We start from the raw sequence: 230,686 nt of genomic DNA on the forward strand, positions 1-230,686 counted from the left end.
ACACCGCCACCGTCACCGCCTTCTGCGACTCCCGGTAAAAACTCAGCGTCTGCTTCGTAATGTGCGAGACCCGTGCCAGCTCCTGCTCCGCAATCTGCGCATAATACTTCGCCTCGTCATCCAGAGACGGGTGCTGCCGCAGCAGGTAAAACGCATTCGTAATCGCTTCCAGCGGATTGTTGATCTCGTGCGCCACAATCCCCGCCAGCTTGCCCATCGCAGCCAGCCGCTCATTCCTGCGCAGCGCCTCCTCGGCAATCACCTGAGCGGTGATATCGCGCGTAATCTCCAGCACCGCCCCGCTGCCGGCCTGCACCGCCTGCCGGCTCGCCACCAGAATTTCCTGACCGTCCATCGTGCGATGCTTGAGGTTCCCCTCCCATCGCCCGTCCCTCTCCAACGCCTCCCCAATCGCTTTGCGGTCCGCTTGAGAAGTTCCCAGCAAATCCTTCAGGTGATGTCCCAGCACCTGCTCGCGCTTCCACCCGTAGAGCGCCTCTGCGCCCGCGTTCCAGTACTGGATCATCCCCTGGCTATCGCGAACCATGATCGCCTCGGTCGCCAGCTCCAGCAGTTCCGCGCGCTCACGCGACGCATCATCCAGGCGCTTGCGTTCCGTAACGTCGAAGAACGCTCCCACCGCCCCGCGCACACTCCCTGATTCGTCGAACAGCGGCGAAGCGCTTGCCAGCAGGAAATGCGGCGAGCCTTCCGGATGCTCTACCTGGAGTTCCAGCATTCCCGTCGGCAGCCCGGCCCGCACAGCCTGCAGTAACGGCAGGTCCTCTAGCGTGAGAGCCGATCCCTTCTGTGAAATCTTCGCGAGGCTCAGTACAGATTCCGACACGGCCTCGGTGAACTGAGAGCCCAGCATCTCTCCCAGCGCCGCGTTTCCCGTGATCGTCGCGCAGTCGCTGCCATGCGCCACCGCAACGCCCACCGGCAGCACCTGCATGATCGATTCCAGCTCAGCGACGCGCTGCTGCAGTTGCTCGTTCAGCAGCCGCAACTCTTCGCTCCGCTGCGCCACGCGCTCTTCCAGATCGCGATTCAGCACCTGCAGTGCGCGCTTCTTGCGATGCAGCTCCGCAAACACGCTGACCTTCGCGCGCAGCACCTCCGGCACAACCGGAACAGAGATGTAGTCCACCGCGCCGCTCTGGTACCCGCGTATGCGATCCAGGTCGGAAAGGTGAACTGCGGAGACAAAGATGATCGGCGTCTTCTGGAACCGCGGATGTTGACGCATCATGTCCGCAAGCTCGAAGCCGTCGATCTCCGGCATGCTGACGTCCATCAGCACCACCGCAACATCGCCCCGCAGCAGATGGTCCAGCGCCTCGCGCGCGGAGTTGGCCTTCACCAACTCCTCGCCAAGGTCCTGAAGGATCGCCTCGTAGCTCAGCAGTTTTCCAGGCTGATCGTCCACCATCAGAATGGTGACCGGATCCCGCTCGTCGACAGGCATCACCGACTCGTCGTGTTGGGCGAGCGATGGATGCATCCGTGTTGAAGAGTCTACCTGTGCAGCCATGTCCGCAAGCCCGAGAGCAGTTGATCGGTGTTAACCGGTTTCGCCATGTACTCGGAAGCTCCGGCCTCCAGGCACTTCTCTCGGTCGCCCTTCATGGCCTTCGCTGTCAGCGCAATGATCGGCAGCCGCCGCAGATGCGCGTTCTGCCGGATCACTTGCATCGTCTCATATCCATCCATCTCAGGCATCATGATATCCATCAGCACGATCGCGATGTCCGGTGTGCTCTCCAGCATCGAGATCGCCTCCCGGCCTGTGCCCGCCGTCAGTACGGTCATACCACGCCGTTCAAGAACGCTCGATAGCGCAAAGATGTTACGCACGTCATCGTCGACTACCAGCACCTTGCGTCCAACCAGCGCCTCATCCGACCCATGCAGCCGTTCCAGCATCCGCTGCTTCTCCGGCGGCAGATCCGACACCACGCGGTGCAGGAACAGCGCCGTCTCATCGAGCAGTCGCTCCGGAGACTCAACGTCTTTCACGACAACGCTGCGCGCCAGCGTGCGCAGCCGTGCATCTTCATCCGGCGCGAGCTCCTTACCCGTGAACACTACGACTGGCAGCTCCATCAGGTTTGGAGACCGCTGCATTCGTTCGAGCACTTCAACGCCGGACATGTCCGGCAGCTTGAGGTCGAGGACCACGCAGTCGAACTTCTCCTTCTCGGCCTCGGCGAGCGCGTCCTCTCCGGTGTCTACAACCGTAATGTCGATGTCCTCCGACCCCAGCAGTTCTGTGATGCTGAATTGCTCGGCCGGATTGTCCTCGACGATGAGCAGCTTCTTGCGCCGCGGCGACGAGTACTCCTTGATCCGGGTGAGCGCGGCCTCGATGCCCTGCTGGCTCGTCGGCTTCACCACGTACGAGAACGCGCCGCGCGAAAGCCCATGATGCCAGTCCTCATCCATCGTGAGCATCTGCACCGGAATATGCCGTGTCGTCGGATCCTGCTTCAGATGGTTCAGCACAGCCCATCCCAGCATGTCCGGCAGGAAGACGTCCAGCGTCACCGCTGTTGGACGGAACTCCCGCGCGAGTGATAAGGCTTCAGCTCCGCGCATCGCGATCAACACCTTGAAGCCCTTTTCGCGAGCGAGGTCGCACAGCAGCCGCGCGTAGTGCGGATCGTCTTCAACAACCAGCAGCACGTTGTCGCCGGTCTCCAGGTTCGCACGGTCGTCCTCAGGCCGCTCCGCGATCTGTTCCACCGTTGCCGTCGGAAGCTGCAACCGCGGAGCGGAGTGGCCATTGGGTAGTTCGCTCGCCGCGATCGTCGGTCCCGCCGTTCCCACATAGGTCTGCGGAATGAACAGCGTGAACGTGCTTCCCTGCCCGGGCGTGCTGCGCAGTTGAATCTCGCCGCCCAGCAGGCTTGCCAGCTCGCGGCTGATGGCGAGACCGAGACCCGTTCCACCGTACTTGCGGCTCGTTCCTGCATCCGCCTGCTGGAAGGCCTCGAAGATGATGCGCTGCTTCTCCTGCGGAATGCCGATGCCGGTATCCGTCACCTCGAACGCAATCACCGATCCGGCGCCGTTCAGCACCGGATGCCCATCGCTCCATCCGGAGGTCACCGGTGCAACCCGCAGCTTCACGCTGCCCTTCTCCGTGAACTTGAAGGCGTTCGACAGCAAATTCTTGAGCACCTGCTGCAGACGCTTCGAGTCCGTCACCAGGCTGCGCGGCAGCTCCGATGCAGCATCGACTTCGAACGAAACCTTGCGGTTCTCGGCCTCGTGCCGGAACGGCCGCGCCAGCATGTCGAGCAGGCTTCCGAAGAAGACCTCTTCAGCATCGACCGACACGGTGCCCGACTCGATCTTCGAAAGATCGAGAATGTCCGAGATGAGGTTCAGCAAGTCGGTACCCGCGCCGTGAATTGTGCGCGCATACTCGACCTGCCGCGGGCTAAGGTTGCCGTCCGGGTTATCGGTGAGCTGCTGCCCGAGCACGAGGATCGAGTTGAGTGGCGTGCGCAACTCGTGCGACATGTTCGCGAGGAACTCTGACTTGTACTTCGAGGTAAGCGCGAGCTCCTTGGCCTTGTCCTCGAGCGCGCGGCGTGCCTGCTCGATCTCCTGGTTCTTGCGTTCGACCTCGGCGTTCTGTTCAGCGAGCTGCTGCGCCTTCTGGCCCAGCTGCTCGTTGGTCTGCTGCAGCTCCTTCTGCTGCGTCTGCAGCTCAGTTGCCAACTGCTGCGACTGCTTCAGCAAGCCCTCGGTCTGCATCGTCGCTTCGATCGAGTTGAGCACGATGCCGATCGATGCCGTGAGCTGCTCGAGGAACGCGAGATGCGACGCCGTGAATTCGTTCAGCGTTGCGAGCTCGATCACAGCTTTCACGCGATCTTCGAAGAGCACCGGAAGGACGATGACATTGCGAGGAACGGCTTCGAACAGACCCGACCGCACCGGCAGCGTCTTCGGCGGCAGGTCCTCGATAAACATGCGGCGCTTCTCGCGCGCGCACTGTCCGATGAGGCCTTCGCCAATCGCCACGCGCTCCAGTTGGCCTTCGGAGTTGCTCGCGTAGGCCGACAGAAGCACCATCGTGTTCGCGTCCTCAGAGTCCGTCTGATAAATGACGCCCTGCTGCGCGTTGACCAGCGGTGCAAGCTCCGACAGCAGCATGCGGCCCACGGTTCCCAGGTCGCGCTGCCCCTGCAGCATGCCCGTGAAGCGCGCGAGGTTCGTCTTCAGCCAGTCCTGTTCCTTGTTGCGGTCCGTGGTCAGGCGAAGGTTGTCAATCATCGTGTTGATGTTGTCCTTCAGCTCGGCCACTTCGCCTGACGCTTCCACCTGAATGGAACGCGTCAGATCGCCCTTCGTCACGGCGGTTGCGACCTCGGCGATAGCGCGCACCTGGTTGGTCAGGTTGTCGGCCAGCAGGTTCACGTTGCCGGTGAGATCCTTCCACGTTCCGGCGGCGCCAGGCACGTTCGCCTGTCCGCCGAGCCGGCCTTCGACGCCGACCTCGCGGGCCACCGTGGTCACCTGGTCGGCAAAGGTCGCGAGCGTCTCCGTGACGTTGTTGATCGTCTCGGCGAGCGCGGCGACTTCGCCCTTCGCATTCACCGTCAGCTTGCGCGTGAGGTCGCCGCTCGCGATAGCCGTAACCACGCGCACGATGCCGCGCACCTGTTCGGTGAGGTTGGCGGCCATGACGTTTACGTTGTCGGTCAGATCCTTCCACGTTCCGGCGACGCCCGGCACCTGCGCCTGGCCGCCGAGCTTGCCTTCCGTACCGACTTCGCGCGCCACGCGCGTCACTTCGGCGGCAAACGCGTTGAGCTGGTCCACCATCGTGTTGATGGTGTTCTTCAGCTCGAGGATTTCGCCCTTCACGTCTACCGTGATCTTGCGTGAGAGGTCGCCGCGGGCCACGGCGGTTGTGACCTCGGCGATGTTTCTCACCTGCGCCGTGAGGTTGCCGGCCATGGCGTTTACGGAATCGGTCAAGTCCTTCCACGTTCCGCCGACGCCGGGCACGTGCGCCTGTCCACCCAGCCGGCCTTCGGATCCGACCTCGCGAGCGACGCGCGTCACTTCGGCGGCGAACGAGCGAAGCTGTTCGACCATCGTGTTCAGCGTCTCTTTGAGCTGCAGAATTTCGCCGCGCACGTCCACGGTGATCTTCTTCGACAAGTCGCCGTTCGCGATTGCCGTCGCAACCTCGGCGATGTTACGCACCTGGCCCGTCAGGTTCGAGGCCATGAAGTTTACGTTGTCAGTGAGATCCTTCCACGTGCCGGCGACACCGGGCACCTCGGCCTGTCCGCCGAGCTTGCCGTCCGTGCCGACCTCGCGTGCTACGCGCGTTACTTCGCCGGCGAACGCGTTCAGCTGATCCACCATCGTGTTGATGGTGTTCTTCAGCTCGAGAATTTCGCCCTTCACGTCCACCGTGATCTTGCGCGACAAGTCGCCGCGAGCCACGGCGGTTGTCACTTCGGCGATGTTACGCACCTGGCCGGTGAGATTACCGGCCATGGCGTTTACGGAATCGGTAAGATCCTTCCACGTTCCGCCGACGCCGGGCACGTTCGCCTGTCCGCCGAGCCGTCCTTCCGAGCCGACCTCGCGGGCCACGCGCGTTACTTCCGCAGCGAACGAGCGCAGCTGCTCGACCATAGTATTCAGCGTCTCTTTGAGCTGCAGAATTTCGCCGCGCACGTCCACGGTGATCTTCTTCGAAAGATCGCCCGTCGCGATGGCAGTTGCGACTTCGGCGATGTTACGAACCTGGCCCGTCAGGTTCGAGGCCATGAAGTTGACGTTGTCGGTCAAGTCCTTCCACGTTCCGCCGACTCCCGGCACTTCGGCCTGTCCGCCGAGCTTGCCTTCAGTTCCGACCTCGCGAGCGACGCGCGTCACTTCGCCGGCGAACGCGTTGAGCTGATCGACCATGGTGTTGATGGTGTTTTTGAGCTCGAGAATTTCGCCCTTCACGTCCACTGTGATTTTGCGGCTCAAGTCGCCGCGGGCCACGGCCGTTGTTACCTCGGCGATGTTTCTCACCTGCGCCGTGAGGTTGCCGGCCATCGAGTTCACCGAGTCCGTCAAATCCTTCCACGTTCCGGCCACACCGGGCACGTTGGCCTGACCGCCGAGCTTGCCTTCGGTGCCGACCTCGCGAGCGACGCGCGTCACTTCGCCGGCGAACGCGTTCAGCTGGTCGACCATCGTGTTGATCGTGTCTTTGAGCAGCAGAATTTCGCCCGAGACGTTCACGGTGATCTTCTTCGAAAGATCGCCGCTGGCGATGGCTGTTGAGACTTCGGCGATGTTACGGACCTGACCCGTCAGGTTCGAGGCCATCGAGTTCACCGAGTCCGTAAGGTCCTTCCACGTACCGGCGACACCGGGCACGTTGGCCTGGCCGCCGAGCTTGCCTTCGGTACCGACCTCACGGGCGACGCGCGTGACTTCCGAGGCGAAGGAGCGGAGCTGGTCCACCATCGTATTAATGGTGTCCTTGAGTTCTAGAATTTCGCCCTTCACGTCCACGGTGATCTTGCGCGAGAGATCGCCGAGCGCGACCGCGGTTGCGACCTCGGCGATGTTACGCACCTGGCCTGTAAGGTTCGAGGCCATGAAGTTCACGTTGTCGGTGAGATCCTTCCAGGTTCCGGCGACACCGGACACCTGAGCCTGGCCGCCCAGCTTGCCTTCGGTGCCGACCTCGCGGGCGACGCGCGTGACTTCGCCGGCGAAGCCGTTCAGCTGATCCACCATCGTGTTGATGGTGTTCTTCAGCTCCAGAATTTCGCCCTTCACGTCCACGGTGATCTTGCGCGACAAGTCTCCGCGAGCAACGGCGGTTGTTACTTCGGCGATGTTACGAACCTGGCCGGTGAGATTGCCGGCCATAGAGTTCACTGAGTCCGTCAGATCCTTCCACGTTCCGGCGACTCCCGGCACGTTGGCCTGGCCGCCGAGTCTTCCTTCGGTTCCGACCTCGCGTGCAACGCGCGTCACCTCGCCGGCGAAGCGATTGAGCTGGTCGACCATGGTGTTGAGCGTCTCTTTGAGCTCGAGGATTTCGCCCTGCACATCGACGGTGATCTTGCGGGAGAGATCACCGTTCGCGATCGCGGTCGCGACTTCGGCGATGTTGCGGACCTGGCCCGTGAGGTTCGAGGCCATGAAGTTGACGTTGTCGGTGAGATCCTTCCAGGTTCCGCCGATGCCCGGCACCTGCGCCTGTCCACCCAGCCGGCCTTCGGTGCCGACCTCGCGGGCCACGCGCGTCACTTCGCCGGCGAACGCGTTGAGCTGGTCCACCATGGTGTTAATGGTGTCCTTGAGTTCTAGAATTTCGCCCTTCACGTCCACGGTGATCTTGCGGGACAAATCGCCGCGAGCCACAGCCGTCGTAACTTCGGCGATGTTACGGACCTGCGCGGTAAGGTTGCCGGCCATCGCGTTTACGGAGTCCGTCAAATCCTTCCAGGTTCCGGCCACGCCCGGCACCACGGCCTGTCCGCCGAGCTTGCCGTCCGTACCAACCTCGCGCGCCACGCGCGTTACTTCCGAGGCGAAGGAGCGGAGCTGATCGACCATCGTGTTGATGGCCTCTTTGAGCTGCAGAATTTCGCCGCGCACGTCCACCGTGATCTTGCGCGAGAGGTCGCCCGAGGCCACGGCGGTCGCGACCTCAGCAATATTTCTCACCTGGCCGGTGAGGTTCGAGGCCATGGAGTTCACCGAGTCGGTGAGGTCCTTCCAGGTACCGGCGACGCCGGGCACCTCGGCCTGTCCGCCGAGCTTGCCTTCGGTTCCGACCTCGCGGGCCACGCGCGTCACTTCGCTGGTGAACACGCTCAGCTGCTGAATCATGGTGTTGACGATGTTGGCGGAGCGAAGGAACTCGCCTTCGAGAGGGCGGCCGTCAACGTCCAGGCGCACGGTCTGGGTAAGGTTGCCCTGCGCGACGGCGGCGATCGCCCGCGTCACCTCGGTCGTCGGCCGCAGCAGGTCGTCAGCGAGCGTGTTGACCGAGGTCTCCATCTCGCCCCAGGAACCGCGGGTCTGCTGGAAGCGCGCACGCTCGCGCGTGCGGCCCTCCTTGCCGACCTTCTGGCCGATGCGCTTCAGCTCGCGCGCCATCTGCTCGTTGGCCGCGACGATTTCATTGAAGGTGTCGGCCACCTTGCCTTCGACACCGGTCCACGTGTTGGGCAGCCGCACGGTGAAGTCGCCGTCGCGCATGCGCAACATCATGGAGAGCAGCACGGCTGAGTCGAAGCCGCCGCCGTTTCCGTTGTGCTGCAACGAAGTTCCGTTTTCTACAACCGAAACGGGAACCTCTGAATCTGAGGTGGAGGGTCGGCGCGGACTGGTCTTCAATTTGGGGCCTCGCGAAAGGGATTTAACGAACTAAAGCATGCGGTCGGATGCTGACGCAGTTCGCCCTGTAGGGTTGGACGAACGAGATCGGTAAGCGACCCTTCGGCGGAACTCTCGGTGGGAATCGGCCCGGCACAGGGAAAACTGTCGGACCGGCCTCCGCGAGTCCATACAAGCAATAGCACGTTCCCCCAACAGACGGGAGACACGAGCCGCCGAAAAAATTGACCCTACTTACACCCAAGGCAGTAACTATTTGGTCCGGGAATACTTAGTGAGTAGATGGGGTTTGTACCCGGGGTTGTTGCCTGCCATCGCATCCCCCAAAGGTGTACGTTGCCAATCGCCCTCCGGAAGCCTATAGTCACGGCTAAAGGTGAGGTATCCGACCATGCGTCTCCTTAACCTTTCCTCGACCGCAGCGAGCGGACCACGGACCTCCGTCCGGCTGAGGGTGCCTGCCCGCGCCTCCCGCTCTGTCTTGCCCAGCACCAGCCGCCCGAACCTCTTCTCCGGCGATTAGCTACTCTCACACATCCGAAACCTTCTGACTCTGCCCGGACCTTCCGGCAGCCTCGCCGTCTTTGGCGAACCCCGGCACATCTTCCAGCCGGGTACGGCTGTCCTCACCGGGCGTCCCCCTGACCGCCTAGCAGACAGGAAAGAGCCTCAGCAAGACAAGAAAGAGAGTTCCGATGAGCACGATGGTTCTGGAGTACGAACGTACCGCTTCACCGGTCGCCCACGCCCGCTTCGGCCCCAGGCTGAAGGGGCCCATCCCCGGCCCGAAGGCGCAGCAGATCGTCGCCCGCGACGAGGCGCTGCTCTCGCCCAGCTACACGCGCTGCTACCCGCTGGCTGTGAAGCGCGGCGTCGGCTGCCGGATTGAGGACGTCGACGGCAATGAGTTTCTCGACTTCACCGCCGGGATTGCAGTGACCTCAACCGGCCACTGCCACCCGCATGTGGTCCGCGCCATTCAGGAGCAGGCTGCACAGCTGATCCACATGTCCGGCACAGACTTTTACTACGACGTGATGCCCCGGTTCGCGGAGCGTCTGTCGGCTACCGCACCGATGCCCGGGCCGCACCGGTTCTACTTCGGCAACTCCGGCGCCGAGGCCGTGGAGTGCGCCCTGAAGCTGGCGCGTTACCACACCGGACGCCAGCACGTGATCAGCTTCCTCGGCAGCTTCCACGGGCGGACAATGGGCGCGCTGTCCCTGACCGCCTCCAAGGTGCAGCAGCGCCGGCGGTTCGCTCCGCTCGTTCCCGGCGTCACGCACATCCCCTATCCCAACCCGTACCGCGAAGGCGACGGCAGCGCTCGCTCCGCGCATGAGCTGGGTCTTGCCTGCGCACGTTTTTTGGAGGAGAAACTCTTCAAGACGACGCTGCCGCCGGAAGAGGTCGCCGCAATCTTCGTCGAACCGATCCAGGGCGAGGGCGGCTACATCGTCCCGCCGGATTCGTTCCTCAAGGAGCTACGCGCCATCTGCGACAAGCACGGCATCCTTCTGGTCGCCGACGAGATCCAGTCAGGTGCTGGCCGCACCGGCAAGTGGTGGGCGATCGAGCATACCGGTGTCGAGCCGGATATGGTGCTCATCGCCAAAGGCATCGCGTCGGGCATGCCCATCGGCATCTGCATGACGCGCGCCGAGATTATGGACTGGGTGCCCGGATCGCATGGCAGCACATTCAGCGGCAATCCCATCTGCCTCGCGGCTGCGCTCGCGACGATGGATGTTATCGAGAAGGAAGCAATGGCGAACGCTGCAACCGTTGGCGCGGCTGCGCTGGAGCGACTGAGTCACTGGACCTCGCGGCACGCCTGCGTGGGCGATGTGCGCGGTCGCGGTCTGATGATCGGCGTAGAGATTGTGGAGGATCGCATGTCACGCAAACCGGCGCACGATCTGCGCGACCGCATCGTTGATGCAGCCTTTCACCGCGGGCTGCTGCTGCTCGGCTGCGGCGAGAATACGATCCGGCTGTGCCCACCGCTGATCGTCAACCAGCAGGAGATGGATGTCGCGCTCGACATCCTGGAAGATTGCCTTGTAGAGTGCGGCGCGCTCCCCGAGGCGCAACAGGCTGAGGAAGGACCAGCATGACGACCGCTACTGAAACCTCGATTCGCGACGAAGCGCGCGACCTGCTCGCGCAGCTCGTCGTGCGCGAATCGGCCTACACCAACGGCGAGCTCGTCGCGCGAACGCCCATCACCGGCGAAGAGCTCGCGCGCGTCCGAACAACCTCAGACAAAGAAGCAGCGGATGCACTTGACGCTGCACACAAAGCGTTCGAGGCGTGGCGCGACGTGCCCGCGCCGAAACGCGGCGAGCTGGTGCGTCTGCTGGGCGAAGAGCTGCGCGCAAACGTGGATGCGCTCGGCAGGCTGGTCACGCTCGAGGCCGGAAAGATTCTCTCCGAGGGCCACGGAGAAGTGCAGGAGATGATCGACATCTGCACGTTCGCTGCGGGGCTGTCGCGGCAGCTCGCCGGGCTGACGCTGCCCTCGGAGCGCGCGAATCATCGCATGATGGAAACCTGGCATCCGCTCGGCGTGACCGGCATCATCAGCGCTTTCAACTTCCCGGTCGCGGTGTGGAGCTGGAACGCTGCGCTGGCGCTGGTCTGTGGCAACTCCATCGTGTGGAAGCCGTCGGAGAAGACTCCGCTCACGGCGCTCGCCACGCAGGCATTGTTTGAACGCGCATGCGAACGCTTCGGCGCCGTGCCTCCGAATCTCTGCACGCTGCTGATGGGCGATTCAAAGCTCGGCGAGCTGCTCGTCGACAGCCCGCTCGTGCCGCTTGTCTCCGCAACCGGAAGCACTGGCATGGGCCGAGCCGTGGCTCCGCGCCTGGCGAAACGCTTTGCGCGCGCGATTCTTGAACTCGGCGGCAACAACGCCGCGATCGTTTGCGCTTCCGCGGACCTCGACCTTACGCTGCGCGCGATTGCCTTCTCCGCGATGGGCACCGCAGGTCAGCGCTGCACGACGCTGCGCCGGCTCATCGTGCACGAATCTATCTATGACACGCTGACGTCGCGCCTCAAGCAGGTGTACGGTTCCGTGTCGATCGGCGATCCGCGCGAGCCGGGCACCCTCGTCGGTCCGCTTATCGATGAGCGAGCGTTCGACTCCATGCAGAAGGCGCTCGGCGCCGCGCGTTCCGACGGAGCGACTGTCACCGGCGGCGAACGTATCGATGTCAATGAAATGAGCGGTCAGGCGTTCTACGTGCGGCCTGCGCTCGTCGAAATTGCACGCCAATCGGAGGTCGTGAAGCACGAGACCTTTGCCCCGATACTCTACGTGCTGAAATACCGCGAATTCGAAGAGGCGCTCGCCCTGCACAATGATGTTCCGCAAGGACTCTCATCCTCGATCTTTACGCTGAACATGCGCGAGGCCGAGCGCTTCCTCGCCGTGTCCGATTGCGGCATCGCCAACGTGAACATTGGCACCTCCGGCGCGGAAATAGGCGGTGCGTTCGGCGGCGAAAAGGACACCGGCGGCGGCCGCGAGTCCGGTTCCGACGCATGGAAGCAGTACATGCGCCGCGCGAGCAACACCATCAACTACGGCACCGATCTTCCGCTAGCGCAGGGTGTCAGCTTCGATATCGATTAGCGATTCGAAAAAAGAACAAATTTGGCCGCGCGGATCTCGTGACAAACTGGCTGGGACGCTTTGCTTCATTTAACACGTCCTGGGAGTCCGGTCCGATGATTCGCCTTCGCACGCTGAGCCTTGCGCTCTTCATTGCTGTATCCGCGCCGTTGGTTGCTCAAACTTCATCTGCTGATCGTCCGTGGATGAATACTGCCCTTCCGCTTGAGCAGCGCGTGAATTCGCTCCTCTCGCAGATGACGCTTGAAGAAAAGGTGCAGCAGATGCGCGACCACGCGCCGGCCATCCCGCGGCTCGGCGTGCCTGCATATTTCTGGTGGAACGAGGGCAATCACGGCGTAGCAGTGTCCGGGACTGCGACGAACTTTCCGCAGGTGATCGGCATGGCCGCGACGTGGGACTCGGCGCTCGTACATCACGAAGCCGAAGCGATCTCCACTGAAGCGAGAGCGAAGTACAACGAGGCGATCCGCCACGATCAGCACGAGCAGTTCTTCGGCCTGACCTTCTGGGCGCCGAACATCAACATCTTCCGCGATCCGCGCTGGGGCCGCGGCCAGGAGACCTACGGCGAGGACCCATTCCTCACCGGGCGAATGGCCGTTGCGTTCGTCTCCGGCATGCAAGGCACCGACCCGAATTACTTCCGCGTGGTCTCCACGCCCAAACACTTCGCTGTGCACTCCGGACCTGAGACGACGCGGCACCGGGCCAACGTCGACGTCTCCGCGCATGACCTCGAAGACACCTACCTGCCGGCTTTTCGCGCCGCTGTGACTGAAGCCAATGCGCAGTCCGTGATGTGCGCGTACAACTCGATTGACGGCGCGCCTGCGTGTGCCAACACGATGTTGCTTCGCGAGCACCTGCGCGACGATTGGAAGTTCTCCGGCTATGTCGTCAGCGATTGCGCCGCCGTCGCCGACATCAACACTGGTCACCGCTACGCGCCGGACATGGCGCACGCGGCCGCGGATGCCGTGAAGGCCGGCACGGACCTCGAGTGCGGTTTCGGCAAAGGCCAGGCATTTCCCGCGCTGGTCGACGCCGTGCATCAGGGCCTGATCACCGAGGCCGGACTCGACAACTCTCTGCACCGTCTCTTCCGCGCGCGGTTCAAGCTCGGCATGTTTGACCCGCCCTCCAGCTTTGCGTATGGCCGCATTCCGTTCAGCGAGGTCAACTCCTCTGAACACCGCGCACTCTCACTTCAGGCCGCGCGTGAATCTATGGTGCTGCTGAAGAACGCGAATCACACGCTTCCGCTAAACGCGTCGATTCGCAGCATTGCGGTGATCGGTCCCGAGGCTGAACTCATCCAATCGCTGCAGGGCAACTACAACGGGCCGCCGCCCTCGCCCGTGTACCCCGTCGATGGCATCGAGAAGCGCTTCTCCACCGCGACGATCCACTACGCGCAGGGCTCGACACTCGTGGATGGCTTCGCGCTCCCAATCGAGCACACGGCGTTGCATCCGGCGAGCGGCGACGGCGACGGCCTGACGGGCGAATACTTTGCCTCGCCCGATCTAAGCGGACAGCCTGTGCTCACACGCACCGATCGCCGCATCAATTTCAACTGGGACAAGGTCATTCCGGTTCCGGGCCTGCAACGCAACAACTGGTCCGTTCGCTGGAGTGGCATCTTCACGCCGCCTGCGCCCGGGAACTACAAGCTCGGCGTGCGGATCAACTATTGCTACGCGTGCGAGAACGCTGAGGGCTTCCGTCTCTATCTCGATGGCAACCTCCTTGTGCAGAACTCCGGCAAAACTGCGGAGCGCGGCGCAGCCTTCGACGCTCCCGTGAGCTTCAGCGACACGCGACCGCATGCGATCCGCCTTGAATATCTCCACGGAACGGGCTCAGCCGGAATCGACCTCACCTGGCAAGCGCCTGCAGAGGCTCTGCGTGATGAGGCCATCGCCGCCGCGAAGAACTCGGACGTGGCGATTGCGTTCGTTGGGCTTTCACCGTCGCTCGAAGGCGAAGAGATGCCGGTGCATCTCGATGGCTTCTCCGGTGGAGACCGCACCAGCATCGAGCTGCCTGAAGCACAGCAGGATCTGCTGAAGGCCATTGCCGCAACCGGCAAGCCGCTCATCGTTGTACTGCAGAACGGCAGTGCGCTCGCGGTCAATTGGGCACAGCAGAACGCAGCGGCCATCCTCGAAGCCTGGTACCCCGGCGAAGCTGGCGGCACAGCCATCGCGGAGACGCTCGCCGGCGACAACAACCCCGCCGGACGGCTGCCGCTTACTTTTTACGCGTCACTTGACCAGCTTCCGCCGTTCGAAGACTACGCGATGGAGCATCGCACCTATCGATACTTCACCGGACAGCCCCTCTACAGCTTCGGCTATGGCCTCAGCTACACAACGTTTTCCTACAGCCATCTGCATTTGCCGTCGAGCGTTCGAAGCGGCGACAGCGTCACTGTCGAGGCAGAGCTTAGAAACAGCGGCAACGTTGCGGGCGATGAGGTCGCCCAGCTCTACCTCACGCAACCTCGCGGATACCAGACGCCCCTCCGCAAGCTGGTAGGCTTCCAGCGCGTTCACCTCGCGCCGGGCGGGTCCACTCATCTCACACTGACCATTGATCCACGATCACTCAGCCAGGTCGACGAGAAGGGCAACCATGTCATTATTCCCGGCGAGTACACCATTTCGCTCGGCAGCACACAGCCGGTCGAAGGCGTGACTACGCTCTCGGGCCACTTCAGTGTCACAGGACAAAGCGAACTGCCGAAGTAAATGAGCGGCTATCTCAAATGCATTGGTATCAATACATACCGTTCAGATATGGAAATACCTGCTCGCGAACGCGATGAAAGTGGGCCAGTTTGGGAGCGGCGTATGCCCTTCGCTATGCTGCCGAAACGCCAGATCGCCGCCAACATCCGGAGTTAGCACGGGCGGAAATTCCGTCGAACTCAGCCCTTTCGCGCCAAGCAGTTTGTACACCGGCCCTGCGGCCACCTCGGCCATAAACATGCCGCGGGCATCCACCCACCCGTCTCCCTTTTCCGGTATACCCGCACTCACAAACACTGGCCGGGGCGCGCACAATGCAATCAGTTCATGTGCATCGACAGGAAGATCGCTCCACTGCTCCGGTCCGCCATACCTCAGAAAATTACCGGCCATCCAGTGATATTCACTCTTATCGGTGAGGTTCTCGACCGTCTCGCCCCAGTTCCGGCGGCTCAGCTTTGCCCCGCCCTCGCCCGACGAACTGATATACCCGATCGCGAATCGCTGATCGTACGCTTCGGTGACCAGCGCGGCCTTGCCAAATCGCGAATGCCCGGTGATTCCAACCTCTTTCGCATTCACCGCCGGATCGGTCTCGAAGTAATCCATCGCGCGTGAGCCAGCCCACGCCCATGCGCGGAGCGCTCCCCAATCGTCCGGCTTGCGCGGCTGGCCATGATTGCATAGCCCAATGATTCCCTCGGTGAGCCCCGCGCCGTTGTCCGCCTGGACGGTGTACGGCGCCAGTACCGCATAGCCCCAGCCCTTCGTCAGCAGCATCTCCTGCCAGGTTGGTCCGGGCGGTGGCGGAGGCAGCGGAAACGGTGGCTTGCCGATAAATCCATATTCCAGGATGACCGGCACAGGCCCTTTTGCGTTGGCTGGCGTGGTCAATTCCATCTGTATATTGACATCAATTAATGGGTATGCGGAATTGTCTACATGCCCCACCAGCGACTTCGTTACAGTAGGCACGCCGGCGTCTTCGCCGCGTTTTGTCGCGATGACCTCCCAATGCACAGCGGGAGTACGCGCCGGCACGCGGCCGTAGATCTCGCGATCGAACAATTCCACAATCTGCGGCCGCCGCACCTGCCACCACATCTTTGCTGTGGTCACGCGCTTGCCGTCATTGGTCACCAATGGATCGGGCAGCTTGGGGTACGGATTCGCCTTGGCCTCGTCGTAATTCGCGGAGTTCGGCAGGTCCTTGTGATATCCGTCGCGCCCGGGACGCAGCTCTTTGATTCCCAGCAGGTCCATCATCCGTTGATGGTCCTGTTCCGCCGTGAGGTGCACGATTGGCGGATACTTCTCTGTCGCTTGTGGCGCAGGAGTCGTCTCCTGCGCAGTCAATACCGCCGCAAACAACATGGACACGCAGACTCCGATAGCCAACCACCGCACACCCGTCATCACAAGCCTTTCAAGTTAGCGAAAAACGAGCGGCCCTCACGAGCCGCTCGCAGTGACAGCCGTCCTTCGGAGTAGCCCTTTAGAAGTTGAATCGCCCGCTGAACTGCAGCGTACGGGTGCCCGCGGTTGGAGAGTACGGGGCACCGAAGCTCGTTATGTAGCCAAACGTAGAGCCACCCACCGTTGCATTCGGGTTGTTCAGCAGAGCATGATTCAGCACATTGAAGGCCTCTGCTCTGAGCTGGAACTCGCTCTCCCGCCAGATGTGGAATCCGCGGAAGATGCTGGCGTTGATCTGCGTAACGCCAGGTCCACGGAACTCATTACGGTGCGTGTTGCCGAAGTGCGGACTCACGATGGTGCCAGGGACTGCTGTTGCACTGTTGGTTGGCTCCACTGGGTTTGCAAACGCTGTCGTATCAAACCAGGTGTTACCGCCTGTGACGTTAGAACCAGCACCACGTGCATGACCACTGAGTTGACGATACGGCTTGACCAGGTCGGCGAATTCCGCGTTACCCGGCGCGTTGAGCGCATTGGTACTTGCGCTCACCGAGAACGGTGCACCGCTCACATGGCTAAGTTGCCCGTTCACCTGGAAGCCACCAAAGATCGCGCTCGCCACACCGTGGTTTGCCCACCGTTGATCCCTGCCCCACGGCAGATGGTAGATCCACCAGAACTGCAGGTTGTTCGTGCGATCGTAGCCGGCAGAAGCCCGGTTGCGGGACCAGTATGCAGGGTAGGCGAACGACGGCCCAGTTGAGCCAGACCCCGCACCGTTGTCGTCGAAATCAAAGGCGTGGGACCAGGTGTAGATAAGTCCGTACTGAGCCAGGCGACCAGCGCGACGCGAAAGCTGAGACTGCAGAGCGTTGTAGTTGGAGCTGAACGTCGGAGCGTTCATCGTAATGCCGCCGGTGTTGTAGCAGATGCCCTGAGCATTGCCTGTTGTGCCGGCAGGGCATGGCGCACCGATATTGATAGTCTCGTTTGCGGCAGAGTTGCAGGGGTTCGTTCCGGGAGTTCCGTTGTAGTACGGCGAGGACGGATTGAACTGGCCGTTCGCCATGCAAACCGACGAGCCGCTGGGTAACGGCGCCGAGTTCAGGGTATAGTTTGCGGGCTGGCGTACCTCATGGGTGCCAACGTATCCGATGTTTGCGACGAAGCCGGAGCCAAGGTCCTGCTCGACGAACAGGTTCCAACTCTCGATATACCCACGCCGGTAATTCGCTGGCAGTGTATTGGTAGATCCGCTCACAGGCAGCGAGACAATTCCGGCTGCAACATTGGGCAGAACCGGCGTTGGAATTCCCACCGAGAGAGGCAACGCCTGACCGGCATTGACGGCAATGGTATCGGTTCCGGAGCCTGAGAATGAGGGGGCCTGGTCCATCGGATAAGAGTCACGCAGGAAGCGCATACTGTCCGGATCGGAAGTGATACCACCGCCTGTGCGGACCACCAATCGGTCGGTGACCCGGTAAGCGATACCAAGACGCGGCACGATCTGTCCCCAGCCCACATTGACACCGGCGCTCTCAGGGTTTCCGTTCACACCGCCGATGATGACGTTTCCCGATTGTGGCAATGTTGGGTCAAGACGATAAATGCCCGAATGGTCTCTGTAGGCCACCGGATAGAACTCGTAACGAGCGCCGTAATTCAGCGTCAGCCTCGGCGTGATTTGCCACTGGTCCTGCGCATAGGCCGCGAGTTCGGTCCAGCGCATTGAGTTCGGGTTGTAGAGTTGAACTGCCTTCTGGACCGAAGGGTTGCCGTTATAGTTCGGCAAACCGAGCAGGAAATCTGCAAACGCAAGGTAGGAGTTTTGCAGACTCGTGCTGTTGGTCGTCATGCCGCCCTGGAAGTAGAAGCCGCCGCGCGGATTCACAATCGCGCCGCCGCCTGTGGGCTGAAAGTGGTTCAGGTCAAAGTGATAGTACGTAAAACCGTACTTGGTGGAATGTTTGCCAAGATTCCAGCTCACGTTGATGTCCGCGGTGAACTGGTTATCGCGGAACAGGAATGGATTCGCAGTCTGCGCGTTGCCGAGCGTCGATAACCCGGGAGCGCCGCTGCTGGTTTCTCCATAGAAAGCGAGAACCGGCTGACCCACATAATTGGGCCCGATTCCGTTGGTTCCGGGAATGCCGAGCGTATTCAGGCCGAAGTCGCCGTCCGCGATATCCAGCACTGACTGAGCGCCGGTCACTTGACGGGTATAACCGCCGTCCGCGTCGACCACCAGTCTCGATGTGATGACATGGCTGAAGTCAATTCCCACATTCTGCATGCGGCCTGCAGCGGCGCCGGGTTGGCCACCATCCAGAGGAGCGCCACCTGCACCGCCAAGCGGCTGAGGATCAAGAGCAGAGAAAGGTTGAATGCTGTAGTGACCAAACAGGCTGGTCCTGTCACTCGGGTTGTACGTCACCTTGGAATCCGACGCGTTGCGGTTGTAAGCAAACGTGCCAGAGGCCGGATAATCCTGAAATAGCTGATTGTTGAGTTGCGTCGGTGTCGGCGTACCCACTACTGACGAGATCGGCTGAAGCAAAGCTGCCATTTTGGCCGAACCCGGGAACTGACGTGATGCGGGGATGCAATTGCAGCCATACTCTGACATGAATGTCGGCCGCAGTCCCACATTGAGGTAGCCGTTGGTGCAGGTAGACGGAGTGCAAACAAGGCCTGGCGGCTGAGGATCATACAGCGTGCCATTCGCTGAGCCGGCGAGACCCGCAACTTCTGAGAAATCACCACTCAGCATCTTGGTGTCCACAACCGTATCCAGGCCGGAAAGCAACTGCCGCCGCGTCGTCCGATCAAAGTCCTGGAAGAAGAACAGCTTGCTCTTTCCCGTCAGAATCTTCGGTATGTACACCGGTCCGCCGATGGAGAAACCAAACTCGTTGTAGATGTTTTTGGGAATCCTGGGATAAGCCGCTTGCGTAATCGTGTAGCCGCGGGCATTTACATTGGAGAGCTGGTTGTACTCCCACGCGCTGCCGTGCAGGGCGTTCGTTCCGCTCTTCAGGATGACGTTGATGGACGCGCCGCCCGCCACGCCCTGCTCGGCATTGAAGGAGTTGGTAGTGAAGTTCACGGTTTCAATACCGTCAGCCGGGGGGATATACGCCACCAGATACGGCAACCATCCATAGTCGTTGATCGCCCCGTCGATGCGGGTGGTGTTGCCATTCGCCGAAATGCCATTCACGTTGGCCATAAAGGAGCGCGCAGGATTGCCGGCCGTGGAGTTGTTCTCCTGCACGTTTGTGGTTCCCGGGATCAGCGAGTAGAGCGACTGAAAGTTACGTCCCTGCGAGGATGTGATCGGCAGTTGCGCAAGTTCGGTCTGCGAGATCTGGTGGTTCACCTCCGCCGTCTCCGTCTGCAGGATCGGCGCTGACGTGTCCACCGTCACCTCCGCATTCACGCTCGCCGGCTGCAGCGCGGCATTCACGCGCACAACGCTGTTCACCTCAACCGCGACGTTCTTTTGCGTGTATCCGCCGAAGCTCGCCATCGGAGCAATTGAAATCGTGTACGGCCCGGGCTCAAGGTTCGGCACCGTGTACTCGCCGTGCCCAGCCGTGGTCGTCTGGCGGGTTTCGCCGTTCGCCTGGTTCGTGACCGTGACCTTGGCGTTCGGAATGTCGGCGCCGGTCGGGTCCGTCACCTCTCCGGTGATTGTTCCGTAGAGCACCTGTGCCCCGGCCCGATTCGCGCCCGCGCCCGCGAGCACTGCCAGGACCAGAACCGCCACTCCCCGGACGATCAACCCCACTCGCCCCTGCTTATTTCCCGTCTCGATGACGCGCATATTCGGTCCTCCATAAGAAGCAATACCTGCAGCTTATTCCGGTGCGCCGGACCGCACACAACCGGCTAATCCGCTCTTTTTTATGCGTCCCGAACTTTAGGCTTCGCGGAGAGAGACTGTCAAGGATTTTTCGCGGCAGGTTCCCTCGGAAATACGCAATTTCTGCAATGTTTGCTTGAAATTTTCACTATCCAGCCTCTCGCGACGCGAGCCGCCGCCCGCGCTCCCGCAAAGGGACCGGTATCCGCAGAATGCCGTGAAGGCAAATATTTGTGGAGGGTCGCAGTTATGTCGCGGCACGCAACGAGGACGCGCAGTGCACCTGGCTGACAGCCAGTTTCACTCTGCGTGTGCTGCCGTACCCGCCGTCTCCGGGTCCGACTGGCTGCGTCCCCGCGGCCGCGAGTGCATGTGCGTCCGGTGATAACCCGAATGCCGCTGCAGAACCAGTGCCGCCGCTCCCCTCAACCGCGCAAACTCGGGGTTCAGCGTCGTCATCACCCGCGGAGCCGGTCCCGCCAGCATCTGGCGCTTCAGCTCCTTCTCCACAATCGGTCCAAACCGCTGCCATGCCGACGTCAGCTCGCCCGTGAACAGAATCACCTCCGGCGACAACGCCGCCGTGATCGCGTGCAGACCGCGTCCCAGGTACTCCGCCTGCCGGCTCAGCGCCTGCACAGCAGCCGGGTCGTCGTCGACCGCCAGGTTCAGCAGCCGAGTTCCCGTCATGCCGCTGTCTTCCTTGCCCTTCGCTTCGTTGTAATACCGCACCGCCGCGCGCGTGGATGCAAACATCTCCCAGCATCCGGTCCGCCCGCAGCCGCACTTCAATCCCGTGGGGTCCAGGACCACGTGCCCAAATTCCCCCGCCAGGCCACCGTGCCCCGTAATCATCTGGCCGTTGCTCAGCACAGCCGTGCCAATACCTTCCGAGATCGCGACCAGCACGGCGTCGCTTACACCATCCAGCCGGCCGGACCACACCTCCGCAATCAGGCAGGCGTTGGCCTCGTTCTCCATCTCCACCTTCAGCCCCAGCGCCGACTCAATCAGGCCGCCGATCTCGTGCCCCGCCCAACGCAGGTTCGGAGCCAGCACCAACTGTTGTGTCACCGGATCCACTCGTCCCGGCATGCTCAGGCCCACGCCTTCGAATGTCTTCGTCGGATGCATCTCGCGCATCCGCTCCAGCGCCGCAATCAGCTCCGGCATCGCGCGGTCTACATTCGACGGCAGCACAATCGCTTTCTGCGAAAGCAGGCGGCTGTTCATGTCCACCACCGCAATCGTCGCCTGCTCCGGCCGCACATCGACCGCCAGCATCACGATGTCTTCGTTCAGCGACAACAGAGTCGGCCGGCGGCCGCGCGGCAGCCGCTGCGTTCCGCCCTCCACCACCCATCCCTCTTCAATCAACTCCTCAACAATCGACGAAACCGTGCTCGGGTACAGGCCCGACGCCCTCGCCAGCTCTACGCGCGCCACCGGTTGCTTCGCGCGCACCAGCTCCAGGATCACGTCGCGGTTAATGTCGCGTGCCACCTCGCTCGACGCCAGCCTGACGTATGCCAGGTCTGCGCGTCGCAACGCGTGCGTGGTTCCGTGCGCCGCCGGCTGCCTTCCCCCGTTTGTCTCCGTGTTCTTCGCCACGTCGTTGCTCCTTACCCAACTTTGTTCTTCAACGCAATCCTGCAGCTACACCTGCATGAAAACTCTCCGGCGGACCCAGGTAGCTTGGCCGCAGCCGACCATAACTCAGCACAACTCTCTCGACGACCACGGCCGGATCAACCGCCCACACCTTCAGCGTGTGATACCCGGCCGTCGCAATCGTCAGCGGCACACTCACACGCCGCACACCATCGCTCACGGCTTCCGCCCACTCCTTGTCCGTGTTGTTCCCCAGAGCATCCACCATCGTTCGCGGGCCATCATCAACCGATACCGCGAAACGCAACCCCCGCCCCGGAACAAAGTTCAGCGTCGGCGAAAGCATCATCTGCAGCTCGAATTTCCCGGCGTCATAAAGGTACATCCTGTAGTCCAACGATGTCCCGGAATTCGCTTCGCTCGCCGCCGTGACCGGAAACACCGTCATCCCGGACTTCGTCTCGCCATACCCCGGCAACTCCACCCAATGCATTGTTCCGTTCGCTGCATCGTCAGCCGTCCGAGCCGTCGTGTCCGCCGCCTCCATCGCGACATACCCGTCGCTCTCGACAAATCCCTGTGCATTCTCCCGCGTGATCGGCAATCTCTTCGCACGCAGCGTGTACACCACCGGCCGCGCATCGCCGGAACTCACGGTCGCTGTTCCATCTGCCTCGTCGCCCGGAACCTTGCTCCAGTCCACGCTCACCACAACGCTCTGCTCCGCAGACTCCAGCATTCCCTCACTCTTCGACACCATCAGCCACGACGCACTCGTTTTCACCGCGAACGGCACCGGCGTCTTGCCGCGATCAAATAGCGTTAACGTGCGCGTCTGCTGATTCACTGAATCCACCGTTCCCAGCGAAAACTCAAACCGCCCGCCCACACGCGTAAACATCGCATCCTCAGCGCTCACGCCGAGCGATCCCTCCTGCGGAACCTGCACCCAGCTCACCGCCGGCATCACATTCACCGGTGGATCGTTCCAGCTCACGTAGCCAATATGTGTCTGGTCCATCATGTGGTCCCACTTCCCATTCATCAGGCTGTGGTTGTACTCCTCGCTCAGCGTCGCGTCCTTCGCGAACATGCGCTGGACATCCGACGCCTCATCATTGGCCTTCGGATTTCCCAGCCGCGCGTCCAGCGCATTGCGCCCGGCAGTGATGTACATCTCCGTCAGATTGGCGCAAGCATCGACCGGATACTGGATCAGTTCGAAGTAGCTGGCCCGCTCGTTCTCCGGAAGCTCCGTCGCAAGCTTGTCCACGCGGCGCGCGAGCCCGTCCCACTCCTCATATACGCGATCCGCCTCGTGATAGTTCGCCAGACTGAACGTCGTCGGATCAATTAATTCCGGCTTCCGCCTGCCGTTGTAGCGCGTGTACTCCTCCATCTCGTTCGCAATCTCCCGCGCATGCTCCGGGCCGAACTCCCGCTTAGCCCAATCGAGCGTGAACTCGTCGAGATGGTCCCCGCCGTCGCGGGTATAGCCCCAGCGCTGCGGCGTCCTCGCATAGCTCAGGAGAAACTCCATCGGAAATTCCATCGGCTTGCCGTCGCCGACGTTCACCACCCACAACCGGTCCGCGCCATACTCCAGCGCCAGGTGCATTTGCTCCTGTGTCTTGGTGATAGGCACCGTGTTCAGCCACTTGTACGAGCGCGGCCCACCCACGTAGTCGAAGTGGTAATAAATCCCCGCGCCACCGCTGCGCTTGCGCTCCTCCGCCGTGGGCAGCCGCCGCAGATCGCCCCAGTTGTCATCGCTCCACAGCAGCGTCACATCGTCCGGCACGCGCATGCCTTTCTCGTAATACCCCTGGACCTCCTTGTACAGAGCCCACACCTGCGGCACCTTCGCCAAATCCGGATTGACCGTCTCCTTCAAAATCTGCCGCTGGTCCGCAACAATCTTCTCCAGCAATTGGGTGTTCGCACCGGCGGACATCGGCGTATCGTTTTCTCCGCGCATGCCGAGCGTCACAACCTCTTCATAGTTCTTGTCGCGCTCCATCCCCGCACGCCAGAAGTCATCAATCTCCTTCTGATTCGTCGTGTAATCCCACTTGCCGTGATCCCCGCGCGTCCACTCCTTCTCCGCGCGCATCATCGGCTCCTCATGCGAGGTCCCCATCACAATCCCGTACTCATCCGCCAGCTTCGGGTTCTCCGGATCGTCCATCGCAAATGCGTTGTTCCACATCGCCGGCCAAAGGAAGTTCGCCTTCAGCCGCAGCAGCAACTCAAACACCTTCGTGTAGAACTCATGATTCATCCCGCCGAACTTCTCCTTCGTCCACCCTGACAGGCACGGCGCCTCATCGTTGAAGAAGATTCCTCGATACTTCACCGCCGGCACCGGCTGCACCACTCGCCCCGGCATCACGTACAGCGCATCCTGATGCGGCACCCGAACATCCGCCCACCAGTACCACGGCGACACCCCGATCTGCTCGCTCAGGTCATAGATCCCGTAGATCGTGCCGCGCTTGTCTGCACCCGCAATCACCAGCGCACGCCGCACACCCGGCATCGGATGCTCGACGATCGTCGTCACCCCGGACTCCCACTTGCCCGCGACATCGCTCACATCCAGCTTCTTCGCCTTCACCAGCGCGTCAATCAGCGGACTCTTTCCAATCGTCCCGATGATCACGACATCCTCACCCTTCGCGGCCGCAACATCCTTGACCACCGCCGCTGCACGCCCCGTCACCCGCCCCACGTCCGCGCTTAGGTCGCCCACGGCCCGCACCACGCCCGGCCAGTCCTTATCGCTCACCAGCAGCGCCGCAGATCGCCCGTCGGCTTCCAGCACAAACCCTCCGCGCACCGGCGCCGTACTCACATATTTCGACTCACCCAGACCCCAGGCCCGCACCGATCCCATCACCAGCGCCACGACGATCAAAGCAACACGCATTTCCACCCTGAAATCCATCCTCTATCGGTCGAGGCCACCTTACACCCGCTCGATACTTTGTGTCTCGAAGAAAATGCAGCGTCTGCTCAAATCTCCACGGCTCGCCGCTCGCCACCGAACGGAATCGCTCGCTCAACCGCAACGCATGCTAACTTGCACATCAGTGCCGCCCGTCACCCACGCTCCGCAGGAGAACGCACCAATCCGCCGCCGCAAGCCGCGTCCCACCGGCCTCCGTCTCCTTCCGCTCGTCGCGGCCATCTATTTCATGGTCTCGGGCGGCCCCTACGGCCTCGAAGACATCATCGGCATGGCCGGCTTCGGCCGCGCTTTGCTTCTGCTCTGCCTGGTACCCATCCTCTGGAGCCTGCCCACCGCGCTCATGGTCGGCGAGCTCGCCTCCGCCATCCCCGACGAAGGCGGCTTCTACGTCTGGGCGCACCGCGCGCTCGGCCGCTTCTGGGGCTTCCAGGTCGCCTGGCTTTCGCTCGCCTCCAGCGTCTTTGACATGGCCATCTACCCCACCACGGTCTCGCTCTATCTGATGACCGTCTTCCCTGAGCTCAAGCACGGCCACTACGCGCTCTTTCTCAAACTCGCCATCGTCCTCATCGCCACGCTCTGGAACCTCCGCGGTGCTGTCTCCGTCGGCCACGGCTCGGTGCGCATGATGGCGATCTCGCTGGCTCCCTTCGCCGTCATGCTGCTCATTGCACTCTGGCGCATCGCCCACGGCGGCCTTCACCTCGCCCCAACCGGCCGCACGCTGACCTACGATCTCGGCGGCGCGCTCTCCGTCACCATGTGGAACTACATGGGATGGGACAACGCGTCCACCATCGCGCAGGAGGTCGAGAACCCGCAGCGCGACTACCCGCGCGCGATGCTCGTTTCGGCGCTCACCATCATGTGCGTGTACACGCTTCCGCTGCTCGCGGTCTGGGCGGTCGGCATTCCCGCCGCGCGTTTTTCTACCGGCGCCTGGGCAGACGCCGCCGGGCTGTTAGGCGGATCCATCCTCGCGATCGCCGTCGTTCTCGCCGGCTCGCTCGACGGCCTCGGCACCTTCAACGCCCTCACGCTGACGCTCACGCGCCTTCCCTACGCCATGGCCGAAGACCATCTCCTCCCACGCATCCTCACCCTCCGCACAAAGAAAGGCGTCCCCTGGGTCAGCGTACTCGCTTGCGGCACCTGCTGGGCGCTCGCGCTCTCGCTCACCTTCGAGCGCCTCATCTCCATCGACCTCGTCCTCTGGGGAGCCTCGCTCATCCTCGAGTTCCTCTCCCTCATCGTCCTACGCCGCACCGAGCCCGGCCTGAAACGCCCCTTCCGCATCCCCGGCAACCAGCTGGCGCTCATCCTCATCGGCTGCGGCCCCATGCTCCTGCTCACCTTCGCCCTCTTCAACGCCCGCACCGAAAAGCTCGCCGGCATGAACGCCCTGCTCCTCGCCACGATCATCGGCGCTGCCGGCCCGGTCGTCTACGCGCTCATGCGCCTTTCGTCCAAACAGAAAGGGATCAGCGGCAAGCGCTGATCCCTACTCTCTATCCTCTAATCTCTACCCTCTGTCGCTTCTACTTCTTCCCCGCGCCCACGGCCTCGAGCACCTTCTTGTCCTTCTTTTCCTTGGCATCAATAAACGCCTGCTCCGCCTGGCCGATGATCTCCCTCGCCCTGGCCGCATCGCGCCACCCCTTCACCTCAACGCGCTTACCTTCCAGGTCCTTATAGATCGAGAAGAAGTGCGTCATTTCCTTCAGCACATGCGGGTACACATCCGAATAGTTCCAAACATCCTTGTACCTGGGATTCGCCTGTCCCACGCACAGGATCTTCTCATCGGCCACGCCCTGGTCGGTCATCTCCAGCACGCCAATCGGCCGCACCGTCAGCACGCACCCTGGAAAGCTCGGCGTATCCACCAGCACCAAACAGTCCAGCGGGTCACCATCCGCCGCCAGCGTGCTCGGAATGAACCCGTAGTCGCCCGGATAATGCACCGGTGAGTACAAATTCCTGTCCAGCCGAAACACATGCAGCTGCTTGTCGTACTCGTACTTGTTGATTCCCTCCAGGGGAATCTCGATCACCGCATTCACCAGCTCCGGCGACTTCGGCCCCACCGGCAGTTCCAAATAGTTCGGCATAACCTGCGCTTCTCTCTCGCGAAACCTGCAACATTCGCATCAAAATTTTCGACTCTCTCGCCGCCCTGCCGGGCCCGTTCAGCAACACCCAAATCCGGCGAGAAGCCTTCTCCCAGTCTACCCGTCCGCGCATCGCCCTGTCTGCGCGTTATTCGCGCACCGCGCCGGTGCTAGCCTCAATATCGTGAGCCCTAACACCACCTCCCGCTTCATCCGCGCCTGCCTTCGCCAGCCCGTCGACCGCACGCCCGTCTGGTTTCTCCGCCAGGCCGGCCGGTACATGCCCGAGTACATGGCGGTCCGCAAGCACCACTCGCTCCTCGAAATCTGCCGCACCCCCTCCATCGCCGCGGAAGTCACCATCACCGCCGCCGAACGCCTCGGCGTCGACGCCGCCATCATCTTCGCCGACCTCCTGCTCCCCCTCACCCCCATGGGCCTCGACTTCGAGTTCGTGAACGGCGAAGGCCCCGTCATCCACCAGCCCCTCCGCACACTCGACCAGATTCGCGCCCTCCGCACCGACCGCACGCAAGAGCTCAGCTACGTCGCCGAAGCCATTACCCGCGTCGCCACTCACTTCAACAACAAGCGCCCTGCTTCTTCCGATCCGGCCGAGTCGATGGACACCCTCGGCATCATCGGCTTCTGCGGCGCGCCCTTCACCCTCGCCAGCTACATGATCGAAGGCGGCAGTTCCCGGAACTACATCGAGACCAAAAAACTCATGTACGCCTGCGGGACGGCCACAAATCCGGGTGCCCCACATCTCGATTCTGAGATGTGGGCTCGCGCTGGAGACGCGAGTTGGCCGCTCCTCATGGACAAGCTCCTCACCGTCCTCACCGATTTCGCCGCCCAACAAGTCGCCGCCGGCGCCGACGTCATCCAGGTCTTCGACTCCTGGGCCGGCGCGCTCTCCGTCCCCGACTACCGCGCCTACGCGCTCGCCCCCACCACCGAGCTCATCCGCCGCATCCAGGCCCTCGGCGTCCCCGTCATCTACTTCGGCGTCGACACCGCCAGCCTCCTCCCCACCTTCCGCGAGCTCGGCGCCGACGTCATCGGTCTCGACTGGCGCATCCCGCTCGACGCCGGCTGGCGCGCCCTCGGCCTCCGCCCCGACGGCACCGCACCCACCGCCGTCCAGGGCAACCTCGACCCCATCACCCTCTTCGCCCCCGACGCCATCCTCGAAGCCCGCGTCCTCGAAATCCTCTCTCTCGCCGCCGGCCGCCCCGGCCACATCTTCAACCTCGGCCACGGCATCGTCCCCAACACCCCCGTCGACTCCGTCCTCCGCGTCGTCGACCTCATCAAGCGCCACGGCCAACAATCCGGGTGCCCCACCCTCGACGCGCAAAGCGCAGCAGGGTGGGGTGTCGCGCGTTAAGACGCGCGAGTCGGCTCCCGCCCGACACGCGTGTTGTAATAGCTCCGATGAAAAAGAACATCTGGGAATTTGCGAGGAAAACGGACGGTAGTTACTCCATCTCTCATAACGGAGAGCTGCAATCCGATTCGATTCCCGAGAAGTGGTTCGCGGAACAAATTTGCGTACGCTACGGATTCTGCGGCAGGGAATATCAGGAAATACGCCAGCACTTAAATCAGTTCGACAAGTGCACAGTCGATTTGAGTTCGAGCAGCCCCACTCACTTGTCCATATTGTGAGCCACCAGCGACTGGGCCATCCGCGCCTAAGCCGGGTGCCCCATTCATGACGACAGTTTCACCGTCGTCATGAGTGGGGTTCCAACGCCCCCTCACACCCACACATCATTCTTCGCCGTCATCTCCCCACCCGCATCGCCCGTATTCACCACACCCTTCGGCTCAATCAGCATCAGCTTCACCTCAGCCGCCGCGAACGGCTTATGCTCCACGCCCTTCGGCACGACGAACATCTCGCCCGGCCCAATCGTCACCGCGCCATCCCCGCTATCAATTCGAAAATCAATCCGCAGCTCGCCCTCGACCACAAAGAACGTCTCGTCCGTCTCCGCATGGCTGTGCCAGACAAAATCCCCCTCCAGCTTCACCAGCTTGAACTGATAGTCATTCATCTCCGCAATCACCCGCGGCGACCACTGCTCCTCAAACTTCCCAAACTTCTCCCATAGGTTGATCGCTCGCATCCGACCGGCTCCTCACCCACAGCATAGGCCCCAACGCACCCCCGGCTACATTGCCGTGGCGCCCCTTTGCGCTCCTTCGCGCCCTTTGCGTCAAAGCTTTCCGCCTGCCCCTAAAATTCTCCCGAGCGCATTCCGGCCTCATTCGTCTGTCCTATAGAAACTAAGCGGAACTCCGGAAATCGAGCCCCACGTGATCGAGGAACTCAGTTTGGTCTTGCCATACTCCCGGCCCGCCGAGACAGACACCTCGCTCGCCGCGCTCGTCGAGACTTATTCCACGCTCCTCTTCCGCGTCGCCCACTCCATCCTCCGCAACCCCACCGAGGCCGAAGACATCGTGCAGGACGCCTTCGTCCGCGTCATGGAACACCGCCGCGCGCTCCCCGAAATCCGCGACCTCCGCGTCTGGCTCGTGCGCATCACCTGGAACCTCGCGCTCGACCGCCGCCGCCGCATCCGCCCCGATCAGCTCGACGACACCTTCGCGCTCTCACTCATCGGTCGCAACACGCCCGCCGACATCGCCCTCGACGAATCCCGCGAACTCGCCTGCGTCTTCCACGAGATCGACCGACTCCCGCGCGCCGAGCGCCAGGTCCTCCTGCTCTCCGCCATCGACGAGCTCGACACCCGCGAGCTCGCCCAAGTCCTCAACAAATCCGAATCCGCTATCCGCGCCCTCATCTTCCGAGCCCGCACCCGCCTTCGCCAACGGCTCCAGAAGAACGACGCCCGCCTCGAGAAGAATCAAGCCCGCCTCACGAAAGGAGGCCGCCCATGAACGCCAACTCGTCCCATGCCGCCTCTGACACAATCGACAGCCGCATCGACCGCGCCCTCACCGGTCTGCGCGACGCCCAACCGCGCTCGGGCCTTAACAGCCGCATTCTCGCCGGGCTCGAGCACCGCTCCGCCGCGCACGCCACGAACCCGGGCGGCCCGTCCTTTCACGACTTCATCGTGAAAGGGTGGGGTATCGTTTGCGGTAGCAAACGAGAAAGCACGTTTCGCCCCACCCACGTCGCCCTCTGGGCCGCAACCTCCGCGGCCATCCTCGCCGTCGCCTCGCTGCTCGCGCTCCATCATTCCCACCCGAACAAATCTGCCGTCATCCTGAGCGCAAATTCAAAGACCGTCATCCTGAGCGGAGCGCAACGCGCGCAGTCGAAGGCGGGGTTCCCAGCGAGCATTTTGTGCTCGATGGGGTGCAAGGACCCCGAGATCGCCAGCGTTACAACGAACACCAAACCCCTTTCCACCACGAACCTCGCGCAGACCGCCAGCACGTCTTCATCTCGACCTGGCCTTTCCAGCCGTCATCCTGAGCGAAGCGCAGCGGAGCGAAGGACCTCTGTATTTGGAAGCTGCCTAGACCACCACACCACCGGGTGCCCCATTCATGACGACGCAGTCGTCATGAGTGGGCCGACACAGGACCCCGACGCCCAGGCCCTCGCCGACCTCCACGCGCCCAGCCACCCCGCACCGCCACTCCCGCTCACTGCAGAGGAAAAGCTCTTCCTCCGCATGCTTCGCTACGGCAACGCCACGCAGCTCGCCGAGCTCAACCCCCTAGTCCGCGACAAAGAGGACGCCGACGAGACCGCCGCCTTCAAAGCCTTCTTCCCTGACCCTCCACCGCTCAAACAACCACTCGGAGACACCGAATGAATCGCACTCTCAAACTGCTCGCAGTCGGCCTTATCGCCCTCACCGTACCCGGCGCCGCGATCGCACAAAACAAACCCTCTGAAGCACAACCTGCTGAGCAAAAGCAGCCCGAAGCACGGCCGTCCCCGAGCGCCGTGCGCGATGCGGAGGCTTACGAGGCCAACCGTGTTATCAAAACCTACTACCTCACCAACGTCACCCAACAGAACGATGCGAACGAGATTCTCATCGCCCTGCGCAACGTGCTTTCACCCCGGGCCAAGATCTTTCTTGTCGCCTCGCAGAACGCGATCGTACTCGACGCTACCCCAGAAGATCAGGCAACCAGCCAGAAGGTCATCACCGCTCTAGACCGCCCGCACAAGGCTTACCGCCTCACCTTCACCCTTGCCGAGTCTGACGCTGGCAAACGGATCGGCGTTCAGCATTTCGCCATGGTCGTCACCTCAGGACAGCGCACCGTCGTCAAGCAGGGCTCCAAAATTCCCGTCATCACCGGAACCTACAAAGCGGGCACCGAATCGCCTGAGACCCAGTTCCAGTACCTCGATATCGGCATGAATTTCGACGCGACGCTGGAAGACTCTCCCAGCGGCCTGCGCCTCAAGACCAAGGTAGAGCAGTCCGCCGTTGGTAGCCCAAGCGAGTACACCAACGGCTCCGGTCCCCTCGCGCAGGAACCCATCATCCACCAAACTTCCTTGGAAGGCTCTTCGATCATTAGCCTCGGCAAACCCCTCACCCTCGGCTCCGTCGACGTCGCGGGCAGCACCCGCCACATCGACATCGAAGTCGTCGCCGAACCAATCTCCTGACGACCCCACTTGACAACGCACCCCTTCAGAAAGCCCCCTGCCCATGGGGGCTTTCCCTTCCCAAAACGGGAAGGTCCACCCCTAAATTCTCTCGATTGAAGATTTTGCGCAAAAAACAGGGGGAGGGGGGTACCCACCCCGTACCATAGAAAGACGCATGAGCCGCACCGCCATCCTCCTCCTCGCGCACGGCACCCCCAACCGCCTCAGCGAGATGTCCGACTACCTCCAGCATGTCACCGGCGGCCGCCCCATGCCCCCGCACATCATCTCCGAGCTCCAGCACCGCTACGCCGAGATCGGCCTCCGTGAAGACCCACTCCCCGCCGGCCCTCCCCTCACCCGCTGGACCCTCCGACAGGCCGAACTCCTCGAAAAACAGATCGGCTGCAAGGTCTACGTCGGCATGCGCAACTGGCACCCCTTCATCGCCGACACCGTCGCGCAGATGCGTTCCGACGGCGTCACCCACGCCCGCGTCCTCTGCCTCGCCCCCCAAAACTCACGCACCTCGACAGGTCTCTATAAACGCGCCCTCGACGCAGCCGTCGCCGGCGCATTCACCTACGACTTCATCGCCGGCTGGGCCGACGAACCCCTCCTCGCCCAGGCCTTCGCCGAACGCCTGCAACCCGTCCTCGCCGAAGCCCACGCGCCCGTCCTCTTCACCGCGCACTCCGTCCCCTGCCGCACCATCCGCGCGACTACAGCGGAGGAAGCGGCGAACGCCGGCCCGGTGCCCGCCGAAGGCATCCAGAGCTATGGCGCCGCGACCGAGGGTGACCCGTATCCAATCGAGTGCAAGCAGACCGCGGCGAGCGTTGCAAAGCTTGTTGGATTACAGGACCATGAGTGGTACTTCGCGTTTCAATCGCAAGGCGTGGCTGGAGCTCCGTGGATCGGGCCGACAGTAGAAGACACGCTGAAGGCGCTTGCGGAAGAAGGACACAAAGCCGTCGTGATTCAGCCGATCGGATTTCTGTGCGATCACGTCGAGATCCTCTACGACATCGACATCAACTTCCGCGAGGTTGCGAGCGCACTCGGCATGAAGCTGTATCGCCCTGAAAGCCTCAACGATTCGCAGACACTGATCCGCGCGCTGGCGCACGTGCTGGCATGAAGCGCATCGCCATCATCGGCGGAGGAATCAGCGGACTGACTGCCGCCTATGAGCTCGAACTCGCACGCAAGCGCGGCTCAGCGATCGACTGGCACCTGTACGAAGCAAGCGATCGTCTCGGCGGCATCATCGAAACCACGCGCATCACCACGCCCGAAGTCGAGTTTGGCGAATGGATCTTGGAAGGCGGACCCGACGGCTGGGTGAGCGAAAAACCCTGGGCCCGCGAACTTGCCATCGAACTTGGACTTGAATCGGACCTGATTTATTCGAACGACGCAACGCGAAAAACGTACATCCTGATCGACGGCAAACTGCAGCCCATCCCTGACCGCATGCGCATGATGGTCCCTGAAGACCTCAGCGCTCTTGAAGCGTCACCACTGTTCTCCGAGTGCGCGAAGAAGGCTTATGCGGATGAGTTCACTCGCGCGGATGAGCTCAAAGCGTCTGCGCCGAATCACGATGAGTCTGTTGCAGACTTCGTTCGGCGTCACTTCGGCGAGGAGGTGCTGAGCACGCTCGCGGCACCGTTGCTCAGCGGAGTCTTCGGCGGCGATGTGCATAAGCTCTCTGTACGTGCCGTGATGCCGCAGTTCGTGGCGATGGACCGCGAGCACGGATCGCTGATCGCCGGATTGCATGCGCGCGCGCGTCAGCGTCTTCGTGCGCCGCAGCCGATCTTCACCAGTCTGCGCAGAGGGGTCGGATCACTGACTGAAACGCTCGTGACGCAGCTTTCTCGCGCGCGCATTCACCTGGAGTCGAAGGTCAGCGCGCTCGCGGATATTGAATTCGATGAGGTGATCCTTTCGACCTCGACGGATAGCACGCGCCGTCTGCTTGAATCGGTGAGCACTGAAGCTGCAGCGCTGCTGCCGAGTGATGCGAGTTCCGCTGTACTCGCGGCGTTTGCATGGCCTGAGGAGGTTGCGCGCAGCTTCGCGATTCCGTCGGGATTCGGCTTTCTTGTGCCTGATGGATCGGCCGGCGAGGAGCAGCTTCTGGCGTGCACGTTCGTGGATCAGAAGTTTCCGCATCGGGCGCCGGAGGGAGCGCGTGTGATGCGGGCGTTCTTTGGAGGCAGGAGCGCGGAGGCTCTGGCATCACGGACAGATGAGGTGATTGCAGTTTGTGCGCTGGAGCAGTTGCGGGAGATTCTGGGACCGATTCCGGAGCCGGCGGTACAGGTGGTTCGGCGATTGCCGCGAAGCCTGCCGCAGTATGAGGTTGGACATCTGGAGCGGATTGCAAAGCTGGAAGAGCTGGTTGCGCAGGTTCCAGGGCTACACCTGCTTGGGAATAGCTATCGCGGCGTTGGGATTCCGGATTTGATTCGGGACGCTCGCGCTACAGCGCGGAAGATCGTCGCGGCGGTCGGCTAACCGCTAGGCGGCGATTGCGAGGCGTTCGCGTTCTTTGTGCTGGGCTGCGCGTTTGCGCTTCCACCAGTTGCCGATCATGATCTGGAACGGATGCTCGACCCATTTGCGCGCCGCCATTGCGACCAGAACGATGAACACGTAGCTGATCCATGGGTCGATCCACGCAACGTGCAGGCGCGAGGGCAGATTATGTTCATGGATGAGTTGGAACAGATTGAAGTGCAGCAGGTAGAGGCAGTACGTTGATGTGCCGATGGCGACAAGCGGACGCCACGAGAAGATTGTTGCCAGCGGGCTTGGGCCGGCAAGGCCGAGGATGATCATGCCGAAGACCGGCGTGAGCAGGCCGCCGTGCACCAGGAGGTATGGCATCTGGTTGGCGAGGTGATAGCAGCAGAACCATGCGATCGCGAAGCCGACGAGGCCGACGATCATGCGCCCGCGAACTGCAAGCTTCGCCTGCTGATGAATCCTCCCGATGGTGATGCCGCAGAGGAAGGTGCAGAGATATGGAAGCGGCGTGTACTTCAGAAACTCGATATAGACGCCGGTGCTATAGCGATCGGGCGCGTGAGCGAGGTGATCGGGGTTGGTCAGGAGATAGATGGCGTGCGGCACCATGCCGAGCAGCCAGAAACCTAAGCCCATGGCGATGAGCTTGAACACATTCCTTGGCAGACGCACCTTCACGAGCCATGGGAAAAGCAGATAGAGCGCGACCTCGCAGGAGAGCGTCCAGCTTACGGTGTTCCAGAAGGTGGCGAGGCGCGGGAAAAATCCCTGGATGAGCAGCGGAGTAGTGATGACACCGACGACGAATTGCGAGTGGGAGCGCGAGTGCCACTCGACGGCGAGCATCGGAATGGAAACGAGCATCGTCAGCAGGTAAATCGGATAGAGACGGCTGGCGCGCGCTACCCAGAAATCAATTGCGTTCACGCCGCCCGGCCGCTCTGCGTAGTTGTAATAAAGAATGAAGCCGGAGATGACGAAGAAGAAGCTGACGAAGACGTAGCCAATGTTGATGATGGGGTAAAGCGTGAAGCGCGGATGCGCAGCCCAGGTGAGGCCGTTGGGCGTGAAGTGGAAGAGCATGATGGTAAGCGCCAGCAGCGAGCGAATGCCGGTGAGCGCCGGCAGCGCCGGCTTTCGCATGTAGGCCGGTGCGCCTGGCTTCACCTTCGGGTGCAGCGCGGTCACCGGCTGCAGTTTGCCCGCGGGCTCACCGGTGGAGGTCGGCGCTTTCTCTTCCAGCACATGCATCAAACGGCTTTCCAATCCCTCAGGGTTAGGACGCTTGTTCGAGCATCCGAGTCGCAGCGCGGAAGCCATTTTTCACGGCGATTTCGCGCGGCATGTTGGGTTAAGACGGGCCCAGCGGACGACCAGACTACCGCACGTCGACGTGCGCAAATCCAAGCCCCTGCAGCAGCGCAATCACCGCGACACGAGCATTTTTGCTGGCGGCGTCGAGGATTCCATCGCTGAGCGCGGCCTGTTGAAGCTCAGCCTGTGCCTTAGCGCGGGTTGCTGATTCGAGGTTGGGATCGGCGCTTACAAAAAGGCCTGTGTTGCGCGCGTAGACGCGGCTCTTCGCTTCGTCGACGGTGGTTTGAAACACCTGGCTTGCAGGCAGCGTGAGTTGAATATTGCGTCCGTTCGGTGTCTCGGTAATCTGGACGCTCTCGGGCTTCAACTGGCTCAGGTCAACGCCGGCGACCGTGCTGCCGTGCACGATCATCAAGAGCTTGTCGCCGGCGAGTGCGTCAGGAAGTACAGGGCTCGATTCATCGCCCTCAACGATGGTGTCGAGCGAGTACTTGACGGTTTCGAGCCGGTTCAACTGCTGGATCTTTTCGACCACATCCGGCGCGCTGACCACGGTGAGCGATCGGCCCGCGATGGCGGACGCGAGGCGTCCGGGCCATCCGCTGCGGGCGCGATGCACGAAGACCGCCAGCAGTGTCCCGCCGATCACCAGGCTGAGAATGCTGACGTAGAGGAGACCTGATCCGGGCCGGCGGCCGTAGCCGTATTCGTACTGTGAGGTCACGCTTCAACCTCGGCTCGGACCATGCGCTCGGCGCCGCGAAGACCGCGGTTCGCGTAGCTGGCCTTCACGAACGCGTGGAAGATCGGATGCGGCTCGAGCGGCTTGGATTTGAACTCGGGGTGGAACTGGCAGCCTAGGAAGAACGGATGGTCGGGGATTTCGACGATCTCGACGTAAGTCGCGTCGGGCGTGGTGCCGGTGAGGCGAAGGCCCGCGCCGGTGAGGATGGGTTCGTACTCGCGGTTGAACTCGTAACGGTGGCGATGGCGTTCGCTGATCTCTGTAGTCCCGTATGCCTTCGCGGCGAGTGAGCCGGGCTCGAGGATGCAGGTCCACGCGCCGAGGCGCATGGTGCCGCCCATCTCTTCTACGCCGATGAGCTCGCGGAGCTTGTAGATGATGCGGTGCGGCGTCGCTGGGTCGAACTCACCGGAGTTGGCTTTCGAGAGGCCGCAGACGTTGCGCGCGTACTCGATGCAGGCGGTCTGCATGCCGAGGCAGATGCCGAAGTACGGGACCTTGTTCTCGCGCGCGTAGCGGATGGCGTTCAGCATGCCTTCGATGCCGCGCTTGCCGAAGCCGCCGGGAACCAGGATGCCGTCGAAGCCTTCGAGTTGTGACTCGTAGTTGTCTCCCTCGAGGCCTTCGGCTTCGATCCACGTGACGCGGAGCTTGAGGTTCTCGGCGAGCGCACCGTGGACGAGGGCTTCTTTGAGCGATTTGTAGCTGTCCTCATACTCGACATACTTGCCGACAATGCCGATGGAGACTTCGTCGGCTGGGTTGTAGGCGCGGTGAACTAGGTCCTTCCACTTTGTGAGGTCGGCGTCTTTCGCATCGATGCGGAGGTACTTGAGCGCGAGCGCGTCGACGCCTTCCACGGCGAAGTTGAGCGGGACCTCGTAGATGCTGGGGACATCACGGGCGACGACGACGGCGGCCTCTTCAACGTTGCAGAAGGCGGCGATCTTCGAACGCATCTCGCGCGGGACGGCGCGATCGGCGCGGCAGAGGAGGATGTCCGGCTGGATTCCGATGGATAGCATCTCCTTGACGGAGTGCTGCGTGGGTTTGGTCTTCAGCTCCTGCGCGGCGGCGATCCAGGGGATGAGTGTGACGTGGACGAAGCAGGTGTTGTCGCGGCCCATCTCCTGGCGCATCTGGCGGATGGCTTCGAGGAATGGGAGCGATTCGATGTCGCCGACGGTGCCGCCGATCTCGACGATGGCGACGTCGCAGTCGGCGCCGATCTTGCGCGCGGCGGCCTTAATCTCGTTGGTGACGTGCGGGATGACCTGGACGGTCTTGCCGAGGTAGTCGCCGCGGCGCTCCTTGGTGATGATCTGCTCGTAGATGCGGCCAGTGGTGAGGTTGTTGTCGCGCGAGAGCTTGGCGTGGGTGAAGCGCTCGTAGTGGCCGAGGTCGAGGTCGGTCTCGGCGCCGTCGTCGGTAACGAAGACTTCGCCGTGCTGGAAGGGCGACATGGTGCCTGGGTCGACGTTGAGGTAGGGGTCGAACTTCATCAGGTTGACGCGCAGGCCGCGCGCCTCGAGAAGGCAGCCAATGGAAGCAGCGGCCAGGCCTTTGCCCAGCGAAGACACAACACCGCCCGTCACAAAGATGTACTTTGCTGACACGATAGCGACCCCTTGAGTTGTGAGTTTCGGATGTGCCTGGTGTGCACAATCAAGTATACCGCAGCCGGGGGATCGGACTTGCGGTAAGGTTTTGAGGAGAGCTGAGGAAGGCTAACGGGCCCTGTGAATTTGCTGGAGACGCTGAGCAATCGGTTGCTGGCTGTTGAGCGGCGGAGCTATCTTGCGTTGCGAAGGCTGGCGGACAGGCGTGCGGCTGCGCGGGCGCGAGGACTTGGCGAGAGTTCGAAACCGGAACATCTGCTGACCGGGGAACTCGGCGAGGACCTGGCGTTCTTTCACCTGCGGTCGCGGGGGTACACGATTGTGGCGCGGAGGTGGGTCGCGACGCGGGTGAAGGGCGATCTGGACCTGGTGGGATGGGATGGCCACACCCTGGTCGTGTTTGAGGTGAAGACCCGTACGGCGCGCGATCTGTTCCCGGCGGAGGTTGCGGTGAACGCCCCGAAGCAGAAGCAGTTGCGCAGAGTGACGGCGGCGTGGGTGGGTCAGCTTCCGGAGCGGCTTCGCGGGCGCGTCCCGGTAAGGTTCGACGTGGTCTCTGTGTACCTGGTGACCGATGAGCCGGAGTTCGAGCACATCAGGGACGCGTTTCCTTACCGGGAATCGTGGTAAGGCGAACCACGGTGCGGACGGCGGTGTCTATAGTAGAGAGGTGATTTAAAGAGGCGACGAAGGAGCCGTCTGCACGATGAGCCTGATGGATGCGCCCGAGTACGACGCGCGCGGTGAACGCCGCAAAGTCGACATTCTCATTGGAACAGGGGTCGCTGTTCTGTTGCTCGTGATCCTGACATTTGCCGGCTACATCATGGGGCACGGGTGGCTGTTCACGAATCTTGGCGCCGAGCACCGGGTGAACAGCTTCTTCAACGCGCTCGAGTCGCAGGACTACGCGAAGGCATACGACATCTACGAGAACGGGCACCCGGATTCCGGCTATCCGCTGGCCCGCTTTACCCAGGACTGGACCACGTACTCGCCGGTGCACGCGCCGATCACGTCACATCACGTCGACATCTCGAAGACAGATGGTACGGGCGCGTTTGGCACCGGCATCATTGTTGCGGTGCGCGTGAATCTGCAGGATGGGATTGTGCCTGCGGGTCCGGGTGAGCCGCCGAACACCAAACCGGGACACAAGGTCTTCATGTATGTGAGCCGGGCTGACGGCACGATGACCTGGCCTGCTCCGCACATCCTCGAGTACTAAGCGCGCGGAGGCTCGGGCACAACAACAATTGAGGGGCCGCTCGGCACGGTGAGGCTGAGGATCGTCATCATGGAAGCGGCCGCAAGCGGAACGCACAGGCCGGCCGAGAGTGAGTGCACCCAGCCCGACATCGCTCCGGTGAGCAGCGGCAGTGCCGACGAGCCGCACCCTGCGAGAACAAATACGCCGCGCGTCTCGCGGTGCCGCAGAACAATCGCCAGCAGGAGCGGATAGATTGGGCCAGCTCCAAAGCCAACGAGAAAGGCCGCGAAGACGCTGATGGCGGGCCCCGGCCAGGCGACCAGAATCGTGAGGCCGGCGGCCGCGAAGCCTGCGCTGAGCGCCAGCACCGCGCGTTCGCTGATGCGGGTCAAGACGCGCAGCGAGTGCACGAGACGGCTGCCAAGCAAGCCAGCCCAGAACGCAGTCGCCGCACCAATCGTAATCCTCGCTGTTTCGCCGAGCCGTTGTGCATACGCTGCGAGCCAACCTCCAGTCGAGCTCTCCACGCCAGTCGCGCAGAAAACCAGGATGAGTAAAGCAAACGGGACCTGTGCGAGCGGCCAGCGGTGGGATGGACCTGCAGCAGCGGCGCCTGTGGCTGCATCCGGTGCAGCAAGATTACGACGCTCGTGCGCGAGCCAGACCCAGAGTGCGAACACGGCGAAAAAGGCCGCGAGGCCGAGGAGAACATGCAGCGGTCGTGCACCAAAATTGCCAGTGCGCAGCGACTGGCCTCCGAGAGCGAGCCACGGACCGGCGCAGGCGCCGGCAGCCCAGAGGAGATTCAGCCGCATCATCTCGATGCGACGTTCCGCGGGAAATTCGCGCGAGATAAGCAGGCTGGTTGAGGTCATCGCGATACCGAGGCCGAGGCCGTAGACGATTATGGCTGCAAAGCCCCAGCCGAGGTTGGCGAATCCGAGCCAGGCGGCTCCGATGGCCGTCAGCAGCGCGCCGCGTGCGATGGAGCGGTTCATTCGACCGCGGGAGACGAGCGCTCCTGCCGTGGTCGCGAGAAAAAAACAGAAGAGCAGCAGGCCGCCACGCGCGTCGCCGAGGCTCCAGCGCCGCAGCAACAACGGCAGCAGAGCTCCCGGCAGCGCCAGGCTTACTCCTGTTGCGGAGAACCCAAGATACAGACCAATCCTCAAACTGATCCTCGCAGCGCGCGGCAGGGTGATATTTCCTGTCATGCTACGTGTTTCAGAGGGATGACGGCGCTGGAGTGGCGTGCGGGCGCGCATCGGGAGTTACGGTAGGTTCCCCAAGGCGTTGCTGCCGAGAGCCGCGCACAGGGATTTGAGGAAAGGACGCTGGGCCGCGAGGATCGCGCGGTGAGCGTCATCGATGGAGAACCATCCGCCGCGATCGACCTCGGGAACTTCAATCATGCGCTTGGAACGCGGCGGCCACTCGACCTCGCACGTGATGCTGCGCAGATCGTCCGGATTGCAGTCCCCCTCAAACGCCCACGCTTCGACAAGCTTTCCACTCAACTGACGAATCTTCCCGAGTGGAATGAACTCACCATTGGGAATGAAGCTCGTCTCTTCCTGAAACTCACGCTTGGCGGCATCCAGCGGCTGTTCGTCATCGAAGAACTGCCCTTTGGGGATCGTCCAAGCGCCGTCGTCTTTCTTTTCCCAGAAGGGTCCGCCAGGATGGACGAGGAACACCTCGATGCTATGGTTGCGAATCCTGTACATCAGTAAACCCGCACTGCGTTTTGGCATCTGCCGTAAAGCTCCCGAATCTATAGCAGCCGGGGAACGAGCTCCGTGGCCGTTCCTAACAGAATCTCATCAAAGGCGTCCGCGTTCTGCGGCTCTTCCGGACCGATGTACATCGTCTTGATACCGCGCTGATTCGCGACGTGCACGAAACCAGCGGCCGGATATACCGAGCCCGAAGTCCCGATGACGAGGAGAACGGTCGCGCGATCCAGCTCTCGATAGATCTGGTTCATATCGAGCGGCATCTCTCCGAACCACACAATGTGCGGACGCACGGGCGCACTGCAGATCTTGCACTCCGGAAGCGCGTCGGAAGACTCATAGAAGTTCTTGTCAGAGAATGGCTGATCACAGCGGACGCAGCGGGATTCGAACAGCGTGCCGTGCATGTGATGAATGCGGCGTGAGCCACCGCGCTCGTGCAGGTCATCGACGTTCTGTGTGCAGAGGTAAAAACGGTCACCCATCTGCTCTTCAAGGGCCGCGAGTGCGCGGTGAGCAGTGTTGGGCTCGGCGGCCATCGCATCGCGGCGGCGCATGGAGTAGAACCGCCAGACGAGCTCGCGATTCGCCTGCCAGGCTTCGGGCGTAGCGACCTCCTCAACCCGGTAGCCGTTCCACAATCCTCCCGACCCGCGGAAGGTGGCGAGGCCGCTCTCCGCGGAAATACCGGCGCCGGTTAGAACAAAGAGCCGGTCCTGCGGGCCGAAGCGCATATGCGATTATGACTGCTCGATGCACAAAAGGTCATCGAGCGGTTGCATGGCTTTTCGTGGAATTGAAACAGCGGCTAGTGCTGATCTTCCAGGCTGGAGATCTGATCCTGATCGAGTTCGCTCCGAAGCTGGACCAGGTAATGCAGATTCGCCTTGCTGAGGTCGGCACGGGCCTGCTCGATGCGATCGATCTGGGTGAACAACGCCGCTTCGTCGAGCGTCTTGGCGTGCGTAAGCACCTCCATGCGCTGCTCTTCCTTTTCAAGGCTCTCGAGCCGATTCAGCAGGACCGGACGGCTCTGCTCGAAGATCGCGTCCATGCGCCGCTGCTGATCGTCGCTCAGCTTCAATTGCTTGGCAAAATGCTTGTCATCCCACCAGCGCCCGGGCGGCCCAACCTGCAGCCCGGCATGCATCCTGACGTTGCCGTTACGACTCATCTCGGGAACGTTGCCGCCCCGCGGAAAATCGCGGCCCATACCATCGTGCATGCCACCGCCGCCGGACATTCCCCCGCCGGGAAAACCACCGCCGCCGGCGCCACCGCCATGATGCTGGGCAACGGCGACCTTCGGCATGGAGAAAATCACCAGAAGAGCGAGCGCCAGCGTCGCCTGCATCAGCAGACGCTTGGGACGCACGCGGATCTGGTTGCGTGGCGGCATTTAGTTCGACACCTCGCGGATCGAACGATGATGTGTCGCACGTGAAGAAGCATCCGCATCAGCGGCCAGAACCTGCGGTCCCTGCTCACTCAGCTCGTTGTCAATCGAACGCATCAGTTGATTGTCTTCGGCGAGTTCATCGGCTGACGGAGCGGAGACGGTATGGCTAGGTTGCAGCGCCGGCTCGACTGAATTGCGGACCTGCATGTGCGCGCCGAGCGCCACCCCGAAGATGAGAACAGCAGCCATCGTCGCTCCCCAGCCGGGAAGCGCATGCCAGTTGAGCGTCCAGACAGACGGAGTTTCGATGCGCGCAGCACGCTTCTCCGCCCAGCGCAGGCTTGCGAAGTTGAGATCGCCGACAGCGGCCGTCATACCGGCAAGCTCCTGCCGGCATGCGGCGCAGCTCTCGAGATGAACGCGAGCGCATTCGTCGCTCTTGTGTCCGGCCAGAAGGTCTGCGAACTGTTCATCGGTCAGATGATTGAGGTTCATCGCCTTCCTCCCATTCGTGCGCGCACGGTGCGCACAGCGCGATGCAGGTGGGTCTTTACGGTGTTGATCGGCATTCCCATCGTCTCCGCAATATCGCTGAGGTCCAGCTCCTCCTGGAAGCGGAGGACGAAGGCGGTGCGCTGATTCAAGGAGAGCGTCTGCAGGATCTCCGCAACCTCGCGGGCCCGCTCGCGTGCGAGGAGCTGCTCCTCCGGCGAGCTGGCTGCGCTGGGCAGCATGCCGGCAACCTCGGTCACGTCCGTCGCCGTTTTGCGCACCTGCTTCCAGAAGCGGAACTTCTGCGTGCGCTGATAGTCGCGGACAAGGTTCAGCGCGATGGAGTGCAGCCACGTCTGCACGCTGCAGTCGCCACGGAAGTTGTGGCGGTTTGTCCACGCCTTAACGAAGCAGTCCTGCACAATTGAGGCAGCAAGGTCCTCGTCCCCAAGTGAGAACGTAACGAACCGCAGCAGCCGCGCGCGGTGCGTTTGAACCAACTCTTCGATATCGTCCAGCTCAGTGAGCGCACGCTCACGGCTGGGAAGGCGGAGAACATCCGTCGCCATAGCCATTTGCATGCAAGGGTAGACGGAAATTCGGCAATTTGCGAGTACACACGGCGTACTGCGTCGCGCAGCGATACATCACACAGCTAGATTGTCTGCCACCGCACAGACCAAGGCCCCAACCCGCCAGAATCCTGCTGCGTTCCCTCCAACCAAAGCACGTCTTCGCTGGGCTGGAGAGATTTGGTTTCCGATGGCGCTGAACAGAGATTGGCGGCAAGATTCAGGCGTCCGCCGCTTCCAAGGGCCCATTCGCACTCGAACTGACCTACGCCCCTGACCTCATACGTTCCGCAGCGCTGGGTGAAGCGATCGAGCAGCGGCAAAATCCGTTCGCGCCGGACGGCGAGCACCCGGCGATACCAGTCAACCTGAGCAGCGTGCAGCGGCTCATCGAGATCGCCCCACTGCAGCTTCGCCGAGAGAAACGTGGATTCGGCCTGCGGGTCGGGGGCGCGGCTCAAGGTCTCAGCATCGACATGGCTTGTGCGCATCATCTGCTCGGCACGGCCCTGCCGGACAGCCTTGGCGAGTTCGCCCCCGTAATCCGAAAAGTACGGAAACGGCGTGGATGCAGCCCATTCCTCACCCATAAACAGCATGGGAATCTGCGGCAGCAGGAGTAACACTGCGGCGATCGCGCGCACCGCGTCCGGGCTTGCAAGCTGCTCCACGCGTTCGCCGAAGACACGGTTCCCAATCAGGTCATGAGTCTGGATGAAGCTCACGAACGCAGTCGGCGGGACTGAGGCCCCGTCCTCCACCGAGCAGGAGAGGTCGCCGGCAAAGAAGCCTTCCGCCAGAGCCCGCGCCAGCTCTCCCGTCGCGTGGAGTTGGCCATCGTCCGTAGCATCGCATTCGGTATTCATCGCCAGGCCAAGGATGTGGTCCACAGCGTGATTCCACTGCGCGCTGTACGGCGCTTGGCCCTTTGGGTCCCGCTTCAACAATTGCGCGATGGTCTGCTCGTTCTCGAGGATGAGGTGCGTATCGCGCCGGCCCGCGGTTGCGTGGACGCGCTCCGAGATCTCGTTCAGGATGTGGTGAGGGCTGTTGTCGATCAGCGCGTGCGAGGCGTCGATCCTTAGGCCGTCCACATGGAATTCGCCCGTCCAGTGAAGCGCATTCTCCACGATGAACTCGCGGACCTCACCGCATCCAGGTCCATCGAAGTTCAAACCTGGTCCCCAGGCAGTCTTGTGTTCCTTGCTGAAGATCTCCGGAAAATACCGCGGGATGTAGTTCCCCTCCGAACCGAAGTGGTTGTAGACCACATCGAGGATGACCATAATTCCACGCGCATGCGCTGCGTCAATGAACGCCTTGAGATCATCGGGACGGCCGTAGGTCGCATCCGGAGCGTAGATCTGAACGCCGTCATAACCCCAGCTGCGCTGGCCTGCGAAGGCACACAGGCACATCAGCTGAACGCCGGTGATGCCAAGATCGCGCAGGAAATCGAGTTTCGCCGCGGCTGCACGAAAGGTACCCTCAGGCGTGAAGGTGCCGATATGCAACTCGTAGAGAACGGCCTCGCTCCAGGGACGACCGTGCCAATCTTCGTCATGCCAGCAATAAGCCTTCGGATCGACGAGCTCACTCGGGCCGTGCACGCCTAAAGGTGCGTATCGAGACGCAGGATCCGGCACGCGAAAGCCATCGGGCAGCACAAAGCGATATTGAGTGCCGGGACCGGCTTCGTCGACGGCAAGCTCGTGCCAGCCGTTGCCGCAATTTCGCATGGCTAAAGGGCCGCGTGGATTCTGTGCGTGTTCATCGAGCGCCAAACCAACCGACGACGCAGCGGGCGCGAACAGTCGAAAGATCGCGCCGCCTTCGTCGCGCAGCTCCGGACCGAACTGCGGCGCCGCGGAGATTCGCTTCGCAGAAGGCCCCTGGTTTGGATTGGATCTCGGCTGCTGGACGGCAGCGACTTCGGCGGAGAAATCGTGCATCTCGTTTGCTCACTCTTACGGCCGAGACGTGCTGCGAGCGACCAAAGATGCCGACAAGGCAGTTCGAACCCGAGGCCTGAAAATGTTCCGCTAATTCGGGTCGCGACGGCGTGTCGACGCCACCGCTCCCATCACGCCCGCTCCCAGCAACACGACCGCCATGGCGATAATCCAGTGCTCTGGCACGTGTGCAAGGTGCGCAACGTAGGCCACACCGGCAATCAAAATAATCGTTCCAACGAGATACAAAGCGAAGGACATTCGTTCTCCTCCAGCGCGTCTGCGCAGTCGTAGTGGCCCACCCTCTACGATGCAGTTTCAGCGGCTTAGGTCAGTATCCAGAAGCGGATTGTGCAGTCGCAAGAGCGAATCGTAGGCCGCCGCCCGGACCACATGGAAATAATCCGAGCCAACCAGGTAGAGCACACCCACTCCGATCCACCAGCACGTGAGGAACGTCTGCGACTCCACATTCTCAAACGGCAGCGGGCAAGACGAAAAGACCAGCGCCAGTACGATGAGAGCCACCTTTACGATGCCCATCACAAGATTGATCTCGATGAGCTTCGACCGCAGCGCACCAAGGCGCATCGCCGCGCGAAGACTTGCGAGCGCACCTAGGCCGCGGGACATCGCGAGGATCGGCGCGATCCGCAGTATCCAGCTCGTTGTGGCCCACAGCAGAAACACGAGTAGTGTCACGGCGACAGCCATCGCAAAACCCGGAACATACGACGGCTCCAGGTTGCGCTCCATCGGACTCCAGACGCAACTGCGCGCGATATGAATCAGCAATGCGAGCCATAGAAGCAGCAGCGCCGCAAATGAATAGGCGCGCAGCAACATGAGCGGGATCATGCTTCCGGGGCGTCGAGCAAGCGATTTATCCCACCGGCGCAGCACCGCTCCACGACCAAAGCTGCGAAACACCGACCACCCGGCAATTGCGACGAGCAGCGGCCATAGATACGTCTGCACATCGATCGTTCCACGCGCGACGAGGTGACCGCGCAGCAAGATCGGCTCTATGTCACGGACCTTCAGCGTCCACATCAGGATGATGTCGCGGGCAAAGAGCCAGATGCAGCCAATCGCCAGCAGACCAAAGCTCCACCGCCAGGCAATCTCCAGCGCTGTAAGCGAAGGCCGCTTCCAAACGGCGAACATGACTCCGACGAACGATTGCGTGCCGCGCACCGGTGCAGCCCTGCGGCTCACCTCCGCCGCAGTCCGAACTACCTGTTGGCTCACTTCACCACCAGATTGACGAGCTTGCCCTTGACGACGATGATCTTCACGATTGTCTTTCCGGCAACGCGTGCGGCGACCTTCTCATCTGCGAGAGCAGCGGCCTTGATCGCCTCCTCGTCCGCGCCTGCCGACAGCTTCACCACGCTCACGAGCTTGCCGTTCACCTGAACAGGTACCTCGATCTCGCTCTCGCGCGCTAGCTCTGCGTCCGCGCTGGGCCACGGCTGGCGCAGCAACGTCTCGCGCTCGCCAATCTCCTGCCAGAGTTCCCCCGCGACGAACGGAGCAAACGGAGCCAGCAACAACACGAGAGTGCGGATAACCTCAGCAATCGTTGCCGGGGAGATCTCGCCCGAATCCATCTTCGCCTCGGCTGCCATCATCTCGTTCACAAGGATCATGATCGCGGCGATGCACGTATTGAAGTGCCACCGGCCGCTGAAGTCCTCGGTGATCTTTGCAATCGTCTGGTGCAGCGTGCGCAGCAGTGCCGCGCCTGCAGGTGTCTGCGCGGCGAACGCTTTCGCAGCGATCTCATCCCCATGTGCACCACGCTCTACGCTCCGCACTGCGGGAGCGAACTTGGTCACAAGGCGATACACGCGCGCGAGGAAGCGGCTAACTCCGGCGACGCCTTCCTCCTGCCACTCGAGATCGCGGTCTGGCGGCGCGGCAAACAGCGCGTACATGCGCGTCGCGTCGGCGCCGTAGCGCGCAATCATGTCATCGGGCGAGACGACATTGCCCTTTGACTTCGACATCTTTGCGCCGTCTTTAATCACCATGCCCTGCGTGAAGAGTCGTGTTGCAGGCTCATCGTTCTTGATCATGCCCAGATCGCGCATGACCTTCGTCCAGAAGCGCGAGTAGATCAGATGCAGAATCGCGTGCTCAACACCGCCGATGTACTGGTCGATCGGGAACCAATAGTTCGCCTTCGCCGAATCGAACGGCGCGCGCGAGTTCTTCGCATCGGTGTACCGGTAGAAGTACCAGCTCGAGTCGACGAACGTGTCCATCGTATCGGTCTCGCGCCGCGCCGGTCCGCCGCACTTCGGGCACGTCGTGTTCACGAACTCCGGCACCTTCGCGAGCGGGCTCCCGCCCTCCTGCGTGATCGCGATGTTTTCCGGCAGCAGCACCGGAAGCGCGCTCTCCGGCACCGGCACAACGCCGTCTTTCTCGCAGTAGACCATCGGGATCGGCGTGCCCCAATAGCGCTGCCGACTCACGCCCCAATCCTTCAGGCGGAAGGTCGTCGTGCGCTTGCCGAAGCTGTGCTCTTCGGCGAAGCGGCCCATCTTGTCCTGTGCTTCGAGGCAGGACTCACCAGTCCATTCGCCAGAGTTCACGACGACAGCATCATCTTCCGCAACGTAAGGCAGCGCCAGATCACCCGAATCATCCCCCGCCCCCCCTGAAGTTGCCGGAGCAACCACTCGCTTGATCGGCAATCCGTACTTCGTCGCGAATTCGTAGTCGCGTTCATCGTGCGCAGGCACGCTCATGATCGCGCCCGTCCCGTAGTCTGCCAGGATATAATTCGCCACCCAGATCGGCAGCGCCTCGCCGTTGAATGGATTCACCGCGAACTCGCCGGTCGCCACACCATGTTTTTCGATGTTGCCGATGTCGCCCGTCTCCCTCGCAACTTTCTGCTCCGCGATCATCGTCTCGACCGCCTTCGCGAGCTGCGCATTCTCCGCCGCCCACGCCTTCACCAGCGCGTGCTCCGGCGCAAGCTGGATCGAAGTCGCGCCAAAGATCGTATCGATCCGCGTGGTGAAGACGGTTATCTTGTCCGACGCGCCCTGCACACCGAAGTCGACGTTCGCGCCCTCGCTGCGGCCGATCCAGTTGCGCTGCATCGTGCGCACCTTGTCCGGCCAGCCAGGCAGCTTGTTCAACCCGTCCAGCAGCTCGTCCGCATAGTTGGTGATGCGGAAAAACCACTGCTCCAGTTCGCGCTGCTCGACCAGAGTGTCCTCATGCCGCCAGCAGTAGCCGCCCACAACCTGCTCATTCGCCAGAACCGTCGCGCACTTGGGGCACCAGTTCACCTTGCTGGATTTGCGGTACGCCAGTCCGCGCTCGTACATCTTCAGGAAGAACCACTGGTTCCAGCGGTAGTAATCCGGAAGGCACGTCGTGACTTCGGTCGCCCAGTCATAGCTGAAGCCCATGCGGCGCATCTGCTGGCGCATGGCCGCGATGTTGCTCAGCGTCCACTCGCGCGGCGGTGTTTTGTTGCTGATCGCAGCGTTCTCCGCCGGCAATCCAAACGCGTCCCACCCCATCGGGTGCAGCACGTTGTAACCGCGCATCCACATGTAGCGCGCCAGCGCGTCTCCGATGGAGTAGTTCCGCACATGGCCCATGTGCAGCTTGCCGCTGGGATACGGCAGCATCTCCAGGCAGTAGAACTTCGGCTTGCCAGCCGCGTGGTCCTCCGCACGATACAGCTCGGCATCGGCATCCCACCGCGCCTGCCACTTCGTCTCTATCTCCGCTGGGTTATACCGTGTGCTGTCGCGCTCCTCCACGACAGATCCTTCTTTCTTGTCAGCCATCCTCTCATTGTAAAGAAGTGGTCTCAGCGGCAGGCTTGGCCGGCTCACGCGTCAGATCGAACACCTGATAGTCCGCCGGCGGCTGAAACACCGAAGCATCCGGCTCGCCCACATGCAGCTCCGTCACCTCATCGACCATGTGTCCCGTGCGCGGATCGTCCATTACATTCTTCAACTGAATGCCTAAAGTCGGTGCCATCCAATTCTCTCCAGAGGTTTGAAGCGGCGCGTCGTTGCCCATCTCGCCCGCCGGAATCGCGTTCGTCCACCGGTTTCCCACCGCGCACTCACCCAGGATCGTTGACTTCCCAAGCGACTCGTTCTTGTTCTCCATCCGCGACTGCCGCTGCGCCTTGTACTCCGCCTGCATCGCCTCGTTGAACGCCTTATCCACCGGCCGCTGCTCGAACCGTCCGCCCATCATCGGCTGCAGCATCCCGTTGATCGCCGCCACCCGCGCGATCGGATGAAGTTGAATCATCCGGTGCGCTACCGGATCAACAATGTTCGAGAACTGCAGCTGCATCTGTCCATCGCGCTCAACGTAGTTGTCCGTCCTCGTCCTGCCCGCGGAATCATGCCACTCGTGCACCTCCATTCGCGTCGTGATCTGCGTCCCGTTGGCCAGCGTCTGCACCTGCGTGTGCTGCCGCACCAGGCTGTACGCCGCCGGACCGGTCCTTTGCCCCACGGGACACGCCATCGCCGCCGGAGTCACAGGACACGCCGGCGGTGCATTCGACTGCCCGGATGCGCTTGCCACCGTGACCAAACTCACCACCACCGATAGAACCAGACGCCGCATACGCCACCTCGCACCAGCCATCAGCCACGCCACGATACCACAGACACAAAACGGCCCGGAGTCGTTCCCTCCGGGCCGCTGAGCTATTACGCGTTTAGTGGATCGTGAGGCTCACGGTTGTCGTCGCCGAAGTGCCGCCGCCAGACGCCTTCACAGTAACGGTCCGTGTCGTTCTCGACGCATTCCGCGAAACCGTGATCTTCATCGTTGTGCTTCCGGCGCCTGACAACGAGCTCGGCGAGAAGCTCACCGTCTGTCCGCTGCCCTGGCCCGAAGCCGAGAACGTCACCGCTCCCGTCGTCGTGCCCGCCAGCGTAATCGTCACGCTACCCGAGGAGCCGCGCGAAATCGTCAGCGAGTTCGGCGAGGCCGAGATCGTGAAGCTCGACTGCTGCGTTCCGCTCACCGTCAGCGTCACCGTCGTCGAGTGCGACAGGCTTCCGCTCGTTCCCGTAATCGTGATCGAGTACGTGCCCGCCGCGGTACCGGACGCAACCGTGAACGTCGCCGTCGAGCTGCCTGAGCCGTTCACCGGATTCGTTCCGAAGCCAACCGTCACGCCGCTCGGCAGGTTCGACGCCGACAGCGTTACCGCCGATGTGAACCCATTCACCGCACCGATCGAGATCGACGATGATCCGTTGCTGCCCGGCGCCACCGTTAGCGAACCGGGGTTCGCCGCGATGGTGAAGTCCGGGTTCTGCTGCTGCTGCGATCCCGACAGAGCACTCACCAGCGCCGGCGTCGGGCTGCCCCATCCGGTCACCAGGTCATAACCGGTCACCGCCGAGTAGCTGCCCGAGGTGCCGCTCGTCACGTCGTGGAAGTTCGCGCTGTAGTACGAGGGAGAGGTCGCATTCTGCTGGTAGATCGTTGGGTTCAGGAAGCCAACCGGCGACTCCGAGTTTGCCGCAAGCTGCTGGTTCACGAGAGCGATATAACCCGCCCACATCGGAGCAGCAAAGCTCGTTCCGCCGTACTCGTTTGCGAGGCAGCTTGTCTGGTCTGCGCAGGTGTAGAAGGTGAAGTTCGCATTCGCCGAAACATCCGGGCCGTTACGCAGCGTCGTCGATCCGTGATTGCTCGAGTTGATCACGCCCGAATACTGCTGCCACGACGGAATCGCGATATTGTCCGGCGAGATGCCGCCGCCCGAATCCGACCATGCCGTCTCCGACTGCCACGGTCCTCCCGCGCTCGACGTCGTAAGGTCCGTTCCGCCGACCGAGATGACGTACGCATTATCCGCGGGCCACGCCGCGCTCTTGCCCGTCGCCTTCCAGGTGGAGTTGTCGCCCGAGGCCGCGAAGAAGCTCTGTCCCTGCGAGGCCATCTTCTCGAAATACGGGTTCAGCGTGCTCGGATCAGCCGGCGTCCATCCCCACGAGCAGCCGATCGTCGTCGGGAGTGGGCTGTGCGTCGTCATCGAGCTGAGGATCGCCGTATCGCTCGAGCCGACATACATCGTCATGCTCGCCAGGCCGGGCGCCATGCCCAGCGCCTGCGTCATGTCCAGCGTCTGCTCGGTGTCGTCGCACGAAGGATACGTGCAGCTTGTGCTCGTGCCATCCGTCGACAACACCGTAACGTTGTTCGGGTAGGCTTGCCCCACGTTCTTGTAATACGTCTGCAGATCGGCGAGGTCGGTTCCGTAGTACTCCAGAAGACCAAGATTCTGCCCGGAGCCCGTCAGGCTTCCGCTGCCATAGTAGGCCGCGCGCATATCGCTGCCCAGGAACGAGGCCGAGGGTCCGCTGCCTGTGGTGGCATTCGAAACCACCTTGCTGGCATCAATTCCGTGCGCCGCCGCGTATGCCGCCTTCGTCTCCAGCAGCGGGTGCGGAATGGAGTAATTGTCCAGCCCGGTAACGTGCCACAGGTTAATGGACAGATCCGTCGTCGGCTCCTGGTCTGCCGAGAAGAAGTTGCGGTTCTCCGTCGGGTGCTTGTACGTCTGCATGTGAACGTGGAAGGCCGATTCCACATTCGCCACCGAGCCGCTCACCTGCACGTCCATTCCGTCGCGGCTTCCGCCAGTCACCGTGAATCCGTGCATCTTCGCGAACTGCACGACCGCGTCATAGTCAGCCTGCGAGGGCCCGAACTGCGCGGTGAACTGCTGCGGTGTGAGGAAGTGATGATAGTTCGCGCTGGCGGGGTTATAGACGTCGGCTACAAACTGGTCGAGTGCGGCCTGGTTACGCACCGGAAGAACGAGATCCAAACTCATGGTCTGGTTTTGGGGAAGGCTTCCGTTGGCCTGGACCTGCCCATTACGAACAACGTCACGCACATGGTGCGTCATGAACGACTGAGCCTGCGCCATGACTGTCATGGCCCCCAGCGCCGCCGTGACTAACAAACTGCGACCGAATTTTTGCACAGAGGTACTCCTTTGGTGAAAGCCCGCAAATGTTGCTCTGAATCGGAAATCTCGGGTCATTTTCATTGCGCGTTATAGCGCTGTCAAACTACAAAGAACCCCCGGAATCAGGTCTGATAGAAGCGCTTTCCTTGTATCACTTCCATCTGTGTCAGCCACATGACGAAAGGCCCTATCGGCCCACGAACTTCCGTCTTCAACGGCCCTCAGCCGCCTGCCCGGCTCCCTTCGGAGCCGGTTCTCCCGTCCTGAACTCCGTCCACGGGCCGGCCTTCATGTCGTGCAAAATCGGCTGCTGCCACGCGAACTCAGGATGCGCCGCAAGGAATGGCGCAACGACGAAGTCCGCTCCGCACGGATGCCCAGCGCGCACGATCATGCTCATCTGTTCAGCCATCGTGGCATCGGTCACTTCGCCGGTCACGGCTCCGCTAGGAGAGTAAGGAGGATTCCCCCACACGGGCTCACCTTCTGCGCTCGTCTCCTCATGACCGCAGAGACTGCGCTTGCCCGGATCTTCTTTTTTCTCGAAGCTGTCCCAGTGATCGCTCAGGTACGCCTCTGCAAGCGCTGTATCCAGCCGCCCAGTGTGCTTCTTCACAAACGCTTCACCCGTCACGCGCCGCGCGTTCATGCTGCTCGACATATTCTTCGGATTGAACCCCGGCGTGTCATCGCGAATCACCAGCGGATCCACCGTAAAGTTCGCCGAAACGAAATACCCATCCGTCTTCTTCGTTAGCGGCGTGTGATGCAGACCCAGCTCCAGATACGCAATCTCGTTCGTCTTGCGGTCGCCGATCATCCACGAGTTCGCATATCCGCCATTGTTGCCCTTGCGCATGATCGCGGCATACTCATCGATTGATGTCGCGTACTGCATCGCCTTCCTCGACCGCACAAACTCGGGTATTCCCTGCTCGTCGAATCCCGCCGCCATCGGCAGCGTCGTCTCCGTAATCATCAGGCCGGCGGAGTTCACGCCAAAGTCGTCCTGGCTGGTGATCACACCCGGCGTCCCATCCATCAGCATGCGCAGCCCATGTTCAGGCTGGATGTCGAACACCATCACCCACCGCTCGCCCTCCGCATAGCTCGTCCAGTTGCTGTGCGCCATCACGATCTTCCCGTCCTTAGTCGCGCTTCCTGTCGCGATAAACGCTGAGCAACGTCCCTGCGCCTTGGCCTTCTCCGGATTGGCCTTTTTCTCGCGCGCATTCACCATTGGCAGGTAGTACTGCGTCAGCTCCAGATCGGCGTTCAGCGCGACCACATCCCACAGGTCCGCCGTCGATCCATGCGCCTTCAATCCGTCCGCAATGCCGTGCAGCTCCGCCTGGTACTCCAGCTCGATATGTGGCCAGAGCACGTTCTTCGCCGCCTCCCGGAAGAAGCTCCAGTCGCGGTGATAGTCGTTGGTCGCTTCCAGCTTGTAGACGCTCAGGTTGTCGTCGATCTCATCCTTCAGCAGATATCCGTGCTGAAAGCCAATCTCATGCGGCGAGCCCGCGAGATGCACATACGTCCACCCGCCCTGCTCGAAGGTGTACGCATCCTTCAACTCACCCGGCGTCTTGCCACTTTGCGTCCATGCTGCCTGCGATCCACTGACTGCTCCACAAACCGCCAGCACCGCGACACCCAGTCGACCAAACCGCATCACTCACCCCATGAGAATGAAATTCGAAGAAGCACAGCAGTCCCGAAGTGTAGCCGCAGTCTATACCGTGATCCCGATTGCACGCGCGCGGAATCACGCCTCAAAAAAAGGGACTCCCGGAGCATCGCCCCGGGAGTCGCGTTCTTCCTTCCTTGCAGCTTCTACGGAACCGTCGCAACGACAATCTGCCCCGCACCCGCGCCCGCCGCGCCCCAGTTCGAGATGTACAGCTTGCCGTTCGGCCCGAACGTCATCCCCGTCGGCACCGACAACCCCGTCACCACATCCGTCAGTGATCCGTCAGGATTGATCTTGGTCACCTTTCCGTAACCTGGCTGCGGATACTGCGATGGTGTGTCCGGTGCCATCTGCAAAACATAGAGCATTCCGTTCGGCCCGAGGGCCAGCCCGGTGATCGTCGCGAACCCCGCCTTTGCCGCATTGACGTAGTACGGCCCCGGAACGTTCAAGCCAGGTACTCCAGTCCCGGTACCCGATGGGAAGTTGGAGACCGTCAGCACCTGCGACGTGTGCGGTTCAATCGGAAACAGATTAAGGTTGCCGACCAGGTAGCTTCCGTTTTTGTACACCACCGAGGTCGGCACGATGTGACCCTGCGAAGCCGAGAAATCGATCTCTCGCGTGATGTTCCCGCTGAACGTATCGAGCCGCAGCAACTGACCCGAATTAGGTTCGATCAAGTGCAGCGCGTTATTCACGCTGGTCATGGAATACAGTGATCCGTCCGGCTCGAAGTCACCGGCATTCGGATACTGGACCGGATTCGCGTGCATGAACGCGCTCACGTCACCCACGTAGCGCCAGGTGCCGTTGGAGGTATTCACCGACACCACGCCGCTCGGGTACGTGTCATTGCCATGCGAGCAGCCCCCACCCGCGATCAATGCATACAGCGTCCCATTCATGAATTGGAGATCGGCGACACCCATCAGATCGCCCATCGCATCCGCGGCCGAAGGCAGCCCGCTCGCCACAATCGTCTGGTTCCAGTTCTTGTCGAACTTCGAAATCCTTGCCGTCATGCCGCCCTTGTACGGTCCTACGGGCGGCACCACCTGGGGGCAGTCGGTCGTCGAGTTCGTCCCTCCGGTTCCCGCCTCGGCCACATATAGGTCGCCATCCGGTCCAAAGTGCAGCCCCCGCGGCCCGTTTAGCCCCCTTGCAACTACGACTGCATTAGCGGATAGTTGTGCTGGAAGCGCCTGCGGCGCTAGGCTTACTGCCATTCCGAAAACAGGCAGCAGGACGTATTTCATCGGGCTGAGCATAAGAGAACTCCTCGCTGCATGAAGCAGCGTTCATTTGCGCTGAACCGCACTACATTGCTCCGGCTTTCTCCACATAGCAACCTCGGGCTCGTAAGTTACGTCGGCCACCTTGCAGATTCATCAGCTTGGAGGCGCATCGCGAACCCGATGCCAACACTCTTCCCAACTTCCTCTCCCCGCCGCGCGCCTGTCTCGAGCACCGTTCCATTCCCACCGCTCCCCAACGACAGCCCTGTAATGGCTCAGCTCGACCGCATCGTTTGCTCCCGCACCTTCAGCCGAGCGCGTCGCAGTCAGCAGTTTCTCCGCTACATCCTCCTCCACGCCGAATCTCACCCCGGCGAGCCGCTTAAGGAGTACAGCATCGCCCTCGACGTCTTCGATCGCGACTCCTCCTACGATCCGGCCGTCAACAATACCGTCCGCGTAGAAGCTGGCCGCCTCCGCACCCGTCTGCTCGAGTACTACGCCGGCGAAGGCCAGGACGACCCACTCGTCTTCGAAGTCCCCAAAGGCTCCTACCGCGTCCGCATCCACCACCGCGACCCGATCGCTACTCCGCCCGAGGTTTCCCCGTCACGGGTGGAGCCTCCCTCCTTTTCACCGCCGCGGCCGTTCACGAAACCCTGGGCAGTTCCACTCGCGTTCCTCATCGGCGCCTTCGTCGGCTACCGCGCATCGCACTGAACCGTTACCATCGCAGCTTCCTCACACATCTTTGCCATTCTTTGCGTCTAAGCTCCGTGGTCTACTTCGCATCGAAGGAACAACAGGCCAACCCTCCCTTATGCACCCCTCCTCGAAGAATCTCCTCTCCCTCGCAGCAGCTTTCGCGCTGTCCGCCTCCTGCCTTGCCGCGCTTGCTCAGAACAACAGCAACTCCGGCACGATCCGCGTCCTCAACAGCACGACTCACCAGGCGGTGCTCGACCCCGTCGTTACTGTGAACGGCAAAGTCCTCACCGCCTCAAATGGCGCTTACACTCTTCCCGCCGGCACGCAGAGCGTCATGGCCCGCGCTCCCGGCTATCGCGCCGTCACGGTCTCCGCCGCTGACATCCAGAACCACCACGACGCCATCGAGCTCCATCCCTTCACCGTTCACGCGCTCTATCTCTCCGAGTACGGCATCGCCTCGTCTGTCCTTCGCAACTCCGCGTTCGACATCATCAAGCGTGGCGGCGCCAACGCCCTCGTCGTCAACATCAAGAGCGACCACGGCCAGCTCGTCTATCCCAGCGCCATCCCGCTCGCAAAACAGATCGGCGCGCGCAACGTCACCACCATCCACTCGCTGTCCGATCTCGTCAACACTGCGCACGCGCAAAACATCTACATCATCGCCCGCATCGTCACGTTCAAGGACATGCCGCTCGCCACTTCAAAGCCTGAAGACGCCGTCCACCTCGCAGACGGTTCGCTCTTCCATGACCGCGAAGGACTCCATTGGACCGACCCCTTCAAGCCCGAGGTCCGCGCCTACAACATCGCCATTGCCGTCGAAGCCGCCAAGGCCGGCTTTGACGAAGTCCAGTTCGACTACGTCCGCTTCCCCGACTCCACCAGCAAGCTCATCGTCAGCGGTCCCACCGACGAAGACCACCGCATCGAGGCCATTTCCAGCTTCCTCGGCGATGCCCACGCCGCCCTCGTTCCCTACAACGTCTTCCTCTCGGCAGACATCTTCGGCTACACCTTCTGGAACACCAACGACACCGGCATCGGCCAGCAGCTCAATCATCTCGTCGATAAGACCGACTACCTCTGCCCGATGCTCTACCCCTCCGGCTTCGCGCACGGCATTCCCGGCCACGCCAAGCCCGTCGACAACATCGACGACATCCATAGCACCGTCAAGCTCACGCTCGACCGCGGCATCCAGCGCACCGACGTGAACCCGCTCAAGCTCCGGCCCTGGCTGCAGGCCTTCCGCGATTACGCCTTCGGTGGCGTGGTCTTCGGGCCCGACCAGGTCGCCACCCAGATCTCCGCCGCCAACGCCGACCACACCGACGGCTGGTCGCTCTGGAATCCGCGCAACGTCTACAGCGGCATCGGTCTCATCCGCGACGCGAACGCAAGCAAAGACGCCGCACTCCCCGTCGCCGAACACGCGTCAAAGTAACGCATCCACCAGGCTCCGTTAGCGCGCCGTTGCTGCACCGCTGGCATCGGCGAGGCTCGCATTCTGCGGCATCTGTGTCTTGATCCACCGCTCCACGCGCTCCTGCAGCAGGTCCAGCGGCATCGCTCCGCCGTTCAGAATCTCATCGTGAAATGCCTTGATGTCGAACTGCGTTCCCAACTGCGCCTTCGCTTCGCTGCGCAGCTTCAGAATCGTCAGCTGGCCCATCTTATAAGCCAGCGCCTGCCCCGGCCACGCGATGTACCGGTCCGTCTCGGTCTGCGCCAGCGCATCGTTCACATCATTCGCGTGCATGTAGTCGATCACCTGTTGACGCGTCCATCCCTGATCATGAATCCCCGTGTCGACCACCAGCCGCACCGCGCGAAACAGCTCCGAGTTCAGTCGCCCGTAATCCGACACCGGATCCTGGTAAAACCCGACCTCCTTGCCCAACTGCTCCGCATACAGCGCCCATCCCTCCGTGTACGCCGAGTACCCTCCACGCAACCGGAACTTCGGCAGCCCCTTCAGTTGCTGAGCCACGCTGATCTGCATGTGATGTCCGGGCACACCCTCGTGATACGCCACTGCCTCGTCCAGCACTAGTGTCCGGCTCGTCGGATCAGCCACCGCCACAACAACGCGTCCCGCGCGCTTGCCGTCCGGCGTCCCGGCAACATAGTGCGTCGACTCCGCCTTCGCAAACCCCGGAATCGGCTCGACCGTCACCAGCGACTTCGGCAGCAGCCCGAACAGCTCCGGCAGCTTCGGCTCCATCTGGTGGATGTACTTCGCAAAATCATCCACAATCTGCTGCTCGCTCGTCGGCCTCCACTTCGGGTCGCTGTTGATTGCCACCCGCCAACTCGCCAGGTCCTTATAGCCCTGCTTCTGCGCGAGATCCGTCATCTCCGCCGTAATCCGCTTCACCTCATCCAGTCCGAGCTGATGAACCTCCGCCGGCGTGATTTCTACCGTCGTCATCATCTTCACGGCCTCGGCGTAGCGCCTCTTTCCGTCCGGCAGGCTCTCAATCGAAAGCTGGTCACGTCCCTTCGGCGCATAGTCGTCGCGCAGAAACGCTGCAAACTTTCGATAAGCCGGCAGCACATCCACATTCGCCGCCTTCGTCATCTCTGCCGTGAGCCTTTGCTTGTCCGCGTCAGAGAAGCTGGCCGGAAACTTCTTCAGTGGCAGAAGAAACGGATCCGCCGCCACGATCCCATCACACTGCGCCGGCAGCAGCGAGAGAACCAGCTTCGGCGGCATCAGGCCATCCTTCTCGCCCTGCCGCAAAACCTCCGTCGTCTGCTCCAGCGCCTGCGGAATCTGGTGCAGCCTCGCAATGTAGTCCTCATAGTGCTGCACCGAATCCAGTGGCACGCTCAGCGGCAGGTCTGCCAGCGACGTTTGAATTCCGTTCTGCTGGTTGATCGGCATCTCATAGTTCTTCAGGCTGTAGTTCACGTCGGCCTGCTTCAGTTGCCGGTCCATCAGCTCATGGCTCAGCAGATCCTGCTCGCTCATCCCGTCGGTCGAAATCGTCTCCAGCCGCGCCAGGAACACATCCTGCTCCGCATGCTCGTCCGCAATCGCCTTCAGCGAGTGCTGCGACAGCAGGTTGTTGTACCGGTAATCACCCAGCGAAGTCGCCCGCTCCGGCGAGGTCTTCAGCCCCCACTGGTAGTACTCCTCAAACAACCCATTCTGCTGCGCCACACGATCCGCCACCGGAGCAGCCTGTCCCAGAACAACCGGGCACACCAGTGCCAGGCAGCAACCGAACAAGAGATTTCGCATACGCGAAAGCCTAGCAGCCCGTCCCTCTGCCCACCCAGAAAATTTCGTCAATTACCCCGAGCGCTGTCTTGCAAACCCCTGAAAATGCGAACTTCCAGCCTATTGCGCACGGCGGTTGCGCCAACATCCTCGCGTAAACTATCGGTAGCCGACCTCTCCCCGGGAGCCGTAACCCTGACACATCCCATCCACGCCCTTGCGTTCTTCCTCGCCGATCAGCACGGCCTCGCTCACTATTGGAGGACGCATTACGCCGACCGCACCTTCAAGGGCGACTACCGCTGGAACACGTTCGACGTCTGCCTGCTCGTGCCCTACTTTGTCGTAATGGTGATCCTCGCCTTCTACGGCATCCACCGTTACCAGCTCGTCTGGCTCTACTACCGCAACAAACGCAAAGCCTCGAAATCACACGAGCCGCCCGCAAAGTTCGCAGACAACGACCTCCCATTCGTCACCATCCAGCTCCCCATCTATAACGAGCAGTTCGTCATCGACCGCCTCATCGACGCCTGCTGCCGCCTCGACTACCCGCGCGACCGCTTCGAGATCCAGGTCCTCGACGACTCCACCGACGAGACCGTCGTCGTCGCCGAATCCATCGTCCAGCGCTATGCCACCGGGGCAGAAGGACTTGCGCCCCAGCCCATCGTTTACCTCCACCGCACCAACCGCTACGGCTATAAAGCCGGGGCCCTCGAAGAAGGTCTCAAGGTAGCCAAAGGCGAGCTCATCGCCATCTTTGACGCCGACTTCGTCCCTCCGCCAGACTGGCTTCTCCGGGTCGTCCACCAGTTCACCGACCCCACAATCGGCATGGTGCAAACCCGCTGGACGCACCTGAATCGCAACTACAGCTTCCTCACCCAGGTCGAAGCCATCCTCCTCGACGGCCACTTCGTCCTTGAGCACGGCGGCCGTTCGCGCGCCGGCGTCTACTTCAACTTCAACGGCACCGCGGGCATGTGGCGTCGGCAGGCCATCGACGAAGCCGGCGGCTGGCAGCACGACACCCTCACCGAAGACACCGACCTCAGCTACCGTGCCCAGCTCAAGGGCTGGAAGTTCAAGTATCTGCAGGATGTCGAGTGCCCCGCCGAGCTGCCAATCGAGATGACCGCCTTCAAGACCCAGCAGGCGCGCTGGGCCAAGGGCCTCATCCAGACCAGCAAAAAAATCCTTCCCTCCGTCATCCGCTCCAAGGTGCCCTTCCACACCAAGCTGGAAGCCTGGTACCACCTCACCGCGAACATCAGCTACCCGCTGATGATTATCCTGTCCACCCTGCTCATGCCGGCGATGATCATCCGCTCCTACCAGGGCTGGCTGCAGATGATGCTGATCGACTTCCCGCTCTTCATGGCCTCGACAATGTCCATCTCCAGCTTCTATCTCGTCAGCCAGAAGGAGCTCTTCCCGCGCACCTGGTACAAGACCTTCCTCTACCTGCCGTTCCTCATGTCGCTCGGCATCGGCCTCACCATCACCAACACCAAGGCCGTCCTCGAAGCCCTCTTCGGCATCAAGTCCGCCTTTGCCCGCACACCCAAGTACCGCGTCATGAAGAAGGGCGAGAAGCATCAGGCCAGCAAGTACCGCAAACGCCTCGGCTTGATCCCGTTCATCGAAATCCTCATTGGCTGCTACTTCACCGCGACCGTCTGGTATGCCCTCTCCACCGAAAACTACTTCACCGTCCCATTCCTTTTGCTCTTCGTCATCGGCTACTGGTACACCGGCCTGCTCAGCCTCTTCCAAGGCCTCTTCGAGCGCCGCTCCCCCCGCGGCGATGCCATGCACGAAAAGCCCTACCCCGTCGGCGTCTGAGCGCACCTCGCACCCAAAGCAAAAGGCCCGCCGAAGCGGGCCTTTTCACTCACTGCAAACCGACTAGAACCGCAGTCCGAACTTCACCGGAATATACGGCGTCCGCTGGCTGTTCTCTGGGAACAGGTTATTTCCAGTGTAGGTCGACTCATTCGCCGTCGTCAGACCCGGCTTGTACTGGTTCAGCATGTACGCATACCGAACTTCGGCGAAGAACCGCTCATTCGCAAACCGCGAAATCTTGTACGTCAACCCAAACCCCGCGTCGAACCCGGCAGCATTCGACGTGTAGTGATCGATGTTCGCATTCGCGTAATACCCTTCGCAGAACCCGTAGATCGGATCGCAGTATTCCTGCTGCTCAGGCAGCGTGAAGTTCGACACCTTGTGGTAGTAACCAACGCCACCGGTGACATACGCTCCCCAGCCTTCGCCCGCCTTCAGATTCACGATCGGCTGCAGCGAAATCGACCACACGTGAACATTCCCGCCGAATCCATTCGTATTCGTCGGATCGCCGTAAAGCGCCGCGTAGTTGTCGACCGTCGCACCCGTCATGCCGAAGTGGTCGTAGTCAAACTCCAGGTTCACGCCGACCATCTTGTTGAACATCCGGCCACCGCCGCCGCCAAATCCGTAGCCCGTGGTCGCATAGTTGAACTGCGTGCCAACCGGCATCCCGAACCCGCCGCCAACATAAAAGTCCCACTTCGGTGAGCCATCTGCGTTCGTATTGCCGCCCCGATACTTCGGCCGCCCATACCGCTGCCGGCCGCCGCCGTACTGCATCGCATCCAGGAAATGAAACGCCGGCACCGTGTTCGACGCCAACTGCGTCGATGCGCCGTCGATACCGCTCGTCTCCGCGCTGCTGCTCGAGTACAGCTCGTCGCCGGCATCCGCCGGCGCCGGCTGAAAGATCGGCTCCTGCGCTGAAACACTCTGGACTGAAGATGTTCCGCTCGTCGGCGCCGTTTGCGCGTGCAGCAAAAAGCCTCCGGTCGTCATCAGTGCCACCGTGGCCAATGCTCGGCCGCTAAACGAGATCCATCGAAACTGCGTCGTCAACATACCTCTCTACTCCTTCGACTTGGGGGAACCATCCTCTTTCAACACGGTATCAGTACACATGTTGTGAGGTGTCCCCCGACAACTTCCTATTTACATCGTAGGACGGGAAAACAAGCGTGCTGGATGCAGTCTTCCGAATTTCCGTTCAGCCCCAGGCGAAGTTCCGTGCGCCAGCCGACTCTCAGCCGCATCTACCCTCTACCCTCTATCGCCCATCCTCTACCCTCTAAGAATGTCCATCCCCGCCAACCTCGAGCGCATCCACAACGAGATCGCCGACGCCTGCGCCCGCGCCCACCGCGATCCCTCAACCGTCGCCCTCATGGCCGTCAGCAAAATGCACCCCGCCGACGCCATCCTCGAAGCCCACGCCGCCGGCCAGCGCCTCTTCGGCGAAAACCGCGTCCAGGAGTGGCAATCCAAACTCCCCACGTTGTCATCCGCTTCCCAATTCCGCACATCCGCCGTGGCGAACCTTGGCGCACCCTCCGCGCCCTTTGCGTCAGAGCTCTCCTCAATCCAACCGATCGGCCTCGAAGTGCACCTCATCGGCCCGCTCCAGAACAACAAAACCAACAAAGCCGCCGAAATCTTCCATGCCGTCGACACCATCGACTCCTTCAAGACCGCCGAGCGCCTCAACCGCGCCGCGGCCACCCTCCACAAAACCCTCCCCGTCCTCATCGAGGTCAAACTCTCCCCGGAAGAGACCAAGCACGGTCTCGCCCCCGAAGAACTCCCCACCCTCCTCGACCAACTCGCGCCGCTTAACAATCTCCACGTCCGCGGTCTCATGACCGTCCCACCCTGGTGCACCCCGGAGGACGCCGAAACCGCCCGCCCCTACTTTCAGCACCTCCGCCGCCTCCGCGACCAGATCCAGCCCACCCATCCCACCCTCACCGAGCTCTCCATGGGCATGACCAACGACTTCCGCATCGCCATCGAAGAAGGCTCAACCACCGTCCGCATCGGCACCGCCATCTTCGGCAAGCGCACCCTCCCGGCATCGATATAATCGCCGCAGTCCCACTGGTACCACAGAACGTAGCGCAGAAGCTGAAGAGTTCTATCTCTGCATCGGCCCTATGACTGATCCCCAATCCCGCTGGGTCCATCGCGTCGCCAGGCGCGTCTTCGATCTCGACCGCCGCGCCGCGGAATCCGACCTGCGCCGCCTTCGCCGCGACGTCATGCATCAGTACAGTTTTCTCTTCAAGGAACACGGCGGCCGCATCATGCCGCAACTCTCCCAGGGAGTGCCCAACCTAGATTGGGCCACCCTCGTCGTCGAAGTCAACCGCATCTATCTGCGCGCCTCCGACGACGGCGGACGCACCGAGTGGCACGTCTCCCTCAACCACATTCTCGGCCCGTGGTATCGCCTCGACCAAATCCTCAAAAAAATCTCCCGCTCCACCAACCAGCCCTGCAACTCCGACCACGACGCGCTCCGCTACCATCTCCCCGAGATCGAGCGAGTCTTGCGAACAGGCGCCTGACTCTCGCCCGACAACAAATCCGGGTGGCCCATCCTTTCGCGAAGCGAAAGGGTGGGGTATCGCGCGTTAAGACGCGCGAGAAAAGCGCTGTACGATGTCCATCGGCTACACGCGAAATGATCCGCCCCATACCCAACGGCTGCACCCTCAACGTCCGCGTCCACCCCGGCGCCAAACAAAACGCCATCACTGGCACGCACGCCGATGCCCTCAAGATCTCACTGACCACCCCGCCCAGGGACGGTCGCGCCAACGCCGCGCTCATTGCCTTCCTCGCCGAGCGCCTCAACATCCCGCGCGCGAGCATCGAGCTGATCTCCGGCCATACCAGCCGCACCAAAACTCTCCGCCTCACCGGCATCACCGCCGCCGAAGCCGAGTCACGCCTGCTCAGCGAATTGGCCTAGAAAACAGGCATCCTCTTAAGCTCTAGGTACCCCGACGCTTTAGCGTCGGGTCTCTTCGCGGCTGCAATAGAAAAGGGGCTGGTAGCTCAGGGCTTTAGCCCTGGGTCTCCTGGGGTATGCCTTATGACGATGCGGAAGAGAACCTTCCGATTCGTCGCGTGCTTCCGCACTTACGACTAACCACCTGCCTCTTCACCGCTTCCACACCACCGCAATCCCCGCCAGCACCGCCGCCAACCCACCGCCAAACAACCCCGCCATCCACGACACCAGCCGCACCTCGGCAAACGGCGCACCGGGCTTCGCCAGCTCATGCACCATCACCACATGCGACGCCGCATACCCAACGACGGCGAAAACCGCCAGCACCACCGCTGCTCGCCACACCACGCCCATGCTGCCTTCTCGATCCGCGGCTTATGCCCCGACTAACCACTAGCTACTTGCCTTACTTGCCCGTCACCTTCGCGCTCGGAGCCACCTCGATCGCCTGCCCCTCCGCCGCCTTCACCGTCACGTGATCGAACGTCACATTCGCATACGCAATCCGCATCCCGGTCTGCGCCTCGAGATCGACATTCTTCAGCACAATATCCTTCACCGGAGCCTCCGGCAGCCCCACAATCACTCCCGCCATCTTGGACCCCGTCGCCTTCACGTCCTCAATCACAATGTTGTGAAACATGGGCGTCAGCCTCGTCACCGGAGCCGCCGCAACATCACCTTCCGGGAACACCTTGGGGTAGTACTCGCTCACCAGAATCGCCGTCTTCACATCCACCATGTCGATGTCCTTGAAGCTGATGTTCGACACATCCGCTCCACGGTCACGGTTCGCCTTGATTCGAATCCCCTGGTCCGTTCCCTTGAAGTGAATCCGCTCGGCGTGAATATTCTGCGCGCCGCCCGCAATCTCGCTCCCAATCGACAGCCCGTGCCCGTTTTCAAACGTGCAGTCCGTAATCAGGATGTTCTTCGAAGGCGCATCCGGTCCCGGCGAATTGATCGCGCCCGATTTGATCGCAATATTGTCATCGCCCACACTCGAAAACACATGATCGATCACAATATTCGAGCTCGAAAACGGATCGATCGCATCCGTATTGGGCGACTTCGGCGCCAGAATCCTGATGTTCCGAAACGTCAGGTCATCCGCGTAGTACGGCACAATCTGCCAGAACCCGGAGTTCTGCACCGTGATGTCTTCCATGTGCACGTGCTTCGAGTGGTCGAACACAATCCCCATCGGCCGCGGATGATCGTTGCCCAGCACCCCGGAATCCTTCACGCCGCGCACATACTCCCACCAGATGTGCCCGTTGCCATCAATCGTTCCGCCGCCCGTTATCGTCACATTCTCCGCGTTCGGTGCGCTCACAAACGCCTGCACTGTTGGCTTCCGCGCAAACGTCGCCTTTGGGAAGTCCTCGCGGTCCGGCGACCCCAGCAGCGTCGCGCCCTTCTCCACATCCAGCGTGATGTTCGACTTCAGCACGATCGGCCCGCTCACAAACGTGCCTCCGCTCAGCTTCACCGTTCCGCCGCCATCCGCGCACGCATCGATCGCCTTCTGGATCGCCGCCGTATTCTTCGTCGTGCCGTCTCCCTTCGCTCCATACGCACGCACATCGCACACCTTCGCGCTATGGGGAGTTTGGGCCGCCGCCACTCCCGCCAAGCCCACGCCCACCGCACACACCGCAGCCAAAAACCGCATTGCTCGCCTCCAAAAAACCTGTCTGACAGCCCCAGAAAGAATACACGACCAGCGAACGGGCTGGTTCTATGGCGATTCGGAAGGGCACGGCTCGTAGCCTTGGGCTTTAGCCCAAGGTCTCCATGCTGCAACCGAATCGCTCTCTGAAGGGGCACGGCTTAAGCCGTGCCATAAAGTTCACAAAAGAAAATGGGCTTTAGCCCCTGAGGTTCGCCGTCGGCTCTCTCGCGGTCGCACGAAAGCTACTGGCCTCTGGTGGTCACCTTGTAATCCGCCGGGATCTGAAACAGAGCCGGATCAGGCTCATTGCGGTCCAGCTGCGTTACTTCCATCGTGAGCTTTCCCATCCGCGGATCGTCCGTTATGCTCCGCATCCTGATCTTTAGGTCCGGCGACGTCCAGGTGTCTTCCACCACATGGATGTCGCGGTCATTGCCTTCGCGCCCTGCCGAAATGATCAACGTGTGCCGCCTGCCCGTCGCATAAACACCCGCGATCCTCTCTCCTTGCAAATCCTCATAGCCGGACGGCAGCGCCGGATGCTCTTTGCGATACTCCTCCGCCTTGGCCCGAAACTCCGCCGCTCGCGCCTCCTGCTCCGGAGTCGGCGGCTTCGGCTGCGGGTAATGCGTCACAATCGCCGTCTTTCCATTCAGGAACATTGTCGCGATCGTGCCGGACACCGGATCCATTACCGACACATTCTGCACCACAAACTGCCCGTCCTTGACGGTTCCGAACTCCGTGCGCGTGCGGCCCTCGGAATCCCGCATCCGATGCTGTTCCCGATGCGTTCTCATGGTCGTTCCATCCGAAAGCGTCCGAACCTGAGTCGTCTGCTCCACCAGCGAATACGGCTGCCCCTTAGCCCCGAGAAGCGGGCCGCCACCAACGACGCCCCCAATCATCCCGATGGGCGGCGGCGGAGGTGCCTCGAGCGTCATGGTCAACGTGGACTGTGCCGCACCGGACACGCACACCAGCGCCATAACCACCACGGACACAATAATTTCGCGCCATCTCATCGAAGCTTCCTCCCGCGCGGCCAATTCTCCACGACGCCAACCGTCGCAGCAAGAGAATTCCTCTTCGCCGACTCCGTCCGACTCTGAGCAATTTGCCCGACTTGACAAAGTACCCACTCAGAAGACCCCATGTACGAAATCCCCAGTGCACCCGCACCACCTCAAGGTCCAAGGCTAAATCTCTATTTCGAAGACTTTGCGCAAAAAGTACGGGAGGGGGTACCCTCCTACGGAACCACCGGCAAGCTGACGTAGCTCGCCTCTCCCGGCTCGTGCCAGATCCGCTGCGTCGCCTTCTGGTAGTCACCCGGCTTCGCGTCAAAGATGTTCGGCACGAACTTCTGGGGATTCCGGTCGTACAGCGGGAACGCCGTCGACTGCACCTGGACCATCAGCCGATGTCCCGGGAGAATCGTCCGCTCCACCAGTGGCAGCGCGAACTTGTACTCCAGCGGCTCGTTCGCCTTGATCGCCTCCGGACGCTCGAAGCTGGTCCGGTATCGTCCACGGAAGATGTCAATCCCGATCGGCAGCTCATACCCGCTCATATTCGGCGCCGTCCCGAGCACACCCGGAAACACGCCTCCCGCATCGCCCGCCGCGACCTTCGTGTCCGGATACACATCGATCAGCTTCACCACCCAGTCCGAGTCCGTCCCGCTCGTCGACGCCATCAGGTGCACAATCGGCTCACCCGACAGCTTCATCGGCTTCGTGAGCGGCTCGGACTCATACGTCAGCACATCCGGCCGGCCATCCACGAACCGCTGGTCCGTCACCAGCCACGTCCGCCACCCCGTGCCATCCGAGTTCCCCACCGGCCGCGGCCGGTACGGCACCGGCTTCGCCGGATCCGAGACGTATTCGTCAAAGCGCGAGTCGCTCTTCTTCGGCTCCTCAAAAGACAAGCCGCCACCTGCCGACAAGTACAACGGCTGAGCCTTCACCTCGCAGCCCTGCTCGCAGCTCACCGGAAACTTCTCGAGCCTGTCCCACTTATCGAGACCCGCGTCGTACATCAGGACTGGAGGCGTATCGGCTTTGGGAGATCCCGGCTTCAGATACTGGTTGAAGAACGGCACCAGCACATCGCGCCGCCAGTACTCCGAGGTATCCGATGCCCACTCGAACGGCCCCAGTCCCCGCCCCTGCCGGTTGATCTGGCTATGGAACCACGGCCCCATCACCAGGTAGTTCATCGTGTTGGTCGTGTCCTTCGGCTCCCACGCGCGATATGCATGGTTGCCGCCGTACATATCTTCCTGGTCCCACTCCCCCTGCTCCCACATCGTCGGCACCGTCAGCGGCGTTTTCGCGATCAGCTTGTCCAGCGCCTGCGACTGCCAGAAACCGTCATACGCCGGATGCTCTTCGACCGTGTGCCAATACGGCAACTGATCGAGGCCCGCCGCCCGTGCGTAATCACCCGCCGATCCCGCCTCCAGGAAGTTCGAATAGTCGTCCCAATGCGGACGGTCGATGGGATGGCCCAGCCCTCGCTTCGTCGTCTGCTCGGTAAAGTAATCGAAATTCGTCTGCCGCCACGCGCCATAGTGGAACCAGTCATCACCCATCCATCCGTCCACCATTGGGCTCTCAGGCGCCGCCACCTTCAGCGCAGGATGCGGATGCAGCAGCGCCATCACGACCGTGAAGCCCTCATAGCTTGATCCGATCATGCCCACGCGGCCGTTTGATTCCGGCACGTTCTTCACCAGCCAGTCGATCGTGTCGTACGCGTCCGTCGTATCATCCGCGCCACTCGGGTTGTAATCGGAGTTCACCGGCGGCGGGGTCATCAGGTACACACCCTCCGACCCATACTTCCCACGCACATCCTGGTATACGCGGATGTAGCCGTTCTTCACGAAATCTTCATCGCTTAGCGGAAGAAGGTCGATCATCTTCGTCGCGCCCTTGGTCCGCTCGGCGCGGGCCGCCGCGTTATATGGCGTCCGCGTCAGCACGATCGGCGCGTCATGCGCACCCTTCGGAATGACTATGACCGTGTAGAGCTTGACGCCGTCGTGCATCGGCACCATCTCGACGCGCTTGATGTAATCCGTCTGCTGCTCCGGAGCCGTGTACCCCGGATTCAAATCGTCCTTCGGCATCTGCTGCTGCGCGAAGATGGACGAGGTCATGGCCAGCACGGCGCTGGCCAGAGTACAGCGGCAGATTGTCTTCATCGTGACCTTCAATGTCTTGTCGAATCAGCGGCTCAGCCGCTTTTGCCCAGACTATCATCCGCGCCGCAAAGGGCCGACGAGCCGCTCCTGAACCGGCTGCAATTCTCAAGCACCAGCGAGATTGCATATACTTATCGTGTTCGGGCCTCATCCACGATTCCGTGGAGCGGCACTGGAGAGAATATGAGTCTGACTGCACCTCAGGACGAGGTACGTCCTGCCGCTGCGGCGAAGGTCACGCCGCAAAGTCTGCTGGCGCAGAAACAAGGCGCCGCTGCTATCACTGCACTCACAGCTTACGATTACCCAACTGCCCGCCTCGCAGATGAAGCAGGCATCGACGTCGTGCTCGTCGGCGACTCGCTGGGCATGGCCGTGCTTGGCTACGAACACACCCTGAGCGTGACCCTCGAGGACATGTTGCACCACGCGCGTGCGGTGCGGCGGGGAACGCAGCGAGCCTTGCTGGTCGTCGATATGCCGTACGGCAGCTATCACGTCTCGCCCGAAGAGACGATGCGCAATGCGCTGCGGCTGGTGAAGGAAGGCGGAGCTGAAGCTGTCAAAGTTGAGGGCGGCGCGGCGCGCGTCGATGTCGTCCGTGCCCTCACGATGGCAGAGATACCAGTGGTTGCGCACATTGGGCTGACGCCGCAATCGCTTCATCGCATGGGCGGCTATCGTGTGCAGGGCAGAGACGAAGAGACTGCAGCACAACTGCGCGACGACGCGCTCGCCCTGGAAGAGGCTGGAGCCATCGCGCTGGTGCTCGAAGGCATTCCGAGGGAACTGGCGCTGGATATCACCTCGCTCCTGAGCATTCCGACGATCGGTATCGGCGCGGGGCCAGATTGCGACGGACAGATTCTCGTGTTTCACGACGTCTTTTCGCTGTCGTTTCGCAAGCCCCCAAAGTTCGTGCGAACGTTTGGCGACGCGGCATCGCTCATCCGCAATGGTTTGAGCGCATTTCGTGAAGCGGTAGAAGCGCGAGAGTTTCCGAATAACCAGGAGAGCTACCATTTTTCTCAGCGCCTTTCGCTCACGCGACAGGACGCCGACACCGTTGACAGCGTGGAGCACACCGCGTGCGTATCCTAACCACTGTCAGCGCGATGCGTGACGCGATGAAAACGGCACAACGCGGCTCTCCGGGAAAGATCGTTGGGCTGGTACCAACGATGGGAGCTCTGCACGAAGGGCACTTGTCGCTGGTGCGCGAGGCGCGCGCAAGTTGCGATTGCGTGGTCGCCACCATCTTTGTGAACCCGCTGCAGTTTGGCCCGCGCGAAGACTTTGGAAAGTATCCGCGGACTTTGGAGCAGGACTGCGAAATGCTTTCGGCGGAAGGCGTCGACGTGGTCTTTGCACCGTCAGTGGAAGAGATGTATCCCGCGGGTGCAGCGACGGTCGTGGATGTGCCGGAGATCGGCAGCAGGCTTGATGGTGCGTCGCGGCCCGGACATTTTCGCGGTGTTGCCACTGTCGTGACGAAGCTGTTTCACATTGTGCAGCCGCACCGTGCATTTTTCGGGCAGAAAGACGCCGCGCAAGTTGCCGTGCTTCGGCCCATGGTGCGTGATTTGAACTTCGATCTCGAGCTAATCACCTGCCCGATCATTCGGGAAGCAGATGGACTTGCGATGAGCTCGCGGAACCGATATCTCAGCACAAGCGAGCGCTCGCAGGCACTTGCGCTCTACGAGGCGCTCACCGAAGTGGAGAACAGGTACGGGCGCGGAGACCGGAATGTGACGGGGCTGCGCAACGTGCTGCGGGCGAGGCTGGAGAGTGCTGCGGGAGTGCGCGTCGATTATGCGGAGATCGTCGACCAGCATACGCTGGAGCCGATCAGCGATTTCAGCGCTGGCGCTCTGGTCGCCGTGGCGGCCTGGGTGGGAAAGACACGGCTGATCGACAACATCCTGCTGCCCAGCGAGGAGACTGCGCGATGAAGATTCTCCTCGGTGTGTGCGGCGGGATTGCGGCATATAAATCCGCCGAGCTGGTACGCGAGCTTCAGCGCGGCGGTGCTGAGGTGCAGGTTGTGATGACGGCGAATGCCGAACGATTTATCACTCCGCTGACGCTTGCCGGCTTGAGCGGAAGCCAGGTGCTCACATCGCTGTGGGAGCCGTCTGCGAGTGAGACGACAACCAATGAGCCGCAACGGTTTGAGATGGAACACATTCGTCTGGCTCAGGAAGCGGACGCTATTCTCATCGCGCCGGCGACCGCGACCCTCCTGGCGAAACTTGCGCATGGGATTGCGGACGATTTGCTGACAACGATCTGCCTGGCGTCGCAGTCTCCTCTGCTGATTGCTCCCGCGATGAACGTGAACATGTGGCAACATCCGGCTACGAAGGGCAACATTGCGACACTGCGCGCACGCGGCGCCGTTGTGATCGAGCCCGCGCATGGAGCGCTGGCCTGTGGCATGGTGGGCGAAGGCAGGCTCGCTTCCGTCGAGCAAATTGTCGAATCCGTTTTGCGCGTCACGCGGCGTGCACGCGACCTCACGGGTGAGACGGTGCTGATTACTGCCGGCGGTACCCGCGAACCGATCGATCCTGTGCGATTCCTTGGCAATCGGTCGAGCGGCAAGATGGGGGTTGCGATTGCGGAAGCCGCAGTTGCGCGGGGCGCGGAGGTCATCTTGATTTCCGCAGCAAGGCCACTCGCCGAACTGCCCTGCCGGCAAATTGATGTAACGACGGCAGAGGAGATGCTGAACGCGGTGTTGGAAGAGCTGCCGCGCGCGTCGATGGTATTCATGGCCGCGGCCGTGGCCGACTATCGTGTCGCTGAACCGGCCATCTACAAGCGGAAGAAGGCCGCGACGCTCACGCTGGAGCTCGTGCAGAATGAGGACATTCTGATGCACGTTGTGCGTGAACGCAGACACGGAACTCTGGTCGTCGGGTTCGCTGCGGAAACACATAATCTGCTGGAGGAAGCGCGCCGCAAACTGCGAAGCAAGGGCGCCGATGCGATCGTGGCAAATGATGTGTCGCGGACGGATGCCGGCTTTGAAGGCGATGACAACGAGGGCTTCCTGCTCACGCGGGAACGCCAAATCCCGCTTCCGCTTTCAACGAAGCGCGCGATGGCCGATCTTCTTTTTGACGAACTTATTCCGTTTGCTGAGCGGCTCCGTTGTGAGTCAGACGCGGTTGTCGCGATGGAAGTCAACGGAGCGATTTACTCGAACGGATAGCTGCAGTCAGCCCGCGCTGAGCGCTCGCAGGGCCATCACATTGCGCATCTCGTCCCCGGGCTCATCGACAGGCGTTTCTGCGATGAATGCCGCGTGCTCGAAGCGCTTGTCACAAAGCAGGCGCCGGAACGCGGCCGACCCGATTGTGCCCTCACCGATATGTTCGTGGCGATCGAGCTTCGACCCCGCCGGCGCCTTCGCGTCATTGCAGTGCCATACGCGCACGGCGTCGGTGCCAACGGTCTGTTCGATCAACTTCGTGGTCTCAGCCCAGCCTTCGGTGGTCAGGATGTCGTATCCCTTCACATGCAGATGGCACGTGTCGAGACACACCGCGACGGGGGCGCATGCGCGCAGGCGCTCGACTAATTCCGCCACCTGCTCCAGCGTTCCGCCGAGCGAAAACTCCGCACCCGCGGTGTTCTCAATCAGTACCTTGAAGTTGTGGTCATGCCAGGGCAAACCGTCAGTGGCGCGCTCGATGCCCTGCACCGCCAGACGCAAACCTTCTTCGCGCGTGAGCCCGTTCCACGAACCTGGGTGAAGGACGAGGTACTCCGCGCCCCATGCCAATGCGCGCTCCACTTCGCCGCGAAATGCGTTCACCGAGTTCGCGCGCACGCTCTCCACCTGGCTGCACAAGTTGATCAGGTAGCTCGCATGAAAGACCATGGGGTTCACGTCGTGTTTCGCACGAGCCTCGCGCATCTTCTTCGCGTCTTCCGGTTTTACGGGTGAGGTCCGCCATGTTCGCGGGCTGGAGCTGAAGATCTGAAATGTATTTGCGCCCGCATCCACCGCACGCTGCACGGCAGTCCAGCATCCGCCCGCCGTGCCCACATGCACACCAATCCTCTTCTTCGCCATCTCCTCAGCCTATCGCAAACGAAACAGCGACATTGCTGATGGCTGCACTGTCTCGTTGCGGATGGCAGAGACTGCGACCTTATTATTGAGTTGTGGCCCTTCCCCGCTGCCGGACTGCATCACTGAACCGCTCTCTCGCGCAATCGCGGGTTCCTCTATTCTCTTTGCTCGTAGTCGCTCCGGCTCTGCTGGTGATGGCCATTTTGTTCCTCGAGCGAACCGCGCTTCCAATCATCGATGATTACCATGCGGTATTGGCGTTCGTCTCCGAGCTGCATAGCCGGCGAGGGCTCGCGCGAGTCTTAGCGGTGATCTCGTTTCAACACAACGACTATAAGTTGATCTTCGAGCACGCCATTATCGCACTGCAGTATGGCTTGAGCGGGCACGTAAATCTGGGTGTTCTGGCCGCGCTCGGGAATCTCTTCCTACTACCGATCGGGTTGTTCTACTTCCCACAATTCCTTCCCGAGCTTTCGCTGGAGCGTCGGTTACTGCTTTTCCTGCCGATCTCGCTTCTTCTCTATCAGCTCACTTATGCAGAATTATTAGATTGGACGATGTCCGTCCTCCAAAACGTCGCGGTGGTGCCATTCTCTCTTGCGTGCTTGTACTTTCTGACTCGCAATAGGTCCCGGAGTAGCTTCGCATGGGCGTGCGTCTTTGGGCTGCTGGCCTGTCTTACCTCGGTCAACGGATTTCTGGTTGCGCTGGTCGGTGGTGTCATCTTGATCACACGACGGTGGCTTCCCGCTTTGTTGATGTGGGGACTTACCTTCGCAGTGGGCGCCGTTGGTTACTTGTACCACTACACCACGCTCCCACACGCGCGGCCGTCGCTTCTCTCCGCACTGCTCTTTATCCCGACATTTGTCGGCTCGGCCTTCGAGACGATGCACAGAAGGCCGATTCCCTTCGCTGCCTTCTTCATTGGGGTCTTTCTTCTGGCCGTCGCTATCCACGCGGTGCGCAATAGTTACTACAAGCGGCGCCCGTTTGTGATGGCCGTTGTGACATGGGTCGTACTGACCGCAGTCATGGTGGCGTTCGGACGTGCAGCGATGGGAGTAAACCAAAGCCTCTCTTCCCGCTACAAAATCTACTGCGCGCTCATGCTCGCCTTTGCGTATCAGTATGGAGCGGAGTCGTGCCTCGAGCGACAGCTTCTTAGCGAGCCGGCACGACGGAGGCTATTCGCCATAATCCTGGTGGTATGCACCTGCTTCGCTCTTGCGGCAGACGCGGAGGGCTTTATCTTCCTGAAGAAGCGGCGCATGCTCGAGTATCAAGGAGTGGCCTGGTACTTGCAGTCGCCGATGAGGCACTCGCCTGATTTCCCGTCCCCTGATCCTCCCAGCTCCGCCTTCGACAGAACTTCGGAGGGCGTATTTGCCCGCACACAATTGACTTCGTCGCTCGCGGACGGTGACTACCATCTGCCGTCCAAGGAAGTCGCCAAAGCCTGTGCGATCTTCAGCTGCCATTCGGCCGCTCCCGGCGAGAACAACCGCCACTAACCTCCGCCACAAACAGAACGGCCGCCCCAGGACCGGGCGGCCGTTCTGTTTTCCTCGGATTCTTTCTAATAGACGTCGCGCTGATACCGCTTCTGCTTCTTCATGTTGGCGAGATACTCCGCGGCGTGTTCGAGAGTCCTATTTGAGCCCTTCGCGATCACGTCCAGCAGCGCGTTCTCAACGTCCTTGGCCATGCGGCTCGCATCGCCGCAGACGTAGAAGTAGGCTCCGCGTTCAAGCCAGTCGTACAGGTCCGCGACGTTCTCCTGCATGCGATCCTGCACGTAGACCTTCTTCCCCGTGTCGCGGCTGAATGCAGTGTGCAGCTTCGTCAGCACACCCTCGCGCTGCATCTGAGCAAACTGTTCCTCGTACAGGTAGTCAGAAACCCGACGCTGCTCGCCGAAGAACAACCACATCGGGCCCTTTTCGCCGAGCGCCTGACGATGTTCGAGAAATGCGCGGAAGGGCGCGATGCCGGTGCCCGGTCCGACCATGATCACCGGAGCATCCGGGTCCTGAGGCAGACGGAAGGCATTGTTCTCGTGCAGGAAGATAGGTATCGTCGCACCGACGGGAGCGCGCTCACCGAGATGGCCGGAGCAGACTCCCTGCCGCTCGGCCCCGTGCGCGTTGTAGCGCACCACGCGCACAGTCGTGTGCACCTCATTCGGATGCGCGAGTTGCGACGACGCAATCGAGTACATGCGCGGCGTCAGCCTCTGCAGAATGTTGAACAGTTCCTGCGGCTGCTTGATCGCACTGGGAAAGTCTCTCACCAGGTCCACGAACTCGCGGCCCCACGTGTACTCCTCCGCCTTCGCCTTGTTCTCGGTGCCGAGCAGCTTCTTCAGGCCCTCGGGCACATTCTCGCCGTAGAGCTTTGCGTACTGATTCACGCTTCCGCGTGCGAGCTTGCCAATGCCCAGCCGGGTCGTGAGCGCCTCGTGCAGAGAAATTTCAACCTTGTAATGATCGAGCACGCGCTCCGTGCCGTTGAAGCTGAGCGCATCGAGCACCTCGGCTACCTGGCTCTCGCGGTTCGTCGGAATAATACCGACCGCATCGCCAGGCGTGTACGACATGCCTTCTTCGAGCTCGAGCTCGATGTGGATGGTCTCTTTTTCGCTCTCAGGCCCGGTCAGGCGCCGGTTGGTAATGACGCGTGAAATGTACGGCTGATTGCGGGTGTACTTGGTGGCGTGCGGCTTGGCCGGGGCTTCAGGTTCTGCGATCGTCGTCTCGGTCATCTTCCTTTTATTGTACGAAATTTTGCGCGAAAATCGCGCGGATTTCGCTATTTCGTCGCATGCAAACGTTGCATCATCAGCGGCTCCAGCACCGGTATCGGCAGAGGACCTTCGTCCAGCGCTTCGTCGTTGAAATGCTTCAAATCAAAGGCCGTTCCGGCTGCTTGCTGATAGCGGTTGCGGAACTCAATCCACTGGTGATAGCCCACGTAACGTAATGAGCTGGTCCGCGGTGAGCTTCGCGCGCCGCAGTTTACCCTCTGCCTCCGCGTGTGTCTGAAACGCTTTGTTCTCCATTAGCGCAAGCGCCTCCATCGTCGCTCATGTCCATATCCAGTGAGACGCCATTGTGTTGGTGATATCCCGCCTCTGTCGAGCTGACCGGATGTAACGCCAGTTCGTCCAGCAACAACCGATTCTCGCGATGCAGCCGAGTGTCGTGCGGATCGGTACTGCATACGAAACCGGGTTTCGTGCCGGGCTGCGCAACGCTCGTAGCAAATCCGGCGGCGATACACGCTTTCGCCAGAGCTGGGAGCATAATCACAGTCGAAGATCTCATGCGCGCCAGCTTAGCAGCCGCCGCATCCAATCGAAAACGTACGGACGCAACTGAAGTGTTCAGCGCCAGTCTCCAATCAGAGAAGATGGACCAGCCATCAAATCCGGTGCGGTGGATCTTCGCGTCGGAGCAGGGACCGCGCACAATCATGCTCGCGCGCTGGCTCTGGTTGCGCGCTCTCGCTGCAATTTACTTCTCCGCGTTCTTCGCGCTGATGTTCCAGGTCAAAGGGCTGATCGGCGAGCATGGGATTCTGCCGGCGGGCGAGACGCTCGCGGCCATCGCCGAGACGAACCATGTATCGCGCTTCTGGCTCGCTCCCTCGCTCTTTTGGATCTCTTCGAGCACGCACTTCATCGTGTTCGTGATGTGGATCGGCCTGGTCGCCTCCATCGCAGCGTTCTTGAACTTGTGGCCTCGCGCGAGCCTGCTCGTCTGCTTTGTCTGTTTCCTGGCTTTCGTCAGCGCGGCTGCAGACTTCTCTGGATATCAATCGGACGGCATGCTGCTGGAGGCCGGCTTTATCTCGCTCTTCTTCGCGCCGCCCGGCCTGCGTCCGCGGCTCGGCGTCGACCATCCGCCCATTCGCCTCGGCCTCTGGTTGCTGCAATGGGAGTGGTTCAGGATCTATTTCGAGTCGGGCCTGGTGAAATGGCTGAGCGGCGATCCGCAGTGGCGGCACCTCACCGCAATGGACGAGTATTACCAGAACAGCCCGCTGCCCAGTTGGGTGGGTTGGTACGTGCAGCACCTGCCGCACTGGTTTCAGAAGGCGACCGCCGGCGGCACGCTCATCCTGGAGTTTTTCGTCGTTCTGCTTTTTTTCTTTCCGCGCAAGTGGCCTGGCGGCAGAGCTGTTCGTGTGGTGCTCTTTGCCATCGTCACGCTGTGGGAGATCCCGGTCATCCTTACCGGCAACTACGCATTTCTCAACTACATCGTCCTCTGCCTCGGCATCCTGCTGCTCGACGACCGCACGCTGGCAAGCTGGGCGACCGCACACTACCGCAACAGACTCGTACTGCCACCGCCCCAGGAGAATGCGCCGATACCTGAGCCCGAACACGGCGCCGTCCGCGCCTTCCACTCGCTCAAGCTGACCATCAGCACACTCCTGCTCGCACTCATCGCCTATAACACGAGCTTCGAGCTGCTCAACATCGTCATGCCTGCTCCGCCACTTCCATCAACGCCAGTGGCGCTGCTCGAACCTTTTCGCATCGCGAATCAATACGGCCTGTTCGCCGTGATGACCAGCGGCCGCTACGAGATTGAGTTCCAGGGCTCCAACGATGGCCAGAACTGGACGGCGTATCCCTTCCGCTACAAGCCGCAGGTGCTCAACGAGCGACCACGCATCTACGCACCCTACCAGCCGCGCTTCGACTGGAACCTCTGGTTCGCCTCTCTGGGCGACTGGCAACAGAACGAGATCGTTCCTCTCACCGAGGAGCGTCTGCTCGACAACGATGCCGACGTGCTGGACCTGTTCCGAGGCAATCCGTTCGCGCAGTCGCCGCCGAAATACGTGCGCGCCGTGCTGTGGCAGTACTGGTTCACCACGATGGCGGAGAAGGAGGCGACGGGCAACTGGTGGAAGCGGAATCTGCTCGGCCTGTACGCTCCAGTGCTTATAAAAGCCCAGAACGGCCACTATGCCGTGGTACAGGAGCCTGAGCCGCTTCCGTCCCACACGTGACTCCCACGATAGACTGACGATGTGGATACGCACGGCTCGTCAACCATCGTCATTCTTGACTTCGGATCTCAGTACACACAACTCATCGCGCGCCGGATTCGCGAGCTCGACGTCTTCTCTGTGGTGCTTCCATGCACCGCGCCGCTGGAGCGTGTGCTCGAGTTGAAACCCAAGGGCATCATTCTCTCCGGCGGACCGTCGAGCGTCTACGACGACACTGCGCCGAAGGCTGATCCGAAGGTGCTCGAAACCGGCCTGCCGACGCTCGGTATCTGCTACGGATTGCAGTTCATGACACACCATCTCGGGGGCCGCGTCGCTCCTGCAGCTGCGCGCGAGTACGGACACGCCGAGGTCGAGCTCATTGCCGAAACCCCACTGTTTCAGGGCCTCCCGAAGGATCTCGAGGTCTGGATGTCGCATGGCGATCACGCCGAGGCCATGGCGCCTGGCTTCCACATCGTCGCGAAAACATCGAATGCCGTCGCCGCCGTCGCGAATGAAGCCCGCAAGATGTGGGGTGTGCAGTTCCACCCCGAGGTTGCGCACACGCGCCAGGGCATCGAGCTGTTGCGGAATTTTGTAGTCGATATCTGCGGCGCAAAGCAGGACTGGACGCCGGCGCATTTCATCGAGACGACGGTGGCGAGCATTCGCGCGCAGGTCGGCGACACGGGACACGCGATCTGCGGTTTGAGCGGCGGCGTAGATTCGAGCGTCGCGGCTGTACTGGTAGCGAAGGCCATCGGCGATCGACTGACCTGCATTTTCGTCAACAACGGCGTCCTTCGCAAAGACGAGTTCGAGCAGGTGCAGCGCACAATGCGCGAGCAGCTCGGGCTCAATGTGGTCGCGGTGGATTCGAGCGAGCGCTTCCTCTCGAAGCTCGCCGGCGTCACCGACCCCGAGAAGAAGCGCAAGATCATCGGCAACGAGTTCATCGCAGTCTTCGATGATGAGGCGCGAAAGATCTTCGAGGCTGAGAAATCCGCCGGCGAGGAGATTGCGTGGCTCGTGCAGGGCACGCTCTACCCGGACGTGATTGAATCCGCGAGTGTTCATGGGCCTTCGCACGTCATCAAGAGCCACCACAACGTCGGCGGCCTTCCCGCGGACATGAAGCTCAAGCTCATTGAACCACTGCGCGATCTCTTCAAAGACGAAGTTCGGCGCATCGGCAAAGACCTCGACATGCCGGCAGAGATCCTGGAACGCCAGCCGTTTCCTGGCCCCGGCCTCGCGGTTCGAATCCTCGGCGAGGTCACGCCGGAGCGCGTTGCGCTGCTGCAGGAAGCCGACGCGATCTGCAGCGAGGAGATCAAGCGTGCGGGTCTCACGACGAAGCTGTGGCAGGCTTTCGCTGTGCTGTTGCCGGTGAAGTCCGTTGGTGTGATGGGCGACCAGCGCACGTATGCATCAACGTGTGTTATCCGTGCGGTTGAAAGCGAAGACGGCATGACGGCCGACTGGGCTGCGTTGCCCTACGAAGTGCTGCGAACCATCTCCAGCCGCATCGTCAGCGAAGTGCACGGCATCAACCGAGTCGTATACGACATCACATCGAAGCCGCCCGGAACGATCGAGTGGGAGTAGTAAGAACTAATTGAGGAACATAGTCCGGTAGAGCGTATCCCGCTGCACAGGCTTGAAACCTGCGTCGCGGATGATCCGCCGCAGTTCCTCTTCGGTCGTGCAGTTCGAGGTGCCCGCGGCCCTCACCACGTTCTCTTCGAGCATCACCGACCCGACATCATTGCCACCGAAGCGCAGCCCCATCTGCAGCACCTTCAGGCCCTGCGTGACCCAGCTCGCCTGCACGTTCTCAATGTTGTCGAGATACATGCGCGAGATCGCCAGCGTCTTCAGATACTCTACCGACGTCGCCTCGTCCCATCCGCGGCCGCCGAGCGCTGTGTTGTTCGGTTGAAAGCTCCACGGGATAAACGCTGTGAACCCGCCGGTCTCTTCCTGCAGATGGCGAACAACCTCGAAGTGGTTCACGCGCTGGTCCATCGTCTCGCCGACACCGAACATCATGGTCGCCGTCGTGCGCATGCCCAGCTCGTGTGCCGTGCGATGCACGCTCACCCAGTCCTCGGTCCGGCACTTCAGGCGTGCGATGCGATGCCGCACCTCGTCGTCCAGAATCTCCGCACCGCCGCCGGGAATTGAATCTAAACCCGCATCGCGCAGCCGCGAGATGGTCGTGCGCAGATCAAGCTCCGAGTACTCTGCGATTGCCAGCACCTCGCTCGCGCTCAAGCAGTGCAGCCAGATCTTCGGGAAACGCTGCTTGATGCCCGTAAACAGCCGCTCAAACCAGTCGATCTTCAGGTCAGGATGGATACCGCCCTGCATCAGCACCCCGGTGCCGCCCATCTCCAGCGTCTCGCGAATCTTGTCGTAGATCGTGTCGAAGTCGAGGATGTAGCCCTCGGCGGCGAGCTTGCCCTTGAGCGGCCGGTAAAACGCGCAGAAGGTGCAGTACTCCGTGCAGAAGTTCGTATAGTTGATGTTGCGGTCGATGATGTAGCTGACGACGCCGTCCGGATGCAGCTTGCGCCGTACCGCATCGGCTTCCATGCCGATGCCGATCAAGTCGTCCGAGGCGAAGCAATCTAGCGCCTGCTGGCGAGTAATGCCCATATTCTTAGTTTACGCCTTGGAGAGCCGGCCTTTCGAGTGATGAAGTCAAACGCGCTTCATGCCCCATCGCACCCTTGCTGCCTACAAAAGTTGCAGCGAATGATTCTTGCCTGCGGGTCGCGCGCTTCATACACTCTCGAACGATCTGCCAACTGTGCCGACCGGTGGGCATCGGGCCTCGATTCGTTCAATTCAAAGGAGCTTGAATGCGCAGATTTCGTTCGATTATTGCAGCCGCTTTGATCCTGCTGAGCTGTCATGTGGCCTTGGCAGGAGCGCCACTCAAAGGCATTGATGTGAAGCTGGGGAAGAACCCGGGGGGAGGATGCGCCGCTCGCACTACCGACGCCAACGGCCAAGCGGACTTCGGACTCTGGCCCAAGGGAGACTACACCCTGGAGTTCGCTAAAGCAGCCGCCGGGGAAGCCAGTTACAAAGACCCAGAGGATATGACCACCCGCTACCGGCCTGGGAACAACAAGACAACGGCGGCAGATCCCGGGCCAAAACCGCGAAACTGCACGTCGTGATTCTCGGATCGACCTCGGGCCGCATCGAGCGGGAAATCGACCTGGTACCCTCCACCGCTCGCGTCGCGCCCGTTAGCATCTCGTTGAGTGGCAAGGAAGAGCTGAAGGTGGTTATTACGGCGCAGTAACCCGGCTGCCTACGCCGTAACCAGCGAACCTAGCTTTTCGCCCTGCACAACGCGCACAATGTTTCCCATCTCGCGCATCGAGAAGATGATCATCGGCAGGTTGTTGTCCTTGCACAGCGACACCGCAGTCGTGTCCATCACGCGCAGACCCAGCTTGATGATCTCCATGTAGGTAATGGTTTCGAACTTTGTCGCGTCGGCGACCTTCTTGGGGTCTGCGGTGTAGATGCCTTCGACGCTGGTCGCCTTCAGCAGCACGTCCGCGCCAATTTCCATCGCACGCAGCGCCGCGGCGGTGTCCGTCGAGAAGTACGGATTGCCCGTACCGCCGGCGAAGATCACCACGCGCCCTTTATCCAGGTGACGAATCGCGCGCCGCCGAATGTACGGCTCCGCGACCTCATGCATCTCGATCGCGCTCATTACTCGCGCATAGAGGCCGGTCTTCTCAATCGCATCCTGCAACGCGATCGCATTGATCACGGTCGATAGCATGCCCATGTGGTCGGCCGCCACGCGATCCATATGAATCGCCTGCTCCGACACGCCACGAAAGAAATTTCCTCCGCCGACGACGATGGCTATCTGGCACCCGGTGCGCGCCACCTGCGCAATCTCCGCGGCGATCTCGTGGATAAATACAGCATCGACGCCGAACCCCCGGCCCGCGGCCAGGGCTTCGCCCGAGATCTTCAGAAGAACACGCTTATACATGGCTGCTTCAAGTGTACAAGGTGAGCGGAAGTCAGGAGCCTGAATGCTCTGGCCTCCGGCAAATACGAAGCCAGCTCATCGGCGAGAGCGCGCACCGCCAGGCGTCAGTTTCTCCGGGATCAGGCAAAAGCAGCGGATCAGGTTCTGTCGAAGCAGAACGGTAGTTCTGATCGATCGCCACGAAGTCCACCTGCCCGAGAAGCTTGTTTCGCAGCGCGCTGTCTCTTGTGAGCTGCTCACGAAGAAGCGAAGGGAACTCCAGCGTCTCGGGTGACAACTCCGTTGACGGCAATGCAGGCGTGGCCCCAAGCGGGATTATCGCAAGATCCAGCCAGGGAGTATTAGCGAGTACGGCATTGTCGTGCCGGAGCACGTCAAATGCAATTCCGGTCAGCGGGTCAAACGAAAGCCCGGAATGCACATCAGCAGGGCGAGGGTCGTTCAGCACCAGCACAAGCTGTCCGGGTTTCGCGGCGATCGGCCCACGGAACTGATCGACCGCCGCCATCATCTTTGCCGCCGGCAAGACCTTTTCGATTGCTGTGCACAGAATGACAATCTGCGCACACAGAACAAACCCAACAATGAGCAGGGGGCTTGCACGCCGTTTGAAGACGTAGGCGCTGGCTGCGAAGAGTGGAAGCAGCCAGACAATAAGGAGCAGCCGGTCTGCGAAGAAATGCGAAGCGTTCAGGTCGTGCGGAACGAGCGGTAGAACTACGATTGCGAGCACGCTCAGAATTAACGCTATGTGCGCCGCATTCCGGCGGTTCTCTCTGCGGTCTCGAAGCCATTGAAGCGTGGCCAGTGCCAACGGAACAACAATCGCCAATGCAAGAATGACCCTGTACGCCCGAGGGCCGAATCCCGGACCTAACAGAAACGCGAGGCCTTTTTCCGCAGCATATCCCTTTGCGCTTTGATAGACCTGCACCGCGAAACTGCCCGCAGGGGATGCGACAGCAGTCTGTGAAAGAGGATGGCTGTTCGTGAAGAGCTTCACATAAACGAGCGTTAACGCCGAAGGTAGAAAGGTGAATAGATCCCGCCGAAAGCCAACATTCAAGGCCCTGCCGGACCGAAAATGAGCAATGATTCGCAGGGCAAGATCAAGCCCCGCAATCCCAAGCAGAGCGAGCAGCGGAACCGGATGTGTGAACATCGCAAGGACCGCAAGCAGAACGAATCCGATTCGGCGCCAGAGGTCCGCACCTCGAAAGCGCAACCACAAGCCGATTGCCCAGAACACAAACGAGAGCGACAGGCAGAAGTTCACAAAGCCCATCGCAAGCGGCCAGTTGAGCAAAAGGAGCGTGACCAGCAATGTCATCTCGTCGGCTGAAGGCCCAAGCGCGCGTGCCAGGTAGCGGGACCCGAATACGAACGAGACCACATACCCACACAGGATCAGGCGGTCGGCGACGAGAAGCGGTACGAATTTCGAAAACCCGAGCAGCGCGTAATAGTAAAGCGCGTACGGCGGCAGAATATGTTTGATGATGTAGTAGCGCGAGTACACCGACGGCTGATGCGAGAGCAATTGCCCCAGAATGTTGGTGTAGTAAAGGTGCATCGGGCCATCCTGAGAGGGCCATGCAGGAAGACAGAGAAACCAGGCGATGTATGCGGCGACAACGAGAAGAATCGCGACCTTTTTCACATCCAGCTTTTCAGGTGCGCTTCTTCCATTCTGAGTTTCCGCGGCCATCTCGTCAACGCCCGCCTATGTTCGCTCGTGCGGCAAGGTCTGGCGCAGAAGCGTTGATCGCCACGACACCTTCCGGGAGAGTCTCTGTGAACGCTGCGAATCGGGTGCGAAGGTCCGCTGCCGGTTCCAGCGGCGTGGCATAGAACTGAATGCAGCTATCGGGCAGCATGACCGGACGGTTGATGATGCAAATCGCGCCGACGCGAGTCCAATCGTTCGGCACGGCTGGAAACCATGAACGGAAAATCATCACGGCGCCGATGTGATGCTCTTCGGTGATGGCATCCAGCCACTGCGGGCTTTTGTTGGCCTGCTTGGCGGCCTCCACAGAACCCAGTCCCATCAGATCGAGCACATACTGATTCGGGTGCCGCCCGTAACTCACGAGACCCAGGTCATTGATCGCAACATTGCCCTCATAGAACTGATCCGCAAACCGGTGCATCTGGAATTGCAATAAGTAGGTGTCCCGTGAGCCTTCAATTGTCGTGCGCCAAGCCTCAATATATGGCCCGGCAACCGCCAGCAGTCCCAGCGCGAACCATCCCAGAAGCATCCGGGGTCGCTCGTGTAGAACGTAAAGCACGATCAGCGTGCTGAACAGTACGACGTAGACTTCGTACCGGTGGAACCACCCAAATCGGCCAATTGCCAGATGAAGCCCTGCCGCCAGGGCCGATCCTGCGAGCGCGAATCGCCGCGCTCTGTCCGGCTCACCCCAGGCGAGTCCCGCGAGCGTGAGAAATAGCAGAATCAGGATCGTGTGATCCGGTACCAGAACTGCTTTCGCAGTGTCCTTGAAAGACAGAAGAAGGTGGGACAGCGCGCCGGGGCTTGTGCCCTGGGCTCCTCCCTTGATCAGCACTGAGGTCGGCAGCGCTGGAAGCCCAAGATGCATTAGAAAACCCGAGAACACGACGAGGGGAACGATGCTCGCCGCGAACACGAGCACTGCCTTCTTGACCTCTGACCTTCCGTAAAGCGCGATCGCAAGCGCCAGCGTCAGTCCGACGCTCTCGTACCGCACCGCTGGTGCGAGCACGGCCGCAACGAGAATCCATAGCCCAACCTCGCGATGCTGAATGCAGCGGATCACGCCCAGCGCCACAACCCCTGCAAGAAACACCTGCAGAGTATGTTCCATGCCAAGAAACGTAAGTCCGACCAGGTTACCTATAAATATGAGGAACAGAATCGAGACCGAGCGCCTGAGACTTTCATCGCGCGAGGCCTCTCGCGAAGGCCATCCACTCACGGCAAATCCCAGAAGCACGGCAGTAGCAATGCCTGCGATCACGTTCAAGACAAGCGCAGCGATCGGCCCCCAGCTCTTTCCCGCGAAAGGAACCAGCAAAAGCGGCCATAGAATGCTGGAGGATGGCGACGCAGCTTCGCCCGCATTGATTCCGTAGAACCCATGGCTTATGGACTTCGCCAAGGCCAGATGGATGTATGGGTCGTCGAGCGCGAAGAAGAAATGATGATCGTTCGCCGCGCGAATGCGTACGAACATGACGACCGTAAATGCCAGGTAAAGAAGAACAGATAAAGCGACGAGTAGACCTCGTCCAGGCCGCCCAGCGAGGCCATCACCCCTCGTCTTAGCGGTCATATCGGCCAGTTTACTACGGCCATTGCTGCGCAACATGAATGCTTCACTCACGCTCTGCGCGCCGAATCTCACGCTGAATGAATAGTGGGCGCTGCTTCGATTCCGTATAGATACGCCCGATGTACTCGCCCAGAATGCCTAGACAAAGCATCTGCACTCCGGCCATGAACAGAATACCGATGAAGGTCATCGCCCATCCGCGAACCCAAGAATGCGTCAGCAGCCGCACGCACAGCGTGTAGACAATACCGACGAAAGCCGCGCCGGCCGAAACAAATCCCAACGCAGTAACAAGCCGCAGCGGCACGACGGAAAAGCTGACGATTCCATCCAGTGCAAGCCCGATCATCTTCCGCAGTGGATACTTTGTCTCCCCTGCGAAGCGCGGAGCGCGTTGATACGGCACTCCAACCTGCGGGAACCCGATCCAACTCCACATTCCTCGCAGCAGGCGATGGCGCTCCGGCATGTTCAGAAAGACATCCACCACCACGCGGTCGATCAGCCGGAAGTCACCCGTGTCCAGCGGAATGTCCACGTCCGACAGCGAATTGATGAGCCAATAGAATGCCTTCGCAGTCCACAGCTTGAACGTGGTCTCGCCGTCCCGCGTCTGCCGAATCCCATACACGACCTTGTACCCGGAGCGCCACAGCGCCACCATCTCCGGAATCAGCTCCGGAGGGTCCTGCAGATCGGCGTCGATGATCACCACCGCCTCACCGAGCGACGCACTCAGCCCGGCAGTGACCGCCGGCTGGTGTCCGAAGTTTCGCGACAGCCGCACCATCACTGTGTGCGGATCACCTGCTTGAATCTGTTCCAGCAGGTGCACAGTCTCGTCACGCGAGCCGTCGTCCACGTAAACAATCTCGTAGCTCTCGTTCAGAGACCTCAGCACGTCGCTCAACCGCGCATGGCAGGCTTGAATGCTCTCCTGCTCGTTGTAGCAGGGAACGATAACACTGAGAGTAGGCGCGGGCATGAGTGTTGCCGTAAGAGTACAGCAGGAGCTTCGACCTTACCGGCTTCCTCCTCCTTCAGCAATCGACGGCGCTGTATCGCCGGGTTTCGTGAGCGTCAGACGATAAAAGTAAAAGTTCTCTGCAATGTCTTCCGCCGGATCGAAGCTCGCCATTGGCTGAACCCTGAAACCCTCCTGCTCCAGCCCGTTCTTCTCATCATCTTTCATCGGGTGTACCAGCATGAAGAGCAGCGGCTGATCGTGGTAGTAGTGCTCTGCCTGCAGAATGCGCGCCGGCGCATCTGCATCCGTGTAGTGGTCCCGCCTCGACGAAAACAGAAGGTAGGTATCCACGCACGAGCACTCGATCATATACACGGGCCGATGTAGATATTCAGCCACCGATATGGCGCTTGTATCTTCTTCCGCAACGAAAGGCATCTGCTCCAGATGGTCGCGAACGATCCACTCCGCCGCTGCCTTGTCGTATGAAAACGGCCGCTCCCAGCTCGCAATCAGCACCCATATGCTGGAAAGCGCAGAGATGACCAGCAGCAGATACACCGGCCACGGCAACAAGGCAGAGGGCTGCTCCGCACGCACAATCCATGCCGCTGCGACAAATACAAGAAACACGATGCCGAAGTGCCTTTCCGATCCCGGATAGATCAGATGGGCTAACAGCGTGCCCGCCGCGACCGTTGCCCCAATCATCAGCAGCAGGTTCCATCTGCCGCGAAACGCCCAATACAGCATCGCCAGAACCAGCAGCATCGGAATGCTGTATCGCAGCAGATTGCCATGCAGCCACGGGTTCCAGAAGAAATGGCTGCGCGGACTCTTCACCGGAAAAAACGGCAGAACCGTATAACGGAGAAATGCCTCGTATAAATGAGACATATCCTTCGCCTCTGCAAAGGGCCGTCCGGTTGTCCGCCAGCTGATGTCCTTCGCAGGCTTGGCCGACCAGACAGCAAATGCCGTGATCGCGGCATAGACCCCGAGCGCAATCTGCGCAGTTCTTCGGCTGAAGTACAGCCTGCCACTCCTGTACATCGCTGCGGCGTACTCCAGAATTAGCGCCAGCGAAAGAATGATGCCGATCGTATCCACACTGGCCATCACTCCGAGCAGCAACGCGCTCATGACCGGCGAATCCCGATGACTCGTGCGCCAGTACAGGTAGATGACGAACGCCAGCAGCATCACGCCGTACATGCGCGACAGCACCGTGTATTCAAACACGAAGAAGTAGCCGGCCAGGATCAGCGCCTTCTCCCATCGCCGGAACGGAGATCGAAGCGCGACAAACAAAATGATCGCCGTGCTGACGATGCCTTCCACAAACTTCAGCACCAGCACCGACTGCGTAAAGCGCGACGGCACCCAGAGAATCATGTACCAGAGCCACGGATGGCCCTCATGATGGATATGCCAGAACAGCGACGGGATCGTCGGGCTGGCCCATACGATTCCAAGGGCGTTCAGTTCATCGCGCCAGAGAACGTGATGCACCAGCTGAACATAAAGCAGTACAAGGAACGGCAAAGCCACCAGAAGATCGCGTGCGGAGGAGCCCACACCTTGGGGCCTCTCGGTCCGCGCATGTACGTCAACGCTCGTTGCCATTCTTCAAAATGTTAGCAGCACCGCATTCCTATCCTGCCGCACGCAGGAAGTCCGTATGCACGCGGCGGTCGCCGGCCTTTGGAAAGTGCACCAATGCCGCCGCGCCGAGCACATCGCGTATTCGCCCCATCCCGAAGCTTTTATGCCGCACGCGGTCGCCGGCCGCAAACTTCGCCTGCTGGGCCTGCGGCAGTGTCTCGGGCGCCGTGGTCCGAATCTCGCCATGCATCGACTCGATGACCGTCACTCCATTACCGTTTGCGGGATTCGGCGATTCCTCCTTGATCCGCTTCTTGCGCGATCGCCGCGGCTTGGCCTCCGTGAGGTCTGCATCCGCATTCAATCCGCGGGCGCAGTTGTCGCAGCGGCCACAAGGTTCTCCCGCATCCTCGCCAAAGTACGTTCGCAGAATCTGCGTCCGGCAGGTCACCGCCTGCGCGTATCGCATCATCTCCGCCAGCCGCTCCTTATCGCGGCTCGCGCGATCCGTGTAGTCACTGAGCAGTAATCCAATCTCTGCATCCGAGATCGGCTCGGTTCGCTTCAGCATGTAACCGCTTCGCCCGCGGCGGACCACTCCCGCCTCACGCAGCAGGTAAAGAATCACCTGCGTGCGCCGGCGGCCCGTCTGCGAAAATTCCGCGATACTTGCCAGCGACAACGGCACCGCATTTAGCGTGTTGAGCACAGCGCGAACCTCTTCTGCCTTCGGATAGCGTCCGCGCATGAAGAAGTTCTGAATGCGCTTATCTTCCAGCCGGTATAGCAGAATCGCGCGCGAGGGCAGTCCATCGCGGCCCGCGCGACCTGCCTCCTGCGCGTACGTCTCCAGCGAATCCGGAAACTCGAAGTGATACACAAAGCGAATGTCCGGCTTATCTATTCCAAGCCCGAACGCCTTCGTCGCAATCATCACGCGGTGCTCGCCGGCCATGAACTCCGCCTGGATGCGCTCCCGCTCGCGCGCCGGCATTCGTCCGTGATATCGACCGACCGCAATCCCGTGATCTTTCAGCCAATCATGCAGCTCGTTCGCAGACCGGATACTCGCCGTGTAGATGATGCCGCTGCCCTTCTCCTCTTCCAACAATGAGCCGACCCGAGCCAACTTGGCATCGAGGTTCACCGTCGGATGCACCGCCAGGAAGAGATTCGCGCGCTCCGTTCCGGTGTTCACAATCACCGGCTCGTTTGCATTGAGCCGCTCCAGGATCTCCTGCGCCACCTCTTCCGTCGCCGTCGCCGTCAACGCCAGCACCGGCGGATTCCCCAGCGCTTCGCGCGCGTAGCCCAGCCCGAGATATGCCGGACGAAAATCATGTCCCCATTGCGAAATGCAATGCGCCTCATCCACGACAAACAGCGACACGCCACCCGCCCTCAGCGAATCCAGAAACTCACGATTCTCTAGCCGCTCCGGCGTTACGTAGATGAGCTGCGCGGTGCCCTCATCAATCGCCTCGGTGGCCGCTTCGGCTTCTGTGATCGTGAGGGTCGAGTCAATCTTCTGCACTGCAATCGCGGCGTCGACAGCCTTCTCCTGCTGGTCCTGCATCAGCGCAATCAGCGGCGAAACAACAACAACCGACTTCGGAAGAAACAACGCCGGCAGTTGATAGGTGAGCGACTTCCCCGCTCCCGTCGGCAGAATACCCAGCACATCCCGGCCATTGAAAACCGCTTCGAGTATCTCGCGCTGTCCGGGCCGGAAGCCTCGAATGCCGAAGCGCTGACGAGCCTCACGTATGATCGCCGGCCACGGAATCGAGGCTGGGGACCGCTTACTCTTTGACTTGCCTGGAACCGTCGCGACTGCTGGCATTCAGGTGTTGCTCTCCAGCCACAGTTGGATGCAGAACGCCTTCCCGGGAACTTCAGAGCCCTGTTGGGCGTAGCATTAGAGCCAACTCAACTGTGACGAGTGTGCGCAAACTGGAAAGGATGACTGTATGCAGAGTCGAATCGTAGGAAGCACAATGCCGGTGCTCGAAGTGATGCTGCAACCGGGCGAGAGCGTGATCTCAGAGGCCGGCGAGTTGAGTTGGATGGGCCAGACCATCAGCATGACGACGCACACGCAGATGATGGGCGGCGGCGGTTTCTTCGGCGCAATCAAGCGCGTGGTCGGCGGGGGCAGTCTCTTCATGACCGAGTACACCGCACAGGGTTATCCGGGCGAGGTCGCCTTCGCGACCAAGATTCCTGGGCACATTCTGCCCATTGAGGTGGGTCCCGGCAGCGAGTTCATGATTCATCGCCACGGCTTTCTCTGTGCCACGCCGCAGATTCAGCTCGGTGTCGGCTTTCAGCAATCGCTCGGCGCAGGCATCTTCGGCGGCGATGGCTTCCTGCTCCAGAAAGTGTCCGGCTACGGCACCGCCTGGCTGGAACTCAGCGGCGAGCTGGTGGTGCGCGACCTGCAGCCGGGCGAGACGCTGCGCGTGCATCCGGGGCACGTCGGCGCTTTCCAGTCCAACGTCGCCTTCAACATCACGCGCATTCAGGGCATCCGCAACATGTTCTTCGGTGGTGACGGCATCTTCCTCGCAGCCCTCACCGGACCCGGCCGCGTGTGGCTGCAGACACTGCCGCTAGTCAATCTGGCACATGCGCTCGAGCCCTATCTGCCGCACAACCGCGGCGAAACGGCGCGAGATGTCGGTGCGGGAGCCGTCCTCGGCGGAATCGTCGGATCCATATTCGACAACCGCTAGACTCGTCGGGTAGTTCATCGGAGGACGATGCGAATTTCCTGATAGCTCGCCTCACACTTCTATGGTAGAAGTGCTGCACACAAGAATCGGTGAATGCAAAAGCGGCCCCGCAGTATCGGGCCGCTCTTGCGTTTGTGCCGAGAACGAGGAGGCAGCATGGACGAGCAACCTATGCAGCAGGGCCCTCCACCACCGTCAACCGGTAGCTGGGAACAGGTCCCACCACCACCGGCAGGCAGCTATGCACAACCGGCAGCGATCGCTCCGGCCGAGGGGCTGAGCGACACAGCCGCTGGCGCTTTGGCGTACGTCACAATTATTCCGGCGATCATCTTCCTTGTGATGGCTCCCTACAACACGAAACCCTTCGTACGTTTCCATGCCTTCCAATGCATCGGACTGGCGATCTGCTGGTTCTGCCTGGGGCTGCTCTTCGTCATTCCGATTCTGGGATGGATCGTAGGCGGAGTTGGCTTCCTCGTGTTGCTGGTGTGCTGGATTCTGAGCATCGTGAAGGCGTCGCAAGGCAGCGTATTCAAACTGCCAGTGATCAGCGAGTTCGCGGCCAAGCAATCCGGTTACCAACTCTGAGCGCACGCTTGGGCTAAGATGCTCGCGAAGGTGATGGGCGGTTTCGCGTGTAGTCGCAGTTTCATCACTGGTTGTGCGCGCGTGTGGCGGTCGGCGCATGCGATGAAATTTGCATCTCCGAGGGGGCAACAATGATCGACGAACCACAAACACCGGGTGCCGGGCCAGAGGGGACGGGACAAGAGACGAGCACGGGCGGGGTCAGCGACTGGAGCACAGTTCCACCAGCGCAACCACCGGTTCCACCAGCGCCACCTTCGCAATCGCTGGAACCGCTGCCCGCGCCGCCACCTCCACCGCCTGCGCCGCAGCAGCCTGCCGCGGGGGGGTACGGGCAGGTGTATGGGACCGGACCCGGATCAGGGCCGCAGTATCCGCCGCCACCGCCGCAGGGGCCGCCGCAGGGATATGCCGGTGGGCCGGGGCCGCAGTATCCGCCGGGGGCTCCGCCGCCAGCAGCTGGTCAGGGACTGAGCAGTAACGCGGCGGCGGCGATCTCGTACATCACGTTCGTGCCGGCGGTGATCTTCCTGGTGATGGCTCCTTACAACCGCGACCGGTTTGTGCGGTTCCATGCGTGGCAGTGCATTGCGCTGACGGTGGTCGCAGTGGTCATCGGGATCGTGTTCTCGATCTTCGCGTTCATAGGCTTGCACCTGATGTTCTGGATGTTCGCCCTCATTCGCAGTCTGATCGATCTTGTGCTGTTTATCTTCTGGCTGATTGCGCTGATCAAGGCGAGCCAGGGACAGTGGTACAAGATCCCGATCGTTGGGGATTTGGCGACGAGCTTCGCGGGCAGCCAAGTCTAGAAGACAGGCGATTTTGAGTGACGGGGAGGGGTACCCCCCTCCCCCCTGTTTTTTGCGCAAAATCTTCAGCCCTTTGGACTTAGGCTTGGACCTTTTGGCGCACGCCGTCATTGAGTTTGGTTGAGCAGGGGTCTCGGGCGGAGGGTGTTTGTCAAGCGGACCCGGCCGGTGTTGCCGGCAGCGCGGGCGAACGTTTTTTGTGATTTCAGTTTTCAGTTGTCAGTTTTCAGTTGTGAGTTAAAGCCGTAGACTGGCGCGCATGAGACGAGTGGCAAGTGCGGTGATTTCCGTTGCGCTGGCGGTCGCAAGCAGCGCTGTGGCGCAGGACTGGGCGAAGGCAAACCTGGCGAAGAGTTCGAGGCACGGCGAGTTTGTGACCATCCATGAGCCGGGGGGACGAGACCTGCAGGCGTGGGTGGTGTATCCGGAGGTGAAGGACAAGGCTCCGGTGGTGGTGATGGTCCATGAGATCTTCGGGCTGAGTGACTGGGCGCGCGAGATGGCGGATGAGGTCGCGGGCGCGGGGTACATTGTCGTCGAGCCGGATCTGTTGAGCGGGCTGGGGCCGGCGCAGATGGCGCAGGTACGTGATTCGGCTCATGTGACGCTTGCCGGATATCAGCCGCAACAGGCACCGCAGCAGTATCACGGCGACCATCCGATCATGCCGGATGCGCAGCAGCAGAGCGGAGCGCCGTATGCTCCGGCCCGGCCGGGCGGGACGAGTGCGTTTCCGGATCAAGGCGCGGTGACGCGGGCGGTGTCGTCGTTGCCGGATGCGCAGGTACTGGCGGATCTGGATGCAGCAGCGAACTACGGCAAGGGGCTTCCGGCTGCGAACGGAAAGCTGTTTGTTGCCGGGTTCTGCTGGGGCGGTGGGAAGGCGTTTTTGTTTGCGACGCACCGGCATGATCTGAGCGCGGCGTTTGTGTTTTATGGGCCACCTCCGGCAGCACAGCTGATGAAGAACATCACGGCGCCGGTGTACGGGTTTTATGCACAGAACGATGCGCGGATTACGGCGACGATCCCGGCAACCCAGGACGCGATGAAGGCGCTGGGCAAAACTTACGAGCCAGTGGTGTATGACGGAGCGGGGCATGGTTTCATGCGCACCGGCGAGGCTCCGGATGCGAATGCGGCGAATACTGCGGCAAGGCGAGACGGGTTTAAGAGGCTGATTGATTTGTTGGGCGGGGTGCGGTAGTGGAACGCGTCCTCAAATGGCTCTATCGGTCTCATTTTTGCCTACGAGAATGTACGGAACTAATCTAGTGAGGTTCGGTAGGCCTACACCCGATCGTTTGAGCCAATGACGCTCAGGATCTCATCAATCGATGGAAATTCCTCCTCTATCTTTTCCTCCATTCCCAGAATCGGAGTTCGAGGACGCAGCGATGGCTCAACGAACCCTCCCCCATCGAGGTATCTGTGAATCGAGGTGGACAGCTCGATGAGATTAACCCAGCGATCCAATAGGTGAAGAAGTGTCGCTAGCTTAATCGGTTCCACTTCGATGCTGCCATTTCGGAATCCCCGTTGCCTCGGGGTGTGTTCGTAAATAACCGTTAGGGTTTCTGGAGTATTCGCCTCATTGAAGCGCCGAATTTCCTCCCGTAAATTCAAGAGGGCGTTATGGATGGGCGTTTCCTCGAACGCTTTGAGGATTGGATCGAATTGTAGGAAAAACGGTGAAACGATCGCTCTATCTAAGATGATCGGGTGGAACTTCCGAGAGATCACATGGAATGCAAACCAGGCGAACTTGTCCCAGTCGCTCGCATCGATCTCGAGAAACTCATCCTTTCTGTTTTCGGTCGTGAGTGGGTACTTTGTAAGAAAGTTCTCGAGTCCTCGGCGCACCGACAACAATCCCCTTGGTGTTTTTGGGATGCAACGCCGCAAAATCTCTCGGATTTCAGATTGCAACAATCTCCTCATGGCCGCCTCTTCTATCGGCAGTCCAGAAAAGACCTGAGATTGCAACGTTGAGATCACGTCGCCAAAGTTATGGAAGACGTGGATCCAATTACCGGATGGCAGTGCCCCGCCGGCCTTGAGCGCCTTCGCAGTCTCTCGATTACGCGCGACCTCCGTGATGAATCCGGAGATGAAGTCGGCGTCCTCCGCGAATTTGCTCGGGTAGGCCTTGATCTTCGTTCTTTCGCTCTCTCCATACGGAAGCGAGCCAAGGTATGATGCCAGCTCTTTTCTCTCTTCTCGGACCTGCCAAACTTCGTCGCGAACGAATGTGACTATCTTCAGCTTGCCAGCTTTCTGCAGCTCGTAAGCCTGACGGTATTCTTGTTGGGTGATGCTGACGCGTTCCTCTGGTATGAACCAGCCTCCGACGCGCGTTCCGATGAGCAGCACGAAAAAGTCGGCTTGCTCGATCGCGTGAAGGCACGCATCGTAAGAATGTCTGTCAAGAGGCTTAAGGAAGTCGTTGAATTCTGATGCCAGGACTCTGCAACCTTGTTCCTCGAGGTAGAACTTAATCGCCGATCGTAGATCCCTGAAATCATAGATCGTGGAGGACAGAAAGAATGTCGGAGGCTTCATAACGGTATCGTAGCCCGACAACTTCCTGCGGAGGAGGTGGCTTTACTTCTGCGGTCTGCGTTAGGCGCTCACGGTGTGGAGGCGGGTGGTGCGGCGGGCGCCGTTGGTGGGCGAGTGGATGTGGCGGGGCCAAGTGATGGTGAAGGTGGCGCCGTGGCCGGGTTGGGAGTCGACGTGGATCTTGCCGCCGTGGCGATCGACGATGTGCTTCACGGTCCAGAGGCCCATGCCGTTGCCCTGTGAACCCTTCGTGGTCTGGCCGAATTGGAAGATGGTCGGAAGGACGGCGGGATCGATGCCAGAACCTTCGTCGGTGACGATGATGTCGACGTGGTCGGCCTGGCCGGAGAGTGTAAGTGTGACAGCGGAGCCGCCACGGGGGCTGGCTTCGCAGGCGTTGCGGACGAGGTTGAGGAGGACCTGACGAGCTTCGCCGGCGAGTGCGTCGATGGTGACATCGCCCGAGATGCGAACGTTGAGAGTGATCTCACGGCGGCGAAGGACGGGGTCGAGAAGGAAGCGGACGCTTTCGGCGGCGGCGCGGAGGTCGATGCGCTCGGGGTTGCTGGACTGGCGGAAGAAGGAGAGCGTGGAGCGCGAGATGGTGAGGACGCGGTCGGCTTCTTCGGAGGCCATGCGGGTGAGGCGGACGATTTCGGGTGTGGCGACGTCGGACTGGCGGATGAGATAGAGGATGTTCTGAATGGCTTCGAGAGGGTTGCCGATCTCGTGCGTGACGACGGCGGACATGCGGCTCCAGGCCTCGAGCTTCTGCGCTGCCATGAGGCTTTCCTGCATCTGGGCCTTTTCGTCTTCGGTGCGGGCGAGGCGGGCGGCGTAGTCGTTGATGCCGGAGGTGATGGTGCTGAGGCGACGGATGAGCTGGAGAGCGACGTACGCGGAGAAGATGGCGGTAAGGATGTTCGTCCAGGCATCGGCCCAGAAGATGGGCGACCAGGTGGTGACGACCTCCATGAGGTGCGTGGTGCCGCAGGCAACGATGAAGAGAGCGAAGCCGGTGAGGAAGAAGACCCAGTCGCGGGCGATGATGATGGCCGTACGGCGACGGAGGGCGAGAAGCGTGATGCAAATGGTGGTGTAGCTGAGGAAGGTGATGGCGTTGGAGGCCACCATGGTCCAGATGAGGTGCTGGTCCGCGCGCCAACAGACGGCGTGCGGCATCAGCGAGCTTGCTGACATTCGGATTCCTCCTATGGTGTCTGGGCCCTTGCGGGCAATGATAGGCGGAAAACGACTTAGTTGAAGGTGTGCGTTAGTGACTGAAGAGTGACGCGGAAGTGGCAGGGGGCAATGACTTAGCTGGTACATGGGCTCCGGCGAGCGCATATTCCAAGGGCTAAAGCCCCTTCTTCCGGGCATGCGGAGAGACCCGAGGTTAGAGTCTCGGGCTACCTAGAAGCGGGGATTATTTTGTTCGTGGAGGACGCTGGGGGGGCGAGGCGTTTGCGCATGATGCGGACGGCGTCGGGGCTGGCGTCGATGAGGAGAAAGCGGCGGTCAAGTTTGGCCGCTGCCGCGCCGGTGGTGCCGGAGCCGGCGAAGAAGTCGAGGACGAGGTCGCCGGGATTGGAGTGGACGCGGAGGATGCGCTCGAGGAGCTTGAGGGGTTTTTGGGTGGGGTAGCCGGTTTTTTCGCGGGAGTTGGTGGGGACAACGGTGATGAACCAGACGTCGGTGGGGATTTTGCCGCGGGCGGCTTTCTCGGGGCCGACGAGCTCGGGCGCCATGTAGGGGATGCGGTCGATGGCGTCGTAGTGGAAGGTGTAGCGGGTGGGCGAGCGCGTGTACCAGAGGATGTTGTCGTGCTTGGCAGGCCAGCGATCGCGCGGCTTTCCGCCGTAGTCGTAGGCCCAGATGATCTCGTTGCGGAAGTGGGCGCGGCCGAAGATTTCGTCGAGCATGACCTTGGCGTAGTGGACCTCGCGGGGGTCGAGATGGAGGAAGAGTGAGCCGGTGGGCGTGAGCAGGCGGTGGGCTTCGAGGAGGCGCGGGCGGAGGAAGGCGAGGTAATCGTCGAAGGTGTCGGCGTAATCGGGCGAGGCGACAGTGGTGGTCTCGTAGCGGGCGTTGCCGAAGCCGTTGCGCGTGCCGTTTTCGCTGCGGCGGGCGGTGATGCGGATGCGCTTCTGGGTGAGGCCGGTGTTGAAGGGCGGATCGATGTAGATGAGGTCGACGGAAGCGGAGGGGAGAGATTGGAGGATGGGAAGGTTGTCGCCGAGGTGGATCTCGCCGGCCGGAGTAGCAAATGGTTTGGGCGCAGGGGTGCGCTTCGGCATAGGGCGAGTGTAGCCGAGCGGTTTGTGGGCGTGGCGCGAGTCGGCGATGGTGTTCGGCGGGTCGGGGAACGACGTGTGCCGCTCGCTGCCTGGGAGGTTAAGTGCTTGACTTTCGAGAGATCAGGGCGCAGATTGTCACTCTCGGGAAATTGCACCAGCTTCAGGGCTGTGGTGATAGGGCCTTGTGAAACGAGCTCCGGGTGGGACCGGGCCGGGTCGGGCTGTTCGAAGACATTTTTGCCGAGGTCCTTATGAAGAGAGCGATGCTGTGCGCCGCGCTGGCGATGGTGGCTGCGCCGTGTTTCGCCGCCGCGCAGTCGTGGAGTGGGACGTGGAAGATGAACGTCGCGAAGAGCAAGTTGACGGGCGATACGTTCACGGTCGAAGACAAAGGCAATGGGAAGATGCACTATTCGAATGGCGTTGTGTCTTTTGACTTCGCCTGCGATGGACAGGCGTACACGATCATTGCGAACCGCACGAGGACTTGCACGGGGTCGCCGGCGGCGGGGTATGACATCGTGACAAAAGCTGGAGACAACGTCTTAGCAAAGCAGCACGAATCGCTTTCGGCGGACGGAAAGACTCTGACGATCCATGGGACCGAAATGAGGCCGGATGGGAGCAAGCCGGAGTACACGGATGTCTACAAGCGCCAGTCAGGGGCGAGCGGGCTGGTGGGTAAGTGGATGGACGTGCAGACGAAGGGCGGGGCCGATTCGATGGTGATCGAGCGGAAGGCTGATTGGATCAAGGTCTACTCGCCGGAGTTCAAGCAGAGTGTGGAAGGCAACATGGATGGAAGCGCGCTGCCGGTGACTGGAGCGAATGTGCCGCCGGGAGTGACGCGCTCGTTTAAGAGCGAAGGCGCGAACAAGTTGCAGTACTCCATCGCTTACAACGGCAAGGTGCTGGTAGAGGGAACGGAAACTCTCAGCGGCGATGGCAAGACGTTGGTGGAAGAAGAGTGGGCTCCGGGAAGGATGAACGAGAAGGCGACGATGGTGTACGAACGACAGTAGAGTGAGGACACATCGCGCGGGCTGAGTCGTCAGTTGGATCTCTTTGGGAGGCAAGGACTTGTCTATGCGGTCCTTGCCTTTTTTTCCTATTGGAGTGCAGTCCGGTGACACGGACTAGAAATGGTGGGATAGGCTCGCGATAACGGTGTAGTCGGCGAAGAAGGCGTCTCCGTTGGTGATGTTGTATTGGATTTCCGGCACGCTGGGCGGACGGTCACGATAAAGGGCCCACGGGCCGTTGACGGAAAGTGTCGTGCGCTTGATATCGACCATGAGGCCGGGATCAAGCGAGAAAATGAAGCCGGGGCGGCGGAAGCCGTCGCTATCGCCGAGGAGATCGCGGACGGGAACGCCTTCGCCGCGGATGCCGAGCGAGAGCGAGACGTGGCGGAGCCTGGGAACGCTCTGCGAAACGCCTGCACGGTAAAGATATTGATCGGTGACAGACATGACGCCCTGACCAGGTTGCGAGCGGAATGTCGGTACGGCGTTTGTGTCTTCGGGGTTGAAGAGGTAGCTGGCCTGGCCATAGGCGGAGGCGGTGTGCCAAAGGCGCTTGTATCCCTGGGTTCCGAGGACGAAGCCCCAGCCGCCATCGCCGGGCTGGAGAGACTGGTCGGCGGTAGCGGTGATGGTCTGGCCGCCCTGGGTCGCGAGGCCGGTGGCGTTGTCCACGCCGGTGGGAACCTTTAGCTGCCCGATGACTGCGATGTTGCCGCCGTTTTCGGTGGGCGAACGGAAGATCCACGCCTGGGCGCCGACGAGCATGTCACCGATGCCTGAGACGCGGAAGATGCCGGTGGGCGGATAGATTTGGTTGCGCGAGCCGTCATAGACCGGAACGTCCGCGATAAAGCTCCAGCGCGGCGAGAGCCGGTACTCTATGCCGACGTCGAAGATGTTCTGGTGATTGCGAACGGCGGTGGGCCGGGCGATCTCGGTGGAACCCTGGTAATACTTGTTCGAGTTGAAGACGCGGTAGCCGATGTCGACGGTGAGATTGTGGATAGAAAAGCGCGATCTGGGAGCACTCCCGTCGGCGGTGACGAGCTCGCTGATGACGCGCTGATTGGTGTGGGCGGCTACGCAGCCCTGCGCATAAGCGCCAGCGCCGGAAAGAAGGCACGTGAGGGACCCGAGAATGGCGAGAGAGATCCTGGATAGCTGCACGGGATAGCCTCCGAAAAAGAACAGATGTTTGGCGCGCTAAAGCGTCGTTCGGACGAGCGAAGCCAAGCTATGGCAAAAGGGGAGGCTTTTTCATCCATCGAAAGATGGAATTTGGTACAAAAAAATGGAAAAGAGCCCGGACTAAAGTCCGGACTCTTGATTTGTTCGGTTCGGCTATGGCACGGCTGAAGCCGTGCCCCTTCCGTTATGCGGCTGACTCGTCGGTCGTGGCAGGCTTCGCCTGAGCAATGGTGTAGTTGGGGTCGCCGATCTTGAAGCGGGCGAAGCGGCGGACCGAGATGTTCTCGCCCAGCTTGGCAACCTTCTGCGCGATGAGCTGCTGGATGGTGAGGGACTGCTCCTTGATGAAGGGCTGCTCGAGCAGGCAGACCTCCTCGTAGAACTTGCCCATCTTGCCCTCGAGCATCTTCTCGATGATGTTCGCGGGCTTGCCGGTAGCGGCGGCCTGGGCGCGGTAGATGTCCTTCTCGCGCTCGATGTCGGCGGGCGTCACCTCATCCTTCGAGATGTAGCGCGGGTCGACGGCGGCGATGTGCATGGAGATGTCCTTGAGGAGCTCCTGGAAGTCCTCAGTGCGGGCGACGAAGTCGGACTCGCAGTTGAGCTCGAGGAGGACGCCGATCTTGCCGCCGGCGTGGATGTAGGTGCCGACCGCGCCCTCGTTGGTAGAGCGCGAAGCCTTCTTGGCGGCCGAGGCCATGCCACGCTTGCGGAGGACGACGAACGCCTCCTCCATGTCACCCTTGGCCTCCTGCAGGGCCTTGAGGCAGTCGCCCATGGGGGCGCCGGACTTCTCGCGGAGTTCCTTGACGAGCTTGGCGTCGATCTTCACAGCTTCGATTGTAGACATTCTGGTTCTTGATCCTTCCCGCCTCATAAGGGATGAGGCGCGTGAAAAAGGCGTGGGCTAAAGCCCACGCCCTAGATATCAGGTAAGGGCTGTTACGGCACGGCTAAAGCCGTGCCCCTTCAATGCAATCTGCTTAGGCGGTCGCTTCGGCGGGTGCCGGCTCGGCTTCGGTCTCGGCTGCGGGTGCCTTGCGGATACCGCCGCCGAGGGCAGCGTTGAGGTCGATCTCCTCGTCCTCAGTGTCTTCAATGGAGTCGGCCGCGGCGCCGGCAGAGATCTGAATCTCGTTGCGGGCGACGTCGTCTTCATCCGCGAGGAGATGCGACTCGGTGACGGCCGGCGTCACGTCGGCATACTCCTGCGCGAAGGCCTTGTCGGAGATCATCTGCGTTCCCTCGTAGGCGGCATCGGCGATCTTCGTGGTGAAGAGGCGGATGGCGCGGAGGGCGTCGTCGTTGCCGGGGATGACGTAGTCAACGACGGTGGGATCGCAGTTGGTGTCGACGACGGCGACGACGGGGATGCCGAGCTTGCGGGCCTCGGAGACGGCGATGGCTTCGTTGTTCGAGTCGACGACGAAGATCGCGTCGGGGAGGCGGCGCATGTTCTTGATGCCGGAGAGATTGGTCGAGAGCGACTTGCGCTCGCGCTCAAGCTTGATGACTTCCTTCTTGGTCAGCAGCTCGTAGCGGCCATCGGTGGACATGTCGTCGAGCTCCTGGAGGCGCTTGACCGACTTCTGGACGGTGACCCAGTTGGTGAGCAGGCCGCCGAGCCAGCGCGAGTTGATGTAAGGCATGCCGGCGCGGTTGGCCTCCTCGGCGATGGCATCCTGCGCCTGGCGCTTGGTGCCGACGAAGAGGATGAGCTTGCCGCTGGAGGTGAGGTCGGTGACGAACTTGGACGCCTCTTTAAACATCTTGAGGGTCTTCTGGAGGTCGATGATGTAAATGCCGTTGCGCTCGCCGAAGATGTATTCCTTCATCTTGGGGTTCCAGCGCTTGGTCTGATGCCCGAAGTGAACGCCAGCTTCGAGCAGCTCTTTCATGGTGATACTTGCCATGTTAATTTTCCTATTCTGGGCATCGCTGTCTGTGAGTCCGGTCGGCTTTGTGGCGGCCTAGGCGACAGACGATTGATCCCGGTGGGCTGGGAGATTTGGTTCCTGCCGCCGGCGCGATGTCGGCGGGTGCTGCTGGATGCTTCGAGTACCGCTGCCCGGAGCGTTTGTGGCGCTCCGGGCGAAAAGCAGATCCTCTTCGGGGATGACAACCAGAAAAAGAAGTGCGACAGCTTAGCGCTTGCTGAACTGGAAGCGGGCGCGGGCACCCTTCTGGCCGTACTTCTTGCGTTCCTTGCCGCGGGCGTCACGAGTGACCATGCCGCCGGCCTTGAGCGTTTTGCGCAGTTCGGCGTTGAACTCCATGAGAGCGCGGGCGATGCCGAGCTTGACAGCATCGGCCTGGCCGTTGACGCCGCCACCCTTGACCGTGGTCAGGATGTCGAAGGTCTCGTTGATGTCGGCGATGCCGAGCGGCTGCTTGGCGGCGGCGCGCTGTGCGGGAGTGACAAAGTACTCCTCAAACTGCTTGCCGTTGATGGTGAACTTGCCCGAGCCAGGGCGGAGGAAGACGCGAGCGATTGCGCTCTTGCGCCGGCCGGTTCCGTAGTATTGGATCAGATCTGCCATAAACTTTGTCCTTTATCCCCGTTCGTCGTTAGGCGCTGAGCGCGGTGGGCTGCTGGGCCTTGTGCGGGTGGTCGGCACCCTTGTAGACCTTGAGCTTGGTGGCCATCTGGCGGCCGAGCTTGGACTTGGGGAGCATGCCCTTGATGGCCTCTTCGACGATCTTCTCGGGACGGCGGGCGAGCAGCTTGGTGAAGCCCTCCTCGCGCAAGCCGCCGGGAAAGCCGGTGTAGCGGCGATACATCTTCTGGCTCGCCTTCATGCCGGTGACGTGGATCTTCTCGGCGTTGATGACGATGACGTGGTCGCCCATATCAATGTAGGGCGTATAGAGCGGGTTGTTCTTACCCGTAAGAACGTTGGCGGCGCGGGAGGCGAGACGGCCGAGGGTCTGTCCGCTGGCGTCGAGGACGAACCACTTGCGCGGGACGTCTTTGCCGCTGGGAATCGTCGTTGTCTGATTCAGATTCACGTTGTACTCCTTACATCTGCCGTCTTCGTGGCCGGCGTGAAGCGCGAAGATATTGTGCCTGCGTTGGGCGGCCGAACCGGGCGACAGGCCACGCGCAGCACGATTGCCGCGGGGGCTGCCCGAAGAGGGGCCGGAGTTGCGTGATAGCGCACAGAGCCGGATAGAGCGATGGCCGGGGAGCGGGGCTTTGCGAATCAGTGCCGAACAGCGAGCCCGGCAAGTGCCGGAATCAGCGGGGGCGGCGGTGAGCCTCGCCTCAGTGTCCTGGGTCCAGGCGCCTCAGCATTGCCCGAAAGGGCGCACCAAGGTCACAGGCGCAGGACTGCGCGAGTCTTCAGGATAATTGGGTCGCACTCGGAAGTCAATGATTTCCGCAGCCGATTTTTGGGGGCGAGGGTAGAGCGTAGGGCAATCGTTTTCAGCGGATTACACGGATTTTTCAGCGCATCAGGAGGTGAATGATCGCAAAGATGAAGAGAGCCAGGATGCCGGCAACGGTTAGAAAGAGCGCGGAGCCGATGAAGATGGATGCGACGCGGCGGCGCGCGGGGGATGGCGGGGTGATGCCGAAGGTCATGATGAAGGCATCGGCGATGGATTCAAGGAATTTCATGAGCGCGCCGATATTCATTGTACGGATTTCCAGCGTGAGGTCCCTGCGAGGGTACAAAAGTAACGCTGCCGATGGGTAGCACAGCTGGCTCTAAGTTGGGAGTGTCTGGAGGGGTTCAGGCAACAGAGACTAACCCGGCAAGCAACGAATTGATATCGGGACTCTGGTGAGGTTAAGGATGCGTCGACTGTACGCCGCGGTTGCGGGTTTTCTTTTTCTGGCAGGGAGTGCTGCGGCGCTCGGCGCGGATGTGCAACCGAATGGACAGGCGATCGCAGAACGGCTGATAGGCAAGCAGCTTTTTCTTCGCGGATTCTGGGCGGACGACAACCTGAAATTCGATGCGCAGGGGCAGATTCAAACTTCGGCGGACACGGTTCCGTTTACGGAGTCGGGGATTGATGTGCGGTCAGTGCGGGTGAATGGGAATTCGCTGATGATTGAGGGCCAGCGGATGGCGCTGGAGTTCCTGCCGAACGATGAGATCCGGCGTGTGCCGGCGAAGACCGAGCAGGATGCGGGCGCGATCAGCATGGAGATCGCAGGCGATGGAAGCGGGAATTTCGACCGGGCTCTGGATGTGGTGTTCGCGAAGGACCTGGCGACGCTGGCGCCTTCCCTGCCCCAGTACTGGCAGGCGTACGCGATGCAGCACTTTCTACCGGTGAGTTCGGCGCCGAAGTTCCAGAAAGAGAGCTTTGTCACCGAAAGCGCGACGTCGGTGACGTTTACGCCGGAAGAGAAAAGCGCGATGCATGTGGGTGGCGAGGTGAAGCCGCCGACGCTGGTCCGGACCTACAATCCGACGTTCACCGACCTGGCGAACGCGCAGAAGTTTACGGGGAATGTGAAGCTGTATCTGTGGTTCGATTCTGATGGCAAGGTCTCGCACGTGAGCGTGGCGCAGCCTGCGGGATTGGGGTTGGATGAGGCGGCGATTGCGGCGGTCCAGCAGTATCAGTTTCAGCCGGCGACCCTGAACGGCAATGCGGTGACGGTTGACCTGTATCTGAATGTGCAGTTCAAGAGCCTGCAGTCTACTTTGTGGTAGCCGTGCGCGGTTCTCTGGTGGGCGTGGGAGTGGGCGAGAGCATCGCGTCGATGCTCTCGATGAGCAGCCAGGCGTAGCCAGCGACAAGCAGAATCTGTGTGACGAGGAAGACGATGGCCATGGGCTGTCGTTGAGCGAGCGCGTGGTGAAAGGGTTCGGCGAGGAACTGGCCGAAGACCGTGGCCCAGATGCTGTGGGTGGTGACCGCGACCACGTTGAACAGAGCGAAGCAGGCGAGGCGGAGACGCTGGCGCGTGCCTTCGCCGAGAAGAAGGCAGAACGGAAACAACGTGAGCACGAGGTAGGGCGGCCACGACTTCTTGGAAAAAATAAGCAGCGCCAGATTTAGCGAGGCGCAGCCGAAGACGGCGAGGCGCAGTAGAGGTGCTTCGGCCCGAGCGCGAAGACGGGCGCGCACCATGACCGCGATGATGACGAGCAGGACGATGCCGAGCAAACCGTCTTCGAGTTTCATTGGGGCGGTGTGGCCTGCAGCGGATTCGAGCAGGTAAGGAAGATCGCTGGCGGTGCGAAGGCCGCCCTCGCGCGAGAGTGGCTCGAAGATGGGCAGGTGCAAGAGTGCGAATGCACCATACCCCGCGACGATGACAACGACGAAGCCGACGAGCCAGCGCAGCCAACCGCGCGCGGCAAGAATGAACGCGGGCGCGAAGAGCATGGAGAGGAATTTGATGAGGACGGAGCTGAAGCCGACGAGCGCGCCTGAGATGGCGTCGCGCTGGCGGGAGATGGCGAGGACCCCGAGCCCGAGGAGGACGGCGGTGACGACATTGTCCTGGCCGTCAATGGTGACGAACTGCAGGCTGATGGCGCTGGTGACGTAAAGGACGGCGGCGATGCGCGCGGCGCGCTCGGAGGCGAAGAGGCGCGCGGCGCGAAGCCAGACGGGGAGGATGAGGAACTCAACGAGGATGGCGAAGAGGATGATGGCGAGGGGCGAGTTCCAAAGGCGGAGGAGAGCGGCGTCGAGGAACGTGTGAAGAGGAGCGTAGCTGGATTGGAAGTCGCGATACGGCAGTTCATGCTGGAGCAACAGGTGCGCTTCGGGGAAGTAGAACGCGGGGATGTCGCCGCGGACGGGAAGGTGGAGGACGAGGAATACACCGCAGAAGACGGCGAGACGCGAGAGGATGAAGGCGAAGTTGATTGTGCGATCGAAGATGGCGCGGCCTGGGCGGTGGATGGAGTTACTGGAGGCTGCGAAGTAACCGACGATCGCGAATGCGCTGCCGAGCGCGGTGCGGGCCTCAAGGCTTTGGATTCCAGTCATCCGATGGTCCGCTGTGCGCCGATAAAGTGCATGGGGCGAGTATACGAAAGCGCGTGTGGGAGTTCAGATAAGAGCCGCCCGGTTTCAATCGTGCAGTAGGATGTTGCGCATGCGAGGAGCATGGTGTGGAGTTGTGTTGTGTGTGATCGTGTGCGCGCCGGTTGCGCGCGCGAACAAGGACAAGGCTGCAGAGAATGCGTTCCGGGACTCGGTGATAAAGCAGCAGCTTGTGCTGCGAAGCTTTAGCGGTGAGGACGTAGTGCATGCAGTGTGGGCGGGGACGGCCCTTGAAGTCGACCAGCCGCGGTGGCGGACGATCGGCGTGCTCGACGTGAACTCTGTGCAGATGAAGCACCACGAGCTGATACTGTTATGCACAAGACGTGTGCTGATGCGTGATGCGAGCGGCAAATTCGCGCTGAGCGACGGCGAGAGGTCTGTGGAGATTGATGTTGATTTGAAGGGCGCTGATCCTGTCCAGGTGCTGCCTCAGTTGAAACAGCAACTTTTCTATTCGTCGACGGACGAAGCCGTGGCTGCTGTTCCGAAGCGGTTGCAGGGGATGCTGCCGGCGCGGGAACCGGGCAGCGGGCCGCGCAGAGCCGGCGGCGTGATGTGCGATTGCGCGGAGGAAGGGACGGACGCCTGTTCGGGACGGAATCCGAGGGAGGGGCTGAGACCGCCGAGGGCAACGTACACGCCCGATCCGGAATATAGCGAGGAGGCGCGAAACGCGGGAATCAACGGAGATGTTCTGGTGGCTCTCGTCGTCGATGAGACCGGAAGAGCGACGGATTTATGGGTGGCCCGGCCAGCGGGATATGGGCTGGATGAGACCTCGGTTAATGCAGTGCGGCAGTACGAGTTCCAACCGGCGACGTGCCATGGACAGCCGATAGCTATGCCACTGAATGTAGAGGTGAACTTCCATATCTTCAGCCGAAGGCGGTGAGCTCAGTGCCGGGCTGCGTGGTCGCTGGCCGAGCTTGGTGTCGAGCATCTGAGACTTACGCTGGGAGTTCTTCGTCGAGGAGAGTGCATTCTTTCGCTTCGAAGTTACGTCGGAGGTTCTTTGATGAAGGCTGCCTTTGTGTCACTTTTCCTCGCGGTAATTTTCGCGTGCGCCGTCCCGATTCACGCGCAGCAACCCATTCTGCCAGGGATGAATCCGTCCGCGTGCGGTTCCGGCCGGCCGAATTTCTCCATCAAGGAGGACGCTTCAGCTCCTGCGGTGACGCAGGCGCCGGACGGCAAGGCTCTGATCCATGTGATCGAACAGATGCCACCGGTGGGGTTGATCTCGACGAAGGTGGCTGTGGGTGTCGACGGAAGTTGGGTCGGAGAGACGAAACCGCAGACGTACGTGAGCTTCACAGTCGATCCGGGCGTCCACCATATTTGCGCGAATTACCAGGGCGATGCGGCAGTCGGTGAGGAGGGCAAGACAATCCTTCGCCGCTTAAATGTCGAGGCCGGGCACACTTACTACCTGCTTTATCGAGGTATCTTCAGCAGGGATTCGGGTGAGGTTGCGTTTTTCGACGAGGTGGACGAGGACGAAGGCGGGTACCTGCTGCAGACGTCGCAGCATGTGATCTCGACGACGAAGAAGTAGATCCCGGAACGCCGGGCGCCGAACCTTAGTGCTGCAACTGCGTGGTGGCGGGCTGCTGGCCTAGCTTGGTCTGGAGCGGTTTGGGGATGTGGCGTTTGCGCGCGGTGACCGGCGGTGTGGGCTGCTTGGGGTCGAGTCGATAGACGATGAGCAGGTTGCGATCGGGGTCGTCGAGCGCGGGAAAGGCGGCAACGCGTACTGGTCGGTAGAGCGGCGTGATGGCGTCGGCCTTATCGTCGTCGAGCTCGTTCCAGGCGATGTACCAGCCGGGGTGGTACTTGGCGACGCGCTGATCGAGGTCGAGCGTGCCGAAGTCGTCGTCGATGGAGGGCAGGCCGGTCATGAGAGTGAGGTCGGAGCCGGAGATGGAGAGGATGAGGTGTGAATGCGTGGGGTCGGAGTCGACGATGCGCTTGATGGATTGCGCGGCGGCTTCGAACTGGTAGGTGGGATGGCGGACGAAGTCGAGCTGAAGGAGCGCATCCGGAATGACGATGGCGAGCGTTACGGCGGCGGCGAGGATTGAGGTGATGGTGGTCTCGAGGCGGCCGCGGGCGTGGCGAAAGTTGTCGAGGCCGAGCGCGACGACAGCGGTGATGGGAACGGCGATGACCAGGTAATACCGCGGTTGCAGATTGTTGTGGTAGACGAGGAACGCGAAGTAGCCACCGATCCAGAGGAGCAGCGCTGGAAAGAGGGGTTGCGTAAAAAGGCGCGGCCTCCAGAAGAGTGCAAGCGCTAGCACGACGAAAAACACCGGATAGAGGACGTGGCCCATCCACATGCCGTCGCCGATGGCGCTGAGGACGACGGTGGCGAGAGGTTGGAGCTCGACGCCGGTGTAGGCGTTGGCGGAGAACAGGTAGCGGTAGTCCTCGAGGAAGTGTGGACGAACGAAGGCGACGAAGTAGATGAACCACAGCGCGAGGCCGATGATGGCCGGCGGGAGTGCCGTGTGGAGATAGCGCCGGGTGTTGTAGCCGGCGCGGGCCCAGACCATGTAGAAGATGGCGGGCATCAGGAAAAGGCCGGTGGTCTTAGTGAGGACGATGCCGGGGATCAGGATGCCGAGGGCGACGGTGTACGCAACGGCGCGGAGGGTTTTGCGCCGAGGAGAAGAGCGGAAGAAGCTGAGGCTGAGGGGCTCGAGATGCGAGGCCGCAATGAGGGCGAGCGCGGTGAGCGCAATGAGCAGGGGCTCCAGGATGGCCATGCGCTCAAACGCGTAGATGTAGGGACTGAGGCAGAGAAAGAGAACGCAGAGCGGGCCGGCAAGGGGCGCGGAGTTTGGGTGAAAGGCGCGCGCGGCGCGCTGCAGCAGTATGTAGAACGCGAAGAGCGTGAGGCCGAAGACGCAGACGGTTAGAGAGCGCGCGGCAGCGAGAGTGACTCCGGTGAGCTTGAAGACGACTAGCTCGATTGCGGGCCAGACGGGAAGAGCGACGGCGGGGTTGAAGTCGCCGGACCAGTACCAGTGCCCGGTGAGGTAGTGGCGGATGGCGGCGTCGCCGTACCAGCCCTCGTCGGTGTACTTGGCCCAGTCCATCCAGGGCGAACTGTTGGGGAAGTCGGCGGTAAGGTGGAAGAAGTGCAGCGAGAAGAAGACCGCGGCGACAGCAAGCAGCAGAGCTCCGGGAAGGTGCCGGAGCATGGGATGGTTGTGCTGTCTGCCGCTCCGCATCGACTCCAATTTACAGGAGAGCTACTTGACCGGGAGCGGGTTGCCCTGGCTCCTGCCGGTGAGCATTCGGAAAAGTGAAGAGAAAGAGTTGCGCGCAGCGAAGTTAATCAGCGGGCGCTCCATCACAAACCATGAGATCGAGGCGAAGGCGATGCTGATCGCAAGCGTTGGCAAGAGCGTATCCCGGCGCGGCATGTGGCGCGACAGCTGCAACTCAACCATCTGATGGACGAGATACATCATGTAGCTGATCTGGCCGATGTAGCGCATGGGCTTGAGAGTGAGCAGACGATAGAAGAGGCCGCGCCCGGCGAGCGCCCAGGCGAGGAGTGCGGTCGCGCCGATGAGCGACAGCGAATAGTCGACCGCGGCGCTCAACGGGCTGTGACTCGCGATGCGGAAGATTGGAAAGGCGTAGAGACCTGCGAGGCCGCCGAAGCCAAGAATGACGCCAATCCATGATCGCTCGCGGCAAAGACGCTCAAAGCGGGCGCTGCGGTGTTCCCAGACGATGGCCAAAGCAGCACCGGCGCAGAGGAGGTCAGCACGAAATGGAGTGAGGAGATAGATGGCGCCGGTGTAAATAAAGTGAGCACAGACGAAGCGCAGAACAGGCGTGAACAGAATGGCGGCTATCGAGAGACGAAACAGAGTGCGCTCAGAGGTGAACAGAACAACAGTCGGCCAGAGGAGATAAAACTGCTCCTCGACGGCGAGCGACCAGACCGGTAGACCGAGAGGCCAGTCATGGAGCAGCGGATGGATGTTCATGCCGAAGAAGGCGTAGTAAGGCCACGGACGGAAGAAGATCCAGGTAAAAAAAGTGCCGTACAAAATGATCGAGACGATGTAGGCGGGTTGGATACGAAAGAGCCTGCGGAAGTAGAAACCGGAGAAGAAGTCACGGCGACGGTCCTGCTTGCGGCGGAGCAGGATTCCAGTGATGAGAAATCCGCTGAGAACGAAGAAGACGTCGACACCGACCCAGAGCAGCGGAGCGCCGAGGCAGTGATTCATAATGACGGCAAGAATCGCAATGGCTCGAATGCCGTCAAGTTGCTCGATCCGGCCCCGATGGCCCACAGAGGGCTCGACGGGTGCAGTGGCGAGGCTCAGCTTGGGCAAAATCAGATCTCCACGACGCGCTTACGAGGGGCGGGAAACGAGGACGAGCGCGCGCACCGCTTCAAAGCTACTCATAGGATAACGCGTCGATGGGATCCTTCCGCGCGGCCTTAAGGGCAGGATACAGCGCGCCGAAGAGAGCACCGAGAAGTGCAATGATGACTGCGCTGGCGACCCAGCCTGGAGTTATCTGGAAGCTCAGGGTCGGAAAGCGCTCGTGCAGCAGGATGCGAAGGAGATAGGTTGCGGCGACGCCGAGGATGACGCCAACGACGGCAAGCAGGCCGGTTTCGCGCAGTACGACGGATACGATGCCGCCGCGTCCTGCGCCCATTGATTTAAGGATGCCGATCTCGCGCGTGCGTTCCATGACGGCGGTGTACATGGACTGGAAGATGACCAGGAAGCCGATGATGATCGCGATGCCGATGACGACGCGGAGGGCGATGTTGAAGCCGGGCATGCGCTCCGGTGTCAGCGTGGAGAGGAACTCCTGGATCGTTTGCACGCTCCAGTCCTCGAGGCCGGGCGTGGCGAGAATCTCCTTGCGCACGGCCTCCTGATATTGCGGCTGGTTTTCAGTGCGCAGGAAGAACTCAGCGGCCTTGCCAGGGTTGCCGTCGAGCTGGTCCATGGTGTCGAGCCGGATGAACTTGCGGCTGCCTTTGCCGTGCTCCACGATGCCACAGATACGGAAGTTGTGGTTCAGCGCTTTGATGGTGTCGCCGACATGAAAACCCTTGCCGCTGTCAGCCTGCAGGTCGTCGATGATCATGTCATACGGCTGCTGGAACGGCCCGCCGCTGACGAAGACAAACGACCGCAGCTCGTTGTAGCTGGCGTAGTCGATACCGTAGATGTTTTCCAGCGAGGAGCCGGCCGTGAGCTTGATGTTTACAGGAGCTACGACTTCGACATGCGGGAGCTTGCGCAGGACGTCAGCGATCCGGACGTCGGCGGAGGCTGCGGAGGTGTTCATGAGCGCCGTTGCGGCACCAGGATGCGCAATCATGTCCATGCCAATGCCGGTGGTCTGCTGGCGGCTGCCGTTGAGAATGCCGAACATGATGGCAGCGATCGAGAGGATCATGATGACCTCGATCGCGACGGCGAAGGCGCTAATGACTGAGCGCAGGGGACGATGGACGAGATTGCCGATGATGAGTTTGTTCATGGCCGCAGTTGCCGCAAGAGAAGTGTACGCGAGTGGCGGAGCCGGGCTCAGGCTTCCGCTGTGGAGAGAGGCAGGTTTTCGAGGCGAGCAATGCGCGGGTCCTGCGGGCCGGAGAGCAATTGCCCAATGATCGGCGCAAAGTACGTGCAGAAGACGATCGCGATCACGATGCCGAGGTCGTTGAAGAAGATGAAATAGACCAGATTTCCGATGAGGCTCTCGGGAGCCACATGCGCGAAGCCCACAACGGCAAGGAGGCCGATAGGTGACTGGCGAACATCGCCGCAGATAAAGTCGACAACGATAAACAGAAGAGTCCACACGAAAACGCCGACAACGACGATGCCCTCGTAGTAGTCCATGTGAAAGGCTTCAGCTGAAGGACTGAAGGAGATGCCCGTCGTGTAGTCGTCGGGGGCAAGCAGTCCCCCTATCTCATGCGCGTAATAGTTGCCGGCATTGCTTACACCGACCGGCATGAGGGCTTCTTTATTCGGAAGGATGAAATGCGGGATCCAGTCCATGAAGTAATAGACGACACGCATTTTGCCGGCGGTGTGGCCCTGCAGAGTGTAGGTAACGAGGCGGTCATCTGGCCGGATGATGTTGAGGCGATCCATCAGACCCTGAGGGGTATCGAAGTACCCTGCTGCGTAGCCCGCGATGTGACCACTGTCATCGGGAACGCCGGCTCCTTCGAGATAGTCGGCACGAAGCCTCTTCGGGTGGCTCAGAAGATCCACGCTAAGCATCAGACGCTCACTAACCCCGGCGTTGCCGGGAATGAGCGCCCGGCCGACCTGCGAAAGCGGCGACAAAATCTCGACCGAATACACTGCGAATGCCGCTAACAGAATGAGTTGCCATACGCGAAGACGATATCTCTGCGAAGCGGCGGCTATTCCCCAGCAAACGATCGGGGTGAACATGCCTTGCTTGGAGTAGCTGACCAGGCCGCCAAAGAAGAACATCAACCCGCCTGCCACAAGGGTGAGGATGCTTACACTTCGCCTCCCGCCAGAGATACGGATGGTGTGGATCGTACCGAGGAGAATGCAAAGGGGGATGAACACATTCTCCTGGTTGATAATGTTGACCAGGCTTCCGTTACCGTGCGGAAGGTAGTCGTTAGCCCAGACGGCGAGCTGATTTGCGACGAAGCAACCGAGAGCGGCGTGGCCGAGGTTGAGCCTGTCGGCATGCATCACAACGCTAAGGCCCTGTGTGTTGCGGGTAACTCTGTGGCTGATCAGCAGCGCGGCCAGGATCGTCATCATGCTGACGACGTAGATCGACATCGTGACGGTGGGCGAGACCAGGTTCGAATCGCCGGGCTCGTTCAGCACGATCTTCCAGAGTCCGCCGACGATGCACGTAAGCAGGGCAAACCAAAAGACGTAGGCGCCGGATGCGCGCGCAAGGCCGCCCGCGGTATTGAACGTAATCACACTGAGCATGATGTAAGCGAAGAAAAGCGCCGCAAAGGTCAGGTCAGTGTGCTGGATGAGCTGAGTGATGAACACGACTGCCGAGAAGACAAAGGTCTTCTGAACGGAAATCCTGGTCGGAAACGGCAGCCGCATTGGTTCAAGAGTACGCGAAACGGAGCGCCAAGGGGTGGCCGGGTTGTGCCGATCTGATGCGGTAGAATCGCCACACGGAATGGAGCCACCTCTGCGAAGCGAGACTGCGCCGCTTGAGCACAGCCCAAGGGATATCGCGCCCCCGGAGCTGGGCACGGGGATGCTCAGCCCACAGCTACCGACGCGCGTCCTTCTGCTTGCGGCGGTGCTTGGCATCTGCGACCAGAGTTATTGGCAGTACAGCGATGTAGACCATTACTTTACGGGCTACTGGATGCCGTTCGTGCATGGCACCGGAACCGCGCCGGAGCAGTACAGAATCGGCGTAAAGATGGCGGCGTGGTGGCTGGTGCAGCACCTTTCCTGGGAGTTTCGCTACGGCTTCACGTTGATGGATGTCATCGCATCCGTTGCGGGAGCGCTGCTTGTGTACGACCTGCTGCTGCGCAGGCCGGCGATTCGGGAGTCAAGCACGACGCTGCAATGGTTTGCCTCAGCGGGGTTGGTGCTGCTGGTTTGCTATTACATGGCTTGGGTCTACTTCTTCTTCCGGCCGGAGACGCTGCCGAGTTTCGGCCTGACAGCGTGCATGGCGTGGCTGTGGACGCGCCGGCGAGACGAACGCGGTGGAACGGCGCTAACGATCTGCGGCCTGGTCGCAGCCGCAGCCGCCCAGGCATGGATCAGAGCCGATGTGCCCTGCGCGCTCAACGCGGGTATCTTGCTGATGACCGTATTCGGCAGTGGGCGAGGCTTATCGATCTCGAGGCGTGCTTCGATCGTTACTTCTGCGGTTTGCATCGCCGTTGCGGCAGGCACGCAGTTCTACATCATGCGCGTCGTTTACCCGCACGCGAGCTATGGCAACGTTCCGGTGTTCATGGTGACACGTGATCTTCACCAGCCGCTGACGTTTCCGCCGTTTCTCATCTTCATGCTTCCGGTGGCCTGGACTGCAGTGCAGGCGTGGCGACAGCGAGCCGCGCTGGATACAGGTAGCCGAGGGCTGCTGCTGGGAGCGGCGATCTATTTCGCTCTATGGATTCTCATGGGCAAACTAGATGAAGTGCGTATCTTTATCCCGTTTGCAGTGGTGTTGATCCCGATAACCATGGAGCTTGCAATCCGGCGGATCTCGTCCAACTCGCAGCTGAATGGCCGCGGAGTCGAGGTCTAGCGGATGCGAGTCGCCGGAGGCGAACGCCGCGTCGCCGCGGGCCTTACGCTGCTTGTTGTTGCGCTTCGGGTATGGTTTGCGCGCAAGGTAACGTTTTGCGGCACGCCGGACTCTTGTTATGCGCTCGGAGTGGCACAGGACCTCACGCGATATCACTCGTTCCGAGTGCCGTTTCTGTTTGACCTGCAGCTGAATCACCTGCAGGTCCCCAACACTGGGCTTGAATATTGGCGGCCGGGCGTTTCCCTTCTGTTTGCTTTGTTGAGGCCACTCGGCGGAGTGACACTACACGGCGCACTGGTAATCGCAACACTGGCCGGCGTTGTGTGGGCGTCGGCGGCGTGGTTTATTGGGGAACGGGCAACGGGCAGCCGTAAGATCGCATTGGCGAGCTACGCGCTCTGCCTGCTTTTTTCACCGGGCTGGGGTGGGTCGCTAACACCGGACCCGACACTGTTTTATGCAGCAGCGATTGCGTGGTTCCTGGCGCTGTTCACGGTCAAGCGACAGGGGCTGGTGCAGGATATCCTCGCGCTCGTATGCGTCGGCGCCGCGTACATGATTCGCAACGATGCCGGGCTGTTGCTGATCCCTCTGATTGCGGTTTTGTGGCTGCGCTGGAGAGCAGTGGTCGAACGGCGGAGGAACTCAGACGGTGGCCCGTCAGGCGTTTCCGTCGCGTATGCGATCGCGATGCTCGTGGGTTTTGGGCTGGCTCTGGCGCCGATGCATCTGCTATACCGGCACGTGCTTGGGACAGCGTTTCCGGCGGGCGCGGGACAGGCGCTGTATCTGAACGACCTGAGCGACTTCACCACCTACGGCGTACCGGTAAACGTGCACACGATGCTGTCGCATGGGCTGAAGCACCTGGTGACCATGCGCGTCGGTGCCACGGCGCTGATCGTCTACAGGGTGCTGGCTCTAGTGCTGGGGTACCCGGCGCTGGTTTTTCTACCGGCGCTGGCCGTGCGACGGGATGGCGACGCGGGTGGGAAGTTGGGGATGCCGGAGTTGGCTGGACCGGTGGCCTTCGGGGTTACAGTGCTGGTGGTCTACTGTCTGGTGCTGCCGGCGGTGGGTGTGTTCTCGGCGCTGCGGAGTTCTACCGCGTTGCTACCGGCGGTCGCGGTTGTGGTGGTGCTGGCGATCTTGAGGGTGGCGAAGACGCGGCGGCTCGCGGGAGTGCTGATGGCGACTGTCGCGACGATTTACCTTGTCAGCGGAGTGATGGATGATCGGCGCTCCATTGATCCAATGAACCAAATTGGGGAGGCCGACCGGGCGCAGGCGCGTGCGCTGGAGGCGATGGGAGCGACGGACGACCCCGGTTCGACAATTGTTATGACACCGGATCCCGTTCAGTTTTCAGTCACTACCGGGTTGCCTGCAATCCCCATGCCTGCCAATGGGTTAGACGCAATCACGAAGGAGGCATTGGACTTACACGCAAGTCATGCAATTCTGGACGGCGAACATCTCCCCGGGAGTCCTGCCGAGGTGACCGATAGGCTTCATCCGGTCCAGGCCAGGACGATCGAGGGGCAAACGGTGCTCCTGCTTGAACTCCCCCGGGAGCTCAGACAGCGCTAGCCATGGGTCTCGCGAGAAAACGGCCATCGTCAAAAGGCGGGTCAAGATAACAGCGGAGATGCACGTGGGGTTTGGAAGAGATCTTCAACAGCAGCGGGTGAAGCGCGGCGTCGAGCTTGAGGCGATTGCCGCAAGTACGCGCGTGTCGATTCGGTACCTGCGGGCACTTGAAGACGAACGGAGCTCCGATCTACCCGGCGGTGTATTCAACAAAGGCATTCTGCGCAGCTATTGTCAGTTTGTCGGCCTGGAAGAGCGCGAGTGGATGGACCGCTTTACGTCCAGTGATCTAAGTACGACCACCGAGCCCGACTGGGAAGCGTTCGCCGAAAGCGTACGGCAGCATCGGTTGAGTAGCGCCAGTGGGCAGCGGCGGCGATGGTTCGGCGTGATGCTGATGGTGCTGGGGCTAGTCGCCCTTGCATGGGTGGCGTGGCACTTTACCCTCCGGCCCCACCTGATCGCACAGCCGAAGCCGATCCCCGCAGCCAGCAGCGGCGTCTCCAGGGCACCAGTCTTTCGTAGCTACGACTCGGTCTGATACCAGCGATAGCCGTGCTTCTGTTCGAAGTCGGCCTCGCGCAGGCGGTCAACCACTTGCTTGCGCCGCAGACTGCCCACACCTGCAGTAATCAGATCAATCAGGGCGATGGGCGCCACATAGCTGGCGGCAAACGACAAGCTGTTAATCGGCACAATCACGAGCTCGTCACAGAAGCGCGCGAGCGGTGACAGCGGCGAGTCGGTCACACCTACACAGTAAGAGCCGTTTTCCTTCGCCCGCTGCACGCCTTCGATGGTCATACGCAGGCCGCGGCGGAAGCTGATTCCGAGAGCAAGATCCTTCTTCCCTGCCGAACGCGCCAAGTGGGTTGCGCGGCCCGGACTGGTAGCGGCAACCACCGGCAGCCCGGCAATCGTCAGGTGGTACTCCATGTATTCCACGAGCGGCGCGGCCATATCGCCGCCCAGAAGCAAGGTGCGTTCCGCTTGATCAATGCGTGTGGCGATGTTCTGAACCTGATGGAGATCCAGTCGTTCGAGGACGAATTCGATGTTCTGGTTAATCTGATTGCGCGAGCCGCGCAGGATCTTTGAAATCTCGGTGATGTTGCCGCCCGCCTGCATGCTGTCGAGAATGGTGGCGCTCGAGACCGACAGATAGTGCAGATAATGCTGGAAGTCCTTGTGGGTGTCGAAGCCCAGCGCGCGAACGATGCGAACCACGGTGGCGGGCCCGGTTTCGAGACGGCGAGCCATGTCGCGAACGTTCAGGAGAACGAACTCGCGGGGGTTTTCGAGGACCGGGCGGATGATCTCGCGGCGTCCTTCGCTGAGCTGCTGCAGCTGGAGAGCCATGCTTGTAGGAAAGTGCGGGTGTTTGGCTTCCCTCTTGATGGACATACGCTTGCATCCCTCGTGGCATACCGGAGATAACTGCGAGCCGGCCCGGCGTAGCTCAGTCGGAAGGCGCCCGAGACCGCGGGAGTGCGTGCATTGGTTCCGATGGAGGTGGCCTGGGTTCCCAAGGTATACGAATTTGTGAAACATTTGTACCGCTTCGTAAAGAACGGACGGAAGCAGACTAAAGAGGCAGCCCGAATCGACCCGCGGAACCTGCCCAGAATGGGACACCGAGGATCATTCCGGAGGCACTGCGGAGATGACGCAAGTCGCGCAGACTGCAGGGAAATTGGCAAATCAGAGGAGCCTGGCATATTTCCCGGCACTGTCGAGCAGAATGCGCTTGACACCATAGGGGCGTCAGAATAATGTTCGGCTTGAACTCTGAAAATTTATACCGCGTGAAACAAATGCTCCACCCGGAGCAGATCAAGCAGGACACGTGGAAGTTGTAAACGGATTTGCCCGATGCTCCTAGAGCCCCAGCGGCTCCGGGACGTTTTGCTTTTTCTAAGCCCAATGAGGCGCGAAAAGTCGCCCTGGGAAGATGTGAGCGGGTCCCGAGGCGGAGTTTTGAGACCGGCAGTTCAGAAGTTTTTTGGAGGCAACAGATGACTCAAACCATGCGAAGGATGGGAGCGGCACTTTGCGCCGCTTTTATGGCTACGGCTATGGTCGCTGCCAACGCGCAGGACACGACCAGCGGCAGCATTAGCGGGACGGTTACGGATTCGACCGGAGCTGCGATCCGGGGCGCGACGGTGAAGTTGATCAATACCGACCGCGGCTCGACACTGGCGACCGAAACAACGAACAGTTCGGGTTTCTACACCGCGACTCATCTGCCGCTGGGCACGTACACGGTGGAGATCACCGACCAGGGGTTCAAGACCGAAGACGTGAAGGGACTGGTGCTTCACGTGAATGATGCGCTCACGGTGAGCCGGTCTCTGGCCCCTGGAAGCACGGGTGAAACAGTCTCCGTAGAGGCCAGCCCGGTGCAGTTGAACCTTCAGGATGCAACCTCGGCCGGACTCATCAACAGCACGCAGATCAACGAACTCACGATGGTTTCGCGGAACTATGAGAGTTTGATGAACCTGCAGCCGGGCGTCGCCTATGGTGGCACGACGGACGTTCTGCAGCGTGGGCCCGTGGGCGTGAACGGCGCGTCGAGCGTTGTGAACTTCTCCGTAGATGGCGGCCGCGACACCTCCAACAACTGGACGATTGACGGCGCGGACAATGTGGACCGCGGCGCGAACCTGACGCTTTATGTCTATCCCAGCCCGGACTCCATCGCCGAGTTCAAAACGCTCCGCGGGCAGTACAGCGCGCAGTACGGACGCAACGCGGCCGGCCAGGTGGACGTCGTTACCAAGTCCGGCACAAACATGATCCACGGAAGCGCGTACGAGTACTTCCGGAACGACTTCTTCGACGCGGCAGGTTATCTCAACGACTTCAACAAAGCGCGTATCCCGAAGTACCGCTATAACGACTTCGGGTTCACTGTCGGCGGCCCGCTGTGGATACCGCATGTTTACAACGGCAAGGACAAGACGTTCTGGTTCGTTTCAGAGAATTGGCTGAAGGAGATCACGTATACAACCGGGACGGGTGTCGTCCCAACGGCGGCGGAACGGAAGGGCGACTTCAGCAACGATTGGTACCAGGCTAAAAACGGTTCTGGTCAAACTGTCTGGATGCAGGGACCTGTAAACGTCTGCACCGCATTCACCTATGTGGCAGCAACCCAGACCAACACCTGCACAGCTACCGGCACTCAGGTTACCAACATCTCGCCGACTGCTCAGGCATATCTCAAGGACATTTACAGCATCATTCCGGTGCCAAACGAACAGCTGAACGCCTCACTCGGTCTGGATCCCCACACGATCACCACGACCCTGCCGAATCAATATCCGAACCTGGATTCGGTCGTCCGCATCGATCAGCAGGTTGGGCAAAAGATAAACATTATGTACCGCTACATTCACGATACGTTCCCTGACTTTATCGGTGCGGGCACGTTCGTGGCGGTTCCGATTCCAGGGCTCTCCGGCACGGTTTCGGATAATCCGGGCACGCAGCATCTGGCCAAGGCGACATGGGTTATTAGCCCCTCGCTGGTTGCTGACGTTGGGTACGCGTACTCGAATGGATCGATCCTGACCGTTCCGCAGGGCGCACTCCTTTCGTCCTCGTCGCCGGACATCAAGGTCCCGACACCCTATACCAACATCGTTGGTCTGGTGCCCACGATCGGCTTCACCAGTCTCATGACTCAGCTCGGCGGAAGCGCGGTCTACAACGATCACGGAATCAACCACCAGGCTTTTGGAGACGTCACCAAGACGCTCCACAACCACACGCTGATGGCCGGCTTCTCCTATGACCACTATGAGAAAACAGAGAACAATGCGACCAGCGGCAACCAGGGCACGTTCGCGTTTCAAGGCGATGGAACTTATGCCAGCTGTACCACCCCGGGCTCTGCCTGCGTCACACCGCCGGTGGTCAATGGAACTTCTATAGGACAACCGGCTTCCCTTTCGGAGGACCAGGCGTTCTCGAATTTCCTTACAGGTAACGCGAATAACGGTTTCTCGCAGGCCTCAACGAACAACAGAGTCGACATAAATATGAACGTGTTCGAGTTCTACCTCCAGGACAACTGGAAGGCGACCTCGCGACTGACGTTGAACCTCGGCGCTCGCTACACCTATGACTCTCCGTACGTGGATCTGGCGGGGCTGGGAAACAATTTCGATCCGGCAACCTACTCTGCATCGAAGGCGCCAACGATCAACAATGACGGCTTCATTTGCTTTACCGCGGCGAATTGCACGCAGAGCGGAAGCAATGCGGGGCAGTCTACCTCTCCTAATCCAAATGCGGATTATGTGGGACCAAACTACATCAATGGCTTGATCTTCGGCGATCCAAGTGCCAAGAACAACAACCAGGCTTCGCCATTTGGCAGGAATGTCGGCACGGTTCAGAAGGTCAACATCGCACCGCGCTTCGGCTGGGCCTTTGACGTTTTCGGCAACGGCAAGACTGCCTTCCGCGGCGGCTACGGTTGGGCCTATGACGAGTTGGAGACGAGCTACTGGGAGACCACCGACTGGGGCAACCCTCCGGCGATTGCAACGTACTCGCAGACCAACGCGGTGCTCGATAATCCTGCCGGCGGCGCAACGGCCAGCACACCATCTGTAACTCCCGCCCGTGTCCAGGCAGTGCCGCTGGAGGTGAAGACACCTTACACGCAGCAGTACTCGATGGATATTCAGCAGGCACTCAGCCCGAGCTTCATGCTCGATGTGGGTTACTTCGGAACGCATGGAACGCATCTCGCCGGTGCTGAAGAGATCGATCAGCCGGTCCCCAACGCATGGCGCGGAGTCGTTGATCCCAGGACTGCGAACTCTGGATGCGTTGTTCCCGGATACTCAGGCCCGGCATTCATCACGACAGCCTGCGACAACGTGCTGAACCAGATCAAGCCGTATCTGGGCTACAACGCGATCGATGCGATGCGCACGATCTTCAGCTCGAACTACAACGGTCTCCAAGTGAAGGCGACCAAGAAGTTCAGCGGAAAAACCTACCTCGATGCAAACTTCACATGGTCTCGCGACCTCACCAACTCGCCGGCCGATTACTCCGGCTTCATCCAGAACATCTACAACGTAAACGGCGATTACGGCCGCGCGTCGGATGACCGCAAGCTGATCCTGAACCTGGACGGTGATTTCGAGCTGCCCTGGTACCGCGAACAGCATGGCCTGAAGGGTCACGTAATCGGCGGATGGGAGATTTCGGCGATCTACTCTGCAGCCACCGGGCTTCCGCTGACGGTGAGTGCGAGCGGCGGCGTCGCCATCCAGAATACGGCTGGATTCACGACGATCGCTCCTTCAAACAATCCGAACAACATCGTGAACGACAACGTAGGTTTGGGCGTTCTCGGCGCCACAAGTGCCGGCCTCCGACCAAATCAAATTGGCGATCCACGCAACGGCAACGGGATCCGGTTAAAGGCAACCAAGAAATATGAGCAGGGGCTTGATCCGTGGTTCAACACGGGCATGTTCCAGGCCCAGGATCCGGCTGCCACTTACCCCGGTACAGCAAAGCGTGGCTCGATCGACATGCCTGGCTACCAGACAGCGGACCTTGGTATCTTCCGGAACTTCAAGATCTACGAGAATCTAAAGTTCCAGTTCCGTGCCGAGGCATTCAACGTAGCCAACCACACCAACGTGAACACAGTCTCCGGCAGCGCAACCTCGACCCTCTTCGGAACGGTCACCGGTTACCGCGATGCACGTATTCTGCAGTTCGCTGGACGGTTCGACTTCTAAACGCTGGATTCACAATCTACTTAGGCGCTCGCTTCGGCGGGCGCCTTCTTCTTTTGCCGTGCAGTCAATCACCGTCTGACTGCGCAGGAACCCCGTTCGGTGCGGGAATATCGCCAATGCGTGTTGCGCGGCGGCAGCGAGGCCGTCGGCAGAGTAAAATAAGAAGGTTCCGCAGATCCGATTCCCGTCGGCTGTAGAGCGACCGGAGCCCGCCAAGTCTGCCTGCCTTTGGGGTGGAGCGTGTGCGGCGGAGGAGACCGGTCGTCGGGTTCTTTGGCCCAACCAGGACAAGGCGGCTTCGACAGCACCTTCCCTCGCCCAAGAAGGTCCGGCTATCTCATTCAGGAGTCTTTCGCTTTGGCGAACACAACCGATCGTTTTCTCTTCACCTCGGAGTCCGTGACCGAAGGTCATCCGGACAAGATTGCCGATCAGATCTCAGATGCGATTCTGGACGCCTGCCTTGAGCAGGATCCGCTGAGCCGCGTCGCGTGCGAGACGCTGACCTGCACCGGACTCGTCGTTGTAGCCGGCGAGATTACTACCCAGGCCTACGTGGACTTCCAGACGCTGGTTCGCGAAACAGTTCGCGAGATCGGCTACGATGATGCGCTCAAGGGCTTCGATTGCAACACCTGCGGAGTGATCTCAACGATCAACCGCCAGAGCCCCGACATCGCACAGGGCGTGGATACCGGCGGCGCCGGAGACCAGGGCATGATGTTCGGCTACGCGACCAACGAGACCCCGGAGCTGATGCCGACCCCAATCTCGCTGGCGCACCGCCTCGCTGAGAAGCTGACCGAGGTTCGCAAGAACGGCAAGCTGCCGTACCTGCGACCCGACGGCAAGAGCCAGGTGACCGTTGAGTACGACTCCAACTATCGCCCCGTGCGCGTTGATGCAGTCGTCATCTCGACACAGCACTCGGAAGAGGTTGGCAACGAACAGCTTCGCAAGGACATCTTGGAGCAGGTGATCAAGGCCGTGATTCCGGCCGAACTGCTGGACGCCAAGACGAAGTATCACATCAACCCGACGGGACGTTTCGTCATCGGCGGACCGATGGGTGACACCGGACTGACCGGCCGCAAGATCATCGTCGACACGTACGGTGGCATGGGCCGGCACGGCGGTGGCGCGTTCTCGGGCAAGGATCCGACAAAGGTCGACCGCTCGGCGGCGTACATGGCGCGCTACGTTGCGAAAAACATCGTGGCTGCCGGACTCGCGGATCGTTGCGAGGTACAGCTTGCCTATGCGATCGGTGTGGCGGAGCCGGTCAGCGTGCGCGTCGACACGTTCGGCACCGGCACGGTGAGCGAGCAGCGGCTGATCGAACTGGTCCGCGAGAACTTCTCACTCACCCCAAAGGGCATCATCGAGAGCCTGAACCTGCGCCGTCCGATCTTCAAGAAGACCGCGGCGTACGGGCACTTCGGCCGCTCCGGCGAGAGCTTCACGTGGGAGGCGACGGACAAGGCCGAGGCGCTGAAAGCAGGCGCGCAGGCTGAGCTGGTCGCGAAGTAACGAGCCTCAATCAAGAATGCGAAGGGGAGCCGAATGGCTCCCCTTCTGCTTTGAGGAACGGGTACAACTGACTTTGTCCGACCGCCTGAATAAGGCGCGCGTGAGCCTCGATGGCATCAAATGTAGCGGCGCGTCTCCTCGCGCGGGGAGATATTTGTGTTGATCAGGTCAGAATTCGACATCCAGTTCCATCTTCCGTATCGCACACCGGTCGTGGCGATGCTGCACGTCCATCCCAGTCTCGAGCCGCAGTTGATCACAGCCGGCGAATTGAAGGTGGAGCATGCAGGACCTGGCGCGGAGAACGAAGCCGCAACCGAGCTGATCGTTGAAGAGTTCATCGATCGTTTCGGGAACCGGTGCTCGCGATTTGTTGCGCCTCCGGGGGCTGTTCGGCTGATCGGAAAGACCGTTGTAAATGCGAGCGAGACAGCTGATCCGCAAGGTTTCGGCCTGCCTATCACGCCGGTCGAGGATCTGCCGCCGAACGTGCTCGAGTTTCTGCTCCCGAGCCGCTACTGCGAGGTTGATCGCTTTGCGGGAATCGCGCATGACCTCTTCGGACATTTCACCCCTGGTTGGCAACAGGCTTCTGCGATCCGCGATTGGGTGCACGGAAAAGTCACGTTCAACTACGCGACCGCGCGCCCGACGAAGAGTGCTATGGATGTCTTCACCGAACGCGTTGGGGTGTGCCGCGACTTTCAGCATTTGGCAGTGGCGCTCTCGCGGTGCATGAACATACCGGCCCGCTATGTGACCGGATATCTTGGCGACATCCGCGTACCGTATAGCGGGCCGGGAGATTTCAGCGCGTGGTATCAGGTGTGGCTCGACGGACGCTGGTGGGACATGGACGCTCGACACAACGAGCCGAGAATCGGACGCATTCTGATGGCGGCCGGGAGAGATGCAGCTGACGTAGCGATCACCACGAGCTTCGCTGTCGCGAACCTTACGCATTTCTACGTGGCATCGGCCGAGATTGGCGCCGATGGCAAGGCGGTTGCACTGCCTCCATCGCAGGCAGCGATTCAGGGCGAGGTTCAGCAGCACCCTGGATTCAAATAGATCGTTAGAACGTAAACGTCGAGTGCAGCAAAATGGTGCGGCTCGCCGCTGTGAGGGGACTGAAGTCGGTCGCGATCGACAGCGAACGCCCGAACAGCGGCGATGAAAGCACGCCGACCGGCAGCGACGGGTTCACGCGGTTGAAGAGATTCTGCGCTTCCACGGAAAAGTTCAGTGTCCACGGGCGCTCCGGATGAGTCCGCTGCGGAGTTGCTCCTCCAGCATTTTGCGGAGCAGCTTTCATCGCTGGCCGAGGACCAATATGAAGCGCTTCGGTTAGCTGCAGATCCACCCATGCAAGCGCCGGCCCGCGGCCGTAGTTATAAGGGATGATCGTTTGCGTCGGCAGCGGGTTCGTATCGAAGTTTCCGTACGCTGTGCGGACCACCGATGGCCTCGAGAGATCCGTCGCGAAGGCTGGGCGGTCGTTGTAGATCGTGTCGCCGTTCAGGTCGCTGCCGGTCGTGATGTTGAACGGACGGCCGCTGCGTGTTGAGACGAACGGCTGAACAGCGAGGCCATATGGAAGATTCACGCCGGCGCCCATGAAAAAGTTCTGAGCAAGATCCGTGTCGTCCCTCCCATAATCCTGCCGGATGTTGTACGGGTTTGAGGCGAACGACGATGGCCCATTGGAGTCGCTGTTGTCGCGCTCCGCAACGTACAAACCGAAGAGGAAGAACCGCCGGCTTGGCTTGAGATTGAAATTGCTGAAGAACATCCGCTCGTGTCCCGTTCCCTCAGGCGTGAGTTGGTAGACGTTCTCGCTGACTCCAAGCGGCCGGACATCGCTGCCCGGCAATGGTGCGTTCGCATTCAGCAGAAGATACTGGTGCCTTCCGTTGGCCTCGAGAAAGGTCGCGGCGATCGTGCCGATATGGCCAATCATGCGTTCCGCACTGATGCTGCTGACGAGCGTGCTCGCCGTAGCGAAGTGCGGATCAAGACTGTAGATTGTCGGCTCGGTCGCCTTGAGTGAGGAGACTGGTGGCACCGAGTTGGGATCGTAGAAGCCGGGGTTCTGGACGAAGTAAGCGGTCTGGCTGATGCCGTTCTGCCGGACGGACGGCAAGAGATTCGCGGGGGTAAGACGCTGATAGAAGAGCCCCGCTCCTCCTCTCAATGTCACAAATGGAGCCTTCGCCGCCTTGCTCCCGATCGCCCACACGAAGCCGGCACGTGGAGCGGGATCGTTGTGGTCCGGAACCGCGGACTGCGTTTCATAACGAAGGCCGTAATCCAATGTGAATCTGCGCGTCAGCTTCCACTCGTCTTCGGCATACAAACCGAAATCACCTGTGCTGACAGCGGCGCTCGACTGGCCGGCGGTCAAAGCGAACTGCGTGGGTTCTCCGGCTTCATAGGAAGCTACATCCGGAAAGATGTATTGCCCGTTGTAGCCGGCCTGTGAGTCGTTGCTCTCACGAAGCAGACGATACCGCAGCCCCGCGCGGATGAAATGACGCCCGCGATCGATGGAGAGATTCTCCTGCAGTTCATACTGGTCCTGGTTATCGCGCATCTGCTGCGTCGGCGATCCGCCACCAGCGAATGAACCTTCGACGATGATCGTTGGCTGCATGCTGTTGGGGTCCTGCGTCAGCCGGGTACGGATGTACTGGAACCGGAGATCATTGACGATCTTCGGGTTGAATATCTCACTATCAGCCAGTTGCAGCGTCTGCGTGAGGGAGTGGCTGGTATAACCTTCCGTCGGCAGAACCAGCAAACCTACGCCGCCGTTTGTCTGGTTCAGGCGGTGAATCTCGTAGCGTCCATTGATCTGATTCGCTTGCGAGAAGCGGTGATCGAGGCGGAAGCTGTAGTCGTCATCATGCAGCGGATCCGGGATGGCCTCGGACACTGTTGCCTGAGGCGCCAGTGGATCAACCGCATTCACGATTGCATTGTTCTGGAGATCATTGCTGGTGCCCGCAACGAAGTACGACGTGACCTTTCCGATTGGGCCACCAACATTACCGCGAAAGAGAAGTTGGTGGTACGACGGCTCTGTTGTGGTAGTGAAGGGATTCTGCGAGTTAAACGCGCTGTCGGTCCCCCCGATATCGAGCATGCCATGAAGCTGGTTACCGCCCGCCTGTGTCTCAATCTCGACCCTTCCAAAGCCCGCGTGATCGTAGACGGCTGAGTAGGGATCATTATTGATGTGAATGGAGCGGATGGCGGACTTCGGCGGTATCTGGCCGTTACTGAAGCCATCAATGAGGAACTCAGGTCCGCCCGGCCCCACACCGCTTCCCGCCATCGCGGTGAGTTCCTCGCGTAGCGTGTTGGGGTCCTCGGAGAGAACACTTAGCTGATTGGCCGAGAGGTTGAGGGACCCCTCCTGATCGCTCGCTGCAGCTATTGGCCCAACGCTGATAATCTCTTCGGCGGCGTCGATCGACAGCTTGAAGTTCAAGTTCCGATGATTACCAGGCTCCAGTTGGGTATCCCGGCTCAGCGAACGAAAGCCCGGAGACCGTACGGTCAGCGTATAGTCGCCGCCGGGAAGCGTAACCGTGTAGGAGCCTGAATCGTTAGTCGCGGTATCGCGATCCAGATTGTCGCCGTGAACATGCACAGAGGCGCGTTGAATCCGGGCGCCGGAAGGATCGCTGACTGTACCTGAGAGCGTGGCTGGGGCATCAGAGCTTTGCGCGTCTAATGACATGCCGGCAAAACAGGAGCCCGAAACCAGAAACGCACTAAGACACCAACGCAGAAGCGGCATTCATCAAACCGTACGAGGTGAGCTACGCGGGGGACATCTCTACGTGACCGCGCCGCTCCGGTAAGAGTACTGCAATCAATGCCAAACGGGTACACAAAAGTCGGCGGTTCTTCCCAAAACGGTATACTCGGCCCAAACTGCGCAGGCATGAAGCGTAGCCGCTCTGAAAAATCGATTCAGACGCACAGAACGGAGTGCGACGGACGGTGACCTCGAGCGACCATCGTCGCATGGAAAACATAACTGCGATGCCGAAGCCTAGGGTGCACAGAGCGACCATGATGGACAACGAAGTCGCGTGGCAGCAAGTACTTGCCAGAGAGGCGAGCGCCGAAGGATCGTTCGTTTACGCGGTGCAATCGACTGGAATCTATTGCCGGCCCGGCTGCCCAAGCCGTCATCCCGCACGACAGAATGTCCGGTTCTTCCATACATGTGAGCAGGCAGAGGCTGCCGGGTTCCGCGCCTGTCTGCGTTGTGAGCCCACGCACTTGGGCGGCCGCACCGAGCCTCACTCGCATGCGATTACCCGCGCCGCACAGATGCTGCGCGAGGCGGCCGACGAACCCATTTCTCTGGATTCAGTCGCGCAGGCTGTTGGTCTGAGCCGGTTCGCGCTGCTTAGAGGATTCCAGCGTGTGCTCGGTGTCACGCCAACCGAGTTCGCGAGGGCTCAACGCCGCGAGCGTTTTCGACAGAAGGTGCGCGAGCCTGCTGCCTCCGTCACTGAGGCGTTGTATGCTGCTGGTTTCGGCTCGTCGAGCCGGCTATATCAAAATTCGGAGAGCGCATTCGGTATGCGACCCTCGACGATGAAAGCTCACGGCGCAGGCGAAACGATCCGGTGGTCGACGGCGGACTCGCCGCTCGGACGCGTGCTGGTCGCGACGACCGATCGCGGACTTTGCGCTGTGCTCTTCGCAGACTCCGACAAACAAGCCGAGCGAGAGTTGGAAGCGCGCTTCGCGAAAGCGACATTGCAACGGGATGACTCTGGCCTCGGCCAGGCCCTGCCGTTCGTGCTTTCGCATCTGACGGAGAGCGCGAGCGCCGCTTCCCTGCCCTTCGACGTACGCGCAACATCCTTCCAACATCGCGTCTGGGAAGCTCTGCGCGCAATCCCGCGCGGCGAAACCCGAACTTACTCCCAGATTGCGCAGACAATCGGCGCACCGAAAGCAGTGCGTGCAGTTGGTGCTGCGTGTGGCGCCAACCCGCTGGCCGTTGTCGTCCCATGTCATCGGGCAGTGGGTGCGGACGGACGGCTGACCGGATATCGTTGGGGCGTCGAGCGGAAGCGACGCCTGTTGGCGATGGAAGGCAGCTGCCCAGTTGAAGCGACGGACTGATTCTATTGGACTTGCGGCTTCGCCTCTCTATTGAAAAGTGGAACAGACGTCGGCCGGAATCCGTAAAATCATGGCAGGGCGCTGTGTGCGTCCAGAAAGTCATTTGCCATGAAGCTGCGTTCCGTCCTGCTGGTTCTATTCATCTTGTGTGGGTTTTATCTGCTGACCACACATTTTTTCCCGATCGGTACGATTGCCCACCTGGTGCAAGGCGCGCAGGCTCCGGACATAACCACCTCGACCTTGAATGGCCCCATGGGAACCTTCAAGCTGACCGAGACCGAGGCGGCGCCCACGCTCGATGCGGAAGAAGAGCAGAATATCTCCGTTTACAAGCGCGCGCTGCCGTCCGTCGTGAACATCACCTCGACGCAGGTGGCCTATGACTTCTTCTACCAGCCTGTTCCGGAGCAAGGACAGGGCTCGGGGTTCATCATCGACAAGCAAGGCCACATCCTCACGAACAACCACGTCGTTGAGGGCGCACAATCGGTCGAAGTCGCGCTTTCTGACAAGAAGAGGTACAAGGCGACTGTGCTGGGCACAGACAAGGCTCACGACATCGCCTTGCTTCAGATCACCAACGCTCCCGATCTGCAGCCCGCGGTCCTCGCCGACTCCTCTCACCTTGCGGTGGGCCAGCGCGTGTATGCGATCGGCAATCCGTTCGGCTTTCAGGGAACGATGACCCGCGGCATCATCTCCGCACTGCGCTCCGTCGAGTTGCCGTCCGGAGTGAAGATCGACAACGCAATCCAGACCGACGCAGCCGTCAACCCTGGCAACTCCGGTGGCCCGCTTCTGAACTCACACGGTGAGGTCATCGGCATCACCACGATGATTGCGGGAAACCCTAACGGCGGTGTCGCGCAGTCGGCCGGCATTGGCTTCGCGATTCCAATCTCAACCGCAAAGGCTGTGCTCGATGACTTCGCGCGCTACGGCCGCGTGAGACGGCCCTCCATGGACGTCGTCACACTCGAGATCAGCCCCGATCTCGCGCAGCAGATTGGCCTTCCCGCAGACTATGGTGTGCTGATTGAGCGCGTTCTTCCGGGTGGTGCTGCGGACCGTGCAGGACTGCGCGGCGGATCACAGCGCGCCTATCTCGGCTTTACACCGATTGTCCTTGGAGGCGACTTCATCACCAAGATCGACGGACAGGACATTACCAACAAGCAGGACCTTTCGAACGCGCTGAATGCGCATCACGCCGGAGACACGATCATTGTGACAGTATTCCGCGGCCAGCGGCAATTCGATGTGAAGGTCACGCTCTCCGATGCAACGCAGCAGCCGACAAATGGTCAGGAGACCTAGCCCCACGCGCGAGCGAAACACAAAAGCGATGGCCCGGATCTCTCCGGGCCATCGTTGTTTCTGGCTGTTCGGGCTTAGAAGAACAGCTTCGCCGAGACCTGCAGTTGGCGCGGACCGTACAGCAGGTTGCTGGTGCTGGACGGAGTATTGAACGCCTGCGTCGCCGAGACATACGGGACGTAGCAGCCACCGAAGGTGGATCCACTGGGTACCGGACCCGCCGCGCAGGTGGCGCTCGGCGCAACATAGCTGGAATATGTGCTGTTCACGCCAGTGATGATGCGATGATTCGCAAGGTTGAACGCCTCCACAAAAAACTGCAGGTGGATAGCTTCGTGGATGGGAACATCACGTCCCACGCGCATGTCGAGATCCTGCACACCAGGGCCGAACTGCGAGTTGCGACCGATGTAAAACGGCCGACCTGCGGTTCCGGCGCCCGAGCTGGAGCTCATGGTTCCCCCCGTGGGCCCACCGAGGTCGCCGCCGCTCGGAAAACCACCGACTCCCGCAACGACCGGCTGCCCGGTCTGTGCGACGTACGCGCCCGAAAAGGTGAAGGGGTTGATGATGTTTTTAAAGGCCCAGTTGGACTGGTAAAGATGCGACTGATAGACCACCGTCCCCGTGAAGCGGTTGCGGAGATCGATATCGCTGTTGCCGTACTCGGCCTTGAGGTTGTTCGGGTCCAGGACTGGATTGCCCCCATAGAAGGTGCCAAAGGCACCCTGTACCTGGTCATCATCACGCGAGTGCGACCAGGTCTCGTTGACCACCACCTCGAGCCCGTTCTGATAATTGCGGCGAAGTTCCGTCGCCAGCGAGTGATACCAGAGATTCGCTACGGAGAAGCCGGTGTTGAGCGATGAGATCGACGTGTTGATGCGGTCCGTGGACAGGTAGAACGGAAGCGTGTAATTCGTCACAGAGCCGTTATAGCCGGTGACCTTGTACGTGCGCGAAGCGTGCGGCGTCTGACCGACCAGGTTGGCGTCCAGGAAGACCGGCAGGTGTTCGGCGCGCGTGCCTACATAGCCGACTCTCAGGGTGAAGCGGCCGGGAAGCTGCTGTTCGACACTCAGATCCGCCTCATGCGAGAGAGGCGGAACGAAAGTAGGCGAAAGGCCATGGAAACCTGAGGTGAGCACAGGCGAGGTACTCGTCGGGAATGGGTTCTCCGCCTTCGGCACGTTGCCGCCGGAAGGTATTAGCGCATTCGAGATCGAGGGATCTACGTTGGGCACGGGATAAAGGACATCAGGAAAGGTGACGATCTTTGCCACACCGCCCGTACCAGCCGAGTAGTTGATTTGGTAGACGCCGTTTTCTACGCGCATAGCGTAGTAGGTAGAGCCCTGATTCAACGCGGAGAAGAGGCCATAACCGGCGCGTACGACCGTACCTTGATATGGCTGCCATGACAGGCCGATGCGCGGCTGAATACGGTCGGCAATGTTCTTGATCGTCTGGTTGTATTCAGCGGCGAGCGGGCTGCTGGTGTTGGGGTGCGGAGGGTTTGGGGTCAGCTGAAGATCGTAACGTAAGCCGGCATTGAGAGTGACGTTAGAACGGAGCTTCCAGGAGTCCTCAGCGAAGCCGTCGTACAGATGCATGTAGAAGTTATCGCCGCCTGCGGCTGCGGTCGGGCCGTTGATGGCGTCGATGGTCTGGGTAAAGCTCGTGTAGAGCTTGCCGGCATTGGCCACGGTGTCACCCGCCTGGCCTGCGAATGCGTCCGCAGCCCAGTTCTGGAAGTTCACTGTGGCATTTGCACCAGAGTAGTTGTAGAGCCCTCCGCCCTGGAAGAGGTTGATCATGATCTCGTGGACGACATTGATGTCGCCACCGAACTTGAACGAGTGGTGGCCTTTGTTCAAACTGAAGACATCGGTTCCCTGCCAGCGAGTCTCATCAGGCTCGGCGATGCGCGGAAGCGCATTAGGCATGCCGTAGGCTGTGAGGCTGCCCAGCGTGACGCTCGGTCCCGGGGCATTGGCTCCCGCGGTCTCCAGATCGCGTCCCCACTGAAAACGGACTTCGTTCACACTGCTTGAAGTGAAGGCGTGGGTCCAGTTGGCGACGACGAACCGCTCGTGATAACTGGTGGGTCCGTTAGTACTGACCGACGAGTTCGAGTAGGTCGGATTCGGTGCATAACCGTTGCTGCGATCGAAGTCCGCGAAGTTGAAGTCAGCGAAGATGTGGTCCTTCTCAGTCGGCTGATAGTCCAGACGCGGGAAGAACAGATTCTCCTTCGAGAAGCGGCTTGGCGGCGCCGCTGGTGCGCCATTCGCCGTGTAACCCGCAAGCTGCAACAGGAATGTGATAGCGGAGCTGCACTGGGACGCGCTAATCGCCGGGCACTGCGTGGGCGAAATCACGCTCGTCGAGGTGGAGGTGCCGGCAGCGGTTGGCGAGATCGTCGCCGTGGAATAGTAGAGCACCTTGCCGACTTGGCGGAAGCCGTCATAGGTGAAGAAGCCGAAAAGCTTGTCCTTGATGAGCGGTCCACCGACCGAACCGCCGAACTGATGCTGTTGATGAATCGGTTGCGTCAGCAGGAACGGGTTCCCGTTGTTGTGCAGCGCCGACCATTTGGAGTAAGGATCGAGAGCGTTCAGACCGGGGTAGCGTAGGTAGTAGAAGAGGTCGCCATGGATATGGTCGGTACCGGACTTGGTGACGGCGTTCACGACGCCTCCGGCAGCCTGACCGAATTCGGCGGAGTAGTCCGCAGTCTCCGCCTGGAACTCGCGGATCGAGTCAAGCGAGTAGACATATGGCGCACCCGAGGCGCGGCCGCGCGCTTCGGAGAAGAGCATCTGGTTGTTGCTCGCGCCGTCGACATAGTTGCTGTTGTAGAGACCGGAGATGCCATGGAACGCCACCAACCCCGACCCGCCGTCAGGAACGACGTTGGGCGCGAGCAGCACGAAGGTGTCCCAGTTGCGCGAATTGACCGGCATGTTTGCGATTACGTGACTGTCAATGGTGGTGTTGACCGCAGTCACCTCGGGATCGAGGATCGGAGGTTCGGTGGTGACCTCGACAGCCTCCGCCACGCTGCCCGCCGGAAGGGTGGCATCAACGGTGAGCGTGGAGCCTACCGTCAGAACGAGATGCTGGCGATCAATCTTGCCGAAGCCAGTTCCTGTCGCGAACACTTCGTAGTTCCCCGGGATGAGAAACGGAACCGTGTACGCGCCGACATCATTCGTCTTGATCGTGCGGGAGACGTTGGTGTCGTTGTTGGTAATCGTGACGGTTGCCCCAGGAACGGCGGCACCGGTGGGGTCCGTTACCGTACCGGTGATGTTGCCCGTGGCTGACGTCTGGGCTGTTGCTTGCGTAGCCGGACAAAGTAGAAACACGACCGCCACAACGGCCACGCTGAGTGCCTTCACAAAACTCCGCGACATAAGAGATAGCTCCTGGTTGCGTTGTACAAAATCGCGAACTCAAAAACTCGGTTCGCGCTCACGAGAGGGGTGAGGAGGAGGCCCCTTAAAGGTTCGCGCTGCGAAAAGCTGAGGTTGTAAGTATCAGAATTAGCATGACCGAGCGGTTCAGGCTCTGTCAAGAAAAACAACTTTCGTGGAAACCCCGCACGAGCGCTCAAAAAGACGCGCGAACCGCAGTCCGATCAGTGAAGCGTCTCGGGAATCACCGCATACTGCAGCAGCACCTCGAAAGGCACGACCTCCAGCGTCGCCTCGTGGGTCGCTTCAAGAACCACGGGACAGGCCGCCCCAGCCCGCTGCACCTGCAGCCACCTCGCGGCGCACACGCACCAACGGTCGCCCGGCCTCAGCCCCGGGAAGCCAAACTGCGGCATTGGAGTCGAAAGGTCATTCCCCAGCTGCTTTGAAACGCTCAGAAACTCCTCTGTCACGACACAGCAGACAGTGTGCATCCCCAGGTCTTCTGGCCCGGTCTTACAGCAGCCGTCGCGGAAGAAACCCGTCATCGGCTCAGAGCCACACGTCTCCAGCGGCTGACCCAGCACATTCTTCTGCACAGAACCGTAGCGCGTTTCCATGGCTGGATTCTAAATCCGGGCTCCCAGCCTGTCTCCTCGAAATGCCCTTCAGTTGACCAGCGTCGCCGATTTCACCGGCGCGTTGGACTGATGCAATACCGGAAGTTGAATCCGCACTGTAGTTCCGCGGTGCCGGCCGCTCGTGCAGCTGCGCAGCCTCAACCGCCCGCCTTGTTCCTCTAGGATGCCCCGGGTGACCCAAAGTCCAAGACCCGTTCCGCGTTCACCCTTCGTCGTGAAGAATGGCTCAAAGACGGAGCGCATATTGGCGCGATCGATTCCGTGTCCCGTATCGGAGATCAGGATCACCGCGTTCGATCCCTCGATCCGCGCGCGGATGTTGAGATGACCGCCCGCGCTCTCCATTGATTCAAGTGCATTCGCGACGAGGTTGGCCATCACCTGGCGCAGTGCCGGATCGTAGCTTGCCTCACGCACTTCAGCACTGAAGCGCGTCTGGATCTCGATGTGGTGTTGCGTGGCACGCGACGTAAAGAGCTGCACCACCTCGTCCAGCATTGTGTGCAGATCCAACGTGCGCCCCGGCGCTTTGCGATAGAAGCTCAGCGTCGATCGCGTGATGTGGCCCACGCGTTCCAGTTCGCGCGAGGCGACTGCGGCCAGCTCCCGTGCGCTCGGTGGAAGATCGTGCGTCTGCAACAGATAAACCACGTTCGTCAGCGCCTCGAGTGGATTGTTGATCTCATGCGCCAGCGTGTTCGCCATTCGGCCGGCAGCAGCCAGCCGTTCGGAATTAATTAGCCGCGTCATCAGCTCCGATGTCTCGCGCTCCGCCGCTTTCCTCGCAGAGATGTCCTCGACCACCCACAGAATGCTCGGCGCTGTGGAGTTATCGTGCCGCAGCATCGACACCGTAAGTTGCGCCGGAAAAGTTGTCCCGTTATAGCGCAGCAGCTCCCGCTCGACCCGATGCCCGGTCTGTCGCCCCGCAATCAAATCCAGCAACTCCGCCGACTCCATCTCCCGTTCCGACGGCAACATAAAATCCGTGATCGAAAGCGAAACCAGCCGCTCCACGGATACATCCAGCATCTCCGCGAGCCGCTGATTCACGAGCTGAAAGCGGCCCGTGGTCGTCGTGTGCGCCATGCCCACCGCGGCCTGGTTGAACGTGGCGGAAAACCGTTGCTGCGCCAGCCGCAGCTCGGCTTCTGTGCGCAGCCGCTCGCGTCTCCTCTCCGCATCCGCAAGCTCGCGCTCGATTGCCGGCAACAGACGATCCAAATGGCCCTTCAGCACATAATCATGCGCTCCCGCGCGCATCGCGCTGACAGCCGACACCTCGTCGATTGTTCCCGACACAATGATGAACGGAATCTCTACGCCACTGTCCTGAATGATCGCTAGCGCGTCGCGCGCGCCGAAGCTCGGCAGCGTATAGTCCGCCAGCACGAGATCAATTGAGCTCTGCTCCGCAAGCACCTCGCGCAACTCGTCCGCCGTCTGCACACGGCGCGCCTCGACGGTGTATCCAGCGCGCGACAGAAAGCGTTCCAGCAGCAGAGCGTCTTCCTCGTAGTCTTCAATGAGGAGCACTCGGAGCATGTTCCGCGACGAGTTTATTGGGGCGGTGGACATTGGTTGAGCAGCAGCCAATACATGCCGAGCTGACGAGTCGCCTCGGCAAAATCCGTGAAGTTGACCGGCTTGCGGATGTAGCTGTTCACACCCAGCCGGTAGCTCGATACGATGTCTCTCTCTTCATCAGACGAGGTAAGGACCACGACAGGTAGCAGCGCCGTCTTCTCCTCCGCGCGAATGCTTCGCAACACCTGCAGTCCATCCACCTTCGGCAGCTTCAGATCAAGCAAAACGAGCTGCGGCATCGGCTTTGCTCCGCTGGCCGCCGCAGCCACGTACGCCAGCGCCTCGGCGCCGTCACGCGCCACCTCAATCTCGTTCGCTACATTCGCCTTGCGCAGCGCGCGAATCGCGAGCGCTTCATGGTCCGGATCGTCTTCAACAAGAAGAATCATCATCTCACTCTGGTCTCATCATCGTTAGACTCTCCCGCGCTCGAACTCGAAGCTCAGGCTGCAAGCGTAAAAAAGAACGTGGCTCCCTTGCCGGGCTCGCCTTCCGCCCGGATGGAACCGTGATGACGGCGAATGATGCGCGACACGGTCGCAAGGCCGATGCCCGACCCTTTGAACTCACGCTCGCCATGAAGTCGCTGAAACGCAGTGAACAGACGGTCGACATACTGCATGTCAAACCCTGCTCCATTGTCCCGAAGAAAGTATACGGTCTCGCCATTTTGCGGGCTACTCCCGAACTCGATCGTCGCCTCCTCTGTTCGCGCCGTGAACTTCAATGCATTTCCAATCAAATTCTCGAATGCAACCCGCATCAGGCGGGGATCAACTTCCGCAACCATCCCCGGCTCAGCAATCCACTGCACCTTGCGCTGCGGATCCAGCGCGTGAAGCTCGCCAAAGACTGTGGTCGCGAGCTGCGACAGGTCCACTTGTTCGCGCTGCGCCTCATACCGCGTCACACGAGAAAGCTGCAGAAGCGAGTCGATCAGCGTCCCCATCCGCTGCACGCCATTGCGCACGCGGTTGATGTAATCCTTCCCTTGCTCATCCAGCCTGCCGCCATAATCTTCGTGCAGCGCGAGCGAAAATCCGTCAATCGTGCGAAGTGGCGCCCGAAGATCGTGCGACACCGAATAACTGAACGCCTCCAGTTCCTCGTTCGATTGAGCCAGTTCGCGAGTCCTCTGCTCAACCCGGGTTTCCAACTCCTCATTCGCTTCGGTCAGCTGCCGGTTCAGTGCGGCATTTTCCTCTGCGCTTGCGGCAATCCGCTCACGGTCTCGCGCGGCGCGAACCAGCAGTTCAAACGCGCTTACAAGCAGAAGGAAATCCAGGACAAATGCGAGCGTAAAGCTTCCCCACACCTGCCGCCGCGCCGACATAGTCTCTGCGGTGCGCTCTGCAAGCAGCCGCTGCTCCTCTGTCTCGATATCACGAACGGTCGACTGTACCCTGTCCATGCGGTCTGGCGTGCCCTCGACGACAGGGGCCAGCAGGGCCGGATCGATCGCACCCTGCGGCTGGACCCGGCGCACCGCAAGCAGCGCCTCCAGTGTCGACAGCTTCGCTGAAATACCGTCATTCAGGGCTGCAATGCGCACCTGCTGCGAACTGTTATCAATCGTCAAGCGTTGCAGGCTGTCCGCGCTCTGGTGAATCTGCTGCGTAGATTTCGAGTATTGCTCCTCAAGCGCAGGCAGCCCCGTCATCACAAACCCGCGCGCCGAACTCTCTGCGGTGCGCACCTCTGCAAGCAGAGTCTCCGTCTGCGAGATCACTTGCAGGGTGTGCGAGTACCAGAACTGCGCCGCTATCAGCGTGTTGAGTGCGCGTGCCGCGAACCACGTGTTCAACAACACAATGGCAACAGCGCCAACCAGCGCCGCACGATACCAGGATGTCTTTCTCATACCCTCAGAGAAGGCGGATGCGTTAAGCGCCGACTCAGGTTGTGCAAACGCTCAGGCAATGGGTTCCACCAGAGGGGTCGGCTGGGGTGCATCCAGGAGCTTCTCGCCCGGCCGATCCTCAAAAATCGCCGGCTTCTTCAGCTTCATTCGCTTCAACCGCAGGTCCAAGGCGGTGCCCAGGACACCGAATCCATACTTCACGCTGCGCCGGAAATTAATCGACGAGGCCTCCTCGAAATACTTCGTCGGGCACGATATCTCGCCGACACGGAAGCCAAAGTAAAACGTCTGAGCAAGCATTTCGTTGTCGAACACGAAATCGTCCGAGCAGCTCAACAGCGGCAAACGCTCCAGAACCTCGCGGCTCCACGCACGATATCCGCTGTGATACTCGGAGAGCTTTTCGTGAATCAAAATGTTTTCGAGCAGCGTCAGCACGCGATTCGACACGTACTTATACTTCGGCATGCCGCCCTTCAGCGCACCTCGGCCCAGAATGCGTGAAGCCATCACAGCGTCATACTCGCCGTACGCAATCATCGAAACCATCGCAGCAATCAGAAGCGGCGTGTATTGATAATCCGGATGAACCATGACCACAATGTCTGCGCCCTCGTGCAGGGCCGCGGCATAACAGGTCTTCTGATTGCCGCCATACCCGCGGTTGTTGTCATGGCGCAGCGTAACCAGCCCCAGCTGCTGCGCGATCCGGACCGTATCGTCCTTGCTGCAGTCATCGGTCAGAATTACCGTGTCGACAATTTCGCGCGGAATCTCCCGAACGGTCTTTTCCAGCGTCTTCGCAGCGTTGTAGGCCGGCAGAACAACTGCAATTTTCTTTCCATTCAGCATGATCTATCCCTTTGGATGCGCTTGCCAGGGCAGGATTGCTGCATTCCCTGCTCTAGCCGGCGCCGGGTCTGTTCTTTCCAGTCTATAAACTTCAGGACTTTGTGCAATTGCCCGGCGTTTGCGCCAGGATCGCGCCTATTGCCCGACTGCATTCGCCATCTGCTGCCCCAGCCGCACACTCTCCGCGATTCCGCGGTCCTCGGGGTAGTAATAACAGGTGTCCGCAATCTGCAGACCAGCGATCGGCGTCTGCACGGGCGGTATCTTCGCCGCAAATCCGGGCTCGCAGATCGGCTGCCCATGCCGCAGACGCGCAACCTTTGTCGCCAGAATATCTTCGCGCGTCAGCGCCGGGTTGATCCGGTGCAGGCAGGCGAACGCCTCATCAAGCAGTTGGTCCTCACGCCAGGAGAACTTCGGATGAGTGACCGGCATGTAATACGGCACATATACGATATGGTCACCACCTACATCCCGAAGCCTCGTGAACTCGATCACACCCGGAATCTCAAAATCCGGCTCCGAGATGTTCAACCAGAAATGCGGGCTGACCGAGCGCCGCAGCTTGAAAATCACACAGATCACACCAATGTTGTGGATCGACGCGTAACGCTGCTTCCAATCCTCAGGCAGTGACGGAACCAGCGAGGCGATCAGCGGCGTGGGAGACGTGCAGATAACGGCGTCTGCCGGATAGAAGCCCTTCGACGTTCGCACGCCTGTCACCCGACCATCCTCCGATGCGATCTCCGTCGCCGGTTCGCCGAGATGAACACGCCCGCCGTTCTTCTGAATCGCATCGACCAGCGCATTAACCAGAGTGATGGATCCGCCTTCGATGTACCCGAGTTCCTCCTGCATCAGGCTCCGGCGCGAGCGCCCGATGCGGCGAATCCGTGTCCATATCCATAGCGCGGATATGTTGTCGGCATACTCGTAAAACTTGTAGTCGAACAGCGGCTCCCAAAGCAGCCGATACACGCCTTCGCCACACCAGCGCACGATCCAGCTCTTGGCCGATTCGTTCTCGATTGCAGGCCACTGATTCCTGCGCACCGACACCAGGGCGAACAGGCCATATCTCAGCTTTTGCCACAACGAGAGGTGCGGGAATCGCAGCAGCGAGATGGGATCACCCCAGCTATGCAGCTTTCCGCCGGTGAACACGCCCATGGACGAATCTCGCCACTCCATGGCGTCTGGGATCCCAAGCTCCTTGAGCAGGTCGAACGTCGGATAGTCCGTCTTGCAGACGAAGTGATAGAACCGCTCAAGCGAAACGCCATCGAAGTCGAAATGACCGGCCATGCCACCCGGGTCAGGAGCGGCTTCAATCAGATCTACCTCGTGTCCATTTTTCGATGCTCGGTACGCAGCGGCAAGGCCCATTGCGCCGGCTCCAACAACGACAACCTTTGCCATTCCTTGGCGTTCCTTAGAGACCGGTAAAGACCTGCTCCGGTGAAATGCGAGACTGAGACCTTCTTTGAAGCTGAGTGTACTGGAATCGCGGTGGGCTCCCAAACAGTCGGGAGCGCTAACGAGCCGCTAGCGCAAGCTCCTGCTCGTACTCCTGATGCAGAGCGCGATCCATTACTTCGCCGCTAACGCCAGCTGAGATTCGTACTCTTCGTACGGTCCCTTGTGGTCGGTGATGTGGAAGTCCGTGGGGCCGCCTTCGAAGTGCCAGATGCGCGTGCCGACCTCTTCAATGAGGTCCTGATCGTGCGTCACCAGGAACACAGTCCCTTCGTATTTCTGGAGAGCCGTGTTCAGAGCCATGATGCTCTCGAGATCCAGGTGGTTCGTCGGCTCGTCGAGCACGAGGATGTTTGGCTTCTGCAGCATCAGCTTGCAGAAGAGAAGGCGAGCAGCTTCACCACCGGAAAGTGCCTCGGTCTTCTTCAAGCCCTCTTCGCCGCGGAAGAGCATCTGCCCGAGCAGGCCGCGGATGTCTTCCTTGGCTGCCTTGGGATCAAAGCTGTGCAGCCAGTCGGCGGCAGTGGTTCCCTTGGGGATCGAGGCAGTGTGGTCCTGCGCGAAGTAGCCAATCTGCGCCTCGTGTCCCCATTTCACTTCACCGGAGTCAATGTCTGCCTTATTCGCCTCATCGAGATCCGTATTGGCAAGCAGCGCCTTGAGCATCGTGGACTTCCCTTGACCGTTGCGGCCGACGAGGACGACCTTGTCGCCTCTTAGAACGGATGCGGAGAAGTTACGGATGACGTGCTCGGTTGAGCCGTTGGGCTGGGTGTAGCTCTTGTTCACGCCTTCGAACTCGAGCACGTGCTTGCCGCTGGGACGCTCCATCTTGAACGCGATGTACGGGCGCTGAATGTTGGAGCGCGCGAGCTCCGTGGTCTGGAGGCGCTCAACTTCCTTCTTACGTGAGTTCACCTGCGAGGAACGAGTACCGGCGGAGAAGCGGGCGATGAACTCGTTCAACTGAGCAATCTTCTTCTCGCGCTGCTCGTTCTGCGATTCGATGCGGCTGCGGACGGACGTCTTTTGCATCACCATGTCGTCGTAGCCGCCGGTGTAGACAATGATCGTCTCGTAATCGATGTCGGCGATGTGGGTGCAGATCGAGTTCAGGAAGTGGCGGTCGTGCGAGATGGTGATGACCGTGCCGTTGTAACGGTTGAGAAAGTTCTCAAGCCAGTGAATTGAATCGAGATCGAGGTAGTTGGTGGGCTCGTCGAGGAAGAGGGCGTCGGGGTTTCCGAAGAGTGCCTGCGCGAGGAGGACGCGAACCTTCTGGCCGCCCTGGAGCTCCGACATCTTGCGCTCGTGGAGCTCGTCGGGGATGTCGAGGCCCTGGAGGAGGATCGCGGCGTTGGGTTCGGCCTCGTAGCCGTCCTCTTCGCCGACGATGCCCTCGAGCTCGCCGAGGCGGATGCCGTCCTCGTCGGTCATCTCGGGCTTGGAGTAGATGACCTCGCGCTCCTCGAGTGCTGCCCAGAGGCCTTTGTTGCCCATGATGACGGTGTCGATGACGCGGAAGGCGTCGAACTCGTACTGGTTCTGCTTGAGGACGCCGAACTTTTTGGGGCGGACGACGGTGCCCTTCTGGGCGTCGATTTCGCCGGTGAGGACCTTCATGAAGGTCGACTTGCCGGAGCCGTTGGGGCCGGTGAGGCCGTAGCGGCGGTCCGAGTGGAAGGTTACGGAGACGTCCTCGAAGAGCAGCTTCGAACCGTAGCGCATGGTGACATTGGAGACAGAGATCATCTCCTATATTTTCTCATGTTTCACGGGCAAGGGGAGGGTACCCCCCTCCCCCCGTACTTTTTGCGCAAAATCTTCAAAACAAGGACTTTAGCTTTGGACCTAAGCACACGCCGAGAAGCGGTTTGTTCCGGGCGGTGCGGAGGGGCTGGGGCGCCGGGGCGTGAGGTTTGTCAAGCGGCCGGATTACCTGTTTGGGCCCAGGTCGGTTGAGCAGGATACCCACCAGGAGTCGCCGCTGTGGATGACGGAGGCGCCTTCGGGGTGTTTGCCGTTAACGAGGACGCTGGAGAGCGACGGCGAGTCCTTGAAGGGGCCGAGGCGGACCGGAACCGTGCCGATGGGCTTGCTGGCCGAGATTTCGAAGGCCATCCGGGAGCCGGTGCGGACGAGACGGTAGCGAAGCATGGCTGTCTCCGTCTTGCCGTCATGTGAGTAAAGCACGGGGTACTTGTCGACGGCGAACTCGGTCCAGTCATAGGGGATGCGGGGCAGGATCTGGAGATGCTGCGGATTCAGATCGTCGATGCCGATAACGAGACGGAAGGCCTTGACGATCTCGTCCTCCTGCACGCCGTTGCCCTGATCGCCGGTGCGATAGATGAATTTGCCGGTCGGGTCGAGCTGCGCGCCTTCCGGAACGATGAACTCGGCCGCAGAGCCGACGGCCGGATCGTAAACCTCCCTCGCGGTCCAGTCGAACATTGCGGTGGCGTCGTTCATGCGGTCGAGGAGCAGAGCGGCCTGCGAGACGAAGCCCTGGCCGTAGCCCATCGCCCAGCCGTAGAAGCCCAGAGGCTTATAGGTGTCGATGAGGCGCTGATAGGCTGCCTGATCTGCGGCTTGCCACTTTGGGTCCTGCTCGGGCTCGTAAGCGTTGGTGTCAGCTTGGGTGATGAGCGGACCGAGGACGGTGGACTTGTTGGGCCAGCCGGCGTATTTGAGCGTCCAGACATCGCCGTACTTCGGATCCGAGACGATGTACTGCGAATACATGGCGGAGCGCATCTTCGCTGCGCGGTCACGCCAGAGGCTGGCGGAGTCGGTCTGACCGATGGAGTCGGCCATGCGAGCCAGGCTTTCGAGCGCAGTCATGCAGATGTAGTCGGGGTAGACGGAGTAACCGTTGCCGCCCGCCGACTCGCCCGTGGTGTGAAGAATGCCGTTTTTAACACCGGAGAGGTCGGGATGGGCAAACTGCCACGGTATCCAGTCGCCCGCGGCCTTTACGTCAGTCCAATGGGCGCGGAGCCAGGCATCACGATCGGGGAGATGCAGCCACAGCCTGTAGAGCGCGATGCTGATGAGCCCGTGGCCGTCATTCTCAAAAGGCCACGCGGGATCAGGGCGATTGATGATGCGGCTCCAGTGCGGAGGCAGGGGACCGCCGCGGAAGGTGAGATTGGGATTCTCCTGATAGAGACGCGCGTCGCGCAGGGCAAGATCGAGGCCGCGCGTGGCTGGATCGATGAAGCCGAGATCGGCGAGCTCCTGCATGGTGCGACCAAGGTCGCGTGACCAGGATTGGTCGGCGTAGACGCCGACGCCGTTGCGCCAGGTGCCGAACTCTCCGCTGGCAGACCATGGGGCGCCGGACCAGGCAAGGGCTCCAGGAGTGGAGGTGTGATAGAAGCCTTTGGCGTCGACCTTGGCCAGCATGTCCTGCACATTGGCGTAGAAGGCGTTCTGCAGGATGTTGCTGTAGTTGTTGCCCTTGATGGTGACGCGGGGACCGGTATAACCGGACGGCACGGGTTTGACGGCTACAGGCTTGTCCCACTGTGCGGCGCTGGTGTAGAGGGCGGCGCGAAGCTCGCCGAGACGTGCCTTCGAGATCGACTCATCGACGCCTTCAGGGCGCAGCGACTTATGCTGCACGAACTCCGCGAACTTCGGATCGAGGCTGTCGAAGGGCGTGTACCGCAGGCCGGGAACGGATTGATCCTGCGCAGTCTCCGCTGTGACGCCGGCGATGCTGACGGAGCCCTTCTTGTCAGAGGCCGGAATGATCTCGATGCTTGCCAGCGGAGCGGTACGCGGGTCGATCACAGCGACGTAGTTGCCATCATCGACCGGAGCCGCGGGGTAGAGATGGCTCGACTGGGCGAAGGCACTGCGCAGATGCGCGTCAGTGGGGAAGGGCTCGCGCGTCTGGTAGAACGGCATGCCGAACCATGCGCTCTCGCCGACGATGAGCGGGAAGTTCTGTGTGGATCCGTCGGCATAGGTGAGACGGATGACGCCGAGGTTGTCGCCAATGAAGAAGCGGCGCGACATGTCCAGAGGATCAGACCATGCGGAGGGACGCATCGTCTCGGTCAAGCCGAGGATGAAGATCTTCTTCACCGCGGCATCGACCTTAATCTGGGCGGTTGATGAAGGCGTCACCATGAACGGCACGCCGTAACGGTACTCGAGATGCTGGCCGGCGTTGGGATTCGCGATGGGGAGAGTGAAGAACTTATCGGGCTTTGCCGTGGAGCTGGTGGAGTTTGTGGCGGCGGCATAGCAAAGATTCTGCGCAGTGGTCAGCGAGATGGTCGCGAGCAGAAGCGCGCGCACGCTGACCCGATAGTTCCCCATTCTGTATCTCCTGTGGTGCCCGGCGTTTCGGCGTATGAAGTGAATGCCTGAGAGACCGGTTTCTGAATATTGATGGTAATCGATTGAGCCTGCCGTTTGAAACTTCCGAAGAAAAAAGTTGACAAGCTGGCGGGGCAGGCGTAATTAACCATCAGGTTATATAACCGAGTGGTTACATATACATGAATGACGCAATCAGCAATACGTTTTCGGCGCTGGCGGATCCGACGCGCAGGGCCATTCTGGCGAGGCTGGCGCTGGGCGAGACCTCGGTGACGGAGCTGGCGGAACCGTTCGAGATGAGCATGCCGGCGGTCTCGAAGCACCTGCGGGTGCTGGAGAATGCGGGGCTCGTGGAGCGGGGGCGGCAGGCGCAGTACCGTCCGGTAAGGCTGCGGGCCGAGCCCTTGCGGGAGGCGGCCGGATGGATCGAGCAGTACAGGCGGTTCTGGGAGGAGAGCTTCGACCGGCTGGACAGCTTTTTGAAACATCTGCAGGCCGAACAGGCGAGGGGGACGGGATTGAAGGAACGGAAGACAACGAAGACGCGTAAGGAGAAGAGAGATGGCCGCAAGCTTAACTAACAATGCAGTGGCAATCGAGCCCGCGCAGGGCTATGAGATTTCGATAACTCGGACGTTCGACGCTCCGCGGGAGCTGGTGTGGAAGGCCTGGACCGATCGAGAGATGGCGAAGGAATGGATGGGGCCGCGCGGATTTACGACGACGGAGTTTACGACTTCAGACGAGCCGGGCGGGCAGTGGCACCTGACGATGGTCGGGCGACGGCCTGGGAGCGACCAACTGGTGACGCTGGGCCAGGGCGGGACGGTACTCGAGGTGCGGCCGCCGGAGCTGCTGAAGTACACGTTTGGCTGGGACAGCCGCGCGAGCGTGGGGCTCGGCGATGGGCCGAAGGAAAACGTGATCACGGTGCGGTTTGAAGAGCGAGGAGGAAAGACGGTCATGCACTTTCATCAGGCTCCGTTTGCGACGGAGAGCGAGCGCGATGGACACAATGGCGGATGGAATTCGGCGTTCGACTGCTTTGCGGAGTTCATGCTGCGCGTGCAGCCGGAGCGCAAGCCGGCGGCGGACGATGTGCCGAGCGAACTGCACCTGCGGCGGTTCTTTGCCGCGCCTCGGCAGATGGTGTTCGACGCATGGACGAAGCCGGAGCTGGTGAAGGAGTGGTGGGGGCCGAAGTGCTTCACGAACCCGGTGTGCGAGATGGATGCGCGGCAGGGCGGAGCGATCCTCATCCACATGCAGGGGCCGGATGGGACCGTGTATCCGATGACGGGCCGGTTCGTGGAGTTCTATCCTCCGTATCGCTTCCATTTCACGTCAGGGCCGGTCGATCAAGAGGGGAATCAGCCGTTTGAGACGTGGACGTCTGTGTTCTTTGAGGAAGTTGAAGGCGGAACGGAGGTTGTTCTGGACGTGCATGTGACACGGAGCACGCCGGAAGCCGCGCGCTACCTGAAGGGCATGCGCGAAGGATGGAGCCAGAGCCTGGAGAAGCTGGCAGAGTTTGTTGGCAGCAGACAGTAAAGAACGTTTCACCTAAGGAGAGATGGAATGAAGACGAATCTGCACCTGGGATTTACAGGCAAGTGTGATGAGGCCTTCAGCTTTTACGAGAAGGTCTTCGGGACGAAGCGGCACATGACGATGCGGTACGGAGAAGCTCCGCAGGGCGTTCCGGTGCCCGACGGCGCGAAGGACCTGGTGATGCATACGTCGATGCCCGTGGGCAACATCACGCTGATGGGAGCGGATGCGCCTCCGGGCAGCGGCAAGCCGATGGGCGGTTTCCAGGTGTGCGTTGAGGATCAGGACCAGGCGACGGTGAAGAGGCTCTTTGACGCACTGAGCGAAGGTGGCAGTGTGTATATGCCGCTGGCGCCGACCTTCTGGTCTCCGCTGTTTGGCATGTGCACCGATAAGTATGGCGTTGGCTGGATGGTGAGTGTGCCCGGCCAGCAGCCGCCGGCATAGCCGGATGCAGACTGCGGCTGGGCTCTGCTGGTGCGGAGCTTAGCCGCAGATAGCGTCGTGGTCCGGGCGATTACGGTCGCGGAGATCGGCGACGAGGTAGTTGGCGGCGACGAGGCCGAGGGGAAGAAGTGTAAGGACGAGGTTCATGATCTTCTCCTGTCTTGTTGTGGTCCCGGCTCATACACGGTGTTGTGCCGTGTATGAGTGAGACCGAGGTTGCTGGATCGAAGTTTCCGTCAGTGAGATGAAAACTTCGTGAACACACGTTTCTGTCAGCGAAGACCGCCGCCGGCTTGGAGGAGCGAGCCCGTAACCCAGCGGGCCTCGTCGGAGGCGATGAAGGTGACGACGTCGGCGATGTCGTCGGGCTTGCCGGTGCGGCCGAGCGGTGTCTGCGCGACGGCGTTGGACTCGAAATCAGAGCCCGGGATGCCGGCCGATTGCGCGCCTTCGGTGATGGTGAGACCTGGATTGACGGCGTTCACACGGATCTTCTTTGGGCCGAGTTCCTTGGCGAGAACGCGGGTGATGGCGTCGACCGCACCCTTCGTTCCGGTGTAGACGGACGAATTGGGCGGCGTGGACTCGCTGACCACGGAGCCGATGTTGATGACACTGCCGCCTTCCGCTGGGAAGAGCGGAACAGCAGCCTTGGTTGTAAGCAATAGCCCTGTGACATTGGTCGTGAAGATGCGGTTAATTTCCTGCTCAGTCACGGCCTCAAGAGGGCTGAAGGCATAGACGCCAGCGTTGTTGACGAGGATGTCCAGCTTTCCGAACGCTTTCTTCGTTTCTGTGAATAGCTTGTCGATATCGGCGGAGTTTGCAACGCTGGCACCGATGGCGACAGCTTTTCCACCGGACTTGGTGATGTCGGCGACGGTGCGGTCAGCACCAGCCTTGTCGGAGGCGTAATTGACGACGACTGAGGCTCCAGCGGCACCGAGGGCCTTTGCGATGCCCGCGCCGATTCCCTTGCTGGCTCCTGTGACGACTGCGACCTTCCCTGTGAGCTTTGCCATGATTTCTCCTTTTTGACGTCTGTCGAATTGTTCGACACACATCGAAATGGATGACATGGCGAAGCGAAGGATTCAGGAAGTTTCGATATTTATCGAACTATTACAGTTTGGCGAGCTGCGCGAGGTAAGCGTTCCATGTGTCGCGATGCAGGGTGAGGGAGGCGCAGCGGCCGTCGCGCTCGACCTCGATCAGACCGGCGTCAGCCAACTCCTTGAGGTGATGGGAGATGGTGGCGGGGCTGAGGACCTTCTGCTCGGCCAGGGAGCCGCAGGGAGTGGCGTCGTGGCGGGCGATCTGCTGCAGGATGGCGAAGCGGCGGGGATCGGCGAGCGCGCGAGCGATCGCCTGCACCTGGTCGTCCGAGAGATGTTTTCGGGCCTTCGTCATGATTATTTAGATGATAGTCGAAGTGTCCGCGATGCCGAGCAGAAAACAAAAGCAGATCCCCTACGGGGATAACAGAAAGAAAGCAACGCAGGAATCAGTTCTGCGGCTTGCGCGAGGCTGGCATCTGGGCGGGTTGCTCGGCGTGCACGGTGACCTCATAGTTGTGGCCGAGCCAACGGTTAATGTTCGGCCAAAACATGGTGAAGACGAGCGTGCAGGGCAGTTCGGGGGCAGTGACATCGGCAAACGACCCGAAAGAGTCGACCGGCTCTGCCGCCGTCCTGGTGGTGGTAGCCCAGTTGTCGGTCGTCCAGATGAGATGGAATGGCTCGGGGTCGATGACGCGCAGGGTGCCGGAGCAGACCATGGCCGAGATGGGTCGCGTGGTGCGGAAGATCTCCATGCGGCTCTGAAATTTGCGCTGCTCTTTCGGGACGCCGTAGCGCTCTTCGACGATGGAGATGCGGTCGAAGATGTGGCCGTCTGTGACGGAGCGGAGAAGCTTGAGGTACTCGGCGTGCGCCCAGCAGAGGGGCTGGGCCGAACCGGCGGAGCGGCCGCAGTACAGGCCTTCGGAGGGCATGTCGGCGTAGTCCCAGACCTGCTCGGGGAGCATACCGCCGAAGGAGGAGAACTTTTCTATGGCGTTGATGAGCGGGCGAATGTCCTTCCCGGCAGCGAGCTCATAGTGCGCGCGCTCACCCGTGAGGAGCGGCCAGGCGCGACCCTGGCCGAAGCCCATATACGGGCCGCCATCTTTGCGCTGGCCGTATCCATCGTGGTTGTAGCGGCGCCAGCAGGGACCATACGGCGTGCTGATCTTGAGGAAGTGGTCGACGACTTTGAGAGAGTCGATGATGAGCGGATCGTCGGGGCGGCGAATGCCGTAGCGTACGAGCTCGAGGAAGCCGGGGTCGACAACCTCGCGCGCTTCAAACTCATTCTTTTCGCCGGGCTCGCGGTTCGCGATGTGAATCATCCCGGGCGGGATGGATGGGTTGTGGAACGGTTCGCCTTCGGCGGGCGGCCGGATGCGCATGTAGTGGTACGGGACCTCGGGCAGGAGAACGCCGGCGGTTGTTGTGGTCCACTCGTCAAGGTGCGCTTCGATCCAGTCTGCGTAGTCGCAGAGGAAATCAGCAAGCTCGGGGAATTCCCTGCAAACGATCTCGGAGGCGCAGAGCAGCGCAGAGATTACCGATGCAAGCGTTGAGGGGCTGTAGCCGGCGTTCTCCTCCCAACGCTCCTGTTGCGTGACCGGAGCGTACCGGACGAGAAAGCTGGCGGCACGGGTGACAAAAGGGATAATGTCGAATTCGCCGAGCGCGTTTATTTTCCAGAGCCGCCACGCGAGGATCATGGGAAAGGCGACCTCGTCGAGCTGAATGCCCGACCAGTAGGGCGTGCCGTCGATCCAGAAATTTTGCGCGAAGCCGCCGTCGGGGTGCTGAGTACAGGCGAGGTAGACCAGTGCGCGGAGCGCGGTGTCGGTGCGGCCGCAGGCGAGCAGCGCGGTCGCGGACTGGATCATGTCGCGCGTCCAGACCAGGTGGTATCCGCCGAGGTCGTCGTCAGACTTGGACGCGCCCCACGGGATGGAGGCCGAGGCGATGAAGGCGCCGGAGTATTGCTTGTCTTCGTGGGCGAGCAGGACGTTGTGAGAGACGCGCATGAGGCTGCCGCCGTCGGTCGAAGCAGCGGCGAGGCGCTCCGGCGATGCCGCGCGATGCCACTGCTCGATGAAGCGCTTCTGGTGGAGCTCGTATGGCGTGGCGAGGGTCTGGGTCATGCCGGCGAGCGCGGCGTGATGGTTGTCGCCGAGCGCGATAGCGATCGTGAAATCGCGGACGCAGCCGATGTTGATCTCGCCCATGATCGCAATGTTGCCGTCCAGCGCCTGACCGAAGTCCCAGGTCATGCGCTGATGCTGACTGAGGTCCTGATAACCGTCGCTGGAGCCGACATAGCCGCAACTGGTGCGCGAGAAGCCGCAGCTGCAGCCGAACGCCAGCGAGATGCCGTTCTTCCACGCGAGGATGGCGCGACGGCCAGCGATGTCGACGGCACGGGCGGAGTTGCCGGCGCCGCCGCCATCCAGATGAGGGGCGAGCAGAGCGTAGCACTTGAGGCGCGAGAGAATCTCCTCGTCGCCCTCGATCTTCACGTTGATGAGAACGACGGGATGGTGCGGATCGGTGATGAACTCCTTGGTGACGGTGTAGCGTCCGCCGAGATCGTTGGCGGTGACGCGAACGGCGAGAGCGTCGGAGTCGATGTAGTGGAAGTCGTATTCGAAGTCGCGCTTCTCCTCGTGGAAGAAGGTCTCCTCGTCGGTGAAGAGAAGTTCCATATCGCGCGTCTGGGGGCGGTCGATGGTTGGGTAGTAGATCTCATTCAGAGTGCCGTGGGAAGCGGTGAACCAGATGCGGCTGGAGGCGGCATACGCCGTAGAGACAGCGTCCTTTTTGCTGGATGTCCATCGCGGAGCAAGGCCCGGAGCACCGAAGGCCGCACCGTCGTCATCCAGCCAGCGGTATGTTTCGTTCAGAACGCTCATTGGAAACTATGAGACCACAGATTGGTTCACGGGGCCGAACTGGCGGCCAGTGCTCACACGTCCCCATGAGAGAGGCAGCGATTGATGCAAGAAATCGCGGATCTGATTCCTTCATGATCCTTGTCACAGGGCGGCAGCGACCGTATAAGCAGAGTTCGCCACACTGCGCTAAGCTCAAGGATGCTGAATCGCATGGCTTCCGCGCCGCATCCAAGCGGACAGGCCACACGGCTTCGTTCAAGCGGAGATTTGGCTCCGCCGTCACTTCGCAACCTGCTGTTACTCGCAAACCTCAAGGAGAAACTGTTATGGCATTCGAACTCCCTCCCCTGCCCTACGACTACGCTGCACTCGAGCCGACAATTGACGAGGCCACGATGAAGCTGCACCACGACAAACACCACCAGGCCTATGTGACGAACCTGAACGGTGCGGTGGAGAAGCATCCCGACCTGGGCAAGAAAACTCCCGAGGAACTGATCAAGAATCTGGACAGCGTTCCCGAAGACGTTCGTACGACGGTGCGCAACAACGGCGGCGGACATGTGAATCACACGATGTTCTGGCAGATCATGGCGCCGAAGGGCGGAGGCAATCCGACGGGAAATATCGGCGAGCAGATCCAGACCGACTTCGGCGGATTCGAGGACTTCAAGAAGGCGTTCAACGACGCCGCGGCAAAACAGTTCGGCTCCGGCTGGGGATGGCTGGTGTGGAAGGGCGGCAAGCTGGCCATCATGACCACGCCGAACCAGGACAATCCGCTGTCGCAGGGCCTGTATCCGATCCTGGGCAACGACGTGTGGGAGCACGCGTATTACCTGAAGTACAACAACCGGCGCCCGGAGTATCTGGCCGCATGGTGGAACGTGGTGAATTGGGCTGAGGTGAACAAGCGCTTCGAGCAGGCAAAAAAGTAGCTCGTAAGCATCGCAGACGAGGAGGCCGCTTCATAATGGAGCGGCCTTCGTTTTCAGGGAAGGCAAGGACGCGAGAGTCTCAGTGAGCGTTTTGCGCGTCTGAACATTATCGGAACCAAGCCCTCCTGAGGCGGATATGTGGATCGTACGACTGGCGCTACGCCGCCCCTATACCTTCGTCGTGCTATCGCTGCTTATCGCGGTGCTGGGCATTGGATCGGCGATTGAGACGCCGAAGGACATTTTTCCGTATATCAACATCCCTGTTGTGACGATTGTCTGGACTTATACCGGCCTGACACCGACGGAGATGGCCGGGCGCATCGTGACGATTTCCGAACGCGCGCTGACGACGACGGTCAATGACATCGAACACACGGAAAGCGAAAGCCACCAGGGCATCGCCGTCATCAAGGTGTACTTTCAGCCGGGAGTGCAGATCGCTGCGGCCGAGGCGCAGGTCACAGCGGTCATGCAAACGATCCTGAAGATTACTCCGCCGGGAACAACAGCGCCGTTCATGATTAAGTACGACGCTTCGGCGGTACCGATCCTGCAGCTGAGCATGGGTGGGCAGGGGCTGAGCGAGGCCGATCTCTATGACCAGAGCCTGAACTTTGTGCGACCTTTGCTGGCCACAGTGCAGGGCGCGTCCCTTCCCTCTCCTTATGGCGGGAAGGTGCGCGACGTCATGATCGACACCGATCCGAACCTGATGTACGCGCACCATCTGTCAGCGGCGGACGTCTCGACGGCGATGAGCCAGCAGAACCTGATTCTGCCCGCGGGCACGGCGCGAATCGGCGATCGCGAATACGTCGTCAGGACCAACTCGAGCCCCGCAACCATGGCCGCGATGAATGATTTGCCGATCAGAGCGGCGAATGGCGCCGTCGTCTACGTAAAGGACGTCGCGCAGGTGCACATCGGCTACGCCGTCCAAACCAATATTGTTCGCGAGAACGGCAAGCGCTCCGCGCTGCTGACGGTCCTGAAGAATGGCAACACGTCGACGCTCTCCATTGTGCAGGACGTCAAGAACCACCTGCCCAGGATTGAAGCCGAGCTCGCGCCGCTGAAGATTACGCCGCTCTTCGATCAGTCGATCTTTGTCCGCACGAGCATCGACGAGGTTGCGCGCGAGGCGATCATCGCCGCCGCGTTGACGGCGCTGATGATTCTGCTGTTCCTCGGGTCATGGCGGTCGACCCTGATCGTCTGCATCTCGATTCCGCTGTCGATTGCGACCTCACTCGTGATTCTCGCGGCGATTGGACAGACGATCAATGTGATGACGCTTGGCGGCATGGCGCTGGCGGTCGGCATCCTGGTAGACGATGCCACGGTGGAGATTGAGAACACACATCGCAACATGGGGCTGAAGAAGCCGCTGACGCGAGCGATTCTCGATTCCGCCCAGCAGGTGGCCGCGCCGGCGTTTGTCTCCACGCTCTCCATCTGCATTGTCTTCGTGCCCGTGGTGCTGCTGACCGGAGCTGCGAAGTTTCTGTTTACGCCGCTCGCCATGGCCGTCGTGTTCGCCATGCTGGCCAGCTACTTCCTCTCGCGCACACTCGTGCCGACGATGATGCACTTCCTGCTGGCCAAGGAGCTCGCGCTTTATCAGAGCCCCAGCGAGAGCGACCGCGAGGCAAAGAAAAATTTCGTGTGGCGTTGGCACATGAAGTTCGACCATAAATTCGAGCGGCTGCAGCACTACTACAAGCAGCTGCTGGAGTGGTGTGTCGACAACGCTGGTATCACGCTGCTGTTGTTCGGAGTCCTGCTGGTGTTGTCGCTTCCGCTGACATTCTTTATTGGCCGCGACTTCTTCCCCTACGTGGACTCCGGGCAGATGCGCCTGGAAGTTGAGCCGCCGCAGGGCATGCGAATTGAGGATGCCGAACAGTACTTCTCCAGGGTGGACGCGGAAATTCGCCGGGCTCTTCCAGCCGACCGCGTGAGCCTGCTGCTCGACAATATCGGGCTGCCCAACAGCGGCATCAATCTCGCCTTTTCGAGTGCGCCCCCTGTCTCCAGCTCCGATGGCGAGATTCTGATTTCATTGAAGCCAGGCAAGAGGCAGACGGAAGAATTCATGCGCACGCTGCGCGATGATCTTCGGCAGAAGTTTCCCGATGGCACGTTCTATTTCGCACCCGCGAACATTACGAATGAAATTCTGGATTTCGGACTGCCTGCGCCGATCGATCTGCAAGTGGTCGGACACGGCCAGGGCAATTATGTGCTCGCGAAGAAGCTGGAGAAGGAAGTAGCGGCAATTCCGGGAGCCGTGGATGTGCACCTTCACCAGTTGGTGGAGTATCCAACACTCGATATCAACGTGGACCGCACCAAGGCGCGGCAGATTGGACTGACGCAGCAGGATGTCGCGCAGTCCACGCTGATCTCTCTTTCCGGAACGTCACAGGTCGCGCCAAACGAGTGGCTCAATCCGCTAAATGGCGTGAACTACAACGTGGTGGTGCAGACGCCGCAATACAGGATCTCGTCACTGCCGGAGCTTTCGCGCACACCGATAACGACCCCGCAGGGGAATGCGACGCAGATGTTGGGCAACGTCGCCTCATTCCATCGCGATGAATCGCCCATCATCGTGAACCATTACGACATCGAGCCTGTATACGACATCTACGCGAATGTCGATCAACGCGACCTGGGCGGTGTTGCGAGCGAAATTCAAAAGATCATCGCTCACCAGAAGGTGTCGAAGGCAACGCAGTTGGAGTTGCGCGGACAGGTAGCGACGATGAATGATTCGTTCACGCGCCTTGGGCTCGGCATTCTCTTCGCCATCGGGCTGGTGTATCTGCTGATGGCGGTGAACTTCCAAAGCTGGCTCGATCCGCTGATCATCCTGATGGCGATTCCGTGCGCGTTCTGCGGGATTCTGTGGACGCTGTTCCTGACGCAGACGACCTTCAATGTGCCTAGCCTGATGGGCGCGATCATGACGATCGGTGTGGCGACAGCGAACTCGATCCTGATGGTGGTCTTCGCGAACGATGAACGCTTGGAAGGCAAACATCGCCGCGAGGCCGCCATCAACGCCGGACATACGCGGCTGCGGCCGGTACTTATGACCGCGCTGGCGATGATCATCGGCATGTTCCCGATGGCGCTCGCGCTTGGCGAAGGCGGCGAGCAGAATGCGCCGCTGGGACGCGCGGTGATCGGTGGTCTGATCTTTGCGACCGTAGGCACGCTGTTTCTCGTGCCGACGATTTATTCCCTGCTGAAGAAACATCCTCCCATCGACTACACGAAGGAGATTGAGGAGGAGTATCACGAAGGCGAAGAGCCTAAGAAGCAGACATCCTCCGGCAGCACACAGGAGCAGCCCGCGTAGATGGCCGACGAGATGGACGACCCCAAGAAGCGAGATGACGAACGGCGGCTGCCCTGGCCAGAGGAGAGCGACCCTTCGCGATTGGGCGAACGGTTTGAGCACGGCCCGACGCCGGAGCAACGCGGCATGGGGCGAAGCTTCGAACGCAGCAGCGAGGCCGATGAATACGAGCTTGGCCGTGAATTCGCTGACCCCGATTACGTCGAACGTCAGCGATTGGCGCGCTCTTTCGCTGATCCGAATGCGCTGGACGACGCACGGCTGGGCAAGAGCTTCGAGGAGACAAACTCCAGCCGAAAACGAAAAAAGCCGGCAGTCCGAGAACGCGTTCACAAGCCAGTCAACCACCGCAAGCTTTGGATCTTCATGATCGGATTTGCGGTTTTGTTCCTGATCGTGCTGCTCGCGGGCTGGCTGCCGCGGCACAATCGCAACAAAGAGATCGATCAGCGCGCAAAGCAGGAGCAGAACGAGAAGCCTGTGGTCGATGCAGCCAAGGTTGAAGCGGCGCCGACTCAGGAAGGGCTCGTGCTTCCAGGGACGACGATTCCGCTTACCGAGGCGTATGTATATGCCCGCGCCAACGGATATCTGAAGACGCGGCTGGCGGACATTGGCGATCAAGTACGCAAAAATCAGTTGCTGGCCGTCATCGACGCGCCGGATCTCGATCAGCAGGTAGCGCAGGCGAAGCAGCAACTCATGCAGGCGGAGCGGCAACTCGATCAGCAGAAGTCGCAGCTTGCGCTGGCGACCGTTACGGTGCAGCGCTATCGCGTGCTGGTGGCGAAGGGCGTCTTCTCGCGGCAGGATGGCGATCAGCAGGAGGCAAACTACACCTCACAACTGGCAAATGTGGCGGCGGCGCAGCGAAACGTGGACGCGTACCACGCGAATCTCGACCGCATGATCGCGCTGCAGAGCTACGAGTATGTGCGCGCGCCATTCTCCGGTGTGATCACGCAGCGCAACGTGGATGTCGGCGCGTTGATCGCAGCATCAGGCACAACCTCAGGAGCGGAAAGTGCACCCGCGCCGGAAGGACAGACGTCGACCTCAGGCGGATCTACGCAGGCGGGACAAGTGAACACTGGCGGAAGCTCCGGCACGACGAGCACTGCGGCAACAACAACGCAGTCTCCAGGACAGGGCGGCCCGCTGTTCGGCATCGCGCAGACGCAGCGGCTGCGAATTCTCGTGTCGGTTCCCGAGGGCTACGTCACCTCGATCCACGCAGGCGGCCACGCGCAGCTCTCTTTCCAGGAGTATCCCGGCGTCAACTTTACGGGCGACATCACGCGCACCGCCGACTCCGTCGATCCGAACACGCGCACGATGCTGACCGAGGTGCAGGTGGACAATCACAACGGCAAGCTCGTGCCCGGAATGTATACGGTCGTGACCTTCCCGCCAACGCAGGGCATCGAAGGACCGCTGCTCGTTTCGGGCGATGCGGTTGTGATTCGTCATGACCAGACAACAATTGCAAAGATCGTGAATGGAAAAGTCCACATTGTCCCTGTGACGATCGGACGCGACCTGGGCGATATGGTCGAAATCCTCACCGGGCTGAACGCAGGCGATGTCATCGTAACGAATGTGACAGACGACGTGGTGGACGGTGCGGAGGTCGAGCCGCACCTTATGAAGACGCCGGAGCAGCAGCCGCAGCAGGCTCCGCAAAATGCGCCGCCCGGTGGAAACTCGCGTTACAGCAACGAGGGGATCACCGATCAGAATCTCCAGGGAAAGCAGCAACAGAACCAGAAGAGCCAGCAGCAGGGCAAGAAGAACGGCAACCAGAGCGAGAGCAAGCCGTGAACGTGATTCGCAGGAACACGCGCTGTTTGTGGCGCTGCAGCGCCATCCTGATCTTGTGGTCGGGTCACGTCGCAATGGCACAACAGCCTGCGAGCACGCAGCAGAACCCGCCGGCTTCAACTGTGCCAACTCCCTCGCCTGCCGCGCCACCGGCGGCGACGTCTCTCCCACAGCAACCGCAGAGCGTTCCAGTTCCTCAACAGCAGCCAGAACAGCCTTCGCCATCGCCGGCACTGCCTCCCAACATGAATTTGCCGGCGCTAAGTCCCGTGCCAACGCAGCGGACTATACCCGAGGGCCCGAACGCGCAGCAGGCTCCGAACGCACAGATGGAGCAACCGCCGATCTCTCCGCTCACCCAACACGTGGACACGCCCGAAGCGCCGGCGCCGCAGGTTACCGGTGCGATGAACAGCAAAACGCGACCGGAGCGCGAAGAGACCCATGGGATTACGCCGAACTTCCTCGGCTTTCTCGGGCCGTTCCGACAGCCGGCTGTGCCGCCGCTGTTTGATGGCAGCGAGACCCGGCTGCAATCGCTGATTCGCGACGGAAAGCTCTACCTCACTCTGCAGGACGCGATCTCACTCGCGCTCGAGAACAATCTCGACGTCGAGACCGAGCGCTACGATCTTGTGCTGGCGCGTGCGGATGAAGTGCGTGCGAAAGGCGGAGGAAATCTGCGCGGCATTGACTACTCGGTAGCTGAGCCGCCGAATGGTGTCGGCGGGCCGGGTTCGCCGCTCCTGGCAGCAGAGACGACGAACACTAATCCCGTTTCGCCAACTGTAACGGACCTGACGAGCCTGAACTCGACCGCACAGACGACGCTCTCGTTGTCTCAGCTCGGCACGGGATTTCAATACGCGCCCGGGCCGGACATTCCGATCTTCGACCCGCAGTTGCTCGGCGTGGCTGGCTGGCTGCGCCGCTCTGACACGGTGAATCTCACCAGCGCAACCGGGACTACCGGCACAACTGGCACCGCGGCTTCTACGGCTCCGCTGGATTTCACCGCGTTGAATCTTGGTTATATACAGGGGTTTTCAACTGGAGCGCAGCTCGAAGCCATCGTCAACAATGACTCCGAAGTGCTCTACGGAGCGTCCTCGAAGTACGACCCGTTCTACTCGCCCAGCACTTCTCTGACACTGATTCAGCCACTGTTGCGCGGGCGCGGACGTAACGTGAATCTGCGCTACATCCGCATCGCGCGCACGAACCAGAAGATCTCCCGACTACTGTTCGAGCAGCAGGTGCTGGACACAATCTATGGAGTCTCGCGCCTCTACTTCGATCTCGTATCGCTCGGTGAGAACGTGCTCGTGCAGCAGGAGAGCCTGCGCGCCGCAACCAAGCTGCGCGAAGACGACCAGAGCCAGGTCGATCTCGGCACGCTCGCACCGATTGAACTCACGCGCGCGCAAGCACTCGAAAGCTCCAGCCGATTCTCGCTGATCCAGGCGCAGGGACTCTATAAACAAGAGGAGATCATCCTTAAAAATCAGTTGCTGCGCACAGCTTCGCCTGTGTTCACGGCACAGTTCGATGAGATCATCCCAACCGATCGCATCATTGTGCCGGATCAGCCCGAGCCGATCGATGTGCCTGCGCTCATTCGCGAGGGTCTTGCGCAGCGACCTGATCTCGCACAGGCAAAGTTGCAGGTCGAGGCTGGAAAGATCAATGTCGAGGCGAGCCGCAACGGAGTGCTGCCGCAGTTAAATCTCTACGGCAATGTTGAAGTTCGCGGGACAACAGAGCAGCCGTTCGAGATCATTGGCTCGACCGGAACCGGTCAGCCGAGTGTGCCCTCGGAGCTTGCCGCGGGTGGACTGCGCACCTCAACCATCTACCAGGCCGGTGTGGAGCTTATGCTGCCACTGCGTAATCGTGTTGCAGCCAGCGACGCCGCACGCGATACGGTTGAGCTGCGCCAGGTGGAAGGACGAACGGAGAAGCTTTCACAGCAGATTCGCGAAGAGATTGAAACTGCCGTCGTCGCGCTACAGACAGCGCAGGCGGCGTACGTCGCCGCAACGGCAAGTCGTCAGTATCAGTCACAGTTGCTCGATGCCGAGCGCGACAAACTAAGCGTGGGCCAGTCCACGGACCTCGCCGTGCTGCAGGACGAAGCCTATCTTGCGCAGGCACGATCGACGGAGATCGCAGCGCGCTCGAACTGGAAGAAGGCGCAGATTGAGCTCGATCACGACCTTGGCGATCTGCTCGAAAAAAATCACATCGTGCTGGATGATGCGATTCGCGGAACGCTTCCTCAATGATTGCTACAGATTCAACTTCTTGAAGACGCGCTCCGGGATAGCGCGGATCACTGCCATGATCAGCCTCCACTGTCCGGGCACGTAGACGATGTCGTCGCCGCGATCGATGGATCGCACGATACTCGCCGCAACCTTATCAACATCGGCAAAGCGCTCCTGGCCCTTCATGCCCTGGGTCATCGAAGTCTTCACCGGGCCAGGCTTGATAGTGATCACCCGAACGCCTTCGCGGTCGATTCGATTCCGCAGACCATCAACGAACGCCGTCAAACCGGCCTTCGAGCTGCCGTAGACGTAGTTCGATTTGCGTCCGCGTTCGCCCGCAACGGAGCTGAGCACCGCAATCGTGCCTGCGTGCCGCTGCGCGCAGTAGCTCGCCAGCCACGTAAGAAGGCTCACTGGCGCTGTGTAGTTCGTGTGAATGATCTGCGCCGCATCATGGAAGTTGCGCTCCGCCTTCGGCTGTTCGCCGAGCACGCCAAGCGCAAGATACGCGACATCCAAACCGCCGAGTGTGTTGATCGCGTGCGCGAGCAGGTCCCCGTGATGCTCCGTGCGGTCGAGGTCAGAAACCGCCGTATCGACGAACGTCGCTCCACGTGTGCCAGCGTCCGCTGCCACTGCGGCGAGACGTCCGGCGTTGCGCCCAACGAGGAACAGGTGATCGCCGCGGCTGGCCCACAGCCGGATGCAAGCTTCAGCGATGCCTGAAGTCGCGCCGAGCACGAGGATGCGTTTCGGCTCCGATGCCGCAGCCGTGCGCCGGGAAGAGATTGCGGGATCAACCGCGGAAGTTGCGCTCATTTCATGAATCCCTGTGCGCCGACCACGCGCTCCCAGAAGCTTGAGGTAAGCGCCGGGTCCTTGAAGCGCGCGAACCGCTGCCACTGCGGATAAAACGCCTGAAACTGCGGTGCGGTCATGCGTGCGTCCTTGGCTGGATAGAGCCGGCCGCCAAACTCGTACGTCATCTCGGCGAGACGATCGAACAGCGCGAAGCTCTTCTCAGGTTTGATGGGGAAGTCGAGCGCGAGTGTAATGCCCGGTTTCGGGAAGCTCATCATGCCCGGCGAAGGAACATCACCGAACGCCTTCAACACGGCGAGGAAACTCGCGAGACCGGACTTCGCCACCTCATGCAGAATTGCAATCGTCCCTTCACGCGCATGCTCCCACGGAATCGCATACTGGAACTGCAGCAGCCCACGCTTGCCGTACATCTTGTTCCACTTCAGTACAGCGTCGAGGGGATAAAAGAACGGCTCATAATCCTGCAGCGCAGTCACGCGATGCTTCATCTGCTTGTTGAAGAACAGTGTGTTGAACAGGCCCACAGTCGCGCCGTTCAGCGCCCAGCCTGGCAGCTCCATCGGAAACGTAAGCTTGGGCGCGCGCGAAGGCTTGAGTTCGCCCGGAATCTGAACGTGATCGCCCTGCATGAAGATGCCGCGCGCGAAGTTTTTGCCGGTAGACGTTACATCGATCCAACTGACGGTGTACTCGATGTTCTGCGACTGCGCGGTGAGATCGAGAAACTCGTCGATCCCGTGAAACTGGATACCCTCGTAATTGATCTGCCGGTTGACGATGCGCTTGAGACGAAGTTGCGCCCACGTGATCATGCCGGTCAGACCGAGGCCGCCGATCGTCGCCGAGTACAAGTCCGGATTCTCTCTCGGCGAGCAGCGCAGCCGCGTGCCGTCGGAGCGAACGAGCTCAAACTGCGGCACGTGGCACCCGAAGGTTCCGGCAACGTGATGATTTTTGCCGTGGATATCATTCGCGATCGCGCCGCCCAGCGTGACGTACTTCGTGCCCGGCGAAACAGGAAGAAAGAAGCCGCGCGGCACAGCGAAGTCGAGAATCTGAGCGAGCGTGATTCCGGCCTCTGCCGTCAACACGCCCGTCGCCGGATCAAACCCCAGCAGGCGGTTCATACCGGTCGTCTTGACCAGCGTGCCGTCCTTCAACAGGCAGACATCGCCGTAGCTGCGGCCCATCCCCACAGGGAGCGCTCCGTGGTGCACGCCATCAATCACGCGCGGGAACTGGTCCTGCCAATGGATCGAGCGCACGTCTGCGTCGTAGACGGGATAGCGGCCCCACGATTCGAAGGGCGGCTTCGCAGGACTTGTCTCAGGTGGGGCGCTGGTTGTGGGGGTCTCAACCACAGAGGGCATGTACCTAGGATAGCGGATGCGATTGTGGGCGCGTCAGCACGGAAGATGTCAGCCGAATCGCTGGTACTTCTTCCAGAATTCGGGCCATGGAAGCCGCGGTGGCCCGCAAACAAAGATGTCCGGATGGTACTTGCTCTCTTCATTGTTGAGATTTGCCGGGTATCCGATGTGTGCCGCGAGCCGGCAGCCGGTGAATATCCCGTTGGCGTCATCAAAATCCAGGCCGGTCACGATCAGCGTGCCGGGTTGCGGCGTGGGATAGCCGCGCAGCCACGCCGAGTTCGTCGTGCTGATCGGCGCAGGCAGCCCGTAGCTGCGGCCGAGGAGCTCAACTGCTCCCTGCTCACCGTAATTCGCCGTAACGATGCCGAAGCTGGCGCGCTGCTCCGGCGCGAGCGTGTCGCGAACATTCGCCACGGTCTGCACGAAGGTGTCCCAGCCAAGCTGCTCTCGCAGATCCTCGCTGTGTGCGAGCGCGAACGTCTTCAGCGCGCCTCCGGATGCAATCGGAACGAGCACGCACGCAAAGTACACACCCAAGCCCAAAATGCCTGCGAACAGAACAGCAAAAATGCTCCGCCGCCATACAGGACGCCGTCGTGACGCCCACTGCACAAATGCCGCTGCACCGAAAGCGATGACCACCGGGAAAATCGCGGCGGTATAGTACCCGCGCGCCTTCATACCAGCGAACAGAACAATCGTGAGCACAAAGGCGATACTCACCGCGCGGTATCGCACGCTGCGCCAGGCTGCAACGACACCCGCAATTGTGAGCGGAATCGCAAAGGCGTTCTCCGATAGGATCGCCTGGAAGATCCAGAAGTCGCTCGCCTTCCCACGGCCGATGCGCAGGTCGCGCGCGTGAATATGCTCGAGGAAGTGCAGTGAGATGAAATCGTGACGCACCTGCCACACAAGATTCGGCAGAACAATCAGAACTGTGAGAGCACACCCCAGCACAAACCAGCGGCTGGCCATCAGACGCCGCGCCGGCGTCACAAGAAATCCCGCCAGCAGAGCGATGACGAAGAAGACGACGGTGTACTTCGCCATCAGGCCAATACCACTGAACGCACCGATCCAAATCCACCATCGTTCGTCTTCGCTGCTCAGGAGGCGAACGACGCCGTACGTGGCAAGCACCCAGGCGAACTGCTCGAATGTCGTGTACTGAAACTCCGTGCCCTCGAATAGCGCGATGGGTGAGAGCGCAACCGCCAGCGCCGCCAGGCCTTGCGCGAGACGGTTGCCACCGAGCGTTCGCGCGATCAGGCCGGCCGTGATCACGACAACGACTTGCGCCAATACCGAGAACAACCGCAACCCTTCCATCGATAGCCCGAAAAGCGCCATCGAAATCCGCTCAATAAAGGGCGTCAGCGGAGGATAGGCAACGTAGCCCCAGTCTAGATGCAAGGCGTCGGAGAGGAACTGCAGTTCATCACGATGAAACCCATACCGCGTATTCGTAAGCAGGTGAAGCAGAAGAACGCCGGCCGCGACAAGGAGAATCGGAAGCAGGCTACGCCGTTCGCTGCGGGGATCAGTTGTTTGCGCCATAGAATTGTTTGCGGAGCTCGTCTTCAACATACGCCCAAAAATAATCTGCGAATCTTCTGAATCTTTACGTTGCAAAAGCACGTGTGGTTCCTCAGCCGCTCATCGGAGCAAAGATGAATCCTACGAAAGATGGCCATGACCGGTAGCATGCCCGATAGCAGCCAACGAACCCCACGAGAGACCTATCAGGCCCGAATCGCTGCGCGCAGGGCGGAGGATGCGGCCTGCGAACGCCGGCATGCGCTGCTCGGATACCTGCGTCTCGCGCTATTCATTGCAGGCATTGCCGTCGCGTGGTTCGCATTTTATCGCCACACGCTTTCGGCGTGGTGGCTGCTGGCCATCGCTGCGATATTCGTCGTTGTAGCAAGGCAGCATTCGCTTGTACTGCGGCGCAGGGCCGAGGCGCGGCGTGCGATCCGATTCTTCGAACGCGGAATCGCACGAATCGATGACGATTGGGCAGATCTTCCTGTGCGCGACCCCGAGATGAGCGCCGCGGATAGCCTGTTTGCCGAGGACCTCGACCTCTTCCGCTTTGGAGGCCTGTTCACTTTGTTGAATTCCGCGCGAACCTCCGCCGGAGAAGATACGCTCGCCTTGTGGCTGCTCGAACCCGCAGCGCGCGATACGATTCTCTCCCGCCAGGCAGCAATCGCAGAGCTCCGCGGTATCGGCGATCTTCGCGAAGAGCTCGCAAGCTGCGGCCACGCAGACTTTGAACATCTTGACGTTGCAGGGCTGGCGCATTGGGGCACTGCTTTGCAGCCACAGATTCCTGAGTGGCTGCGCTGGCTCTCGCCCATATTGGTTGCGCTGACACTCTGCGCCGCAGCCCGATACTTCATCACCGATCATGGGCTGCTCCTGCTCGCAGTTGTGCTCGTCGACGCGACCATCACCTTCGCACTGCAAAAGCGAACGCAGGCGCTCTTCGTTAGCGCAGAGCGCGCCAGCGAGAGCCTCAAGCTCGCCTCAACCCTCATCCAGCGCTGGGAGGCGCGCGAGTTTTCATCGCCTCTGCTGCGCGATCTTCATCAGGCTCTTTGCGCCAACCACAAGAGCGCGTCACACGCCTTGCGTCGACTCGCATTGCTCACTCGCATGATGGAGCAGCGCGGCAACTTCATGGTTCGCATCTTCGACGCGCCGCTTCTCTACAGCGTTCAACTTTCCGGCGCAGCCCAGGCGTGGAAACGCAGGCACGGTGAATCACTCGATCGCTGGCTGCACGCACTTGCCGAGTTGGAAGCGCTGCAGTCGCTCGCGACCTACAGCTTTGAGCACCCGTCGGATCCCTTCCCCGAATTGCTCGATTACGGACCTCGCTTCGAAGCGACGGAACTTGGGCACCCTCTCATTCCTGACGCAAAGTGCGTGCGCAACGACGTCGCAATTGGCGGCGAAACGCGGCTTCTGCTCGTGAGCGGCTCCAACATGTCCGGCAAGAGCACCCTGTTGCGCTCCATCGGAACCAACGCCGTGCTGGCCATGGCCGGCGCACCTGTGCGTGCGAAGAGCCTCCGCCTTACGCCGCTGCACATCGGCGCAAGCATCCGCGTGAACGATTCCTTGCAGGAGGGGCGCTCGCGCTTCTACTCCGAAATCCTGCGGCTGCGCGCCGTCTGCTCCCTGGCCGACGAACGGCCTCCGGTCCTGTTCCTCCTCGATGAACTGCTCGACGGCACGAACTCCGTCGACCGCCTGACCGGCGCCCGAGGCATCGCGCACGCGCTGCTCGCAAGCGGCGCGATCGGCCTGATCAGCACTCACGACCTCGCCCTGACGCAGATCGGCGATGCTGTCGGCGCGCTGCGCAACGTGCACTTCGAAGAGCGGATCGAAGACGGAGAGATGCACTTCGACTTCAAGTTGCGCGACGGAGTTGTGACCACCAGAAATGGCGTGGCGCTGATGAGGATGGTCGGCCTCAAAGTCTAGCCCTCACCGGCACATCGCATCCAGTTCCTTCGACCGATCCGTCATCTCCGCCGTGTTGACGTTGCGCGACTGGGCCACCATCTCGTTGAACGTGTTGCCATCCGGCGATGGAACCTTCGGATCAAAGCTGTAAATCGGGTCGGCCATCGCCTGCTCCAGCGTCACAAACGTAAACCCCCGCGCGCGGAACAGCGCAATCAACTCCGGCAACATGCGCGCATCGAACGCTCCCACATGCAGCAGCAGAACGTAGGGAACATCGCGCTGATACAGTTGCTGTGCGATCCCCCGATAGACCTTGATCGATTCGTCCGCGGCCCCGAGATAGCTGTCATGCAATGACTGGATCGCGGCATCATTGTGTTTCGCCGCGCATCGCGCGTACGAATCGTTCCAGTTGTAGTCCTGGAAATCCATCGACACTTCGGCGATGCGATAGCCGTGCTGCGAAAGCCACGCACGCAGCTCCTCGCGCTTCTCGACCGTGCTTCCTTCCTCCAGATACGGGAACCGAAACCAATGCCACTCACTAGCGCGCGCGAGTTTCCGCAGCAGCGGTTCGTTACGCACGATGTTCGCCTCATACTGCGCGACTGTAACCTTATCGAACTCCGGGTGCGACCACGTGTGATTGCCCAGCGGATTCCCGGCAGCGCGCCACGCCTCCAGGATATGGATTTGATACGGATATTGCGCGACGCGAAATCCGTTCACAAATCCATAAACCGGCGGCATCTTCTCGCGCTTCAGCGTGTCGACGATCGAGTGCACGACAGCCGGCCTCGCCATGCCTGGAGGCAGCGGTCCATGCGCGGGAAGATCATCGAACGTGAACGCAACCTGCAACGGTGCATTCGCAGGCGCAGGTGTTTGAGACGGCAGCGGTGCGCACACAAACAGCAGCAGCCCCGCTGCAAAACGCAATCTCATGCGGCGCTCACTCCTCATCTTCGCCAATCGGCATCCCGGGCGGCGCCTCCAGCGGCTTGGCCGCAACAAACTTCTGCGGATCGCGCTCGAACTCCTGGATGCGCGCAATCATCGCCGCGCGGTGAATCGCTTCGGCCGAGTCGCTTGGAGCAGGTTCGTTCGTCCACTGTTTCAGCAGATCATTGATGTGCCACCTCGCAATCGCGCGCACCTGGCTCGAAGCCTGCGGGTTTACCGCGAGCGCCAGCATCGTCTCCAACCCGCGGAACTCCACCGCGCGCTCCACCTCCGACGACACCGTGTGCCCGCCCTCGATGCGCCGCGCAGTGGCCGCGGAGATGCCTTCCATCAGCACGCGCAGCGACGTGCTCGAAGGCGGATTGCGCATGTGATACTGCACGATTCGTGCGGCGCGTTCCGGGTTCAGCAAAAGTTGCAGCGTCAGATCCGCCGCGGCCTCGCCCGATGCCACCGGGTCGAACGTCAGCCCTGTCTCCGCAGGCAGCGACTCCTGTGTGCGCGGCAGGCCCCGCGGTCGCGGTGGAAGAATCGCGAGCAGCGACTCAGGCAGCGTCAGCACCTCGGGCGAAAGCGTCTTCAACACCGCCGCAATCGCCTTCTTCTGCTCGTCGTTTGAAACAATCGCCGGCAGCGCTTGTCCATCGCCGCGCACGTTGTATCGATAGTCCAGCCCGCCAATCTCCTTCGCCGCAGCCTCGGTCTGATAGCGGTGAAACAGATACAGCGGAACCAGCGTGTCCTCTAGCTGCGCAAGATCGGTTCCCGGCTTGATCGCATTCTCACCGAAGCGCGCCAGCGCAGCGGATCGAATTTCGAGCACGCGATTCAGCTCATCCGCAGGATCGGTTCCGTTGTCCCACAGATGCGCATGCGGATGCGCAGAGCCCAGCGGACGTGCGTCCTCATCCGTGATGAAGATCATTCCAGTCTTCTCGGAGTCCGCGAGAATCTTCTCGAGCGCAGCCGCATCTTCGACAGGTTTTCCTTCGCGATCGAACTCACGATAGCCGTAGTCAATCGCAACCTTGTCCCACGTGCCAATCCCGGCTGAATAAGCCTCGCTCAAATCGGGCACACCGTCCTTCAGCGTGACGTACGGATGCGGATAGTCCATCACGGACATCGTCTCGGTCGGCTGGTGCGGAAAGCTCGAAGCAGCGAAGTTGTGCGCGAGCCCCAGCGTGTGTCCCGTCTCATGCGCTGCAAGCTGACGAATGCGTTCGAGCACCATGTGCAGCGCTGCATCGTGCGCCGCATCAGCCGGCGCCTTGCCATTCGCATACGGCGCGAGCAGTGCCTCCGCGATCAGATAATCCTGCCGCGCGCGCAGGCTGCCCAGCGTCACATTGCCCTTGATGATCTCGCCCGTGCGCGGATCGGCAATCGCTTCGCCGTAACTCCATCCGCGCGTGTAACGATGCACCCATTGGATGATGTTGTAGCGAACATCCATCGGGTCCGCATCCTCGGGCAGCAGGTCGACGCGGAACGTTCCGGGTGCCCATCCTGCCGCCTGGAACGCCTGGTCCCACCAGCGCGCGCCTTCGAGCAAAGCCGTACGAATTGGTTCCGGTGCGCCGCGATCGACATAGTATTGAATCGGCATAACCGCAACGCACGCACGCGTGCAGTTCGGATCACGCTTGATCAGCCGGTGCCGGATGATGAATTGCTGATCAATCGAATCTCCGAGCGGTGCATTCATGTCGCGGTAGCTCGTCGGAAAATACCCGGCGCGCGGAGAGAAGCGTCGCGGTGTAAATCCCGGCGGTGGCAGCTCGACAAAAGATTGACGCTCGCGGACCGTCATTGCGCTGGCGTCAGGTGTCACCTCTTGAACGTAATGTCCTTGCGGTTCGCCATCGAGCGCGAAGGTCAGCTCCGCTTCAACCTCGGTGTTCTTCGGGAACGCTTTCGTGTGATCGAGAGCAATCGTTGAACGCGATGCGTCGATCTTGTAGCTTCCCTGCTTCGTTCTCGCAAGCGCCTGCGCGACGTGATGAACGTCGCGAAGGAAGAAGTCCGTCGCATCCACCAGCACTGTGCCGTCCGGGCCTTCGGCCTCAACCTTGAAGCCGCCAAGCACAGACTCCGGAAACGACTGCCTCACTGCGAGTTGCTCAGCCTGATCGGTCGAGCTCGTTCGAAACGCAGAGTTCGGCTCGACGAGAAGGACCTTTGGTCCGGTGCGCTCGAAGTGCACGATGCGGCCTTCAGAGATCTGGCCGCGATCGAGTCCCACATCGTTCGAGCCCATGCCGTACGGCAGCGAATCCGTGTAGAGCAGATCCTGCGAGCGCGTGTGCGATTGATCTGCGCTGAGCGGAATCTCGAGATAAAGTTTGCCTGTCTTCGCATCCCAGTCCAGCGGCAGGAGACCCGGCATGTGCTGCATCGTCGCCGTGCGAGCGGCTATCGTTGGAGCGGGCTTCGCTTCGGCAGCTCCGCTGCTCTCTTTATCGGCCTGCCCTTGCATCGTGCACGAGACGGCAATGACCGGGACCAGGAAAATGGCGAGGGAACGCATGTCTCCTTGTAACATGCAACCGGTGGCATCGATCGTGAGGAGAACGAGTGCTCGAAAACTTTCGACTGCGGGTGTTTCGCGAAGTAGCCAGTCAGGCGAGCTTTCGCCGTGCGGCCGAGGCGCTGTACATCACGCAGCCAGCGGTGACACAACAGATCAAGGCACTCGAAGAGGAGCTTGGGTCGCGGCTCTTCGATCGCAACGGCGGCAAGGTAAGGCTTACCGCGGCGGGCGAGGTGCTGCTGCGCCGCGCAGGTGAGGCAGAGTCCACACTCAGCCGCGCGATCGAGGAGATCGGAACACTCGAAGGCGAGGTACGCGGTGCTCTACGCGTTGCGGCCTCAACCACCATCGCGCAATACGTTCTGCCGCGCCTGCTCGCTGATTTCGCCCGGCAGCATCATGGCGTTCGCCTGCAGCTCGAAAGCGCAAACACGCAGCGCGTGGTGGAGGCGGTTGCCAGCGGAGAAGCCCCGATCGGCCTGATCGAAGGTCCCGCGCATCGACAGGAGCTGCAAGTTGAACGATGGCTGGAGGACGAGCTTGTTCTGGTTGTTCCCTCGGGGCATGAGTGGGCCGGCAAGGAGATTTCCTTAAGCGCACTCAGCTCGGCAAAGCTGCTCGTGCGCGAACGCGGTTCGGGCACACGCGAGGTGCTGGAGCAGGCGTTCAAGCTGGCGGGCGGGCCCGTTCCTCGTATGCAGATTGCCATGGAACTCGGCTCGACCGAAGCGCTGCTGGCGTGTGTTGAAGCGGGCCTGGGCGTCGGCTTCGCCTCGCGGTTCGCGCTTGAGCGCCAGCGTGCGCTCGGGACGCTGTCGATCGTGAAGGTCAAAAACCTGCGCGTGACGCGGGAATTCAGCATGGTCTACTCGCGAGGGCCAAAGACGAGCGCAGCGGCACAGGCCCTGGCAGAGCATCTTGCGGCCTTCGCAAAAGCGGTTGAGAAAGAACGCCGGAGCAGACGGAGCGATAAGAAGAACTAATCGGGCAGTGGAATTACTGCTTGGACGCCGGCCTTGTGTTCTCAGACACTTGTAGTTGGACACCATGAGCCGAACGGCCCTATTTTTTATCGGAATCATCCTGGCTGCGGCCGGAATTCTTTCGCCACCGATGGCGTTGGTCGCTGGTCTGGTCTTTGGACTGGCGTTTGTGCATCCTTTGCCAAAGGAAGGCCAGTCGGTTGCGAAGTTCCTGCTGCAGGCTTCGGTGGTGCTGCTTGGCTTCGGAATGAATCTCGGTGAGGTGATTCATGCGGGGCGCGCGGGCTTCATGTACACGGCGATCGGGCTGAGCTTCGCGCTGATCCTGGGTCTCGGTCTCGGCAAGCTGATGGAGGTGGCGCCGAAGGCGTCGCTGCTGATCACCTGTGGGACGGCGATCTGCGGCGGCAGCGCGATTGCGGCGGTTGCGCCGGTGGCGGACGCGAGTGAAGAGGACATGGCAGTTGCGCTGGGAACGGTGTTTACGCTGAACGCCGTCGCGCTGCTGCTGTTCCCGTTCATCGGATGGCACCTGCACCTCACGCAAACGCAGTTCGGTCTGTGGTCGGCGCTGGCGATTCATGACACGAGTTCCGTCGTTGGCGCGGCGGCGAAGTATGGGTCGCAGGCGCTGGCGGTAGGCACAACCGTGAAGCTGGCGCGCGCTCTTTGGATTATTCCCGTCGCGCTGGTGACGGCAATGATCTTCTCGCGGAAACGCGCCAAGCGAGCGGACGGCAAAAAGGTGAAGATCCAGATCCCGTGGTTTATCGGGTTGTTTGTGCTTGCAGCGGTTGCCCGGACGTATCTCCCGCAGCTTGCGGCGCTGTTTGCCAAGCTGAACGGGCTCGGAAAAAGCGGGCTGACGGTTGTGTTGTTTCTTATCGGCGCGGGATTGTCGCGGGAGACAATCAAGCGCGTTGGTGTGCGGCCGATGGTGCAGGGAGTGGCGCTGTGGGTGGTGATCGCGACGTGCTCGCTGATGGCAATTCGCGCGGGATGGATTTCACTTTAAGGGCGCTTTTGGAGCGGTTTTGAGGCGTTTTTGCGTGTTTTTGAGTAGTTACTATTAAGACAACAAGGGCGTGGCCTAGGCCACGCCCTTGTTGTCTGTATCCGATTGCTTTACGCAGCAGCCTTTTTGGTCTGCTCGAGAGCGCCCTTGGCCTGGGTGGCGAGGGCGGCGAAGCCGACGGCATCGTTGGCGGCGATGTCGGCGAGGATCTTGCGGTCAAGGCCGACGCCAGCCTTCTTGAGGCCGTTGATGAACGTGGAGTAGCTCATGCCGTTCAGCTTGGCGGCGGCGCCGATGCGCACGATCCAGAGCGAGCGGAACTGACGCTTCTTCTGCTTGCGGCCGATGTAGGCGAACTTGAGACCGCGCTCGACGGCTTCCTGAGCGGCCTGATAGAGCTTGGATTTTGTGAGGAAGTAGCCGCTTGCGCGCTTGAGGATCTTTTTGCGGCGATCGTTGCGCTTTGTACTGCGCTTTACACGAGGCATCGTGTGCTCCTTTTTCTTTCGCGTCGTTCCAGCGGCTGGAGGTAAGGTGTACCTCTTCACTCGCTTGCTGCTTCGAATCTGGTGTCGCTTCGCTTACGCTCAGCGAGGGGCCTCGACGCTTTACTGGCCCTTTGGCTTGTAGCCGGCTCGATTCGAATAACTTGCTTGCTCGCTACGCTTTAGGCGTAGGGGAGCATGCGGGCGACCTTCGGTGTGTCGGCCTCGCTCACCAGGACGATCCGACCAAGCTTTTTCTTGGTCTTCGTGGCCTTGGAGGTGAGGATGTGGCGCATCTTCGACTGACCGCGCTTGAACTTACCGCTCGCAGTCTTCTTGAAGCGCTTGGCCGCGCCGGAGTGGGTCTTCAACTTTGGCATGGTGTTCCTATGTAGAGAAACTACGGATAAACAGCAGGGATCAGTATAGCAGGCCAGGAGCTCGGCCCTTCTCTAACTGTCTAATTCCATTATAGCGGGTTGACGATAATTATTTCCGGTCAGCTTCTCATTTGTTTTGTTGAGGATGGGTGGATTTGGGCTTGACATGTGTCTTTTCGGCTGTTTTCGCGAAGGATTTCTTGTAAGTCGTTGGTGAGGAAGGGTTCGAGAGCGTTGGCAGGGCGGACGGTATCGGGGTCCTTCGACTTCGTTCGGCGCGGGCGCCGAACTTCGCTCAGGATGACGGAGGGAGGTGGTCGGGCTTTTTATCGTTTGCTAACCGCAAACGACACCACCACCCTGCCCGGCTACGCCGGTCGAGGGTGGGGCACCCGGTTTCGGGCGGAGTCGAGCTCGATTGGTTTTCGGGGTGGATTCGTCAGTCGATGCGGACGAGGTAGGGGACGGCGGTGGGGTCGGGGTCGCCGATCCAGTCCTGGATTTCGAGGGCGTCGGAGTGGGCGTGGTCGACAGGGTCGATGCGGACCCAGAAGCCGGTGGGGCCCTGAAATTCAGCGACGCGGGCGCCGCGGTAGCGCTTGAGGAGGGCTTCCTTGAGGTCGGTGGCGTCACGCTGCTCTTTGAAGGGGCCGGTCTGCACGCACCAGCGGCCGGGCGGGTCGGCGGAGACGTGGCGGAAGGCCTCGATGCGCACGCGGCCAACGCCGGTGCGGTAGAGGCCGACGGCCTTGGCGGCGCCCATGGAGAGGTCGAGGATACGGCTGCGGACGAACGGGCCGCGGTCGGTGATCCTGACGTAGACCTGCTGGCCGGTAGCCAGGTTGGTGACCCGGACGGTTGAACCCATGGGCAGGGTGCGGTGGGCGGCGGTCATGCCGTCCTGGTTGTAGACGCTGCCGTCGGCGGCGGCGCGGCGGTTGAAGCTGGGGCCATACCAGCTGGCGAGGCCGACCTCGGTGTAGACGGGCGGCCCGGTGGTGTCGTCGAGGGAGGGGGGAGGGGCTGCCGGGCGAGTTGGGATGGCGGGTTCGGCGCGACGGGGTGTGGAGAGGGGTGGCGGGGATTGTTGGGAGACCTGCGGGGGTTTGTGGTGGCAGCCGGTGAGGAGGAGGGTGAGGCTGGCGAGGGCGGCGAGGGCGCGGAGAGGAGAACCTGCGCGGCGCTGAACACTGTGCTGAAAGGGTCCCCTACTGGCCCGCAAACTGACCTCAGCGGCTAAAGCCGCATTCATTTCTCGGCACTTACGGCACGGCTGAAGCCGTGCCCTTAACGAAACGTGCCTTCTCAGCACGACAGTGATACCCCACCCTCTCACGATGAGACCGTGAGAGGATGGGCCACCCGGGTCGTGGCGGTTTCGAGCGAAGTGCATCAGGAGCTGCTCGAGGGAGGCTTTGGGCCGGAGCCGGGGGCGGGCGGCTCGTTGGTGGAGCTGGAGCGGGCGTTCTCGAGGTTTTCGGCAAGCTTCTGAAGGCGGACGGCGGCGGCGCGCAGGGCGGTGGAGCTGTTGCGTCGGACCTCGGGGACGACCTCGTCGTCGAGATATTTCACGAAGCGGTGAAGCTCTTCCTCGGCGCGGCGGGCGGCTTCGTGGAGGCGTTGATCGAGTGGCTTCTGGTTTCCAGGGGAGCTCATTGGGCAGGCCTCCGGCGCGGCCCTGATATGGGCCACTGTTTCATGGTTGATGCGAGAGCGGGTCATGGTCAACGGTACGGGGGAGAGGTTGTGCCGAAGTGGTAAAGGGAGGAAGGAGTGGTTAGTGGTTAGTAGTTAGTCGTTAGTGACTGCGGTTGTGGGCACTCGAAGGGCTAAATGCATGGAAGTACAACTCATAGAGGCTCTGCGGGCGTCCCCTTTAGTGACGGCTGGAATTCTTCGTCGAAATTCAGCGGACGCCGGGTGATTCCGGCGGACCAAAAAGGGCAGCATGCGAGCAGGTCGAGGTTGTTGTAATTGTTTCTTTTCAGGCCGGCGGTTGCGGCCGATTCTTTCGGGGCTGGTGCTGGGGATCGCGCTGCATGGCGCGGCGCAGGGAGTGGTGGGTCCAGATGCACGGGCGGATGTTGTTGCGGTGCAGCCTGCGATTGTCGAGGCGATTGCGGACGCGAGTTTGCCGGAGGCGCCACTGCCTCAACAGGAGCAGAAACCGGGCGATAAGCCGCTGATGACGGAGTCGACGAAAGCTGCGACAGCCTCGATGCCGATGGCGCCGATGTTTTCGCGGGTGATTCCGGCGGGGATGGCGACGCCGCAGATCCACAAGTGGGACAAGATCACGCTGGCGACGCGGAATCTGTACTCGGCGACCAGCATTGCCAGCTTTGTTGCGTCGGCCGGATGGGATCAGCTGACGAACGGCCAGCCGAACTATGGGACCAATAGCAAGGCGTTTGGCCAGCGGGTGGGAGCGGCGGTTATCCGGGATAGCAGCCAGGCGTTTCTCTCCAATGGGCCATTTGCGGTGTGGCTGCACCAGGATCCGCGCTACTTTGCGCTGGGGTCGCAGCACAGCATTCCGAAACGGGCGTGGTATGCCGTTACGCGCGCGCTGGTGACGCGCGACAGCACGGATGGGCACGCGGTGGTGAATACGTCGCTGATCCTGGGACAGGCGGCGGGGACGGCACTGAATAACCTTTACTATCCGAAGAGCAACCGGAACTTTCACGACAATATTGCGGGCTTCGGCGGGTCAATGGGCGGGGCGGCGCTGAGCTTTGCGCTGGATGAGTTTACGAGCGACCTGTTGAGGGCAGTGCGGTTGAAGCATGGACAAAGTTCCACGAGGTAGCGAAGCCTGCGGGAGCGTTTTCCCGTCCATGGAAGAGGCGCTATGCGGCCAGCGTGTGGCCGTACAGGGCAGGATGTATGCGCGAGCGTTCACACGCGGGGCTGGGGGAAAAGCTGAGACGCGACCAGACGAGAGGCGTGGAGACGAGGCGGCGGTGTGACGCGCTGTGGGTGGTGCTCGCCGCGTTGCTGGGCGTGAGCGCGGCCGCGGGTGGGCAGACGGCCGGGGCGCGCGCGAGTGACGACCTGCCCGATGCGCCGAGCGCACGGATGAGCCAGGCGACAGACAAGGAGCGGGGACAGGACAGCCAGGTGCAGGTGTCTTCGTCGGACGGGAATGTGCGGCCTGAGGATGCGGCGATTGCGCAGGCGGCGCGGCTGCGGCGGTGCAGGGACAGCGACTACCCGAAGGAGAAGATGCCGCTGCAGGGGCCGCCGCCGTGTCTTCCGGAGAATCCGATTTCGCCGTTTGTGACGGCGGTGAATGTGCCGCCGCTGACGTCGCACCAGAAAGGCATCCTGGCGTTGCGGGACTTTATGGATCCGTTCAACTTCGTGACGATTGCGGGGTACTCGGCGATTGCGGTGGCGACGAACGCACACTCGCCGTATGGGGCGGGGTTTACGGGGTTCGCGAAGCTGACGGGATATGGGCTGGTGGAGGACGCGCAGGGCGAGTTCTTTCAGACGTACGCGATTCCGTCGCTGGTGCACCAGGACCCGCGCTATCACCGGATGCCGACGGCGAGTGTGAAGCGGCGGATCTGGCATGCGATCGCGCATACGTATGTGGCTCGGCATGACGATGGGCGGGCGATGCCGAATTTCGCAACGCTACTGACGTACCCGATCAGCGCGGAGCTGTCGAACTTGTATGTGCCGGGAATCCAGACGTACGGGTCGGCGACGGCGAGGCGCGTGGCGATTGGGATTGCGAGCGATCCCGCAGGCGCGCTGGTGGCGGAGTTTCTGCCGGATGTGGCAAGGCATATTCACATCCACATTCAGTTTGTGCAGGAGCTGGTGAACGCGGCGATGGTGGGCGCGCCGAGTGTGCAGTGAGGGAAAGCAGAGAGTAGAGGGTAGAGGGTAGAGGATAAAGAGAAAGGCCGGCTGGGCGCCGGCCTTTTGTGTATGGGGTGGGAGTTAGAAGGTGGTCGCGACGGTGAAGCGGAAGGTCTTGCGGGGCTCGCGGAGGATGTAGTCGGCGCCGTAGAACTGGATAGCCTGCTGATAGGTGTAGGCGGAGGCGCCGGGAGCATCCTGGAACGGGAAGAGAGCCTTGAACGCAGGGCAGTCGTTGTTGGACGGGCACCCGGCAAGAGCCGTCGCCTGCGGGATGTCTTTGTAGAGGCGCAGCGGGTTGTAGGCGTAGAAGATGCGGAAGGGCGCGTTGACGATGGGCAGGACGAAGGAGATCTCGGCGCCGTTGGACATGCGCGGGACGATGTTGGTTCCGGGCACAGTCTTGAGGTAGAGCGGGAAGTTGACCTGGGTGCCACCGATGCAGTTGCCGGTACCGAGGTCCAGATGCGGGCAGCCGTAGAGCGGAGCGTTGAGGGCAGAGATGCCGAGCACGCTCTGGCGAAGCTGAGCCGGCTGCGTATTGAAGGTCAGGCCGAAGTCCGTGAAGATGTTGAAGCTGACCTGGGCGACGATGGGAATGCGGTACTCGAGGTTCGTCGTCAGGTTGGTATCGCCGCCGATGGAGGCGAGGCGATAGACGGGCAGAGGGATCTCCACGTGGTTGGGGAGCGTCGGGAGCGACGGATTGGTCGGGACCAGCGAGCCGTCGGGGTTGGTGAGGTTGAGCATCACGCGCGTGGGGATGAAGGTATAGGGCGAGGCGGAGCGGATGTCGAAGCCGCGGATGTCGTTTTCGCCGCCGCCGTAGACGCGCGCGAAGGGAGGCGCGACCTCGCCGCCGAAGCCGGTGACCTCGTTGAAATTGATGCGGTAGCCAAGGATGTTGCGGCCTTCGGGGTTGACCCTGAGGCCCTTCATTGGGAAGAACTGGCGCCAGGAGATGGTGGGCGCGAAGTACTTGGTGTTGCCGCCGACGCCGGCGAACTGGAAGGCGGCGTTGAGGTCCTTGCCGCGATGCGGGCCGACGGCGCGATCGAGCGTGGAGAAGCTGAAGCTGGGCGTGAGGACGGAGCTGATGATGCCGTTGAGCTGGTTCTGGCCGGCGATGCCCGCGCGGAAGGCAAGGGTCTCGAAGACGTTCCGGGTGTTGTCGTTGAAGGTGGTGATGCCGGAACGGCTGAGGCCGTAGGTGAGACCGACGCGCGCGACGCCGGAACGGCGGAAGAGCTTGCGCAGCGCGGTGGAGGTCGAGACGTTCAGACCTTCGGTGGACTGGTTGTAGTTGGTCAGTAGCGACTGCTCGGCGTTCGAGAGGTTCTGGGCCTGACCGCTGATGGCGTAGCTCTTGGCGGGGTTGTAGTCGAGCTTGGAGTCGAAGACCTGGATGCCGAGAGAGACGGGCTTGTTGCGCAGGTAGGGCTCGGTGAAGCCGAAGCTGAGGTTGCGCGAGAGGTCGCCGATGTTGGCCTGGACGGAAAGGGTCTCGCCGAGGCCGAGGAAGTTGTTGGTCTCGTAGTTGAGGCCGATGAAGGAGCCTGAGAGGCCGCTGATGCCGCCGTTGAGGCCGATGGAGTTCTTGCCCTTCTCCTTGAGCTTGATGAGGAGATCGACGGTGCCGGCGTCGGAGTTCTGGTGAGTCTCGACGTCCTGGTCGGACTTGAGGGTGTCGAAGTAGTTGAGCTGGTTCAGGCGCAGGAGCGAGAGGTCGACGGCCTGGGAGTTGTAGACCTGGCCTTCCTCCATCATTAGCTCGCGGCGGATGACCTTGTCGCGGGTGAGGGTGTTGCCGGTGAACTCGATGCGCGAGATGTAGAACTGCTTGCCCTCGTCGCACTCGATATTCATGTTGATGATGTGGTGCGCCTCATCGAAGGTGGGGTTGGGCACGCCGGTAAAGTCGATGTAGCCCTGGCTGCCGTAAGCCTTCTTCAGGTTTTCTGTGCCCTTATAAAAGAGCTTGCCGTTGAACCAATCGCCGTCCTTCAAGGGGAACTGCGCGCGGAGGGCGCGGGTGTTCGTGATGGCCTTGTTGCCAGAGAACGTGATGTGGCCGAGGCGGTAGCGCTCACCTTCTTCGACAGGGATAAGGATGTCGACGCGCTTGCCCTTGGAGGGGCGGAGGGTGAAGGGGTTGATGCCGCCGGCGTTGCGGACGTTCGTCTGCGGATCGCCGGTGTTGGCCTTGGCGTAGCCGTGCTGGCGGTAATCCTCGCGGACGAGTTCAGCGTCTTCGTCGAGCTTGGAGGCGTCGAAGGTGCGCGGGAAGATGTTCTCGAGAAAGATGGAGTGCGGAATCCCGATGGGCTTGGAGAAGTGCATCGCGGAGCGTAGCTCGCGGGAGCTGAGGTTCTTATTGCCGGTGAAGGCGATCCTGCCGACCTTGACGGTGGGGCCTTCCTTGATGTGGAAGGTGAGCTCGACCGACGCGGGTGGGATCGTCTTTATCTCGGTGCGGATGATGGCGTACTGATGGCCATGCTCACCGAGCATCTCCTTGAGGACGACTTCGGCGTGCTTGACCTTGGTCCAGTCGAACTGGCTCTCGACGGTGACGCTGACCTTTTCCTTCTTGAAGCGGTCGAGGGCGTCGGAGACGGAGAAGGAATTGAGGCCGGTGTAGTTGATGGCCCGGATGGTGGGTTTCTCGCGAACGTAGATCAGGAGCTGGATGCACTTGGGCTCGTCGACGCGTTCGATGCGGACGTCCTCGAAGTAGCCGGTGTTCCACAGGGCGTTGAAGGTCTGCTCGACCGCTGCGGGGTCGTAGACATCGCCGGGCTGGAGATAGGTGCGGGCGAGGATGGACTCTTTGGGGATGCGGCGGTTGCCGATGACCTCAGTGGGGCAGAGGATCTGCGGCGTGGACGGCGCGGCCTGGAACTGGGGACGGGCCTGAACCTGCGCATGGAGAGGCGGCGCGCTGACGGCGGCCAATAGGAGAAGCAATGAAAGCAGGACCGAGCAGCGGAGACCAAAGCGGCTCGAGCGCGTGCGCACAGGCTGGGACGAACACTTCAGGGAGCTTGCGCTCACTCGGATTCCGGTAAAGATAACCACACCCTCACTGCTGTTTAGCTCTTGATCATTTTTCCTGAGATTGTGGACCTGAGCAAACCATCGAACGCCATTTCCTGATGGGAGAACGGCACAAACTGTTCTTGGCTCCGGGTTACACCTTCAAAAAAATGTTCTGTCCTGCATGGTCTCTGCGGGAGATTTGATTATAGGCGACTTGGCGACGGGAGAGCGAGCGGCGGGAGTGGTTCCAGCGGTGAGTTTCGAGCCGTTTCGGTGGTTTGGAGAGAAAACTTTTGACGCAAAGGGCGCAAAGATGCGCGAAGGTACGCCAAGGCAGGCGGCGTGAGGAGAGGCCTCGGCGCGGGAGTTTTGTTTCAGCGAGCGGCGTAGGGCGCGGTGATCTGGACGAGGTTGGCCTGGGCGAGAAAGGCCTGGAGCGCCGCTGCAAGCTGTGGCTCAACGACCGAGGTCGGAGAGAGAACGTCGAGCGATTCGACCTTGAGCAGCACGGGGACGGGGCGCGTGCGGTCGGCCTGCATGGGGATTTCGCGATGCGGGCGGGCGTAGACGAGCGTGACGTGCTGCGTGGTCTCGGAGTACTGGCGGCAGGCTCCGGCATCGCAAACCGTGGAGGCTTCGAGGCGCTGGGTGACGCCGTTGTTGTAGGCGGCCGCGGTGAGATCGATGTGGCCATCGGGTGAGCCGGTGACGATCTGGCCGTGCCAGGCGGGATCTTCGCCGCGGGCGATGTGACAGACCTCGGCATCATGGACGCCGAGTTGCGGCGAGATGCCGAGATCGATATGGGGTGACTGCGAGTTGGGCAGGGCGTACTCGCCCCAGATGTAGACGACGGTGCGCTCGAGCGTGGTGTCGGTCCAGGTGCGGACGAGCGTGTAGTCGCCGATGCGCTGCGGAAGGCCGGCGGGTGTGGGGCGGCTGGCCTCGTAGGCTGCTTCGGCGCGGAGCGCGTGGATGGCTTCGATGCCGAAGATGGCGGAGAGCGCGAGGACGGCGGCGACTCGAGCGAGATAAGGACGCGCGCGGCGCGGAGTGGGCTGGCTGGATTGCTGCGCGGGGAGGACGTCTTCAGGATCACGGCGCAGGCGCTCAGCGACAGCGAAGAAGATGACCAGCGCGAGCACGAAGAGGCAGCCGCCGATGACGAGGTCGGCCTGGCGCGCGTGGTTCTGCCACCAGTCATGACCGAGCGCGAGCTTGTAGTAGATGACGAGAAGGCAGAGACGAAGGAAGTTGAAGAGGTAGCCGAGAAGCACGGCGCCAACGACGACAGGAGCGAAGACGAACCAGCGGAAGCGGTAGAGATAGGCAACCACGATCGCTGCCAGACCGAGGGTGATGGAGCCGCGGATGCCGTTGCAGCCGGGCGCGATGAACATGCCGAACTCGGGCGTGAACATGAGGCGCAGCTTGTCCTGAGTGAGCTGCTGGCCGAGCGCGTGGGCGAAGGCGCGGGCGACGGAGGCGGCGGCGTGCTGGAGCGGGAGGTCGATGAAGCGGCTGAAGGTTTGCGGGACGGGAATGACCGCCCACATGAGCAGCACGGGAAACCATGCGGCGCGGAGGAGGCGCTTGCCTCCGAAGAGGAGCACCATGCCCGCGGCGTAGACCACGGCGACGAGCGGCAGGGGCGGGATCTGGAGCAGCCAGTCCTTGTTGATGGTGATGATGAAAAGCGTCTGGTCGCGCAGGAACATGAGCGCGGCGGAGATGGCGAGGACGCCAAAGCCCCACCAGGTGCCCTGGGTCTCCCAGCCGAGGCGACGCCACTCGCGCAGGATGAGAGCGGCGCAGACGACGGGGACGACCATGCCCATGGACTTGAGGTCGTCGGTGCGCCAGATGGTCCAGAGCATCCGGACGGAGCTGAAGATGGTGAGCAGGCCGGCGACGGCGGCAAGACAGGCCAGGCCCGCGATGGCAGGGGGCCTCAGAGTTCTGGAATCAGGGGATGGCGCGCGGTCTGTTAAGGACGCAAGCAAGCTGTGCCCAGATTACAGGAGCAGCAGACACCTGGGGTGAGGCAGGACTGGGTGTGACCGGGAAATTACTTTTGTTTGGGGGCGCGACGGGCGCGGAGGCGCATACGCAGTGAGGAGACGGCAAAGACGCCGCCGGCGAGACCTGCAAGCACAAGGGTAGGATTCTCAGGGGAATCCTCGCAGCCGCTCTGAGCGCGCGCGGGTAGAGCTACGATCAGGGGGATCGCAAGTGCAACAGAAAGGATGGCTTTCTTCATAGTCGATCCTTTTTCTGCCTCGGACCTGTGGCCCGTGACGTCAAAACATTCGTTTGGGGGCTTGCGACACGACCACCCTGCGCTCAGGGCAGGCATCTCTGCTGCCTTGAATACGTGATGTCAGAATACGGGCGCGGGATGGCCAGCGTCAATTCGCATTTGCCCACTAAGGTATCGGTTTGAGCTACACCAAAGGTCGTAGCGAAGTGATTTCAGAGGACTTTGGCCGCGGTGCCAAACGGCAGCCCAAAGTGCGTTTAGAATCGCCAATGTACGGCAGGAGGCGGAAGAAGCGATGGCAACAGGTATGGCTGGAATCGAGGCGCTGAAGGGGCTCTCCGCAGGGCTGAAGACACGGATGGATAAAGCTGTAGAAGACTTCCGCAACAACCTGGTGAGCGTCCGGACGGGACGTGCTTCGATCCACATGCTGGACAGCATCCGGGTGGAGCAGTACGGGTCGGAGGTGCCGCTGTCGCAGGTGGCAACGCTGAAGACGCCGGAGGCACAGTTGATCACGGTGGAGCCGTGGGACAAGTCGATTGTGGGAGCGATCGAGAAGGCGATTCGTGCGTCGAACCAAGGGTTCAATCCGAACAACGATGGAAAGGTCATCCGCGTGCCCATCCCGCCGATGACGGAGGAGCGACGCAAGGACACGGTGAAGCACCTAGCGGGCGTGCTCGAAGATCACAAGACTTCGATTCGGAATATTCGCCGCGACGGCAACGACACGGTGAAGAAGGCGATGAAGGACAAGACCATCTCGGCCGATGATGAGAAGCGCGCGAACGATGAGATTCAGCAGATGACGGACGCGGCGATCAAGCGGATCGAAGAGCTGTTCAAGACGAAGGAAAAAGAGGTCATGACAGTCTGACCATTGCATGGAGCGGACGCGCTTCGCGCCGATCTGCACGGACTCCATTGCAACGAAGAAATGACCAGCTGATGGGAGCGGGGCCTGTGCCCTGCTCTTTTCTTTGATGGTTGACTTCAGGCGTCGTAGCCGACGACTTTGCGCATGCTTGGCTCCTCAACATCGAGCAAAGCATCGGCGATGGCGGCAGCTTCGCGTGCGGCCTGGAGTTCGTGCACGCGGAGCACGTGCGCGCCAGCGAGAATTGCGGCGACGTTGGCGGCGATGGTGCCGACGCGGCGCGCCTCGATGACGGGAAGCTCGGTGCTTTGGACGTGGCGAACGGCCTTGCCGATGAAGCCCTTGCGCGAGAGGCCGACGAGCAGCGGGCGGCCAAGCTCGTGGAGACGAGGCAGACCGGCGAGCAGGACGAGATTTTCGTCGTCGACTTTGCCGAAGCCGAAGCCAGGGTCGATGAGGATGCTGTCGCTGGGCAAACCTGAGGCCTCGGCGAGTGTAAGGCGCTCGCACAAACCTGAGAAGACGATGGGCAGCACCTTGGACGCCGGAAGGCGCGTCTGTAGCTTCCACTGCGGCGGACGGCCGCGCGCGTGCATGAGCACGAGGCCACAGCCGGCGCCGGCGATGGTGCGCGCCATGTCGGTGTCCCACTCGAGGCCGGAGACGTCGTTGATGATTTCGGCGCCGGCGCGGATGGCGGCGCGCGCGGTGGAGGCGTGATAGGTGTCGATGGAGACGACGGCGTGCGGGCGCTCGCGCAGGAGGCCTTCGAGCACGGGCAGGAGTCGTGCCTGCTCCTCGGTGGCGGAGAGCGGAGTGGCGCCGGGGCGGGTGGATTCTGCGCCGAGGTCGACGATGTCGGCGCCGTTGTCGTGTGCCTGGATCGCGGCGGCGATTGCCTGCTCGTCCGGGCGGTAGCCGAAGCCGTCGCCGGAGAAGCTGTCCGGGGTGAGATTGATGATGGCCATCAGGAACGTGCGACTGCCGAGCTCCAGAGTTTTGGTGCGGAGCTGCCAGCGGTACAACGGACGTGCGGCAAGCGACATTCGCGACATTGTAGACACATTGGACGAGTGAGTTGTCAACCGGGTTCCAAGGAAATTTGCGGTAGATGAATATCGCGATTGCGAGAGCAACAGAAAGAGCTCTCACGTAGACTGCGTTGCATGCGAATGAGGATGCGCGGATTTGTCTGTGCGCCGTTGTGGGCTGTGATGGTGTGGAATTGCGGCGCGGCTGCGCAGACTGCAGAGACACCCGCACAAGCGCCGGCGCATGTAGTGTTTCCGGGTGGGGCGGCGAGTCCGCTGGGCGCGCAGATTAATGCACTGCTGGCGGATCCGGGTGTGAGCCGCGCGCACTGGGGCATCGCGGTAACGGCGATGGACGGGACACCGATTTATGGGCTGGATGAGGGCAAGCTGTTCCGGCCGGCGTCGAATGCGAAGTTGTTTACGACCGCCGCGGCGATGGCGCTGCTAGGGCCGGATGCGACGGTGACGACGAATATCGTCGGAGATCTGGATTCGCACGGAACGGTGAAGGGCGATCTGACGATTGTGGGTGCCGGCGATGCGAACCTGGCGAGCGATGACCTGCCGTATGTTCCGCCGTCGCTGCGGCCGAAAGGGCCACAGCCGCAAGGGGTTGGGCTGGATGATCTGCGCGCAATGGCGGATCAACTTGTGGCGAAGGGCGTGAAGCGGGTCACAGGGCGGATCGTTGGTGATGACACGGCGTTTGTGCATGAGCCATTTCCGGAGTCGTGGGACGTCGGCGACTTGGTGTGGGGCTATGGCGCGCCGGTCAGTGCTCTCACGATCGCGGATAACGAGCTGAAACTGACGATGACGCCGGGCGCGGCAACCGGGCCGAAGGGGCATGAGCGGTATACGCCGGGCACGGTAACGCTGGAGCAGAATGGCGTGCCGTATTACACGGTGAATTCGGAACTGCAAGTGACACCGGCAGGCACAGGCAGTCACGTGAATGTGGAGCGGACGGCGGGAAGCCGCGTGCTGCGGGTGTATGGAGAGATGGCTGTCGATGCGCAGCCGGATGTGGAGCATGTGAGCATCGACGATCCTGCGTTGTATGCGGCGATGGCGCTGAAGCAGATGCTGTTGCAACGCGGGATCGAGGTGCGTGGTGAGGCTGCGGTGACGCATTTCCAGCCGCAGGATGGACGCGGGTTCCTGAGCATCGTGGATGCGCCAGCGACACCCTGTGAGGCGATGCGATCAGGAGAGCCCGGAGCAATCTGTGCTGGAAGCTGCCTCTACGAGCCTCCTCCGGGCAAGGGCGTGTCGGATTTGGCGACGCATACGTCAGCGCCGCTGGTGAGCGATGTAACTCTGACGCTGAAGGTTAGCCAGAATCTGCACGCTGAGTTGCTGCTGCACAGGCTGGGACGGACGGCGTGGTGCGGGAAGGGATCGACCGCACAGGGCGCGCGTGTGGTGCGGCAGTTTCTGCTGAACGCGGGACTGGATGGCGGTGATTTTGTGTTCTATGACGGGTCGGGGTTGAGTGGGCATGACCTCGTGACGCCGCGGGCGACGGCACAACTGCTGGCGTATGCGGCGAAGCAGCCGTGGTTTGCGCAGTGGAAGGAGGCGCTGCCGGTGGGGGGTGAGGATGGAACGCTGGCGTCGCGCTTCCCTGACCCGCCGCTGAAGGATCATCTGTTTGCGAAGACAGGGACGCTGGGCGAGAGCCGGGCGCTGTCAGGCTATGTGGATACGGCGAGCGGCAAGCAGGTGATCTTCTCGATCTTTGTGGATGATCATGCGCCGAGCGGGTCGGATGATCGCAAGGTGATGGATGAGATTGTCGCGGCGATTGCGGCGAATGAGTAGAGCCGGTCGCTCCCTCAGGGGCTAAAGCCCCCTTTTCCCTGTTCAGGCTTCAATGGCACGGCTGAAGCCGTGCCCCTTCAAAAGCGCCGCCGATCTCCTCTGCGAGGGTGGCGCTTTCGAAATCTGCCTTCCCTACTTCGGCGTGTGTTGCTTGATGTAGCCGCGGAGCTGGAGGTTGAGCTCGAGGGCTTTGTTGACGCCGGATTCGAGCATGCGGAGCCAGTCGGAGGCAGGTTCCTTGAGCTCGGCCATGCTGAGCAGATAGCTGGTTTGAACGATGATTTCGAGGGCGTTGGAGAGATCGTGTGCCATGCGCCGAATTTCCAGCGCAAGCTCTTCAGGAATCTGCTGGGACGATGCGGTCGAAGAGACGGCCGTCGAGGGCTCACTCATGGGCGCGACGATACTCCCCTTTTCAGCGTTCGCAAACTCACCCTGAACAGACGCGAATGCGTTGGCACAGTTTACTCGGGGCGGCCGTGAATTGACAGAGGGGGATACGTTTGAAACACTAGCATTTCACGCTGGCAGATGCGGGTGGGCATTTGCTTCAAGTGAGCCGAAGTGGCGGAATTGGCAGACGCGCATGGTTCAGGTCCATGTACTCGCAAGGGTGTGAAGGTTCGAGTCCTTTCTTCGGCACCAATAAAGCAGAGGTAGAGAGTAGGCAGTAGAGGGTAAGGCTCTGCTGCGTTTGGGGTGCAGTGCCCCGACTCTCTCAGTTGCCCGTTCGAGGCATTCGTCCGTGCAGAGGGTCGAAATTACTGCGCGCGTGAAGGTTTTGAGTTCGCTCGGAAGGACCTAAAGAACTGGTAAATCCCTACATTTCTGTGTGGAACGCCCTGCATCAGCAGGTGAAATTCCCAAGACAAGCGATTGCGCTGCGGCTTCCGTTCGTGTGATTCCACCTTCGTGGGGTATCGTCCTCGGCTCCTGCCGCGAGAGTCTAGGCATCGCTCGTTCTCGCACGCCGGAGCCGCAATGCACAGCCTACTGATCGCCGCCGTCTTTATCCTCATGGTTTTATCGCCGTGTCTCATGACTCTTCGCTGGCACCCTGAGAAGGACGAGGACTGGGACTAAAGCCGCCTTTCACCGGGCCAAAAAACAACGCCTCCGGCAGCCGTGCCGACCCGCAGCCAAATGCGAAGTGGGTTAACGGCCCTCGGAGGTTTTTCTATGCGTGGGTTTCGTCAGTGGTAGAGCGACCCTTCGAAGCTCTTGATCTTCTCTTCATCCCAGGCGTGTGAGGCTTTGCGCCAGGTATCGCCGGCCTGCTCCATGAAGTTGGGAAAGTTGGAGCGGCAGAAGCTTTGGCGCGCGGCGAAGTCGATGAAAGCCTGCGGTGTGCCGTCGATGTAGAAGGCGGCCTGCATGCCGTCGCGGGACCACTGCACGGCGGCGAGACGCTCGCGGGTCGGCTCCTCGAGCGAGCGCACGTTGTAGATGAGCATGGCGTCGAGGATGGCCCGCTCTTCTGTGGGCTCGGAGCGGTCGAAGGCGTAGAGGTATCCGGCAGCGCCCTCGTCCTCAAAGATGACGGCCCACGGGACCACGCGGGAGTTCGATTTGAGGTGGGCCTTGCCCGGCGTGAAGTTGAGCGAATCCATCCCTTTAGCCTACAGGCGCGGACCGACCAGGAGCCGCGGAGCAACCTGTACCCTAGAGAGGTGAGAGTTCGAGCATTTGTGCTCGGCCGGGCGCAACGCGTCGCGGCCGTTCTTCTTTTATTGCTTTTTGCTGAGTGCCTGTACACCATCGCGCACCAGCCGCTGGACGCCAATGACTACCGCTATGCGCGGTGCGGACGTGAGATGTGGGAACGGCCCTCGCCGATCCAGGGCTACTTCACGACGTGCGGCAACCTGAATGGCGACGGCACGCTGGCCTACCGGCTGGCTGGATTCCCGCTGAGTGCGCAGCGAATGGTTCTGCTGGGGGTCGACCACCTGCGCAAGCCGGAGAACCGGTTGTATGCGGAAGGATCGCTGAACGGGACGACGTGGGAGGCGCGGCACGAGCTGAGCTATGTGAAGTACCTGATCCGGTTACCGTTTGTGCTGTTTGCGGTGTGGCTGGGCGGCGGGCTGTGGTGGGTCGCGCGGCGACTGTTCGGGAATGAGGGCGGAGAGGTAGCGCTCGCGCTGTATGTGTTGTGCCCGGATGTGGTCCGGTACGCGACGCACCCGAACAACGAGATTCTTGCGCTGTGGGGACTGTATGGGCTGGTGTACACGGCGATTGGGGTGGCGCATGCCCTGCAGGGGCCGCAGAACAAATGGAAGCCGCGGATATTCTTGCTGGCCACGGCGCTTGGACTGACAGCGGCGGCGCATCTGCTGGCGGCGATCGTCGGCTTTATCGCGGGGCTGGCGTTTTTGTTTTACCTTGCCGAGCGGCGGCGGAGTTACGTCTCGCAAATCATGATCTATGCGGCGATTGGCGCGTTCGTGATTCTTTTCGCGTCGTTCAGCTTTCGACCATCGGCGTTTATGTACGTCTTTACGGGCGGGAGCGCGCGGTTCTGGTTCACGACGACGGCGCTGCGGAGTTTTTGTACGTCGCACGTCAACGCAGGGATCCTGGTGGCGGCCGCTGTGGCGCTGGTGGTGTACTTCAGCAGCCGGCCGAGCCGGTATTTCGGCAATACCACGCCGCTGGTGATGACGCTGGTGCTGTTTGTGCTGTACACGACGCAGGTCGTCAGCGCACCGTGGGTGTGGGCGCTGCCGTTTCTTTTCACGTTCATAGGCGGCGTGTTCGCCGACATTCTGGAGAGCCGGCAGCGCAGGATGTTCGTCGTGCTTACCATCGCGATCCTGGTGACGCAGGCGGCGCTCTGCTGGACCAGCCTGGCCGGGCTGACGCTTTGATGCGGATATCCGACTTTGTTCGCGGGGAATTTTGAGCATCCTACGATTGACAGCCCATATACGCTGTTTCTGACACTCGAGAGGCTGCACTCTGCTGATGACGCGTCGTACGATCTGCTCCCTGCTTGCTGTTCTTCTGTTGGCTTCTCTTCTTCCACTCAGCGGCTGCCGCGGCGGCGTGAAGGCGCTGTGGGCGAAGTTCCACCATCGCCGCGCGAAGTCGAAGGAGAATACGACTGACTACGCGGACGCCATCTCATCCGTGGTGGATGCAGGCACTCTGAAGATTTTGCGGTGGCCGAATTACTCGGAGTTTCAGCCGCAGGTGCAGCAGTACTATGACGGGCGCAACTACGAGCTTGCCTGGACTCGCGATGGCAAGCCTACGCCATCGGCTGAAGCACTGATGCAGATGTTCTCCAATGCTGCACAGAAGGGGCTGAACCCAGCGGACTACGATGCGGACCGCTGGGCGCAGCGTGTGCAGCAGTTAGAAGAGATTCGGAAGAAACACGACGACTCAGACGAGGCGCAGTCGACGGTTGCGCAGTTTGATGTAGCGATGACGGTCGCGCTGATGCGTTATCTCTCGGACATTCACCTTGGACGGGTCAATCCGCAGACGCTGAACTTCGATATCGATGTGCCGAGCAGACGCGCGAAGTTCGACATTGCGAGTTTGATTGATGATGAGTTCGTCGACGCTAATGCGAATGAGGTCAACGATGCGGTAGCGAAGCTCGAGCCGCAGAACGCGATGTATCAGAAGACCGAGCAGGCGTTGGAAAAGTATCTGCAGCTGGCGCAGCAGCAGAGTGCGAATCCCTCCGCTCCGCTACCTGGTGTCGACAAGCCTGTGGCGAAAGGCGGAAGTTATCCGGCGCTCCCCGCGCTGTGGGCGAGGCTGCAGTTGGAGGGCGATGCGCCGACGGGTGCACCGGCTCCGGCAAGCTATGACGCGACTTTCGTTGCCGCAGTAAAGCACTACCAGGAGCGCAGCGGGCTGAGCGACGATGGCAAGCTGGGGCAAGGCACGATCGACGCGCTGAACGTGCCGATGAGCCGGCGGGTGCAGCAGATCGATGATTCGCTGGAGCGCTGGCGGTGGTTGCCGGACAACTTTCAACAGGCACGCGTGATGGTCAACCTGCCGGAGTTCCTTGTGCGTGCCTATGACGAGGACCACAATCTGGCGTTCACCATGAGGGTGGTAGACGGCGAGGCGGAGGGCAACCATGACACGCCGATGTTTGTGCGCACCATGCGATATATGATCTTTCGGCCGTACTGGAATTTGCCGATTTCGATCATCAAGAAAGAGCTGGTGAAACATCTGGACTCGGGTGGCGCGGCCTACATGGAGAAAAACAACTACGAAGTGACGACAGGCAATGGATCGCCGGTGACTGGATGGACAGTTAACGATCTTGTGCACGGACGCTACATGGTTCGGCAGAAACCTGGGCCGAAAAATTCCCTGGGCCTGGTGAAGTTCATGTTCCCGAACGAGTACGACGTGTACATGCACTCGACACCGGAGATGAATTTGTTCAACCTGTCACGTCGCGATCGCTCGCACGGATGCATTCGATTGAATGACGCCGAGAAGATGGCGGACTGGGTGTTGGATGGGCAGGGAGACTGGGACGACGACTCGATTCACGAGGCGATGTACGGTCCGGCGGACGGCGGCGAGCCGCAGGATAACAAGCAGGTGGGACTGAAGACGACGCTGACGGTAAACATCACCTACCTGACCGCCAATGCCGACGAAGATGGGACGATGCATTTCTTCAACGACATCTACGGATATGACAAACAGCTTGAAGCGGCACTGGCTGCGGGTCGACCGTACAAGCAGGAGACGGTGAAGATCAATCCGAAGCTGACGCCGGGCGAGACGGAGTAGCTGCAGCTGCCTCGGCGCCCACGCGGCGCATGAGGTCTTCAAAGCGCTGACCACGCCTGGGCGTGAAGATGCGCGTCGTGATGACGAGGGAGTCGTTAGACGTCTGTCGCAAACGGGATGGTCAGAGGCAGCAGGTCGGGCGGCATCCAGCGTGTGTGGGCGTCGAGTGAGTTGAAGACATCGAAGCCGTAGTATCGTTCGTGCAGCTTGCTTTGAGTGCCGAATTTCGCGCAGTTGCGCTGGACAGCTTCGTGTTGCGAGATGCCCGTTTGTCCTCGCATTGCTTCGGCGACGATGGCCAGCCAGAAGATTGTCAATGTCTCGTGATACGCGCCGATGGGCCTTCCGCGCGCGAGGAGATAGTTGCGGATGGCGGCGCGGGTATGCGGCAATACGGAGTCGCCGTAGCGTGCGAGATACACGCTTGCCATTGCGATGTGCGCCTGGTGGGTCCACTCGTCGGCCGGCAAAGAGCCGTCTTCGAAGGTGCTGAGAAAGGTCTCACATTCCTCCGGCCCGATGAGGTACGAAGGTGCGGACTCGTTGCTCAATATGCGTCTCCGCCGGTTTCGCCATGCATGGTGTCGAGGTTCTCGAAACGCGTGAAGTCGGCGATATAGGCCATTTGAATGGAGCCGGTGGGGCCGTTACGCTGCTTCGCGATGATGATCTCGGCTTTGCCTTTCAGGTCTTCGTTCTCGCGGTCGTAGTACTCTTCGCGATGAATGAAGGCGACCACGTCGGCGTCCTGCTCGATGGAGCCCGACTCGCGCAGGTCGGAGAGCAGCGGCTTCTTGTCGCCGGTGCGCTGCTCGCTTCCACGCGAGAGCTGCGAGAGCGCGACGACGGGCACGCGCAGCTCTTTCGCCAGTGCCTTGAGCCCGCGAGAGATGGAGCTGACCTCCTGCGTGCGGTTCTCGAACTTTTTCTGCGACGAACCGGCGGAGCCCGTCATGAGCTGCAGGTAGTCAATGACGATGAGGTCGAGACCGTTTTCCTGCTGCTGGAGGCGGCGCGCTTTGGCGCGCATCTCTGCAAGGGTGATGCCGGGCGTGTCGTCGATATACATCTTCGAGCCCATCAGGCGGTCGAGTGCGGAGATGAGCTTGCCGCGGTCTTCGCGCGGGATGAAGCCGGTCTGGAGCTTGCGCGAGCCGACCATCGCCTCGCTGGCGAGCATGCGTCGCAGCAAAGACTCCTTCGACATTTCGAGCGAGAAGACAGCAACAACTTTGGCGTCCTTTACGGCGCAGTTCTGCGCGATGTTGATCGCCCATGCCGTCTTGCCCATCGAAGGACGTGCGGCGATGATGATGAGTTCGCCGCTCTGCAGGCCCGAGGTCATCTTGTCGAACTCGATGTAGTGGGTGGCAAGACCGGTGATCTCGCGGCCTTGCTCGTAGAGCGCGTCGATCGACCCAAAGCTGTTCGCGACGATCTCAGGGATGTTCGAGAGGCCGCGCTGAATGGCAGAATCGGCGACATCGGCGAGCTTGGCTTCGACGTTGTTGAGGACGGTCGTCGCGTCCTCAGCCTGATCCGCTGCGGCGGCCATGCCCTCGTTGAAGATGCCGAGGAGCTGCCGCAGCAGGCTCTTGTCCTTGATGATGCGGACGTAGGATTCGATGTTGGGGTGGCGCGGGATGCCCTCGGTAAGGAAGGCGAGGTATGCGGGGCCGCCGACTGCGTCGAGCTCCTTGCGCTTGCTCAGCGCCTCCATCACAGTGATGGTGTCGACCGCGTGGCCAACGGCCTGCAGCTCGAGAATGGAGCGGTAGATGCGCTGGTGCGAATCGAGCAGGAAGTCTTCGGGACGGAGTTTTTCGGTGGCGTCGACGATCGCGACGGCGTCGAGCAGCATCGCTCCCAGAACCGTGACCTCAGTCTGCACGGATGCGGGCAGACCGTCGTTCAAGGACATGGGAATGGGTTGGGCGGCCATGGATTTCGAGGAGCTCCAGAGGAAGGTAGCAACTGTAAGTCTAAAAGTGGGATGACCAAAGTTGGGCATGCCAAGTGTTGTTAAGTTCGAGTCCCAGTGTGGAGAGCGAGGAAAAGAGGACACAAAAGGCGGCAGCCTGAGCTGCCGCCTTTTCTTGCTTCTGTTGAAAACTACTTCGCCCGCTCGGCGAAGACCTTCTGTGCGGCGATGAGTCCGTCGCCGAACTTGGCGCCGAGCTGGGGAAGGCTCTTGACGACCACCTGCTCCAGCGCACCGATGAGCGCGATGGTGTCGAGATAATCGAAGAAGCCCAGGTGCGCGATGCGGAAGATCTGGCCCTTCATCTCGCCCTGACCGTTGGTGATGATGGCGGCGAAGCGCGACTTCAGCTCCTTGACGATGACACCGGAGTCAACGCCTTCGGGCGCGTAGACTGCGGTTGCGGCGGCTCCGGGGCTGACAGCGTTGAACAGCTTGAACCCCAGCGCTGCGAGCGCGGCGCGCGTCATCTCGGCGATCACTTCAGCGTTGGCGACGAGCTTCTCGCGGCCCTTCTCAAGATTGCCGTCGGCCTGCGCGGCAATCCAATCGAGGGCAGCGCCCAGGGCAGCGATCAATGCCACCGCAGGTGTGTAGGCGCTCTCGCCGGTCTTCGCATTCTTGCGCTCTTTGCGGAGGTCGAAGTAGTAGCGCGGATTGTAGGTGGATTCCATGCGGTCCCACGCACGCTGGCTGACTGCGAGGTAGCTGAGGCCCGGCGGAATCATGACCGCTTTTTGGGAGCCGCCGATCAGGACGTCGACGCCCCAGTGATCCATATCCAACGTCGAGGTGCCGAGGCCGGTGATGGCGTCCACGATCAGCAGGGCCTCGCTCTTCTGCTGTTTGAGCAGCTTGGCGACGCCCTCGACGTCATGGCGAACTCCGGTCGAGGTCTCGTTGGCCTGCATGAAGACGGCGCGTGTCTCCAGCTTCAGCGCGGCTTTCACTGCCTCGACCGTGAAGGTCTGGCCGTAGGGAGCGCTGACAATATCGACCTCGCAACCGAAGGCCTTTGCGAGAGCGGACCAGCGCTCGCCGAACTTGCCGGCGGTGAGCACGAGCACGCGGTCACCGGGCGAGGTGAGATTCGAGACCGATGCCTCCATGGCGCCGGTGCCGGAGCTGGAGAGAATGATGACGTCGTTTTTTGTGCCGACGAATTCCTTGAGCTGCGAGAGAACGCGTTGGAAGAGCGCGCGGAACTCCGGCGTGCGGTGATGGATGTCGGCCGCAGCCATCGCGAACTGCGCGGCGGGGAGAAGAGGTGTGGGACCCGGCGTAAAGAGGCGCGTCTTACGAATCATGCTTTTATTTTATAGAGACCAGAAATACCCGCACATTGATAAGCTGGAGAATTGGGATGAAGGAGACGAGATGCCAGAGATCGCAGAGCGCGTGAATAAAGACATCATCACCGCGATGAAAGCTCGCGAAGAGCACAAGCTGACCGCGTTGCGCATGGTGAAGTCCGCATTGAGGGCCAAGGAGATCGACAAGCGCGAGCCTCTGACCGCGGCGGAAGAGCAGAGCATTCTGACGACGCTGCTGAAACAGCGGCGCGAGTCCGTGGAGCAGTTCACGAAGGGAGGGCGGCCTGAGCTTGCGGCGAAAGAAGAGGCCGAGATTGTGCTGATTGAAGGCTACCTTCCGAAAGCGGCCGGTGAGGATCAGATCCGCGAGGTGGTCTTTGGAGCCATCGATCAGATCACGAAGGACAATGGCGGCACGCGGCCGGGGCCAAAGGACATGGGCGCGGTGATGAAGGTTGCGCAGCAGCGAAGCCTGGCCAGTGGAATTCGCGTTGACGGCAGGGTCCTGAGCGACATGGTGAAAGCGGAACTGGCCAAGGGAGCCTGATTCAGCGAACGCGAAAGCGGATGAAGAACTGTCCCGCTGTCGGCCGATCACCATAGGCGGAACGCAGCGCAGCAGGCGCACGATATGCCGTCACTTGTGCACCGGGCGCGACGAGAAGGTGCTGCCCGACTGCGAAATTGTGGTCGTATCCGAACGTGAACGCGGCCACGTGCCCGAGCGGCGACTCCACAAAATTGTTTGGCAAGGGAGCACCTGGCGTGAGCAGCAATTCATTCGAACGGCCTGCATTCTCCATGCGCGTCCAGACGTAGTTGCGATGCGCAAAGCGCAGCAGAGCCTCGAGGAGATAGCTGTTTTCTTTGCTGTTGTCTGCGAGGGATCGTGTACGGCCCCACAGCAGAGTAGTGGACAGATCGGTTTTCGGCTCAGGCGCCATCTGCATCGGCATAGTTGAAGTGGCAGCCTTGGTTTGTGCTTTGGTGCTGCCGACCATATCCATGCCAGGCATGTTGGCCATGCCATTCATTTTCATCGGGGACGCCGGTTGAGAACGAAAGGTGTGGTGATACATCACGCTCGCGGTTTGGCGTTGCTGGTCCTCATGCGGGTAAAGAGCCTCAGGAGACACAATGTGCGCAATGGAATACTGTCCGGTCCAGTCTGACGCAGGCGAAATCGTCACGCGAGACGAGACTGAATCGATGGCATGACCGTTCGGCGACGGCGCGAAGTGCCAGCGCGCTTCGGCGGGCTCGGCGCCATGAAAGCCAGACAGTTCCAAACGCACCCAACGATATGTGAGACCGCCGGTCAGGACACTGTAGGCAATGTGAGTCGAGTCCTCCTGATGATGACCGAGCGCGGCAATCGGATCTTCGCTGGCCGACAGCCGGTGCGGGTACGCCGTCGGGCCAATTGCGGGATCCCCTACGGGCGCCGCGTAAAACGAGAAGAGTGTGTTCGACGAGAGCTTCAGATCGTAGAGCGCGGCCAGCTCCATGAAGAAGTTGTGCGGATGCTGACCGTCGATGATGGGCGAGCCGAACGCGGTCTCTCCCTGCTGAAACAGCTCCGGGTAGTTTCGATTGTGCACCGTCGCAGGCTCCAGCGAGAGCATGGTGCGCAGGGTGATCCGGCCGCGACTGCCAAGCGCATGCTGCGTCATCGGCATGATCCAGTTGGTCGAAAAGAATGTGTCGCGGTTGCGAGGCGACTGCGCTTGCTGCTGCGTGTCGGCTGCAAACGCGTTCGCGTGCAGCATCAAACTCCATCCAGCGTGCTTGCCCATCCACATCGGGACAGGCGTGCTCGCGGGCTCGATACTTGTGCCCGACGAGTCGTGCTGCTCGATGGCATCAACCAACGTGTGCGCGGACATGACCTGCTGGCCGCTCGCAGCAAACGCGGCGGCGCACAGCAGACCCGTAATGAGACGCAGCAGCACAATCCCTCTTGCTGACGATTACACAAGCTTCGGCCGAAGCGCCATGAAGCCAGCCTTCTGCTGGTAAGCATTTGCGAGCGCACAGGCCTTCGCCTCCTCATACAGAGGCGCAAGGAAGGTGATCGAAACCGGCGTCCCGGGGCCGCCAACGTTGTTCATCGCTCCCTCTTCGGTGCTGGCCGGAGGCGGAGCGTCATCGCCCCGGATTCCGTTCGGAACGATCACGGCGGGCTGTCCGCAGAGGTTTGTTGCGGTGAGCTGAGTTCCACCGCTTGGAGCGACGATGACGTCGAATTTTGTGAACAGGTCATGCATCTGCGCGATGGCCAGCGTGCGTGCGCGCTGCGCCTGGATGTAATCGACCGCCGGAGTGAAACGCGCTGTGCGGAACTGATTCGGCCAATCGAAGGGCTTTTGTCCGGTGAGCAAAGCATCGCGACCGGAGAGCGTAAGTTCGTCGAATGCCGCTGCGGCCTCTGAGCTGAGGATGCTCAGCAGTGCGGAGAAGTGGAAGTCCGGCAGTTCACAGGGAGTGAGCGTTAAGCCCATTGCGCGCAGTCTGTCGAGAGTCGCCGCGTCATACTTTGCGTCATACAGCCGCCGCTCAAACTGGGCTTTGTGTTCGTTCTCGCGCTTCGAGCGTTCCTCGTCCGACAGAGTTGCAATCTCATCCTTCGGGAGTGGTTGCAGCACAGGTGTGTCAAACGCAGACTTGATATAGCCCACGCGAAGCTTGCGCACGTCGATCGTCAGGTCGGCATTGAAGGCTCCGGCGTGCACGCTGAGGTCCTGGCCGTCAGGGCCGGAGATCGCGTGCAACACCATCGCGCAGTCCTCTGCTGAGCGCGTAATCGGCCCGATTTTATCCATCGACCACGAGAGCGCCATCGCCCCCGTTCGCGGCACGCGGCCAAAGCTCGGTCGCAAGCCCGTCGCGCCGCAGCGCGTTGATGGTGAAGAGATCGAGCCGAGTGTCTCGGTTCCAATCGCAAAGCCGAGGCAACCGGCCGCCACGGCGCTTGCTGAGCCTGCGGAACTTCCGCTTGAACCTTGATGCGGATTCCATGGGTTCCGCGTGCGGGCGCCAAACCAGAGATCGCCTTGCGCGAGCGCGCCCAGAGTCATCTTGGCGACCAGCACCGCCCCGGCTTCATCCAGACGCTTCACAACTTCAGCATCGTAGTCGAACTGCTGATGCTCAAAACCGGCAGCGCCCCATGTGGTCGGGTAACCTTTCACGGCCAGGAGATCCTTCGCGCCCCACGGAATTCCGTGCAGCGGGCCTCGATCGTGACCACTGGCGAGTTCGCGATCCGCCTGCGCCGCCTGCTTCAGCGCACGCTCGTCGGTGTAGGTGATCACGAACTTCAGCAGTGGGTCGTAACGACGCAGGCGCGCGAGGTACATCTTCGTGAGCTCGACTGACGTCACCTTACGCTGGCGCAGCGCGACACCAAGCTCGCGCACGGTTGCAAAGGCCCACGCCTCGCTTGCAATATCCGCGTCTTCGCGTGCGCTCTTCGCCTCGGCAACGATCTTCGCGATGTTCGGGGCCGGTCCGAGCCGCAGCGGTTGCGGCTGCTCAACCGGCGGAGGATTTGTGCCCGCGGGCACGGGATTCGTCATCGCGACTGGCGCGACACCATTCGCGAGATGAAGTTCGCGGACGCGCAGCGCACTGTTCCGCTGCGATAGAAGACCGTCCAGCATCATCTGCTTTTGCTCATCAGTGATGTGGACCGCAGCAATCACGGCGGCAGCGTCGATCATCGCCGGAGTGATGGCCGGCCAACCGCGCAGATCTTCGTTGCCCGACTGCGGCGGCCGCGATCCTGAGGCTCCGGCAGCCTGTGGTGTCGACGCGAGCGCCAGCAGTGCTCCGGGAAAAAGTGTTTGGCCAAGGCCGGCCGCAGCGCAAACAGAGAGCAACGTGCGGCGGTTGAGCGCCACAGGGGAACCTTTCGATGAAGTCAGCATGCGTGAAATTATTGCATCCACACAACGAAGGCTCATCCTTTCTCTGCCTGAACATCGACGATTTTGTGCGACGATGCTCGGATGAGCGAAGCAGAACTGGAGACGCACGCCGCGGACGAGCCGCCGCAGGAGCATCATCTCCGGCGGCAACTACGGCTTCGTGATCTCGTTCTGGCGCAGGTTCTCACCGTTGTCGGGAGTTCATGGGTTGGGCTCGCTGCAGGTCTCGGCCGCGCGCAGACGCTCGTCTGGCTGCTCGCGCTGGTCAGCTTTTATCTGCCGATGGCGGTCGCGGTCTTCTATCTGAATCGGTCGATGCCGCTAGAAGGCGGCCTGTACGTGTGGGCGCGCCGCGCCTTCGGTGACGCGCTCGGATTCATGACCGCGTGGAACATCTGGCTGTACGCGCTCTCCAGCATCGCCACAATCCTGTTTCAGATTCCGAGCGAGATGTCCTACATGATCGGGCCGTCGGCGGCCTCGCTGCCGGAGAGCCATACGTTTGTGTACTCGCTGCTTGGCGTCATCGTCGCCTTGCTCGCGTGGACTGCCGTTCGCGGACTCTCGCTGGGCAAATGGATTCACAACGTCAGCGGCGCGTCGATGATCCTGGCTTTCGCGCTGCTGATTTTCGCGCCGTTCTGGGCGCTCCTGCATGGGCACCCGGTGCACTTCGCACCGTTCACCTTCGCGCTGCCGCACTCTGACAAAGAGTCGCTTGCATTGATCGGCCAGATCCTCTTCGCATCCTCGGGACTCGAGTACATCGCCATACTTGCGGGCGAGACGCACTCACCTGCACGCGACATCGGACGCAGCGTCGTGATCGCGACGCCAATCGTCTTTGCGATGTTTATGCTCGGCACCGGCTCGGTGCTTGCCTTTCACAATGCGAATCCAAGTGTCGCGATCAACTTCGTGGCGCCGATCCCGCAGACACTTCGTCTCGCGTTTGCGGGCAGCAATGCTGCTACGCTGCTGGCCCGGTTCTCGATTCTGCTGCTGCAGATTCGAATCCTCGGCGCCTCCAGTTATCTCTTCACCGGAGTGACGCGCCTTCCAATGACGGCAGGATGGGACCACCTCGCACCGCGCTGGTTCACGCGGCTGCATCCGCGCTTCCAAACGCCGGCAAACTCCATCTACTTCACGACCGCGATCGTGGCAGCCATGCTGGTCTTCGGCTCGCTTGGGGTTCGCGCGGCAGAGGCGTTCGATGTGCTGAACAATGCTTCGACGGACTTCTACGTGCTCGCCTACATAGCGATGTTTGCGATTGGCTTCTTCGGGCCGCATAACCTTCGCCGTCAGTTGCCCGGTTGGGCAATTGCGTGGTGCGGTCTGGGCGCGCTGACCTCGATACTCATTTTCATCCTGAACGCCTACCCTTTCGTACAGGTCGCGAGTGGATTGGGTTTCGCCACGAAAATTTTGGGCACGATCATCGCAGCCAACGTCATCGGCTATGTCTTCTATCGCCGCGCGGCCAATCAATCACTTCGAGCATCGAATATCCGTGCCTGAACTCCCCGAAGTCGAAACCGTCGCCAATGGCGTGAACGCGCGAGTCCGCGGACAGCGCATCGTGCGTGTGTGGACCAGCGGCAAGCCGCAGACGTTCAAGTCGCCGGAGGAGGAGATCGCCCAGGCGCTTACGGGCGCAACCATCGAACGCGTGCGCCGCGTCGGCAAGTCGATCGTCTTTGACCTTACCCGTGCGAAGAAGCCAGCGCCGCAGTTCCTTGTCCATCTCGGCATGACCGGCCGCCTGCTGGTGTCGCAGCCTGAGGTCCCGCTGCCGCCGCACACACACGCCATCCTCACGCTGGCTGACAAGCGCGAGATCCGCTTCGTCGACCCGCGGCGTTTCGGCCGGCTCTCTGTGGTTCCAATCACACGCCAGGAGCCTGAAGGTTACAGCGGCCCCGGAAAGGAACCGACCACCATCTCCGCGGAGGAATTCGCGCAGCTCTTTCGCGCGCGCAAGCTGGCCATCAAGGCGGCTCTGCTGAATCAGTCAATCCTGCATGGCGTGGGCAACATTTATGCAGACGAGAGCCTGTTCCGCGCCGGCATACGTCCTCGCCGCGCTGCAGGACGCCTGACCCGCGACGAGCTCACGCGGCTGCACGCCGCATTGCAGCAGGTGCTGGCGCATGCGATTCAACTCGGAGGCTCATCGGTCTCAGATTACGTGGACGCTGACGGGGTGCGCGGGTTCTTCCAGCTCGAACACAAAGTTTATGGCCGCGCCGGCCAGGATTGCACTGTCTGCTCCATACCGCTCAAGAAGATCACTGTCGGCGGACGCACGACGGTTTATTGCCCGCACTGCCAGCATTGAGTTCGCTCACTCATGAGCGAGCGAATCAACAACGGGCGTCAGCAACGATCCACGGCCTGCTCTGCCGCAACCGCCGCACCCACCACGCGCGTCGTCTGATCGTCATCGACGATCTCCACCGAATAGCTCTGCAGCGGACTCATCTTGACCATCTGGTGCAGATAATCCTTCAGCATATTCAGATCGAGGAAGCGAACGTTATACCCGGTGATGTAGAACTTCTTCGCGCCAGCCTGATGAATGACGGTCGCAGTTCCTGCTGCCAGCGCCTTGTGCCACAGGTGCTTGAACTCCACGCAGCGCGCATTGCTCCTGCGGTTGGCCGCCTCGAAAACCTCTTCGGGCTCCATATCCAGGAACCGCAGACGCATCGCGCGGTGGCCCATGATGCCCTCCAGGTGGCCGCGCCCTCCGCAACCGCAGTAGTTCTCCTTGTCGTCGAGAGTGACGACGGTGTGTCCACCCTCCCACACGCCTTCCATGAACGGATAGCACCCATAGCCGATGCCTGTGCCGATGGTCCAGACGCGCACCTGCTGCTCCAGCTTGCCATGCCGCGAAGCGAGACCTGCCGCCACAGCGTCCGCATCATTGAGAATGGTAACGGGGGCTTTCAGTCCGCGCGACTCAAGCCCGGAAGCAACCAATTCCTGGATGCGTGCTCCCTTGAGCTGCGGCAGATTCGGCGCCTCTTCCACCACGCCATTGCGAATCATTCCCGGGAGCGCGACGCCGACAGCCTTGATCCTCGATTCGTGTCCTTTTGCGGCCTTCAACGCCAGATCGCAAATGCCTTCGACGAGCGATTCCGTCGGGAGCTCTACAAGCGAATCATCCTCGTCGGAATCCTGTGGAATCGGGCCTGGCGGATACGACAACAGATCGCCCTGAACCTTGTGATCGATGGCTAACCCGGCGTAGAGACGCTCGGCCACATTCACGCCAATCGCTTCTACAGGCTCGCTGTTTGCGGCGCCGGTTACCTTGCCCGCCCTGTCGCGTTCTGCCATCCTCCGGCTCCTCCGGGCTTTTGGCCCTGGTGTGCGCTCGAGAAAACCAACATCGCCTAAAACAAGTGAAACTAGCTTGTTGCAGGAACCGTAGTCAATCGCCTCCGGCTCCTTCTGCCTCAGAACTCCGCTAATCCAGCTTGGAGACGCGGTTCAAGCCGTTGAACGCAGCAACCTTATAGCACTCCGCCAACGTCGGGTAGTTGAAGACCGTGTCGACGAAGTATTCCAGCCTGCCGCCCAGCGCCATCACTGCCTGTCCAATGTGCAGGAGCTCGCTTGCACCTTCGCCGATGATGTGAACACCTAAAATCGAGTGGTTCCCGCGATGAAAGATCAGCTTCAGACGGCCTGTCGTATCGCCGCGAATCTGTCCGCGTGCAATCTCGCGATAGTACGCCACGCCGACTTCATACGGCACATCCTCTTCTGTCAGCTGCTCTTCCGTCTTGCCGATGAAGCTGATCTCAGGAATTGTGTAGATGCCGTAGGGGTAAAAGCTTGGGTTTGAAACGATCGTCTGGTCGCCGAATGCGCGCGCCGCGGCAATCCTTCCCTGCTCCATGGAGACTGACGCGAGCGACGGAAATCCAATCACGTCGCCGACCGCAAACACGATCGGCTGCTTGGTGCGGAAGTCCTTGTCCACTGGAATGCGTCCGCGCGCGTCTGCCTCAATGCCCGCCGCCGAAAGGTTCAGCTCGTCGACGTTGCCTTGGCGGCCAACCGCGTAGAGCAGCGCGTCCCCTTGAAGCTTCTTCTTCGACTCGAGGTTCGCGACGACAGAGCCTTCGCTCTCTTCAACGGACTCGACCTCTTCATTCAGTCGCATTGTCACGCGAGCGTCGCGCAGGTGGTAGCTTAGCGCTTCCACAATCTCCTGATCAGCAAACTCGAGCAGCCGTGGACGGCGCTCGATTAACGTCACTCTTACGCCGAGCGCAGCGAACATGCAGCAGTACTCCACGCCGATGACGCCGCCGCCGACAATAATCATCGTCTTCGGCAGGTTCGCGAGGTTCAGCACCTGGTCCGAATTCACAATCGTCGTGCCGTTGATCGGAACTTTGGGCGAGCTCGCCGGCTTTGTTCCCGTCGCAATGATGACGTTCTGGCCCTCGTAGACTGTCTGGCCGCGCGTGTTCGTCACCTTCACGTGTGTGGGGTCTTCGAAGCTTGCAACGCCGGTCAGCACCTCGACGTTATTGCGCGAGAGCTGCGCATCGGTGACATCGACTTCTGTCTTGATCACGTGCTGCACGCGGAAGGCGAGATCGGCCATCGTGATCCGCTCCTTCACGCGATAGTTCATGCCATAGATCGACTTGTAGTTGTAGCCCGAGAGATGCAGCACGGCTTCGCGCATCGTCTTCGACGGAATCGTGCCCGTGTTGATGCACACGCCACCGACCACCTCGCGCGCTTCAATCAGCGCAACTCTCTTGTTCAGCTTGGCGCCGTAAATTGCGGCACGCTGACCTGCCGGTCCGGAGCCAATGACGATGAGGTCGTACGGATTGGCCATAACGTCGTTGCGCTCTCCTAGGAGGAAACTCACCGGCGCACCACCTGAGGGTGCAAGTTCCGGCTCTGCCGCTGTCTATCATAGCCCTCTCACGCAAAAGGGCCAGCGCTGCCGTACGAACGCTACACTAAAGGATGCTTCGATGCGCGATCACGGACGGCACTGCATCCAGTTTCGTGAACTCCGCACAGATTGAAGCGCTGCAGAATCGTGTGCGGCGTTGGGCCGCCGATGGCATCGATTTCATACAGCTTCGCGAAAAGCAGCTCGACAGCGGTGCGCTGTTCGCACTCGCCGATGCCGCGCTCCGCACACTTCGCGATATGAATTCGTCAACGAAGCTGATGATCAACGCACGCGCAGATGTTGCGATCGCCGTTCGTGCACGTGGCGTCCACCTCACCTCGCGGCCCGATGAACTCGCACCGGAACAGGTGCGCGAGCTCTTTATACATGCCGGCCTTCCCGCACCAGTCGTCGGCATCTCCTGCCACACGGCGGACGACATTCTCCGCGCGCGCGGCAGCCGCCCCGATTACGTACTTTTCGGGCCGGTCGTCGAGAAACGCATCGACGGCGAGCTTATCGCCGCAGGGGTCGGCGTCGACGTCCTTCGTCACGTCTGCACACTGGCTCATGACATTCCGGTGCTCGCGCTGGGCGGGGTTACAACCGCCAATACCGCAGCAATTCTCGCGGCTGGCGCGGCCGGAGTCGCCGGAATTCGTCTCTTCGCGCGCTAGCCGACCCTGCTACACTGCCCCACAACTCCACGGCCTCCCACAATCTCATCGCAAGGACGACCAATCGCATGGGTCGCAGCATTCTCGCACTGCTCGCCGGCTTCATTGCAGAGCCTCTCCTCGTCGTGGCGGCTGACTGGATCTTCGCCCGGGCTCATCCCGGCGCCTTTACTCCCGAGGGCCACGTGGCCGGCACCGCCGCCATTGTTGTACTGATCTATGTCCAGGTGATCAACGCGATCTCGGGCTACATTACCGGCCGCATCGCACCGCAAAGGCCTGCCCTGCACGCCTTCATCCTGGGCATTGTCGGATTCGTACTGTGCGTCATTGTGTCTGCGTACTCCTGGAACGCGCAGCCGCACTGGTATCTGCTCGGCGGAATCCTGCTCGCCATCCCATCTACGACGCTGGGCGGGTATCTCGCCGGGCTTTGAAGCGAAGCAGCCCTGCTCTCCGTGAGAAAATAGAGGCAGGCCCATGCTGATCACGCCTCTTCAACTCGCTGACGAATCCCTTCCACTCAACGAGAGCCTTCCGGAGGGCGCAGTCGACTACGCGCCCGGCGTCCGCCAGATCGGCCCGCTCTCCCTCACCGGCAAGGCCGAGCTTATCGTCGAGCACCGCGGCCCGCGGGAGTTTGTCGAGGACATCCGGCTCCGCGCGCACTTCGAAGGCAGGTTCGAGCTGCCCTGCGCCCGTTGCCTCGAGCCCGTCCAGATGCCGCTTTCAGGCGATTTCGACCTCATTTACCGGCCTGCGAGCGTGGAAACCGAGGCCGGCGAGCACGCGATCACCGAAGATGAGACCGAAATCGGTTATTATGAAAAGAGCGGCCTTCTGCTGGAGGACGCCGTGCGCGAGCAGGTGCTTTTGAACCTGCCCTCCCGTGCGCTCTGCCAGCAGGAGTGCAAAGGGCTTTGCCCGAAGTGTGGCGCCAATCGCAACACGGCCGAGTGCGGCTGCGTTGAAGAGCAGACAGACCCGCGCTGGAGTGCCTTCAACGGGCTCACCTTCAGCAATAAGGCCTGAGCGCCAGTTCTTCGGAGCCTAGGCCGCCCAGAGAATTTGCAACACTAAGTTTCGCCGTCGGCGCTAACCCGCTGCGGCTGTTCAGTTTGAGAGGTTTTCCATGCCTAATCCGAAACGGCGCCACAGCAAGCAGCGCACCGCCAAGCGCCGCAGTCACGACTTCCTAACCCCGACCGGTGTCTCCACCTGCCCGAACTGTGGCGAGCCCAAGCGGCCTCACACGGTCTGCGCCAAGTGCGGCGAGTACAAGGGCCGGGCAGTCGTAGCAGCCAAGAACGCCGAGTAAGTCCATCGAGATAGCATCTCCCGAGGCAATGGCAGTGGCTCACATCTCCTTTACACTCCGCAGTTAAGGTTCCAGCCAGGCTCTCTAAAGAAGCTCCGAGCGCATGCCAATCGACATCGTTCTCGATGCCATGGGGTCCGACAAGGCCCCCGACCCTGAGATCCGCGGGGCGATACTGGCTGCCCGCCATCTGGACGTCCGCGTCCACTTGGTTGGCCCAGAGGATGTTCTGCGCCCGAAACTGCGCGCGGCCCTCAAAGAGGATGGCGACCAGAGTGGCGGCCCTCTTCCCAATCCACTCGAAGCCCTTGAAGCTCTGGTCAACCAGAACGGCCGCAAGCGCAAGCACCGGCCGGCGGTTTTCCTTGTCCAGGCCAGCGAGTGGATCAGCATGGAGGACAAAGCCGCACTCGCCGTCCGCTCCAAGCGCGACAGCTCCATGCGCGTCGGCCTCAAGATGGTCCGCGAAGGACGTGCCGGCGGATTCGTAACCGCCGGCAACACGGGCGCCGCGATGGCGACCGCCAAAATGGTGCTCGGCTCTCTTCAGGGCGTCGACCGCCCGGCGCTGGCAACTGTGCTGCCCACCACCGCAGGCGCTCCCTGCGTGCTTCTCGATGTGGGCGCAAACGTCGACTGCGATGCCAACAACCTGCGGCAGTTCGCTGTGATGGGCCACATGTATGCCAAGGACGTCCTGCATATCTCCAATCCGCGCCTCGGCCTGCTTTCCATCGGCGAAGAGGAGACCAAGGGCAACAATCTCACCCGCGATACCCTTCCGCTGCTCCGCGAGCTCGGCCTGAACTTCATCGGCAATGTCGAAGGTCGCGACCTCTACAACGGCCGCGCCGACGTTGTTGTCTGCGACGGCTTCGTCGGCAATGTCGCGCTTAAAACCAGCGAAGGCGTTGCCAAGTTGGTAACGACCTCACTTCGAGAGAGCCTCAAGGCCACGGTCACGGCGCAGATGGGCGCTCTTCTCAGTCGCAAGGCCTTTCACAACTTCAAGAAGCGCATCGATTACTCCGAATACGGCGGAGCCCCGCTGCTGGGCGTGCGTGGCGTTTGCATCGTCGGCCATGGCAGTTCCAACGAGCGCGCCATCATGAACGGCATCCGCGTCGCGGCCGAGTTCGCTCTCGCCGACGTCAATCATGCGATCGAGAGTGCCCTGGCTCCCCGCTGAATCCGTCTTTCTCGTTTCATCCCATGCAAGATACTTCCAGCATCTCCTACCAGTCTGAACTGGAGAGGCATCGCCCTCATGCGACCTGCCGTCGTAGACATGAACGCGCCGTAACGTCGGCGCTGCGATGGGGGTCTCTGGATGCCGGAGCATGTCAGCCGTCTCGATTCCGCACTGCCTGAATTTCCGGCAGCCGAAGGCCGTGGAGCGATTTTTTCGCCACTCGCGCAGGACACTCACGAGCACAGGATGCGAGCCCACACCGTGCAGACCATCGGGGTCGATGCACAGACCCTGTACGAGCTCTGGAAGAATGTCGCGCTTGCTCCACGCTGGATGGAATATGTCGTCTCCGCTGAGCCGAAGAGTGCAAAGCTGACTCACTGGGTCCTCGGAAATCCTGAAGAGCCGAACGGCCGCCGTCTTGAATATGACACCGAGATTGTCGAAGAAATCCCTGGCGAGAAGATCTCCTGGCGTTCCATCGACTCCTCCGTCAAAGAAGCCGGCGAGGTCCTCTTCCGTCCGGCAATGGGTGACCGCGGCACGGTCGTGGTCCTGCAGGAATCCGCCAACATTCCCGGCGGAAGCCTCGGCATGGCGGCAGCCGCAGTCGCGAAGCGCTCGCCACGCCAGATCGTCATCGAAGACCTTCGCCACTTCAAACAGCTAGCCGAAGCCGGCGAGATACCCACCGTTGATCGCAATCCGCACGGTCCTCGCGGTTTCATCGGAAGCCTCAAGGAGCATCTGTACGGCGAAAACAACCCCACGCCACCGGGAACGAAGGTCCACTGAGAGGATCAACCACGCGCAGTTTTAGCCGAGCAGCAAGGGAGAGCCAATGAAAGCAGTCTGCTGGATGGGAACGGGCGACATCAAGGTCCACCAGGTCCCCGACCCTGAGATCGTCAATCCGCACGACGCGATTCTTCGTGTCACCCGCACTGCGATCTGCGGCTCCGATCTCCACCTGTACGACGGCTATATCCCGACCATGGAGGCCGGCGACGTTCTCGGCCACGAGTTCATGGGCATCGTCGAAGAGGTTGGCCCCGAGGTCAAAAACCTCAAGCGGGGCGACCGTGTCGTCGTTCCCTTCACCATCTCCTGCGGCAGTTGCTTCTTCTGCAAGCGCCAGCTCTGGAGCCTGTGCGACAACACCAACCCTAATGCCCAAATCGCTGAAACCATGTACGGCTACTCCGGCTCGGCGCTGTTCGGCTACTCGCATATGTATGGCGGCTACGCCGGAGGCCAGGCGCAGTACGTACGCGTTCCGTTCGCAAACGTGGGCCCGATCAAGATCGAGAACGACCTTCCCGACGAAAAGGTGCTCTTCCTCTCCGACATCTATCCCACCGGCTACATGGGCGCGGAGAACGCGAATATCCAGCCGGGCGATACCGTCGCTGTCTGGGGCTGCGGTCCCGTTGGCCTGTTCGCCATTGCCAGCGCCTACATGCTCGGCGCGGCGCAGGTCATTGCCATCGATCGCTTCCCCGAGCGCCTGAAACTAGCACGCGAATACTGCGGCGCCATCACCATCGACTACACCGACAACGACGTTGTCGTCGTCGAAGCGCTTCGCGATCTCACCGGCGGCATCGGTCCTGACTCCTGCATCGATGCGGTCGGCATGGAGGCTCACTCCCACACACTCATCGGCATGTACGACAAGGTGAAGCAGGCTGTCATGCTCGAGACAGACCGCCCCTTCGTCCTCCGCCAGGCCTTCCAGGCCATTCGAAAAGGCGGCACGCTCTCCATACCCGGCGTCTACGGCGGCGCGCTCGACAAGATGAACTTCGGCGCGGCGTTCGGCAAGGGTATTCACATGAACATGGGCCAGACCCACATGCACAAATATTTGAAGCCGCTCCTCAAGTACATCGAGGACGGCAAGATTGACCCAAGCTTCCTGATCTCCCACCGCGTCGGCATCGAGGAAGTCCCCGACATGTACAAGATCTGGCGCGACAAGAAAGATCAGGTTACGAAGATCGTCATCGATCCCTGGCGGGATCAGATCGGCGACAGAATTGCAGCGTAGTCCCCCCGCAAGAACGCTGCTGCTACCAAGGCCCAGGACAGTAGCTCCTGGGCCTCCTTTTTTCTCTGCCATCCCTCTCTGGCGTTCGCAACTATGATGGAGCCAGGACTTTCAGCCATGCCATCTGCCAAGAATCTCGAGCCACCTCCGGTTGCAAAGCGTGACGCAGCTTCCTTCGAGCTTCTGCGCGTCTGGATTGCCGAACAGGGCCAGCACGTCAGCCTGCGCTCCGGCGTGTGGGAAGACCCGTTTGCATGGGGAATCGTGCTCGCCGATCTGGCGCGGCACATCGTGCACGCCGAGTCGCTCGCGCGCAAAGACCTCGATCAGGAGGCCTTTTTCAAGCGCATGCTGGAAGGATTTGAAGCCGAGATCGAATCGCCCACCGACGATCCTGAAGGCCAGCTCACACAATAGAGCGATGCGTCCGCGCGCGCCGACAGCACAGGACGCACGCAATGCGTCATCCCGGCGCGCAGTATTACATCACCCTCGCCACGCGCTCCAGTTCTTTCTGAATGTGTTCCGGCTTGCACCCCATACCCTCGATCGTCGTGGCGACATGACGCGCCTCCTGCGAGGAGATGCCATAGCCGCGCCCGCTCAGAAAGCTGGTCACAATCTCTGCTGCCTGGAAAGAGTCCAGGCCGTTCTGCAAAAGCTCACTGCGGAGTCCCATCAAATCCGACGGGGTAAACTTCTCCGCGGTTAAACGATCGTCGTAACGGTCGAAATCACTCACTGCGCCACTCCCTTCGAGCTACCTAGAATCCCTAGGGGTACAGCGGCCCGACAGCCAATAGAGACTTAGAGCGAAAATCGCACGCCCGAGTTGTAGGCGAACCATCGAAAACACCGCGTTACTAGCGGGTTTCACGCATTCTTTGAGTGGCATCAAACTTGCTCGCGTATCCTTCCTGTATGCAGTCTGCTCTCTCTGCCGCCCGTGTTCTGGATGGCATCGCCATCGCCGCCGAGATCAAGTCCGAGGTCGCTCGCGACGTAGAACTCGCCCGCCGCTCCGGCTACACTCCAGGCCTCGCCGTCGTTCTCGTCGGTGACAACGCCGCTTCGCAAATTTACGTCCGCAGCAAGATCAAGACCTGCGGCGAGCTCGGCATCCGCTCCGAGATGCACACTCCGCCCGCCAGCATCACCACTGAAGAGTTGCTCGCGATCGTGCACTCGCTGAATTCGCGCGACGATGTCGATGGCATTCTCATCCAGCTTCCACTACCTGATCATGTCGACACCAGCCTCCTGCTCGAGGCCGTCGATCCGCGCAAGGATGTCGATGGCTTCCACCCCATCAACGCCGGCCGTCTGCTCAGCGGCGCGGCCATGGACACCGTGCTCGCTCCCTGCACGCCCGCGGGCATCATGGAGATCCTCAAGCGCAGCAACATTCCGATCGCCGGCGCCGATGCAGTCGTCGTCGGCCGCTCGAACATCGTGGGCAAGCCCATCGCCTCGATGCTCATCAACGCCTCCGCGACCGTTACCGTCTGCCACTCGCGCACACGCGACCTGCCCAAGATCACGCGCGAGGCCGACATCCTCGTCGCCGCCATTGGCCGCGCAGGCTTCGTGCATCGCGACATGGTGCGCCCCGGCGCCACCATCGTCGACGTCGGCATCAACCGCCTCACGGGAGAAGCCGAGTTCTCGCGCTTCTTCCCGCCCGACCACCCGGACCACATCATCCGCAGACAAGGCTTTGAGAAACGTGGCTCCACAGTCATCGGCGACGTCGACCCAGCAGCGTTCGCCGTCTCCGGTGCCTACACGCCAGTGCCCGGTGGGGTCGGCGCGCTCACCATCGCCATGCTGATGTCCAACACCGCGAAAGCCGCGCGCCTGCGCCGCAACCTGCCGGCGCCTCGCCACTAGCTCATGCTGCGCGTCGGTCTCACCGGAGAACTTGGCAGCGGCAAATCCACCGTTGCGCGCATGCTTGCACAGCACGGCGCCGTCATTCTCTCTTCCGACGAAATGGGCCGCGCAATGATGCAGCCCGGCCACGCTGCATTCGACCAGATCGTCGAGCACTTCGGCACCAGCGTCCTGAACGACGACGGCACGCTCAACCGTCACGCACTCGCGAAGCTCGCCTTCGACCCTCACGCCCCGCGCGTCGAAGAGCTCAACGCGATCATCCACCCTGCCGTGATTACCGCTCAGGCCGAACAGATTGCCGAGCTCGCCCGAACCCAGCCGCACGCTATCGTCGTCATCGAATCCGCGCTCATCTTCTCTACGAAACATGCACCCGGCCGCGGTTGGCGTGACCGCTTCGACTGCATCCTCCTCGTCACCGCGCCCGACGACATCAAGATTGACCGCTTCATCCAGCGAACCTCACCGGGCGCCGCAGAACTCCCGCAACTACGCGAAGACGCCCGCCGGCGCCTCCAGGCACAGCGCGCCTCGATCCCTGACCAAATTCCGACCTACAGGCTCGAGAACGACGGCACACTCATCGAGCTCACTCAACGCGTCGACGCGCTCTGGTCCGAACTCCAGCAACTCGAAGCCCGAACCAGAACGCTTGCGTAGCTAACTGCGTTATCGCTATGTCCTTGCCACCAACGCCTTCAGCGCCTCGCGAATTGTCACCGAGCCCTTGCGATGCTCCGCCGCCGGCTTTTCGTAACGAATGCTAACGAATGCTTTTGATGCGGAACAATAATCACGCGGCTTCATTCTTCCACTGCACAGAAACTCTCTTCGCTGCCTCTTTTGCCCCCCTTTCACTGCGCTCTTTGCGTCTCTAAACGACCCCATCCTGATACCCTGAATAGGTCACCCTTACCGAGAGGACCAAGCCAAATGGCTACCGCCACACTCACCGAAGTTCAGCAGTCCGCCCTTCCATACAAAGTCGCCGATATCTCGCTGGCCGACTGGGGCCGCAAAGAGATCACCATCGCCGAGCAGGAGATGCCCGGCCTCATGTCCATCCGCGCCAAGTACGCGCCTTCAAAGCCGCTCAAGGGCGTGCGCGTCACCGGCTCGCTGCACATGACCATCCAGACTGCCGTGCTCATCGAGACACTTACCGCGCTGGGCGCAACAGTCCGCTGGGCCTCCTGCAACATCTTCTCCACGCAGGACCACGCCGCCGCCGCCATCGCCGCTGCCGGTGTGCCTGTCTTCGCCTGGAAGGGTGAGACCCTCGAAGAGTACTGGTGGTGCACCGACCAGGCGCTGCGTCATGAGAACGGCACCGGCCCACAGCTCGTCGTCGACGACGGCGGCGACGTCACGCTCCTCATCCATAAGGGCTATGAGCTCGAAGAGGGCGACCGCAGCTTCGTCGATGGCAAGGCCGGGTCCGTCGAAGAGGGTGTCATCCAGAAGCTTCTCAAGAACGTCCTCGCCGAGGACGCACAGCGCTGGCATCGCGTAGCGAAGGATTGGCGCGGAGTTTCGGAAGAGACCACCACCGGCGTTCACCGCCTCTACAAGATGCTCGAGCAGGGCAAGCTCCTCGTCCCTGCCATCAACGTCAACGACTCCGTCACCAAGTCCAAGTTCGACAACCTCTACGGCTGCCGCGAGTCGCTCGTCGACGGCATCAAGCGTGCCACCGACGTGATGATCGCCGGCAAGGTCGCGGTCGTCTGCGGCTATGGCGATGTCGGCAAGGGCTCCGCGAAGTCGCTCCGCGGTCTCGGCGCGCGCGTCGTGATCACTGAGATCGACCCCATCAACGCCCTGCAGGCCGCGATGGAAGGCTTTGAGGTCACCACGATCGAAGAGACCCTCGGCCGCGGCGACATCTACGTCACCACCACCGGCAACGTCGACGTCATCACGCTCGAGCACATGCGCCAGATGAAGGACCAGGCCATCGTCTGCAACATCGGTCACTTCGACAACGAGATCCAGATGGCCGAGCTCGAAGGTTCAGACGCCAAGCGCCTGAACATCAAGCCGCAGGTCGATCAGTACACCTTCCCCAACGGCAACTCGATCTTCATCCTGGCCGAAGGCCGCCTGGTCAACCTCGGCTGCGCCACCGGCCATCCGAGCTTCGTGATGTCCAACAGCTTCTCCAACCAGACGCTCGCGCAGCTCGACCTCTGGGCCAACAAGGACACCTACAAGCCCGGCGTCTACATCCTGCCCAAGAAGCTCGACGAAGAGGTCGCACGCCTCCACCTCGAGAAGATCGGCGTGAAACTCACCACGCTCTCGAAGAAGCAGGCCGACTACCTCGGCGTCCCCGTCGAAGGTCCTTACAAGGCCGAGCACTACCGCTACTAAATTCCGAGACTCACACAAACGAAGGCCGCCATCATGGCGGCCTTCTTCTTTTACTATCTACTGTCCACCGTCTACTGTTTCGCAGCGTTGTGCTTGTCGCGATAAATTCTGCGCGACTCCTGGTTCTGCTGCTTCGCCAGCGTGCGCCGATCCTGCGCGCTCAGGTGCCCGTTGTCCTCGGCCCGCATGCCACGCTCTTCGCGATTGATTCCCGTCTCCTGCTTTTCAAGCTTCGCGGTCTCGCCGGCAGTGAGTTGCCCACTCTTCACGCCCTGCGCGATGCGGTCCTGCTGATTCTCTTTGCGTGCATTGATGTGGTTACGCTCGTACTTCGTGGTTTGCGCCGATCCGACAGCCGGCAGTGCAACGAGAACAGTAGCGAGAACAACGTAGATAGCTTTCATGACTGTCTTCTCCCGTATGACTCACCGCGGCTTCGATCGTGCTGCCGCTGTGATACGGATGAGTGGACACACGTCAATTCATGCAGTTGCGTTGCAGCAGAAAACTATATTTCCGTCAGTAACCGCAACTTCCCGCAACGTAACGTGTAGGCGCGACTCTATCGCGTGACCTGCACGCTCTCTAGTCTCTGATCTCTAATTTCTGTTCTCTATTGCTTGCTTTCCTGCGGCTCGTAGTCGCTCGCCTCAATCTCATCCACGCCCGGTTCCTTCACGTTGGGATGATCCACCAGCACCACGGTACGGACGGCGCCCGCCGCATACGTCGTCTGCGGCGCCGTCATCAGCGGGAGCGCCTGGTTCGTCGGCGCCGTCCCGCCGGGCAGCACCACCAGCGAATACGTACCCGCGGGCAGCAGCATGTATCCCGTCGCAGACCCAAAGCCCACGCCCGCGCGCATCGCCGCCGTCGCCTTCAACTTTTCACCGGCGGGCACCATATAAAGATCGACACTGCCCGCGCGCGTCGCCGCATCGATCACCCGCACCGCAACCTCGCCCGCCGGTGCAGGCGCCGTCTGGTCCGCGTAAATGTTCTCCTGAAGGCTCGCCGCGACATTCGTCACCACCGCCGTGTATTGCCTGCCAGGAGTGAGTCCCGCATTGGCCGCCACCAGCATCTGCGTCGTGTTCGCCGTGTTCGCACTCAGCCGCACATTGCCCGCAGGCAGCGGCACGTACGTGCTCGCACTGCCGAAGTCAACGCTGTACGCCAGCGCCGTTCCGCCGGCATAAAAGTCCATGCTTCCCGCGTCCGGCGACGCCGCAATCACCCGCACCTGCGCGACACTCTCCGGGCTCATGTCGATTCCCTGGCAACCGAGCATCAGCATCGCCGTCACGCCCAGCGCACCCACACACAATCGCCGTCCGCGCGAGGCCTTCGCCCGCGCGATACACACGCTCATCCGTGCAGGAATTGTAGGGAGTGCCGAAGCCACCTGTTTATTCTACCCACTGAAAGCGCCGTGGAGCACACGCGGAGAACCGCCCACGGAACCGAAAAATTCTGCCGGTTGCGGCACTCCGCGTATACCCCTCAAAACGTTGGCCCACCCCTTACAAGGCAGCCACTTACTTCTTGTGCGCGACGATCTTGTCCGCAATCTTGTCGTAGGTCGCCTTCGGAATGATGCCTTTGGTCACCAGCTGGTTCTTCGACGAGTACGGCCGCCCGTCGATGATCCGTTTCGCATACGCATCGCCGATGCCTGGCAGCGTCTTCAACTGGTCCGCCGTTGCCGTGTTGATGTCAATCAAATCCGGTGCCGGTGCGGGAGCCATTGCATGCGGTGCTTTCGGGCCCATCGCCGGCGTTCCCGCCGACACCACACCCGGAAGACTAATCAGGAGCCCGAGACAAGCATAGGAAAGCAGGCGATTCCAACGTGACATACACCCTCCTGAAGTTTCTGAACCTTTGACGCGCCCGTCAGCATACACTGTGCGCGCAGCTTCAGGGAGGTTCGATGCAAACTCTTCGCGCCGCGTGCCTTGTCAGTGTCCTGGCTCTCGCTTCGAGTCTCGGCGCACAACGCCTGCCAAGCTTCATCACCGACGAACCAGCACCGCCTCCGCCTCACAGCTCAACACAGACTCCGACACCAGGACCCGACAACCCGGCGATGCGCACTCCCAGCGGCGCGGTCCGCATCTCCGGCGGCGTCATGGCCGGTCAGATCGTCAAACGCGTGATGCCCGCATGCAGCGCTAGCGGAGTTCCACAGGGAATTGTTGTCATGCACGCAATCATCGGAACAGATGGAAAGATCCAGCAGCTTACGTTGATCTCAGGCCCACCGGACGCGGGCTATACATCCACAGTGATGAGCGCCGTGCGACAGTGGGAGTACAAACCTTATCTACTGAACGGAGAGCCAGTGAAGGTCGACACCACGATCACCTTCGATGAGCGGACTCTCAGCTGCTGATTGGCTGTACCTGAGACTCTTGCCTCTACACCGCCACCGGAACGCCGCGCCCGGCTTCCGTCTTCACAATCTGCCCATCCCTCATGTGTAGAATGCGGTCCGCAATCCCCGCGGCCTCCGGATTGTGCGTGATCATCAGCACCGTCTGACCCAGCTCGCGGCTTGAGACCCGCAGCATCTCCAACACGGCATCCGAGTTCTGCGTGTCGAGATTGCCCGTCGGCTCATCCGCCAGCACAATCGCCGGCTTCGTAATCAGCGCCCGCGCAATCGCCACGCGCTGCTGCTCGCCGCCCGAAAGCTCATTCGGCCTGTGGTCCAGCCGTCCCTTGATCCGCAGCAGCTCCGCCAGGTGATCCAGCAGCGCGCGGTCAAAAGGTCTGCCGGTATCGGCAATGTCATGGGCCAGCTCAATGTTGTCGTAGGCCGAAATCGTCGGCAGCAGGTTGAACCGCTGAAACACAAACCCGAGGTGCGCCCGCCGCAGTTTTGTCCGCTCTGCATCGCTCAGCCGGGAAAAATCCTGACCGCGAATCTTCAGCGATCCCGCCGTCGGCGATGTCAGACCGCCCAGCACATAAAACAACGTCGACTTTCCCGAGCCCGACGGCCCCACAATCGACACAAACTCGCCCGGTTCCACGTTGAATGTGACATCGCGCAGCGCCGGAACCTCCAGCTTGCCCGAATGGTACGTCTTCCCTAAATGACTGGCTTCAATAATCGGAGGCATGGCGCAGGCATCAGTCTATCGCAGCGCGCTTCTCTTCCCGCTCATCACGCCGACGCCGCCTGCACCATAACGATCTCGGAGCTCTCCGACATCCCTAAAAAACTTACCCGCAGCCGCACGCTCACCACCCGTACGCCTGCCCGCAGAGCCCGCTCGTGCGTCCGCAGCATACACAGCTCCGTCAACGCGCGATGGCTCAGCTCCGTCATCTCCAACCCAGCCTGCGCAAGGCCACAGTACAGCTCCAGCGCCGCGCTCAGGTTCACCTCGAAACTGTATTCGACCGTTCGTCGGCCGCGTCGTTTCCGGCCGAACACAGAACAGCCGCTTGCCGTCAGTGCCTTGTATACCCTGGGGAGCAACAGCGCTCGCTGCTCCCGCGAAAAACTGTAGACCTCTATCGCGCTTCCAAAGTCGGACTCCAGGGCCGGTCGCATCATTACTGCATCTATCGGCCGCACATGCGCGGGTCATTACTTCTGTCTCACAATCCGACTCAGCCCATCGCAGTACACTCGCACAATGGTCCTCGGCCTCGGCACCGACATGATAGAGATCGCCCGCATCGAACACTCGCTCTCCCGCTTCGGCGAGTCCTTCCTCCACCGCATCTACACGCCCGCCGAAATCGCCTACTGCCAGGACAAAAAGAAGACTGCCGCCGAAAGCTTCGCCGCCCGCTTCGCCGCCAAAGAGGCCGCCGCCAAGGCGCTCGGCACCGGCATCAGCCGCGGTGTCACCTGGCGCGAGCTCGAAGTCCTGCGCCTGCCCGGCCAGCGTCCCACGCTGCACCTCTCCGGCCGCGCCGCCGAGATCGCCGCCCGCCTCGGCGTCCGCCACCTCGCCCTCTCGCTCTCCCACACCCGCGAGCTCGCCCTCGCCGTCGTGGTCGCTGAAGACTGAGGAAGAAGTGAACAGAAGACAGAGCAGAGATCTCCCATGGGCCGCCCTGATCTCTCATCTCTGTTCTCTCGCTCCATCTCGCTGATACGATAAATCCCATGCCAAGTCAGGCTGAGGTCCGGTGGTCGCAGCTCAAGGTCGGCGGCATCGTTCTTGCCTCCCTCGTGCTCCTCACCACGCTTCTGTTTCTCATGACCAGCAACGCCGGTATAGGCCTGTTCGAGAAGCGCATCATCCTCCACTCCTTCTTTGACAATGCCGCGGGCGCCAAGGTCGGCGCTCCTGTCTCTCTCGAAGGCGTCAACGTCGGCGAGGTCACGCGCGTCGAGATCTCCACCGATCCCGCGCGCAAGCTCACTCCCGTCGAACTGGTGATGAAGATCTCGCCGCACTTCCGCTCCAGCATCCGCAAAGACTCCGTCGTCACCCTGCAGACCGCCGGCGTTCTCGGCGACACCGTCGTCGACATCAACAGCCAGCTCGCCACCGGTCCCGAGATTCAGAATGGCGACGAGCTCCGCACCAAAGACGTCCCCTCCATCGCGGACGTCGTCGCTTCCAGCCAGGCGACCATCCAAAACCTCAACTCGGTCATGCCGAAGCTCAACGACATCGCGACCTCGCTCGACAGCGATAAGGGTTCCGCGGGCAAGCTCATCAATGATCCGGAGCTTTACAACCGCGCCGTCGGCGCCATCAACCAGCTGCAGACCCTCGCCACCAATCTCAACAACGGCCGCGGCTCCGCGGGCAAGCTCCTCACCGACGACACCGTCTATAACAACCTGAAGGATGCCACCGCCAAGCTCGACGCCCTCACCACGAACCTCAGCTCCGGCAAAGGCACCGCCGGCAAGCTCCTCACCGACGACACGCTCTACAACAACCTCAACAGCACCCTGAATCAGACCAACGCCATCCTCGCGCAGATCAACTCCGGCAAGGGCGGCCTCGGCATGCTGATCAAGGACCCAGCCTTCGCCGACCACCTCAACGACACCGTCTCGAAGCTCGATCTCCTCCTCACCAACATCGACAACGGCAAGGGCACCATCGGCAAGCTGGCCACCGACGACGCAGCCTACAACAACCTCAACAAGCTCCTCACCGACACGGACACCCTGATGAATATGCTCCGGACGGACCCGAAGAAGTACCTCACGATCCACATGAAGATTTTCTAGCCGGCGTCCCTCACCCGTGCCCCGCCACGTCCGGTTCGCTGAACCCCGCCCTCCCGCCTTTTCCGTTGTCCCCCCACGAAACTTCCGGCTATCCTGTGTCGTCTCAGCAGCACCGTTCATGCTGTTGTCACCAAGGAGCCGCCAGATTGTCCGGCGACCCCGCAATATCAGCAACTCTCTTTCAAGGAGACCTATGCGCGCGCTTGTTATTGCATCACTTCTTGGCCTCGCAGTTCCGCTCTGTCATGGCCAGGAGCTCGACCCCATCCACCTCGCCGCCCCCGCTGCCGTCGATCTCGGCTCTGCCCCGACCAAGATCCCGGTCAAGCCCGTTGCCTTCGATGTCAACGCGATCGACAAGTCCGCCGACCCCTGCCAGGACTTCTTTCAGTACGCCTGCGGCAACTGGAACAAGAACAACCCTATCCCGTCCGACCGCGCGGCCTGGGGCCGCTTTGCCGAGCTCGCCGAGTACAACAACTATCTCCTCTATAAGGATCTCGTCGCCGCCGCCGAAGCCCCGAAGTCCCCTCTCCAGAAGAAGTATGGTGACTATTTCGCGGCGTGCATGAACACCGACCTCCTCGACAAGCTCGGCGATAAACCGCTGCTCCCTGACCTCCACGCCATCGACGAGCTCACCAGCGTCAAGCAGCTCGCAGCCTTCAATGCCAAGCAGGACCGCCGCGGCGGTGGCGCCTTCTTCGCCGTCGCCGTTACGCAGGACCAGAAGGACTCCACCCAGCAGGTCGCCGCTACCGGACAGGGCGGTCTCACCCTCCCCGATCGCGACTACTACCTGAACCAGGCCGAGCGCTTCCAAAAACTTCGTGAAGGCTACGTCGACAACATGGTCAAGACCTTCCAGCTCCTCGGCGACTCGCCCGAGAAGGCCGCCAAGGAAGCCGCCGACGTCATGACCATCGAGACCGCTCTCGCCAAAGGCTCGCTCGACCGCGTCGCTCTTCGCGATCCCGCTACCCGTTACCACCCCATGTCCGTCGCCGACCTTCAGGCCAAGACGCCGAACTTCGACTGGCAGACTTACCTTGACGGCATCGGCCTTCCGAACGCGAAGACCATCATCGTCACCAGCCTTCCCTATCTCGATACAGCGAACGCCGAGATCACCGACGAGAACCTGCCGGCCATCAAGAGCTACCTGCGGTGGCACGCCGTACACGCGGCCGCTCCGCTGCTCAGCAAGAACTTCGAGGACGTGAACTTCGACTTCTTCAACCGCACGCTCGGCGGACAGAAGGAAGAGCTTCCTCGCTGGCAGCGCTGCACGTCCATCACCGACCGCGCGCTCGGCGAAGCCGTCGGCCAGGACTGGGTGAAGCAGAACTTCCCGCCGGCATCCAAGGAAGCCACCGAGCATCTCGTGAAGGCACTCGAGGCCGCCATGGCAACCGATCTTCAGACTCTTCCCTGGATGAGCCCGGAGACGCGCGTCGAAGCCCGCAAGAAGCTCGACGCCATCGCCGACAAGATCGGCTATCCCTCGCACTGGCGCGACTACTCAACCCTCGAGGTCAAGCGTGACGACTTCTTCGGCAACACACAGCGCTCCGCCGCCTTCGAGCGTCACCGCAATCTCGACAAGTTCGGCAGACCCGTCGACCTCACCGAGTGGGGCATGACGCCGCCCACCGTCAACGCCTACTACCAGCCCTCGCAGAACAACATCAACTTCCCCGCCGGAATTCTGCAGCCGCCGTTCTATGACGTCACCAAGGACCCAGCCGTGAACTTCGGCGGCATCGGCGTCGTCATCGGCCACGAAATGACCCACGGCTTCGACGACCAGGGCGCGCAGTACGACCCCAAGGGCAACGTACGCATGTGGTTCACCAAGGAGGACCTCGCCAAGTTCAAGGAGCGTAGCGAGTGCTACGCCAAGGAGTACGACGCCTTTGAGGTGGCCCCTGGTCAGAACCTCAACGGCCACCTGACCCTCGGCGAGAACTCCGCCGACAACGCCGGCATCCGCATCGCCTTCCAGGCCCTGCAGACCACCCTGCAGGAAGAGGGTGCGAAGGCGGAGCCCGGATACGTCGACGGCAAGCGTGACGGCTACACGCCCAACCAGCGTTTCTTCATCTCCTTCGCTCAGGTATGGTGCGGCAATCAGACCCCGCAGGCCGCCATCAACCAGGCCAAGACCAACCCGCACTCCACCGGCGAGTGGCGCGTCAAGGGCACCGTGCAGAACTTCGACGAGTTCGGCAAGGCCTTCGGCTGCAAGAAGGGCGACCCCATGATGCCGGCCTCCGGCGGCTGCCGCACCTGGTAGTCCTCAATTCCACCCTATCCAAAGCCCCGGACACGTTCCGGGGCTTTGCCTTTGTTCTTGCTCTTCTTGTCGTCATTCCCGAATCTGCTCTCGCTTTTGCTCCTCACTAACCACTAACTACTAACTACTAACCACTCCAAACCCAGCCTCGTCACCCACTCCCACCCCAAACCCCGTCTATCTCAATTGGCAGAAATCGTCTGCCGCCACTACAATCAGACGAAGGTTTGTACTCTCTCCAAGATAGGTTTCTCCGCACGCCGGCTTTTGAACGCTGAGCACGACGGGGATGAAGGAAGCACATGAAGTTGAGTTGGTTCGGCCGGCTGGCTCTGGCCCTGTTTGCGTCGTTGGCCTTGGGACTTGGCATGTCGGCATGTGGTGGTGGAACCATCGCCTACCTCTGGGTCCTTGGGCAGCAGTACAACCAGATCGCCGCCTTCAAGGTTGACGATTACACCGGCAATCTCACCCAGACGCCGCATGAGCCCTTTTCCGTGCAGGGCACAAATCCCGTCACCCTCGTGGTCAAGGCGGGCGGCCGCTTCGTCTACGTGCTGAACCAGGGCACGCTGCCGTCAACCTGCACCAGCGCCTCCACCTGCACCACCGCGTGGACCGGCAGCGGCATCGTCGAGTTCTCCGTCGGCGGCGACGGCTCCCTTACCTATCAGCAGACCTACCACAGCCAGGGATTTGAACCCGTCTGGATGCAGTTCGACAGCACGAACTCCTATCTCTACGTGGTCGACAAGTACTCCCCGAGCGGCGACGGCAACGGCTCGATCACGTCGTTCTCCATCGACCCGACCACCGGCCGTCTCACGCTCGTGCTCAACACCCAGTCCGTTCCGCCCAACAGCCCCGCGCCTACCTACTGGGAAGTCGGCAAGAATCCGATCATGATGAAGCAGCTCGGAAGCTGCCTGTTTACCGTCAATTCCGCGGACCAGTCCATCACCCCATACAGCACCTCCGGCGGCCAGCTCGTCAACACCACCACCGGCAAGATTGCGACCAGCGCCAGCAACATCACTTCGATCAACGGCAACGGCAGCACCATCATCCTCACCGACGCCGGCAGCAACGAGATCCTGCCCTACGCGGTCGGTTCGAGCTGCAATCTGAACTCCACCGACGGTGGCGCCACTCCGAACGCAGCCGGAACGTCGAACCCCGTCAACTCGTTCATCGCCACCGGCGGCACCAACACCTATCTGTACATCCTGAATCAATCGACCACGAACACCACATCGAATCAGCCGTACAGCAGCATCTCCGGCTTCCTGGTCCAGTCCACCGGGCTTGCGCCACTCACCGCGGGCTCCGCCAATGGTGTCTATCAGGTTCAGGCCGCTCCTGTTTGCATGGTCGAAGATCCCACCAACAAGTGGATGTACGTCTCCAACCGCGATCCAGGGGCCGTTACCGGAAAGCAATTTGATCAAACGACCGGCGCACTCTCTGACCTCCCGCGCGGTTCCAACTTCCCCGCCACCGGCCTGGCCTCCTGCCTCGCCATCAGCGGGAACGTCGACTAGGAGCCTCTCGTGCCTCGGATCGACGATTCATCTATGACTCACACGGCCACGGCCGAAACTCACGCGGCGCGTCTCACCGCGCCAGCGCAAGGGAAGCAAATGACGTACAAAAGAACGCTCCAGGCTGCGATGGCCGCAGGTATTTCAGTAGCCATTGGCCTCGGCGCAACGGCCTGCAGCCGCGACTACGTATCGGATTACGTCTACACAGTCTCGGCCTCCAGCGGAAGCATCAATGGCTTTGCCGTCGACTACCAGACCGGAATCCTGAGCCAGATCACCGGCTCGCCCTTCCAGACCGGCTTCACCCGCGAGACGGCCGTCGTGCCCTCGCCCGACGGCAAGTTCCTCTATGTCCTCTCCGGCTCTGAGGACTCCAAGGTCATCGAGTTCGCCGTCGGCACCGATGGCAAGCTCTACGGCCAGCACACCTACTCGCTCACCGGAACCTACCCCACGGCCATGGCGATCGACTCCGCCGGCAAGTTCCTGTACATCACCTTCAAGTACCAGCCCGGCTTCACGCCCGCATCCCCCGGCCCCGGCGGCGTGACCATCTTCCCCATCAATAGCGACAACACGCTCGGGACCGCGGTCACCGTCAACGGCTTGCCTTACCTCGCCGTCGGCAACAATCCGGCCGCGATCAGCGTCTCGCCCGCCGTTTGCTCGCCTACACCTGTGATCTCTTCCAACACAGCCTGCACGGGAACCACGGGCGCCGGCCACCAGAACGTCTTCGTCTATATCGTCGACCAGGAAGCACCACCCAACGCCACCGTTCTCGGCTTCGCCCAGAACACCTCCACCGGCGCGTTGACTCCGCTCTCCGGCACGACCTTCAGCTCCAGCCTGAAGACCTATCAGGGATACAGCGCCGGCGTCGCTCCCAGCGCGATCGCTACGGATCCCACCGGCCGCTTCGTCTACGTCACCGACCAGAACGCCAACCAGATCTACGGCTACGCCATCGACAACCAGAAGACCGGCAATCTCGCACCGCTCGTCTCCAGCCCCTACGGCACCGGCGAATTCCCCGTCTCTATCGTCATCGACCCGCGCGGCAAGTACGTCTACGCCACCAACCTCAACAGCAGCTCGGTGAGCGCTTACGCCATCGACCAGGCCAGCGGCTCCCTTTCGAGCATCGCCGGCAACTCGAGCTTCACCACCGGCACGCGTCCCACCTGCGTCACTATCGAGCCGGCGCTCGGCATTTACCTCTACACCTCCAACTACCTCGACGGCACTGTCTCCGCTGGCCAGCTCAGCCCCAACACCGGTGCCCTTACCGGCGTAGAAGCCTCGCCGTTTACCGTCTCCGCCCTGCCCGCGTGCATCGCCTCCGTTCCCAACGGCGCGCACTCCTTCCAGCTCGCCAACCCGTAGAGCAGCGAGTCAGCAAGCTAGCGAGTCAGCAAGTCGGCACCAGGCAAAAGCGCTCCGGGACATCCGGAGCGCTTTTGCTTTTGCCTTGTTCTTCTTTCTGTCATCCCCGAAGGGGATCTGCTTCTGCCTTATTCACTATTCACTACTCACTATTCACTCGAGCCGCCTCACTCCACCGCCCGCTAACCACTGCCCCGCCACGCCCCGATGACTCGCTGACTCGCTGACTCGCTGACTCGCTGATAATAGTTCCATGCCTCACGCTTCCAGCTTCCCTCTCGGCGGCATCACCCTCGGTGGCGGCCCGCTCTTCCTCATCGCCGGCCCCTGCGTCATCGAGTCCGAACCGCACGCCCGCCGCATGGCCGACGCCATCCAGCGCATCGCCTCCGACATCCGCATCCCCTACATCTTCAAAGCCAGCTACGACAAGGCCAACCGCACCTCCATCCACAGCTTCCGCGGCCCCGGCATCGAAGAAGGCGCGCGCATCCTCCGCCTCATCGCCGAGCAAAACCGCCTCCCCGTCCTCACCGACATCCACACCGCCGACCAAGCCACCGAGCTCTCAGACCGCCTCGGCCCCGTCGACGCCATGCTCCAGATCCCCGCCTTCCTCTGCCGCCAGACCGACCTCCTCATCGCCGCCGCCCGCGCCTGCGCCTCCCCCAATCGCGCCGTCAACGTCAAAAAAGGCCAGTTCGTCGCCCCTTGGGACATGCGACACGCCGTCGAAAAGGTCCGCGAATCCGGCTGCCCCCGCGTCACCCTCACCGAGCGCGGTGCCTCCTTCGGCTACAACAACCTCGTCGTCGACATGCGCTCCCTGCCCGTCATGCGCGCCATGGCGCCCGTCGTCTTCGACGCCACCCACTCCGTCCAGACCCCCTCAGCCGCCAACGGAGTCTCCGGCGGCCAGCCCGAGTTCATCCCCGTCCTCGCCCGCGCCGCCGTCGCCGCCGGCATCGACGGCATCTTCCTCGAGGTCCACGACAACCCTGCCGAAGCCAAATCCGACGGCGCCAACGCCCTCCACCTCAACCGCCTGCGCTCCGTCCTCGAGACACTCCTCGCCATCCACGCGGCCGTCCCACCCACCGAGTAACCCCGGCCCTTAAAGGAAAAGACCCCCGAGCCGGGGGTCGTCCATGCTCAGGGGCCCAATCTGCCTTGGTCGCTGGAGGCGTTGTCGAGGACTCTGATCAAGCAGTCTGCATGGCCGGAAACATCATCGGCCAACCAAGGTCACTAAGGGTTGAACGTTCCAGGACCAGAAAAAGGGTATGGAAATCCTGTTAAAATCCTCTGCAAACCTCACAGTTTATCGTGTTGAGACTTGGACAACCTTTAGCGCCGGAGTCTGCTGATTCCAGTTGTCGCTAACTCCCTCAAAAATCAACCGAAAATCCGCCTGCGCCCCCGGCGCTAACGGGGCCGCGCTCAGCGGCTCGGTATCCACATAGGGCTGCCGCGTCCGAATAATCGACACCGGCGCGCTCAGCACCTGCGGATTTCCCCCGTCCGCCGCAAACGTGGCCTCGACTGTCACGCCCGTCACCGTCTGGTTCCCATGGTTCACGATGTGCCCATCCACATACGTCGAGCGCCCGCCCGACAGACTCTCCGCCTGGCTCGGCTGCGGATTTGTCAGCTCCAGGTTCGCCGCATAGGCCGCACCGCCCCCCGGTCCGCCCCTGTGCCGCCCTAGCAGAAGAAACGCCACCACGATCACCACCACCACCGCGGCCGCTATCGCCACTGTACTGGCCTGAAAACCCTTGTCACGAGGCTCAGCTCGAAACAGAGGATCGCCCCCTGCATCCCGAGGGTTCTTCGAATCTGGAGGAAATTTTGTCGGCTCAGGCATCACGAGCGATTCTATACTGCACCAAATCCTTCAAGAGCTTTCTGGGTTCGGCTTCACTTTAGGCAGAGCATCTGCCGCACCTCTGGAGTACCTTGGGACGAGGTCCCTGATGTCCAAGCACGCCAGCTCCGCGAGTCTTCGCATCTGCCAGCCCCGCGTGCCCATCCCCGGCACGCAGCAGGAGCGCGAGCGCGACTATGCCCAGACCCTCCACCGCGAAGCTCCGTTCCTTATCCAGTCCGAGCTCAGCCGCATCCGCCCCACCGACGGCGCACCCGGCAACCTGCTCAACCGCATCTGTCTCGCCATCGACGTCCTCCTCGGCCGCAGCAACGTCTACGTCGACCGTCGCCGCCACTAGCGTGCTTGCTCCGTCCCTGGCTTTCACTCGCACGACCCTTAACCTCGCACATTGCATCCGATATCGCGTCGGTTCACTAACTGCGTAAACATTCATACTGGCAACGGAAGCAGGGGCCAATCGGCCTCAACGGACAGCATCTGCCCGGAGGATCAACAATGCAGCACTCGGACGCACTTGTGTTTTTTGGCGCGACTGGCGATCTTGCCTACAAGAAAATCTTCCCCGCCTTGCAGGCCATGGTGAAGCGCGGCACGCTCGATGTACCGGTCATCGGTGTCGCGAAATCAGGCTGGACACTCGAACAGCTCAAGGACCGTGCAAAAGACAGCCTGGAAAAACATGGCGGCCTCGATCAGAACGCCTGGCCAAAGCTCAGCAGCCTGCTTCGCTACGTCGACGGTGACTACGCCGATCCGGCGACCTTCGCTGAGGTTCGCAAGCAACTCGGCGACGCGAAGTTGCCCGCATACTACCTCGCCATCCCGCCATCGATGTTCGAACCAGTCGTGAAGCAACTCCCGGGCGTCGAGGGCACCGACCGCTGCCGCGTCATTGTCGAAAAGCCGTTCGGCCACGACCTCGAATCCGCGAAGGAACTGAATCGTATTCTGTTGAGTGAGTTTTCGGAGTCTCAGATCTTCCGTATCGACCACTACCTGGCCAAGGGGCCGGTCCACAACATGGTCTCCTTCCGCTTCGCCAACAGCTTTCTTGAGCCGCTCTGGAACCGAACCTTCATCGAAAGTGTCCAGATCACCATGGCCGAGAACTTCGGCATCGAAGGCCGCGGAGCCTTCTACGATCAGACCGGCACCATCCGCGACGTCATCCAGAATCACCTCTTTCAGGTGATGTCCAGCCTCGCGATGGAGTCACCCGCGGACCACGACAGCGAATCCATCCGCAACGAAAAAGTAAAGGTTCTCAAGTCCATCCCCGCCATCAGACCCGAAGATGTCGTGCGCGGCCAGTTCATCGGCTATCTCGATGAAAAGGGTGTGGCCCCGAACTCGCAGGTAGAAACCTTTGCCGCGCTTAAGCTTTCAATCAACTGCTGGCGATGGAGTGGTGTCCCCTTCTACATTCGCGCCGGCAAGAACATGCCCATCACCTGCACCGAGGTCATGGCGCGCCTGCGCTGTCCGCCCGCCACCAGCTTCAACACCGAAACCGGTCCGCAAAACTACATCCGCATCCGCATCAGTCCGGAGGTGACGATCGCCATGGGCGTAAGCGCGACCAACCCCGAGGGCCACGGACCTCGTCGCGCCGTCGAAATGGTCGCCACCCGCCATCCCGGCGGACAGGAGATGGACGCCTACGAGCGCGTCCTGACCGATGCGATGGCAGGCGATGCCACCCTCTTCGCACGCCAGGACTACGTCGAAGAAGCGTGGCGTATCGTCGACCCGATTTTGCAAAACCTCTGCCCGGTCATCCCCTACGAGCCACACACCTGGGGACCGAGCGATCAAGGCATCGTTCCTCCCGGCGGATGGAACGACCCCAAGCCCGAAACCCCCGACGCACTGCAACCCGTCGACGTCTAACCGTCCCCACAACGCCATGTGCCCCAAATCGGGGTGCCCCATTCATCGCGCAGCGATGGGTGGGTTCGCCGGGTGCCCATTCATGCCGGGTGCCCCATTCATGCGCGGTCTCATCGCGCATGAGGGGGTTCGCACAATCCCGGGTGCCCCATCCTCGACGCGCAGCCGCAGGGTGGGGTATCGCGCGTGCCCGGGGACCCCGGCGAACGTTCTCTGTTCGCTGGGGTGGAAAACGCGCGAGTGCTTTTGCTGTTGCTCTTGCCTTTCTTTCTGTCATCCCCGAAGGGAATCTGCCGGGTGCCCCATTCATGCGCGGTCTGATCGCGCATGAGTGGGTTCGCACAATCCCGGGTGCCCCATTCATGACGACGAAGTCGACATGGGTGGGTTTGCAGAACGCGGGGCGCCCCATCTTCGACGCGCAGCAACTTGCCTTTCTTTCTGTCGTCCCCGAAGGGGATCTGCTTTTGCTTTCGGCCTTGCCTTTGCTCTTGTCATTCGAGCGCAGCGAGGAACCTGCTTTTCGCCTACGCGAAGCTCGCCCGCTTCACCTTCTGCCGAAAATCCTCGCCGCTCATCTCCACCACTACGCACATCTCCTGCAGCCGCGACCTCATGCGCTCTCCGATCCGATCCCCGAGCGTCTCCTCGCGCACCGCGGCACGCGCGCCGGTCAACTCACCGCCACCCGGTGGCAAATTCGCATAGTTCGTCGTGATGATCGTCGTCCGGCGGTCGTTATACCGCGTGTTCAAAATATGCGCGACGGTGTCCCACACCCAGTCGGTCGGCTTCGACGCTCCCAGCTCATCGAGCACCAGCACCTCGGCATTGAACACCGGTTGCAGGATCTCGAGCTCCGTCGCCTCAACACTGCGGTTGTAGCTGTTCTGCACCTGCTTCAGCAGGTCGCGATAATCGAAGAACAATCCCTTCGCTCCACGCTCTGCAATCAACGCCTGCAGAATCCCCACCGCAAGGTGCGTCTTCCCCACTCCGATCGACCCCGTCAGCAGCAGGCCCGCCACATCGCTGCCCGGCATATACTCGCGCACGTAATTCCGTGCCTGCACCAGCGCATTCGAAAGCGACGGATTATTCCCGCCGTAGTTCGGCACATAGTCTTCCAGCGTGCAGTGCGCATACCGTTTCGGAATCCTTGCCTGCTCAATGATTCGCACGGCCCTCCGCGCCACGCGGCACTCACACGGCTGCGCCACCCGCATCCCGTCCTCGCGCTCCACCACGCGCAGCCCCGAACCCTCACAAATCGGACATATGTCAGCCATCGGTCCCCTCAGTATCGCAGTCATCGTTCATGTGCGAATCCCGTCAGCAACGAGGAAACACCGCCCTCGCGACCCATTTAAGAGTGCGTCCCCTGTGCGAGATAACCCTTGTGTTTTGAAGATTTTGCAGCCACATAATTTTGCAAGTCACTCAAAACAGGGAATTTGCGACCCACCACCTTCTTGAGGTCCGGACCTAAGTCCAATGATCTGAAGATTTTGCGCAAAAAGTGACGGGGAGAGGGGGTACCCTCAGCCGATGCTAAAATACAGGAAGCGCCTGAAGGTCCGGGAGTCGGACCCCAAGCTTGCAGCGCGACAGGAACATCGATGTCAGGAGTGTGAGTCCCCGCCCTGGCAAGCGAACCGTTCTGCGGCGGGTTAGCTAGCGAAAGGATTCACCATGCCCAAGGAAGGCATCCACCCCAAGTACGAAAAGACCAACGTCCGCTGCGCCTGCGGCAACCACTTCGAGACCCGCTCGACCCACAAGGGCGACATCGTTCTCGAAATCTGCTCGGCCTGCCACCCCTTCTTCACCGGCAAGCAGAAGCTGATCGATACCGCCGGCCGCGTCGAGCGCTTCCGCCGCAAGTACGCCGCCATCGAGAAGAAGTAACACTCGATCGCACCAGACAAGAGAAGGCCTCCCGAACGGGAGGCCTTTCTGCTTCACCCCCGCTTCATCAGTAGTACGGCCAATAATGTGGCCGCACGTAGTACATCAGCGCCGCTGGATAGTAGACCGGCTGCGGCACATACACAGGCTGCTGCACATACACCGGCTGAGGCTGAGCCTGCGGCGCTGCCGCCTGCACCACGATGATCTGCGGAGTCGCCGCCTGGGCCTGGTACGTGGGCTGAGGAGCATACTGCGGTTGCGGCGGAGCGTAGCTCTGCTGCACCGGCGCAGGAGCCTGTTGCTGAGGCGCTGCATACTGCGAGCCGAACGCCTCATCCGCAGTCATGTACCCCTGCTCCACCATCGTTTCCTTGTGCCGCTCAATCGCCGCCGCGCGCCGCTCAATCAGAGCCGGCTGCTGGTAATCCTGCTCCACCTGCGATGGAATCCCGAAATCATCCAGCACCTTCAGCGTCAGCTGCGTCTCCGGCTTCAGCGTCGGCCGCGGTCCACGTCTCGGCAGGTTGATCAGGTCGATCGGCCACAACACCGGAATCAGCCACTCAACCGTATCGCGCACCGGGTGTCCCGTACCGTGAATGCGCCCCTCCGCATCAACCGGATACTTGGGCACGGCGACTACGCGGGCGTTGATCGGTACGTTCGTATCCGGCTGGATCATCAGCCGGTCGAACCGCAACTCCATCCACCCCTTGCCAACGAAATGCCCAGGATCCTTGTATTCCTCGAAGTGGCCGATCAGGTAGCTCCCGTACGGAAACACCACCCGGCTGTACGCTTCAGTGTGACCGAGCGTGCACATGACAGGATCGCCGATGGCTTCCGTCTTCGATGAAATTTTGTCAGACACGGTGCACTTCAGGATGGAGCCGGCAGGCACAAGCTGCTCAGCCGAAGCGGTCGCGGGCGAGGAAAGAAAGGCGGCAGAAAGCGGAGCAGAGAGGAGGAGAGTGAGTATGAGCTTGCTCTTCATGACAACCCCGAGGAACTATCGGGCTCATCGGAGGAGCCCGGCTGCTGTTGCGCTGGCAACATGCGACGCTCACCTTGCGAGTGCGCTGGCCCCATCGACCTTCCGGTGGAAGCCGATACAAAGAGTGCCACAATGATGCTCTTGGGGTATTGCATCGTCAACGGCGAAAATGTCAGAAGAGGCTTACGGCAGCGCAGCTTCAGCGTCTCAATCTCGAGCATCGGCCTGGTGCAACTGAAGTGAATTCAACTGCTTCGCTCTCTTCAGCTTAGACAGCATCCGTTTGATGAGCGGCACTCAACGGCAATTGAGAGGCCGAAAAGCGATATCCTCTAGAAAGAAAAAGTTGCTGTGGATAAGAAGTGGACACCTACGATTGAGCGCGAGATGCCGGCCGAGGCCAGCGTCCCCGCGGAGCTGCATATCGGCGCCGTGCGCATCGCGCCCGCGACCGTGCTCGCGCCGATGGCTGGCGTGACCGATACGGTCTTCCGCCGCTTCATCAAGAACGCATCCTTATATTCTGCATATTCTGCCGCAGCGCCATACTCAGCCGCAGCGCTATATTCCGCCGCGACGCCGTCTTCTGCAACGGAAAACGTTGCGGCAAATGACGTCGACGTCGAGACCTCCAACGAGGTCTCCGGCTGCGGCCTCATCATGACGGAGTTCACCTCCGCCGACGGCCTGAGCCGCATGCGCGAGACCAAGCGCAAGCGCTACCTCACCTACTACGACGACGAGCACCCTATCTCCGCGCAGCTCTTCGGCTCCAACCCCGAGACACTCGCCGAGAGCGCGCGTATCTGCGAGGATGCCGGCTTCGACATCGTCGATCTCAACCTCGGCTGCCCCGCCAAGCGCGTCGTCAACTGCAACGGCGGCAGTGGTCTGCTGCGCGATCTTCCTGCAATTCACAAGATCTTCGAGCGCGTGCGAGCAGCGGTGGCGATTCCCTTCACCGTTAAGTTCCGCCTGGGATGGAACGACACGAACATTGTCTGCGTTGAGCTCGCGAAGATGGCTGAAGATTGCGGCCTCAACGCCGTCGCGCTGCACCCACGCACACGCGAGCAGGGTTACTCCGGCGAGGCGCGCTGGGAGTGGATCGCCGCGGTGAAAGACGCGGTAAAGGTTCCGGTGATCGGCAACGGAGACATCCGCACGCCCGAAGATGCCGCTGCGATGGTCGATGCGACAAGATGCGACGCCGTGATGATTGGCCGCGCCGCCCCTGCCAACCCGTGGATCTTCCGGCAGATCGCGCAGTACACAGCGACGAAGCGCGCCACAGGAGTTGGCGCCTACGAGAAGCCCACCGAAATGGATCGTTATCGCATGATCCGCGATTACTTCGAGCGCCTGCTGCACGAGATCACAGAGCACCCTGAGGTCGTCGCGCCCGCAATTACCGACGAAGCCAAGCGGCAGAAGCGCGACCACGAGAGCGCGCAGCGCGACGCCATCGGCAGGATGAAGCAGTTCGCGAGCTGGTTCACGCACGGCGTTCCCGGCGGAGCCACGCTGCGCCGCGAGATCTTCGAAGCCAAGCGCGGAGCGGAAGTGATGGACCGCGTCGAGCGCTTCTTCACCGCACGTATGGACGAGCCTGCGGAACAACCGCCACTTGAGCCGGATGACGAGTTGAACGCTGCACCAGCTTGGATGGGGTGAGTTCTTACCGCGGCTTCAGGGCCGCGATGATCTGCTCGCTGGACCGCACGCGTCCCATTCGCGGGAAGATGTTCTTCACCGAGAACTCGTGCCACTCCGTGCTCATGCTGCTCATCGCATCCTCGGCGAAGACGAGATCGTAGCCGATGTCCTGCGCCGCACGCGCCGTGGACTCGACGCCCATGTTGGTCGCGATGCCTCCCATGATGATGGTGTCGATGCCCTTGCGGCGAAGCTGCTGATCGAGGCTGGTCCCTTCAAACGCACCCCACTGGCGCTTGGCGATGAGGATGTCTCCGGACTGCATGCCGGCCTCGGGGACGATCTCGGTTGCGCCCGGCGGCAACTGTGCGGGCATTGGAGGACGCTGCTCATCGGTGATGCGATGGGCGAATTGGCCGATGAGCACGTGCACATAAACGACGGTGCCGCCGGCGCCGCGCACGGCTTCGGCGAGCTTCGCCGCCCGGGTAATCACGTCGAAGGATTTATAAGGGGCGGTATCGCGCGCGACGATGGCGCCTTGCAAGTCGATCAGGACAAGTGCAGTTTTATTCGGGTCCAGCGTCAGCTTCTGGTCTGTCATCCGACTCATCATTCCTTTACGACAGCTTCGACGTTATACCTTCGCGGCGGATTCGACTTCCTTCCACTCGCTCTCGCTGAGATGGACATCGGCCGACTTCAGGTTCTCTTCGAGATGCGCAACCGAGCTCGTTCCCGGAATCGGCAGCATGACAGGCGAGCGATGCAGCAACCATGCGATTGAAAGCTGCGCAACGGTCGCGCCGTGCTTTTTCGCAATCTGATCGAGCTTTCCACCGGGTGCAGCCAGCTTGCCCGCAGCCACCGGAAACCACGGAATGAAACCGAGATTGTTCTTCTCGCAGTAGTTCAGGATGTCTTCGCTCTTGCGCTTCGTGAGGTTGTACTCGTTCTGCACGCTGACGATGTCGACGATCTTCCGCGCCTGTTCGATCTCCGCAACCGAGACCTCGCTGAGCCCGATGTGACGAATCTTTCCCTGCTCCTGCAGCTTCTTCGCTGCGCCAAGGGACTCCTCAACCGGGGTCTTCGGATCGATGCGATGAAGCTGCCAGAGATCAAGCCGCTCCAGCTTGAGATGACGCAGGCTCATCTCCACCTGTTGCGTGATGTACTCCCCGCGGCCGAGCTGAACCCACTTGTCAGGGCCCAGGCGCAGGAAACCTGCCTTTGTTGCGATCACCAGCCCCGGCTTGTACGGCGCGAGCGTTTCACCGATGAGTTCCTCACTCACGTCCGGCCCATAGGAATCAGCCGTGTCGATGAAGTCAACGCCGAGCTCGACGGCGCGCCGCAGAACGCGCTTGGCTTCCTCGCGGTCCTTCGGCTCACCCCAGATTCCTTTGCCGGTGATGCGCATTGCGCCGAAGCCGAGGCGGTGAATTTCCATGTCGCCGCCAAGGCGGAAGGTGGTCGCAGTCTCTGTCGCAGTTGCCATCGCAGTCTCCTCTGTTCTCCCGTTCGATGCGCAACCGGCTGTGGAGGACGCAGAGGAATTTCATGCTGACAAATTTCAGCGCAGATGATTTTTTGACGAAGCTTTGCCGCCGCTCTTACGCCACACGACGCGAATCTGCTGCCGCCAGCGTTCATCAAGCGCAAGGAGATTCCACTCGACCGCGGGCGAAAGATATCGCAGCACAGTTTCTGTTGCAGGATGGACGTGCAGCGCCGGTGCAACAAGATAGAGCCGCGGCGGCAGCGGCGAGAGCTCCACGCCGCGAAAGTAGCCGTGGCGCTGGAATTCGCCGAGACCAGTGTTTGGATCGGCGGTTTCGCGATGATGGTGACGCACGCGAATCCAGTAGTCGAGTCCCTGCAACGCAAAATGCAAATCATCCTGCGCCTTCAACTCCAGCACGGCGAGCCGCCCGTCTGCTGTGACGCCGAGCAGATCGAGCATGTCGCGATCGCTCGCGCCTGCAATGGCCGGCACCTGCGTGTACACGTGTTTCGGATCGAGATGCGGCAGCACGCGCGAGGCTTGTACGTTCGCGAATTCTCTTTCGTTCTCACGCGGGACAGCATCGATGCGATTGCCGCGCGTGTCAGGATCGGGGTCGTTCGCAAATTGGCCAAGCGACCGGTGTCCGCCGTGTGGCTGTGGTGCGAGGCTGCGCGTGAGCGGCGCAAGATCGTGCCGGAGCACTGACTCCAGCCAGCGCTCCGGCGCGGCGCGGTAGAGCGGATCCTGCGCAGGATTGACCGCCGAGACCCTCGCTGGCGCTGCCCGCAAAGGCAGGCGCGTGTGCGCTGCTGTGAGTTGCGGGCCGCCGATTCTCCGGTGGGGCGGAACGGCGACCTGACGCTGAACACGTGCCACGGCCCGCCGTCGCTCGAACAGCTCCGTCACTCGTTGCTGAATCTCATCACGTGTTGTAACCGTGAGTGGTGTTTCTTCTTCGCCGCTGCCAAAGGTGATCTCGAGCGTGTGCGCGAAAGTTCCGGGCGCGAGACTGATGCGTGCGCGTGCAAACTCTAGCCCATGCAGCAGAAAGGCGAGCTCGGAAGTGGTGCGCAGCCGCTGCTCCACGCGGGTGTGATCGTGCGCCGGCACCAGTTCGAGCACCTGCTCGATGGCGCGCGCGAAGCGCTCCGCCGCTGCGCTCTCGTCCGGGTGATGCACGAGCCGCGTGCGCAGATTTCCGGTGTCCGCGAGGTCGCGCTGCACGAGCTCTTCACTCGACGCATCGAGCTCGTACAACTCCCACTGCGCGGCGTCTGCATTCAGCCACGCCATGCGCGAGAGTGTCAGCGCAGCCATGCCGCGCGGTACGACGACCTTCAGCCCCTGGTAAATTCGGCGCCCGGCACCTTGTTCGCGGCAGTGGTGCAGCCACAAAATTCCTAGCGTGAGGATGCCGTCGACGATCGCTGAACTCTCGTGCTCACCGATGCCAATCACCGCCCGCGCCTGCGATCCGCGCAACAGCATACCGCGCGCGTATGCGGGACCGAAGCTGCGCTCAAGGTCCATCGAAGTGCGAAAGCCTTCGACATTCCACTCCGCAAAATTGCGCGCCAGCACTCTCTCCAGCAGCCGCTGGTAGCGCGTGCGTGCAGCGTCGCGGGAAGTCGGCGTGCGCCGCTCGCGCGTGTTCACCAGCTCCAGCGACTTCGCCTGCGCATGTCCGAGCCGTTTGGTCGAAAGCCGCAGCCCGTTGGCACGCGGAGTCGCCGCTACTATGCTGCGGACAACGTTCCGCTCATCATTCCAAAGATGCAGCGAGCAACGGCCGTGCTCTGTCGAGAGCGTGTACTTTGCCGTGCGCAGATCGAAGAGCACGTTGCCGTCTTCAAGCAATGTCGTTTCGCTGTGCTCTAAGAGGAACTCAGCGATCATGGCAGCAATCTGTTCAGCAGTTTGAGGTGCTGAGACTTCTGCGGAAGGGGCCCGATGTGACGG

At 61.1% G+C, this 230,686-nt stretch carries 186 protein-coding genes and 1 tRNA gene (1 of these 187 only partly in view); 84 read left to right on the top strand and 103 right to left on the bottom strand.

The window, feature by feature from the left end:
* Positions 1-1,534, bottom strand: partial view of an ATP-binding protein gene (locus tag VGU25_00805; protein ID HEV2575721.1) — the 5' portion only. It extends 461 nt beyond the left edge of the window; 1,534 of the gene's 1,995 nt are visible here — the first part of the coding sequence; the start codon lies at positions 1,532-1,534; its stop codon lies beyond the left edge, outside the window.
* A complete protein-coding gene (locus tag VGU25_00810) occupies positions 1,519-8,385 on the bottom strand; it encodes a HAMP domain-containing protein (GenBank protein ID HEV2575722.1) in 6,867 nt (2,288 codons plus the stop codon). The genes VGU25_00805 and VGU25_00810 overlap by 16 nt, the downstream gene beginning before the upstream one ends.
* Positions 8,386-9,080: 695 nt before the next feature.
* Here VGU25_00810 and VGU25_00815 point away from each other — a divergent pair.
* The 3 genes from VGU25_00815 to VGU25_00825 all read left to right on the top strand — a co-directional run bounded on the left by VGU25_00815 (position 9,081) and on the right by VGU25_00825 (position 14,784).
* Complete coding sequence (locus VGU25_00815) at positions 9,081-10,502, top strand: acetyl ornithine aminotransferase family protein (GenBank protein HEV2575723.1); 1,422 nt, start codon at positions 9,081-9,083, stop codon at positions 10,500-10,502.
* Positions 10,499-12,028 (top strand): aldehyde dehydrogenase family protein, encoded by a 1,530-nt coding sequence (locus VGU25_00820; GenBank protein ID HEV2575724.1) that lies wholly within the window; start codon positions 10,499-10,501, stop codon positions 12,026-12,028. Before VGU25_00815 ends, VGU25_00820 begins: the two co-directional genes overlap by 4 nt.
* A gap of 95 nt (positions 12,029-12,123) precedes the next feature.
* On the top strand, positions 12,124-14,784 hold the full coding sequence (locus tag VGU25_00825) for a glycoside hydrolase family 3 C-terminal domain-containing protein (protein HEV2575725.1): 2,661 nt from the start codon (positions 12,124-12,126) through the stop codon (positions 14,782-14,784).
* A gap of 42 nt (positions 14,785-14,826) precedes the next feature.
* On the opposite strand, the gene VGU25_00830 is transcribed toward VGU25_00825, so the two are convergent.
* The 4 genes from VGU25_00830 to VGU25_00845 form a co-directional block, all read right to left on the bottom strand.
* The gene (locus VGU25_00830; GenBank protein ID HEV2575726.1) at positions 14,827-16,158 is read right to left on the bottom strand and encodes an acetylxylan esterase; all 1,332 of its coding nucleotides are present in this window, start codon (positions 16,156-16,158) and stop codon (positions 14,827-14,829) included.
* A 121-nt stretch (positions 16,159-16,279) separates the two neighbouring features.
* Positions 16,280-20,032, bottom strand: a complete 3,753-nt coding sequence (locus tag VGU25_00835; GenBank protein HEV2575727.1) for a TonB-dependent receptor — start codon at positions 20,030-20,032, stop codon at positions 16,280-16,282.
* 339 nt (positions 20,033-20,371) lie between these two features.
* On the bottom strand, positions 20,372-21,682 hold the full coding sequence (locus VGU25_00840) for an ROK family transcriptional regulator (GenBank protein HEV2575728.1): 1,311 nt from the start codon (positions 21,680-21,682) through the stop codon (positions 20,372-20,374).
* A 28-nt stretch (positions 21,683-21,710) separates the two neighbouring features.
* On the bottom strand, positions 21,711-24,611 hold the full coding sequence (locus VGU25_00845; GenBank protein HEV2575729.1) for a glycosyl hydrolase 115 family protein: 2,901 nt from the start codon (positions 24,609-24,611) through the stop codon (positions 21,711-21,713).
* Between the two features lie 163 nt (positions 24,612-24,774).
* On the opposite strand from VGU25_00845, the gene VGU25_00850 reads away from it, so the two are divergent.
* The gene (locus tag VGU25_00850; protein ID HEV2575730.1) at positions 24,775-26,151 is read left to right on the top strand and encodes an APC family permease; all 1,377 of its coding nucleotides are present in this window, start codon (positions 24,775-24,777) and stop codon (positions 26,149-26,151) included.
* 40 nt (positions 26,152-26,191) lie between these two features.
* Here VGU25_00850 and VGU25_00855 read toward each other — a convergent pair whose 3' ends face one another.
* Positions 26,192-26,764 carry an inorganic diphosphatase gene (locus tag VGU25_00855; protein HEV2575731.1) on the bottom strand — a complete coding sequence of 191 codons (573 nt, stop codon included), beginning with the start codon at positions 26,762-26,764 and terminating at the stop codon, positions 26,192-26,194.
* A gap of 181 nt (positions 26,765-26,945) precedes the next feature.
* Here VGU25_00855 and VGU25_00860 point away from each other — a divergent pair, with 181 nt between their 5' ends.
* Complete coding sequence (locus tag VGU25_00860; protein ID HEV2575732.1) at positions 26,946-28,157, top strand: uroporphyrinogen decarboxylase; 1,212 nt, start codon at positions 26,946-26,948, stop codon at positions 28,155-28,157.
* Positions 28,158-28,530: 373 nt separating this feature from the next.
* On the opposite strand, the gene VGU25_00865 is transcribed toward VGU25_00860, so the two are convergent.
* Complete coding sequence (locus VGU25_00865) at positions 28,531-28,902, bottom strand: cupin domain-containing protein (GenBank protein HEV2575733.1); 372 nt, start codon at positions 28,900-28,902, stop codon at positions 28,531-28,533.
* Between the two features lie 214 nt (positions 28,903-29,116).
* On the opposite strand from VGU25_00865, the gene VGU25_00870 reads away from it, so the two are divergent.
* The 5 genes from VGU25_00870 to hemG all read left to right on the top strand — a co-directional run bounded on the left by VGU25_00870 (position 29,117) and on the right by hemG (position 33,896).
* Entirely contained in the window at positions 29,117-29,683 is a 567-nt protein-coding gene (locus VGU25_00870; GenBank protein HEV2575734.1) for a sigma-70 family RNA polymerase sigma factor, read from the top strand.
* Positions 29,680-30,573: a hypothetical protein gene (locus tag VGU25_00875; protein HEV2575735.1), complete on the top strand. Its 894-nt coding sequence runs from the start codon at positions 29,680-29,682 to the stop codon at positions 30,571-30,573. Before VGU25_00870 ends, VGU25_00875 begins: the two co-directional genes overlap by 4 nt.
* Positions 30,570-31,388, top strand: a complete 819-nt coding sequence (locus VGU25_00880) for a hypothetical protein (protein HEV2575736.1) — start codon at positions 30,570-30,572, stop codon at positions 31,386-31,388. Before VGU25_00875 ends, VGU25_00880 begins: the two co-directional genes overlap by 4 nt.
* A 157-nt stretch (positions 31,389-31,545) precedes the next feature.
* Positions 31,546-32,511 (top strand): ferrochelatase, encoded by a 966-nt coding sequence (locus VGU25_00885; protein HEV2575737.1) that lies wholly within the window; start codon positions 31,546-31,548, stop codon positions 32,509-32,511.
* Positions 32,508-33,896, top strand: coding sequence for a protoporphyrinogen oxidase (gene hemG / locus VGU25_00890; GenBank protein HEV2575738.1), 1,389 nt, complete (start codon positions 32,508-32,510; stop codon positions 33,894-33,896). Before VGU25_00885 ends, hemG begins: the two co-directional genes overlap by 4 nt.
* Before the next feature lie 3 nt (positions 33,897-33,899).
* Here hemG and VGU25_00895 read toward each other — a convergent pair whose 3' ends face one another.
* The 3 genes from VGU25_00895 to VGU25_00905 all read right to left on the bottom strand — a co-directional run bounded on the left by VGU25_00895 (position 33,900) and on the right by VGU25_00905 (position 37,586).
* Positions 33,900-35,159 carry an acyltransferase gene (locus tag VGU25_00895; GenBank protein ID HEV2575739.1) on the bottom strand — a complete coding sequence of 420 codons (1,260 nt, stop codon included), beginning with the start codon at positions 35,157-35,159 and terminating at the stop codon, positions 33,900-33,902.
* Positions 35,160-35,286: 127 nt separating this feature from the next.
* On the bottom strand, positions 35,287-35,949 hold the full coding sequence (locus VGU25_00900; GenBank protein HEV2575740.1) for a DUF4230 domain-containing protein: 663 nt from the start codon (positions 35,947-35,949) through the stop codon (positions 35,287-35,289).
* Positions 35,946-37,586 (bottom strand): CTP synthase, encoded by a 1,641-nt coding sequence (locus VGU25_00905; GenBank protein ID HEV2575741.1) that lies wholly within the window; start codon positions 37,584-37,586, stop codon positions 35,946-35,948. Before VGU25_00905 ends, VGU25_00900 begins: the two co-directional genes overlap by 4 nt.
* Positions 37,587-37,709: 123 nt before the next feature.
* Between VGU25_00905 and VGU25_00910 the strand changes: the two genes are divergently transcribed.
* Both VGU25_00910 and VGU25_00915 read left to right on the top strand, forming a co-directional pair.
* Positions 37,710-38,219, top strand: coding sequence for a YraN family protein (locus VGU25_00910; GenBank protein HEV2575742.1), 510 nt, complete (start codon positions 37,710-37,712; stop codon positions 38,217-38,219).
* Positions 38,220-38,295: 76 nt separating this feature from the next.
* A complete protein-coding gene (locus VGU25_00915) occupies positions 38,296-38,817 on the top strand; it encodes a hypothetical protein (protein HEV2575743.1) in 522 nt (173 codons plus the stop codon).
* Here VGU25_00915 and VGU25_00920 read toward each other — a convergent pair.
* From VGU25_00920 to VGU25_00985, 14 genes are all read right to left on the bottom strand, one after another.
* Positions 38,814-40,013 carry an MFS transporter gene (locus VGU25_00920; GenBank protein HEV2575744.1) on the bottom strand — a complete coding sequence of 400 codons (1,200 nt, stop codon included), beginning with the start codon at positions 40,011-40,013 and terminating at the stop codon, positions 38,814-38,816. The two genes, VGU25_00915 and VGU25_00920, sit on opposite strands and share 4 nt — an antisense overlap.
* 57 nt (positions 40,014-40,070) lie before the next feature.
* Positions 40,071-40,553, bottom strand: a complete 483-nt coding sequence (locus tag VGU25_00925) for an NUDIX domain-containing protein (protein ID HEV2575745.1) — start codon at positions 40,551-40,553, stop codon at positions 40,071-40,073.
* Positions 40,554-40,573: 20 nt separating this feature from the next.
* Positions 40,574-41,269 carry an NAD-dependent deacylase gene (locus VGU25_00930; protein HEV2575746.1) on the bottom strand — a complete coding sequence of 232 codons (696 nt, stop codon included), beginning with the start codon at positions 41,267-41,269 and terminating at the stop codon, positions 40,574-40,576.
* Between the two features lie 74 nt (positions 41,270-41,343).
* Entirely contained in the window at positions 41,344-41,934 is a 591-nt protein-coding gene (locus tag VGU25_00935) for a periplasmic heavy metal sensor (GenBank protein ID HEV2575747.1), read from the bottom strand.
* Positions 41,935-42,429 carry a hypothetical protein gene (locus VGU25_00940; GenBank protein HEV2575748.1) on the bottom strand — a complete coding sequence of 165 codons (495 nt, stop codon included), beginning with the start codon at positions 42,427-42,429 and terminating at the stop codon, positions 41,935-41,937. It lies immediately after the preceding gene.
* Positions 42,426-42,995, bottom strand: coding sequence for a sigma-70 family RNA polymerase sigma factor (locus VGU25_00945; protein ID HEV2575749.1), 570 nt, complete (start codon positions 42,993-42,995; stop codon positions 42,426-42,428). The genes VGU25_00940 and VGU25_00945 overlap by 4 nt, the downstream gene beginning before the upstream one ends.
* An 86-nt stretch (positions 42,996-43,081) precedes the next feature.
* Positions 43,082-44,950, bottom strand: coding sequence for a malto-oligosyltrehalose trehalohydrolase (gene treZ, locus VGU25_00950; protein HEV2575750.1), 1,869 nt, complete (start codon positions 44,948-44,950; stop codon positions 43,082-43,084).
* Positions 44,951-45,040: 90 nt separating this feature from the next.
* Positions 45,041-45,211: a hypothetical protein gene (locus tag VGU25_00955; protein HEV2575751.1), complete on the bottom strand. Its 171-nt coding sequence runs from the start codon at positions 45,209-45,211 to the stop codon at positions 45,041-45,043.
* Positions 45,212-45,268: 57 nt separating this feature from the next.
* On the bottom strand, positions 45,269-46,201 hold the full coding sequence (locus VGU25_00960; protein HEV2575752.1) for a hypothetical protein: 933 nt from the start codon (positions 46,199-46,201) through the stop codon (positions 45,269-45,271).
* On the bottom strand, positions 46,198-48,771 hold the full coding sequence (leuS, locus tag VGU25_00965; protein HEV2575753.1) for a leucine--tRNA ligase: 2,574 nt from the start codon (positions 48,769-48,771) through the stop codon (positions 46,198-46,200). Before leuS ends, VGU25_00960 begins: the two co-directional genes overlap by 4 nt.
* A gap of 4 nt (positions 48,772-48,775) precedes the next feature.
* Complete coding sequence (locus VGU25_00970) at positions 48,776-49,576, bottom strand: hypothetical protein (protein ID HEV2575754.1); 801 nt, start codon at positions 49,574-49,576, stop codon at positions 48,776-48,778.
* Between the two features lie 94 nt (positions 49,577-49,670).
* Positions 49,671-51,959 (bottom strand): protease pro-enzyme activation domain-containing protein, encoded by a 2,289-nt coding sequence (locus VGU25_00975; protein ID HEV2575755.1) that lies wholly within the window; start codon positions 51,957-51,959, stop codon positions 49,671-49,673.
* A gap of 196 nt (positions 51,960-52,155) precedes the next feature.
* Positions 52,156-53,619, bottom strand: a complete 1,464-nt coding sequence (locus VGU25_00980) for a C45 family peptidase (protein ID HEV2575756.1) — start codon at positions 53,617-53,619, stop codon at positions 52,156-52,158.
* A gap of 161 nt (positions 53,620-53,780) precedes the next feature.
* Positions 53,781-54,908, bottom strand: a complete 1,128-nt coding sequence (locus VGU25_00985; protein ID HEV2575757.1) for a ScyD/ScyE family protein — start codon at positions 54,906-54,908, stop codon at positions 53,781-53,783.
* Positions 54,909-55,055: 147 nt separating this feature from the next.
* On the opposite strand from VGU25_00985, the gene VGU25_00990 reads away from it, so the two are divergent.
* Together VGU25_00990 and VGU25_00995 are read left to right on the top strand one after the other, a co-directional pair.
* On the top strand, positions 55,056-55,595 hold the full coding sequence (locus VGU25_00990) for a hypothetical protein (GenBank protein HEV2575758.1): 540 nt from the start codon (positions 55,056-55,058) through the stop codon (positions 55,593-55,595).
* A 100-nt stretch (positions 55,596-55,695) separates the two neighbouring features.
* Positions 55,696-57,033, top strand: coding sequence for a putative glycoside hydrolase (locus VGU25_00995; protein HEV2575759.1), 1,338 nt, complete (start codon positions 55,696-55,698; stop codon positions 57,031-57,033).
* A gap of 18 nt (positions 57,034-57,051) precedes the next feature.
* Here the strand turns inward: VGU25_00995 and VGU25_01000 are convergent, their stop codons facing one another.
* A complete protein-coding gene (locus VGU25_01000; GenBank protein HEV2575760.1) occupies positions 57,052-58,836 on the bottom strand; it encodes a DUF885 domain-containing protein in 1,785 nt (594 codons plus the stop codon).
* A gap of 186 nt (positions 58,837-59,022) precedes the next feature.
* Between VGU25_01000 and VGU25_01005 the strand changes: the two genes are divergently transcribed.
* On the top strand, positions 59,023-60,663 hold the full coding sequence (locus VGU25_01005; GenBank protein HEV2575761.1) for a cellulose synthase family protein: 1,641 nt from the start codon (positions 59,023-59,025) through the stop codon (positions 60,661-60,663).
* A 63-nt stretch (positions 60,664-60,726) separates the two neighbouring features.
* Here the strand turns inward: VGU25_01005 and VGU25_01010 are convergent, their stop codons facing one another.
* Complete coding sequence (locus tag VGU25_01010) at positions 60,727-61,734, bottom strand: hypothetical protein (protein ID HEV2575762.1); 1,008 nt, start codon at positions 61,732-61,734, stop codon at positions 60,727-60,729.
* Positions 61,735-61,966: 232 nt separating this feature from the next.
* On the opposite strand from VGU25_01010, the gene VGU25_01015 reads away from it, so the two are divergent.
* From VGU25_01015 to VGU25_01025, 3 genes are all read left to right on the top strand, one after another.
* On the top strand, positions 61,967-62,752 hold the full coding sequence (locus VGU25_01015; protein HEV2575763.1) for a YggS family pyridoxal phosphate-dependent enzyme: 786 nt from the start codon (positions 61,967-61,969) through the stop codon (positions 62,750-62,752).
* Between the two features lie 70 nt (positions 62,753-62,822).
* The gene (locus VGU25_01020; protein ID HEV2575764.1) at positions 62,823-63,236 is read left to right on the top strand and encodes a hypothetical protein; all 414 of its coding nucleotides are present in this window, start codon (positions 62,823-62,825) and stop codon (positions 63,234-63,236) included.
* 116 nt (positions 63,237-63,352) lie between these two features.
* A complete protein-coding gene (locus VGU25_01025) occupies positions 63,353-63,643 on the top strand; it encodes a DUF167 domain-containing protein (protein ID HEV2575765.1) in 291 nt (96 codons plus the stop codon).
* 192 nt (positions 63,644-63,835) lie between these two features.
* Here the strand turns inward: VGU25_01025 and VGU25_01030 are convergent, their stop codons facing one another.
* The 4 genes from VGU25_01030 to VGU25_01045 all read right to left on the bottom strand — a co-directional run bounded on the left by VGU25_01030 (position 63,836) and on the right by VGU25_01045 (position 68,574).
* A complete protein-coding gene (locus VGU25_01030) occupies positions 63,836-64,039 on the bottom strand; it encodes a hypothetical protein (GenBank protein HEV2575766.1) in 204 nt (67 codons plus the stop codon).
* Between the two features lie 52 nt (positions 64,040-64,091).
* Positions 64,092-65,360: a glycoside hydrolase family 28 protein gene (locus VGU25_01035; GenBank protein HEV2575767.1), complete on the bottom strand. Its 1,269-nt coding sequence runs from the start codon at positions 65,358-65,360 to the stop codon at positions 64,092-64,094.
* A gap of 242 nt (positions 65,361-65,602) precedes the next feature.
* Positions 65,603-66,385, bottom strand: a complete 783-nt coding sequence (locus tag VGU25_01040; protein ID HEV2575768.1) for a hypothetical protein — start codon at positions 66,383-66,385, stop codon at positions 65,603-65,605.
* Between the two features lie 227 nt (positions 66,386-66,612).
* A complete protein-coding gene (locus VGU25_01045) occupies positions 66,613-68,574 on the bottom strand; it encodes a CocE/NonD family hydrolase (GenBank protein ID HEV2575769.1) in 1,962 nt (653 codons plus the stop codon).
* A gap of 183 nt (positions 68,575-68,757) precedes the next feature.
* On the opposite strand from VGU25_01045, the gene panB reads away from it, so the two are divergent.
* From panB to coaBC, 3 genes are read left to right on the top strand one after another with little or no spacing between them, the layout of a single operon-like run.
* Positions 68,758-69,675 carry a 3-methyl-2-oxobutanoate hydroxymethyltransferase gene (panB, locus tag VGU25_01050; GenBank protein HEV2575770.1) on the top strand — a complete coding sequence of 306 codons (918 nt, stop codon included), beginning with the start codon at positions 68,758-68,760 and terminating at the stop codon, positions 69,673-69,675.
* Complete coding sequence (gene panC, locus VGU25_01055) at positions 69,663-70,529, top strand: pantoate--beta-alanine ligase (GenBank protein HEV2575771.1); 867 nt, start codon at positions 69,663-69,665, stop codon at positions 70,527-70,529. Before panB ends, panC begins: the two co-directional genes overlap by 13 nt.
* Positions 70,526-71,794: a bifunctional phosphopantothenoylcysteine decarboxylase/phosphopantothenate--cysteine ligase CoaBC gene (gene coaBC / locus VGU25_01060; GenBank protein HEV2575772.1), complete on the top strand. Its 1,269-nt coding sequence runs from the start codon at positions 70,526-70,528 to the stop codon at positions 71,792-71,794. Before panC ends, coaBC begins: the two co-directional genes overlap by 4 nt.
* Positions 71,795-71,800: 6 nt before the next feature.
* Here coaBC and VGU25_01065 read toward each other — a convergent pair whose 3' ends face one another.
* Positions 71,801-72,661, bottom strand: coding sequence for a deoxyribonuclease IV (locus VGU25_01065; GenBank protein ID HEV2575773.1), 861 nt, complete (start codon positions 72,659-72,661; stop codon positions 71,801-71,803).
* Positions 72,662-72,855: 194 nt separating this feature from the next.
* Here VGU25_01065 and VGU25_01070 point away from each other — a divergent pair, with 194 nt between their 5' ends.
* Positions 72,856-74,178: a hypothetical protein gene (locus VGU25_01070; protein HEV2575774.1), complete on the top strand. Its 1,323-nt coding sequence runs from the start codon at positions 72,856-72,858 to the stop codon at positions 74,176-74,178.
* Positions 74,179-74,243: 65 nt separating this feature from the next.
* On the opposite strand, the gene VGU25_01075 is transcribed toward VGU25_01070, so the two are convergent.
* Together VGU25_01075 and VGU25_01080 are read right to left on the bottom strand one after the other, a co-directional pair.
* Positions 74,244-75,428 (bottom strand): oxidoreductase, encoded by a 1,185-nt coding sequence (locus tag VGU25_01075; GenBank protein HEV2575775.1) that lies wholly within the window; start codon positions 75,426-75,428, stop codon positions 74,244-74,246.
* A gap of 47 nt (positions 75,429-75,475) precedes the next feature.
* The gene (locus VGU25_01080) at positions 75,476-75,637 is read right to left on the bottom strand and encodes a DUF885 family protein (GenBank protein ID HEV2575776.1); all 162 of its coding nucleotides are present in this window, start codon (positions 75,635-75,637) and stop codon (positions 75,476-75,478) included.
* Positions 75,638-76,075: 438 nt separating this feature from the next.
* On the opposite strand from VGU25_01080, the gene VGU25_01085 reads away from it, so the two are divergent.
* Positions 76,076-77,689 (top strand): lipase maturation factor family protein, encoded by a 1,614-nt coding sequence (locus VGU25_01085; protein HEV2575777.1) that lies wholly within the window; start codon positions 76,076-76,078, stop codon positions 77,687-77,689.
* A gap of 21 nt (positions 77,690-77,710) precedes the next feature.
* The gene (guaA, locus tag VGU25_01090) at positions 77,711-79,282 is read left to right on the top strand and encodes a glutamine-hydrolyzing GMP synthase (protein HEV2575778.1); all 1,572 of its coding nucleotides are present in this window, start codon (positions 77,711-77,713) and stop codon (positions 79,280-79,282) included.
* A gap of 6 nt (positions 79,283-79,288) precedes the next feature.
* On the opposite strand, the gene mqnC is transcribed toward guaA, so the two are convergent.
* Complete coding sequence (mqnC, locus tag VGU25_01095) at positions 79,289-80,335, bottom strand: cyclic dehypoxanthinyl futalosine synthase (protein HEV2575779.1); 1,047 nt, start codon at positions 80,333-80,335, stop codon at positions 79,289-79,291.
* Between the two features lie 206 nt (positions 80,336-80,541).
* On the opposite strand from mqnC, the gene VGU25_01100 reads away from it, so the two are divergent.
* The gene (locus VGU25_01100; GenBank protein ID HEV2575780.1) at positions 80,542-80,865 is read left to right on the top strand and encodes a hypothetical protein; all 324 of its coding nucleotides are present in this window, start codon (positions 80,542-80,544) and stop codon (positions 80,863-80,865) included.
* Positions 80,862-80,993, top strand: coding sequence for a hypothetical protein (locus VGU25_01105; GenBank protein HEV2575781.1), 132 nt, complete (start codon positions 80,862-80,864; stop codon positions 80,991-80,993). The genes VGU25_01100 and VGU25_01105 overlap by 4 nt, the downstream gene beginning before the upstream one ends.
* A 9-nt stretch (positions 80,994-81,002) precedes the next feature.
* Here VGU25_01105 and pyrH read toward each other — a convergent pair whose 3' ends face one another.
* The 6 genes from pyrH to VGU25_01135 form a co-directional block, all read right to left on the bottom strand.
* Positions 81,003-81,707 carry a UMP kinase gene (pyrH, locus tag VGU25_01110; GenBank protein ID HEV2575782.1) on the bottom strand — a complete coding sequence of 235 codons (705 nt, stop codon included), beginning with the start codon at positions 81,705-81,707 and terminating at the stop codon, positions 81,003-81,005.
* A 31-nt stretch (positions 81,708-81,738) separates the two neighbouring features.
* The gene (locus VGU25_01115; protein ID HEV2575783.1) at positions 81,739-83,415 is read right to left on the bottom strand and encodes a hypothetical protein; all 1,677 of its coding nucleotides are present in this window, start codon (positions 83,413-83,415) and stop codon (positions 81,739-81,741) included.
* A 4-nt stretch (positions 83,416-83,419) separates the two neighbouring features.
* Positions 83,420-84,928, bottom strand: a complete 1,509-nt coding sequence (locus VGU25_01120) for a hypothetical protein (GenBank protein HEV2575784.1) — start codon at positions 84,926-84,928, stop codon at positions 83,420-83,422.
* A 142-nt stretch (positions 84,929-85,070) separates the two neighbouring features.
* A complete protein-coding gene (locus tag VGU25_01125) occupies positions 85,071-86,012 on the bottom strand; it encodes a glycosyltransferase family 2 protein (protein ID HEV2575785.1) in 942 nt (313 codons plus the stop codon).
* Between the two features lie 36 nt (positions 86,013-86,048).
* Positions 86,049-87,572 carry a hypothetical protein gene (locus VGU25_01130; protein HEV2575786.1) on the bottom strand — a complete coding sequence of 508 codons (1,524 nt, stop codon included), beginning with the start codon at positions 87,570-87,572 and terminating at the stop codon, positions 86,049-86,051.
* Between the two features lie 76 nt (positions 87,573-87,648).
* Positions 87,649-89,442 carry an ATP-dependent DNA helicase RecQ gene (locus VGU25_01135; protein ID HEV2575787.1) on the bottom strand — a complete coding sequence of 598 codons (1,794 nt, stop codon included), beginning with the start codon at positions 89,440-89,442 and terminating at the stop codon, positions 87,649-87,651.
* A gap of 127 nt (positions 89,443-89,569) precedes the next feature.
* On the opposite strand from VGU25_01135, the gene VGU25_01140 reads away from it, so the two are divergent.
* From VGU25_01140 to VGU25_01155, 4 genes are all read left to right on the top strand, one after another.
* Positions 89,570-90,334, top strand: a complete 765-nt coding sequence (locus tag VGU25_01140; protein HEV2575788.1) for a TIGR00266 family protein — start codon at positions 89,570-89,572, stop codon at positions 90,332-90,334.
* A gap of 156 nt (positions 90,335-90,490) precedes the next feature.
* Positions 90,491-90,925: a DUF4870 domain-containing protein gene (locus tag VGU25_01145; GenBank protein ID HEV2575789.1), complete on the top strand. Its 435-nt coding sequence runs from the start codon at positions 90,491-90,493 to the stop codon at positions 90,923-90,925.
* Between the two features lie 131 nt (positions 90,926-91,056).
* Positions 91,057-91,737 carry a DUF4870 domain-containing protein gene (locus VGU25_01150; protein HEV2575790.1) on the top strand — a complete coding sequence of 227 codons (681 nt, stop codon included), beginning with the start codon at positions 91,057-91,059 and terminating at the stop codon, positions 91,735-91,737.
* 259 nt (positions 91,738-91,996) lie between these two features.
* Positions 91,997-92,944, top strand: a complete 948-nt coding sequence (locus VGU25_01155; GenBank protein HEV2575791.1) for a dienelactone hydrolase family protein — start codon at positions 91,997-91,999, stop codon at positions 92,942-92,944.
* A gap of 83 nt (positions 92,945-93,027) precedes the next feature.
* Here VGU25_01155 and VGU25_01160 read toward each other — a convergent pair whose 3' ends face one another.
* From VGU25_01160 to VGU25_01170, 3 genes are all read right to left on the bottom strand, one after another.
* Positions 93,028-94,299, bottom strand: coding sequence for a DUF4062 domain-containing protein (locus VGU25_01160; protein HEV2575792.1), 1,272 nt, complete (start codon positions 94,297-94,299; stop codon positions 93,028-93,030).
* Between the two features lie 60 nt (positions 94,300-94,359).
* Complete coding sequence (locus VGU25_01165) at positions 94,360-95,499, bottom strand: HAMP domain-containing sensor histidine kinase (protein ID HEV2575793.1); 1,140 nt, start codon at positions 95,497-95,499, stop codon at positions 94,360-94,362.
* 209 nt (positions 95,500-95,708) lie between these two features.
* A complete protein-coding gene (locus VGU25_01170; GenBank protein HEV2575794.1) occupies positions 95,709-96,596 on the bottom strand; it encodes a site-specific DNA-methyltransferase in 888 nt (295 codons plus the stop codon).
* A gap of 251 nt (positions 96,597-96,847) precedes the next feature.
* On the opposite strand from VGU25_01170, the gene VGU25_01175 reads away from it, so the two are divergent.
* Entirely contained in the window at positions 96,848-97,618 is a 771-nt protein-coding gene (locus VGU25_01175; GenBank protein HEV2575795.1) for a hypothetical protein, read from the top strand.
* 114 nt (positions 97,619-97,732) lie between these two features.
* On the opposite strand, the gene VGU25_01180 is transcribed toward VGU25_01175, so the two are convergent.
* From VGU25_01180 to VGU25_01205, 6 genes are all read right to left on the bottom strand, one after another.
* On the bottom strand, positions 97,733-98,788 hold the full coding sequence (locus VGU25_01180) for a hypothetical protein (protein HEV2575796.1): 1,056 nt from the start codon (positions 98,786-98,788) through the stop codon (positions 97,733-97,735).
* A 205-nt stretch (positions 98,789-98,993) separates the two neighbouring features.
* Entirely contained in the window at positions 98,994-99,659 is a 666-nt protein-coding gene (locus VGU25_01185; protein HEV2575797.1) for a translation elongation factor Ts, read from the bottom strand.
* A 133-nt stretch (positions 99,660-99,792) separates the two neighbouring features.
* Entirely contained in the window at positions 99,793-100,722 is a 930-nt protein-coding gene (gene rpsB, locus VGU25_01190) for a 30S ribosomal protein S2 (protein HEV2575798.1), read from the bottom strand.
* A gap of 231 nt (positions 100,723-100,953) precedes the next feature.
* Positions 100,954-101,349 (bottom strand): 30S ribosomal protein S9, encoded by a 396-nt coding sequence (gene rpsI, locus VGU25_01195; GenBank protein ID HEV2575799.1) that lies wholly within the window; start codon positions 101,347-101,349, stop codon positions 100,954-100,956.
* Positions 101,350-101,377: 28 nt separating this feature from the next.
* Positions 101,378-101,818 (bottom strand): 50S ribosomal protein L13, encoded by a 441-nt coding sequence (gene rplM, locus VGU25_01200; GenBank protein HEV2575800.1) that lies wholly within the window; start codon positions 101,816-101,818, stop codon positions 101,378-101,380.
* A gap of 439 nt (positions 101,819-102,257) precedes the next feature.
* Positions 102,258-102,449: a hypothetical protein gene (locus VGU25_01205; GenBank protein HEV2575801.1), complete on the bottom strand. Its 192-nt coding sequence runs from the start codon at positions 102,447-102,449 to the stop codon at positions 102,258-102,260.
* A 160-nt stretch (positions 102,450-102,609) separates the two neighbouring features.
* Between VGU25_01205 and VGU25_01210 the strand changes: the two genes are divergently transcribed.
* Positions 102,610-103,482 carry an energy transducer TonB gene (locus tag VGU25_01210; GenBank protein ID HEV2575802.1) on the top strand — a complete coding sequence of 291 codons (873 nt, stop codon included), beginning with the start codon at positions 102,610-102,612 and terminating at the stop codon, positions 103,480-103,482.
* On the opposite strand, the gene VGU25_01215 is transcribed toward VGU25_01210, so the two are convergent.
* Complete coding sequence (locus tag VGU25_01215; GenBank protein HEV2575803.1) at positions 103,469-104,773, bottom strand: glycosyltransferase 87 family protein; 1,305 nt, start codon at positions 104,771-104,773, stop codon at positions 103,469-103,471. The two genes, VGU25_01210 and VGU25_01215, sit on opposite strands and share 14 nt — an antisense overlap.
* Positions 104,774-104,882: 109 nt before the next feature.
* On the opposite strand from VGU25_01215, the gene VGU25_01220 reads away from it, so the two are divergent.
* Complete coding sequence (locus VGU25_01220; protein HEV2575804.1) at positions 104,883-105,725, top strand: energy transducer TonB; 843 nt, start codon at positions 104,883-104,885, stop codon at positions 105,723-105,725.
* Positions 105,726-105,848: 123 nt separating this feature from the next.
* On the top strand, positions 105,849-106,388 hold the full coding sequence (locus tag VGU25_01225) for a hypothetical protein (GenBank protein HEV2575805.1): 540 nt from the start codon (positions 105,849-105,851) through the stop codon (positions 106,386-106,388).
* A 25-nt stretch (positions 106,389-106,413) separates the two neighbouring features.
* Here the strand turns inward: VGU25_01225 and VGU25_01230 are convergent, their stop codons facing one another.
* From VGU25_01230 to VGU25_01245, 4 genes are all read right to left on the bottom strand, one after another.
* A complete protein-coding gene (locus VGU25_01230) occupies positions 106,414-108,069 on the bottom strand; it encodes a hypothetical protein (GenBank protein ID HEV2575806.1) in 1,656 nt (551 codons plus the stop codon).
* 21 nt (positions 108,070-108,090) lie between these two features.
* A complete protein-coding gene (locus tag VGU25_01235) occupies positions 108,091-109,194 on the bottom strand; it encodes an acyltransferase (protein ID HEV2575807.1) in 1,104 nt (367 codons plus the stop codon).
* Positions 109,195-109,261: 67 nt separating this feature from the next.
* Positions 109,262-110,368, bottom strand: a complete 1,107-nt coding sequence (locus tag VGU25_01240; GenBank protein HEV2575808.1) for an FtsX-like permease family protein — start codon at positions 110,366-110,368, stop codon at positions 109,262-109,264.
* Between the two features lie 47 nt (positions 110,369-110,415).
* Positions 110,416-111,951 (bottom strand): hypothetical protein, encoded by a 1,536-nt coding sequence (locus tag VGU25_01245; protein ID HEV2575809.1) that lies wholly within the window; start codon positions 111,949-111,951, stop codon positions 110,416-110,418.
* Between the two features lie 160 nt (positions 111,952-112,111).
* Between VGU25_01245 and VGU25_01250 the strand changes: the two genes are divergently transcribed.
* From VGU25_01250 to VGU25_01260, 3 genes are all read left to right on the top strand, one after another.
* On the top strand, positions 112,112-113,128 hold the full coding sequence (locus VGU25_01250) for a hypothetical protein (GenBank protein HEV2575810.1): 1,017 nt from the start codon (positions 112,112-112,114) through the stop codon (positions 113,126-113,128).
* A gap of 3 nt (positions 113,129-113,131) precedes the next feature.
* Positions 113,132-114,721: a glycosyltransferase family 39 protein gene (locus VGU25_01255; GenBank protein HEV2575811.1), complete on the top strand. Its 1,590-nt coding sequence runs from the start codon at positions 113,132-113,134 to the stop codon at positions 114,719-114,721.
* A gap of 64 nt (positions 114,722-114,785) precedes the next feature.
* Positions 114,786-115,262, top strand: a complete 477-nt coding sequence (locus VGU25_01260) for a helix-turn-helix domain-containing protein (protein HEV2575812.1) — start codon at positions 114,786-114,788, stop codon at positions 115,260-115,262.
* On the opposite strand, the gene VGU25_01265 is transcribed toward VGU25_01260, so the two are convergent.
* A complete protein-coding gene (locus VGU25_01265) occupies positions 115,247-116,125 on the bottom strand; it encodes a MurR/RpiR family transcriptional regulator (GenBank protein HEV2575813.1) in 879 nt (292 codons plus the stop codon). The two genes, VGU25_01260 and VGU25_01265, sit on opposite strands and share 16 nt — an antisense overlap.
* Before the next feature lie 611 nt (positions 116,126-116,736).
* Here VGU25_01265 and VGU25_01270 point away from each other — a divergent pair.
* From VGU25_01270 to VGU25_01280, 3 genes are all read left to right on the top strand, one after another.
* Positions 116,737-120,498, top strand: a complete 3,762-nt coding sequence (locus tag VGU25_01270) for a TonB-dependent receptor (protein ID HEV2575814.1) — start codon at positions 116,737-116,739, stop codon at positions 120,496-120,498.
* Positions 120,499-120,855: 357 nt separating this feature from the next.
* Positions 120,856-122,028, top strand: a complete 1,173-nt coding sequence (gene metK, locus VGU25_01275; protein ID HEV2575815.1) for a methionine adenosyltransferase — start codon at positions 120,856-120,858, stop codon at positions 122,026-122,028.
* A gap of 156 nt (positions 122,029-122,184) precedes the next feature.
* Positions 122,185-123,099 carry a transglutaminase family protein gene (locus tag VGU25_01280; GenBank protein HEV2575816.1) on the top strand — a complete coding sequence of 305 codons (915 nt, stop codon included), beginning with the start codon at positions 122,185-122,187 and terminating at the stop codon, positions 123,097-123,099.
* A gap of 4 nt (positions 123,100-123,103) precedes the next feature.
* Here the strand turns inward: VGU25_01280 and VGU25_01285 are convergent, their stop codons facing one another.
* A complete protein-coding gene (locus VGU25_01285) occupies positions 123,104-125,833 on the bottom strand; it encodes a TonB-dependent receptor (GenBank protein HEV2575817.1) in 2,730 nt (909 codons plus the stop codon).
* A 248-nt stretch (positions 125,834-126,081) separates the two neighbouring features.
* On the opposite strand from VGU25_01285, the gene ada reads away from it, so the two are divergent.
* Both ada and VGU25_01295 read left to right on the top strand, forming a co-directional pair.
* On the top strand, positions 126,082-127,182 hold the full coding sequence (gene ada, locus VGU25_01290) for a bifunctional DNA-binding transcriptional regulator/O6-methylguanine-DNA methyltransferase Ada (protein HEV2575818.1): 1,101 nt from the start codon (positions 126,082-126,084) through the stop codon (positions 127,180-127,182).
* Positions 127,183-127,290: 108 nt separating this feature from the next.
* A complete protein-coding gene (locus VGU25_01295; GenBank protein HEV2575819.1) occupies positions 127,291-128,502 on the top strand; it encodes a trypsin-like peptidase domain-containing protein in 1,212 nt (403 codons plus the stop codon).
* A 74-nt stretch (positions 128,503-128,576) separates the two neighbouring features.
* On the opposite strand, the gene VGU25_01300 is transcribed toward VGU25_01295, so the two are convergent.
* The 9 genes from VGU25_01300 to VGU25_01340 all read right to left on the bottom strand — a co-directional run bounded on the left by VGU25_01300 (position 128,577) and on the right by VGU25_01340 (position 142,673).
* Complete coding sequence (locus VGU25_01300) at positions 128,577-131,921, bottom strand: TonB-dependent receptor (GenBank protein HEV2575820.1); 3,345 nt, start codon at positions 131,919-131,921, stop codon at positions 128,577-128,579.
* A gap of 224 nt (positions 131,922-132,145) precedes the next feature.
* Positions 132,146-132,541: a DUF2237 domain-containing protein gene (locus VGU25_01305; protein ID HEV2575821.1), complete on the bottom strand. Its 396-nt coding sequence runs from the start codon at positions 132,539-132,541 to the stop codon at positions 132,146-132,148.
* Positions 132,542-132,589: 48 nt separating this feature from the next.
* Positions 132,590-134,098, bottom strand: a complete 1,509-nt coding sequence (locus VGU25_01310) for an ATP-binding protein (protein ID HEV2575822.1) — start codon at positions 134,096-134,098, stop codon at positions 132,590-132,592.
* Between the two features lie 23 nt (positions 134,099-134,121).
* On the bottom strand, positions 134,122-134,538 hold the full coding sequence (locus VGU25_01315; protein HEV2575823.1) for a response regulator: 417 nt from the start codon (positions 134,536-134,538) through the stop codon (positions 134,122-134,124).
* Between the two features lie 53 nt (positions 134,539-134,591).
* The gene (locus VGU25_01320; protein ID HEV2575824.1) at positions 134,592-136,010 is read right to left on the bottom strand and encodes a CHASE3 domain-containing protein; all 1,419 of its coding nucleotides are present in this window, start codon (positions 136,008-136,010) and stop codon (positions 134,592-134,594) included.
* Between the two features lie 51 nt (positions 136,011-136,061).
* Positions 136,062-136,862 (bottom strand): glycosyltransferase family 2 protein, encoded by an 801-nt coding sequence (locus tag VGU25_01325; protein ID HEV2575825.1) that lies wholly within the window; start codon positions 136,860-136,862, stop codon positions 136,062-136,064.
* 135 nt (positions 136,863-136,997) lie between these two features.
* A complete protein-coding gene (locus VGU25_01330; protein ID HEV2575826.1) occupies positions 136,998-138,284 on the bottom strand; it encodes an NAD(P)/FAD-dependent oxidoreductase in 1,287 nt (428 codons plus the stop codon).
* Positions 138,285-138,455: 171 nt separating this feature from the next.
* Positions 138,456-140,093 carry an ATP-binding cassette domain-containing protein gene (locus VGU25_01335; GenBank protein ID HEV2575827.1) on the bottom strand — a complete coding sequence of 546 codons (1,638 nt, stop codon included), beginning with the start codon at positions 140,091-140,093 and terminating at the stop codon, positions 138,456-138,458.
* Between the two features lie 183 nt (positions 140,094-140,276).
* A complete protein-coding gene (locus VGU25_01340; GenBank protein HEV2575828.1) occupies positions 140,277-142,673 on the bottom strand; it encodes a hypothetical protein in 2,397 nt (798 codons plus the stop codon).
* Between the two features lie 182 nt (positions 142,674-142,855).
* Between VGU25_01340 and VGU25_01345 the strand changes: the two genes are divergently transcribed.
* From VGU25_01345 to VGU25_01355, 3 genes are read left to right on the top strand one after another with little or no spacing between them, the layout of a single operon-like run.
* Positions 142,856-143,257: a metalloregulator ArsR/SmtB family transcription factor gene (locus tag VGU25_01345; GenBank protein ID HEV2575829.1), complete on the top strand. Its 402-nt coding sequence runs from the start codon at positions 142,856-142,858 to the stop codon at positions 143,255-143,257.
* Positions 143,238-144,227 carry an SRPBCC domain-containing protein gene (locus VGU25_01350; GenBank protein ID HEV2575830.1) on the top strand — a complete coding sequence of 330 codons (990 nt, stop codon included), beginning with the start codon at positions 143,238-143,240 and terminating at the stop codon, positions 144,225-144,227. Before VGU25_01345 ends, VGU25_01350 begins: the two co-directional genes overlap by 20 nt.
* A 27-nt stretch (positions 144,228-144,254) precedes the next feature.
* Positions 144,255-144,674: a VOC family protein gene (locus tag VGU25_01355; protein HEV2575831.1), complete on the top strand. Its 420-nt coding sequence runs from the start codon at positions 144,255-144,257 to the stop codon at positions 144,672-144,674.
* 272 nt (positions 144,675-144,946) lie between these two features.
* Here VGU25_01355 and VGU25_01360 read toward each other — a convergent pair whose 3' ends face one another.
* The 3 genes from VGU25_01360 to VGU25_01370 all read right to left on the bottom strand — a co-directional run bounded on the left by VGU25_01360 (position 144,947) and on the right by VGU25_01370 (position 148,641).
* The gene (locus VGU25_01360; GenBank protein ID HEV2575832.1) at positions 144,947-145,696 is read right to left on the bottom strand and encodes a glucose 1-dehydrogenase; all 750 of its coding nucleotides are present in this window, start codon (positions 145,694-145,696) and stop codon (positions 144,947-144,949) included.
* A gap of 100 nt (positions 145,697-145,796) precedes the next feature.
* Positions 145,797-146,084 carry a helix-turn-helix domain-containing protein gene (locus VGU25_01365; protein HEV2575833.1) on the bottom strand — a complete coding sequence of 96 codons (288 nt, stop codon included), beginning with the start codon at positions 146,082-146,084 and terminating at the stop codon, positions 145,797-145,799.
* Between the two features lie 94 nt (positions 146,085-146,178).
* On the bottom strand, positions 146,179-148,641 hold the full coding sequence (locus tag VGU25_01370; protein HEV2575834.1) for a glycoside hydrolase family 15 protein: 2,463 nt from the start codon (positions 148,639-148,641) through the stop codon (positions 146,179-146,181).
* A gap of 308 nt (positions 148,642-148,949) precedes the next feature.
* On the opposite strand from VGU25_01370, the gene VGU25_01375 reads away from it, so the two are divergent.
* The 4 genes from VGU25_01375 to VGU25_01390 all read left to right on the top strand — a co-directional run bounded on the left by VGU25_01375 (position 148,950) and on the right by VGU25_01390 (position 157,037).
* Complete coding sequence (locus tag VGU25_01375) at positions 148,950-149,561, top strand: superoxide dismutase (GenBank protein ID HEV2575835.1); 612 nt, start codon at positions 148,950-148,952, stop codon at positions 149,559-149,561.
* Between the two features lie 136 nt (positions 149,562-149,697).
* Positions 149,698-152,931, top strand: coding sequence for an efflux RND transporter permease subunit (locus VGU25_01380; protein HEV2575836.1), 3,234 nt, complete (start codon positions 149,698-149,700; stop codon positions 152,929-152,931).
* Positions 152,932-154,752 (top strand): efflux RND transporter periplasmic adaptor subunit, encoded by a 1,821-nt coding sequence (locus VGU25_01385; protein HEV2575837.1) that lies wholly within the window; start codon positions 152,932-152,934, stop codon positions 154,750-154,752.
* A gap of 74 nt (positions 154,753-154,826) precedes the next feature.
* Positions 154,827-157,037, top strand: a complete 2,211-nt coding sequence (locus VGU25_01390; protein ID HEV2575838.1) for a TolC family protein — start codon at positions 154,827-154,829, stop codon at positions 157,035-157,037.
* A 3-nt stretch (positions 157,038-157,040) separates the two neighbouring features.
* Here the strand turns inward: VGU25_01390 and VGU25_01395 are convergent, their stop codons facing one another.
* From VGU25_01395 to VGU25_01405, 3 genes are read right to left on the bottom strand one after another with little or no spacing between them, the layout of a single operon-like run.
* On the bottom strand, positions 157,041-157,841 hold the full coding sequence (locus VGU25_01395; protein ID HEV2575839.1) for an SDR family oxidoreductase: 801 nt from the start codon (positions 157,839-157,841) through the stop codon (positions 157,041-157,043).
* Positions 157,838-159,217: an FAD-binding oxidoreductase gene (locus VGU25_01400; protein ID HEV2575840.1), complete on the bottom strand. Its 1,380-nt coding sequence runs from the start codon at positions 159,215-159,217 to the stop codon at positions 157,838-157,840. Before VGU25_01400 ends, VGU25_01395 begins: the two co-directional genes overlap by 4 nt.
* Positions 159,218-159,265: 48 nt before the next feature.
* On the bottom strand, positions 159,266-160,780 hold the full coding sequence (locus VGU25_01405) for a glycosyltransferase family 39 protein (GenBank protein ID HEV2575841.1): 1,515 nt from the start codon (positions 160,778-160,780) through the stop codon (positions 159,266-159,268).
* 135 nt (positions 160,781-160,915) lie between these two features.
* Between VGU25_01405 and VGU25_01410 the strand changes: the two genes are divergently transcribed.
* On the top strand, positions 160,916-162,721 hold the full coding sequence (locus VGU25_01410) for a mismatch repair protein (GenBank protein ID HEV2575842.1): 1,806 nt from the start codon (positions 160,916-160,918) through the stop codon (positions 162,719-162,721).
* Between the two features lie 3 nt (positions 162,722-162,724).
* Here the strand turns inward: VGU25_01410 and VGU25_01415 are convergent, their stop codons facing one another.
* Together VGU25_01415 and VGU25_01420 are read right to left on the bottom strand one after the other, a co-directional pair.
* Positions 162,725-163,651: a polysaccharide deacetylase family protein gene (locus VGU25_01415; GenBank protein ID HEV2575843.1), complete on the bottom strand. Its 927-nt coding sequence runs from the start codon at positions 163,649-163,651 to the stop codon at positions 162,725-162,727.
* 7 nt (positions 163,652-163,658) lie between these two features.
* The gene (locus VGU25_01420) at positions 163,659-166,199 is read right to left on the bottom strand and encodes a zinc-dependent metalloprotease (protein ID HEV2575844.1); all 2,541 of its coding nucleotides are present in this window, start codon (positions 166,197-166,199) and stop codon (positions 163,659-163,661) included.
* A 47-nt stretch (positions 166,200-166,246) separates the two neighbouring features.
* Here VGU25_01420 and VGU25_01425 point away from each other — a divergent pair, with 47 nt between their 5' ends.
* Entirely contained in the window at positions 166,247-167,185 is a 939-nt protein-coding gene (locus tag VGU25_01425; GenBank protein ID HEV2575845.1) for a LysR substrate-binding domain-containing protein, read from the top strand.
* Between the two features lie 64 nt (positions 167,186-167,249).
* Positions 167,250-168,200: a putative sulfate exporter family transporter gene (locus VGU25_01430; protein ID HEV2575846.1), complete on the top strand. Its 951-nt coding sequence runs from the start codon at positions 167,250-167,252 to the stop codon at positions 168,198-168,200.
* Between the two features lie 110 nt (positions 168,201-168,310).
* On the opposite strand, the gene rplT is transcribed toward VGU25_01430, so the two are convergent.
* The 4 genes from rplT to VGU25_01450 form a co-directional block, all read right to left on the bottom strand.
* Positions 168,311-168,688 carry a 50S ribosomal protein L20 gene (gene rplT / locus VGU25_01435; GenBank protein ID HEV2575847.1) on the bottom strand — a complete coding sequence of 126 codons (378 nt, stop codon included), beginning with the start codon at positions 168,686-168,688 and terminating at the stop codon, positions 168,311-168,313.
* Between the two features lie 179 nt (positions 168,689-168,867).
* Complete coding sequence (rpmI, locus tag VGU25_01440) at positions 168,868-169,065, bottom strand: 50S ribosomal protein L35 (protein HEV2575848.1); 198 nt, start codon at positions 169,063-169,065, stop codon at positions 168,868-168,870.
* Positions 169,066-169,504: 439 nt separating this feature from the next.
* Entirely contained in the window at positions 169,505-170,287 is a 783-nt protein-coding gene (locus tag VGU25_01445; GenBank protein HEV2575849.1) for a septal ring lytic transglycosylase RlpA family protein, read from the bottom strand.
* Between the two features lie 170 nt (positions 170,288-170,457).
* Entirely contained in the window at positions 170,458-170,721 is a 264-nt protein-coding gene (locus VGU25_01450; protein ID HEV2575850.1) for a hypothetical protein, read from the bottom strand.
* A 340-nt stretch (positions 170,722-171,061) separates the two neighbouring features.
* On the opposite strand from VGU25_01450, the gene VGU25_01455 reads away from it, so the two are divergent.
* Positions 171,062-171,877: a hypothetical protein gene (locus VGU25_01455; GenBank protein HEV2575851.1), complete on the top strand. Its 816-nt coding sequence runs from the start codon at positions 171,062-171,064 to the stop codon at positions 171,875-171,877.
* Between the two features lie 77 nt (positions 171,878-171,954).
* The gene (locus VGU25_01460; protein HEV2575852.1) at positions 171,955-172,938 is read left to right on the top strand and encodes a hypothetical protein; all 984 of its coding nucleotides are present in this window, start codon (positions 171,955-171,957) and stop codon (positions 172,936-172,938) included.
* 84 nt (positions 172,939-173,022) lie between these two features.
* On the opposite strand, the gene bamA is transcribed toward VGU25_01460, so the two are convergent.
* The 3 genes from bamA to VGU25_01475 form a co-directional block, all read right to left on the bottom strand.
* Positions 173,023-175,995 carry an outer membrane protein assembly factor BamA gene (gene bamA, locus VGU25_01465; protein ID HEV2575853.1) on the bottom strand — a complete coding sequence of 991 codons (2,973 nt, stop codon included), beginning with the start codon at positions 175,993-175,995 and terminating at the stop codon, positions 173,023-173,025.
* A 359-nt stretch (positions 175,996-176,354) separates the two neighbouring features.
* Positions 176,355-177,983, bottom strand: coding sequence for an exosortase J (gene xrtJ / locus VGU25_01470; GenBank protein HEV2575854.1), 1,629 nt, complete (start codon positions 177,981-177,983; stop codon positions 176,355-176,357).
* A 65-nt stretch (positions 177,984-178,048) separates the two neighbouring features.
* Positions 178,049-178,336 (bottom strand): PExPT-CTERM protein, encoded by a 288-nt coding sequence (locus VGU25_01475; GenBank protein ID HEV2575855.1) that lies wholly within the window; start codon positions 178,334-178,336, stop codon positions 178,049-178,051.
* Positions 178,337-178,535: 199 nt separating this feature from the next.
* Here VGU25_01475 and frr point away from each other — a divergent pair, with 199 nt between their 5' ends.
* The gene (frr, locus tag VGU25_01480) at positions 178,536-179,120 is read left to right on the top strand and encodes a ribosome recycling factor (GenBank protein ID HEV2575856.1); all 585 of its coding nucleotides are present in this window, start codon (positions 178,536-178,538) and stop codon (positions 179,118-179,120) included.
* Positions 179,121-179,236: 116 nt separating this feature from the next.
* Here the strand turns inward: frr and folP are convergent, their stop codons facing one another.
* On the bottom strand, positions 179,237-180,166 hold the full coding sequence (folP, locus tag VGU25_01485) for a dihydropteroate synthase (GenBank protein ID HEV2575857.1): 930 nt from the start codon (positions 180,164-180,166) through the stop codon (positions 179,237-179,239).
* Between the two features lie 132 nt (positions 180,167-180,298).
* On the opposite strand from folP, the gene dacB reads away from it, so the two are divergent.
* Positions 180,299-181,978 (top strand): D-alanyl-D-alanine carboxypeptidase/D-alanyl-D-alanine-endopeptidase, encoded by a 1,680-nt coding sequence (gene dacB, locus VGU25_01490; GenBank protein ID HEV2575858.1) that lies wholly within the window; start codon positions 180,299-180,301, stop codon positions 181,976-181,978.
* Between the two features lie 132 nt (positions 181,979-182,110).
* Here the strand turns inward: dacB and VGU25_01495 are convergent, their stop codons facing one another.
* Positions 182,111-182,371 (bottom strand): hypothetical protein, encoded by a 261-nt coding sequence (locus VGU25_01495; protein ID HEV2575859.1) that lies wholly within the window; start codon positions 182,369-182,371, stop codon positions 182,111-182,113.
* A 165-nt stretch (positions 182,372-182,536) separates the two neighbouring features.
* Between VGU25_01495 and VGU25_01500 the strand changes: the two genes are divergently transcribed.
* A tRNA-Leu gene (locus tag VGU25_01500) sits at positions 182,537-182,623 on the top strand.
* Positions 182,624-183,171: 548 nt separating this feature from the next.
* Here VGU25_01500 and VGU25_01505 read toward each other — a convergent pair.
* Positions 183,172-183,588, bottom strand: coding sequence for a DUF2251 domain-containing protein (locus VGU25_01505; GenBank protein HEV2575860.1), 417 nt, complete (start codon positions 183,586-183,588; stop codon positions 183,172-183,174).
* Positions 183,589-183,648: 60 nt separating this feature from the next.
* Here VGU25_01505 and VGU25_01510 point away from each other — a divergent pair, with 60 nt between their 5' ends.
* Together VGU25_01510 and VGU25_01515 are read left to right on the top strand one after the other, a co-directional pair.
* Entirely contained in the window at positions 183,649-184,851 is a 1,203-nt protein-coding gene (locus VGU25_01510) for a hypothetical protein (protein ID HEV2575861.1), read from the top strand.
* Between the two features lie 97 nt (positions 184,852-184,948).
* Complete coding sequence (locus VGU25_01515) at positions 184,949-186,760, top strand: L,D-transpeptidase family protein (GenBank protein ID HEV2575862.1); 1,812 nt, start codon at positions 184,949-184,951, stop codon at positions 186,758-186,760.
* Positions 186,761-186,855: 95 nt separating this feature from the next.
* On the opposite strand, the gene VGU25_01520 is transcribed toward VGU25_01515, so the two are convergent.
* The 3 genes from VGU25_01520 to VGU25_01530 form a co-directional block, all read right to left on the bottom strand.
* Entirely contained in the window at positions 186,856-187,311 is a 456-nt protein-coding gene (locus VGU25_01520; GenBank protein ID HEV2575863.1) for a hypothetical protein, read from the bottom strand.
* Positions 187,308-188,702 carry a replicative DNA helicase gene (gene dnaB / locus VGU25_01525; GenBank protein ID HEV2575864.1) on the bottom strand — a complete coding sequence of 465 codons (1,395 nt, stop codon included), beginning with the start codon at positions 188,700-188,702 and terminating at the stop codon, positions 187,308-187,310. The genes VGU25_01520 and dnaB overlap by 4 nt, the downstream gene beginning before the upstream one ends.
* Positions 188,703-188,872: 170 nt before the next feature.
* Positions 188,873-190,048: an alanine--glyoxylate aminotransferase family protein gene (locus tag VGU25_01530; GenBank protein HEV2575865.1), complete on the bottom strand. Its 1,176-nt coding sequence runs from the start codon at positions 190,046-190,048 to the stop codon at positions 188,873-188,875.
* Positions 190,049-190,118: 70 nt separating this feature from the next.
* Between VGU25_01530 and VGU25_01535 the strand changes: the two genes are divergently transcribed.
* Positions 190,119-190,601, top strand: coding sequence for a GatB/YqeY domain-containing protein (locus VGU25_01535; GenBank protein HEV2575866.1), 483 nt, complete (start codon positions 190,119-190,121; stop codon positions 190,599-190,601).
* A gap of 1 nt (position 190,602) precedes the next feature.
* Here the strand turns inward: VGU25_01535 and VGU25_01540 are convergent, their stop codons facing one another.
* Together VGU25_01540 and VGU25_01545 are read right to left on the bottom strand one after the other, a co-directional pair.
* Entirely contained in the window at positions 190,603-192,006 is a 1,404-nt protein-coding gene (locus VGU25_01540) for a hypothetical protein (GenBank protein HEV2575867.1), read from the bottom strand.
* Positions 192,007-192,024: 18 nt separating this feature from the next.
* A complete protein-coding gene (locus VGU25_01545; protein ID HEV2575868.1) occupies positions 192,025-193,983 on the bottom strand; it encodes an amidase in 1,959 nt (652 codons plus the stop codon).
* 81 nt (positions 193,984-194,064) lie between these two features.
* Here VGU25_01545 and VGU25_01550 point away from each other — a divergent pair, with 81 nt between their 5' ends.
* The gene (locus VGU25_01550; GenBank protein HEV2575869.1) at positions 194,065-195,507 is read left to right on the top strand and encodes an APC family permease; all 1,443 of its coding nucleotides are present in this window, start codon (positions 194,065-194,067) and stop codon (positions 195,505-195,507) included.
* Complete coding sequence (gene mutM / locus VGU25_01555) at positions 195,500-196,327, top strand: bifunctional DNA-formamidopyrimidine glycosylase/DNA-(apurinic or apyrimidinic site) lyase (protein HEV2575870.1); 828 nt, start codon at positions 195,500-195,502, stop codon at positions 196,325-196,327. Before VGU25_01550 ends, mutM begins: the two co-directional genes overlap by 8 nt.
* Positions 196,328-196,365: 38 nt before the next feature.
* On the opposite strand, the gene VGU25_01560 is transcribed toward mutM, so the two are convergent.
* A complete protein-coding gene (locus VGU25_01560; protein ID HEV2575871.1) occupies positions 196,366-197,337 on the bottom strand; it encodes an ROK family protein in 972 nt (323 codons plus the stop codon).
* Between the two features lie 130 nt (positions 197,338-197,467).
* Entirely contained in the window at positions 197,468-198,862 is a 1,395-nt protein-coding gene (gene sthA / locus VGU25_01565; protein ID HEV2575872.1) for a Si-specific NAD(P)(+) transhydrogenase, read from the bottom strand.
* A gap of 134 nt (positions 198,863-198,996) precedes the next feature.
* On the opposite strand from sthA, the gene VGU25_01570 reads away from it, so the two are divergent.
* The 8 genes from VGU25_01570 (at position 198,997) to VGU25_01605 (ending at position 204,582) form a co-directional block, all read left to right on the top strand.
* Positions 198,997-199,605 (top strand): thiamine phosphate synthase, encoded by a 609-nt coding sequence (locus tag VGU25_01570; protein ID HEV2575873.1) that lies wholly within the window; start codon positions 198,997-198,999, stop codon positions 199,603-199,605.
* A gap of 68 nt (positions 199,606-199,673) precedes the next feature.
* Positions 199,674-200,042, top strand: coding sequence for a hypothetical protein (locus VGU25_01575; GenBank protein ID HEV2575874.1), 369 nt, complete (start codon positions 199,674-199,676; stop codon positions 200,040-200,042).
* A 43-nt stretch (positions 200,043-200,085) separates the two neighbouring features.
* Positions 200,086-200,637, top strand: a complete 552-nt coding sequence (locus tag VGU25_01580) for a DUF177 domain-containing protein (protein HEV2575875.1) — start codon at positions 200,086-200,088, stop codon at positions 200,635-200,637.
* A 100-nt stretch (positions 200,638-200,737) separates the two neighbouring features.
* A complete protein-coding gene (gene rpmF / locus VGU25_01585) occupies positions 200,738-200,923 on the top strand; it encodes a 50S ribosomal protein L32 (protein ID HEV2575876.1) in 186 nt (61 codons plus the stop codon).
* Between the two features lie 103 nt (positions 200,924-201,026).
* On the top strand, positions 201,027-202,112 hold the full coding sequence (gene plsX, locus VGU25_01590; GenBank protein HEV2575877.1) for a phosphate acyltransferase PlsX: 1,086 nt from the start codon (positions 201,027-201,029) through the stop codon (positions 202,110-202,112).
* Between the two features lie 141 nt (positions 202,113-202,253).
* On the top strand, positions 202,254-202,910 hold the full coding sequence (locus tag VGU25_01595) for an SRPBCC family protein (protein ID HEV2575878.1): 657 nt from the start codon (positions 202,254-202,256) through the stop codon (positions 202,908-202,910).
* Between the two features lie 46 nt (positions 202,911-202,956).
* Positions 202,957-204,165 (top strand): zinc-dependent alcohol dehydrogenase, encoded by a 1,209-nt coding sequence (locus VGU25_01600; GenBank protein HEV2575879.1) that lies wholly within the window; start codon positions 202,957-202,959, stop codon positions 204,163-204,165.
* A gap of 117 nt (positions 204,166-204,282) precedes the next feature.
* Positions 204,283-204,582 carry a DUF5076 domain-containing protein gene (locus tag VGU25_01605; GenBank protein ID HEV2575880.1) on the top strand — a complete coding sequence of 100 codons (300 nt, stop codon included), beginning with the start codon at positions 204,283-204,285 and terminating at the stop codon, positions 204,580-204,582.
* Between the two features lie 64 nt (positions 204,583-204,646).
* Here the strand turns inward: VGU25_01605 and VGU25_01610 are convergent, their stop codons facing one another.
* Entirely contained in the window at positions 204,647-204,907 is a 261-nt protein-coding gene (locus VGU25_01610; protein HEV2575881.1) for a hypothetical protein, read from the bottom strand.
* A gap of 179 nt (positions 204,908-205,086) precedes the next feature.
* Between VGU25_01610 and VGU25_01615 the strand changes: the two genes are divergently transcribed.
* The 3 genes from VGU25_01615 to ahcY all read left to right on the top strand — a co-directional run bounded on the left by VGU25_01615 (position 205,087) and on the right by ahcY (position 208,434).
* A complete protein-coding gene (locus VGU25_01615) occupies positions 205,087-206,055 on the top strand; it encodes a bifunctional 5,10-methylenetetrahydrofolate dehydrogenase/5,10-methenyltetrahydrofolate cyclohydrolase (protein ID HEV2575882.1) in 969 nt (322 codons plus the stop codon).
* 3 nt (positions 206,056-206,058) lie between these two features.
* A complete protein-coding gene (coaE, locus tag VGU25_01620) occupies positions 206,059-206,721 on the top strand; it encodes a dephospho-CoA kinase (GenBank protein HEV2575883.1) in 663 nt (220 codons plus the stop codon).
* A gap of 273 nt (positions 206,722-206,994) precedes the next feature.
* A complete protein-coding gene (ahcY, locus tag VGU25_01625) occupies positions 206,995-208,434 on the top strand; it encodes an adenosylhomocysteinase (protein ID HEV2575884.1) in 1,440 nt (479 codons plus the stop codon).
* A gap of 71 nt (positions 208,435-208,505) precedes the next feature.
* Here ahcY and VGU25_01630 read toward each other — a convergent pair whose 3' ends face one another.
* The 3 genes from VGU25_01630 to VGU25_01640 form a co-directional block, all read right to left on the bottom strand.
* The gene (locus VGU25_01630) at positions 208,506-208,838 is read right to left on the bottom strand and encodes a hypothetical protein (GenBank protein HEV2575885.1); all 333 of its coding nucleotides are present in this window, start codon (positions 208,836-208,838) and stop codon (positions 208,506-208,508) included.
* Between the two features lie 209 nt (positions 208,839-209,047).
* The gene (locus VGU25_01635; protein ID HEV2575886.1) at positions 209,048-209,839 is read right to left on the bottom strand and encodes a DUF4397 domain-containing protein; all 792 of its coding nucleotides are present in this window, start codon (positions 209,837-209,839) and stop codon (positions 209,048-209,050) included.
* A 133-nt stretch (positions 209,840-209,972) separates the two neighbouring features.
* Entirely contained in the window at positions 209,973-210,293 is a 321-nt protein-coding gene (locus tag VGU25_01640; GenBank protein HEV2575887.1) for a helix-hairpin-helix domain-containing protein, read from the bottom strand.
* A gap of 74 nt (positions 210,294-210,367) precedes the next feature.
* Between VGU25_01640 and VGU25_01645 the strand changes: the two genes are divergently transcribed.
* Entirely contained in the window at positions 210,368-210,829 is a 462-nt protein-coding gene (locus VGU25_01645) for an energy transducer TonB (protein ID HEV2575888.1), read from the top strand.
* A 25-nt stretch (positions 210,830-210,854) separates the two neighbouring features.
* On the opposite strand, the gene VGU25_01650 is transcribed toward VGU25_01645, so the two are convergent.
* Both VGU25_01650 and VGU25_01655 read right to left on the bottom strand, forming a co-directional pair.
* On the bottom strand, positions 210,855-211,562 hold the full coding sequence (locus VGU25_01650; GenBank protein ID HEV2575889.1) for an ABC transporter ATP-binding protein: 708 nt from the start codon (positions 211,560-211,562) through the stop codon (positions 210,855-210,857).
* A 44-nt stretch (positions 211,563-211,606) separates the two neighbouring features.
* Positions 211,607-211,828 carry a hypothetical protein gene (locus VGU25_01655; protein ID HEV2575890.1) on the bottom strand — a complete coding sequence of 74 codons (222 nt, stop codon included), beginning with the start codon at positions 211,826-211,828 and terminating at the stop codon, positions 211,607-211,609.
* Positions 211,829-212,084: 256 nt separating this feature from the next.
* Between VGU25_01655 and acpS the strand changes: the two genes are divergently transcribed.
* From acpS to kdsA, 6 genes are all read left to right on the top strand, one after another.
* A complete protein-coding gene (gene acpS / locus VGU25_01660; GenBank protein ID HEV2575891.1) occupies positions 212,085-212,465 on the top strand; it encodes a holo-ACP synthase in 381 nt (126 codons plus the stop codon).
* Positions 212,466-212,563: 98 nt separating this feature from the next.
* Positions 212,564-213,649, top strand: coding sequence for an MlaD family protein (locus tag VGU25_01665; protein HEV2575892.1), 1,086 nt, complete (start codon positions 212,564-212,566; stop codon positions 213,647-213,649).
* 193 nt (positions 213,650-213,842) lie between these two features.
* Positions 213,843-215,945 carry a M13 family metallopeptidase gene (locus VGU25_01670; GenBank protein ID HEV2575893.1) on the top strand — a complete coding sequence of 701 codons (2,103 nt, stop codon included), beginning with the start codon at positions 213,843-213,845 and terminating at the stop codon, positions 215,943-215,945.
* 302 nt (positions 215,946-216,247) lie between these two features.
* Complete coding sequence (locus tag VGU25_01675) at positions 216,248-217,486, top strand: beta-propeller fold lactonase family protein (GenBank protein HEV2575894.1); 1,239 nt, start codon at positions 216,248-216,250, stop codon at positions 217,484-217,486.
* A gap of 99 nt (positions 217,487-217,585) precedes the next feature.
* A complete protein-coding gene (locus VGU25_01680; protein HEV2575895.1) occupies positions 217,586-218,875 on the top strand; it encodes a beta-propeller fold lactonase family protein in 1,290 nt (429 codons plus the stop codon).
* 253 nt (positions 218,876-219,128) lie between these two features.
* Positions 219,129-219,980, top strand: a complete 852-nt coding sequence (kdsA, locus tag VGU25_01685; protein ID HEV2575896.1) for a 3-deoxy-8-phosphooctulonate synthase — start codon at positions 219,129-219,131, stop codon at positions 219,978-219,980.
* Between the two features lie 216 nt (positions 219,981-220,196).
* Here the strand turns inward: kdsA and VGU25_01690 are convergent, their stop codons facing one another.
* Positions 220,197-220,634 (bottom strand): DUF2393 family protein, encoded by a 438-nt coding sequence (locus tag VGU25_01690; GenBank protein ID HEV2575897.1) that lies wholly within the window; start codon positions 220,632-220,634, stop codon positions 220,197-220,199.
* 217 nt (positions 220,635-220,851) lie between these two features.
* Between VGU25_01690 and VGU25_01695 the strand changes: the two genes are divergently transcribed.
* Positions 220,852-221,103: a hypothetical protein gene (locus tag VGU25_01695; protein ID HEV2575898.1), complete on the top strand. Its 252-nt coding sequence runs from the start codon at positions 220,852-220,854 to the stop codon at positions 221,101-221,103.
* Positions 221,104-221,261: 158 nt separating this feature from the next.
* Positions 221,262-222,656, top strand: coding sequence for a glucose-6-phosphate dehydrogenase (gene zwf, locus VGU25_01700; GenBank protein ID HEV2575899.1), 1,395 nt, complete (start codon positions 221,262-221,264; stop codon positions 222,654-222,656).
* Positions 222,657-223,183: 527 nt separating this feature from the next.
* Here zwf and VGU25_01705 read toward each other — a convergent pair.
* Positions 223,184-223,945, bottom strand: coding sequence for an ATP-binding protein (locus VGU25_01705; GenBank protein ID HEV2575900.1), 762 nt, complete (start codon positions 223,943-223,945; stop codon positions 223,184-223,186).
* Between the two features lie 403 nt (positions 223,946-224,348).
* On the opposite strand from VGU25_01705, the gene rpmE reads away from it, so the two are divergent.
* Positions 224,349-224,564 carry a 50S ribosomal protein L31 gene (rpmE, locus tag VGU25_01710; GenBank protein HEV2575901.1) on the top strand — a complete coding sequence of 72 codons (216 nt, stop codon included), beginning with the start codon at positions 224,349-224,351 and terminating at the stop codon, positions 224,562-224,564.
* A 67-nt stretch (positions 224,565-224,631) separates the two neighbouring features.
* Here rpmE and VGU25_01715 read toward each other — a convergent pair whose 3' ends face one another.
* Positions 224,632-225,561, bottom strand: a complete 930-nt coding sequence (locus VGU25_01715; protein HEV2575902.1) for a hypothetical protein — start codon at positions 225,559-225,561, stop codon at positions 224,632-224,634.
* Between the two features lie 387 nt (positions 225,562-225,948).
* Here VGU25_01715 and VGU25_01720 point away from each other — a divergent pair, with 387 nt between their 5' ends.
* On the top strand, positions 225,949-227,235 hold the full coding sequence (locus tag VGU25_01720) for a tRNA-dihydrouridine synthase (GenBank protein ID HEV2575903.1): 1,287 nt from the start codon (positions 225,949-225,951) through the stop codon (positions 227,233-227,235).
* A gap of 4 nt (positions 227,236-227,239) precedes the next feature.
* Here the strand turns inward: VGU25_01720 and VGU25_01725 are convergent, their stop codons facing one another.
* The 3 genes from VGU25_01725 to VGU25_01735 form a co-directional block, all read right to left on the bottom strand.
* On the bottom strand, positions 227,240-227,821 hold the full coding sequence (locus VGU25_01725; protein ID HEV2575904.1) for an isochorismatase family protein: 582 nt from the start codon (positions 227,819-227,821) through the stop codon (positions 227,240-227,242).
* A gap of 33 nt (positions 227,822-227,854) precedes the next feature.
* Positions 227,855-228,718 carry an aldo/keto reductase gene (locus tag VGU25_01730; protein HEV2575905.1) on the bottom strand — a complete coding sequence of 288 codons (864 nt, stop codon included), beginning with the start codon at positions 228,716-228,718 and terminating at the stop codon, positions 227,855-227,857.
* A 75-nt stretch (positions 228,719-228,793) separates the two neighbouring features.
* Positions 228,794-230,623 carry a hypothetical protein gene (locus tag VGU25_01735; GenBank protein ID HEV2575906.1) on the bottom strand — a complete coding sequence of 610 codons (1,830 nt, stop codon included), beginning with the start codon at positions 230,621-230,623 and terminating at the stop codon, positions 228,794-228,796.
* Between the last annotated feature and the right edge of the window lie 63 nt (positions 230,624-230,686).

It is taken from the genome of Acidobacteriaceae bacterium, assembly GCA_035944135.1.
GTDB lineage: Bacteria > Acidobacteriota > Terriglobia > Terriglobales > Acidobacteriaceae > Granulicella.

Coding starts and splice junctions, on each gene's coding strand:
- VGU25_00815 (HEV2575723.1), top strand. CDS start 9,081: ATGAGCACGATGGTTCTGGAGTACGAACGTACCGCTTCACCGGTCGCC.
- VGU25_00820 (HEV2575724.1), top strand. CDS start 10,499: ATGACGACCGCTACTGAAACCTCGATTCGCGACGAAGCGCGCGACCTG.
- VGU25_00825 (HEV2575725.1), top strand. CDS start 12,124: ATGATTCGCCTTCGCACGCTGAGCCTTGCGCTCTTCATTGCTGTATCC.
- VGU25_00830 (HEV2575726.1), bottom strand. CDS start 16,158: ATGTTGTTTGCGGCGGTATTGACTGCGCAGGAGACGACTCCTGCGCCA.
- VGU25_00835 (HEV2575727.1), bottom strand. CDS start 20,032: ATGCGCGTCATCGAGACGGGAAATAAGCAGGGGCGAGTGGGGTTGATC.
- VGU25_00845 (HEV2575729.1), bottom strand. CDS start 24,611: ATGCGTGTTGCTTTGATCGTCGTGGCGCTGGTGATGGGATCGGTGCGG.
- VGU25_00855 (HEV2575731.1), bottom strand. CDS start 26,764: ATGCCGAACTATTTGGAACTGCCGGTGGGGCCGAAGTCGCCGGAGCTG.
- VGU25_00865 (HEV2575733.1), bottom strand. CDS start 28,902: ATGCGAGCGATCAACCTATGGGAGAAGTTTGGGAAGTTTGAGGAGCAG.
- VGU25_00875 (HEV2575735.1), top strand. CDS start 29,680: ATGAACGCCAACTCGTCCCATGCCGCCTCTGACACAATCGACAGCCGC.
- VGU25_00880 (HEV2575736.1), top strand. CDS start 30,570: ATGAATCGCACTCTCAAACTGCTCGCAGTCGGCCTTATCGCCCTCACC.
- VGU25_00885 (HEV2575737.1), top strand. CDS start 31,546: ATGAGCCGCACCGCCATCCTCCTCCTCGCGCACGGCACCCCCAACCGC.
- hemG (HEV2575738.1), top strand. CDS start 32,508: ATGAAGCGCATCGCCATCATCGGCGGAGGAATCAGCGGACTGACTGCC.
- VGU25_00895 (HEV2575739.1), bottom strand. CDS start 35,159: ATGCATGTGCTGGAAGAGAAAGCGCCGACCTCCACCGGTGAGCCCGCG.
- VGU25_00915 (HEV2575743.1), top strand. CDS start 38,296: ATGAGCCTGATGGATGCGCCCGAGTACGACGCGCGCGGTGAACGCCGC.
- VGU25_00920 (HEV2575744.1), bottom strand. CDS start 40,013: ATGACAGGAAATATCACCCTGCCGCGCGCTGCGAGGATCAGTTTGAGG.
- VGU25_00925 (HEV2575745.1), bottom strand. CDS start 40,553: ATGCCAAAACGCAGTGCGGGTTTACTGATGTACAGGATTCGCAACCAT.
- VGU25_00930 (HEV2575746.1), bottom strand. CDS start 41,269: ATGCGCTTCGGCCCGCAGGACCGGCTCTTTGTTCTAACCGGCGCCGGT.
- VGU25_00935 (HEV2575747.1), bottom strand. CDS start 41,934: ATGCCGCCACGCAACCAGATCCGCGTGCGTCCCAAGCGTCTGCTGATG.
- VGU25_00940 (HEV2575748.1), bottom strand. CDS start 42,429: ATGAACCTCAATCATCTGACCGATGAACAGTTCGCAGACCTTCTGGCC.
- VGU25_00945 (HEV2575749.1), bottom strand. CDS start 42,995: ATGGCGACGGATGTTCTCCGCCTTCCCAGCCGTGAGCGTGCGCTCACT.
- treZ (HEV2575750.1), bottom strand. CDS start 44,950: ATGCACGATTTCTCCGCCGAAGTCGCTGCCGTCCAGCAGCCGAGATCC.
- VGU25_00955 (HEV2575751.1), bottom strand. CDS start 45,211: ATGTCCTTCGCTTTGTATCTCGTTGGAACGATTATTTTGATTGCCGGT.
- leuS (HEV2575753.1), bottom strand. CDS start 48,771: ATGGCTGACAAGAAAGAAGGATCTGTCGTGGAGGAGCGCGACAGCACA.
- VGU25_00970 (HEV2575754.1), bottom strand. CDS start 49,576: ATGCGGCGTCTGGTTCTATCGGTGGTGGTGAGTTTGGTCACGGTGGCA.
- VGU25_00980 (HEV2575756.1), bottom strand. CDS start 53,619: ATGCGGTTTGGTCGACTGGGTGTCGCGGTGCTGGCGGTTTGTGGAGCA.
- VGU25_00985 (HEV2575757.1), bottom strand. CDS start 54,908: ATGCTCAGCCCGATGAAATACGTCCTGCTGCCTGTTTTCGGAATGGCA.
- VGU25_00990 (HEV2575758.1), top strand. CDS start 55,056: ATGCCAACACTCTTCCCAACTTCCTCTCCCCGCCGCGCGCCTGTCTCG.
- VGU25_00995 (HEV2575759.1), top strand. CDS start 55,696: ATGCACCCCTCCTCGAAGAATCTCCTCTCCCTCGCAGCAGCTTTCGCG.
- VGU25_01000 (HEV2575760.1), bottom strand. CDS start 58,836: ATGCGAAATCTCTTGTTCGGTTGCTGCCTGGCACTGGTGTGCCCGGTT.
- VGU25_01010 (HEV2575762.1), bottom strand. CDS start 61,734: ATGTTGACGACGCAGTTTCGATGGATCTCGTTTAGCGGCCGAGCATTG.
- VGU25_01015 (HEV2575763.1), top strand. CDS start 61,967: ATGTCCATCCCCGCCAACCTCGAGCGCATCCACAACGAGATCGCCGAC.
- VGU25_01020 (HEV2575764.1), top strand. CDS start 62,823: ATGACTGATCCCCAATCCCGCTGGGTCCATCGCGTCGCCAGGCGCGTC.
- VGU25_01025 (HEV2575765.1), top strand. CDS start 63,353: ATGATCCGCCCCATACCCAACGGCTGCACCCTCAACGTCCGCGTCCAC.
- VGU25_01030 (HEV2575766.1), bottom strand. CDS start 64,039: ATGGGCGTGGTGTGGCGAGCAGCGGTGGTGCTGGCGGTTTTCGCCGTC.
- VGU25_01035 (HEV2575767.1), bottom strand. CDS start 65,360: ATGCGGTTTTTGGCTGCGGTGTGTGCGGTGGGCGTGGGCTTGGCGGGA.
- VGU25_01040 (HEV2575768.1), bottom strand. CDS start 66,385: ATGAGATGGCGCGAAATTATTGTGTCCGTGGTGGTTATGGCGCTGGTG.
- VGU25_01045 (HEV2575769.1), bottom strand. CDS start 68,574: ATGAAGACAATCTGCCGCTGTACTCTGGCCAGCGCCGTGCTGGCCATG.
- panB (HEV2575770.1), top strand. CDS start 68,758: ATGAGTCTGACTGCACCTCAGGACGAGGTACGTCCTGCCGCTGCGGCG.
- coaBC (HEV2575772.1), top strand. CDS start 70,526: ATGAAGATTCTCCTCGGTGTGTGCGGCGGGATTGCGGCATATAAATCC.
- VGU25_01065 (HEV2575773.1), bottom strand. CDS start 72,661: ATGGCGAAGAAGAGGATTGGTGTGCATGTGGGCACGGCGGGCGGATGC.
- VGU25_01070 (HEV2575774.1), top strand. CDS start 72,856: ATGGCCATTTTGTTCCTCGAGCGAACCGCGCTTCCAATCATCGATGAT.
- VGU25_01075 (HEV2575775.1), bottom strand. CDS start 75,428: ATGACCGAGACGACGATCGCAGAACCTGAAGCCCCGGCCAAGCCGCAC.
- VGU25_01085 (HEV2575777.1), top strand. CDS start 76,076: ATGGACCAGCCATCAAATCCGGTGCGGTGGATCTTCGCGTCGGAGCAG.
- mqnC (HEV2575779.1), bottom strand. CDS start 80,335: ATGGGCATTACTCGCCAGCAGGCGCTAGATTGCTTCGCCTCGGACGAC.
- VGU25_01100 (HEV2575780.1), top strand. CDS start 80,542: ATGCGCAGATTTCGTTCGATTATTGCAGCCGCTTTGATCCTGCTGAGC.
- pyrH (HEV2575782.1), bottom strand. CDS start 81,707: ATGTATAAGCGTGTTCTTCTGAAGATCTCGGGCGAAGCCCTGGCCGCG.
- VGU25_01115 (HEV2575783.1), bottom strand. CDS start 83,415: ATGGCCGCGGAAACTCAGAATGGAAGAAGCGCACCTGAAAAGCTGGAT.
- VGU25_01120 (HEV2575784.1), bottom strand. CDS start 84,928: ATGTTCGTACGCATTCGCGCGGCGAACGATCATCATTTCTTCTTCGCG.
- VGU25_01125 (HEV2575785.1), bottom strand. CDS start 86,012: ATGCCCGCGCCTACTCTCAGTGTTATCGTTCCCTGCTACAACGAGCAG.
- VGU25_01135 (HEV2575787.1), bottom strand. CDS start 89,442: ATGCCAGCAGTCGCGACGGTTCCAGGCAAGTCAAAGAGTAAGCGGTCC.
- VGU25_01140 (HEV2575788.1), top strand. CDS start 89,570: ATGCAGAGTCGAATCGTAGGAAGCACAATGCCGGTGCTCGAAGTGATG.
- VGU25_01145 (HEV2575789.1), top strand. CDS start 90,491: ATGGACGAGCAACCTATGCAGCAGGGCCCTCCACCACCGTCAACCGGT.
- VGU25_01150 (HEV2575790.1), top strand. CDS start 91,057: ATGATCGACGAACCACAAACACCGGGTGCCGGGCCAGAGGGGACGGGA.
- VGU25_01155 (HEV2575791.1), top strand. CDS start 91,997: ATGAGACGAGTGGCAAGTGCGGTGATTTCCGTTGCGCTGGCGGTCGCA.
- VGU25_01160 (HEV2575792.1), bottom strand. CDS start 94,299: ATGAAGCCTCCGACATTCTTTCTGTCCTCCACGATCTATGATTTCAGG.
- VGU25_01165 (HEV2575793.1), bottom strand. CDS start 95,499: ATGTCAGCAAGCTCGCTGATGCCGCACGCCGTCTGTTGGCGCGCGGAC.
- VGU25_01170 (HEV2575794.1), bottom strand. CDS start 96,596: ATGCCGAAGCGCACCCCTGCGCCCAAACCATTTGCTACTCCGGCCGGC.
- VGU25_01175 (HEV2575795.1), top strand. CDS start 96,848: ATGAAGAGAGCGATGCTGTGCGCCGCGCTGGCGATGGTGGCTGCGCCG.
- VGU25_01185 (HEV2575797.1), bottom strand. CDS start 99,659: ATGTCTACAATCGAAGCTGTGAAGATCGACGCCAAGCTCGTCAAGGAA.
- rpsB (HEV2575798.1), bottom strand. CDS start 100,722: ATGGCAAGTATCACCATGAAAGAGCTGCTCGAAGCTGGCGTTCACTTC.
- rpsI (HEV2575799.1), bottom strand. CDS start 101,349: ATGGCAGATCTGATCCAATACTACGGAACCGGCCGGCGCAAGAGCGCA.
- VGU25_01205 (HEV2575801.1), bottom strand. CDS start 102,449: ATGAATATCGGCGCGCTCATGAAATTCCTTGAATCCATCGCCGATGCC.
- VGU25_01210 (HEV2575802.1), top strand. CDS start 102,610: ATGCGTCGACTGTACGCCGCGGTTGCGGGTTTTCTTTTTCTGGCAGGG.
- VGU25_01215 (HEV2575803.1), bottom strand. CDS start 104,773: ATGACTGGAATCCAAAGCCTTGAGGCCCGCACCGCGCTCGGCAGCGCA.
- VGU25_01220 (HEV2575804.1), top strand. CDS start 104,883: ATGCGAGGAGCATGGTGTGGAGTTGTGTTGTGTGTGATCGTGTGCGCG.
- VGU25_01225 (HEV2575805.1), top strand. CDS start 105,849: ATGAAGGCTGCCTTTGTGTCACTTTTCCTCGCGGTAATTTTCGCGTGC.
- VGU25_01230 (HEV2575806.1), bottom strand. CDS start 108,069: ATGCGGAGCGGCAGACAGCACAACCATCCCATGCTCCGGCACCTTCCC.
- VGU25_01240 (HEV2575808.1), bottom strand. CDS start 110,368: ATGAACAAACTCATCATCGGCAATCTCGTCCATCGTCCCCTGCGCTCA.
- VGU25_01245 (HEV2575809.1), bottom strand. CDS start 111,951: ATGCGGCTGCCGTTTCCGACCAGGATTTCCGTTCAGAAGACCTTTGTC.
- VGU25_01250 (HEV2575810.1), top strand. CDS start 112,112: ATGCTCAGCCCACAGCTACCGACGCGCGTCCTTCTGCTTGCGGCGGTG.
- VGU25_01255 (HEV2575811.1), top strand. CDS start 113,132: ATGCGAGTCGCCGGAGGCGAACGCCGCGTCGCCGCGGGCCTTACGCTG.
- VGU25_01265 (HEV2575813.1), bottom strand. CDS start 116,125: ATGTCCATCAAGAGGGAAGCCAAACACCCGCACTTTCCTACAAGCATG.
- VGU25_01270 (HEV2575814.1), top strand. CDS start 116,737: ATGACTCAAACCATGCGAAGGATGGGAGCGGCACTTTGCGCCGCTTTT.
- VGU25_01285 (HEV2575817.1), bottom strand. CDS start 125,833: ATGCCGCTTCTGCGTTGGTGTCTTAGTGCGTTTCTGGTTTCGGGCTCC.
- ada (HEV2575818.1), top strand. CDS start 126,082: ATGCCGAAGCCTAGGGTGCACAGAGCGACCATGATGGACAACGAAGTC.
- VGU25_01295 (HEV2575819.1), top strand. CDS start 127,291: ATGAAGCTGCGTTCCGTCCTGCTGGTTCTATTCATCTTGTGTGGGTTT.
- VGU25_01300 (HEV2575820.1), bottom strand. CDS start 131,921: ATGTCGCGGAGTTTTGTGAAGGCACTCAGCGTGGCCGTTGTGGCGGTC.
- VGU25_01305 (HEV2575821.1), bottom strand. CDS start 132,541: ATGGAAACGCGCTACGGTTCTGTGCAGAAGAATGTGCTGGGTCAGCCG.
- VGU25_01315 (HEV2575823.1), bottom strand. CDS start 134,538: ATGATTCTTCTTGTTGAAGACGATCCGGACCATGAAGCGCTCGCGATT.
- VGU25_01320 (HEV2575824.1), bottom strand. CDS start 136,010: ATGAGAAAGACATCCTGGTATCGTGCGGCGCTGGTTGGCGCTGTTGCC.
- VGU25_01325 (HEV2575825.1), bottom strand. CDS start 136,862: ATGCTGAATGGAAAGAAAATTGCAGTTGTTCTGCCGGCCTACAACGCT.
- VGU25_01330 (HEV2575826.1), bottom strand. CDS start 138,284: ATGGCAAAGGTTGTCGTTGTTGGAGCCGGCGCAATGGGCCTTGCCGCT.
- VGU25_01335 (HEV2575827.1), bottom strand. CDS start 140,093: ATGATCTCTGTCTCCAATGTCACCATGCGCTACGGTTCGAAGCTGCTC.
- VGU25_01340 (HEV2575828.1), bottom strand. CDS start 142,673: ATGGGGAACTATCGGGTCAGCGTGCGCGCGCTTCTGCTCGCGACCATC.
- VGU25_01345 (HEV2575829.1), top strand. CDS start 142,856: ATGAATGACGCAATCAGCAATACGTTTTCGGCGCTGGCGGATCCGACG.
- VGU25_01350 (HEV2575830.1), top strand. CDS start 143,238: ATGGCCGCAAGCTTAACTAACAATGCAGTGGCAATCGAGCCCGCGCAG.
- VGU25_01355 (HEV2575831.1), top strand. CDS start 144,255: ATGAAGACGAATCTGCACCTGGGATTTACAGGCAAGTGTGATGAGGCC.
- VGU25_01360 (HEV2575832.1), bottom strand. CDS start 145,696: ATGGCAAAGCTCACAGGGAAGGTCGCAGTCGTCACAGGAGCCAGCAAG.
- VGU25_01365 (HEV2575833.1), bottom strand. CDS start 146,084: ATGACGAAGGCCCGAAAACATCTCTCGGACGACCAGGTGCAGGCGATC.
- VGU25_01370 (HEV2575834.1), bottom strand. CDS start 148,641: ATGAGCGTTCTGAACGAAACATACCGCTGGCTGGATGACGACGGTGCG.
- VGU25_01375 (HEV2575835.1), top strand. CDS start 148,950: ATGGCATTCGAACTCCCTCCCCTGCCCTACGACTACGCTGCACTCGAG.
- VGU25_01380 (HEV2575836.1), top strand. CDS start 149,698: ATGTGGATCGTACGACTGGCGCTACGCCGCCCCTATACCTTCGTCGTG.
- VGU25_01385 (HEV2575837.1), top strand. CDS start 152,932: ATGGCCGACGAGATGGACGACCCCAAGAAGCGAGATGACGAACGGCGG.
- VGU25_01390 (HEV2575838.1), top strand. CDS start 154,827: ATGGCACAACAGCCTGCGAGCACGCAGCAGAACCCGCCGGCTTCAACT.
- VGU25_01395 (HEV2575839.1), bottom strand. CDS start 157,841: ATGAGCGCAACTTCCGCGGTTGATCCCGCAATCTCTTCCCGGCGCACG.
- VGU25_01400 (HEV2575840.1), bottom strand. CDS start 159,217: ATGCCCTCTGTGGTTGAGACCCCCACAACCAGCGCCCCACCTGAGACA.
- VGU25_01405 (HEV2575841.1), bottom strand. CDS start 160,780: ATGGCGCAAACAACTGATCCCCGCAGCGAACGGCGTAGCCTGCTTCCG.
- VGU25_01410 (HEV2575842.1), top strand. CDS start 160,916: ATGACCGGTAGCATGCCCGATAGCAGCCAACGAACCCCACGAGAGACC.
- VGU25_01415 (HEV2575843.1), bottom strand. CDS start 163,651: ATGAGATTGCGTTTTGCAGCGGGGCTGCTGCTGTTTGTGTGCGCACCG.
- VGU25_01420 (HEV2575844.1), bottom strand. CDS start 166,199: ATGCGTTCCCTCGCCATTTTCCTGGTCCCGGTCATTGCCGTCTCGTGC.
- VGU25_01430 (HEV2575846.1), top strand. CDS start 167,250: ATGAGCCGAACGGCCCTATTTTTTATCGGAATCATCCTGGCTGCGGCC.
- rplT (HEV2575847.1), bottom strand. CDS start 168,688: ATGCCTCGTGTAAAGCGCAGTACAAAGCGCAACGATCGCCGCAAAAAG.
- rpmI (HEV2575848.1), bottom strand. CDS start 169,065: ATGCCAAAGTTGAAGACCCACTCCGGCGCGGCCAAGCGCTTCAAGAAG.
- VGU25_01450 (HEV2575850.1), bottom strand. CDS start 170,721: ATGAGCTCCCCTGGAAACCAGAAGCCACTCGATCAACGCCTCCACGAA.
- VGU25_01460 (HEV2575852.1), top strand. CDS start 171,955: ATGCGCGAGCGTTCACACGCGGGGCTGGGGGAAAAGCTGAGACGCGAC.
- VGU25_01475 (HEV2575855.1), bottom strand. CDS start 178,336: ATGCCTGCCCTGAGCGCAGGGTGGTCGTGTCGCAAGCCCCCAAACGAA.
- frr (HEV2575856.1), top strand. CDS start 178,536: ATGGCAACAGGTATGGCTGGAATCGAGGCGCTGAAGGGGCTCTCCGCA.
- folP (HEV2575857.1), bottom strand. CDS start 180,166: ATGTCGCTTGCCGCACGTCCGTTGTACCGCTGGCAGCTCCGCACCAAA.
- dacB (HEV2575858.1), top strand. CDS start 180,299: ATGCGCGGATTTGTCTGTGCGCCGTTGTGGGCTGTGATGGTGTGGAAT.
- VGU25_01495 (HEV2575859.1), bottom strand. CDS start 182,371: ATGAGTGAGCCCTCGACGGCCGTCTCTTCGACCGCATCGTCCCAGCAG.
- VGU25_01505 (HEV2575860.1), bottom strand. CDS start 183,588: ATGGATTCGCTCAACTTCACGCCGGGCAAGGCCCACCTCAAATCGAAC.
- VGU25_01515 (HEV2575862.1), top strand. CDS start 184,949: ATGACGCGTCGTACGATCTGCTCCCTGCTTGCTGTTCTTCTGTTGGCT.
- dnaB (HEV2575864.1), bottom strand. CDS start 188,702: ATGGCCGCCCAACCCATTCCCATGTCCTTGAACGACGGTCTGCCCGCA.
- VGU25_01530 (HEV2575865.1), bottom strand. CDS start 190,048: ATGATTCGTAAGACGCGCCTCTTTACGCCGGGTCCCACACCTCTTCTC.
- VGU25_01535 (HEV2575866.1), top strand. CDS start 190,119: ATGCCAGAGATCGCAGAGCGCGTGAATAAAGACATCATCACCGCGATG.
- VGU25_01545 (HEV2575868.1), bottom strand. CDS start 193,983: ATGCTGACTTCATCGAAAGGTTCCCCTGTGGCGCTCAACCGCCGCACG.
- VGU25_01550 (HEV2575869.1), top strand. CDS start 194,065: ATGAGCGAAGCAGAACTGGAGACGCACGCCGCGGACGAGCCGCCGCAG.
- VGU25_01560 (HEV2575871.1), bottom strand. CDS start 197,337: ATGGCAGAACGCGACAGGGCGGGCAAGGTAACCGGCGCCGCAAACAGC.
- sthA (HEV2575872.1), bottom strand. CDS start 198,862: ATGGCCAATCCGTACGACCTCATCGTCATTGGCTCCGGACCGGCAGGT.
- VGU25_01570 (HEV2575873.1), top strand. CDS start 198,997: ATGCTTCGATGCGCGATCACGGACGGCACTGCATCCAGTTTCGTGAAC.
- VGU25_01575 (HEV2575874.1), top strand. CDS start 199,674: ATGGGTCGCAGCATTCTCGCACTGCTCGCCGGCTTCATTGCAGAGCCT.
- VGU25_01580 (HEV2575875.1), top strand. CDS start 200,086: ATGCTGATCACGCCTCTTCAACTCGCTGACGAATCCCTTCCACTCAAC.
- rpmF (HEV2575876.1), top strand. CDS start 200,738: ATGCCTAATCCGAAACGGCGCCACAGCAAGCAGCGCACCGCCAAGCGC.
- plsX (HEV2575877.1), top strand. CDS start 201,027: ATGCCAATCGACATCGTTCTCGATGCCATGGGGTCCGACAAGGCCCCC.
- VGU25_01595 (HEV2575878.1), top strand. CDS start 202,254: ATGCCGGAGCATGTCAGCCGTCTCGATTCCGCACTGCCTGAATTTCCG.
- VGU25_01600 (HEV2575879.1), top strand. CDS start 202,957: ATGAAAGCAGTCTGCTGGATGGGAACGGGCGACATCAAGGTCCACCAG.
- VGU25_01605 (HEV2575880.1), top strand. CDS start 204,283: ATGCCATCTGCCAAGAATCTCGAGCCACCTCCGGTTGCAAAGCGTGAC.
- VGU25_01615 (HEV2575882.1), top strand. CDS start 205,087: ATGCAGTCTGCTCTCTCTGCCGCCCGTGTTCTGGATGGCATCGCCATC.
- coaE (HEV2575883.1), top strand. CDS start 206,059: ATGCTGCGCGTCGGTCTCACCGGAGAACTTGGCAGCGGCAAATCCACC.
- ahcY (HEV2575884.1), top strand. CDS start 206,995: ATGGCTACCGCCACACTCACCGAAGTTCAGCAGTCCGCCCTTCCATAC.
- VGU25_01630 (HEV2575885.1), bottom strand. CDS start 208,838: ATGAAAGCTATCTACGTTGTTCTCGCTACTGTTCTCGTTGCACTGCCG.
- VGU25_01640 (HEV2575887.1), bottom strand. CDS start 210,293: ATGTCACGTTGGAATCGCCTGCTTTCCTATGCTTGTCTCGGGCTCCTG.
- VGU25_01645 (HEV2575888.1), top strand. CDS start 210,368: ATGCAAACTCTTCGCGCCGCGTGCCTTGTCAGTGTCCTGGCTCTCGCT.
- VGU25_01650 (HEV2575889.1), bottom strand. CDS start 211,562: ATGCCTCCGATTATTGAAGCCAGTCATTTAGGGAAGACGTACCATTCG.
- acpS (HEV2575891.1), top strand. CDS start 212,085: ATGGTCCTCGGCCTCGGCACCGACATGATAGAGATCGCCCGCATCGAA.
- VGU25_01665 (HEV2575892.1), top strand. CDS start 212,564: ATGCCAAGTCAGGCTGAGGTCCGGTGGTCGCAGCTCAAGGTCGGCGGC.
- VGU25_01670 (HEV2575893.1), top strand. CDS start 213,843: ATGCGCGCGCTTGTTATTGCATCACTTCTTGGCCTCGCAGTTCCGCTC.
- VGU25_01675 (HEV2575894.1), top strand. CDS start 216,248: ATGAAGTTGAGTTGGTTCGGCCGGCTGGCTCTGGCCCTGTTTGCGTCG.
- VGU25_01680 (HEV2575895.1), top strand. CDS start 217,586: ATGACGTACAAAAGAACGCTCCAGGCTGCGATGGCCGCAGGTATTTCA.
- kdsA (HEV2575896.1), top strand. CDS start 219,129: ATGCCTCACGCTTCCAGCTTCCCTCTCGGCGGCATCACCCTCGGTGGC.
- VGU25_01695 (HEV2575898.1), top strand. CDS start 220,852: ATGTCCAAGCACGCCAGCTCCGCGAGTCTTCGCATCTGCCAGCCCCGC.
- zwf (HEV2575899.1), top strand. CDS start 221,262: ATGCAGCACTCGGACGCACTTGTGTTTTTTGGCGCGACTGGCGATCTT.
- VGU25_01705 (HEV2575900.1), bottom strand. CDS start 223,945: ATGGCTGACATATGTCCGATTTGTGAGGGTTCGGGGCTGCGCGTGGTG.
- rpmE (HEV2575901.1), top strand. CDS start 224,349: ATGCCCAAGGAAGGCATCCACCCCAAGTACGAAAAGACCAACGTCCGC.
- VGU25_01715 (HEV2575902.1), bottom strand. CDS start 225,561: ATGAAGAGCAAGCTCATACTCACTCTCCTCCTCTCTGCTCCGCTTTCT.
- VGU25_01720 (HEV2575903.1), top strand. CDS start 225,949: ATGCCGGCCGAGGCCAGCGTCCCCGCGGAGCTGCATATCGGCGCCGTG.
- VGU25_01725 (HEV2575904.1), bottom strand. CDS start 227,821: ATGACAGACCAGAAGCTGACGCTGGACCCGAATAAAACTGCACTTGTC.
- VGU25_01730 (HEV2575905.1), bottom strand. CDS start 228,718: ATGGCAACTGCGACAGAGACTGCGACCACCTTCCGCCTTGGCGGCGAC.
- VGU25_01735 (HEV2575906.1), bottom strand. CDS start 230,623: ATGATCGCTGAGTTCCTCTTAGAGCACAGCGAAACGACATTGCTTGAA.